Here is a 229,495-nt window from a genome sequence, read left to right as displayed (position 1 = left end):
CGCGCATAGCGCGGGGTGTAGACATGGGCGCCGATGCGGCGGGTGTCCTTGTTGCCGACAATCACCACGGTGCGCATATCCGCCATTTCGGGTGTCGCCTCGTTAAGGGTCACGGTGGTGATGGTTTCATCGGGTTTGGACACATCGCGGGCAAAAGAAATCAAGGTCTCACCGCCACAGGCCTCACGCAGGATCTCAAGCGCGCGGGCAAACTGATGGGGGCGCGATTTTGAACGGGGATTGTAAAACCCCATGGCAAAGCCCGCCTCGCCGGCCAAGCGCAGGCGTTTTTCAATCAGGCTCCAGGGTTTCAGATTGTCGCTGAGGTTGATGGCGGCAAAATCATGCCCCATCGGCGCGCCGATCCGGGCCGATGCTGCCAGCATTGCGGTGATGCCGGGCAAGACCTGGATGTCCAGATCCAGCCAGGCAGGCTGATGGGCTTCTTCCAGCGCCTCAAACACGGCAGAGGCCATGGCAAAGACGCCCGGATCGCCCGAGGAGACCACTGCCACGCGTTTGCCGCTTGCCGCCATCTCCAGCGCATGGGTGGCGCGCTCGACCTCGACCCGGTTGTCTGTGGCATGCAGGGTCAGGCCGGGGCGTTCGGGGATGCGCTTTACATAGGGGATGTAGCCGACAATATCCGTGGCCTCACTGATCACCTCCTGGACCTGGGTTGTCACCATGGTTTCATCGCCGGGACCAAGCCCGACAATTTTCACCCAGCCTGTTTTTGGCCGGCCTGTTGGTGCTGTCTCTGTCATGGTCTGCGCCCCTGTCCATGCACCAGAACAATCGAGAAATAGGGCACTTCGCCCTCGATCTCAGAGAGTTTCTGCACCGTCTGGCTGGGCATGGTGCCCCGTTCCACCAGCCAGGCCTCTTCTGCTTTGCCTGCGGCCTGCAGCGCGCGGCGCAGTTTTGGCAGGTTACGGCCGATCTTCATCACCACCAGCGCATCGGTCTCCTGGATGCGGCGGGTCAGCTCCGCCTCGGACAGGGTGGCCATGGCCACGGTCAGGACGTCATCGCCCCAGGTGATGGGCTGGCCGGTGGCGGTCCAGCAGCCGGACATGCCGGTGATGCCGGGAATGACTTCCTGCTCGGCGCGGCCCTGTAGCCGGGTGTAGAGATGCATGTAGGAGCCATAAAAGAACGGGTCACCTTCGCAGAGCACCACGACATTCTCTGTCTGGGCAATCTCGGCCAGGGTATTGGCCCAGCCATCATAGAATGCGGCCATGACCCGGTTGTATTCGGGATCAGAGAAATGGATTTCGGTGGTGACCGGATATTCCATTGCGTGTTCAATGACGCCCTCGGGCAACAGGCCCTCGACCAGGCTGCGGGCCTGACCCTTGCGGCCTTCCTTGCGGAAATAGGCCACATGGCGGGCGCCTTGAATGGCGCGCCAGGATTTGACGCTCATCAGTTCGGGATCGCCCGGCCCCAGGCCGGCACAGATGACTTTTCCCGCGGGTATTGTGGCCATGGTCACTCTTTCCAACTGGCTAGCGCGTTGACCGCAGCCACGGTGATGGCTGAACCACCCAGGCGACCTTTGACGATCATCGCGGGCACCGGCAGATCCTGCATCAGGGCCTCTTTGGATTCCATGGCGCCGACAAAGCCTACCGGGCAGCCGATGATGGCGGCGGGGCGTGGGCAGGCGGGATCTTTGAGCATGTTCAACAGGTGAAACAGCGCCGTCGGGGCATTGCCGATGGCCACAACCGCGCCGTCGAGCTTGGGGCGCCAGAGCTCCAGCGCGGCGGCGGAGCGGGTATTGCCCATTTCCTTGGCCATCTCAGGCACCTTGGGGTCGCGCAGGGTGCAGATGACTTCGTTGTTGGCGGCAAGGCGCGGGCGGGTGATGCCCTCGCTGACCATATGCGCATCGCAGAGGATCGGCGCACCGGCGGCCAGGGCGGCACGGGCGGTTTCGGCCATGCCGGGAGAAAAGCGGATGTGGTCTTCCAGACCAACCATGCCAGCGGCGTGGATCATGCGCACAGCGACGCTTTCCTCATCCTTGTTGAAGCGGGCGAGGTCAGCCTCGGCGCGGATGGTGGCAAAGCTTTCAGCGTAGATTGCAGCGCCGTTGGTCTCATAGGTGTGGAGCATGTCAGCTGCCCTCTGTCAGAATGTCTGGCGCAGCGCGAAGGGCACTGGCACTTAGGGTTTCTATGGATGGCTGATCACTGGCCTTGCCATGGTGAATCAGATCGAAGGTATCGGTTGCCGTGGCGGTGAGCGTCAGGGCGGCGGGGCCGGGATGGGCGCAGCCCTTGGCGCAGCCGGAGATGTGCAGGATCTGGCCCTTTGGGACACGGGGCGCCAGATCGCGGGCCAGATCGCGGGTGGCCGCGCGCGCCTGCAGGCAACCGGGCGCTCCGGTGCAAACACGCACCTGCAGGCGGGGATCAGCTGCGTCCAGGATCACACCGGGCACTGTGGCAAGCTCCTGCGCATCTTCGACCAGGATCATCCGCCAGGGGGTCAGACGCAGGGGGCCATTGTCGGCCAATGTGGCAAAGGCCTCTGCCGTGATCTGGCCAAATTCCAGGGCCACAAGCTGGCCAGAGGCTGTCATGCCCGGGGATGGCTGGGGGGCGCTGGAGCTGCGCGGAGAGGAATGTGACAGGGGGGCTGCGCGGCGCGCAGTCAGGGCTTGCATCCTGCCACGGCCCTGCGCCGCGCCGCCGTGATCCAGGAACCAGCGGGCCAGATCAAGGGCTGCTTCGGCTGCGGTCTCGACAGTCACCGGGCAGCCGGTCTGTGCCCCATCAGCGACAAGGAGGATCGTGTCGCCGCAGCGCTCGATCCGGATATCTGCGGCGCAGTTTTGCAGGTGGGGCTGCGCCCCCGCATCAACCACAAAGCCAAATTTGCCTGGCAGCACCAGATCCTCTGCCGCGTTCAATGCGCGTTCAAGACTGCGGGCGATGCTGTGGCTGGCATCGCCGGGCTGCCAAAAGGGGGTCAGCAGAATATTGCGTCGGCTTTCCGTTGCCGCGTCCTGATCCAGAAGCCCAAGGTCCTGAAGGCCCGCGATTACCGCAGCATGGCTTTGGCTTGAAATACCGCGCAACTGCAGGTTTGCCCGCGCCGAGAGGTCAATCAACCCATTGCCATGATGTTGCGACAAAGCGGCAATAGCCTTTGCCTGCTTTTGGCTCAACCGGCCCAGGGGGGTGCGAATACGCACAACCAGCCCGTCGCCCGACATCATCGGACGCAGGGCGCCCGGGCACCAGCCATAGACTTTTGGAATGGGCTGAGAGGTCTGAGTGTTCATGCGGCGCCCTCCAGATTGGCGATGATCGAATTGCGCCGGGTGGTCCAGAGCCCGGCCTCGGCCAGGGCGCGAAAGCGGTCGCGCATAGCCTGCAGCGCCGCCGGGTTTTCCGCCTGCATGAAGGCCACCAGATCGGCGCGGCCCAGGGTGGCCTCAAAATAGAGATCAAACAGATGGGCGGGCACCACCTGTGCCAGATGGGCAAAGGCGGCCATGTGATCCAATGTGGCGGCAATTTCGGCGCCGCCGCGAAAGCCATGGCGCATCATGGAACTGGCCCAATCCGGGTTGCTGGCGCGGGCGCGGGTCACCCGGGCGATCTCTTCCCCCAGAGAGCGCGCCTGGGGACGATCGGGCCGGGTTGCATCCATGTGGTACAGCGCCGGAGCCGGTGAACCAAGCCGCGCCATGGCCGCCGCAAAGCCCGCTTCATGGGCGGCATAGTCCGAGGCCACCAGCAGATCGGTCTCGGGCAGGTCCTGCAGATGCACAAAGCTGTCGGCGGTTTTCAGGCGCTCTTCCAGTGCCGAGCGGGCCTCGGAAATGTCGCCCTTGGCGTCGATGGCATGGGAGGAGGCGCTGAGCCAGGCCTCGCCCGCCGCTGCCCGCGAAGACTCGCTGTAGCTGTCGATATGAGGACCCATGGAGAGGCCGTATTGACCGGGTTTTGGTCCAAAGACTCGCGGGGATTGTGACAGATAGGGATTGTCTGTCTTGCTTTCTTCGCGCGCGGCCAGGGCGGCAGCGGCGGCTTCGAACATCTGCGCCAGACCGGGGAAGACATCGCGGAACAGCCCCGAGACCCGCAGGGTCACGTCGATACGCGGGCGTCCCAGCATTGACAGCGGCAGCACTTCGAACCCCGAGACCCGCTCGGAATCTTTGTCCCATTGCGGCGCCAGACCTGCCAGATGCAGTGCCATGGCAAATTCTTCCCCGGCGGTGCGCATGGTGGCAGAGCCCCAGAGGTCAATCACCAGCCCCTGCGGCCAGTCGCCGTGGTCCTGAAGATGGCGGCGCAGCAGCTCTTCCGCCAGCTTGACCCCCTGCGCATGCGCCGCCCGGGACGGCACCGAGCGTGGGTCGGTGGTAAAGAGGTTGCGCCCGGTGGGCAGGACATCGGACCGCCCGCGAAACGGCGAGCCAGACGGGCCGGGGGGCACCATCCTGCCCGCCAGCGCGGCGACAAGCCCGGCGCGTTCTTCGGCACCACACTCGCCCATGCCAAAGATATGCAGCCCCTCGCCATACTGGCTTTCCTTGATGTCGCAGACAAAGGCATCAATCCGGGTGATCGCCTCGGCGGCGGAACAGTCAGGCGTGAGACCCAGGTCAGCCTCGACACCGGTGCCCTGGGCCTCGGCGCGGATGTTTTCCAGCAACCGGTCACGCCGCGCCGGGTCCAGCCCATCGGCGGTGGAATATTCATCCAGCAGGCTTTCCAGCCGGGCCATGCCCGCAGGCAGATTGCTCTGCGCCAGGGGCGGCGGCAGGTGGCCAAGGGTCACGGCGCCAATGCGGCGTTTGGCCTGAGCCGCCTCACCGGGGTCATTGACGATAAAGGGATACACCACCGGCAAAGCGCCGGTCAGGGCCTCGGGCCAGCAGCTGTTGGACAGCGCCACGGCTTTGCCGGGCAGCCATTCCAGCGTGCCATGGGCGCCGATATGGACCAGCGCATCGCTGCGCTGGCGCAGCCAGAGATAGAAGGCGACATAGGCATGGCGCGGCGTGCGCTCCAGATCGTGGTAATCCTCGACGCGGGCCTGTACCTCGCCGCGTTCAGGCTGCAGCGCAATCAGTGCTTTCCCGGCCTTGATCGCCTTGAAATGGAATGCGCCGTCGCGACAGTCCGGGTCGTCCTCAGGCCCCCCCCAGGCTGCCGTTAGGGTTTCGCGCAGCGCTTCAGGGAGGGTTTCCAAAGCCGCCACATACTCCGCAAGGGAATAGCTGAGGGTTTCCGTGCCCAGGCGCTGGCCCAGATCACGACCCAGATCAGTCTGTTGCGTGATGTCATAGCCCTGGGTGGCGAGCTCGGTAAGGATTTCGGAGCAGGAGGCCAGGGCGTCCAGCCCCACGGCATGGGCCAGGTTATGGGCCTTGCCGGGGTAGGTCGACAGGATCAGGCAGGGACGTTTTTGCGCATTGGGCAGGGTGGCGAGGCGCAGCCAGCCCTCCACCCGGTCAACGACGGCGGTAATGCGATCGGGTTGAGGGCGATGGGCAAACCGCGAGTATTGCAGCGCCGGGTCTTGTTTGCCCGGAGATTTGAAACTGATCACCCCAGCGAGGATGCGGCCGTCCACTTCGGGCAGCACCACATGCATGGCCAGATCGGCAGGCGACAGGCCCCGGGCGGCCTCTGACCAGTCCTTCTTGCGGGCGGTTGAGAGCGCCACCTGAAACACCGGGCAGCCGCTGGTGTTGAGCGGCGAGGCGCTGCCATCGCTGCCCTGGGCGGAAAAGGCGGTGGCGTTGATGATGGCGGCAGGGGCCAAAGCGGGAAGCGCGTCGCGCAGCCAGGCGGCGGTCTGCGCGGATTTGAGACTGGCGGCAAAAAGACCATAGGCGGCATAGCCACGGGCCCGCAGTTCGGCAATCAGTGCGTCCACCGGGGCAGTATCAGCCGCTGTCAGATAGGAGCGATAAAAACTGATCAAAACCAGGGGTTTGTCGCCCTGGACTGGGTCCGGATCTGGGTCCGGGGTCGCGGCTGGGCAGGGGATGACGCCCCTGTCGGGGTCATAGAACCCATGTTCAGGCGTGGTCTTGAGGCCCAAGACGGGCCCGGCATAAAGCCCCGCAGCCAAAGACAGCTGGGCCAGCGCCGCCTGAGCCGCCACAGCCCCGCCCGCATCACAGAGCGCCTGCAGGCGGCGCAGGGTTGAGATCGGCAGAGTTGAGAGTTCATCAAGCCGGGGGTCTTCGCGGCCATCCGCGGGCAGCAGGGCAAGGGCGATGCCTTTGCGGCGGGCCAGATCCTGCAGGGTGGCCAGACCATAGGGCCAATAGCTTTCGCCACCGATAAGCCGCACCAGAATGCCCTTGGTGCCCTCCAGCGTCTGTTCTGCATAGGTATCCACCGACAGGGGATGTTTCAGCGCAACCAAATTGGCCAGCCGGAGGCTGGGCAGGTTTCCATCTGCGCGATGCCAGCCTGCCGCAAAAGCGCCAAGGTCACTGTCAGAGAACGACAGCACCACGAGGTCCGCAGGGGTCTGCCCCAGATCCTGGGGGGTATCGGTCTGGTCCAACCCGTGGCTTTCGCGAAAGACGACATGCATCAGATATTGCCTCGCGCGCTTGGAGAAAACTGAAGGCCGGATTGCAGACCCCGGATTGCGCCCCGGATTGCGCCCGGGATCACACCTGACCCACCCCGAAGGCGGGCGTGAGTGCGCTCATCCCGGGACGGGCGCGATCCTTTCCGCATCGGTGTCTGGCAGGTCAAGCGCGGGGCCATGGAATCAGGCCCCCAGTTCGGCGCGAATGGCGGCACCGTCGATATTGTCGTGTTCTGCAATCACCACCAGCTGGGTACGACGTGGTGCGTCGCCCCAGGGCTTGTCGTACTGGGCCCGCAGGCGCTCGCCCACGGCCTGAACCAACATGCGCATGGGTTTTCCCTCCACCGCGACATAGCCTTTGACGCGCAGTATATTACGTGTGCGGGCAAGTTTCACGATAGCATCTTGCAGCGCTTCCGGATCGGCGACTTCGCCCATTTCGACAACAATGCTCTCAAAATCGTCGTGTTCGTGATCGTGGTGCCCATCGTGATGGCTGGGGCGGCCCTCCAGGTCGTCTTCGGCGGCGGCATTCAGACCCAGGATGATACGCGGATCAATCACGCCTTCGCTCATCGGCAGGATTGGCAGCGGACGCGGCGCTTCGGCCTCGATCACCTTGCGGGCAGCCTCCAGGCCGGCCTGGCCTGCCAGATCGGCCTTGGACAGCAACACGATGTCGGCGCAGGAGATCTGATCCTCAAACACCTCGGAGAGCGGCGTTTCGTGATCGAGACTGTCATCGGCTGCGCGTTGGGCCTCAACCGCGGCAAGATCGGGGGCAAACTGCCCGGCGGCCACGGCTTCGGCATCGGCCAGGGCAATGACGCCATCCACAGTGATGCGCGAGCGGATCGCAGGCCAGTCAAAGGCCTTGAGCAGGGGCTTGGGCAGCGCCAGGCCAGAGGTTTCGATCAGGATATGTTCGGGCTGTTCCGGCAGCGCCATCAGGGCCTCGATGGTGGGGATGAAATCATCCGCCACGGTGCAGCAGATGCAGCCATTGGCCAGCTCGACGATGTTGTTTTCCGGGCAGTTTTCATCGGCGCAGGACTTCAGGATGTCGCCATCAACACCAGCGGTGCCAAATTCATTGACCAGAACCGCCAGGCGTTTGCCCTGGGGGTTTTGCATCAGGTGGCGGATCAGGGTGGTTTTCCCCGCGCCCAAAAAGCCTGTGATAATGGTGACGGGGATCTTGTTGAGGTCGCTCATGGGGATTTAGTCCTTGGAAGGCAGGGTGATCGGGGGGATACGGGCGATGGATTGTTTGCGGAACACCTGTGGGCGTTCACGCCAGGGCACCAGGCCATCCGCTGTGGCGGCATAGGCGGCGGCGCCAGCCAGAATGTCGTCAACATGGGCCTCAGGGTCAAGATCGCCATAGATATAGCTCCAGCGGGCCTCTCCGCCGGTCAATACCATGGCACAGCCGCGTTTGCAGGCCGAAAGACATTCCACACCGCGCACCGTGACACCGGCAGGCAGGCTGGCGTCCGTCAGGGCTGCCATCAGCAGCGCGCCGGGGCGGGTGGCCTCGGGGTCGACGCCGTCGCGTTTGCAGGTAGTGCAGATTGTCAAAGTGACCTCTGCGGTATCTTCAGTGGCGGGGAGTGCCATATCTTCTGCCATCAGCGCGCGTTTCCTTTATGTGTGAGGAACGGGGCCGGGCCAGCAGAGAGAGGGCAGAGGGCGCACTCCCACAACCAGTCGCGACACACCCCGTCCGCTCGTTGTCTCATCCGTTGGCAGGTCTCCCGGCTTGCGGATTCTAACAGGCCAGGGCCTGTCTGCGGTGCTCTTGCCTTCCCGACGATGTGCAAGACGCACGGGCCAGTGGCATCAGAGACCTCTCCGGTCACGGTCGCGGGGGCGGCTGTGCTTGAGAGCCGATACCAAAAGTAAGTATCAGCCTGTCACATTCCCTCTTCGCCTGCAATTTGCAGGAACCAACGAAAACCCCTTGCGCTATCGAGGCCTTCCTTGTCAAGACTTGGGCAAACAGCAGGAGTGAACCCCGTGAGTGAGAAGTCCGAAACCGGCATTTCAGAAGAGGAAGCGGCACGTCACGCCTCCAAGATGGCCAAGAAGAAGGCCGCGCGTGATCGCATGATGAAAACCAAGGATGGGGAAAAGGGGCTGATCATTGTCCACACCGGTCCCGGCAAGGGCAAATCCAGCTCGGGATTCGGCATGATCATGCGCTGTATTGCCCATGGGATGCCCTCGGCGGTGGTGCAGTTCATCAAGGGGGCCTGGCAGACCGGCGAGCGCACATTGATCGAAGAGAACTTTAGCGATCTGTGCCAATTCTACGCCATGGGCGAGGGCTTCACCTGGGAAACCCAGGATAAGGAACGCGACATTGCTGCGGCCCAAAAGGGTTGGGAAAAAGCCAAGGAGATGATCCGCGATGAGCGCAATACCATGGTGCTGTTGGATGAGATCAACATCGCCCTGCGCTATGATTACCTGAACCTGGAAGAGGTGCTGGAGTTCCTGGTGGAAGAAAAACCACCGATGACTCATGTGGTTCTGACCGGGCGCAACGCCAAGGAAGAGCTGATCGAGATTGCCGATCTGGTCACCGAGATGGGTCAGATCAAACACCCCTTCCGCGCCGGTGTTAAGGCACAAAAAGGCGTGGAGTTTTAAGCGCGTATCAGCCCGGAGCCTGCTCTGGGCTGATATCGTCAATTGGTGTGGTTGCGGCGGTTAGGCCAGTTTGTTGCGGATATAGGTGTCCACCGCTGCGCGCTGATCTGCATCCAGCCGCAGGTTTAGCTTGGTGCGGCGCAGCAGGAAGTCTTCGCCTGTGCGCACCCATTCGTTTTTGATCACCCAGTCCAGCTCTTGGGCGGTGATGGTTGCGCCAAAATCCTGGCCCAGATCCTGCGCGGTTTTGGCATCCCCCAGAACCTCCCAGGCCTCCAGCCCATAGGCGCGCATCAGCCGTCGGCTGGCATAGGCGGACAGGAAGGGATAATCGCTGGCCAGTTTGGCCGTCAGCCTGGCCACATCCGCGACCGGAAAATCGCCACCAGGCATCGCCACACCGACGGTCCAGTTGCCAGGGAGCCCCGGCAGGGCCTCGCCAATCTTGGCCAGGGCGGCCTCGGCCAGTTTGCGGTAGGTGGTGATCTTGCCGCCAAAGACATTGAGCAGCGGCGCCTGCGCCTGATCCAGCGTCAGCACATATTCGCGCGTCGCCGCCGTGGCTGAGCTGGCCCCGTCATCATACAGCGGCCGCACCCCCGAGTAGGTCCAGACCACATCATCGCGGCTTAGTGGTTTTTCAAAGTATTGTGACGCAAAATCAATCAGGTAATCCCGCTCTTGCGGCGTGCATTCCGGCGCGGTCTGTGGGTCCGGATGGTCGGCATCGGTGGTGCCGATCAGGGTGAAGTCTTCTTCATAGGGGATGGCAAAGATAATCCGGCCATCGGTGCCCTGAAAGAAATAGCAGCGCCCGTGGTCAAACAGTTTTGGCACCACGATATGGCTGCCACGCACCAGACGGACCGTCTCGCGGCTGTTTTGCCCCAGGGTCCGACGCAGCAGATCCGCCACCCATGGCCCGCCTGCATTGACCAGCATCTTGGCGTGATGTTCGGTGGTTTCGCCGCTGGCGTGATCCTTGACGGTGATGACCCAGTGATCGGCGCGGCGTTCTGCGCCCAGGACCTCGGTGCGGGTCATGATATTGGCCCCACGGGCCTGCGCGTCGCGGGCGTTGAGCACCACCAGCCGGGCGTCTTCGACCCAGCAATCGGAATATTCAAAGGCCTTTTTGAATTTCGACTTCAACGGGCGGCCCGCCACATCGGTGGTCAGATCCACCGTGCTGGTGCCCGGCAGGATGCCACGCTTGCCAAGGGAATCGTATAAAAACAGCCCCAGACGGATCAGCCAGGCCGGGCGCCGCCCCTTCATCCAGGGCATAAAGGTGGTCAGCAGTTTTGACGTCGGCGTGTCGTTGTCAAACCGCATATCCTTGTGGAAGGGCAGCACAAAGCGCATCGGCCAGGAAATATGCGGCATTGCCTTTAGCAGCACTTCACGTTCGATCAGGGCCTCGCGCACCAGCCGGAATTCAAAATACTCCAGGTATCGCAGGCCGCCGTGAAACAGCTTGGTCGAGGCGGAAGAGGTCGCCGAGGCCAGGTCGTTCATCTCGGCCAGGGTGACCGACAGGCCGCGCCCGGCGGCGTCACGGGCGATACCGCAGCCATTGATGCCGCCGCCAATGATAAAGAGATCGGTGATTTTGGGCTCAGTCATTTTGGGCTCGGTCATTTTCGCTGCTTTCGTTTTTGATCCCGTCCGAATCTGTGCACAGGATGCGGGTGCCTGCCGCATGGGCGGCCTCGCAGAAGGGGGTGGGGGGCCGTTGATCGGTGATAACCACATCCAGATCCGGCAGGCCGCAGATCCGCACCGGGGCGGAGCGGGCAAACTTGCTGCTGTCACAGAGCAGGATTTTGCTCCGTGCGTTTTTAAGGATGGCGCGGGCAACAGAGACTTCGCGGGCATCGTGGTCCAGCACGGCGCCGTCCTCATCCAGCGCCGAGGCGCCGATGATGGCATAATCCACCTTGTAACGAGAGATGAATTCAACCGCATCTTCGCCAATGATTGCCCCGTCGCTTTGCCGGACGGTGCCGCCAACCAGGATCAGCTCCTTTGCCTCTCCACCCATCATCAGGTTGATAATATTGATATTATTGGAAAGTATGGTAAGCCCGCGATGGTTTTCCAGGGCGCGCGCGGCCTGTTCGGTCGAGGTGCCGATATTGATCGCCAGCGAGCAGTTGTCGGGGATGAATTCGGCCAGCAGGGCTGCCATGGTCTGTTTGGCCGTGGCGTTCTGCTTGCGTCGGTCGGCATAGGCGCGATTGGCGGCAGAGCTGATCCGCACTGCGCCGCCATGCACCCGCGACAACACCCCGCGCGCAGACAGATCCCGCAGGTCGGTGCGCACCGTCTGCAGGGATACCCCAAAGCGCGCCGCGAGGTCCTCTACCTCTACGCGCTCCTGGCTGTGCAGCAAGTTCAGGATCTTGTCGTGGCGAGTCGTGGCATCCATGGGCTTTCCCTTTTGTGGGAATGCCTATCGGATCATACGAGTTTTGTCACCATTTGTTTTCGTTTTACTTGCGGTAAGTATAATATCGAAAACCTGCACGGGGGTTTCCCCCCTTTGGGGCAGTTGGCGCCAGTCAGGCCAGACGGATAAGGTGGTTGTCCCAGGCCAGATCGTGACGCCCCAGCGGTTTTGCTGCGCCCCCTGTCAGAGCCAAAATCTGGCCCAGCCCGGTGCTGGCGATCAGCCCATTGCTGGCGGTGGCCAGGCCGCAGACGTCCTGCAGCGCATGTTCGCGGATGATTTCACCATTGCTGGTGTCCAGCACCTGCACCATCCCGCCCCTGGGAGAGGAAACCGCGATGGATTGGTCGTCGGCGGCAAAGGCGACCGAGCCGCCATAGCCGCGCATATTGCGCAGCCGGGGGTCGCCCTCTGCCAATAGCTGCGGTGCGGCGCCGGGCTGATACAGCCCCAGCAGCGGCAGGTCTGCACCCGGATCCCCCTGCCATTGCATGGCAAAGCCCAGGGTCCCTTGCGATGACAGGGCAAGGTGACGGATCGAGTTCAGGTGCAAATCCCAATCCAGTTCCATCACGTCCAGCACCTCGCCCTCCAGGGACAGCAGGCTGAGGTTCGGGCGCATCTGCGGCAGGTTCAGCTTGGCCCGGCCGCTGTCGGGGTGGGTTTCAATCCCGCCGTTGGCAATGGCCAGCTGGTCACCGCGCGGGCTGTGGCGCAGCAGCATGTCATGGGGGCCAATCCCGCCGGAGCCAAAGCTGCCAATGCGGCGATAGGCCTGTGTGACCTCCCAAAGGCCGATCACGCCACGGCCAGTCTCATAGTCGTTTTCGGTGGTGAACAGGCGGCTGCCATCCCGGGAGAACAAGCCATGGCCATAAAAGTGATGCCCCTGTGGAGGCTCCAGACGGGCAAGATGTGTCCCATCCCGGCAGTCTATGACGTCGGCAAAGCGACCGGGACGGCGGGCAAAGGCAACGGCCTCGGGGCGATGGGGGTGGGCAGCGGCGGCATGGCCGCGCCCCGGCAGCGGACAGGTAAAGCGGATCGCCCCGGTGTCGGACAGGCCTGCCAGCAGGTAGCGCCCGCCGTGATCTTTGGCAGCCGCCAGAAAGGCCGGGCCGCCAAGGTCAGCCCAGCTGGGGGCAGGGGCCAGGCTGGTGGCCAAAAGGCCGGCGATAAAACCGCGTCGAGAGGTCATGTGCTGTCCTTGCTGTCAGGGGGCTGTGCTGTGTTTTCTTTGAGGCGTGCGTCAGTCGCCGTCCAGCGCGTTGAACCCGGCCAGAACCCCCAGCGAGGGGCCCAGATCGCTCTCAATCAGCGCCCGCAGATCGTTGATCTCTTGCTGCAGTGCCTCGATGCGGAACCGCTTGGCCGGATCTGCAACCCCTGCGAGGCTGGGATCTTCCAGGCGCAGGGCGCGCAGGATTGGCTTTTGAAAGGCGGCTTCCAGTTGCGCCACCAGATCCTCATCTCCCTGCGCCAAGGCGATGGCCAGAGGGTGCAGGGCTTGCAGGGCCAGGACAATATGGTGCTGGCTGCGGGCTGAGCGCCAGGCCTCGGCGCGTTTGGGGCGGGGTTTGTCAAAGCTGCCCAAGGGGCGGCCCAATCGCATGTCTGCCAGCATCTGCAGGCCTGTGTTCAGCGATTTAAAAAGCTCTTGCTTGACCTCGGTTTTATCGTGATAGCGCCCGGTGGCATTGCGCATCTGCGCGGCATAGGAGTGCTGCCAGTCCTGCTGAATGGCCTCGGCCGTTGTGGCAATATCACGGGCCATCGCGGCGATCAGGGCGCAGCTGTAGTCCTGTGGTTCGGCATTGGCAAACTTGGGGTCGTAGAGCATGAATTCCAGCGCGTAGAACCCGCGCCCGGCGATCGAGGACTGGGCAAAACCCTGCGGCGTCAGCAGGGCGGGATCGGCAGCGCGCAGGTGATTGGCCAGGGTTTTTGGCGTCTTGCCGCGACTGTCAGGCCAAAAGGCCAGGGCAAAGGCGCGATTGTCTGTTTCAGTGGGGCCAAAGCGCAGGTGGCTGACCCGGGTCCAATCGTCAAAGGCCTGGCTGTAGGCATTTTGCAGTGGGGCGGCATCGGGCTGGCAAATGCGACCGGCGGTTTCAGCCAGATCCTGGCTGCTGTCGACCAGGGCCTGCATGGCGGGCAGGATCTGACCGTCGAGGATTTCATCCACCATATCGGCGCGCGCTGGTGTGGTCATGACGGCGACGCTGGCGGCCAGCGCAAACAGAAGATGTTTCAAATTACAGGCTCTCCAAAAAACGAATGAGGGTGGCGCGGTCATCGGGCGACATCGAGATAACCTGGTCGCGGGCAGGTTTCGCTTCGCCACCATGCCAGAGAATGGCTTCCAGCAGGCTGCGGGCGCGGCCATCGTGCAGATAGGTTGCATCGGGGTTCACCTGCTTGGTCAGCCCAATCCCCCAAAGCGGCGCGGTGCGCCACTCGCGCCCCGTGGCGCGCCCTTCGGGGCGATCATCGGCGAGGCCCTCGCCCATGTCATGCAACAGCAGGTCGCTATAGGGCCAGATCAGCTGAAAGCTGTTCTCGGGCCGGTCCGCCAACCGCTGGGTGACAAATTTGGGCGTGTGGCAGCTGGTGCAGCCGCTGGCGTAGAACAGCTCCTTGCCGCGCAGCACCTGGGGGTCACCGCTGTCGCGGCGCGCAGGTACGGCCAGGTTGCGGGAATAAAAGGTCACCAGATCCATATTGGCCTGGTCAATTTCGGTGCCACGGATGTCGCCATCGCCATGCGGGGCAGTCAGACAGGGGCTTTGCGCGGCGGTACAATCACCCGCAGGCTGGGGAAACAGCGGCGTTGAGATGCCGATATCGCCGGAAAAGGCCGCTGCCGATTGCTGGTGCAGGGTTGGCATGCCCGCCTTATAGCCAAAGCGCCCCAGCATGATCTGCTGATACTCACGCGACCAGCCCAGGTTGGCGCGTCCGGATATGCCGTCGCCATCGCTGTCGTCTTCATCGACATTGGCCAGAATATCCGCTGTCGAGATCGCCTCCAGCAACCCCAGACCAATCATTGGCGGTGCCATCCGGGGCGATAGCACGGCCTTGGGGTGCAGCGGGCCATAGCCCAGCTCTGCGGTGGTATAGCTGGGGAGGCGCAGCTCGGCAGTTTCGCCGCCAGCCAGTGGGACGATCTGTGTGGCGTAGTCCACCCCAAGCCGGTATTCCGGCGCGATGCCGGGCGGGGAAAAATCCTGCAGCTGGCCACCATAGTTGGGGTCAGGGGCGGAGCCGATGTAATCTGTTACGGCTTTTAGATTCTGTGGCGTCTCGCCGGGGATGGAAACGCGCAAAAACATCGAGGCCGAGCGATAGTCAGGACCCTTGGGAACCGCGCCGCGCCCATCCTTGATGTGGCAGCGCTGGCAGCTGCGCGCATTATACAGTGGCCCCAACCCATCGGAGGCCAGGGTGGAGGCAGGTGCGAACACCCAGATCTTTTTGAACAACCCATTGCCGAGCTTGAACTCCAGCTCCTGCTCAAACGTGAGATTGGCGCTGTGCTGCGAAAAGGCCTCGTCATCGCGGCGCGCCGGGACAGTGGCGCTGCCGGCAGGGTTGTCCTCGAACATTTCGGGGCTGGTGAAATCCTGCGTCGCTGCCGTGACCTTGGCCACCCGGGCCCGTTCTGCGGCGCTGCGGGGCTGGATGGTCAGGTGCGGGTCGCCCAGCGACAGGGCTGATAAATCGAGGCTCGGCGCAGGTGGCGGATCCAGGGCAAAGGCCGGGGAGGCCGCCGCAAATGCGGCAGCCAGAAGGAGCTTACTCTTCAACCGCTTCCATTTTGGTGGCGTTGAGTTGTGCATAGTTTTCGGCACCAATCCGGTCGTGGAGGTCAAGCTGGGTTTCGAGGAAGTCGATATGGCCTTCTTCGTCTGCCATCAATGTTTCAAACAGCTTCATAGTGACGTAATCGCCGGCCTCGTTGCAGACCTCGCGGGCCTCTTTATACAGTGCGCGGGCGCTTTCTTCGGCGGCGAGATCGCATTCCAGCGTTTCCTTGGGGGTCTGGCCGATGCGCAGCGGATCCAGCTTTTGCAGGTTGGGGTGGCCGCCCAGGAACAGGATCCGCTCAATCAGATCATCCGCATGCTGCATCTCTTCGATGCTTTCCTCGCGGCTTTTCTTGGCCATGCTTCCCAGCCCCCAGTCGTCCTGCAGACGATAGTGCAGCCAGTATTGGCTGACGGCTGTCAGTTCATGACGCAGCGCTTTGTTGAGGTAGTCGATGACTTTGGGGTCGCCCTTCATAGGTGCTCTCCTGAGTTGTTTTGCGGCGTAGGTTCTGCAGCCCAGCCGGTACCTTCATCTTATCATTGTCGCGCATGGTGTCGAGAAAGAGCGGCATGCATCCGCCACAATCAGCCGCTTTGCCAAGCGCGTGGTAGATTTTCCCTGGGGTGATAATGGTTTTGGGGTCCGCGCTGCGCATCCAGTCAATGGCGGCATGGATATCGTGGTCCGTGATTGCAGTGCAGTGGCAGATGATCATGCAAGAGGCCCCTGGGGATGTGTTGCACCATGGTTCTAGAAAGTTGCCGCAATATCCGACAAAAATAATCAGAATACAAGGCAGAAATCAGATTAATTCAGTCAGGTAATGGGGCGGCCAAAAATATGGGCCGCAAAACTGCGACCCATTGTGGCTTGTGGCTAATCCGATTGGTCCCGAGGGAAGGGGCACCCCGTCAGATCAGCTGCAATTTTGCTGTTATCCTCCCAGCGGGATGACCAGGTTGAGACCAACAATGGTATCTTTCACGCCGCTGTCGTCCTGCTGTGCGAGGGCGCCGCCCAGAACCATGCCGTTGCTGAACTCACGTTCCAGCGCAATCGAGTGCAGGTCGGTTTTGCCGGAACTGTCCAGGTCACGCTGCGACAGGGTGCCCGACAGGGTCCAGTCGCCAATGGCATAGGCTGCATTCAGGGTCGCAAAGGTTGCGTCATCGGCGGTGCCGCCAAAATTGCTAAAGCTTGCAACCTCAGCAAAGACATCCAGACCAGAAGCAAAGGAATGGCCGAGCCCGGCGACAAAGCCCTGTTCGTCATCCACGTCGCCCACACTGGCGCTCAGGTGGCGGGCGCCGATATGGAAACGGGTGTTGTCGACGTCGTGATTCCATTGGATGGCAAAGCTGTCCAGCTTGCCGGTGTTGCCCGCGCCACCGGTATTGGAGCGGTTGCGGCCACGGTCGGTGCCCCAGGAGCGGCTGAGCGAGGTGTCATCAGCAAAAAACAGGCCAAAGGACAGGGTGCCCGCGCCGTTCAGCTCGACATCGGCGAGGAGGCCCAGCTGTTCTGTCAGCTCATAGTCTTCGGCAAGCGTGCCGCCAAAAAAGCCTGCGGTGTCATCCCAGGCAGAGCCAAAAACCGGGTGCAGCTTACCAATTGCAACGGTGGTGGACTCGCCGATGCCAAAGCTAAAGCCAAGCTCTTCAACATAGAGCCCCATGTCGTCAAAGCTGCGATCTGCGGTTGGATCGGTGACGCTTTCACCGGTCAGGGTTGAAAAGATCGCCATGCCGTTGCCAAAGGTATAGGTGCCGGTGGCGGTGATAATGGCATAGGTGTTGCGGATTTCATTGGCAGGCACATCTGACGACACAACCTGTTCGTTGCCAATTTCAATTTCACCTTCCCAGGTGAAACCTTGCTCAGCAAAGGCGGCATTTGCGCACAACAATAGGGGCGCGCTGAAAGCCAGCGCGGCTTTGGTCTTGGGGGTCATGGAACGTATTCTTTCTGGTGGGGCGACCCGGCTGCAGGGATCAGCCAGGTCTCGTGAGTTTCATTAAGTTATGATATTACATATCGAATGTTTATTCGAAGACAGCCGAGGGATTGTCAAGGCTGTCGGAGCCTTCAAATTCCAAACCATCCAGATTGAGCAGTTTTACCACACGCTCGATCGACTGGGTTTGATCCACCAGACCATTGACGCCACCCATGATCAGGGCTTCGCCAGCGGCATTGCCCTGTTCCAGCATCTGGTCATAGGAAAAGCCTGCCTCGGCAGTGGATTTGATCCGGCCCAGGGCCCGCATGGTGGTGGAGAGTTTGGCCTGCATCTCGACGTCCAGCGCCGGATCAGCAGCGGCAACCAGATCAGACAGGGAGGGGCCTGAAACCAGCGCGCCATTCACCCGCACATATTCGCCGAGGTAGACGTTTTGAACGCCCAGGCCATCGTAATAATGGCTGTTGTGGGTGTTGTCGGAAAAGCAATCGTGCTCTTCTTCGGGGTCATTCAGCATCAGGCCCAGGCGCATGCGCTCGCCGGCCTGTTCGCCATAAGACAGCGATCCCATGCCGGTCAGCATGGCAGAAATCCCGGCGCTTTCATTGGCCAACAGCGCAGAGCGGGCCGCGCCGGTCTCGCTCCATTGTGCCGCCATCCATTCCAGATCCGAGACCAGCAGGTCGGTGGCGGCTTGCAGGTAATCGCCACGCCGGTCGCAATGACCATTGGTGCAGGCGTCACCTGCGGCATAGTCGGTCCAGGGGCGGTTGCCTGCGCCGTGGTCGGTGCCGTTCAGATCCTGACCCCAGAGCAGGAATTCAACTGCGTGATAGCCGGTGGCCACATTGGCCTCAACACCGTCGGCTTCGTGCAGGGTGCCGGATAGCAGCGCCGGGGTGATGGCGCTGGTGTCGATGGTTTTACCAGAGAGATCAAAGCTCGGATTGGCGATCACGTTCAGCGCGGCCAGGGCATTTTCGTCGCTGGGGCCACCATAGGCGGCATCCACATAGTCGATCAGGCCTTCATCCAGCGGCCAAGCATTCACTTTGCCTTCCCAATCGTCAACGATGGCATTGCCAAAGCGGAAGACTTCGGACTGCTGATAGGGCACGCGGGCCGCCAGCCAGGCGTGACGTGCGGCGGTCAGGGCCTCGGCAGAGGGCGCGGCGATCAATGTCTCTACAGCTTTTTGCAGCGTCTGGGCGGTGGCAAGGCTGTCTTGGTACTTGGCTTGGGCGATATTGGCATAGTTGGCCAGAACCTCGGCCTTGCTCGCGGCCAGAACGGGCGTCGCGCCGAGAGCAAGACCTGCCAGGGCGGAGCCAGTCAGAAACAGTTTTTTCATTTTGAAGTCCTTGGATAATGTCGCTTGGGTGGGTCGGTGAAAGGTCACTGGAGCCGAGCCGGGGCGATCGCAGTGCCACCAGGTCAGAAGGGCTGTGGCTGGCTCATTTGGTCAGGATCAGTTTTCCGGCGCGGGTGATGCGCAGGCTGTAGATCTGGCCGTTGAGCAGAATACGCGCCTGAATGCCACCGCGGGTGAGATCCTCGGCATGGTAGGTTGGGAAAACTTCGGGGGTTGCGGTGGTTGGCACCGGGTTGGATGTCATCTGGTTCATAGGGGTCGCCCATTGTTGAATTCCGCCTTGTCCAAAAGCCACTCCAAACAAAGCCCGCAGAGGGCGCCGCTGGGGGCAAAAACCGGGGCCCAAATTGCCTCGCGTTCCACCGTCGGTTCGGGGCGGGGGCAGGTCGTGCGGGTTTGAGGGCTTTTGATCGACATGGTGGCGATTTCTATTTGTGAGATGTGGGTCCGGGCTGGCCTGTCGAGTCAGGTTGGCTGCGGGCTTTATACCTGATTAATTTCATCAGAAAACCCATTCCGACTATTTTTGTCGGAAAAATATTACTCCTGGGTGCATTATTCCCAAAAGTGAAACGATAGGCGTGATTTTCCACGTTTGAGACGTGGGGTGGTGAAAAGAAGCGTTGCCAAAAGGAAAAGCCCGCCTTCAAAAAAGGCGGGCTTTGCAGGTCTTGGCGCGCTTGAGCGCGCCGGATTGGCGTCTTCTGGAAGCGGGGTTAGTCGCGGGTACCGGCGAAACGCTCTTGCCATTCTTCGCGCTGCTCGTCGGTGATTTTGGCAAAGAGGTTTTCGGGTACGGTAAACCCATGGCCCGCAGGCAAAGTGGCAAGAGCGGCATCCACATCAACCGGCCAGCTGTAGTCGTCGCAGTTCAGCGCCTGCATCAGGACCTTGGAGGCGGTGGGAATAAAGGGTGCGCTCAGCACCGCATAGAGACGGATCAGATTGAGGCCGAGACGCACCTGGGTTGCGGCCAGGTCCGGGTTGGTCTTGAAGGTGGACCAGGGGGCGGTGCTTTGCAGGTATTCGTTGCCGGCAACCCAGATCGCCCGCAGCTCCTGCGCGGATTTGCGCACTTCCATGTTTTCCATGTGCTGCTCATAGGCCCGAATGCGGCTGGTGAGATCACCAATCAGCGCTTTTTCCGGTTCGCCATAGGGGGCAGATTCGGGAACAGATTCGCCAAATTTGGAGCGGCAGAACTTGGTGATACGGCTGACAAAATTGCCCAGAACATCCGCCAGGTCCTTGTTCACCGATTGCTGGAAATTCTCCCAGGTGAATTCGGAGTCGGAGCTTTCGGGGGCATGGCTGAGCAGCCACCAGCGCCAATAGTCAGCGGGCAGGATTTCCAGCGCCTGATCCATAAAGATGCCGCGCCCCTGGCTGGTGGAGAACTGGCCGCCATCATAGTTCAGGTAGTTGAAGCTTTTGAGGTGGTCGACCAGTTTCCAGGGTTCGCCAGAACCCAAGATGGTGGCCGGGAAGGACAGGGTGTGGAAGGGCACGTTGTCTTTGCCCATGAACTGGACATATTTGACATCATCCGCCCCCATGTCGGTGCGCCACCAGCGTTGCCAGTCGGCGTCCGTCTTGCCATTGGCCTCGGCCCATTCACCGGCGGCGGCGATGTATTCGATGGGCGCATCAAACCAGACGTAGAAGACCTTGCCTTCCATGCCGGGCCAGTCCTCGGTGCCTTTTTTGACCGGAATCCCCCAGTCGAGATCGCGGGTGATGCCCCGGTCCTGCAAACCGTCGCCGTCATGCAGCCATTTTTTGGCGATTGAGGTGGTCAGCACTGGCCAGTCGGCTTTGCTGTTGATCCAGGCATCCAGCTGGTCCTTCATCTGGCTTTGGCACAGGAACAGGTGCTTGGTGGCGCGTACTTCCAGATCGGTGGAGCCGGAGATCGCCGAGCGTGGATTGATCAGGTCGGTGGGGTCCAGCTGTTTGGTGCATTCTTCACATTGATCGCCGCGGGCTTTTTCATAGCCGCAGTTGGGGCAGGTGCCTTCGACATAGCGGTCGGGCAGGAAGCGGCCATCGGCGTGGGAGTAGATCTGGCTGTCGTCCACTTCGCGGATCAGGCCTGCCTCGGCAAGCTTTCCGGCAAAATGCTGGGTCAGCCTGTGGTTCTGCGGGCTGGAGGAGCGGCCAAAGTGATCAAAGCTGAGGCCAAAGCCCTTGGCGATTCCAGCCTGGACCTCATGCATTTCGGCGCAAAACTCATCGACGGGCTTGCCGGCCTTGGCGGCAGCAAGTTCGGCGGGGGTGCCGTGTTCATCAGTGGCGCAGAGAAACAGAACCTCGTTGCCGGTGGCGCGCTGGAACCGGGCATAAAGATCAGCCGGCAGCTGACTGCCAACCAGATTTCCCAGGTGCTTGATCCCGTTGATATAGGGAATTGCCGAAGTAATCAGAATGCGTGCCATGCCATCCACCCATGTGTAAAGTCAAAGGCCCGTCTACCCCATGCCGCGCGACACGAAAACCCCGGCTGGACCTTTCGGGGCATTTTTGGAAGCCATGCCGTCTTCATCTTGCTTTATTACCAGCTCTGGCGCAGCTATAACGGGAGTAATGCATCCAATATCTTGAAATTTCACAGACACGGCACCAGATATATTGCATACCATTGCATACTGAATGAAGTTTCTGACCTGAGGATCTTGCCATAGATGTTTGACTACCTGTTTGATCCCGGTTTTCTGCCGTTCACCTTTGCGCTGGCGCTTTTATTTGGTCTTGCCGGGTTGGAACTGGCGGCCTTGCTGATCGGGGCGAGCTTTCTTGGCGGTGGTGAAGCCGACGCAGGTCTTGATGGTGCCGACGGCCCTGCGTTGGGCGACATGGGTGATTTGGGGGGCGATATCTCCCTGGACGCAGATGCGTTGAGCGATCTTGGAGAGTTTGGAGATCTGGGCGACCTTGATCTTGCGGATATCGACGGCGTTGACCTGGCCGACGGCGATATGGCGCTCGACGCCCCTGGAGGGCTAAGCGGCTGGTTGGGCTTGGGCAAAATGCCGATGCTGATCTGGCTTGCCGTGTTTTTGCTGGGATTTGGTCTAAGCGGCATCGGGGTGCAACTGGGGGTGCAATCCGTGCTGTCCGATACCCTGACGGCCTGGCTGGTTGCGCTTCCGGCTGGTGCCTTTGGTCTGTGGTTTGCCCGTCGCTTTGGCGCGGTCTTTGCGCGGATCTTGCCGCAGACCGAAACCGAGGCTCTGTCAGATCGTAGCCTGGGGCGTCGACGAGGCGTGATTACCCAAGGTACCGCTGCCACAGGCCGCCCCGCCGAGGTGCGGGTGATGGATCGCTATGGCAATGCGCATTACCTGCGCGCCGAACCCTTTGCCAAGGGCGAAGAGATTACACAGGGCACCGAGGTGCTGGTGATCCGGGACAGACGGCAGGATGCCTATGTTCTGATCCCACTGTCGGAATGACACCTGATGTCGCCAGTTCCCTGCTGACAAAAAGGCAGCTTTGAAATGGCCAAGAAAACAACCGAACAAATAATCGAACAAACAGCTGAACAACCGGCTGAACAAACAATCGAACAACCGGCCGAAATTTTATTGGACGATGGAGGAATTCAAATGGATTTTCTGATTATTGGTGTGCCCAGTGTACTGGCACTGCTTCTTGTTATTGGTCTGGTGCTTGGGCGCTTGTATCGGCGCTCAACCCGCGAAGTCAGCCTGATTAGAACCGGCTCGGGCGGGAAGAAGGTCATCATGGACGGTGGCGTTCTTGTGGTGCCATTGCTGCATGAAGTCAGCCCGGTCAACATGAAGACCCTGCGTCTTGAGGTAAAGCGCGACGGTGAGGCGGCCCTAATCACGCAGGACAGGATGCGCGTCGATGTTGGCGTGGAATTTTACGTCTCGGTCATGGCGACCTCCGAAGGGATTGCCCGCGCAGCCCAGACACTGGGGGACCGGACGTTTGATGTGGAACAGCTGCGCGAGATGATCGAGGGCAAGCTGATTGATGGTCTGCGCGCGGTTGCGGCGCAGATGACCATGGATGGTCTGCATGAAAACCGGGCTGATTTTGTTCAGGAAGTACAAAACGCCGTTTCCGAGGATTTGACCAAAAACGGTCTCTCGCTGGAATCGGTGTCGCTGACCGCGCTGGACCAGACCCCGTTTGAGGCCCTGGATGAGAACAACGCCTTTAACGCTGTTGGCATGCGCAAACTGGCTGAGGTGATTGCGACCTCAAAGATGGAGCGCGCCCAGATTGATGCGGATGCTGACGTTTCGGTGCGCCGTGCGTCGATGGAGGCGCAGCGTCAGAAACTGTTGATTGAACAGGACGAGGAACAGGCTCGCATCGAGCAGAAAGAAAGGATCGAGACCCTGCGCGTCGCCCAGGAGGCTGAGATTGCAGCCCGGACCGAAGATTCTGTGCGCGAAACCGAACGCTCCCGCATTGCACGGGAAGAGGCGATCCGGTCTGCCGATATTGAGCGCGAGCGCAAGATCCGCGTCGCCGAGATCACCAAGGAGCGTGAACTGGAGGTGGCCGAGCAGGAACGCCAGATCATCATTCAGCAAAAATCGGAAGAGGAAAGCCGCGCCCGCGCCTCCGCCGATCTGGCCCGCGCCGAAGCCACCAAGGCGACGGAAGCGGTGACAACCGCCCGTCAGGTGGCCGAGGCAGAGCGTGAAAAGCAGATTGTGCTGATCCAGGCCACCCGCGAAGCCGAACGTCAGGCCACCGCCATCCGTCTGGCCGCCCAGGCCGAGAAGGACGCCGCCGCCGACCGGGCCGAGGCCCGCCGCGAGGAGGCACAGGCCGAAGCTGATGCGCTCAATATCCGCGCCGAGGCAAAGAAGAACGACATGCTGGCCGAGGCCGAAGGGAAGCGCGCCATTGTCGATGCCGAAAATGCGCTCTCGGCTGAGCTGATCGGCATGAAGATTGATCTGGCCCGTCTCGAGGCGCTGCCTTTGATCGTCGCCGAGATGGTGAAACCTGCTGAAAAGATCGACTCGATCAAGATCCATCAGGTTAGCGGTATTGGCGCGATGGGGGGCGTTGGGGGCAATGGTCACACCCTACAGGCCGGTGCTGGCGAAAAGCCGGTGGTAAATCAGGCGCTGGACTCGATCATGGGTATGGCGGTGCAGATGCCGGCGCTGAAAAAGCTGGGCGAAGAGCTGGGCCTGTCGATGGAAGACGGCGTGAGCGGGATCACCAGTGCCGCGCTTGGGGTTGAGGCACCCAGGCCCGCGGTTGTGAATGCGCCGGCCGTGGTGAACGGCGACGCATCAGAGGCGGAGCCGGGCCCCGCAGCCTGAGCAATGCCAGCAGTGTTTCAGACACTGCAATTTTACCACTGTGATTCAGCGAGAGGGCCGGAGCTTCCGGCCCTTTTCATTTGCGCTCGCGCGCTCGTTTCAGCAATCGACCAATGGTGAAAGAGGTGCGCGGCGCATAGACGTAGCGGGTCCGGTCTTCTGCCTTTGGCCCAGGCCGCACCCGCATCCGGGTGAGACCAAATATGATCAGCAGGATATGACCGATGGCGACAAAGGCAAACAAGGCTCGTGGCCCATAGCTGCTGATCAGGCTGGAGGTCACATAGGGGGCTGCAATTGCGCCAAGCGCAAAAAAGAACATCAAGGCCGCCGAGAGTTCAACCCGTTGTTCGGAGGTGGCAAAATCATTGGCATGCGCAGAGGAGAGCGAGAAAATCGGAAAGGTGGTGAGGCCAAAGAACCCGGCCGCCAGCATAACGCCAAGCGTGCCGGACTGGCTGGCCGCCATGGTGATGAGGCAGCTGCCCACCGCCGCCGCCGACAGCCAGATCAGCACCCAGCGCCGGTCATATTTATCGGCCAGCCAGCCCATCGGATACTGCGCCAGCGCGCCGCCCAGAACGAATGAGGCCAGGAAAAAGGCAATCTGGTCAATCTCCAGCCCGACCTCTTGTCCATAAATCGGCCCAACCATTCGGAATGAGGCCGAGCTGAGCGCAGCAACAATCACCCCGGCGACTGCCAGCGGCGAGCAGTGCCAGGCCAGTTTGGGCCGCAGGCGCGGGGCCTTTGGTGTCTCGGGCTGGCTGGCACGGGTCAGGGTGAGCGGCAGCAAGGCCGCACAGCACAGCAGCGCCAACAGGTTGTAAGAGACATAATAGGCCGGCGGCAGTACCGCGATGAACAGCTGCGCCCCCAGCGAGCCGCCCATGTCCACCAGCCGGTAGGTGCCCATGGCCCGGCCGCGGGTCTCATTGGTGACCTTGGCGTTGAGCCAGGCTTCGATCACTGTATAGGCGCCGGCCACACAGACCCCGGAAGCAATCCGCATGGCGGCCCAGGCATAGGGGTTGTCTGTCAGCGTATGGCCAATCAGCCCCATGGCCCCCAGGGCAGTACAAACCGCAAAGCTGCGCGAATGGCCGATGGTGCCCAGCAGGCGCGGCACCCACCAGCAGCCAATAAAAAATCCCAGAAAATGCGCCGAGCCCAACAGGCCGATCTGTTCCTTGTCAAACCCTAAGGTAAACCCTGACAGCGCATCAAGCGGTCCAACGCCTCCGGTTGAAAATTGCAGGAGCACCACAGAGAGGAACAAGGCAGCAAAGGAAATAATCATACGCATAACAGGCACTCAATGCTGTAAGACGGGGGCGCTGCAAGAGTTTTTTCGACGCAAATGTCGTATCCAGCCTGTTGGCGATACTTATGCCACCTGATGCAGACTGGCGCGAATGTCCAGGCGCACGATGTCACCGACCAGTCCGGCATAGCCCGATGCACCATAGGCGGAACGGCTCAGGCTGCCGTGCAGGGTGACATCCAGACGGCTGAGATCATCCGCAGCACTGCCTATGCGACGAAACAAGGCGATCTGCAGGGAAAGAGGCAGGGTTACCCCGCGCAGGGTGAGATCTCCGATGAGTTCGGCCCCATTGGACAGGCGCCCCTCGGGGCCAAGGAGAACGCGGCGGGTAACAAAGCTGATGGTCGGAAACCGCGTGACATCCAGAACATCGGGGCCGGTCATGGCCTTGGTGGCAAAGATCAGGCCAGTTTTGGCAGCCCTGGCATCCAGCGAGACAGCGACCCGGGTTTCGGTCAGTCGCTTGGGGTCCAGCATCACCTTTGAGCTGGCAATGGGCATCGTGCCCTTTTGCCAAATACCATTGAGGCGAAATCCGAATGTCACCTCAGTGGCAGCAAGGTCCAAAGCATAGCCCGGGGTTTGGGTTCGGCTTGCCGCCCCGAGCGGCCCAGGTACCGAGGCGAGCCCGGTGCCTGCGGCCAGGCTTAAAAGGCCCATAAGGATTTGTCGTCGTGATGGCATGGTCAGGTCCCTGCTCTGTCCGGGCTGTGGAGGTCTCAGTTTCGTTTGAGACAAACCTCTCTTTGTACCCTTAGCAGGTTTTGCCACCAGTGCGAGGATCGGGATGATCACTCTTGCGTGGGGCTGGCGCCTTGCCGGTCAGGGCAGGGCACTGGTCAAACATGGGCCAAACACAGGCCAAACAGGGGCCGCGCGGGAGAGGTAAGAGCCGGGATGGCTCGGATGTCAGGTTGTCTGCGGCACGATGGCGCCGCCCGCGTTCTCCCAGGCGGTAAAGCCGCCTTCAAGATGCATCACCGGCTTCAGCCCCATCTCCATGGCGATTTTGGCACTCAGGGCCGACCGCCAGGCGCTGGCGCAGTAAAAGACATAGGTCTTATCCTGATTAAACACCGGTTTGTGATAGGGGCTGTCGGGATCAATCCAGAACTCCAGCATGCCGCGTGGACAGGAGAAGGCGCCGGGGATCAGGCCGGAGCGCTGCAACTCGCGGATGTCACGCAGGTCGACAAAGACATAGGCGGGATCCTGCGCCTTTTCTTTTGCTTCGTCGATGGACATGGTGGAGACAGTTTCATTGGCCTCGGCCAGCAGGGCCTTGACGCCCTTGGTGATGTTCTGTGCCATCTATTAAGTGCACTCCCTTGATATTGCAGCGGTGATCACGCTTGCGGGTAAGCTCTCCCATTGTGCAGGCAAGCGCAAGATGGCCTGGGGCGCACCGGTGCAAAATGGTCTGGTGTGAACTTGCACCCAGATTGGAGGGCGCTAAGGTCGCGGGCAGCACATGGGGCAGATGAAGAACAGGGCAGACAGCCTGGCCTGTGGGATGCCCTGAAATATCAGCTGTGAAATGAAGGAACGCGCGATGAAGATGAACCCCTTGGGACGCACCGGGATGCAGGTGTCGGAGCTGTGCCTGGGCACCATGACCTTTGGTACTCAGACCCCGGAAGCTGAGGCCCATACCCAGATCGAGTATGCCCTGGCAGCAGGGGTGAACTTTATCGACACCGCCGAGATGTACCCGGTCAATCCGGTGCGGGCCGAAACCACCGGGCGCAGCGAAGAGATCCTGGGCTCCTGGCACCAAAAGACCGGACGCCGGGGCGACTATATTCTGGCCACCAAACATTCTGGCGAAGGTCTGGCGGCGGTGCGGGACGGGGCGCCGATCTCGTCCAAAACCATCGTCAGCACCGTTGAGGGATCCCTGAAGCGGCTGCAGACGGATTATATTGATCTTTACCAGTTTCACTGGCCCAACCGGGGCAGCTACATGTTCCGCAAGAACTGGAGTTTTGATCCCTCGACCCAGAACCGCGAAGAGACCCTGGACAATATGCGCGACTGTCTGGAGGCGCTGCAGGGGCAGGTCGACAAAGGCAATATTCGCGCCTTTGGTCTGAGCAATGAAAGCGCCTGGGGCACGGCGCAGTGGCTGCGCCTTTCTGAGGAGGGGCTGGGGCCAAGGGTGGCCTCGATCCAGAATGAGTATTCGCTGATCTGCCGGATGTATGACACCGATCTGGCGGAGCTGAGCGTCAACGAGGATGTGGGGCTGTTGGCCTTTTCACCGCTGGGCACCGGGTTGTTGACGGGCAAGTATCAAGAGGGGGCGGTGCCGGAAGGATCACGCAAATCCATCGTGCCAGAGCTGGGCGGGCGGCATTCGCCACGGGTCTACGATGCGGTTGCGGCCTATCTGGACATCGCCGCGCGGCATGGGCTGGATCCGGTGCATATGGCGCTGGCCTGGTGTCGCACACGACCCTTTATGGCCAGCGCCATCTTTGGCGCCACGACGCAGGTACAGCTGGAACATGCGTTGAAATCGGTGGAGCTGGAGCTGTCGGCAGAGGTGCTGGAGGAGATCAATCTGGCCCACCGCGCCCATCCGATGCCCTATTGATCCGGGAAGGGGGGCGCTCCCGCCTGCGCCAGAGGCATTAAAATGCCTCTTTGCAGTTGGGCCCGGCGCCGCGCTGTGCGCGGCGCAACAGAAAGACCCTGCTGAGATGCCCTTGAGGGGCAGCTGTGCCCCACAAGGGCCATGGCCAGTTTCTTACCCACAGGATCCGCCTCAAGGGTAAACCCTGCTGCGCAGGGCCGCGCGGCGGCCCTTGACCCGGAGCCTGTGGGGGCTGTGGGGGGAAGGTTAATGTGTGGTGGGGCGGGGCATTTCGGGGCGAGATTGACCTGCCGCGCCAAAATTGGCCTTTTCTGGCGTATTGCGCATTTGGCGCAGCTCCCGTGCGGAGGTGCCATGGGCCACGCGAAAGGCGCGGGCAAAGCTGGAGGGCGAGGTAAAGCCGGTGGCCAGCGCCACCTCCATCAGCGACAGATCGGTGTCGCTGACCAGGCGGCGGGCCTCGGCCAGGCGCAGATGCAGGTAGTGGTCCTGCGGCGTGGTGCCCAGACGCAGGCGGAACTGCTGTTGCAGGCTGCGCGGGCTGGTGCCCAGACGTTCGGCAATTGTGGTCAGGGTCAGGGGCTCGTCCAGGGCGGCCTCCATCAGGGCATTTGCCTTGGCTGTCAGGGCGTTGTGCTTGTGCCCGCCAAGACGGCTTTGCGGCCGGGAGGGGACTGCGGGGCCATCATAGAGGAACAGGCCGGCCACGCGGGCGGCAAAGCCAGCGCCATGACGGCAACTGATGATATGCAACATCATTTCAATTGCCGGGGTGGCGCCACCGGATGTCAGGCGCTCGTCCGAGACGGTGAAACGATCATTGCGGCAGTCCACCTCGGGGAAGCGGGTGGCAAAATTCTCCAGATCCTCCCAGTGGGTGGTGGCGGGATGCCCCTGCAGCAGGCCTGCCTCGGCCATCAGCCAGGGACCGCCGTCAATGCCGGCAATGGTGGTGCCCTTGGCCGCAATGCGGCGCAGGCCGGCGAGCAGGCTGGGGGTGGCTTGCCGGGCCAGTTGGAAGCCGGCCACGACAATCAACAGCTCGCAGTCTTCCAGCCGGGCCAGCGGAAAGCCGGGCACATGCAGGCCACTGGTCAGCATTGGCTGTTCCTCTGTGGCGCTGACATAGTCCCAGTCAAAGACGCAGCGCCCGGCCAGCCGGTTGGCGGCGCGCATCGGATCAACGGCGGCCGCAAAAGAGAGCGTGTTGCATTCATCAAGCACCAGCACCGCTGTTTTCAGCGGGCGATGTTCGGGTTGCAGGATGTTTTTTGCGGATTTCATCAACTTCGATTCGCTTAATGTGAACTGTCTGCGCAAAGGCTGAGGCACAGTAGGCTTCGAAGCAAATAGGAATCTGGGGAAGAGCCTGGGGATAACTCTAGGCACAACCCTGTACATTGCGGGGAAAACCAAAATGCCTCTGAATATGAACAAAAACGTCTTTATCACCTGCGCCGTGACCGGCTCTGGCAGCAGCCAGGATCGCAGCCCTCATGTGCCGCGTTCGCCTGCGCAAATCGCCGACAGCGCCATTGCCGCGGCCAAGGCCGGCGCGGCTGTGGTGCATTGCCATGTGCGCGATCCCGAGACCGGGGTGCCCTCGCGCGATCTGGGGCTCTACCGCGAAGTCACCGACCGCATTCGTGACAGCGACACCGATGTGGTGTTGAACCTGACCGCTGGCATGGGCGGTGATATGGTCTTTGGTGATGTTGAAAACCCGCTGCCGGTCAATGCGGCTGGCACCGACATGATTGGCGCCACCGCCCGGATGGCGCATATCGCTGACTGTCTGCCCGAGATCTGCACCCTGGACTGCGGCACCATGAACTTTGCCGAGGCGGATTACGTGATGACCAACACCCCGGGCATGCTGCGGGCCATGGGGCAGATGATGGCGGATCTGGGTGTAAAGCCCGAGATCGAAGCCTTTGACACCGGCCATCTGTGGTTTGCCAAAGAGCTGGAGAAAGAAGGCATCCTGCAAAGCCCCGCGCTGGTGCAGCTCTGCATGGGGGTGCCATGGGGCGCGCCCAATGATCTGAACACATTCATGGCCATGGTCAACAATATACCAGAGAGCTGGAACTGGTCGGCGTTTTCCCTGGGGCGGGATCAGATGGCCTATGTGGCAGCGGCGATCCTGGCGGGCGGCAATGTGCGGGTTGGGTTGGAAGACAACCTCTGGCTCGACAAGGGCGTGCTGGCCGAGAACTACCAGCTGGTAGAGCGCGCAGGCAGCATCATTGAAAACATGGGCGGCAAGCTGATGGGACCGGCAGAGGTGCGCGAGCAACTGGGGCTGGTGAAGCGGGCACCTAAAGGCTGAATTGACAAAGGCAGCAAAGGGAATAGCGTCTCAACATTGTTTCAAAAAAAGGAACTTTTGATGCGCTATTTTATTTCCGGAGCGATGCTTTTTTCTTGGCGGCATGCCAATCCGCGCACGAACGGGGGCCTCGAACCAAAGAAGAGCGGGCAATGGCCAAAGAGTGCACAGCCAAGGGTGGAGAGTTTGCACGGACAGGCATCTATGCGCAGAAAACGTTTTGCCAGATGCCAAAGCGAGCGGCTGTTGATGCCGGGCAAATGTGTACGGATGGCAGCCAGTGTGAAGCGGGATCTTGCTTGGCCGAGACCGGTACCTGTGCGCCCGTTGTAAATGCCTGGATTTGTGAGCCGGTGCTTGAAAAGGGTGAGCGGCTAGTAGTTTTGTGCCCTGACTAGAGGGTTAGATGACGCTTGAGGCGTTAAATAGGAAAATCAAATGACCAAAATAGCAGCAATCATCGGTGGTGGTGTAATTGGCGGCGGCTGGGCCGCGCGGTTCTTGCTCAATGGCTGGGATGTGCGGGTCTTTGACCCGGACCCCGAGGCCGAGCGCAAGATTGGCGAAGTGCTGGACAATGCGCGCCGCTCCTTGCCGGGGCTGGGCAATGTGACCCTGCCAGCTGAAGGCGGCCTCAGCTTTCATGCGACTCTGGCCGAAGCGGTGTCTGGCGCGGATTGGATCCAGGAAAGCGTACCAGAGCGGCTGGATCTGAAGCAGAAGGTCTATGCAGAGCTGGAAAAGCACTGCGACGCGGATGCGGTGATCGGCTCCTCCACCTCGGGGTTCAAACCCTCCGAGCTGCAAAAGGGGCGTGGCAATGGTGGCCAGATCGTGGTGGCGCATCCCTTTAACCCGGTCTACCTGCTGCCGCTGGCCGAAGTGGTCACCACTACTGCCAATTCGCAGCTGGTGATCGCGCGGGCCAAGGAGGTCATCTCCTCCATTGGGATGTACCCGCTGCATCTGAAGAAAGAGATCGACGCCCATGTGGCGGATCGTTTCCTCGAGGCGGTCTGGCGCGAGGCACTGTGGCTGGTCAAGGACGGCATCGCCACCACCGAGGAGATCGACAACGCCATCCGCTATGGCTTTGGCATCCGCTGGGCACAGATGGGGCTGTTTGACACCTACCGGGTTGCCGGTGGCGAAGCTGGCATGAAGCATTTCATGGCGCAGTTTGGCCCCTGCCTGACCTCCCCCTGGACCAAACTGATGGATGTGCCAGAGTTCACCGATGAGCTGGTGGATCTGATCGCAGGCCAGTCGGACGCGCAGTCGGGCCACATGTCGATCCGCGAGATGGAGCGCATTCGCGATGACAACCTGGTGGGCATGATGCGCGCACTTGGGGCCAATGACTGGGGCACGGGGGCGCTGCAAAACGCCCACGACAAGAGCCTGGAAGGTGAAGCCGGGCTGGTCAATTCCATTGATGACATTGCTGATCTCAGCCAGCCGGTGCTGACCCAAAGCCGCGTGGTGCCGCTGGATTGGACGGATTATAACGGCCATATGACCGAGAGCCGCTATCTGGATGCCTTTGCGCAGTCTACCGACCGGCTGATGGCAATCATTGGCTGCGATGCCGAATATATCGCCAAGGGTGGCAGCTATTTCACCGCCGAAACCCATATCCGCCACATCGATGAGGTGCATGCGGGCCATTCGATTGAGATTAAAACCCGGGTGATCATGGGCGCGGGCAAGAAGATGCATCTCTGGCACGAAATGTATGAAGGCGACCGGCTGCTGGCCACTGGCGAGCATATGTTGCTGCATGTGGATCTGAAAACCCGTCGCTCGGCACCGCCTGCGGCCCATATCGAGGCCAATCTGGTGAAGCTGGCGGCGGCGCATGCGGCGCTTGCAGCGCCCGAAGGGCTGGGCCGCGCCATCGGGGCGCCTCGGTGAGTGTCGGGTCACGCCGGGTTCTGATCACCGGTGGCGGATCCGGCATCGGCCGTGCCATGGCAGAAGGCTTTGCCGCAGTGGGGTTTGAGGTCTGGATCACGGACCTTAATCCCGACACGGTGGCCAACCTGCCTGCGGGGTGGCGCGGCAGTGTCACTAATGCGGCAGATGAAGCCTCGGTGCAGGCGCTGTTTGCCGAGATTGCCGCGGTCTGGGGTGGCCTGGATGTGCTCTGCGCCAATGCCGGCATTGCCGGGCCAACGGCCCTGGTCGAAGAGGTTGCATTGGCGGATTGGCGCGCCTGTGTCAGCGTCAATCTGGAGGGCGCCTTTCTGGCGGCCAAATACGCCACCCCGATGATGAAGGCGGCCAGGTCAGGGTCGATCATTGTGACCTCTTCAACCGCCGGGCAGTATGGCTATCCAAACCGGGCCCCCTATGCGGCAGCCAAGTGGGCCATGATCGGGCTGACCAAAACCCTGGCGATGGAACTGGGACCCTTTGGCATCCGCGCCAATGTGATCTGTCCCGGCGCTGTCGAAGGCCCGCGCATGGAGGGGGTTCTGGACCGCGAAGCCGCCGCCAAGGGTATGACCCGCGATCAGGTCTATGATGGCTATGCGTCGGGGACTTCGATGCGGAGTTTTGTCGCGGCGACGGATATTGCCAATATGGCGGTTTTCCTGGGCTCGGATGCGGCGCGGCTGGTCTCGGGTCAGGTGATTGCCGTGGATGGTCATACGGAAAACCCGGATCCCAAAGTGTAAGCGGAGTGTTTTTCTGCTCAGGCTCAAACCGTTGCCACGGCTTGAGCCTGAGCGGCGCGCTGGCGCGCGCCTGACGCCGGAAACTGGCCCACTGCAGAAGGCAAAGCGCGCGGGGCGCCGCAAGGGGTTCAGCCGCTGATTGCCGCCCGCAGGGCGCGCATGCGACCAGAGACCTGCCGCGCGGTAATATCGGCTTCGCGGATCAGCTGATCAAAATGGCCGGTAAAGGCCTCGATCCTGTCGCGGTCGCGAAAGGCGATATAGTGGCTGCCGCCGTAGAGCACGCAGAGCAGGGGGCCAAAGAGGGTCAGCGGCGAGGAAAACAACCGTTTGGCATCAAACAGGTAAATCCGCAGCCGCGGGTAAAGCTGGGTGGTGAGGCGTTCGAACTGGTCCAGCTGTTCCAGCCGGATCTGTAGCGGCAACCCGGCATAATAGCCGGTGGCATGGGCAAAGCTCTCAAGCTCGTAGATTGGCATGGCGATCTCGTAATCGGACTGCGACTGACGCATCCAGGACAGGCGGTCCTCGGAGGCGCCAATGGCCTGATCCGCGGTACGCCCCAGATGTGGCGCATATTCCCACTCCAACAGCGCCCGGGTCTTGAGCATATCGGGCAGCGCCGCAGGCACATGGCGGATTTTGTAGCCGGCCGCCTCGCGGTGCCAGTCAAAGATCCGCTGATCCACCAGCGCCCGGGGGGCCTCGCTTAATGACAGGCTGGCGGCCATCAGCTCTGCCGCACTTTCGGGCCGATCCGAGAGCGACAACAGCCAGTCCGCAGAGACGCCGAGCACAGAGGCGCAGGCGCCGACAACATGGGCATTGGGCAGGCGCGCGCCCTCATCATTCAGTAGCTGCGATATGGTGGAGCGATCAACGCCGGTGCCCCGCGCCAGGGCGCTTTGGCTCAGCCCGCTTTCACTGAGGGCGCGAATGAGACGGCTGCGGAACTGTTCGGCGCGGAGGCGTTTGTCAATTTTTTGCGGCATGTCGTTACAAATATCAGCAATGCTGAGAAAAGTTAACCATATTCAGAATTATACACAGAGCTTTATCGTCCTACTAGTTGTCCAACGGCATCAGTAGGAGCAACAGCCAGATGGAAACAGGCAAGCGATCCCTTGTGAAGGCTTTGGTCTGGAACGCAATTGGTCTGGCCTCCATGGCACTGGTTGGATTTCTGGCGACGGGCTCTGCCAGCCTGGGCGGTACCATGGCGTTGATCAATACCGCGCTGGGGTTTGGCTGCTATGTGATCTACGAGCGGGTTTGGACCCGGATCAACTGGGGACGTCACAGCGAGGTCGAGGATCACAGCGGCGGTGGGGGGGCGATCAGAGGCCAAGTTGGTGGCCAGGTCGCAGCTCAGGTCGCAGCTCAGGCCCATGTCTGATCCGCAACAAGATATCGACTGCCATATGGCAATGCCGCGCGGTGTCGAGTGGGGCACTCTGGGGTTGGTCCTGGCCTGTTATGCTCTCTGGCTTTTGGTATTGATCCTGCTGCCAGAGCTGAGCCTCGGCCTGACGGTGCTCTGCCTTGGTGGATTGGCGGCGCTGCATTCGTCACTCACTCACGAAGCGTTGCATGGGCATCCCTTTCGCAATCGTCTGCTGAACGAGGCGCTACTGTTTTTGCCGCTGACCCTGTTCATACCCTATGGCAGGTTTCGCGATACCCATCTGGCGCATCACCGCGATGAGCGGCTGACAGATCCCTATGACGACCCCGAAAGCAATTTTCAGGATCCCGAAATCTGGGCGCAGATGCCTGGCTGGCGGCGGGGAGTACTGCGGATCAACAATACCCTGTTGGGCCGGGTGCTGCTGGGGCCGCTTTTGGGGCAGATCAGTTTTATGGCAGGAGACTGGCGGCTGGCGCGGGCAGGTGACCGGGCCGTGATGCGGGATTGGCTGCTGCATGGGCTGGGCCTGGCGCTGGTGGTCTGGATCACCCTGAAAACGCCAACACCCATTTGGGCGCTCTGTCTTGGGGCCTATATCGGGCTGGCGCTGGTGAAGATCCGCACCTTTCTGGAGCACCGCGCCCATGCGGATTGCCACAGCCGCACCGTGGTGATCGAGGATCGCGGGCCGCTGGCCTGGCTGTTTCTGAACAACAATCTGCACGTGGTGCATCACCTGCATCCGGGCGTTCCCTGGCATGCGCTGCCACGGCTGTATCGCAAGAACCGAGATAGGTATCTGCAGTCTAACCAGGGCTATCACTACCGCAGCTATGGCGAAGTTTTTGCCCGTTACCTGCTGCGCAGCAAAGACCCGGTGCCACATCCGCTCTGGTCTTCCAAGGACTAGCTCTGCATAAGGGCAGTCATGTTGACTTGGATTCCCGTCACGATTGCCGCCGCCACCTTTCAGACCTTCCGCTTTATGCTGCAGAAGGTGCTGAGTTCGGTCACCCTGTCCCCCGGGGGCGCCACCTTTGCCCGCTTTGCCTATTCCGCCCCCTTTATCCTGAGCGGTCTGGCGATCTACCTCTATGCCAGTGGCCAGAGCCTGCCGCATCTGAGTGGGCAATTCTGGCTCTATGCTCTGATCGGCAGCATATCGCAGATTGTGGCGACGATCTGCGTGGTCGCCCTGTTCAAGCAGCGCAACTTTGCCGTTGGCATTACCTTTAAAAAGACCGAAGTGATTCAGACCGCAATTGTCGGACTGGCCGTTCTGGGCGATGCGATCAGCGCCTGGGGCTGGGTTGCGATCCTGCTGGGGCTGAGCGCGGTTCTGGTGCTGTCCAAACCCCCCGAGGCCACCGGTGCCTGGTGGCGGCATCTCACCAACACAGCCTCAAGACTGGGGCTTGGGGCCGGGGTGCTTTTTGCCTTTTCAGCCGTCAGCTATCGTGGGGCCTCGTTGCAACTGGGGGATCTGGCGCCGGTGTTCCGGGCTGCGGTGACGCTGGCTTCGGTGGTCAGCTTGCAGACCTTGCTGATGGTCATCTGGCTGGTCTGGCGCGAAAAAGGCGAGATCACCCGCGTTTGGCAGGCGCGGCGGGTGGCGATCTGGGTTGGATTGACCAGCCTGGGCGGCTCGTTCTGCTGGTTCTGGGCCTTCACCTTGCAGAATGCCGCCTATGTCAAAGCACTGGGACAGGTGGAGCTGCTCTTGTCCATCCTGGCCTCGCTGTTGTTTTTCAAAGAAAAGATCAGCCGCCGCGAAGTGGTTGGCATGACCCTGCTGGTGCTGTCTATTCTGGCGTTGGGCCTGGCGCTGCAATAGTCCACAAAGTCACCGATCCGGGCGGACCCTGGGCCCTGTCTCGGCGGCTCTGCCTCAGCCCTCGCTGGGCATCGGCTGCCCCTTGAGGCGCAGAAACAGGCTCTCTTCGTCATTGTTGCAGAAATAGGGCACGCTGGTTGGCGGGGTGCGATCCTTCAGACGACCGGTGACTTCGGCCAGAACCACCTCGGTGATAAAGGGCAAATCAAAGCTGCGCACCTCGCTCAATGGGATCCATTGCAGATGCGACAGCTCATCCGAAGCGCGGGAAAAATCATCCAGATCGCCGGTGATTTCATCGGCATCAATCAGGAAGAACCGCGCATCAAAGCGCCGGGGACGACCGGGAGGCGTCAGGGCGCGAAAGACGAACTGCAGGGCGCGGGCGGAGGGCAGATGTCCGGTGGCAGCAAAATCCTGCCAATCGTCGGCAATCTCGTCCGGCCAGTCGCCGGGATGTCCCAGGATCAACCCGGTTTCTTCCCAAAGCTCACGAATGGCAGCAATGGCCAGCGTGTGATCCAGCCCGTCGCTGGCCTGTTCCGCCAGACGGATACGGCAGACCTCGGGCAGGGGCTGGGCCAGGGGCACGGTGGCATCAGCCAGATCAACCGCACCGCCGGGAAAGACAAATTTGTTGGGCATAAAGGCCGCTTTGGCGCCGCGCTGTCCCATCAGAACCTTTGGGTTCTCGCTCATCCGGTCCCGCAGGGCAATGATTGTTGCCGCATTGCGGATTGCGCTGCGGTCCTCGGATGTCACGCCCTGAATTGCTGTATCGCTCATTGACCGGCCTCTCCCGTGTATTGTTTTTGGGGAATGTCAGCTTTTTGTATCAAAGCCATACATCCGGCGCGCCCATTGATAGGCCACCACAACCCCTTTTAGTCTTGGCAAAAGATAGAGAGAAGAGACAATGCAGCCAATCGAGAAAACAGAAAACGTTACGAGAGGTTCCGGTCGCCAGGTGAAATAGACCACATGCAGGAGCGGGGCCATGATGTGGCCAACCAGCAGGATCGTCAGATAGGCAGGCCCATCATCAGCCCGCGCCTGGGTGAAATCGAGATCACATTCCGAGCAGGTGTCGTTGAGTTTAAGATAGGAGTGCAGCACCGCGCCCTTGCCGCAACAGGGGCATTTGCGCCGCCAGCCCTTGGCGACAGCAGGCCAGGTGGGGCGCTCTGCGCGGGTCTCGGTCGCGTGCGCGCCTGAGAATACATCGGGGCTGGTGGCCGGAGACTCGGTCATTGGAAATCCTATGGTTTTGCGGTAATGATCTTCTCTCTATGGCGTAAAGAAAAGCCAAAGGGAAACTCTGCGGCCCGATGCCGCAACCTGTGGGTGGCAATTTTTTGCGACAGGGTGCGACGGAAACGCTGCATCGCTGCGTTTAGTCTGTGTATCCGGCAGCAAAGAGCTGCTTTAGGAACGCATAGGAGAGCAGAAATGACACAGACCAAAATCCTCGCCGTGATCCTTGCAACCGCCGGCGCATTGGCGGCAACCACAGCCATGGCCAAGCCGGGCTGCGGCGACATGGGGCCGAAGATGCAGTTTGAAGAGCTTGATGCCGATGGCAATGGTGAAATCACCAAGGCCGAGATGCAGGCCCACAAAGCCACCCGGTTCAGCGCCTCTGACAGCAATGGAGATGGCAAACTCTCGCCTGAAGAGCTGCTCGCCAAGGCGCAGGAACGCGCCGCCAAACGGGTTGAGCGCATGATCAACCACCTTGATAGTGATGGGGACGGCATGCTGAGCCAGGACGAAATGGCCAATCGCGGCGGCCGCCATGGTGATATGTTCAAACGCGCTGACAGCGATGGCAATGGCACGATCTCCAAGGAAGAGTTCGAGCAGGCCAGACAGCATCGTGGGGGCAAACATCATGGTGGCCCAGACGGTGAATGTGACCGTGGCGGCAAAATGGAGCAGAACTGATTAAACGACCGCGTTGCACTTTGACCCGATATTGCCAGTGCAGTCCCTCGTGCAGGGGCTGCCACTGCGGGATGTCGGCTCGGTGACGGGGGCCTCGGCAAAAATAACCGCTGCCAAACTGGCAAACAGGCCTGCGGGTGGACTGGCGGATAGAGCGCCGGAAAGACTGCCGGAAAGACTGGCGGACAGGTCTAGGGACCGACCAGCAGAAACCCCCGCCGGAGCCCCCCCCACCGGAGCCGTTGGCGCGGTGGCAAGCGACGATGCGCTGCTGGTGCTCTACGCCAATGGCGATCCCACAGCCGCTGCCGAACTGATGCAGCGCCTGGCGCCGCGCGCCATGGGGGTTGCCCTGCGGGTGATCGGCAGCAGAGCCGAGGCCGAAGATGTCACCCAGGAGGCAATGATGCGCCTGTGGCGCATGGCGCCGGACTGGCAGCCAGGGCAGGCACAGGTCTCTACCTGGCTGTACCGGGTGGTGATGAACCTCTGTATTGATCTGAAACGGCGCAAACAGGGCCGCGATGTCGATCTGGATGCCATTGCGGACCCACTGGATCCGGGGCTCTCTGCGGCAGATCAGATGCAGGACCTGGCCCGGCAGGATGCTTTGCAACAGGCCCTGATGCAGTTGCCAGAGCGACAGCGCCAGGCCGTGGTCTTGCGTCACTTGGAAGAACTGACCAACCCGGAGATTTCCGGGATCATGGAAATTAGCGTCGAGGCCGTCGAAAGCCTGACGGCGCGCGGCAAACGGGCGCTGGCCAAATGTCTGGCCAGCCGTCGAGAGGAACTGGGGTACAGCGATGACTGACACAGACAAGTCTTTGAGCGACATGGTCCATCTGGAGGATCTTTTTGCCGCTGCCCGCAGTGAACCTGCCCAGCTGCCACAGGCCTTGCAAGCCGCGATGCTGGCCGATGCGCAACAGGTGCAGCAGGACAGGGCCAAAGCCATGGTGCCGGGAGGTTCCAAAATGGGGCTTCATCCGCAGAAACTGCCCGCGCGGCTCTGGCAACAATTCACTTCCGCCGTTGGTGGCTGGCCTGCCCTGGGGGGGTTGGCTGTGGCCAGTCTTTGCGGGCTTTGGATTGGCCTGGCTCCGCCATCTTTCCTCCCCGACCCGGTTGCGAGCTTTGCCTCATATTCCAGCGGATCGCAGCTGGTCTCTGACCTTGACTATGACGTGAGCTTTTTGATGAGCGATGAGGTGTTCGAATGAACAATGACCAAAACACACCCCGGCGGAGCAGCATGCGCCCCTGGCTAAAGGTCGTCTTGGCCCTGTCGCTGGCTCTGAACCTTGCGGTGATCGGCATCGCTGCAGGGGCCGCCTGGCGGTACAACGGCAGAGAGGATCATCACAGGGGGAGACCACCGATGCTGAGCCGGTTCATCTTTAAGGATATGGGCCGCCAGGAGCTCCGCCGTCTGGTCAAGGATCACGCCGGTGAAACCGGAGGCCTGCACAGCCGTCGCCACGATGAGATGGAGCAGATGATTGCACTGATGCGAGCGGAGGAGCTGGATACTGCGGCTGTCCGCGCCATTGTCGAGGCCCATCTTGTCGAAACCAACAGCTTTATGCGGGGGGTCGCAGAGGCCTGGGAACAGCGTCTGGCAGGGCTGCCCCTGAAAGACCGGCGCGGGCTGGCGGACCGGATGCAACACCAATTGGATCATCAGTCCCGACATCCCAAAGACCCCGGTCGCGATCGCTAAACCGGCAAGGCCTGGATGGCCCTGTGCAACACAAAAACAAAAGGCGTTACGGTTTGTAGCGCCTTTTGTTTTCAGGTGGTCTTTCTTTTGGGGGCAGGACCCTAGGCCGCAACGGTTGAGTTTTTGCCCAGCGTTACCTGATTGCGTCCGGCATTTTTGGCATCATACAGCGCCTGATCCGCCAGCGAGATCAGCTCGGTTACATTCCCCGCACCCCTGTCCTGGCCGCGTTTGTCACCGGCATCAGCCCAGTCGTTCAGGTCTTCTTTGCGGGTCAGATCGCGGCCAACTACGGCGCCGATGCTGATGGTCACCTGGATTGGCTCGGGGATGCCAGGCACATGAAAGGGCGTGCTGTTGATGGCGTTGCACAGCTCGACAGCCGCCATGCCCGCGCTGATTTCATCGGCTCCGGGCAGCACGATCATGAATTCTTCGCCGCCCACCCGCGCCACCAGATCGACGGGCCGCATCTGCGCTTGCAGCCGCCGGGCGGCCTCGATCAGCACCGCATCGCCTGCGGGATGGCCATATTGATCGTTGATCTGCTTAAAGTGATCCAGATCAGCCAGCATCAGGGCAAAGCAGTCGTTGCTTTCGGCGGCGCGTTTGGCGGTACGATCCAAAAAGGGCTTGGCGTAGCGACGATTGAAAAGCCCGGTCATCGGATCCTCTACCGCCGCGCGCAGCCCGTTGCGGACGCTGTCGCGCAGCCGGTCATTGCGGGATTTGTACTGGAGTTGCGTGGTCAGGCGCAGGGCCAGTTCATCGACGTCAAACCCAGACTGCAACACATCATGGGCACCCCGATCCAGCGCCTCGGCGGCGATCATTGGATCCGCTGGGTTTGGCACCGCGATCACCACCGACTGCCGAGTGGCAGCACGGGCGCGCAGATCCGCCAAAAGCCGCAGGCCAGGGCCGGCGGTCATATCGTTCAGCTCGATGACAAACACATCGGCCACCGGCGCGCTCATCATCAGTTTGATGTCATCCAGATCATGGCAGCGCAGCTCGTAGGGGACATGATCGCCCAGCCGTTTGGCCCAGGCCTGCGCGGTCTGGGTATCCTGCGCAATCAGGGCAACGCTGGCGCGGTTGCAGTCCGCGTGACCGGCACGGTCGGAAAGCGGCAGCACAAACCCATGCGAGGCGTCCCGCTGCATATGCAATTCTTCGTTGGCGCTGCGGGCGCGCAGCAGGCTGCGGATGCGGGCCTGCAGGATGACATCATCCACGGGCTGCGGCAGCACATCATCAATCCCGGCAGAAAGCGCATGCAGGCGGCGTTCCGGTGCATTGGACTGGGAGATGGCGATCACCGGAATTTCGGCGAGCATCTCATCCTGGCGCAGGGCGTTCTTAACATCCGCGGCAGTGCCATCAGGCAGGCTCATGGCGGTAAGTACCAGATCAGGGCGGCAGTAGCGTGCAGCCTCCAGAACATCGGCGACACAATCGGCCTGTTCCACGCCATAACATGCACCCGACAGCTGAACCTTCAGCATAATGCGGTTGGTCGAAATACCATCTATGACTAGGATCGTTCCTTGCACGTGGGTCGCCTTTCGAACCTTTTGCTCGTTACACTGGAAGTTTCCGTCAGACTGGTTAATAAACTGTTTCGGGTTTTTACTAATTTGTCCGCAACGTGTCAGGAATGGGGTCGTCATGCAGATTTCCGCCGATCAAGCTGAGGTGATCGCGCTTAAGGCGCTAGCCTGGTTGATGACAAATGATGAGTTGTTACCGGTGTTTATGGGCGCCACTGGCGCAGCCGAGGCGGATCTGCGGGAAAATGCCGCCGATCCTGCGTTTTTGGGCTCGCTGCTCGATTTCTTAACGATGGACGATGCCTGGGTGGTTGAATTCTGTGACCAGGCAGGAATCGCCTATGAGATGCCGATGTTGGCGCGGATGGCGCTTCCGGGTGGTGCGCAGATGCATTGGACCTAGGGTTTCAGCTGCCAGCAGAAAGCACTTGCACCACCGCTTTTTGCCGATACGGTTCGCGCCAGATGACCCTGATGAATAGGCGCAAGGAAAACCCATGCCGGTAGATGCTTTTCTCTTCGACAAGGACGGAACCCTGTTTGATTTCTCCGCCACCTGGAACGCCTGGGCGGCGGATATGCTGGCGCAGCTGAGCCAGGGAGATCCGGCGCGGGCAACCGCCATGGCCGAAGTAATCAGTTTTGATCAAGAGCAGCAGGCCTTTCGGGCTGACAGCATGGTCATTGCCGGCACCAATGGCGAGGTGGCCGCTGTCCTGGCGCCTTTTGTTCCGCAGATGGAAGAGGCCGAGCTGGAGCGTTTCCTGGCCCAAAGCGCAGCAACCGCCGCGCTAAGTGAGGCGGTGCCGCTGGCGGCCTTTCTGGATGGGCTGCTGGCCCGTGGCAAGGTGCTGGGGGTGATGACCAATGATGCAGAGATTTCTGCCATCAGCCAGCTCGAACGCTCGGGTGTGTTGGATCGTTTTGCCTTTGTGGCCGGCTTTGACAGTGGGCATGGCGCCAAGCCGGATGCGGATCCTCTGCTGGCCTTTTGTGCGGCGACTGGCATTGCACCGGAACAGACGGCTATGGTGGGCGACAGCCTGCATGATCTCATCGCCGGCCAGGCCGCCGGCATGACCCGGATCGGCGTGCTGACCGGCATGGCAGAACATGACGATCTGGCCCCTCATGCGGATGTGGTGCTGCCGCATATCGGGCATATCCCCGAGTGGCTGGATCGCTGACGCCGCGCCGCAGACCTTTTGTTATCTCAGTTTTTGAACCTTATCGGCGGGCTCTGCCAGGCCCCGCCGCTTTTGCATTGGGCAAATCTGTGTAGAACTGGGCACATCTGTACAGAAAAGGCTGTTTCAGCCGGATTGAGGTGAAAAAACGACACGAGATGTCGTGAACTGGCAGCCGTCATCCGTTTTGATTGGGCCTGCTGAGACTCTGCCGGGCGCCCCCGGCGGCGCGCGGGGCTCAGCCAGCGCGTTCGCTCAGAACCACCAAGGAGAGGCTCATGGCACGGGATAACGGCAGACGAGGGGGGGGACGCGCCGGCGCTGCCGCGCGGCGCGGCACAGCAGCGTTGCAACAGATGCCCTGGCACATTCCGCAAAACATTGACCGCCCCATCGCGCCTTTGACCGAAGAGGGCATTGCTGCAATCCACGATGGTGCCATGCGGATCCTGGAAGAGATCGGCATTGTCTTTCTCAATCCTGAGGCGCTGGAGATCCTGAAACAGGCCGGATGCCGGGTTGAGGGGGATCTGGTACGGATGGACCGGGACTTTGTCATGGAGATGGTGGGGAAGGCGCCAAGCCAGTTCACCATCACACCACGCAACCCGGAGCGGACCATCCCGATTGGCGGCACCAACCTGCTTTTTGGCAATGTGTCTTCGCCGCCCAACTACTGGGATATGGATCTGGGGAAAAAGGTGGCTGGCAACCGCGCGCAATGCCGCAATCTGCTCAAGCTGACGCAGTATTTCAACTGCATCCATTTTGCCGGTGGCTACCCGGTGGAACCGGTGGATATCCATGCCTCGGTGCGCCATCTGGATGTGCTCTATGACAAGCTGACGCTGACCGACAAGGCGATGCATGCCTATTCGCTGGGCAAAGAGCGGGTCGAAGATGTGATGGAAATGGTGCGCATCGCCGGGGGGCTCACGGATGAAGAGTTCGAAGCCACGCCGCGGATGTACACCAACATCAACTCCACCTCGCCGCTGAAACACGACTATCCGATGATTGACGGCTGCCTGCGGCTGGTGCGCCGGGGGCAGGCGGTGGTGGTGACGCCCTTTACCCTGGCGGGGGCGATGGCGCCGGTCACCATGGCGGGCGCTGTGGCGCAAAGCCTGGCCGAGGCGCTCTGTGCCATTGCGCTGTTTCAATATGTCCGCCCTGGCACCCCCTGTGCCATTGGCACCTTTACCTCAAATGTGGATATGAAGTCCGGCGCCCCGGCCTTTGGCACCCCCGAATACATGCGCGCGACGCAGATGACGGGGCAGATGGCCCGCCACTATGGCCTGCCGATGCGCTCCTCTGGGGTTTGTGCTGCCAATGTGCCCGACGGGCAGGCCATGTGGGAGACTTCAAATTCGCTCTGGGCGGCGGTGCAGTCGGGGACCAATATGGTTTACCACGCAGCAGGTTGGCTGGAAGGCGGGCTGATCGCCAGCCCGGAAAAATTCATTATGGATTGTGAAGTTCTGCAGCAAATTCAACGCTACATGCAGCCAGAAATCTGCGCTACCGGACCGGAGGAGATTGCCTTTGACGCGGTGCGCGAGGTTGGAAACGAGGGGCATTTCTTTGGTATCCAACACACGCAGGATCGCTACGCCACCGCCTTTTACCAACCCTTCCTGAGCGATTGGCGCAATTACGAAGCCTGGGAGGCCGCCGGAGCCGTCTGGACCCCGCAGCGGGCCAACCAGATCTACAAGGAGATTCTGCAGGAGTTCACCCCGCCGCCGATGGACGACGCCCTGCATGACGAGTTGAAGGATTTTGTTGCCCGCCGAAAATCAGAAGGCGGGGCGCCAACCGACTTCTAGATGATCCCGGAATTGGCCCAGGGAATTTGACAGCAGTTCTGTGGCCAAGGCTCTGGGCCGGGCCTTTGGCTGTTGCAAGGGGCCTCGGACCTCTGGAGCAAAACCAAATGGCTTGCCGTTCTACGGATTTCAGGCGGTGCTTTTGGCATGGTTTCCTGTCGCCTTGGATGAAACTGCGAATGCTGTCAGGGTTTTCATATTTTGGCAACAAAATCAGTTTGTTATCATGCTCACCAAATGGACGCCGTTGAGGGGATCCTACGGAAAGCCTGTGTTCAGAGAGTTTTCTTGCCACAAATGAAGTGCATGTTTGTGGTTTTTCTTTCCCGTTTCAGTGAAAAAAGGCTATGCCGCCCCTGCAATCCGCGCCCAGCGACTCGGGAGAGAGCGGGTACAAAGCGCTTGGCAACTGTCTGCGGTTTTTGCGCTGCCCTATGTTTGAGGCGTGGCCGGAAAATGTTAGTTATGAGAAGTTAAAGCGTAGGGTGCTCCAGATCAGGGCCAGCATTGAAAGTCTGTCAAACTTTAATTGTTCGGCGTATCTTAATGATCCGGAGCCCAATATGGGTAAAGTGTAACAAGGGGCCAATTTATGCATGGTCTGATCAACAGAGCGATTCAGGCATTCGTCGTTAGTACCTACGGGGAGGAACGGTGGAGCGATATTATGGATACTGCGGATCTTGGCTTTGCTCAGTTCGAGGCCATGTTGTTCTATACTGATGAGCAGTCCAACAAGATGCTCTCTGCTATGGAAAAATCGCTGGAACGCCCGCTGCCAGAAATACTTGAGGACACGGGCACGTTCCTGGTGTCCAATCCGCAGGTTGAAGCCCTGCGTCGCCTGCTGAGGTTTGGCGGCGTCAACTATGTGGAATTCCTGCATTCGCTGGATGATCTGCCAGACCGCGCCCGCTTGGCGGTGGCCGATCTGCATCTGCCTGCCATTGAGCTGGTTGAGAACTCACCGGGCCAGTTTGATCTGGTATGCCAACCCGGCCTGCCTGGGTTTGCCTATGTCCTGATGGGCGTTCTGCGCGCTATGGCGGATGACTATGGCGATCTGGTCATTCTTGATCATCGCGGTACACAAGGCGGTGCAGAGGTGATCTCGATTACGCTTGTTGAAACGGATTTCGCCGAAGGACGTACTTTTGACTTGGGAGCCCACGCCCTATGATGACTGCGGATGAGCTGACCGGTATCATTGACCAAATCTGTCCGATGTACCTTGTCGTAGACGCCGCCGGGCGCATTCGCTTTGCGGGTCCGACGCTGAAAAAACTTCGTCCTGACATGGGCTGGAAGGGAAAGAAGTTCTTTGACGTTTTTGATCTGTTGCGCCCCCGCTGGGTCAATTCCATGGATGACCTGCTCAAAACCGCAGGCTCCAAATTGCACATGCAGTTTCGCGAGTCACCACAAACCAGCCTAAAAGGCGTCTTGGCACCGCTGCCAGGTGGCAAAGGTGCCCTGATCAACCTGTCGTTTGGTATCTCGGTGCTTGAGGCCGTGCGCGATTATGATCTGACCAGCGCGGATTTCTCGCCTACGGATCTGACAATCGAGATGCTGTATCTGGTTGAGGCAAAATCGGCCGCCATGGAGGCTTCGCGACAGCTGAATTTGCGCCTGCAAGGGGCCAAGATTGCCGCCGAAGAACAGGCCTTTACCGACACCCTGACCGGTCTCAAGAATCGTCGCGCCATGGATCACATCCTTAACCGCCTGATTGGCTCTGGCACCGATTTTGCGCTGATGCATGTGGACCTGGATTACTTCAAAGAGGTCAACGATACCCTCGGCCATGCCGCCGGGGATGCCGTTTTGCAAAGTGTTGCCCAGGTGATGGTTGATTGCACCCGCCACACCGATACCGTGGCCCGTGTTGGCGGCGATGAATTTGTGATCATTTTTGGCGGCGTGAATGAGCCAAAAATTCTTGAGGCCTTGTCAAAACGCCTGATCAGTCGTCTGGAAGAGCCTGTGCCCTACAGCGGCAGGCTGTGCAAGGTTTCGGCCAGTGCCGGCACCACTCTGTCGATCTGGAACGCAGCACCGGTTGAGGCTGCGGCCATGTTGCATCAGGCGGATCTGGCGCTTTACGCGGCAAAACGGGCGGGGCGCTCGCAGCATCTGTTTTTTGAACAGGGCATGCAAAAAGACGACCCGCAGGCCACTACGCAGGTCGGGGCCTAAAGCCCCCACCCCCTGAAGCCTCAATAACACTGAGGGCAGTATCTGGGGGGAACCGCCCTGAACCGCCCTGAACCGCCCCATTTTATCTGCCTCGGTTTGACCTGTGCAGCTCTAGCCAGTGCTCTGGACCGTGCTCTGGCCAGCAGGCTACCCTTGGTCACTCAGACACTCTGATCACTCAAACGGCAGGGGTCGAATGGTGACTTTGCGCGGCGCTTGATCCAGCATGACACTCAAATCTGTTGCGCCCTCATCAATCTCTGATGCAATCATTCCCACCCCGATATTCCCCACAAACCGAGGTGAATAGACCGCCTCGCTGAGCAGCCCCACAATTTGGCCGTCAGATGTCTGAACTGGCAAGGAATGTTGGAAACTTTCGATGGCTGCCCCGGCGATCACATACCCGACGCGGCGGCGCTTGATGCCCTCTGCCTTGATCTTTTGCAACGCGGCCTTGCCGACAAAATCATCCGGGCGATCCAGATCCACCAGCTTGCCCAGCGATATTTCAAAGGGGTTGCAAGGGTTTGTCTGAATGCGCCCATCGGCACCATAGGATACCAACCCGCTTTCGATACGTTCCAGATCATTGGGGGCGCCGGGGCGGATACCATAGGCCGCGCCGGCTGCTTTTACGATGGCCCACAATTCCGAGCCGCGGCTGCCGTCTTGCAGGTATAGTTCAAACCCACCCTGTTTTGACCAGCCAGAGCGGGACAGGATCAGCGGAATACCCTGTAGATCGGTCTGTTTGAAGCCAAAGTATTTGAGCCCTTTGACCCAATCGCCAAACAGCTCAGCCACCAGCGTCTCAGCCTTGGGGCCCTGGATCGCAAGCGGAGAGACATCCGGTTCATGAACCCTGACATCCAGCCCGCGTTCGGCGGCAATGGCGCTGGCCCAGAGCCCAATATCGCTGTCAGCGATGGACAGCCAATAGCGGTTTTCCTCGAGCATCAAAAGCACCGGATCATTGATCAAAGTCCCCGCGTGATCGCAGATCGGCACATAGCGTCCCTGACCGATCCTGGTTTTGCTCATATTGCGGGTGGTCAGATATTGGATCAGCGCGCGCGCATCGGGGCCAGAAATTTCCACCTGCCGCTGCGCGGCGACATCCCAAATCGCAACCCCCGTCATCAGGCTATCATATTCTGCCTGGGGATCTCCAAAATGGGCTGGGATAAGCATGTGATTATAGACAGAAAAGCTGGCCACCCCAGCTGCAATGGTTGCGTCAAAATACACGGATTTACGTGTATTCGGGCCGATGCCGATCTGCTGTGTCATGGGGTCTCCTGTTGCGCTAACTGTCAAATGTATTGGCCAGATATGCGGGGTTTTCCAGCCCAAAAACGCCACCAAGTCCGTCGCCGCTTGGGCCGGCGAAAGGCCGGGGGTGTCCGTCAGGCCTGGAAACGGTGGATCAATGCGACAGCAGCACTGGCACGTCGTTTTCGCCAATCACATCCGTCGTCACGCCGCCAAACACATCGTGGCTGAATTTCGAGTGTTCAAAGGCGCCCATGATCACGACCTTGGCGCCCTCGTTGCGCGCGGTGGTCAGAATGGTCTTGGCGATGGATTTATGGCGCGATCTCACCAGCAGATTTTCCTGGATCCCGTGGCGTTCAAGGTTGCGCAACCGCACCTCACTGCCCGGCGCCGGGGCCACATAGCCATCGGGGACCACCAGCACCGGGCGGCCGCTGCGCAGGGCGATCAGGTCCGGGTTGGCTGACAGATGTTCTTCGTTCTCAATATGGCTATGGGCTCCGGTCACAACCAGATCAAAGGGTCGTGCATAGGCCGACAGCGAGACGCCCCCAGACAGGTTCAGATCGACATGGGTCTTCCTTTCCGAGGCGGTAGGCCGACCGCTGATGCCAAGCCACGGCGCGGGGCCTGACCAGAGAATTTCCGATTAGCCCTGCGAGAACGGAAAAGGCAAAGATCATCAGAGCGACGATCTCGATCGGGCCCATTTTCAGCGCCAGAATGGCCAGCGGGGCTGAAACCGTGATCAAAACGATGTCGCTGAAGGTGTCCCCGGTAATCGACGAAAACAGGGCCATCTTGGTGGCTTTCAGCGGCTTGCCCTGTTTGGCCAGCGGATAGCCATCCAGGGCGGTTGCGGCGGCGTCCGGGGTGCCGGGGGTGTTCATCAACACCGCAGGCACCGCGCCGCCGACAAGCCCGCCTTTGTTGACACCGACGAGAAACGAAATTGCCACCAGCGGGTCGAGCGCAAATGTAAAAGGGATCGCGATGGCCATGGCCATGATCGGGCCAATGCCAGGCACCGCGCCGACGAGGGCAAGGACGATGGAAATGACATTGGGAAGCGTCTTTGGGGCCAGGTTGCTGCCTGTGACTGTCTCTACGTAGTTGGGCACCACCAGGAAATACATGGCAAGTCCAAAGAGCAGAAAGAAAACGCCGGATACACGATCAGCCGAATAGTGCATATGGTCCTCCTGAAAATGGGGGAGCCCTCGCGTCCGGGACGCAAGGGCACAGGGCTTACTTGGCGAACAGGACCTTGGCCGCAGCCAGACCGTCTTGCATCATTTTATGCGCGCCTCAGGACCCTGATCCGTCACCCCCAAAAGCATCCCATGCCCGGGGTTTCTGGGCCGGGGATTTTGCCTTCACAAGCGGGTTGACTCATAATAGTTATTAGAAATAACTATAAGCATAAATCGCAACTGGGGATCGCAGATACACTCCGGTAGAGCAATCGTACCGATCGCGGTCTTGGGGCAGATTCCAGGCCGCATCTGGCCAGGCAGGGTGCCGAGGCATCAGCCTGCGACGCGCCTCGACTGTTGCGAACCCCAAGGACCAAACGGATTAAAGATGAAAGCTTTCAAGGCACCCCTGGATGATATCCTGTTCTCGCTGAACCATGTGGCCGGTGCCGGAGATGTCGCCACTTGGGACGCTGATCTGGGCGCTGAGATCGGGCAATATTTCGCCAGCTTTGCCGAGGGTGAAATCGCCCCGCTGGATGCGTCAGGCGACCGTCAGGGGTGTCGACTGGAGGACGGCCGCGTCGCAATGCCGGACGGCTTTGGCGCCTTGTATCAAAGCTATGCAGAACAGGGTTGGCCCGGACTCACCGCGCCCGAGGCCTATGGTGGGCAGGAGCTGGGCGCGCTGATGCTGGCTGTCACCTCCGAGCTGTTTTCCGGCGCCAATCACAGTCTTCAAATGGTCACGGGGCTGGTGCCGGGGGCTATACGCACCTTGATGCGCTTTGGCACCGATGATCAAAAGACCCGCCATATTCCACCGCTCGCTTCGGGGGAAACGCTGGCCACCATGTGCCTGACAGAACCGGGTGCAGGGTCGGACCTGTCACGCCTGCGTTGCCGGGCGGTGCAAGGCGACGATGGCTGGTGGATCAATGGCGAAAAGATATTTATCTCGGGCGGGGATCAGGACATGAGCGCGCATATCCTGCACCTCGTTCTGGCGCGGACTTCTGACAATGGTATCAAGGGGTTGTCACTGTTTCTCTGCCCCTGTACCGGCGCGGATGGCCGCCGCAACGGTGTCAGCGTCACACGGATCGAAGAAAAGATGGGGCTGCATGCTTCGCCCACTTGCCAATTGGCCTTTGACAGTGCCGAAGCCGAGCTGATCGGCACCGAGGGCAGGGGCCTGGCCGCGATGTTCACCATGATGAATCATGCCCGCGCCGATGTTGCCTTGCAGGGGGTTGCCCATGCCGCGCGGGCCTACGACATCGCCGCAAGCTATGCCGCCGAACGGGTGCAGGGACGCGGCGCGGATGGGGGCTCAGCAGTGCTGGCGGCTCATGCCGATGTGGACCGGATGCTGCGCGAGATCGACGCGCTGGCCATGGGCGGGCGCGCCATGGCGCATTTGGCCTGTGTCACGATGGAGGCGGGTGAAAACCCCGATCTGGTCGAATTTCTGACGCCCGTCGCCAAGGTCTATTGCACCGAAGCGGGCACCCGCGCAGCCCAATTGGGCATGCAAGTTCTGGGCGGCTACGGCTATCTGCAGGAATACCGGTTGGAGCAAACCTATCGCGATGCCCGGATCACCGCGATCTATGAGGGTGCCAACGGAATCCACGCAAAAATGCTGGTCACACGCCTGTTGGCCAGTCCGGCGGCAGATGCCTTTGAGACCTTCGTTCAGGGTGAGGCGCAAAGCCAGCAAGACGATTCGATCACCACCTGCCTGAAACTCTGGCAAGGGGCGCGAGACACTGTCCGCGCGCAGCCCGACCCCAGCCCCATGGCGCATGATTTTATGACGCTGACGTCAGAAATACTCTTGCAGTGCCTGTTTGCCCGGATGGTGCGGGTGGCAGATGCGCATCCCAGCCCGGAGCGGATCAAACGCACCGCCGGGCAAGCCCTGCAACGCGGGCGACCCATGATGCGGGCCGCTGCCGAGCTGATCACCGCTGCGGCCTAACGCCATGCGCCGTCTTCGCGCTTGTATTACAACGGTCATAGGAACCCAGGGTTCTGAAACAAACTAATAATGTCAGTAACTTGCTGGGAAAGTGGCAGCCCGTAGGGGAGTCGAACCCCTCTTTTCAGGTTGAAAACCTGACGTCCTAACCGATAGACGAACGGGCCACTGTTGGTGTCGGTGTATTACTTAGTCACTGGCGGTTGCGCAAGGGCTAAAATTTTAAAACACCGAGTTTTCTACATCCCTGTTCGACCCGGGTTAAGTACCTGAACAAACGTGAATAATCCCCGGATATAGGGGTTTGCCCGCGCTGCAAATTCAGATCTTTTCTTTGATTGCGCAAAACACCCCGTGCCCCATCACCAGTCTGTCGCCAGCAAGTTCAGGCAGACAGGTCGCGACAGAGATCCGGGATCCTTTGGCCAGGGCTCAGCGGTCTGGCAAGCCTCATCTCCGCGCATTTTCCCGGGAATCCCTTTATCTCCTTTCACAAACCCCTCAGACGGACTAGGCATCCCTATCTTCGCTTTTTCGGGGCAAACCATGGCGCAAAAATCCACCATCTACAAAGTCGAGCTGTCCGTATCCGACATGGATCGTCACTATTATGAGACCCACAAGCTGACCGTCGCCAAACATCCTTCGGAGACGGACGAACGGTTGATGGTGCGCCTTCTTGCCTTTGCCTTGAACGCAGATGAGCATTTGGAACTGACCAAGGGGCTGTCAACGGATGACGAGCCCGATATCTGGCAAAAAAGCCTCAGCGGCGAGCTGGAATTATGGGTGGCGCTGGGACTGCCGAGCGAAAAGGTGGTGCGTCAATCCTGTGGCAAAGCCAAAGAGGTGATTGTCTATTGTTACGGCGGCAGAACGGCCGAGACCTGGTGGGAGAAGATCAAAAACAGCACCACCCGGTTTGATAACCTCAAGGTTATCAATCTCTCGGAGGCGGACACCCAAGGTCTGGAAAAACTTGCGAGCCGCTCAATGAAACTGCAGGTGAATATCCAGGATGGCGAGGTGATGGTGAGCGTTGATGACGCCATCCATTACGTGACCCCGACCACCTGGAAAGACGCCGACCATTGATCGGCGCCTGATTACTTTGCAGAACTGGGCGCCACAGTGCGCCACTCCGAGATCGCTTCCAGCTGGGCCGCCAGTTGCATCACGCGACCATCCTGACCAAAGCCACCGACAATTTGCACCCCGATGGGCAGGCCTTCGGCGGTTTGATGCACGGGCAGGGTCATGGCGGGTTGGCCAGAGGCGTTAAACGGCACGGAAAAGGGGCTGAGATCGAGCAGCAGCTCGACAAAGGGGTCAAACTCCAGCTCCTGATCCAGACTGGTCAGCCCAAGCGCATGTGCAGGGCCGTTTGTGGCTGCGGTCAGCAGAATGTCGTAGCGATCAAAGAAGGCGCTCATCTTGCGGACTTCGATATTCACCGCAGCATAGCGGGCCAGATACTGGTGCAGCGACACCCCGGCAGCATAGCGCATGGTGCGTTGGGTCATCGGCTCGAACCCTTCCATCGGTCCGGCGGCGAACTCGGGCGGGAAGAAACCTGCCAGCGAGCCCACCAGCAGGCGGAAGGCCTGGGATGTGAGTTCCGCAAAGTTGAAATCAGGTCGCGCCTCTTCGACGATATGGCCAAGGTCGCTCAGCTTTTTGGCGGTCAGCGACACCGCCTGGGCGCTGGCGGAATGGATTGCCTTGCCGTCAAACCGATCCGTCAGAAACCCAATCCGCAGCGTACCGGGGGCGCGTTTCAACAGGGCCTCAAACCCCCCTTCAGGGGTGGCGGTGAAATAGGGGCAACCCTGATCAGGACCAGCGGTGACATCCAGCAAGGCGGCGCAGTCGCGCACGGTTCGGGTCACCGCATGTTCGTGGCTCATGCCAAAATTTGGATCCCCCCGATGAGGACCAATGGCGTTGACGCCCCGCGTTGGTTTCAACCCCACCAGCCCATTATAGGCCGCAGGGATCCGGATCGACCCGGCGCTATCGGTGGCATGGGCGGCGGGCAGCATACCGCTGGAAACCGCAGCAGCAGCGCCCCCGCTGGATCCCCCCGCGCTGAGATCCGTGTTCCAGGGATTGCGGGTTTTACCCCAGGCTTTGCTTTCCGTGGTGATGGTCAGGCCAAACTCTGGCGAAGCCGTGCGCCCGAGCAGCCCAAAACCCGCAGCGCGCAGGCGCGAAACGGTGGTGGAATCAAACCCCATATCGGTGCCGCGAAACATCTCGCTGCCATTGGAGAGCGCCATACCCTTGGCCGGCGCATGCAGGTCTTTCAGCAGATAGGGCATGCCAGTGAAACGAGAGGTCTCGGCTGTTTTATCCAGCGCATCCAGGGCCTCTTCGAACTGGGTGAGGACAACCGCGTTGATCGCCGGGTTCTGAGCCTCGATTTGCGCGATGGCAGAGAGCAAAATTTCCCGGCGCGAGATCTCGCCCGCCCCGGCCAGAGCCGCCAAGCCAACCAGATCCTGCTGCAGCCATTCGTCACGATTTAACATTCAAAATCTCCTCAGTCATATTTGCGCCAGACACGATATTCAGGATCACTGCATCCGCCTCACTGACCGACACATAGGCGTGGGCCATGGCCGCGTCGTAATAAACGCTGTCGCCGGTCTCGAGCCTGATCGGCTCATAGAGCTCGGAATGCAGTTCCACCGCGCCGGAAAGAACAATCACCAGCTCTTCGCCGCCATGGCGAATGGGGGCGGAAAATTCAGAAATGTCACGGGCGGTAACAGTGGCATAGGTGGCATCAATCAGCCGGTTCTTCAGCTGTGTCGCGATTGGCTCAAACAGGTAGTTCTCGGCTTGCAGCCTTGGCAGCTCTGACCGCCGCGACACGGTCAACCGGCCTGTGGGCGATGGTTTTGGCGTCTGCGCGGAGGCCCCGTCCAGGATAGAAACGATATCGGTATCCAACCCTGCTGCAAGCTTGAGCATCACATCATAGGTTGGGGACAGGTTGGAATTTTCAATCTTGGAAATTGTCGACAAGGCCAGGCCAGAAGCTTCCGACACCTGTTTCAAGGTCAGTTTCTGCGATTGCCTCAGGCTTTGCACCATGGCGCCAAAGGCGGCGCGCTTGTCCTGAAAGTCTTCGGAAGTGTGGGTCTTGGACATGACGATTTTCCGATACGAAAATATTCTTGACATTTTTCCTATCATCAAACGATCCTGCAAACAAGGAGAACAGATGATCTGGATCGTGCTCATAACCTTTGCTCTGGCGGCAGTGATGTCTGGCGTTGCCATCAGCTATGTTGCCGGGGCGGCGGCGGTTCTGGCCTTTGTCCTGACCGATCATGCGGCCTATCTCGGCATTCTACCGCAGCGCATTTTCAGCCAGATTGATGTCTTTACCTTTCTGGCCATGCCGCTGTTCATTCTGGCTGGTGAAACCATGACCAAAGGCGGTGTGACGCGGGTGCTGATTGACCTGGCCATGCTGCTGGTGGGGCGATTGAAAGGCGGGCTTGGCTATGTGAACATCGCCTCAAGTGTGTTCCTGGCAGGCATTTCCGGCTCGGCCGTGGCGGATGCGGCTGCCACCACCAATACGCTGGTCCCGGCGATGACAGAACGGGGATATCGCAGCGAATTTGCTGCGGCTCTGACGGCCGCCAGCTGTGTTATCGGCCCAATCATTCCGCCCAGCATCGTGATGATCTTTTATGCGGCCCTGATGAATGTCTCGGTGGCCGCCCTGTTTGCCGGGGGGATTGTTCCCGGCCTGCTGATGGCGGTTTTCCTCGGCGCCTATAACTTCTGGATCGCCCGCAGGGAAGACCATCCCGGCGGCACCGCAGAGACCCTGCCGCCGGTCAAACCCACTGTTTTACGAGCCCTGCCGGCCCTGCTAATCCCCATCACCATCGTTTCAGGCATCGTCTTTGGCATCGTCACCCCAACCGAGGCCGCCGGCCTTGCCGTCGCCATAACCCTCACGCTGGTGTTTCTCTATGCCTGTTGGGACCGCAACGGCATTGTCGGCGCCTTCAAAATCTCCGCCAAGCTGGCCTCTGGTGCCGTAGAACGCACGGTTATGCTGACAGGTTCGATCTTTATGATCCTGTTTGCGGCGGCGGTTTTTGGCTATCTGATGGGGATCCTGAAGGTGCCGGACCATATCGGCGCCTTGGTCCAAAGCCTTGGTCTGAGCAGCACCTATTACTTTTTGCTCGCCAGCGGCGTAATGTTCCTGGCCGGCATGGTGATGGATATCTCGATGGCCTTGGTTCTGCTGGTGCCGGTGCTGATCCCGGCGGCAATTGCTGGCGGCGCGGATCCGGTACATGTGGGTGTGGTGAGCTGCCTGAACCTGACGCTGGGCCTGATCTCACCACCCTTTGGCGGCTGCCTGATGGTCATATCCGCCGCCAGTGGCGTCAATTACATGCGGCTCAGCCTCGCCATACTGCCCTTTCTCGCGGTGCAGATCGCCCTGCTGATCCTGCTGATTTTCTACCCCGAAATTACCCTCACCCTGCCTCGGGCGCTGGGGCTTGTTCGATAACCAGACCAATTTGGGAGACAATTATGAAACATTTTCTGCTGGCCGCCACCGCCACTCTGCTGACGGCTGCGCCGCTCTGGGCGGATGAGATCAAGATCGCCGTTGGTTGCCCGCCAGTGGCTGCCTGTTCCGACTACGTCTATGCCGAAGATCTGGCCTCCGGCCTGCGCGACCAGGGCCTGGAGGCCAGCGTCTTTGCCAGTGGCGCGCTTGGCAAGGACCCAGAGGTGGTGGACCAGCTGAGCCAGGGGCTGGTGCAGTTTGGCCTGACCAACTTTGTGATGATCAAGGAGGTCGACCCGCGCATTCTCGGCTTTATTGCACCCTATATGTTCGACGATATGGAGCATTTCTTCCGCGCCACCCAGGACACCCAAAGCGAGCTCTTGGAGGGGATCAAAGCCTCGATGCAGGCGCAGGGCATAGGGATCGCTGGCCTGCCCGGATTGGGCGGTACCATGGGTGTGTTCAACGCCAAAACCCCGGTGACCAAAGTCGAAGACATGGCCGGCCTGCGCCTGCGGGCGATTGATGCAACGCAGATAGAACTGTTCAAGAACTGGGGCGTACAGGGCGCTGTGGTTGATATGCCCGAATTTGCCGGTGCGGTGCAGCAGGGCGTTGTTGATGGCTATTACAATCCACCCGTGGTGGCGCTGATCTTTCGCCATACCGAGTTTTTGAAACACTATACTGATATCGGGGCCGGCACCCCGTTCCGCTCGGCTTTGATGTCTGCCGACTGGTATAGCGACCTCAGCGACGCGGATAAGGCAAAGGTGGATCAGGCGGTGGCGCAGGCCAATGCCAAGAACCGCGCCTGGACCGCCAAGGCCGCAGCGGGTGAGCTGGCAGGGCTGGAGAAATCCGGCGTCACCATCTCCACCATGTCACCCGAAGCGCTGGCCGACCTAAAGGCGCGCAGCGAACAGGCCTGGGCCGGGCTCATGCCGGCGGAGTCAGTTGAAGCGTTTCGCGCACTGGCGGCGAAAACCCGGTGATGGCGCTTCTCAATCAGGTAAGCGCGCAGGTAGACCGCGCTTGCCTCCTCTTGGCAAAACTGGCGCTGACGGGCATGGCGCTGACGGTGTTGCTACAGATCTGGGCGCGCTACGGCTTTGACTATCCGTTCAGCTGGACCGAGGAACTGGCGCGCTATCTGATGATCTGGGCTGGGCTGCTGGGGGCGACCTGCGCCTTTAAACGGCGCCTTGATCCGACGGTTGTACAGGTCAACCCCGAAGACAAAGGCCTGCTGCACAGGGCCATTTTTGCCCTGACAGTGGTGATTTTCCTGGCACCGATCCTGTATTATTCCTTTTACGGGCCAAACATGACCTTTGAACGCGGCTTTCTGTGGCGCAGCAGCAATCGGCTGTCGCAGGGGATGGGGATCAATATGGCCCTGGTGGGTGCAATCGTGCCTCTCAGCTGCGCCGTTTTGTTGCTGCATCTTGCGGCGCTTTTGACAAAACACAAGGTGCCTCAATGACCCGCCCAGCTGTGTTCTCCGCTGCGGATATTCACGCGGCCCTTAACCTCAAGGATCTGCGGGAACCGCTGATTGCTGCGATGACTGCGGTATCGCAACAAACCGCAGGCCACCCGCCCCGGTTTGCAGCGCCAGTCAATGCGCAGGGGCGGATGGGCTTGATGTACGGGCATCTGCAGGATCCGCCCGTTCACGGGGCCAAGGTGCTGAGCCTGTTTCCAGATGCACCCGCCGTGGGTCTGTCCAGTCATCAGGGGTTTGTCATGCTGTTCGACAGCCGGGATGGCCGCCCATTGGCCATTTGCGACGCGGATGCTCTTACTGCTTTGCGCACAGCGGCCATGTCGATGCTGGCGACACAGATCCTGGCGCGCCCTGATCCACAGATCATCACGGTCTGCGGCGCCGGCGAGCAGGCCGACTGGCACATTCGCGGCTCTCTGGCCTGGTTCCCTAAGGCCAAAATCCGGATCTGGGCCCGCCGCTTTGACGCCGCCAGGCAGCTGGCGCTGACCTTTGCCGGGGCCTCTGCGCAGGTGACGGCCATGCCGGATCTGCAACAGGCGGTACGGGGCTCGGATGTCATTCACACGGTGACCGCTGCAACACATGCCTTCTTGTGCGGAGACTGGCTGGAGCCCGGTCAGCATATCAATCTGGTGGGCGCCAGTCTTGCAGACAGCCGCGAGCTGGACGATGCAGGCGTTGCGCGGGTGGCGATGTTTACCGATTCCCGCGAAAGCAGCAGCCGCGAATCCGGCGAGATACTGGGGGCCAAACGTGCCGGAGCCATTGCCGCGGACTACCCGGTCACGGAAATTGGCCAGGTCATCGAGAACCCGCTCTTGGGGCGTGGCGCAGACACAGATATCACGGCCTATAAATCCCACGGGTTGATCGTTCAGGACCTGGTCGCGGGCTATGAGATGTTAAAGCGCAGGGGGTAATTGCCCCTCGCCTAGCCCGGACGCTATACCTTTGGCCTGCGTCACGAGACTGACCTATTAACTAACTGGGCCGACGGCCTTTTCAGCCCTCTTGTCCTGCAACTGACTGGCTGCAAAAGCGCTAAGGGCGACCATCGCGGCTGCGGTTGCAAGGCAGGCAGCCAAGCCGCCCAGTTGATAGGTCAGCCCAGAGAGCACAGTGCCCATCAAGCGGCCTGCCGCGTTTGCCATGTAGTAAAACCCCACATCCATCGTCACCCGCTCGGCCTTGGTAAAGGCCAGGATCAGATAGGAATGCAGCGCGGAATTGACCGCAAAAATCGCCCCAAATACCAGCAACCCAAGGACCAGCGTCACTGTGAGCCACAGCACCGGCTCGCCAGCCAGCGCCACCGCCAAGGCCAGCCCCGCAGGCACCAGGGTCAGTGACATGGCCCATGTGCGTGCTGCCGCGCGCAGCTCGGCTTCGGACCGCGAGGCCGCCTTTAGGATGCGGGGGGAGCAGGCCTGAATGGCACCATATAGGATCACCCAGACCGCCATGAAGCTGCCAATCAGGAAAAATGCCGCCCGGTTGCCCGCTTCGCTGCCATCCGAAAACACCGCGTAGAAATAAACCGGGATACCCACAACAAACCAGATATCGCGGGCGCCAAACAGAAATACCCGCGCGGCTGACAGCCAGTTCACATTGCGTGACTTTGAAAAGACCTCAGCGAATTTTGCCCCTTTGCGGCCCACCGGCAGACCCCTGGGCATGGCCAGAAGAACCGCAACAAGGATCCCTGTGAGGATCACCGCCATGCCAAGGACGGCCCAGGTAAACCCAGCAAAGGTCAGCAGGGCAGCCCCCAGCAAAAAGCCCAGGCCCTTGACCGCATTCTTGGATCCGGTCAGCACCGCGACCCAGCGAAACAGCCCGTCGCCCTGGGTAGGGGCGAGCAGCTTGACGGCGGATTTGGACGACATTTTTGCCAGATCCTTGGCCACGCCGGACAGACCCTGCACCAGCATCACAAAGGTGACAGAGGCGCCGATCTGCCAGCTGGGATCCAGCTGCGTCAGCAACAGCAGGGCAACCACCTGCAGGGCAAGCCCCGCATAAAGCGTCGCCGCCAGCCCAAATCGCGCTGCAATCCATCCTGCGGACAAATTGGTCACCATGCCGGCAATTTCATAAAGCACAAAGAGATAGGCCAGCTGCACCGGCGAAAAACCCAGCGTGTGAAAGTGCAACAGCACCAACATCCGCAAGGCGCCATCCGTCAGCATAAAGGCCCAATACGAGGCCGTGACCGCGATATAGGCCGCCAGTCCGCCCCTGTCTGTCACAGCTGATCCCCAACCATGCGGGCCACATCCACCAGACGGAAAGCATAGCCCATTTCATTGTCATACCAAGCATAGATTTTGACCTGGGTGCCATTGATCACCATGGTCGAGGGCGCGTCGATGATGCTGGAGCGCTGGTCATTGGTGTAATCCGCAGACACCAGCGGGCGGGTCTCATAGCCGAGGATACCTTTGAGCGAACCTTCTTCGGAGGCTGCCTTGAACAGGGCGTTGACCTCTTCTGCGGTGGTTTCGCGCTCCACCTCAAACACACAATCGGTGATCGAGGCATTCAGCAGTGGCACCCGCACCGCATGGCCGTTCAGCTTGCCCTTGAGCTCGGGGTAGATCAGCGTAATCGCCGTGGCGCTGCCGGTGGTGGTCGGGATCAGATTGGTCAGCGCCGAACGTGCCCGGCGCAAATCTTTGGCGGGTCGGTCCACAATAGTCTGGGTGTTGGTCACGTCATGGATGGTGGTGATCGAGCCGTGTTTGATGCCAAGGGATTCGTGGATCACCTTGACCACCGGAGCCAGGCAATTGGTGGTGCAACTGGCGGCGGTGATGATCCGGTGGCGATCTGGCTGGTAGATATCATCATTCACACCAATGACGATATTGGCGGCGTCGCCATCCTTGACGGGGGCAGAGACCACGACCTTTTTGACACCCGCATCAAAATAGGGCGCCAGCTTGGCCTCGGTCTTGAACACCCCGGTGCAGTCAATCACCACGTCAACTCCCTGCAGGGGCAGATCCTCAAGTCGGCGTTCACAATGGGTTGGCAGCCGGGTGCCATTGATGGTGATGGAGGCCGCGTCATGGTGAAACGCGGCGTCCCAGCGACCATGCACCGAGTCAAATTCCAACAGATGCGCGTGCATCTCTGGGCTGCCAACGGCATCGTTGATCCAGGCAATTTCAACACCACTGTCGAGCAGCGGTTTCAGCGCAAGCTTTCCCATTCGGCCGAGGCCGTTCAGAGCATAAACAGTCATGATGTGTCCTATTCAGATGTCAGGTCAGAGGTCAGGTCAGATATTTGGGCGATCTCGTCGACGACACCTTGCAGGGAAATGCGGTCCAACTGGTCAAATGGCAGAGCGGCAAACCCCTGCAGACGATGCAACAACACCCCGTAGGCCTGATGGAACGCGAGGCTTTTTTCGGCATCGGTACCGGTGGCCTTGACCGGGTCGGGCATACCCCAATGGGCGCTGATCGGTTGACCATCCCAGGTGGGGCATTGCTCATTTGCGGCCTGGTCACAGACGGTAAAGACAAAGTCGAACTGCGGCGCATCCTCGCCCATGAACTCCTCGATGTTCTTGGACCGTAAGCCGCTGACATCATGGCCTTTGGATTTGAGCATCTCCAGCGCAATAGGGTTGAGACTGGAGTGCGGCGTGGTGCCGGCTGAAAAGACCTGGAATCGATCCTGACCTTTTGAATTCAGGATCGCCTCAGCAAAAATGGAGCGGGCGGAATTGCCCGTACATATAAAGAGAACGTTGTATTTCCGGTCAGTCATTTGTCTTTCCTCTGACGCAGCAGACTGCTGAAAGGATGTGCACAAATCCGGGCGGCCCCTACAGCAGTCCAGATAAAGCGCGTCGAGCGTTTCACGTGTCGTATTCATATTGACCTGATACCGCAGCCAGGTGCCGGCGCGGGTTTTGGTCACCAGATCCGCCTGCATCAAAGCAGAAAGATATGACGATAATGTGCTGGCCTTAATGTCCAAAACCGCGCTGATCTCCCCGGCGGGGACATGATCGGGATAGCGCCGCATCAGCAAGCGGAACACCGCAAGGCGCTGGGGGTGCCCAAGGACGGATAAGCGGAGGGGAATCTGTTTTTCCATATTTCACGTATTATCGAAATAGATAATCTGTGGCAATGGGGTTTGTGCCAAAATTTAGCGCAGCGCCGGGGCGTGCACTGCAGTTTGGCAAGAGGCAGACGTGTTTAGCCCTGATCAAAATCACCGATCAGGGCTGCCACCTATCGGGTGTTAGCTATGGCCCGGGAACCTGCTGCGGGTGCGATTGGCAAAGGCCACCAGTGACAGCATGACCGGCACTTCGACCAGTACCCCGACAACGGTGGCCAGGGCTGCGCCGGAGTTCAGGCCAAACAGGCTGATCGCAACCGCCACGGCCAACTCAAAAAAGTTTGAGGTGGCAATCATCGCGCAGGGGGCTGCGATACGGTGCGGAACCTTCAGCGCATGGGCTGCCCCATAGGCGATCGCAAACATGCCGTAGCTTTGAATCAGGATCGGCACCGCAATCAGCGCAATCACCATGGGCTTGGCCAGAATGACCTCACCCTGAAGCCCAAACAGGATCACCACGGTGGCGATCAAGCCGATGACGGACAAAGGTTTGACGCGGGCCATAAAGGCATCAATCCGCTCCTGTGATCCCAGAATGCGCCGGGTGAGGAGGCCTGCAATCAAAGGCAGCACCACATACAGCAGGGTGGCCAGAACCAGGGTAGACCAGGGCACCGAGATATCGGTGACGCCCAGCAGAAAGGCCACGATCGGGGCAAAGGCCACCACCATGATCAGATCATTCACCGAGACCTGCACCAGCGTATAGGTGGCATCCCCGCGGGTGAGCTGCGACCAGACAAAAACCATGGCGGTACAGGGCGCCGCCCCCAACAGGATCAACCCGGCGGTATATTGCGCGGCATCTTCTGGCGTGATCCAGGGCGCGAACAGGGTGTCAAAAAACAACACCGCCAGAAAGGCCATGGTAAAGGGTTTGATCAGCCAGTTGACCACAAGCGTCACCACCAAACCCTTGGGTTGGCGGGCAACGCCAGAGACCGCGCCAAAATCAACGCCAACCATCATCGGATAAACCATGGCCCAGATCAGCACCGCCACAACCAGGTTGATCGAATAGACCTCGGCTGCAGCAATGGCATTGACCAGACCCGGCGCAAAAGCGCCCAGTGCGATGCCTGCGCCCATGGCAAGCGCAATCCAGACGGTCAGGTAGCGTTCAAAAAATCCAATAGCAGAATCGGGTGGGGCAGGGGGGAGGGTCATGGAAAAATCCTTTGAGGCCATGGCCGCCCAGGGGCCGCCCGGTTCACTGCCTCGCCCAGATACAAGCACGGGGCGCTCAAACCAAGTTTTTTATGCAGCCTTGCTCAAACGTTCTCCGCGAGCGGCGGCCACATTGTTATGGCCTCGATAACGGGCATCAAGGAAGAAGCACCGCCCAGCGTGAAACCCCTGCCTAAAGCAGCGCCTCATAGCGCCGCTCATTGTCCTCGGTCTCCGGGTATTTTGCCAGAACCTCCTCGCGGCTCATGAAAAAGGAAACCTCTGAGGCGTCATTGCTGATCTTCTTTTGGCTGACCAGATCGTTCACAATGGGCCAAGCCTGCCAAAACGTATCCCAGCTTGGGCTTGGCTTGCATCCCAGCGTTTCAAAGGCGGCGGCGACGTCAAAGGCGTCTTTGTTTTCCAACGGGATCATGATCAGTCTATTTTTGCTTTTGGCATGCTCAAAAAAGCGCAAGTTATTGGTCCAGTTGCGTTCAACTGTGTCAGGAGCCATGCCCCATGGCTTGATATTCCCATGGGAATTGATGACTTTTTCAAGCGGGCGGTAGGTTGCAATCACAATCGCATCCGGAAAGCCGTCAAGCAAAGTATAGGCATCGTCATCAACCCCTGGATCCTCAAATTTCAGGGCCTCCAGTTGGTGAACCGTCACAAAATCTTCAATCTTTTCTTGTTGTTTGAAGAATGAATAGGCTGGTGACCAATCTCCTTGATGAGATTCCCGCGCAGAATGGACACGCGCCAAGGGTTCAGGCTCCTTGCCGCCGAGAAGTGCAGTTATGAGCTGGATCGAAAACTCACTTCCCGACCTGCTCCCTGCTGCAAATAGAATTCTCATTGAAAGGCACCTAGAAAATTTTCGTTCCCAAGTTTTTTACAGCTTCTTAAAGGACTCGCAAGTGGTCGGCGCTCTTCCACTGGTGCTAAGTGTTTCAGAAATCTTCAATGACCCCAGATCTGAAATCCAGCCGCCCGATTGACACAGACGGCGCAAAAGCCGTCAGATCGTGACCCCGATATTTGGAACAAGCTGGTAGAACGGGCTGGACAAGCCACCTCGCCCTCGACCGGAGGGGCGCCAAATCTTTACTTCGGTGAGACAAACGAGAGACAGAGGGCATCAACCGTAACGTGTGATAAAATTGCGCTGCTCAAAAGCTGAAGACCCTCGCGGCTCTGGACAATGAGGAAAGCCTTCTGGATAGATAGCAGGACGTTATTGGAGATCGCCAGTTGCCGTCTGCATACCTGCTGCGAGGTTCCATGTGAATAAAAATACCACAAACTCTACCGTATACGACGCCAGCTTTCATGCGCGTATTCAGGAGCGTTCTCAACTGGCTGCCAGGACTGTCTTGCCGATACTGTTAGAGGCGGGCATCCCATTTGAGTCGGTGACGGATGTCGGGGGTGGCACAGGAAACTGGAGCCTTGCAGCCCGGGAACTCGGCGCAAAAACGGTTACCCTGATTGATGGGGAATATGTGGATCCTGCAACACTGGCCATTCCGCAAGACTGTTTTGTTGCGCGCAATCTGACACAGCGGTTTTCAACTTTTGAAAGAGCGGATCTCGCAATTTGTGTAGAGGTTGCCGAACACCTCCCACCCACGCGCGCCGCCAGCTTTGTCGAGGATCTGTGCGCGATCTCAGACAACGTGTTGTTCAGTGCCGCGCTCCCCTTCCAGGGTGGGGACGGGCATGTCAACGAAATGTGGCCGGAATACTGGGCCAGTCTCTTCGAATCCCAAGGCTATGACACCTACGATTTCATTCGCCCCGCGCTCTGGACTGATTCCCAGGTGGATTGGTGGTACCGGCAGAACCTGCTCTTTTTCAAAGCCCGCCCCAAAGATGCGCAGACCCCGGGCAAGATTGGCAATCATCTCCGGTGCCCGCCCGGTGAACCACTCACCCGTATCCATCCAGAGGGCTATGTCTGGCTGGCCTACCGGTCCCGGCCGGAGGGTTTTCGCACCTCGGCGCAGCGGGTAATCAAGCTGCAATCCGATATTTCCAGCCTCGGAACCCCTGCCCAACTTGGCTATGGTGGGGAGTTTGACTCCGTTCCGCGGCCAGAGCTGATGGATCTCGATAGTGCCTGCCTGCGCGCGGTAATTGTCGGACCAGGCCGGACCGGCTCGACCGCACTTGCCGACGCGTTGAGCGACCACCCAGGGCTGTTCTGTCTCAACGAAAGCCAGGATTTGCCGCTGCTTCAGGCCCGCTTTGGCACTGCATCTGTGCCTGCGCGCGCGCTCATCGACAGTTTCCTTGAGGTGCGCTTTACTCCCACCCAGGTGATCGCCGAAGCCAATGCGCGCCGTGCCGGCAAGTCTCCAACCCATCTGCGCGCGTTTCTCGACCGGATCGTGAGCACCGAACCTGAGCTAACCGTAGCGCGCTTTGCCCGATATATGGCCGCCTATTACCGGGCCTCCGCGCAGGCTTCCATCCTGATCGATAAGACCCCTGATTACGCGCACCATCTTGAGGAATTGCTGACCCTCTGGCCCGATCTGAGGATCATTTTGATGGTACGCGAGGCTGCCCCCACCGCACTGTCGATGCGGAACCATCATGGCTATCGTACCTTGGCCGCGCTTGGAGAAACCTCCTGGGCTGAACTGCTGGCAACGTCACCGGGGCTGCCTACGGCCACCAGCGAGGCCCCAGAGACCCTGGCCCCCTATCTCGACATCTGGAGTGCCCGCGTCGCTGAGGCGCTCGGCGTGGCCAAGCGGCTTGATCCAACCCAGTTTACCCTGCTGCGCTACGAAGAACTCTGTGCCGCCCCCCGCGCGGAAGGACGCCGCATTTTGCGTTTTCTCGGCGCGGATCCTGATCAGGGCTGGCTTGAGCGTGTTGCAGAAACATTTGCGGCGCGACAGGCGCATGACAGCGATCACACCCAGGCGGCAGAAATGGCCGCCGCTTCGCACCAGGGGGTGCGCGTGCTCAATGCCCAGCTTGGGTACAAATAGCCAAGCCCCCGACATCCGAAAAACCAGCGCCAACAGTCATTATTGGCGCCCAGAACAGACAAGAAGCACAGGCTTTGGGTGAGGGGTTTTAGTTCCACAGACAGACAGGGCCTCCACGGCCTGACGGGTTCTGCGCAGCGGAGCTAGGGCCAGCCCCAAAACCAAGTTGCACCATATTGAATTAGCTATTTTATTTCTTCACAATCGGATGTGATTTTCAGCGATCTTGAGACGGCAATTCAGGAAGAATTCCTTTACCCTGAGGGCAAGGAATTCGCCAAATTCCTGCACTCAAACGGCCAAGAATTGCCTTGACATCCAGGCCCGTTTCCTACCTTTTGACCGCACATAAATCACAAAGGTTTCGCATGTCCCAGACAGGTCCTGACTTCATTGGAATAGGCGCTCAAAAGAGCGGCACCACCTACGCCTTTGAGGCGCTGCGCTATTGCCCCGGAGTGTCCTTTCCAGCCATGCCGGGATGCCGTGATTTCCTTTCCAACGCTGAATCTGATGGCGTGGTTTTAAACACCCTGCCAAAGGAAATTCAGTTTCTTGACGGTCCCAACAAAAACCTGAGCTGGGACCAGTATTTCGATATTTTTTCGGGCACCCCCGAGGGCGAAGTGGCGGGCGAGATTTCTCCGGCATATATGACCGCTCCTCTTGAGCGGATCCAGGAACTGCACGATCGCTGCCCAGATGTGAAACTCTTTGCGATTTTCCGCAATCCAATCGAACGGGACTGGTCTGCCATCCGCATGATTGCAGGGCGGCGGAACGAACTGGAAGACGATGATGCGCTGTGGCAGATTGCCAATATGCGTCATGTTATCGACATGGGGGACTATCTGGCGCCCCTCAAGCGGTGGCTAAGCGTCTTTCCCCGGTCCTCCTTTTTGTTCCATACACTTGCAGGGCTAGAAGCCGACCCCAAAGCCGTGGTTGGATCGTTGCTTGACCATATTGGGCTAGATCAAAGCCATCTAGGCAACATCCCGGAAAACAAAGTTTTCACCGGCCCTAGTAAAGAATGTCCTCCTAAAATTCTTGAGCTGCTGCGAGAGCGTCACAAGCACTCGTTCGACGATTTTGCGAGCCTTACCGGGCTGGATATTTCTGACTGGACCCAGGCAGCATATCAATGAAAACCACTCCAACTCTCTTTCCACTGGGCACATCAAGGCTCCATTGGGCAGCAGAGTACATCACCCGGCATGATGCAACTGAGGTTATTTTTCCGCGCATCGGGTATTTTCAATCTGCAGGCCAGATCGCAACCATGCTGGAAATTCTGTCAGGGATCCGCGACGTACCGGAGATCTGCCATTATCTTACCCGCCGCGACGGCACGCCGCTCCACCCATTTGACAACCGTGCCCTGACCCCTGATCAGGCGCTATGGAGGCAAAAGCGCGCAGAATTTGCTTCAGCTGATGTCCTTTTGTTGGAATTCTCTAGCTCAGTGGAATTCCAGCTCGGCGAGCTGCATGTACAGGGCAACCCAAATTATCAGCGCGATGTGCCCTTCGCGGATGTTTGGAAAGACGGCTATTATGCAACCTATGAACCCGAGGTTGACGTCAAACGGTTTCAGGACACAGAGCAAGATATCGCCGCCCATTTTGAGCGCTGTGCAAAAGCCGTAGGGGATCGTCCGGTCATCGTGCAATCCCATATCTATCGCGGCGCGCAAGGGTTCGGGCGCAAAGAATTTGCCGATATTGTGTCCCGGCAGGCCGCAAACAACGGCTGGCACTTTGTCGATGCAGCAGCTCTCTGCGCAGCCCATGGGTTTCGCACCTTTGCGAATGGGCAAACCGACATCCACCATCTCGACTGGCCCGGCACACGCGCCAACGCGGTAGAGCTTTTGGAACGCAGTTTTACCGCCTGGGGGTGCACTCTGAATGACGCCACCAAAGAGACGGTTATCGGCGACACCCACGAGATGATGTAGCCGTCGCGGGCTCTCAGAGTTCAGACAGGGGCGCCACTGATCTTCACCTTGCCCAACAGGGTTTCGTACCCCCTCGAAATATAAGAGGGTACGAAGATATCAACAGGATTTAGTGCAGTCTCTGGGTGGCCTTGACGCAAGAAATCTCTGGGCTGGTTGTGCTGAACAGATGGTTTCCATCCTTCACCACGACAACCTCAACATAGAGATCCCGATTTACCGGCGGCAGGTTGATCACCAAGGCATTCCATTGGTTTGTAAAGATCTTTTGCCCGTAGGGCAGGGCTGGTTTCAGCCAAACCACATAGTCAGCGCCGATTGCTACTGAATAGTAAAGCTCGACGCCTGTGATTTCGTGAATACCTTCTGCTTCAAGCCGGGGCCAAAGATAACACACGGTGTCGACGCCGTTTTCAAAGCTGTCAGGGCATTTTAGCTCAAAATCCAATGCCTGGGCATCAAAAATGACCTCTGGTTGCCCCTCCACAGCCCTTGTGATCGGTTTTTGCCAGCTGCCGCCCGAACAGCCGCCCTTGCCATCAAGGCCAATCTGAAGACGGCCCGCTACACTGGTCCTGATTGGATTATTGATTTTGGATTTTGTGGGCAATATACGGCCCGTCACATTGGAAAGACGCAGGCACCCGGCTGCGGTATTTTGTTTGCGCGTCTCTAAAGGCGTGCCTTCATAAAAGCCCTGGTAACCTATCGCATAAGGGATCAGGTCCTGCACCATATTGGTGATGCGCAGCCCCTGCTCCAGCTCCAGGAACTGCCGCAAATGCCACTTATCGAGAAATTTCTGCCACCCGTGACTGCGGAAGCGCAGCTTTTGATAGTTCGGCTGCAAAGGATGGTGGTGATAGGCAACAATGCCAGGCGAGTAGACAACCCGGTACTGACCATTTACCTTCAGGTTCAGATAAAAATCCTCATGCTCGCCGTTGGATTTAAACTGCGGATCCCAGCGAATTTGATCGTCGATCATTGCCCTGCGAAAAACTGCAAAATTCATCACAGCGTCACATTCAAAATACTCAATGCCCTGAGCGTATTTTGGGTCTGGCGCAAAGTAGTGAACAGGAATGGTGACCAATTTTCCCTTGTCTTTGTCGTAGCTGAAGAACAGCTCCCAGAACCTGTTTTCGGCGCTGCTGCCCCCCTCGTACTCGTGGACATCAAAAAGACGCCCCCCCACCACACCGATATCGGTCTGGTCTTCCAAAAGCGTCAGCGCAGCATCAAAATTGGTTTCGGGGCCAAAAAAGAAGTCATCGTCACACAGGAGGAAATAGGGCTCCGTCACCAGATCAACGGCAGCGTTGCGCGACGCGCAGACGCCTACGTCAAGCTCCATCCAGACCACTTTACAGTTATGCCGCGCATAATAGTCCCGCATTTCGTCCGTAGGTTCAGACTGGTCCGCAACATAGATCGGCATATCAGGGAAGTATTTTCGAACCGAATTAACCAGCCTTTGAACCGTATGCGGACGGCGAAAGGTGGCAAAAACCATTGCAAGGTTTTGAGAACCAACAGACGCCTGCGTCCTTTGTTCACCCGCCATTATCGCCCCCCCAAGAGGTTGGAGGCGGCAAGGAAATAACCCATCCCGTACAATTGCCCGAGGGCCGCATCAAAATCAGCAGCGCTGCCATCCGAGCAGAGGCCATCCCAGCTTGCTTCGTTCATTGGCACAGAGATCATCGCGGAGGCTTCGACCACACATCCCTGATCGCGCAGGTATTGATTGACCAAAAAGGTCGTCACACCCTGCCAGAAGAAACGGCGGCGGAACCAATCCTTGCTTAAACGCGCTTTGTTGATCTGGTGCTGCACCCGGATCTCGGGGTCAAAGAAAAAGCGATACCCGTCCCGGACCAGTACTGCGTTGATCGCGTTTTCACCCGAAAGCAGATTGGTACCAATCCGGCCAAGGTTTTCGGGGAAACCACCACGCTCTTGCACCGGCGCAATACGGTAGGCGCTATTTGCTTCGCAAAGCCATTCGGAGCCGATCAAATAGCGGGCATGGGTTGACCAGCCCAGACACACTGAAAGCGAATGCAAAAGCTTGTCACCCTGCAGCCAATCGGGTTTTGGGCTGCTCCAAACGGGATCCAATTCCCCGCCAACAACGGCAGCAGACTCGCCCAGTTCGTCAAAGCGCTGCAACAGGCGTTCGGCCCAATCCTTGGCCGGGATCGCGTCATCATCCGTAAAGGCCGCGATGGGAGATTTTGCTTCCCGCATGCCGCAGTTCCGGGCGCTCGCCAACCCCTGCTTGGTCTCCCGCACGACCCGCATATGCGGGTATTTTGCCGCATATTTGGCGGCAATTTCCGGTGATCCATCAGTCGAATTGTTGTCAACAACAATGACTTCGAACAGGTCTGTGGAAATCGTCTGCTGGGCCAGAGCCTCAAGACATTGGGGCAATGTATCTTCACGATTATAGACACAAACGACTGCTGAAATTTTCTTAGCCATCACGCTAACTCGCTTTCGGATACAAACAGATTGAGCATGGAAAACGAATACTGCTGAGGCGCGGCAACGGGGAAAAACACCAAAAGATAGGCCGAAACCACCTCTTTTGCATCGAGAACAGCGGTGGCCTCCTCCAGCGTTCGCGAAACAGTCATTGCCCGGAACTCACTGCCTTGCCCTGGCATCACTTCCCCCAGGCGGATGTCTTTGTGGCTGCCGTCTTTTAACGTCAGCCGCAGATCCAGAATGAGCGGTGCCTCATTGGGGCCCATGACAGAAATCAGGACTGTCAGCCGGGCATTGGCGCGGATCTCGGTCGCGTCAATTTTCCCTTCAAGCGAGACCCATTCGGTATGTCCGGTATTTTCAAACAACACATCCAGAAGAAGTGGATGGTCCGGTGGTGAGTCAAAAATAGATTTTTTTGCGCGCTGCCGCACAGCAATCTTTGCCTTCCCATCAGATAGCCCAATATGAAAATTCTTGGCAAATTCCTGGTATGGCTTCACGAGTTTTTTCTCGCCTTCCATAAAGGGACGTTTAAAAAGCATCGGAGAAAATTCCATGCATTCCTCATTCTGTGCAGGGGCTGATCAGCAGCCCGGCTTGTGTGGTCCCAGCCGAAATTAGTGTATAGTTGACCTGTGGTCCATCGGAATGATGGCGACCAGCGGAGATAGGCGGTGGTGCAAAACATACGTTCAATTTCACCTCTCCTACACCTGGGCATCAACATCCGGCCACCGCTGTCACCCGCGATTTGACGCATCCGAAACAGGCGCTCGGGGCGGGGAGGTGACCCCTGGTATCCATCGCAGTTTGGCTTACGCGGATCGGGGAACTGTTTGCTCTGGGCTCTCGACATATCGTGGATCGTCAAGGCTTCAAAACACGCGCCACCTCGTCGCCAACAGGACCCTTTACGCGCCTCCAGTCTTTTATCTTTCAGCGTTTTGTGAGGTTAAGTTGCGTATCTCTGGCACCCGTATCGTTTCTATTCGTTAGATAAATTCTGTTTTCTAACTGAATGCAAAGTTTGAAGTTCCGCACATTTTTATGTGAACTCACGCCGCAGTGCAGTTCCAGATATGTCTCCTTATTCCAATCGATTCTGGATTTCCATCAACTTGGTTTCAAAAATCTCAGCTGGCGTCCGGTAGCCGAGGCACTTGCGCGGCGTAGAATTGAGGCGGTGGCAAATCGACCTTAAATATCGATTTGTCAGCGCCGTCGGCTCCGTTGATCAAGGCAGATACTTCCGCAGCCTGTTGTTCGTGTTTTCCACGGTGCCTTTCTGGTAGAGCGCTTGCGGGTCACAGAACCAGGCATCCGCACCGATCCCGGCCTTGAGATGCTTCCATGCCGAAAACTCGGTGCCGCGATCAAAGGTGATCGACTGGCGCGCGTCGGCGGGCAGGGGAGCCAACCCGTTGATCAGGGACTCCATGATCGGTTTGGATTGGCGATCTTCATTACGCATCACGACGGCATAGCGGCTGACGCGCTCGACCAGTGACGTCACGTTTACCTTCCCATGCTCCTTGCGGAACATCATCAAGTCGCACTCCCAATGGCCGAATTCCAGGCGTTCTGAGACGCGCTCAGGCCTGTGTGACAGGCTTTGAACGTCGAATATGTGGGTTCTGTTGTGCCTGCGGTAACCACGCGGCCGGCGGCGACGGCGATGCTCAGGGAGATGGCGGTAGAACTGTTCCTCGCGACCGTCTTTGGAATAGGCAAAGCGATAGATCGTCTCGTGGCTGACGCGGATCGGGTGCCGTTCGAGCCGCATCCGGCCGGCGATCTGTTCGGGGGACCAGCCAGCCTTCAGGCGGTCTTCGATCGCGGCTTTCAAATCAGGGTGAATGATCATCTTGCGATGGATCGCGCGGCGCTGCTCATATTTGTCCTGAGCGACGAGCGCGTGATACCCGTTTAGCTCAGGAAGTTCGTCGTCCGTGTACCGATTACGCTTAATGTCTCGGTAGATCGTGGACGGGTCGCGACCCAGTCGATCCGCGATCTCTGAAATCGGCATTTTGGCTTCAAGCCACTTTGCAAGCTTGCGACGTTCGTCCAGCTTCAGGTGACAGTAGTGGGTTCCCATTCTTCATCCTCCGTGCAACTCTCTGTTTTAGTAAAGAATTTGCACTTCGTTTGTGAATCCACCCGGCTACAGGAAAGTAGCCAATAATCCATGTTATGTAAAGTTTTATTCTGGTGACACGGAAGGGGGCTTTATGCGCGGGTCTCCAGAAAGGTCATAGGATGTCCTAGGCACCAAGAACTTCCTTTAATGTCGCGGGGGAACCGGTAGCGCTTGACGTCAGGCCAATGGATATCTCATGTGGCATACCTTGCAGATTATCTACGTATGAAACCAGGATAGCTTGATCCGTCAGCATATCCGTTGAAGCGTCGAACTCCGTTCCACCGGCGTGTAGAAATGCAAAGTAACACCGTCACTGATATCGAAATCTACGACTGAGCCAGGCGATATGTACGATCTTGGTGGCTCCGAATGCATTGAAGCGGTTAATGAGAGCGATGTGGACGTAGGTTTTGGCGCTCTGGGCCTTGATCCCCGGCGAGCGGGCCAAACGTGCAACTTGGTTCGGGCAAACCTGTTCGTCTTGATCAAGTAGGTCAACGTGCACTGCATGGGGTGCTGAACAGGGTGTAGCCAACTTCGTTCGCGTCGAGAACCCGGTTGCGGCCCCCGCGCCGAAGCTGCGCTTAGTTTCCGCTGCGCCAAGCCCGCGCGCTGGTGCCAAAGCGTTGACGGAACGCGCGGCTGAAATGGGACAGGTCGCCAAATCCCCAGGACAGCGCAATATCCGTGACCGAGCGTTTCGCATGGGCCGGATCGCGCAGGTTGCCAGCCACCCTCGTCAGGCGTTGTTCGGCCACCCACTGACTGGGCGACAGGCCCTCGGTCTGGAACAGGCGTTGCAACGTGCGCAGGCTCATCGCCTCGGCAGTGGCGATGTCGCCAAGGTCGAGCTCGGGGTCCCGCAGCTGCGCCCTAAGCCTGCGTTTGACCCGGTCCAATCGCTGGATCTGCGCGTCGCCGGGGCCCTCGATGCTTTGCTGAATCGCGGTTGCGAACATCTGCGCGGTCGCGGTTTCCATGTCGCGCAGAATCGTATCGGTCAGGTCGGCGCCGTTTTCGACCATCTGGTGAATGAAGCCGGTGGCCAGCATACCGGCCTTGGCCCTGCCGTCGAACCGTCTGGCGGTCACCTGGCTCAGACAGGGCAGCCGCTCGGCCAACCGGTCGCGCGGCAGGCGCAGGATGATCTGCCGAAACGGGCTGTCAAAGGCCAGACGATAGGGGCGATCGGTGATGTAGCAGCCAAAATCGCCAGTCTCCAGCCGCGCCTGTCTGCCGTCCTGTTCGATAAACCCGTGACCTTCGATCTGCAGGGCAAACAACACGTAATCCTGCGGATCGCGGCGCAGATGCGCGGCGGTGCGTTCGGTGACCTGTGTGGTGGAATGCACGGTCGACAAGCGGCAGGAATCCGGGACGGCCGCGCTGACATGGCCAAAGAAGCCGTCATCGCTGGACGTGCTCTCAAGCCGCACGAAGCGCGACCAGAGTTGTTCGCGCCAGACCTCCCATGTGTCGCGTGACATCACCGACATTTCCCGAGTCGCCCTTTCCGTCATCGAAATATCGTAAAATCTTTGGCCTCTGGCGCCACAAGTCAACTGATTTGTCGTGTCGTGCAAAGTCGCGATGCGCCGCTCGTGCAGAGATATGTGCCATCAGCCGCACCACGCAACCAGGCGATTTGAACAAACCGGAGGGTTTGCGGCGAACAATGCGAACAGGGAAATAAACAACCATGAAACCGATCAAGGCCGCCTGTGTTCAGGCCGCTCCCGTCTTTCTCGATCTCGATGCCTCCATCGACAAGGCCGCGAGCCTTACTGCCGAAGCCGCCCAGGCCGGGGCCAAGCTCATCGCCTTTCCCGAGACCTGGCTGCCCGGATACCCGTGGTGGATCTGGACCGGCGCACCCGCCGAAGGTGTGGGCTTTTTGCCGGAATATCACGCCAACAGCATGGAGGTGTCCTCGCCGCAGATGAAGCGGCTTCAGCAAATCTGCCATGACAACGTCATCACCATGGTGATGGGCTATTCCGAGCGCGCCGGCGGCAGCCGCTACATGAGCCAGGTCATCATCGGCGAGGATGGCACCATTCTGCTCAATCGCCGCAAGCTGAAGCCGACCCATGTGGAACGCACCATGTTTGGTGAGGGCGACGGATCCGACCTTCAGGTCGTCGACAGCGATATTGGTCGCCTTGGTGCGCTGAACTGCTGGGAACATGTGCAGCCGCTGGTCAAGATGTCGATGTATGCCCAGCACGAGGAAATCCACGTCGCCGCCTGGCCCAGCTTTTGCGTCTATCGTGACCTGGCATATGCGCTGGGACCCGAGGTCAACAACGCTGCCTCGCAGGTCTATGCGGTCGAGGGGTCGTGCTATGTTCTCGCGCCCTGCGCCATCGTCAGCCAGGAGATGTTTGACCGGATTGCCGGCGACAGTGCCGAAAAAGCCCATCTGCTGAACCCGCAGACATCCAAACCCGGCGGCGGATTTGCCCAGATCTTCGGCCCCGACGGTCGCCCGCTTTGCGAACCGCTGCCCGAGGATCAGGAAGGCATCCTTTATGCCGATCTCGACCCCGCCATGCTGGCCATCGCCAAGGGGGCCGCAGATCCCGCAGGCCATTACGCGCGGCCTGACGTGCTGAAGCTGGTGGTCAACCGCGAGAAACGCACTGTCATGGAAGAACAGAACTGCACCGGCGCCTTCATCCCCGTCCTCTATGAGGACGCGACAGAGACCTAGGCCAGCGCGCCGCCTGGGCGCGGTCAGACCCCTCCGTTGCGCTGTTCTCCCAAGCGCGGCGGAGCGGCTGCCCGGTTTCTGCTCGGCGTATCAAGAAAAACACTGATCCATTCGATGCCCCGCACGCCCCGCCTGAGGTGCGCGCAGGTCAACAATACCCGGAAAACGGGAATGCAAACGCCCGCAAAGGGTAATTCAACAGGGAATGAACATGACACAGTTGAAATTGAACCGTCGCCATTTCTCCAGCCTTCTGGCTGCGGGAACGCTCACTTTCTCAGCCCGTGGAGCGCTGGCGCAGGGCGGTGACACCATCCGAATTGGCTTCGTCAGCCCCCGCACCGGACCTCTGGCGGGGTTTGGCAAGACGGACGGCTATGTGCTGGAGCAGGTGCGGGCGGCGCTGACGGGTGGCATCGTGGTGGCGGGCAAGAGCTATGCCGTTGAGATCCTCGACCGGGATACCCAGTCGGACCCGGCGCGGGCGGCGCAGCTGGCCAAAGAGCTGATCAACGAGGGGATCGATCTGATGCTGGCGGTGTCCACGCCCGAGGTGATCAACCCGGTCTCGGACGCCTGCGAGGCGGCCGGTGTGCCATGCCTGTCGACCGTGATGCCCTGGGAGGCCTGGTATTTTGGCCGTGGTGCCAAGCCGGGCGAGCCGAGCCCGTTCAAATGGACCTATCACTTTGGTTTTGGAGTGGGCGAGATCTTCAAGACCTATACCTCGACATGGCCCTCGATCGAGACCAACAAGAAGGTCGGGGTGATGTATCCCAACGACGCCGACGGCAATGCGGTGCGCGCGGTGCTGGCACCGCAGCTGGAGGCGGCGGGCTATACCATCGTCGATCCCGGCGCCTATGAGACCGGCACCACCGATTATTCGACGCAGATCGCGCTGTTCAAATCCGAGGGCGTCGAGATCATCAACTCCTTCCCGATCCCGCCGGATTTCGCCGCCTTCTGGCGTCAGGCGGCGCAGCAGGGCCTGGCGCGTCAGGTCAAGATCATGCAGACCGCCAAGACCGGGCTTTTTCCCTCCGAGATGGAGGCGATGGGATCGCTGGGCGAAGGCATGGCCTCGGCCGCCTATTGGCACCGTGATTTCCCCTACACCTCGCCGGTGACCGGCCAGAGCGGCCACGAGCTGGCGGCGGGTTGGGAAGCCACGAGCGGCGAGCAATGGACCCAGCAGCTGGGGGCGACCCTGTCGCTGCTGGATGCGGGTATCGAGGCGCTGAAGGCCGCGAGCGATCCGCATTCCAAGGAAGCCGTGCGCGACGCCATCGCCACGCTGAACGTGGAGACCATCGGCGGCCAGGTCGATTTCACCTCCGGCCCGGTGCCGAATGTGGCCTCAGGCCCTATCCTCGGCTCGCAATGGGTCAAGGCGAAGGACGGCCCGTTCGATCTGGACTATGTGCTGGTCAACAACGCGACCGACCCGAACGTGCCGATCACCGCCGAGCTGACCCCGTATAACGAATGATCGGGGGCGCGGTGATGGCAGAGCAGACCCAGCTTCATGCGACGGGGATCCACAAATCCTTTGGATCGCTTGCGGTGTTGAATGGCATTGATTTCTCGGTGCATTCAAACGAGGCCGTGGGCATCGTCGGGCCGAACGGGGCGGGAAAGTCCACCCTGCTCGGCGTGCTGTCGGGGGCGACGCTGCCAACGCGCGGCTCGGTCCAGCTGAATGGTGCGGAGGTCGGCGCTCTGCCGGCGCGGGAGCGGGCAAAACAGGGTCTGGTGCGCACGCATCAGATCCCCAAGCCCTTTTCCGGCATCACCGTCTTTGAGAACGTGCTGGTGGCCGCGACCCATGCGGGCGCCAGCCGCCAGTCGGAGGCCTATGACCTGGCGCTGGACGCGCTTCAGATCTGCGGCATGATGGCGGTGGCGAACCGTCCGGCGGAAAGCGTCGGCTTGCTGGATCGCAAGCGGCTGGAACTGGCCCGGGCGCTGGCAACGCGGCCGCGCCTTCTGCTGCTGGACGAGATCGGCGGCGGGCTGACCGACGCCGAGGCCAGCGAGCTGGTGGAGACCATCCGCAAGCTGCGCGGGCGTGGCATCGGCATCGTCTGGATCGAGCATATCGTGCATATCCTGGTGCAGATCGCCGAGCGGCTGGTCTGCATGGACGCGGGCCGCATTATCGCCGAGGGCACGCCGGACGAGGTGATGAGCCATCCCGAAGTGGTCAAGGCCTATCTTGGGGGGGCGCCGGCATGAGCCTTCTGAAGATCAGCGATCTTGACGTGCGCTACGGCCAGTTCCGCGCCGTGCGCGGCGTCAGCTTTGCGCTGGAAAAGGGCGAGATCCTTGCCCTGGTCGGCGCCAATGGTGCGGGCAAGACCACCCTGCTGCGCGCGCTGGCCGGGGCCAACCCGGTGTTCAGCGGCAGCATTCAGCTGAACGGCACCGATATGACCCAGACCAGCAGCCATGCGCGCGTGGCGGCAGGGCTGGCGCTGGTGCCCGAAGGGCGCAAGCTGTTTCTGGACATGAGCGTCGAGGAAAACCTGAGGCTTGGCGCCACCGTCGGGCGGCCCGGCGACTGGACGGTCGAGCGGGTGTTCGAGACCTTCCCCAACCTTGTCAAACGCCGCCACGCGCCCACCGGCACCATGTCGGGCGGCGAACAACAGGCCACGGCGATCGGCCGGGCGCTGATGTCCAACCCCGACGTGCTGATCCTGGATGAGGTCAGCCTCGGGTTGGCGCCGCTGGTGGTCGATCAGGTCTACGCCTCGCTCGACGGGCTGCTGAAGACAGGTACGACCATCATCCTGGTCGAACAGGACCTGTCGCGCGCCATGTCGGTGTCCGACCGCGTCATCTGCATGCTGGAGGGCCGGATCCTGCTCGACAGCCCGACGGTCGACACCACGCGCGAGGCAATCACGGCGGCCTATTTCGGCACCGGTGCTCAGGCTGAGGCCCAGACTGAAGCCCAGACCGAGCCGCAGGAGGAAAACGCATGACCAACATCCTGATCCAAGCCGTGCTTCTGGGCGGCTATTACGCGCTGATTGCCTGCGGGCTGGCCTTTATGTTTCAGGTCATGCGGGTGATCAACCTCGCCCATGGCTCGCTTGCCGTGGTCAGCGCCTATGCAGTCTGGAGTCTGTCCGACTCCTTTGGGGGCTCACCCTTTGTCAGCCTGCTGGCGGTGGTACCACTGATGGGCGTGGCGGGCTGGCTGCTGCAACGGCTGGTGCTGGAGCGCGCCGTCCGCGGAGGCGAGCTGTTGCCGGTGCTGTCAACTTTTGGCCTGGCCATCGTGCTCGACAACCTGCTGTTCCAGCAGTTCGGTGCCAATACACGGTCCCTGTCGCCGATGGTTGGCGATCTCAGCTGGGAGGCCTTTGAGCTGCCCGGCAATATCTATGTCGGCAAGCTGCCGGTCTATATCCTGATCACGGTGATCGTGATCATCGGCGCGCTGGACCTACTGTTAAAGCGCACAGCGCTTGGTCGCCAAATCCGCGCCACCGCGGCTGACCCAGATACCGCCGGGCTGGTCGGTGTGGATGCGCGTCGGACCGCGGGCATCGCAGCGGCACTGGCCTGCATGACCGTTGCCGTCTCTGGCGCGGCGCTTGGTCTGCGCGGCACATTCGACGCCTATGCGGGTGCACCACAGCTGCTGTTTGCCTTCGAGGCCACGATCATCGGCGGCGCCCGCTCGCTCTGGGGGGTGCTTGCGGGCGCCATCGTGCTGGCCGTGGCGCAATCCTTCGGCGCCCAAATCCATCCGCAGGGCTTTTTACTGGGCGGGCATCTGGTTTTTCTGGTCGTGCTCTTCGTCCGGCTGGCGCTGAAAGGCAGATCGCTCAATCTGATGCATATCCTGCGAGCCACCGGAAAAGGAGCGGCGCAATGACCATCCATCGCTGGACATGGCAGTCCCAACTCACCTTTGCCCTGGCCGCCGGAGTGATCGCGATCCTCGGGCTGGTTCCGAGTTTTGCATCCGACGGGGTGATCGAGCGGCTGACCGTGCTGTTCATCTATGTGATCCTCGCCGCGATGTGGAACGCGCTGGCGGGCTATGGCGGGCTGGTCTCCATCGGCAACCAGCTGTTCTTCGGGCTTGGCGCCTATGCGACGATCCGGCTGGCGGATGCGGGGATCAACCCCTTTGCCGCCATGTCTCTGGGCGCCGGGATTGTGGCCGGGCTGAGCTGGCTGCTGTCGCTCTTCATGCTGCATCTGCGTGCGGGCGAGTTTGCCATAGGCATGTGGGTGCTGGCCTCGATCGCGCATCTCTGCGTCAATCTCGACCCGCTGATCCAGGGCGAGACCGGCACCTCGCTGATCGCGCTCAACGCCTATGCCATTGATGCGCGGCGGGTGTTGATCTTCTGGGCGGCACTCATCGGCATGGTGGGGCTGCTGGCGCTGCTGTTTGCGGTGCTGCGCACGCCCTCGGGGCTGGCCATGCAGGCGATCCGCGACAATGAGGAAGCGGCGGATTCCGTTGGTGTGAACCCGATGCGCACCAAGCGGCTGTTCTTCGTGCTGGCGGGTTTTGGCACCGCCGTCGCGGGCGCACTCTGGCTGGCCCAGGTCTCGGCCTTCCAGCCCAAGACCTATTTCAGCGTGCAATGGACGGCCTATATGATCTTCATGGTGCTCGTCGGCGGGCTTGGCCGGTTCGAGGGCGCCATCCTCGGCGCGCTGATCTTCTTTGCTGCCGAGACCTGGTTTGCCGACACCGGCGTCTGGTATCTGATCGGCCTGGGGGCAGCGGCACTGCTGTTCTCGCTGCTGCTACCAAAGGGGCTGTGGGGCTGGATCGCCACCCGCACGGGTGTCAGCCTGATGCCGCTGGGCTACCGCGTTCATGTCGACACCCAATCGGAAACAGGGAGGTAACATTATGCTCTTTGGCAAAACCATCGTGGCCACTGGTGCTGCCAGCGGCATCGGACGCCGCACCGCCGAGATGGCGGGTCTGTGGTCAACGTGGCCGCCATCGCCCGCACAACGGAGTTCCCGACCCTGCGGAGATCGTGGCGCAGCACGATATTCCAAACGATGCGGGTTATCCGGTGTCCGAGGAAATCCTGCTGGTCTGGACCATGCTGGCCACGCATCAGGAGCAGTTCAAGGGCCGTGGCATCCGGGTGAACGCGGTGTCCACAGGCCCGGTCGAAACGCCGATCCTGCAACAGTTTCGCGATGTTCTGGGCGACGAGCGGGTCAATTCCAACGTCGATGCCGTGGGTCGCGCGGGAACACCGGACGATATCACGCCTGCGATCCTGTTCCTCTGTTCGGATGCGGCGCGCTGGATCAACGGCACCAATCTTGCGACCGATGGCGGGCTGGAGGCTGCCGTCACCGCCACGACAAACGCGTTCTGACGGTGATCGTGCTGTCCGAATAGAAATTCGGCCTGCATTGGGCCGTAAAGGCCAGCGCACCGCAGCGGGCGCGCTGGTCTGGGGATTTCCGTCTTAGAACGGATAGTGCTGGTTCGGGTCTTCGATGGTGATCCAGCGCAGGTCGGTGAATTCAGCGATTGCTGCCTTGCCACCAAACCGGCCATAGCCGGAATCGTTCACGCCACCAAAGGGCATCTGTGGCTCATCCGCGACGGTCGGACCGTTGATGTGGCAGATGCCGCTCTTGATCTTCTTGGCAGCGGACAGTGCGCGCTGGATGTCCTGGCTGAACACCGCAGCCGACAGGCCATATTCGGTGTCATTGGCCACGCGGATCGCCTCGTCGTCGCCCTTGACGCGGATGATCGACTTGACCGGGCCAAAGCTTTCCTCGCCATAGATGCGCATATCAGACGTCACACCGTCCAGCAGGGTTGCGGAATGCATCGCCCCGTCGCGCGCACCACCAGCGATGCATTTCGCGCCCTTGGATGTGGCATCGGCAATCAACGCGTCCATCTTTTCGCCAGCCTCGGGGGTCACCAGCGAACCCAGCACGACCTGACCACGCGGATCGCCGTAGGGCAGTTTCGACGCGCGGTCGGCCATTTTTTGTGCAAAGGTATCGGCGATTTCCTCGTCGACGATGATGCGTTCCGTCGACATGCAGATCTGGCCCTGGTTCATGAAGGCGCCAAAGATCGCAGCATTCACCGCACCGTCGATATCGGCGTCGGACAGCACAACCAGCGGCGCCTTGCCGCCGAGCTCCAAGAGCGACGGCTTGAGGTTCTCACCGGCCAGACGCCCGATGATGCGCCCCACGGCAGAGGAGCCGGTGAAGTTCACATGCTTGACCTCGGGGGCCTCGATCAGCGCCTTGACCACTTCGGCGGCATCGACAGGCGCGTTCGAGATATAGTTGACAACGCCTTCGGGCAGACCCGCCTCGACGAAACAATCGACGATCAGGCGGTGGGTCTTGGGGCAAGCCTCAGAGCCTTTCAGGATCACCGTATTGCCGCAGGCCAACGGCATGGCCAGCGCGCGGGTGCCAAGGATCACCGGCGCGTTCCACGGCGCGATGCCAAGGCAAACACCCTTGGGCGTGGCGACGCCCATGGCCAGGGTCCCGGGTTTGTTCGAGGGGATCACCTCGCCACCGATCTGGGTGGTCATCGCCGCCGCTTCGCGGATCACACCCGCCGCCAGCATGACGTTGAAGCCCGCCCAGGGGCCGGTCGCGCCAGTTTCGGTGATCATGGTTGCGATGAATTCATCCGCCTTGGAGTCCATGATATCCGCTGCCTTGTTCAGCAGGGCGCGGCGCTCACCGGGGCCGGTTGCGGCCCATGCGGGAAAGGCCGCGCCAGCCGCCGTGGCGATCGCTGCCGCGTCGACTACCTTGGCGGCCGCCGCGGTCGAGGCCACGTCGCCCGTGACCGGGTCGATCCGGTCGAACGTGCCCTTGCCTGACGCATCGGCGTCCTTGTTGTTGACTACAAATGCCACTGTCATCTTGGTTTCCTCCTCGGGTGGGTCTTGCGTCGGGACATTGCCCGTCTGTCAGGTCTGGTTCTCACGCATGCGTACAAGCGCGGCGAGCAGGCGATTCATTGGCACATCTATACCGCGTTTGGGGCCAATCTGTTCAACATATCCGTTGAGCGACTCGATTTCGGTCCTGCGGCCAGCCTCGACGTCCTGCAGCATCGAGGGCTTGTGGCCGGTGTGTTGTTTCAGAGCGAAGTCGATCTGTTTTCTCACCGCACCGATATCGCCGGTGACGCCTTCGGCGGCACCAACGGCCAGCACCTCGGCGGCGATGTCCTGGGCCAGCTCTGCGCCGAGGTGCTCGGCAATCGCGCCGACGGTGCCCGCGCCCAGAACGGCGGTGGCGTTCATCGCACAGTTGAACGCGGCCTTTTGCCAGACCTGCGCCGCGGCGGCATCGGTCCAGGTCAGCTGGTCGCCGTCAAGCTCAGCCGCGAGCCGCGCGGCCGGCCCATTTGCGTCCAGCGCGTCAAAGGGGGTGTAGGCCATGCCGTGGCTGGCCACATGACCCGGCCCGCGCAGATCGCCCGGCGTCATGGTGCAGCCAAAAAGGACCTGTCCATCCGGCACCCGCGCCTGCACGCGCGCGACATTGCCGAGCCCGTTTTGCAGCGTCAGCACACAGGCGCCGCCGTCGATCAATGGCGCGATGCCCGCCAGCGCCCCGTCCGTATGCATCGTCTTGGTCAACAGGATCACCAAATCGACCTGCGGCGCCTGATCGGGCCGCATCGCCGGGATCGGAAGGTGCTCGGTCCGGTCGTCCCAGTCCACACGCAGCCCATCCGCGTTGATCGCGGTCAGATGCGCCTCGTTCAGGTCGAGCAGCACGACCTCATGCCCCGCCGTGTGAAGCTCCGCACCGATCACCGATCCAAGGGCGCCCGCGCCGAGTATTGCGATCTTCATCCTGTTTTCCTTTCAATCCGACCTAGCTGCCTAAGACCTGCGGCAGCCACATCACCAGCCCCGGAAAGGCCAGCAAGACGACCACGCGCAGGATCTCGGCGCCAAAGAAGGGCAGCACACCCTTAAATGTTTCGGACATTGGGGTGTCTTTCGCCAGTGCCGAGATGACAAAGACATTCATGCCCACGGGTGGCGTGATCAGGCCCAGTTCCACGACGATCAACGCCAGGATGCCGAACCAGATCTTCAGGTCCTCGGTGCTCATGCCATAGCCCGACCCTTCGGCGCCCATATAGAGCCCGCCGTTCAACTCGACCAAGACGGGCCAGAAGAACGGGATGACCAGCAGGATCATCGACAGGCTGTCCATCAGGCACCCGAGCAGGATCAGCGCGACCAGCAGCAGGATCATCACCATCATCGGCGCCATGCCGGACTGGATGATCCACTCTGCGGTCGCCTGCGGCAGGCCGATGCGGGACATGAAGATCTTCATCAGCTCCGCGCCCAAGAGGATCAGGTAGATCATGCCCGTGGTCGAGGCCGTCTCGCGCAGGGCGCCGATCATATCGGTCAGGCGGATTTCGCGGGTGATCACCCCGTAGAGCCAGACCAGCGCCACGCCGATGGAGGCCGCCGGTGTCGGGTTGTAGAAACCGCCATAGATACCGCCCAACACGATGCCAAAGATCACCAGCACCGGGATCATGCCCAGGGTTGCAGCGCGGAATTCTGCCCCGCCGACACCGCCATGTGCGGGGCCGGCCTCCGGCTTGATCCAGACGTAGATGACGATAGTCAGGATGAACAGCACCACGGCCAGCAGGCCCGGCAGCAGCGCGGCGGCAAACATGGTGACGATATTCGCCTCGACGATGATCGCGTAGATGATCAGAACCACCGAGGGCGGGATCAGGATGCCAAGGACGCCACCCGCCGCCAAAGTGCCGGTCGCCAGCGCGCCGGAATAGCGGTATTTCGCAAGCTCGGGCAGCGCCACGCGGCCCATGGTCGAGGCGGTGGCCAGCGACGATCCGCAGACCGCGCCAAAACCCGCGCAGCCCGCAATCGCCGCCATGGCGGTGCCGCCACGCATCCAGCCAAGCCAGGCATTGGCCCCCCGGAACAGCGCATGGCTGAGGCCCGCCCTGGAGGCCAGCGCCCCCATCAGCACAAACATCGGCACCACCGACAGGTCGTAGACAGAGAACTGCCCGTAGGCCAGCGTCTTGAGCTGGTTGAACACCGGCGCGATGCCATTCACCAACGCGATGCCGACGCCCCCCACGAGGATCATCGCATAGGCGATGGGAATGCGGATGGCGATCAGCGCAACAAGAATGACAAGCGCCGCGATGCCCAGCATAAGGGGATCAGTCATGGCGGCCTCCGTTTGACAGCCCACGGATGTCCTGCGTCAGCGTGGTCAGCGCGGCTACGGCCAACAGGGCAAGGGAGGCGAGGATGGGGATATAGGCCAGCCAGACCGGGATCTGCAGGATCGAGGTTTCATAGCCATAGGTTTTCTGATCGAGCATGCCATCGTACATCCGCCACAGCATCAGCAGGGCAAAAAGCAGCGCGATCACCGAGCCGAGAAGACTGAGAAAGGCCAGCATGCGCGGCCCGGCCCGCTGGGTAAAAATGTCTGCGGACACATTCGAGCGTGCCAGCTGGCAATAGGGCAGAAAGGCGAAGGCTGCCACGGCGACGCCTATCTCGGTCATCTCGAAATCACCGGACACGGGCCAGCCGACCAGCGTGCCCAGCACCGAGGCGACGTTCATCACCACCACCGCCAGCAATAGCGCACCGCCCAGCAGCGCCCAAGCGGTAACCGCCGTCGCGACCGCCCCGGTGCCTTCGGGGCGGCCTGTCGTTTCCATCACCTCTGCCAAACTCAATCCGCCGTGTTCTTGGCGACCAGCGCACGGGCCTTTTCTACCAGTGCGGTACCATTGATGCCTTTGCCAGAGACCTCTTCGATCCAGCGGTCCACGACGGGCTGCATGGCGTCGAGGAAGGGCTGGCTTTGTTCCTCGCTCAGAATGCGATGCGTGTTGCCCGCCTCTGTAGCGACCTTGATGCCAAAATCGTCCGAGGCACGCCAGATGTCGCCCACCTGCCCCCACCAGTCACGATCCGAGGCATCGCGGAAGGCCTGCTGGATATCTTCCGGCAGCCCGTCCCAACGAGTCTGGTTCATCGACACCTGGAAGGTCGTGTTGCCAAAGCGCTCACGCTCATTGAGTTCGACTTGGTATTTGGTCTGATCCTGGATCTTCAGCGGCGGGATGATTTCCCACGGGATCAGCGCACCATCGACCACGCCCTTTTGCAGCGCGGACGGCAGTTCGGGCACCGGCATCGCCACCGGGGTGGCGCCAAGCGCCTCAATCACCCAGCCGCCCGTCCGTGTCGGGATACGCAGCTTTGCCCCCTCAAGGTCGTCCAGGCTGGAGACATCCAGATCGCCGGTATGCAGCGCCTGACCGGCATGTACATGCAGGAACATCACTTCGACGCCCTTGTACTCCTCGGCAAGCTCACCGTCGAACATGTCATAGAGCGCAAGGTTCGCGGCCCGCGGGTCGTTTTTGTAGACGGTCGGCAGTTCCATCACCTCGGTGCGCGGGAATAGCCCCGGCGTATAGCCGTTCACCGTCCAGACCAGATCGACAATGCCATCGCGCGCCTGCTGGATCAGCTCCGGCGGACGCCCGCCAAGGGTCATGGACGGAAAGATCTCGATCTTGACGCGGCCACCCGAATGTTCTTCGACCGCCTTGGCCCAGGGCTCCAGCATCTTTGTCTGCGCCGGGGCCTGCTGCCCTAGAAAATGGTGCAGGCGGAAAGTATAGTCCTGCGCACTTGCGCCAGATGCGAGTGCAAGACTGGAGGCGGCAATGAATAGTGCGCCCATAAAGTTACGACGGTGCATAGATATCTCCCCCTAATGTGCTTCCCTTGCCCAAGACGGGCGACTCCTCCGAAAAGCAGGATGGACGATGGAAGGGACGGTGCTTAAAGTCCAAATGATAGTTTGGATAGAGACTATTCAGAAAAATGATAAACCCACGCCGCCTCGACCTGAACCTGCTGGACCTGTTGCTTCAGATCTATGACTCGCAATCCGTGTCGGTTGCCGGCGCGAATCTTGGCCTCAGCCAGCCCGCCACGTCGAATGCGCTGGCGCGTCTGCGTCAGATGCTGGACGATCCACTGTTCATTCGCGGTGCGCGGGGGATGGAGCCAACGCCTTTTGCCGAACGGATCGTTCCCGACATCCGCGAGCATCTCTCTGGTATTGCATCAGTCCTGAACGATGCGGCAAGTTTCGATGCCTTGAGCAGCACGCGGACCTTTCGCCTGTCCCTGTCTGGGCTGGGCGAGCAGGTCTTCCTCGCACCGCTTGCCCGGCGCGTGTTCGAACGTGGGCCGGGCATCAGGCTAGAAAATGCCTCCTCGCCATTCCTCGACCTGACCCGGACCCTCGCGACACGGGAATCGGAAATGGCCATCGGCCTGTTGGAAATGCAGGATGCGCAGCTTCGGCAGATGCATCTCTTTGACGAGGATTACCGCGTGATTGGCCCGCCGGGCCTGTCGCCCCGGCGCGCGGCCACCGTGGACCTGTGCCAGGAGCGGATCGTGATGGCGGTGCCCAGCCTGACCTATGCTGACGATGTCGAACAGGTGCTTGCCGAACGCGGATTGGCCAACAATGTCTGTATGCGGATCCGCAATTTTGGCGCCTTGCCAGAGCTGCTCTCGACCCTGAACGCCTTTGCCATTGTGCCCGGCTATCTCGGGCGGCGGATGGTCGAGGCGGGACAGGCCACGCTTCTCGACATGACTTTACCGCGCGGACGTCAGAAGGTGCAGCTCGTCTGGCACATCAACACAATGCAGGATCCCGGCTGTGTCTGGCTGCGCGAGCAGATCAGGGACCTGTTTCAAAACCCCGACATCTGCGACAATGCCGACAATAGCCCGGATCGCGCGTAGCGTCAGGTCGTCCACCAACTTCGGAGCAAACTGAATGGCCACACCGATGAACGGGTCTCTGATCAAGGCCTTCGAACTCCTCGACCTCTTTTCGGAGCAGCAACCGCAGGTAACGGCGGCCGAGGTTGCGCGTTCGCTGGAAATGAGCGCCAGCTCGGCGCATCGGTTTCTCATCACGCTGGAGGAAGTCGGGGCCGTGGTGCAGGTACGTCGGGGGGCTTATAGCCTCGGCCACCATATCGAGCAGCTTGGCCGTATCGCGGAACGCACCAATCCGCTGGCGACGCTTGTTCAGCCAGTCATCGCCCAGATCAGCAGCCGCCTGAATGAATCCGTCATGGCGGGGCAGATCACCCGCGAGGGGGTCGTCTGTCTGGCCACGGCCATCGCGCCGCGTCCGATCTCGGTAAACATCCAAGTGGGCCGGATGCTGGAGCTTCACGTCTCGGCGCAGGGCAAGCTCTGGCTTGCGCATATGGAGCCTGCGGAGCGCGCCGCGCGGATCGGCGATTTGATCCGGACCGGCAAGATGACCAAGGCCGATGCCCAGACCCTGAACCGCGAAATCGACGGTGCGCGACAGGACGGATTCGCCTGCAATCGCGGCGAAAGCGAGCCGGACATCGGGGCCGTGGCCGTTCCGGTCTTTGACGAGGCCGGAGGGCTGCGCCTGACACTCTCGGCCTTTGGCATGGCCAGCCGTTTTTCGACGGACCACGTGACACGCATTGCAGCAAGCCTCGCTGAGGCGGCACAAGAAGTTTCAAACGCGATCCCGCAATAGCCTGGATCCCGCAATAGCCTGTCAGGACGCTTGACAAATATCGCCGGGCTCTCAATCATTTATGAGATATCTATCTCACTATATGAGAAAATACACGAGGCCGAGATGAGTGACGATAAGAAAATGACCGCCGGAGCTGCGCTGCTGTCGCGTTTCAGCGCCTTGGGCGTGGACTATGTATTCACCAACTCCGGCACCGATTTTCCCCCTGTTATCGAAGGCTTATCCGAAGCCGAGGCCGAAGGAATGTCGCTGCCGCGCACCGTCACTGTGCCGTTTGAGAGCGCCGCGATCGGCATGGCGCATGGCTATACGCTGGCCACGGGCCGCCCGCAGGCCGTCATGGTGCACACCAATGTGGGCCTTGCGAATGTGGCCATGGGCGCGATCAATGCTGCCTGCGACAACATCCCGATGCTGCTGTTCTCGGGCCGCACACCGACGCTGGAAAAAGGACGGCTGGGTGCCCGCACCGTGCCCATCGGCTGGGGACAGGAGATGCTCGATCAGGCCAGCCTGATCCGAGAGGCCACCAAATGGGATTACGAGCTGCGCTTCCCCGAACAGGTCTTTGACGTCACCGACCGCGCCCATGGCATCGCCGCCTCTACGTCCAAGGGGCCGGTCTATATCAGCCTGCCGCGCGAGGTCCTCTGCGAGACGGTGCCCGCCAAGGGCGCCCTGCGTCGCCCGCAGATGCGCCCCGTCACCATTGCGCCCGACCCCGCCACGATGGGTGAGGTCGCCCGGCTGCTGGTGGAGGCAAAGCACCCGGTGATCTTTGCCCAACACGGTGCGGGATCACAGGAGGCCTTTGCCGCGCTGGCGCGCCTGACGGCAGAATGGGGCATCCCGGTCTGCCAATACTGGGCCGTGGAGCTGGCGCTATCAACCACGCACCCGATGGCAACCGGGCCGGACCCGCGCCCATGGCTGGAAAAGGCCGATGTGATCCTCTGCCTCGACGTGCTGGCGCCCTGGGCGCCGACAGATGTGGAACCGCTGGAAGACACCACCGTCATCCAGATCGGCCCGCGTCCCTTGCAGGAACGCTCGGGCGTGCGCAATTTCCGCTGCGATCTGGGCGTGACCAGCGAGGTTGCCCCCGCCATCCTCGCGCTTGAGGCCGCGCTTTCGAAATTCACGGACAGCGATGGCACGGCGGCGGCCCGCGGCAAGGCCGTCGCCCAGGCGAATGAGGCCGACAGAACGGCCCGTTTCGACGCGGCACTGGCCGATGAAAATGCCACGGCCCTGACCAAGCGCTGGATCAGCCACGAGCTGTCGCTGCATTTGCAGGATCGCGAGGCGTCCGTCTTCTCAGAGCTCGGCTGCCAGCTGCCCTCGATGAAGCTCGAAACACATCAAAGCTGGTTCGACGGGCCGCATGCCGGGGGCCTCGGCTGGGGCTTCCCTGCAGCGATGGGCTTTGCCCTCGCGCGGCCCGAGCGGGTGGTAGTGGCGACCATGGGCGATGGCTCCTACATGTTCGCCAATCCCGTCGCCTGCCACCAGATCGCCGAGGCGCTTGACCTGTCGATGCTGGTACTGGTGCTGAATAACGCCGAATGGGGCGCGGTGCGTCAGTCTGTGCTCGACGTCTACCCCGACGGCCATGCCTCACGTGCCAACACGGTGCCGCTGACGGACCTCTCGCCCAGCCCGAACTTCGTGAAAGTCGCCGAGGCGTCCCGTGCTTTTGCGCGCCACGCAAAGACCGTGGCCGAGTTCCGCAACGCCCTGACCGAGGCTCTCGATCACGTCGCGGCGAAGAAGGGGCTGGCGCTCATTGAAGTCGCGATTTCAAAGTCCTGAAGTCAGTCTGGTTTCGTCGGATGGAGCAGTGGCATTCGCCCCTTCACCCTCTGGATTGGATCCGGCCTGCAAACACAGGCCTTGCGCCCAAGCTTAGTGCCGGATGCCGTGTTCGCGGACAGCTCCGGGGTAGGACAGCCATGATTTGGGCTTCGCTGACTCCTGTCATATTCATCGGAATCGTCTCGTTCATCGCGCCGAGAAAATTCTACTTCCGCATCCCCTGAAGATCGGGGGGGGGATTACCCGCAGTGTCCTGAGCTGATGAAAGTCGGATGGTGGAAAACATCGCAAGATCCCCAGCGCCATCCCTGTTTCATTGGATACTTTCAACATCTTGGTCGATATTTAGCCCGTACCGCGTGTGCCGTCGTTCGCCGGTTCGGCTGAACGCCCCCTTCTCGACCAGGTCCTGCAGATCGCGGGTCGCGGTTGCCCGTGAGGTTCCGGTGATCTTGAGGTAGTTCTCGGCGCTGAGGCCGCCCTTGAAACCGCCAGGGCCTTCCCGAAACATCCGGGCGATGACCTTGGCCTGGCGCGCGTTCAACTGGTCTCTGTGGCGATCATAGAAACGTGCCTTGTTGATAAAGAACCCCACGCGATCAAGTGTAACTTGTTGGGCGGTCAAAACAATTTCCGCGAACCAGATGAGCCACGCTGTGACGTCGAGCGTCTTTTGATGCTGTTCGAGCAGCGCGTAGTAAGCCTTGCGTTCTTTTTCGATGGTAAAGGCAAGCGCGATGAGGGTTGGCTGACCAATGTTCTGCGCCAGCGACTTTTCAGCCAGAGCGCGGCCGAGCCGACCGTTGCCATCTTCAAAGGGATGGATGCTCTCAAAATAAAGGTGGCTGAGCCCTGCGCGGGTCAGGGCCGGGAGTGGTTCTGTCCCCTCCGGCCTGGTCTTGTTGAACCAGGCGGCGTAACGCTCCATCTCAGGCATAACCCGTGCTGAGGGCGGCGCTTCGAAATGGATCGTTGGCCTATCAAAGCGACCGGAAACGATTTGCATCGCCTCAGCGTGTTGTCGATATGCGCCGATGGTTTCCAATTGGCGATCATGGGACAGCAGCATCCGGTGCCAGCGGAACAATGTTTCGTGCCTCAGCAGATCCGCAAAGCCGGAATAGACATCGACCATCATTTCCGCCACGCCCTGCTCGCGCGGCTTGGAAGGGTAGCTGTCAGGGGCGAGCCCCAGATGGCGTCGCAGCGAAGATTGGACGCTGAGCCGGTCGAGAATTTCACCCTCAATGGCGCTTGTCTGCATTGCTTCTTCGCTGAGCAATTCGATGCGCAGTTGCTCGCGTGCTGGCTGGCTGACATGATGAACCGCGCCAAGAATTTCCCCCGACGACAGTAGAAACTTCTGTTCGAACGATTCGAGAGCAGAGGCGTCGTACCGGAAATCCGGCCAACCCGGCAATGTCCAATTCCAAGCCATGAGGTATAGATGCCCTTTCTATAGCTCACATATATTACATTTATGAGCTATAGGAGGCAATACTATTGCTCAAAGTAACCCTTGGACGGCAATCGGCGCAGACTGACGCAAGGCGCGGCCATGCTATTTCGCCTGCGTGAACTGCTGATCTGGCAACGTGCCCAGGCGATCAATGCTCTGTGCAGCCATCCGCCCGGCCAGGTTTCAAAGGCTCGTCACATATCCAAACCTGAGGGCGATGCGGTGGTTTACACGCCATAATCCTTATGATCTGCATTATGAAAAATCACTGCATCACCTAACGCGGCCTGAAATAAAAGATGACAACGCGTTAGGCGATGCGCCCGCCAACGACGGCATTTGTGATGGCTTCCGCTTGGTCATCAGATTTGTCGATCCTTTTGAGGTGCAGTAATCCGTCAACTGCATTTCTGAAACCTTGCCGGCAATCGAAACGACATTGACGATTGCACCGCCTTGGTCCTTCATCAGGCGAATACCGGTTTGGGTGCCAAAGAACATGCCGTCGGAATTGACCGCGTGGGTCTGTCGCCATTTTTCCGGCGTGATGTCCAGGACACTGGTAAATCGGCAATACCCGCGTTGTTCACCAACACCTCAAGCTTGCCATGTTTCGCAGTAACCTCTTTGCCCAGACGCTCCCATTCGGCGAAGTTGGTGACATCCTGGGCCATCGTGTCGATCGAGAGCTCGGGATGATCCACGAAGGCCGCCTTCAGCCCCTCAGTGTGACATCCGTTGCAATCACCTTGCCGCCTTCGCGGGCAAATTCAATGGCTGCACATTGACCAATGCCCTTGGCTGCACCGGAGATCCAGATGGTCTTTCCTTCAAAACGTTTCATATATCTTTCCTCCACTGTGGCAGAATTGCCGTTTAATTTCATTGCTCTAAGAAAACTCAAGTGGCCTGGTACAGCGTGACAACACAGGCGAAGACTGTGCTGCAAGCCGATGCCCGCGCCATCGATCTGACGTCTTTGCGAAACATGGCGATTGGGTGTGTGATGGCATGACGGCTGGCCTTGGCCGTGACATCATCCATGTTGAAGGCCTTCCGCATTTTCCTGCGCGCGTAGTCGTTCCCGGACTTCTGACTTGATGACCTTGCCGACTCTCGATCTGGGTAAATCGTTCCAATGCGTCGCGCGAGCGAACCGGCGAAATGGGTGCCGCACCGTACCAGAAACATTCCACCGAACTCAGATCGCTGTAATCCAGGCGTGGATTGTCCAGCAGCATGTAAATGACGGTTGGTGGCAGGAATGTAAGCGTGACCTTGTGGATCTCAATCAGATCAAGGAATGTATCCATGTCGGGCGTTTTCATGATCACGATCTCGCAGCCCATTGCCATCACAGGAAAGCAAAGCACCCCCGCCGCGTGGGTCAGCGGTGCGACGGCCAAATACACCGGGCGTTGCGAAAATGGATAACCCATGAGGGTCATGGCGCTCATGACTTCCATATTTCGACCCGTCAGCATGACGCTTTTGGGTTTCCCGGTTGTTCCGCCTGTGCCTGGCAGCAGTGCAATATCGTCAATTGGGTCTACATGGACAGCTGCGATCTCACCCGTCGGAAGCCAAGCCTTGAGGGATTGGGCAAAATCCAATTCGGCATCAAGACAGACCCAGGCTGTTATTTTTGGTAGCTTGCTCTGCATCGCCGCGACCATCTCGTGATAATCGCTGTAAAAGATCAGAACCTTGCAGTCCGTCCCGTCCAGAAGATCCGCGTTCACGGCAAGTTCATTGCGCGGGTTGATGGGGCACCACACGGCGGCGGCTCTTGATATGCCAAAGACACAAGAGAATGCGACCGGATCGTTCGAGGACAGGATCGCCACCTTGTCTCCCGCAGCAACGCCGGACTGCTGCAAGGCATGTGAAACACGATGGCTGAAGGCCTGGACATCGCCATAGCTGTGGCTTTGTCCGGCCATCGTCAGACAGGGAGCCTTGGCGCCCAGACTTGCCCCTTTGTCTAGAAAATCAATCAAACGCATGACACTTCCCCTGTGCAAAGACGATGGGCGCCGGTTGCCCAATCTGAGCGGCAACCGGCCTCCATGTCGTGATCAATCCTGAATGGTCAGGTTCGGTTTCATGATCAGCCCAAAGGCTTGCAGCTGGCCCAGGAGCTGACGGTGGCCAAAGGTTTGGCAGGCGCTGGCAAAGCCAACCCGATCTGGTTTTTGTTGCAGTAACGAAAACGCGGCATAGGCCTGCAACGTGTTTCCAGACAGATGTTCGCCGCGATCTCGCCGGTGGTGTACATCTGCGCCACGTTGGGCACCAGCAACAGGCCCTTTTCTGCGAACTTGTCGCCCCCAGTCCTGCTCGCATTTCAGAACCCAGTCCTGCTCTCCGGTGGTGTCGGTGTAGTGGCATCCTGCGGCCAAACAAGCCTCCACCACCTCAGGGCCATATTTGATGAAGGGGCCGACCATATTGGACACAACCTCTGCGCCCTTGAACAGCTCGGTCAGAGCCTCGACGGTGTGGTCGACTTCGACCACCTCATAATCGGCAGATTCAATTCCCGGGATTTTATCGACAACAGCCTGAATGCGTGCCTTGTCACGCCCCGCAGCGATGAAGGGGAGATCACCCGCACCGCATTCAACGGCGCCGATCTGTCTGGTGGCGAACAATGTCTAACAATGGAAAAGCTCGAACCATGGAAATGCTAGATGTGGTCGGCAGCCTTGAAAGCCTGGAAACAGAAGTGCGTAACTTGTTTCCGAAAATCATTGACCAGAAAAAGAACAAAGCCTCCCCAGCGGCATGACGGACCGAGTTGGGGGAAGGCGATCTTCGTGGGCTGACTCATCTGGCGTCTTCCGGCTTGTTTTCTTTTTTGTATACCGTCGACTTGCGGAGACGCCGGTCAACCGGTATTGAGTAACACTAAAGGGCAGACATTGCCGATAGAGACTCCAATGAGCAGCATTGAGCCAGGAAGTTTGCGACAATCGACCTATGAGTCCATCCGGGCTCTGATCGTGACCGGCCACCTGTCACCAGGTGAGCGGGTGACCGAGATGGAACTTGTCAATCAACTGGGGGTTAGTCGCACCCCGGTCCGTGAGGCGCTGAACCGGCTTCAGCGTGACGGGCTGGTGGTCGAACGGCCGCGCTCGGGTTTCGCGGTGGTGCGGTTCGATGAAACGATGCTGGGCGAGGCTTTTGACCTTCGTGCCGAACTTGACGCCTATGCCACGCGGTTGGCGGTCGCGCGGATCACCGCCGAAGAAGTGCAAATGTTGCGGCAGTTGCTCAGCGATTGCGACGCGCTGGCCCAAACCGATCATAGTCCACGCGGGCGTATGTCCGAGATGGAGATGGGCATCGACTTCCACCGCGCCATCGCCCGCTTCAGCGGCAATGGCCTGCTGGCGGATGCGATCGATCTGTTGTTGATCAAGTGTCAGGTTTTTGTCTGGATGGAGCTGACCCAGCTTGACGAGTGGAAAACCGCACGAGAGGACCACTGGGCCATCTTTGATGCCATCGCCGCAGGTGACGTCGACCAGGCGTGCCAGCAAAGCCGCCGCCATATCGAACAGTCGCGGGATGGGATCCTGAGAGTGTTGCGGCTCCGGAGCGATCTGCGCGATTCCTATCTCAAACACGAATAATATTTTCAGCAGGTCAATTGCTCGAAAACGGGGCTGTCGGGCAAATTGCCGCGATGGCCTTGCCCGCCTGCCCCTCTGAGTTCTGCTGAAACACCTGCGATGGCCAGCTTCGCTGGATCCCCAACCTTGGCGATATTTGCATCTTGTGCGGTAATTCTAGGCACTGACTACTCCAACCAGCACCCTCGGTGAGGATTCCCTCTGCAAAGGTGTTGACAAGTCAAATCTCTCTTCACATTGTATACAAAAAGGTATCACGACAAGAAACCATCAACAGAAGAGAGGTTTCCACTGGGAAAAAGCGCACCGAATGGGCCGCAAACCAGGGGAAAATATCAAAAGCAAATGCATGCTGAACTGATCATCAAAGGCGCCAGTGTGGTGACCATGAATCCGGACCAACCGCGGGCTCAGGCCGTTGCCGTTGCAGAGGGTAAAATCCTGGCCGTCGGATCCGATGCCGACATCGTAGAAATGATAGGCCCGGCGACTCGGGTCGTCGATGCTAAGGGCGCCACGCTGAGCCCCGGCTTTGTCGAAGCGCATATGCATGTCTTTGGCGGCGGCGCGTCGCTGGGGCACCTGCAACTAACTGGAATGAAAGGCGCCGCGATGATCCGCGCCGCCGTTCAGGCCCATGCCCTCGCCCAGCCCGACGCTAAGGTGCTTTATGCGCAGGGGGCTGATTACGACATGCTGGATGGCGCCGCGTTCGACCGCCATTTGCTCGACAGCATGGTCGCAGACCGGCCCTTGGCGATTGTCACCTTTGACCATCATACCATGTGGGTGAACACCAAAGCGCTGGAAGTGACCGGCCTCTTGCAGGGGAAGACCCTGGGCCCTGGCAATGAAATTGTAATGGGCGCCGACGGGTTGGCCACCGGCGAACTGCGCGAGGTCGAGGCCTTTGGCCCGATTGATGTCTATGCTGGCGAAGATCGCAACAGCCTCGGCCTGTCCACCGGTGGTGAGCCAAATCCCGCCCCCAGTGACGAAGATCGCAAAGCGGACCGCGAGACGATCAAGCGCGGCCTGGACTGGTGCGCCCGTCACGGCATCACCTCGATCCACAATATGGACGGCAATCTCTACACGCTCGATTTGCTTAAAGAAATCGAAGCCGAAGGCGATCTGTCTTGCCGCATCAAAGTCCCGTTCCATTTCAAGAACTTCATGTCCATCGACATGCTGGAAAAAGCCAGCATGATGCATGAGACATATACTGGCGACTGGATCAATTCCGGTATGGTCAAAGTTTTCTGCGACGGGGTTAGCGAAACCTATACGGCCTTTATGGTCGATGACTATGCCGACAGGCCCGAATTTAAGGGTGACCCCCTGTTCAGCCAAGCGCAGTTCAACGAGCTGGCGATAGAAGCGGATCGCCGCGGTTTGCAGATTGCGGTCCATTCCATTGGCGACGGGGCAGTGCGCCGGGTGCTGGATGGCTACGAAGCAGCCCGGACGGCAAATGGCCCCCGCGATTCCCGACACCGGGTCGAGCATATCGAGGTGATCCATAGCGATGATCTCCCCCGCCTGGCGGAGCTTGGCGCGATTGCTTCGATGCAGCCGCCACATGTGCCGGGCCTGCTCGATTTTCCAGAAGAGCCCGCCAGAGGCCGGTTTGGCCCCGAACGCTGGCATCTGTCCTTTGCCTGGCGCAGCGTAAAAAACAGCGGCGCACATGTGGTCTTTGCCTCGGACTGGCCGGTCGCGCGCGTTGATGTACTGGCAGGCATCCAGGCTGCCGTGACCCGCACCCCCTGGGAGCCGGATCTGCCCGATCAGAGCTTTACTGTGCTGGAGGCACTTTCTGCCTACACGCTGGAGGGGGCCTATGCCGAACATGCCGAAGACCGGAAAGGTCAGCTAAAGCCCGGCTACCTGGCAGATCTGGTGCTGCTGTCCGCCGATATCGAGACCATCGCGCCGCAGGAAATTGGCACTGTCAGCCCGGTGCTGACCATCTGCGGAGGCCGTGTCACCTATGAAACATGAGACAGATAACACAATGATCGCCGAACTCCAGACACCCCAGGACCAGTCCCGGCAATTCGCAGTTGATGTGCGCGGCCTGCAAAAGCAGTTCGGGGTGGGAAGCGCCGCCGTCACGGCCCTGGCCAATATTGATGTGGCGATTGCCGAGAACGAGTTCTTTACCCTGCTTGGCCCGTCGGGCTGCGGCAAGACCACGCTGCTACGGCTGATCGCGGGGTTCGACTTTCCCACCGATGGTCAGATTTTGCTGCACGGCGACGATATCGCTCTGCTGCCGCCCTTCAAGCGGCCAATCAACACGGTGTTCCAGAACTACGCGCTGTTTGCACATATGACCGTCGCCCAGAACATTGGCTTTGGCCTGAAAATGCTGGGGACACCCAAGGCCGAAATCGCCGACCGGGTGGCCGAAATGCTGCGCCTGGTGCAAATGGAGAACCTCAAGGACCGCCAGACCTCACAGCTTTCGGGCGGGCAACAGCAGCGCGTCGCCCTGGCGCGCGCCCTGGCCCCGCGTCCAAAGGTCTTGCTGCTGGACGAACCTTTGTCGGCGCTCGACTATAAGCTGCGCAAGGACATGCAGATCGAACTGAAACGCCTGCAGTCCCAGACCGGCATCACCTTTGTCTTTGTGACCCATGATCAGGAAGAAGCCCTGACCATGTCGGATCGCATCGCGGTGATGAGCAAAGGTGCCATCTTGCAGGTCGGCACACCGAATGAAATCTACAATCAGCCGGCGACCCGCTTTGTCGCCGATTTCATTGGCGAATCCAACTTCCTGCCTGCGGTGGTCGATGCGGTGGCGGAGAACACCGCCCAGGTCACCCTGGCGGCTGGTGCCGGATTGCAGGCCAGCGTGACTGCCCCGCCCATGGTCGGGTCCGGTGTCACCGTGGTCGTGCGTCCCGAACACGCCACCCTGCACGAGATTCCGGAACCCGGCGACATCGCCGTCACGGTCACCAATGCGGTGTTTTTTGGCACCGACACCCACTATCACACCGAGTTGGCCGATGGCTCTCCCTTTGTGGTGCGCGAACAGAATGCAGTTGGGGCGACGACGCGCTTTGTGGCAGGTCAAAAGGTCGGCCTGTCAGTTACCCAGGGCGCCGCCCGCATTTTGAGGGATTGAAATGACGAATGCCTCTGAAAACGCTGCGATAATTCGGGCCGCCAGTGTTCGGCGACGCTGGCTGTTGTCGGCACCCGCGCTGATCACGATTTTCTGCGCATCGGTTGGCCCACTGTTGGTCGTACTGCTCTACTCCTTCATGGTGAAAGGCGATTTCGGCGACGTCAAACTCTGGCAGTTCTCGCTGGAGGGGTGGACCAACGTTCTGGTCGAGCGCGACATTTTTGACGGCAATCTGGTCCTCGCCGATGCCAATATCCAGATTTTCTGGCGCTCGATCCGATTGGCGCTGATGACGACGATCCTGGCCTTGGCAGTTGGTTTTCCGACCGCCTACTTCATTGCCACTCGTCCGCCAAAATCACGCGATCTGTGGCTGTTGCTGATCACCATTCCGTTCTGGACCAACCTTCTGGTGCGCACCTTTGCCATCCTTGGTTTTCTCAGCAATCAGGGGTTCATCAACAACACGCTGATCTGGGCCGGGGTAATCGATGAGCCGATCCAGATGCTGTTCACAACCGGCGCGGTTCTGCTGGGGTTGGTCTATGTCTACCTGCCGCTGATGGTACTGCCGATCTATGCCAGTCTTGAAAAGTTCGACTTCTGCTTTGTCGAAGCGGGCTATGACCTCTACGCCAGTCGGTTGCAGGTCTTGCGCCATGTCGTCATTCCGTCCTCCAAGGCCGGGATCATCGCCGGCAGCATCCTCGTCTTCATCCCCGCGATCGGTGCCTATGTAACGCCGCGGGTTCTGGGCGGTGGCAAGAACATGATGATGGGCAATCTAATTGAACTTCAGTTCGGACAGGGTCGAAACTGGCCCCTCGGGGCGGCGCTGTCGATCACGCTATTGCTGATCGTCACCGTGGCACTGGTTTTCTACATTCGGAACGCGTCGCGCGGAGGCTCCCATGGTCACTAGTAAAAAAGTCTTTGCCATCAAATCACAACCCGGCTTTGGCCTGATTGCCGCTACAGTCTTTGTGATGCTCTATCTGCCGATCATTGTGCTGGTGATCTTTGCATTCAATGCCACCTCTTCAATGGGAGTTTGGGGCGGCTTCTCGCTGCGCTGGTTCGAAATGGCTTGGCAGAACGAGAAGATCATCGCAGCAGCGCAGACATCGGTCTATGTCGCCGCCATTGCCGGGCTGACGGCAACCACAATGGCCACCATGGCGGCCATCGCGATGACGCGGACTGCTCCCTATCGCGGCATGACGTTCAAATTTGCAATTCTGAACCAGCCGCTAATGGTGCCCGAAATCGTGACGGCGATTGCCTTGCTGATCGTCTTTGCCCAGATCAGGGTTTGGACCGGCTATTCTGGTCCGGCCTATCTGATTATCGCCCACTCGGCGTTTTGTATCCCCTTCGCCTATCTGCCGATCCGGGCTCGCCTGGAGGGCATGGATCTGACCCTGGAAACAGCGGCCTCCGATCTTTACGCGGGCCCCTGGCAAACCTTTCGCCACGTCACCCTGCCAAACATGTGGCCGGGCATTTTGGCCGGTTTCATGCTGGCCTTCGTGGTGTCGCTCGATGACGTGGTGATCACAGAATTGGTCAAATCTGCCGGGCAAGAGACCCTGCCGACCTACATGCTGGGTCAGTTGCGACGCGACATGACCCCCGAGGTCAACGCCGCTGCCGCATCGCTGCTGCTGCTGTCAGTCCTGCTGATCACCGTTTTCTACATAATAAGTCGCAAGAAAAAATAGCGAGAACCACCAACAAGGAGAGTACAATGACCTTCAAAATGATAGCGAGCGTGTCTACCCTGACACTTATGGCCACAATGGCCCAGGCCGATGGCGATCTGGCCCTGTACAACTGGGGTAACTACACAAGCCCGGAACTTCTGGAAAAATTCGAAGCCGAGACCGGCGTCCATGTGACTGTGACCGACTACGATTCCAACGACACCGCGCTGGCCAAGGTGCGTGCTGGCGGGTCGGGCTTTGACATTGTGGTTCCATCGGCCAACTTCATGCCGATCTGGATTTCAGAGGGGCTGCTGCTGGAATCCCGGCCTGATCAAATGGAAAACTTCTCCAACATGGATCCCCGCTGGGTTGATGTGCCCTGGGATGAAGGACGTCACTATTCGGTGCCGTGGCAATGGGGTACAATCGGCCCGGTGGTTGCGACCAAGTACTACTCGGGTGATGTCAACACCAATGCGATCTGGCTCGACCCGCCAGAGGAGCTGAAAGGCAAGATCAACGTCGCGCCTGAAATGAACGATGTGATGTATGCCGCAATCCGCTATACGGGCGGCGAATGGTGCACCGATGATTTGGCCTTCCTGAAAACCGTCCGCGACCAGCTGGTGGATGCCAAGCAACACTGGTTGTCGATGGATTACGGCATCGAAAAGATGGACAGCCGCGATACGCTGGCGCAATTCTATTACAACGGCGCCTCTTTCCGGGCGCGCGAAATCAACCCCGATATCCAGTATGGTTTTGCCAAGGAAGGCTACAGCATCTTTATGGATAGCGCTGCGATCCTTGCTGACGCGCCCCATCCCGAAGCAGCCAAGCAGTTCCTGAACTTCATCATGGCACCGGAAAATGCCGCGCTGATCTCGAACTTTGCGACCTATTCCAATGGCATCAAAGGCTCCGAAGCCTTCATGCGGCCGGAACTGAAGGAAGCGCCTGAGCTGAATATCCCGGAAGAATTCCAGGCAGCGGGCGGATGGCAGACAACCTGCGCGCCAGAGGTCAACAGTATTTATACCAAAATCTGGACCGACCTGCTGAAGTAACCAAACGACCTGCCTCGGCGAGACCTGGGGCAGGTCCCAACACGGCCCTGTTGGGCCGATATCTTACAGCCTCCAAGAATGTGACCCGAATGCGTGATTTTCAACTGCCCGGCAGATCGCCGGTCTTTGCCACCAATGGCATGTGTGCCACCTCTCACCCGCTGGCGGTGAAAGTCGCCATTGAACTGCTGGAAAGCGGCGGCAATGCCGCGGATGCTGCCATTGCGGCGGCCGTCCTGCTTGGGCTCTGCGAACCACATATGGCCGGGCTCGGCGGGGATTGCTTTGTCTTGCTGAAACCGGCAGGGCAGGAGAAGATTGTCGCATTGAACGGGTCGGGACGGGCGCCCAAGGCAGCGGATGCCGAGGCGATGCGGGCCAAGGGGCTGACCGCCATGCCCGACTGGGGAATTGACACCGTGACCATGCCGGGGGCGGTGGATGCCTTCTGCCGTCTTTCCGATGATTGGGGTCATCTTGGTCTGGAAGCTTCGCTCAGACCCTCCATCCGCTACGCCGAAGAAGGCGTGCCGGTCGGGCCGCGCTCGGCCTTTGATTGGGCAATGCGCACGCGCAAACTGGCGGGAGCCGCGCGACAGGCCTATCTGTTTGATGGTGAACCCCCACGGCTTGGCCAGGTGTTCCGCGCTCCCGGACAGGCCGAATTGTTGCGCCAGGTTGCCGCCAATGGGCGCGCCGGTTTTTACGAGGGAGAAGTTGCCGATGACCTGATCACCTCGCTACAGGCGGCGGGCGGGGTTCACACCCTGGACGATCTGGCTGCGGTCAGCTGTGACTGGAGCGATCCGGTCAGCGGTACCTATAGCGGCATCGAGCTGTGCGAACATCCGCCCAATGGACGGGGGGCCACTGCGATCCTGCTGCTCAACATCCTGTCGCATTTCAACATCGCCGCGCTGGATCCCTACGGCGTTGAGCGCGCCCATCTGGAGGCAGAGGCCACCAAGCTCGCCTATGATGCCTCAAACCGCTTTCTTGCTGACCCGGACCACACCACCAGGCTGGCCCATATGCTGGCCCCGCAGACTGCGGCCAGTCTGGCAGAGCTGATTGACCCGCGCCGGGCGATGGCAGCTGCGGCGCCGCTGACCGAACATGTCCACAAAGATACGGTCTATGTCACGGTCGTTGACAAGGATCGCATGGCGGTGTCGCTGATCTATTCGATCTACAGCGCCTTTGGCTCGGGCCTGTGCAGCAGCAAACATGGGGTGCTGTTCCAGAACCGCGGCGCGGGCTTCAACCTGATCGCGGGGCACCCCAATGAACTTGGCGGCGGCAAGCGTCCTGCCCATACCATAATCCCCGGCATGATCCGCGAGGCCGGAAAGGTCAGCACCAGCTTTGGCGTGATGGGTGGAGCCTATCAACCCTGCGGCCACGCGAGGTTTGTCAGCAATAGGGTCGATTTCGGCATGGGTGTACAGGAAGCCATCGACGGGCCCCGCAGCTTTTCCGGTCCTGACGGAATGCAGATTGAACGCGGCTATGACGATGCGGTGCGGGCCGAACTGGTGGCGCGGGGCCACGACCTGCGCGTCGCTGAAAAACCGCTGGGTGGTGCACAGGCCATCAATATAACGGCAGACGGGCTTTTGATCGGCGGATCTGACCCGCGCAAGGATGGTCTGGCTCTTGGGTATTGACGACGAAATGTAACAAACTTCAATGGGATAACGGAGCTAGATATGGACACCTTAGAGACTACAGGTTTCAATCCTCGCGGCCGCAGGACGCTGACAAAGTTGCTGGCCGGCGCCGCGCTGGCTCTGTTGGCTCTGCCAGCCAGCGCGCAGCAGATTGCCGATACCGTCTTTCACAACGGTGTTGTCTATACGGTCAACGATCAGGCAGATTTCGCCGAGGCCGTCGCCGTCAAGGATGGCCGTATTCTGGCCGTTGGCTCGAACACCGACATTGACGCCCTGATCGGTGACGCCACGCAGCTGGTGGATCTGTCGGGCCGGGTGCTGATGCCGGGTCTGGTGGACGGCCACATGCATCCGATGGGCGGCGGCGCACAGCTGACGGCCTGCAACCTGAACTACGCGCCGCTGTCGGTGGCGGAGGTTCTGGCCAAGATCACCGCCTGTGCCGAGGCAGAGGCAGAGGCAGATCCCACCACTTGGCTGCGGGTGAACGGCTGGTTCCGCCAGGCGATGACACCGGCCGGCGCCGATCTGACTGCGGCGATCCTGGACCAGGTGCCGACCGCACGCCCGATCATTGTCATTGCCACCGACTTTCATTCCATGGCGGCCAACAGTGCCGCCCTGAGCGCCGCCGGCATCACCGGTGATACGCCCAATCCCAGCGATGGTGAGATTATCCGCGATGCCGATGGCCTGGCGACCGGCATCTTTCTGGATGGTGCTATCTGGATGGTCGTCGGCGCAGCGCCCGACTTACCCGCCGATCTGCAGGCCATCAAGAACCGCGCCAATCTGGAGGCCGCGCTTGCTGCTATCCGTGCCCAGGGGGTGACCACCATCCTGGACGCAGCGGCAGGACCCGAAGGCATTGCCCAGTTCAACACCCTGCGCGACGAGGGTCTGCTGACCGTACGGGCGCAATTCGCCCCGGTGGTTTCTGCCGATGAGACTGCCGATCCGGCCGCCGCCGTCGCCAAGGTGATCGCCCTTGGCGACACCTACAACACCACACCGGGCGCGGTGGCACCGGGCCTGTCCGTGCGGACGGCCAAGGTGTTCATGGATGGCGTGATCCAGGCTCCGGCGCTGAATGGCGCGTTGAATGCGCCTTATCTGCACAATACCGGCACCGATGACGCCCCGGTCTTTGAACCAAGCGACAATAGCGGCACGCTTTATGTCAGCGAAGCGCAGCTGACCGGCGTCATGGCGGCTTTTGCCGAGGCCGGGTTGCGGGTGCATCTGCACGCCGATGGCGACGGCGCAGTCACGGTCGCGCTGAACGCGCTGGAGGCCACCCGTGCCCTGCATCCCGATGCCGCATTCCGTCCGGCCTTTGCCCATTGCGAATTGATGGACCCGACAGATTATGCCCGGTTCGCCGAACTGGGCGCACAGCCAGTCCTGTCGATGCAATGGGGCAAGCGGGCACCCGACACCATTGATACTGTTCAAGATTACATCGGACCCGAGCGTTTCGCCTATCTCGAAACAGCGGGCAAGTTCCATGACTCCGGGGCGCGGATCGCCTTTGGCAGCGATTGGCCCGTCGATGCGCTGAACGAATGGTTTGCGATGGAAGTGGCGATTACCCGCGAAAACGACCAGAGCCCCGATCCGGCCTATGCCGGGCGTCTGGGCGACGACCCTGGTCTTGATCTGCCGACCGCCCTGCGGGCCTTTACCATCGACGCGGCCTATTCGCTGGACATGGATCAGGACATTGGCTCGATTGAACCGGGCAAGCTGGCCGACCTCATCGTGATCGACCGCGATCTGTTCCAGATCGATCCCAGCGCCATCAGCGATACCAAAGTGCTGCTGACCATGGTCGGCGGGCAAGAGGTCTATCGCGCCGAAGACTTCCTGGACCAATAAGAAAAAAGGCGGCATCTGACAGGGCATTGGATGCCGCCTCACCCACGCGTCCAGAAGCGCCCAACGGTCGTGCCAAGTGGCGCGTATGTTTTGTTGCGAACCCGAGCACCCGAGCGGTCTAGCTTCCACGATAAGCTGTTCTTGCGGATCAGAGTGGGAAGTCGGCGGCGCGCTGTGGTTTCAACGAAAGCGCTCTTAATCCGGGGCACTTTCGTTTCGCAGGGCCTTCGCGGATTGACCCGTCCAGAGCTTCACATTGCGCCGAAGGCTGCGCGTGTCATCAAATCCTAGCATATGAGCGATAGTGCTCAGGGGCAGATCTGTCGCTCGTATCAATTCCATGGCGCGGGTCTGACGGACCCCGGACAGCAGTTCGCGGTAGCTTGTGCCAGCATCGCTAAGTTTGCGGCGCAGGCTGCGTTCGCTCATCGCCAGTCGGTCGGCGATATCGCTAATCGAGGGTGTCTCAGCCAGTTCCGTGAGCAGAATGCTTTCGATGTGGGTCACGAGTGTATGCTTGAAGCGTTCCTGTTCCATCAGGCTGTTCAGGGCCTCTTCGACGGATTTCAAGGCAAATGGATCCGCAGTGTCCAGCGTAACGCTCAGCGCTTGGGCGCTGAAGATCAGGCGGTTTTCTGATGCGCCAAACAGCGTCGGGCAATTGAAGGCGGTGCGAAAATTCGCGGGGTTGGTGGTCTTGAATGTGAACTCAACCCGCTGCAACGGATTGCCGTGGCGATACAGAAAGCGCGCAATCTGCGCCACATTGGTGAACAGCTCCTGGATCAGGAAACGGAAAATCAGCGAATTCGGATCCCGGGAAGACGCGGTCAGGGCGGTGGTTCCATTGGCTGTTTCGACCAGGTGAAGATCCAGCATACTGCCCGTCAGACGGTGATATTTAGCGCCCAGACGCAGCGCATCCAGCGGGGTCTGACAGGCTAGCAGACCTGCGCTCAGCAATCCTGCGGAAGAAAAATTCTGCTGCCGTCCGACAGCGAGCCCAAGATCGGGATCTTTGGCCAGGCGGATTGCCTCATGGATCAATGACTGGCTCTGATTGAAAGTGACCTGCGGCCGGTTGCCGTCAACCACCATTCGGTAGACAGGGCGCCACAGCGCATTCTGCCCCAGATCAAACCCGCGCTCCCGCATCTCCTGGCTGGTATAGAACAGAACCTGAGGCGGTATTGTTGCCAGATTTTTGATCGTTTCTCTCCCTTTGAGGTCAGGGTATCAGTTTTGCGGCACTCAACAAGACAGTTTCCTGTCCGAAATTGTCCGTTTGTGTGCCGCCGCTGGCCTTTTTCAGCCCGCTCAATCTGGCAATCTTGACCGAATACCTGGCCCCAAACCGATTTCCGAGAGTTTGGGCCCCCTCCCCTCCCTGAGTGAGGGCCGGGAAAATACACAAAAACAGGAAGGTCAATAATGTCGAAGTCAGAAACTACAGTCTGTCTCATTGGTGCGGGCCCCGCAGGCCTTGCGGTGGCGCGTGCGCTGACACTCAAGGGCGTGGAGTTTGATCACTTTGATGCCGGCTCAAAAGTCGGTGGGATCTGGGACATTCAGCGTGACGACACCCCGATGTATGACAGCGCGCATTTCATCTCATCAAAAACCATGTCCGGCTTTGAGGGCTATCCGATGCCCGAAAGTTATCCGGACTATCCGCGTCACGACAAGATCGAAGCCTACATCATGGATTTTGCCAATGCGCATGGTCTGACGGACAACATCCGTTTCAACACCAAAATCACCGATCTCGAGAAACTCGAAGACGGCGCTTGGCGTGTTGCCTTTTCGGATGGCACCTCGAAAGCCTATCTTGGCGTCATCTGCGCAACCGGCACCCAATGGACCCCGCGTATGCCAGAGCTGAAGGGGCAGTTTGATGGCGCGCTACTGCATTCTTCGGTCTATAAATCCCCGGAGATGTTCACCGGCAAGCGCGTGTTGATTGTCGGCGCAGGCAATTCGGGCTGCGACATCGCCTGTGACGCCGCAGCCAATGCCCGTGAGGCCTATATCTCGATGCGCCGCGGTTATTATTTCATTCCCAAGCACATCTTCGGCAAGCCGGCGGATGTTTTTGACAAGGAAAGCCCCAATCTGCCGCTGTGGATCAGCCGCCCGATCATGACCTTCCTGTTGAACAAGCTGGTCGGCGACACCACCAAGCTGGGCCTGCAGAAACCCGACCACAAACTGTTCGAAAGCCATCCGCTGATGAATGCGCAGCTTTTGCACTACCTCCAACATGGGGATATCACGCCGAAGGTGGATATTGATCGTCTGGATGGCAAAGAGGTGCTCTTCAAGGATGGCTCGCGGATCGAAGTCGACCTGATCCTTTGTGCAACCGGATACAGCCAGAAACAGGGCTTTGCGCGGGACTATTTTGACTACAGGGGCGGCCGTCCGCAGATGTTCCTGCAGATCTTCAACCGGCGCCACAAGAACCTCTTTGGCATCAGCCATATCGAGACGAATTCCGGCGCGTTCAAGATGTTCGATCAGATGGCCTTAATGCTCGCCAACTATCTGCGCGACCAGATCGACGGCAAGCCCTCTGTCGCCAAGATGGACAGGCATATCGCCAACAGTGAACCCGATCTGAGCAATGGCATCCGCTTTGTCAAATCGGACCGTCACACCGGCTATGTGAACAGTGACACCTACAAGAAATATCTCGACAAATTGTCACGCAAACTGGGCTGGAAAACCCTGAAGGATGAAGACCTGAAAGGGTTTACCGAGGCGCGTCGCCGCGTGAAACCGATGGGGAAAGCAGCATGAGCAAGTATCGTTACGCAGGTCGCACCGCCATTATCACCGGCGGCGGCGGCGACATCGGGTCCTGTCTGGCGGGCCTGCTGGTCGAACGCAGCATGAATGTCGTGATTGCCGACCGCAATGAACACGCGGCCAATTATGTGGCCCGCGATCTGGGTGATCGCGCGCTGCCCTTTGCCGGCGATCTGGCTGACGAGGCAGAGATGGTGCGCCTGCTTGAAGTGACCGAGGCCCGGTTTGGCGGTCTTGATTTGCTGATCAACGGCATTGCCACCACCACCTCGGAACGGTTCCACAGCCGGTCGCTCGAGAGCATCCGAAGCGAGATCGACATCACCTTGACGGCGCCCTGTATCATGACCCGCCTCGCCGTGCCCTATCTGCAAAAATCCGATGATCCACGTGTCATCACGACGACCTCGCTTGGGGGCATCCAGCCCCTGCGCGAGACCCCAATATATACGGCAGCAAAATTTGGTCTGCGCGGTGCAATGCTGTCGTTTGCATTGGACGAGGAGCTGCACGGCATCAAGGTCGGCACCGTTGCGCCGACGGCAACCGACACCCAGATGCTGCGGCAAGAGGCGCTCGACGATGGCAATGTGCTCAACTTCATCGACACGCCGCAGACCGCGCTCGACGTGGCGCGCACCTTCCTGCGCGTGCTCGAAAAACCACAGCTCGAGGCCTACCCAAAAACAAGCGATTCAATCCTGACACGCCTGGCGATGTTGTTCCCCAACCTGCAGCCGCGTGTGCTGCCGTTTTTTGAACGCAAGGGGCGGCGCGGCATGCGCCGTTATATCGAGGATCTGCGCAAACGCGGGCTGGTACAGGAACAGAATGGCAAGCTGGTCCTGACCCCAAGACCGGAACGCGATGGATGATCCTAAATCAATCTGGGTTCAGCTAAAGTAAGCCGCATCCCCCGCCATATCAGCCGCGACAAAGGAGCATCATGCAAAACCTACCCAACCAACAGGTCCGGCTATATCTCTGGATCGGCATCGCCGGCATCCTTGCGGTGGGGTTCGCCCCCCTGTTTCTGACGGATCTCTACAACGAGGGCCGGGTGCCGCTGTCCTTCATCGGCTTCGGCTTCAGCCTGGAGCTTCTGGGGGTCGGTCTCGGAACGGTGGTCTGCAGCCGGGTGCTGGGCGAGCAGGCCAGTGCGCGGCGGGTGGCTGCGACCCTCATCGCGCTTGCGGTTGTGAATGCTGCGTCGATCTTCGCAGATGAGCTGTTGCAATTGCTGGTCAGGTTTGTCGCCGGGCTGATCGGAGGCGTTCTGGTGGGCGCGACGATTAGCGCAATCGTGCGATCCGCAGCGCCAACCCGCAATTCAGCCATCTATCTGACAGGACAGACCGTCGTGCAATTCGGCATCGCGCTGTTGCTGACCGGGCTGATCTCGCCACGTTTTGGCAGCAATGGAAGCTTTGTCGTGATTGCTCTCTTTGCCCTGGGAGCCCTGCCCTTTACACTTCATCTGCGCCCTGTCGCCCTGTCTCAATCTGCGGAGCAAGACGCAGATTTCGCGCCGCTGCAATGGCATCACTGGACTGCGCTTTTGGTTATCGGCCTTGTGATGGCGAGCCTGTCGTCGGTCGTCTCCTATTCGGAGGTCCATCTTGCCGCACTGGAGCTCCCCCAAGAGCTGGTCGATCTCGCCATCCCGATCGTTCTAATTGGCCAGATTCTGGGCGGTTGTGTTGCCATGGTCTTATCTGGCCGCGTGTCGCATTCCTGGTTGATACCAATCATGATATTGGGGATTTGTGCGTCAATGATTGCATTAGGAATCACAACCAAAGCGCCTCAGCTACTCTTGCTTTATGCGGCAGTTGGTTTTGGCTGGATGTTCCTTGGCCCGTTCTTTGTCGGCTGGCTGCTGGCACTGGACCCAACCTACTCCGTCGCGCGGCTATTTGCTGCTGCACAATTGCTGGGCATCGCGGTCGGGCCGCTTGCCGTCGGCGCGGTCGATGGTTCGGTTAAACTCACAACATCGCTTGCAGGTGCAGCCACGTTGGCAGCGATTGTCTTTTTCTTTCTGGTCTCGCTACGGGCCCAACAACAAACGACGCCGGAGCACTCTCGCATGTAAGAATCCCGGTTGTCACGGAACGGCATTGCCAATTTGAGACGTTCGGATCTTATCCAAACTCGCATCTCGGCAGCCCTCTTGTGCAGTGGGTAAGCCGCGCGCAACCCCTTCATCGGATCAAGCAGAGGGTTCTCATCCGTCAGGATTGCCTGAATGAAGTCTTCAGACAGCGTTCCTGCCAGAAGAGCCGAGAATACCCCACTTGCCGGATCGGGAGATGTCCCGGCGGCTGGGCGTGAGCACGCATTGCCTTTACAAGTGGATGCAGCCGTTCGCCGAACCGGCTTCGAAAGCTGGCTGCATGGCGGCGGAACTGGCTGCCGCATTACCTTGGCTGCTTCTGTTCTGGTTTTGGCAGGCCATGGATGGGTGAAAACGGTGCAGTTATTTGACTTTGGACAAAGACAAACTGCGGCAACTTGCACACAGACGACTTTGTCCAAAGAATCAATTCTCCCATTGGAAAGAAGTATGTTTGATAGCCCCACCAAAAGCCCGGGCCATGTGCCACCCAAGCCAAGGGCCAGGTCGCGCTGCGTTGGGCTGTGGACTTACTTCAGGCTGTTTCGAAATGATATTCTGTCGGCCCAGCCTGCGCATCTCTACCGCGCTTGGATGGCTGAATTTCGCACACCGTTCTTTCGCTCGTTTATGTGCAATGACCCCGAACTGGTCGATCTGGTGCTGAAGCAGCGCCCGGCGGATTTCCCCAAGTCGGAACGCATCCGCGTCGGGTTGAAGCCGCTTTTGGGCGAGTCGATCTTCATCTCAAACGGGGCGCTGTGGGAGCACCAGCGGCGGATCATCGACCCGGCCTTCGAGGGCGGGCGGCTGCGCGGCATCTTCCCCGCGATGTGGGACAGTGGCGTTGCGGCGGTGGACCGGCTAACCCCGCTGGTCGGCGCCGCGCCAGTCGAGATCGAGGCCCAGTGCAGCCATGTAGCCATGGACGTGATCTTTCGCACGCTGTTTTCGGTGCCGATCACGCATGAGGTGGCCCATGCCGCCTTCGAAACCTTTCGCGACTATCAAAAGAGCCAGCCCGTCGCCACCGTCGCAGCCTTGTTGCCACGCCCGAAGTGGTGGCCGCGCCTGCAATCGCGCACGGCCCGCGCGACGGCGGCAACCATCCGCAGCCTGATTGCACAGCTTGTCGACGACCGTGCCAAGGCCATCGCAGCCGGTATTGCACCGGACGATCTGGCGACCAAGATCATGACCACACCTGACCCAGAGACCGGCGAAACCTTCACGCGTGAGGAGATGATCGACCAAGTGGCGATCTTCTTCCTGGCGGGGCACGAAACCTCGGCCGCCGCGCTGTCCTGGGCGCTCTACTTGCTGGCGCTATATCCCGAGTGGCAGGACAAGCTGGCAGCAGAGGCACAGGCGCATATGGATCCGGAGAAGATCTATTTCTCGACTCTGTCGAAACTGCGCCTGTCGCGGGCGGTGTTCCGTGAAGCGATGCGGCTTTACCCGCCGGTGCCGATGTTCGTACGTGAGGCCGCCTGCCCGGAGCGGTTTCGCAGCCGCAAGGTCCGGCCCGGCGCGCAGGTCATCCTCAGCCCCTGGCACCTGCATCGCCATGAACGGCTGTGGGATCACCCCGACGACTTTGATCCGGGCCGGTTCGACACACCGAACGGCAAGGAGTGTTTGCGCAATGCCTATATCCCGTTTTCCGCCGGCGCGCGGGTCTGCCCCGGCTCGGCCTTTGCGATGGCCGAAGGGCCACTGATCCTGTCGATGCTGGTGCGGGCCTTTCGTTTTGACACCATCCCAGGCCACGAGCCGGTCCCCGAGGCGCATCTGACAGTGCGCTCGGCCACCGGCATTCCCTTGCGCCTGACCCCGCGCACAGCCCCACAGAAGGAGCCTTCCGCATGACCGCCCCCGCCGGAACACGACCCAGGGCCTGGCCCTATTGGCTGACCCTCAGCTTCGTGCCGTTGATCGGTATCGCCGTCACGCAGGGTGGCTGGGCCATCGCGCTGGTGCCCTTCTACGGCTGGGTGCTGATGCCTCTGTTGGATACGGTTTTTGGCAAGGACCTGCGCAATCCCGACCCGAACACGCCCGAGGAAGACCTGTCCTGGTTTCGCCTGCTGACCATGATCTGGTTCCCGATCCAGTTCTGCATGCTGTTCGGGACGCTTTACTACCTCACCCATGTCGCCAGCTATTCCACCGCCGAGACGCTTGCCATCATGTTCGCCATTGGCGTGACCACCGGCACGGTTGGGATCGTCTATGCCCATGAGTTGTTTCACAAATCCAACTGGTTGGAACGCAACCTTGGCGATCTGTTGATGGCGCTGGTGCTCTATGGCCATTTCCGCACCGAACATCTGCTGGTGCATCACCCCTGGGTCGGCACCCCGCGCGATACAGTGACCGCGCGTTATAACGAAGGCTTTTTGCGCGCCTTTCCCCGCGTGTTGTGGCAGGGGCCGGGTTCGGCCTGGTGGGCGGAACAGGCCAAGCTGGCGCGGGCGGGGCGGTCGCCCTGGCACCGTTCCAACCCGATCTGGAAATACCTCGCCCTGCAGGCCGCGTTTCTGGCCCTGGCCTTTGTGATCGGCAGCTGGGCCGGGGTCGGACTGTTTGCATTCCAGGCCCTCGTCGCCATCTGGCAACTGGAACTGACCAACTACGTCGAGCACTACGGGTTGACGCGCAAATATCTGGGCGATGGCCGCTACGAGCCGGTCAAGGCGCATCACAGCTGGGATTCGGCGCATCGGATCTCGGGGCTGTTGCTGATCAATCTGCAGCGCCATGCGGACCACCATTTGCATCCAATGCGGCGGTTTCCGCTGTTGCAGGTCTATGACCCGGCCGAGGTGCCGATGCTGCCCACGGGATATCCGCCGATGACCTTCCTCGCCATGTTTCCCCCGGTCTGGCGGCGCCTGTTCAACCCAAAGGTCCGCGACTGGCGGCGGCGCTACTATCCCGAAATCACCGACTGGACACCCTATAAGAACGGCACGCTACCACCGCCACATGGCGCGGCCTGACGGCGCATGAGCAGCGATCCGCTATGCTTGTTGCCACTCAGGGCAGGCCGTCGCGCCGATTGTCGCTGCGGGTAGGCCCGCGCGGGTCATCGCCGGGAGGTTTCCTGTCCGGGCGATTGCAGGGCTTTTTCGAACCTTGGGAACAGCACCTCGTTCTCAAGGTATCTGTGTTCGTCGAGGTCTTCGGCCAGTTTGCCAAGCCCGGCGTAAAGACTGCGCCAGGATTTGCAGGCGGTGCGTGGCAGGCGGAACCCGTGGGTCATCGCCGCGATTCGGTTCAGCGCAGTTTCTTGCTCGGCGTGATCATTGCGCAAGCGGGCGAAGGTTTCCCGCATCTGCCCGAGCTTTCCTTCGTTCAGCGCAAGAAAGACAACTGCCTCTTCCTCGTGAATATGTGGCTCGAGGTGCCGGGCGACCGATTGCAGGGCCTGGGTCAGCCCATGCGGCGCGTCGATATCATCCGCATGTTTCGTTTCCACTTTCCGCGCCAACCTGACCAGTTCCGGCATTTCCTGCCTGTGGGCCTGAAGAAAGCGTTCCTGAATATAGTTTATCAGGGTCGGCGTCGACATTTCGGAATCGGGAGTCAGCATTCAAACCTCATCTGCAATGGCGGCGCCTGGCCCGGCGACCGTTCGGCACCAGTCAAGGATCGCCGCCGCATCGGGGGGCAGGATGGTTTCCATCCCGGCGGCAAAGCGTTCAAAGGCGGGGCGGTGGGTATCGGTCAGCCCGGTCAGCACTGGCACCCCGCGGGCAAGCGCCCCGGCCATCAACGACCGAAATCCGCGCCCTTCGGACTCGCTCAAGCCAAATTTGTTCAACACGACCAGATCGGCGCCCTCATCGGCCATGCGCGCGGTGGCAAGCCCCACCGCGTATTCCAGCGCACCGGCATCCATCCGGCAGGCAGTCGATCCGGCGCCAAGGTCCTGGGTAATCCGTATCACCGGCCCGTCGGGCACCAGCCACAGGTCGCTGTTGCAATGTGGGTTTGCGCCGGTGAATTCGTAGGCCCGAAGGGCACCAACAACCCTGACCCCCTCTGTCCGAAGCTGCGCCACAACCGCGCCTAGCAGACGGTCGGTTTCTCCGCGCTCTTTCGCCGAAACGGTCGCAAGTGGCATGGTTCCTCTCCCTCAGCCCTGTTCGAAGCGCGGGAACAGCACGTCGTTTTCCAGCGCAATATGCGCCGTCAGATCATCGAGAAGCTTTTGCGTCCCGGCATAAAGCGCGCGCCACGATCCACAGGCGTGATCCGGGGGCGTCAAGTTGCTGGTCATGTCCCGGATTTTCTGGATGCCTTCGGCGTGATCGTCGTGGTCTGCCCGCATCACCGCTATCGGATGTTCGATCCCGGGCCTGCCCCGGGCGCGCATCGCCGGGAAGAGGATCATTTCTTCCTTCGCCATGTGGTCTTCCATCTCGTGGAGAAGGATGGTCAAGGCCTCCGCCAGACCTTTCGGGGATTGTGGATCTTCCGCATGGGCCATCCTGACTTTTTCGGCGAGTTGGATCAGGCTCGGCAGTTCGGACCGGTGGGTCTCATGGTAGCGTGACAGGATGTGATCAATCAGGGCGTCTGTCTCGTTAGGGACACCGACGGGTGTGTCTGTCATGGCAAAGTTTCCAGGATTGAGGATTCTTTCAGCGATTGGTATTTGATTTACGCATTACACCTCTGTAATGCGCATTGTAAATACCAAATTGGGGATTCATCTGTTGCGCCTTACGTCTTTCACAGATTTCGGATTGCGTGTTCTCATGCGGATGGCGGGCGAGCCGGATCGACCCTTCACCACCGCTGAGCTGGCCACGGAATTCGCAATTTCGCGCAATCATCTTGCGAAGGTTATGTCGAGCCTATCTGCGGCAGGGTATTTAGAGACACGCCGCGGCAGCGGCGGGGGAGCGCTGCTTGCCCGCTCTCCCGATAGGATCCGCCTTGGCGACGTCGTGGCGCTGCTTGAGGCCGACCAAGCCTTGGTGGAGTGCTTTCTTCCCAACGGCAATACCTGCACGCTGACACCGCATTGTCGGCTAAAGTCCCGTCTGGGCCAGGCAGAAGTCGCATTTTATGACGAGCTCAATCGAAGCACCCTTGCAGACTGTATTTATATCCCATCAGAAGCTTGACTTCAGGCGACGGGAGTGGGCAAAACATGGTGGTCAAGCGGCCACCTTTGAAATGGTTAGCCTTCCGTCAAGAACAGCAACCCGCGTAACGGCAACACGATGAGCCCCCCTGCGGTGGCCATCTCATTCGGCGGCGTTTTCCCATGCGCGTTTTCCCGATATCATCGACGCAACCCTCTGCTCGGGACGATGAAACCGCGAGGCCGTTTCGGTATCGGCAGCTATAGTCCTGAAGCGCGTCGAAGGTATTGGAGAGGTCGGAGAGGTCGGAACAGAGATCCTGACACCGGGCTTTGACGCGTCAGACCGCTTCACATATCTCCTCAGCTGGAAAACCGGCTAATCTCAAGTCGAGGGCGTTTCAGGCGCGCAGGTCACGAGTTCTACAACAATGCCATGCCAACTAGTCCTCACCTTTACTACATACCGACCGTATGGTATGTAACGCCTATGACAAGACCAACCAAAACCTCCCCCCAGCGCGGGGACGCCCGCACCCGCCTTTTGGAGGCCGCCCGCGACGGGATCCGCCAGAAGGGGTTCGCCGCAACCTCCGTTGATGACCTGTGCCAATCGGCAGAGGTCACCAAGGGCGCGTTTTTCCATCATTTCAAGACAAAGGAAGCGCTTGGGGTGGCGGCAGCAGAATACTGGGCCGAGACGACCAGCGCCCTGTTCGCAGAAGCGCCCTATCACCAGCCGGACGATCCGCTCGACCGCATTCTGGCCTATCTCGAATTCCGCCGGGCAATCATTGCTGGGGAGACCTACGAATATACCTGCCTTGTCGGTACAATGACGCAGGAGGTCCACGACACTGCCCCTGCAATCCGGGAGGCCTGCGCCGAGAGCATCTTCGACCATGCCGCCACACTGGAGGCAGACATCCGGGCGGCGCGCACGCAGCGCGGGATTGATGCAGACTGGACCGCTGAAAGCCTCGCCCGGCACACACAGGCGGTTCTACAGGGCGGCTTTATCCTGGCCAAGGCGGCCGACAACCCCGAGCTCGCGCGCGAGAGCGTCGATCACCTGATCCGCTATGTGCGGGGGCTCTTCGGCCTTGATGCCAACCTGACCACGACACCAGCAAAGGAGACCTGAACAATGGAGCATGCAGCCAAAGTGCGGACCTGCCTGTGGTTCGAAACGGGCGGCATTGAAGCAGCCCACGAATACGTAAAACTGGTTCCAAACAGCCGGATCGACTCGGTCCGCGAGAATGGCCAGCCCAATGATCCAATGATTGTCGAATTCACGCTGGCCGGAGCACCGATGATGATCCTGACGGCCGGACCGCACCACAAATTGACCCCCGCCGCCTCGATCAGCGTGTTGACCGAAGATCAGGACGAGACGGACCGGCTTTGGAATGTGCTGACCGCAAACGGCGGTGCGCCGGGGCATTGCGCGTGGCTGGTAGATCGCTTCGGTGTCTCCTGGCAGATCGTGCCGAAGCGGTTGCCGGACCTCTTGGCCAGTGACGATCCCGCGATTGTGGGGCGCGTGACTTCTGCCATGATGCAGATGGGCAAGATCGACATCGCGGCGCTTGAGGCTGCGGCGGCAAGGGAGGAGCCGCATGGCTGAGACAACCGAGATCGCCTGTTCCTGCGGACGGACCCGGCTTGAGGTGCGCGGCAAACCCATCGACAGCGTCGAATGCTGCTGCTCATCGTGCCGTGAAGCTGCTGCGCGGATGCAGCGCCTTGACGGCGCGCCGCAGGTCCTGACGGATCATGGCAGCACCCCGTTCGTCATGTATCGCAAGGATCGCGTACGGTGTCTTGGCGGTGCCGCTGCGCTGAAGACCTTCCGGCTGTCCCCCGAACACGCGACCAAGCGCGCCATCGCCACTTGCTGCAACACGCCGGTCTATCTGGAGTTCAAGGGCGGACACTGGCTGAGCCTTTATGGCGGGCTGTGGCCAGAGGGCACGATGCCCGCGCCGACGATGCGCACGATGGCCTCGGACCTGCCTGAGGGAGCCGTGCTACCCGACGACATCCCGAATGCGAAGACACAGAACTTGCGCTTTTTCGCCAGGCTCTTTGGGGCCTGGGTCGCCATGGGGTTCCGCAATCCGAAGACGCCAGTCACAGGAGAGATCAATGTCTGACGCCAATGAGAAGATCGAGATCGAGAGCATCACTTCACCCGGTCGACCCCAGCGCGTGAACAAAGACAAGTACACAGCGATGCGCGACGCGTTCCTGCCGGTGCTGCCGGGCGAAGCCCCCGGGCTAACGGTCGCCGAGGCAAAGGCCGCCCTGTTACCAGCCCTGTCGCATGACCTGTTTCCGGGGGGTGAAAAAGCGGGCTGGTGGCTGAAGGCCGTACAGCTTGATCTGGAAGCCAAGGGCGTGATCAAGCGTGGTGGCACGGGGCCGGTTCGGCTGTTCAGGACGGGAACACCGAAATAGCACCGCTGCGGAAACAGGTTTTGACGCAGTTGCCATGACCTCAGGTTTGGGTGTCATGTGAGAGACGGCTGCGCAACTTACGTTCGGGAGGTGGACATGCACGAAACTATAACGATCTGGACCCTCGACTGGGTGCCAATGACCAATGGCCCCGCCGGCTTCGTGCGCGACCTGCGGCTTAGGTGGGCCTGCGAGGAGGCGGGCTTTCCCTATTCCGTCCGAACCGTGCCATTGGGGGAAGGTGGTCCAGTCCACCTTGCCCGTCAGCCATTCGGACAGGTTCCCTTCATGTCGGACGGTGATCTCCATATGTTCGAGAGTGGGGCCTGTGTTTTGCATCTGGCGGAAAAGAGCGAAACGCTGATGCCGCGTGATCCGCAAGCGCGGGCCGACACCCTTCAGTGGCTCTTTGCCGCTCTCAACTCCATCGAGATGGTCTCCGTTCCCTGGTGGTTCCTTGAGGTGACGGGCGCGACAGAGAACGGATTGACCGGCTGGTTGGAAAGTCGTCTGGCCCATATGGAACGCACCCTGAAGGAGCGCGACTGGCTTGCTGCTGGTCGTTTCACCATCGCAGACCTGATGATGACGGACGTCCTGCGCGCACCAAAGCTCCGCGCCTTCAGAGATCGGCCTGCAACGGAAGCCTATGTGGCAAGGATCATGGATCGGCCCGCTTTCAAGAAAGCCCATGCCGATCAAATGGCGCATTTTGAGGCTGCCGATGCCGCTCGGGGCCTGGGCGAAAGCTGATCCTCTCGATTTGCTTGCCTGCTGGTCGACAACCCATATTGCCCGCCAAAGCGGTCATGGGTTGCCCTGCCGAAACCTGAAGGTTTAACGCCTTCCAGACCTCGGATGCCGCGCCGCATCCTGTGATATGTTGCCTGCGTCAACGTCGGGTTGTCGTTGTGGGGGGGCATGGCGGATCGCTGGACCCGTCATGGAAACGCCAGCAGATGCGGAGCGATTAACACTCACTGTGCATCTGTGACATCTGTTGATAGCCCTTCCGCGCTATGATCTCCCTCGTGTTTCTGAAGAAGATTTACGCTCCGATAGTCAAATAACAAACGAAGATACCGGGCCTCTAGTGGCTCGCTTGCTTCACGGCTATTTCCAATTCTCAAGCCAGCTCGCCATGTACGCTGTCTCGAAGCGCGGCCGGCGGATGAAACCGGCCCCGCCAGCGGTGCTACAAGCCTGCGCCATCAAATTTCTGCGGGGACAGACTGTCGATATCAACACCGTCGAGGCAGCGCACGTTGATGGCGCGCATTTCAACACCGTCCGGGCCCACGCCCCTGCCGAATGATTTCACTCCACAGGTTTTGCAGAATTCATGATGTATGTTGCGGGAACCAAACTGGTAATCGGTCAGGTTCTCTGCCCCTTTCAACAGGGTGAATTTTTCCTTCGGGGCAAACCCGAGGATCGTACCCTGACGGCGGCAGATGGAACAGTTGCAGGTCACAACCTGATCCAGTGTCAATGTCACCTCGTATGCCACCGCACCGCAGTGGCAGCTTCCGTGATAGGTTTGTTCGCTCATCTTCTTTTCCCTTTGTTGTTCTGGGTCGAGACGCGGTCAGATGTCCAGACCCTGACCGGTTTCGAGGAAGGACTTCATGCTGGACAGGACAATCGGCCAGCCCTCGCTGATCCCTTTCAACATGCCGCTGCCAGGTTGCAATTCGTCATGCGAGACGGTCAGTTTGACCATGTCGCCCTGGGGTTCGATGTCATATGTGACCCGGCTGTACTGGTCAGGGTCGTCCTTCTGGCTTTCGTTCGCCCAACTGATCACCAGCCGCCTGGGCGGGTCGCTTTCGATGACTTTGCCGACCAACTCGACGGTGCGGGTCTCCTTGACCTTGACGTGCTGCCAATCGGAACCGGGCCGCCAATCGTCCGAGACGTTCTCGTGGTTCCAGTACCGACGGGAAACCTCTGGTCTTGTGATCGCCTCGAACACCTTTTCGGGCGTTGTGCGGATAAAGGTCACATAGATGAAGCTGGCGGATTTGTCGGTCATTTCCCGTTCCTTTCAAGTTCCTGTTTGAGGTCGTGGAGAAGGCCCAGGCGGCCTTCCTCGAATTTCCGGATCCAACGCGCGTAAACCTCGTAGAGCGGAACCGGGTTGATGAAATGCAGCTTCTCGCGCCCGCGACGGATGGTGCTGATCAGATTGGCCTCTTCAAGAAGACCCAGATGCTGGGCCACGGATTGGCGCTTCATATCCATGGACGTGCAGAGCTGCCCGAGTGTCTGGCCGTTTCTGTCGCAAAGCCGGTCGAGCAACCGCCTGCGGTTTGGATCGGCCAGCGCCTTGAACACCTTGTCGTCAGCCATTCGAATCTCCCTGCGTGATGGAGATAAAATATGCAGGCATTTACCTGCATGTCAAGATATGCAGGTAAATGCCTTCTCAAAGCGGGATGCTCTACACTGGATCAGCACCCTCTTCGGCTCAGGGCGATGCGGCATGACGCTGCGCCCAATCGAGCGAACATGCTGGCTTTGCACGGCCCGCTCCCTGCGCCGCATTGGTGCTTGTTGCTGATGTAGCGCGCCGACCTAAATGCACGGACATTTTGCGATGTAGCCAACCGGTGTTGTCACATTAACTCTCCCAGTCTGCGAGATGGGGTGCCGATAGGACATCAAGCGACGTTAGCGGCGGATTTCCACGCCTCGAAAGCTTCGAGCCGAAGGTAGCGTATGGTTAAGAGTGGAACGACGGTGGGCTGGGACGGAGAAGGAATTTCGGGTTGCTGACTGCATGAAGACGAAGCACTGCAATCCAGACCAATGAACCAACAACCACAGGTCTGCTAACGTGACAACACCCTAGACAATTACGAATGCATGGGGTAAAACTACCTATGATTGTGATGTCAAGCAACGTCCTAAATGGAGGTTCTTACGTCTTGCCCCACTTGGATGAGCCTGACCGGACCGCCAAGACCCAGTGGTTGTTTATCATGATTACAACGGCAGTAGAGATCCTTGGTAGCTCATTTCGTGCTCACGCCGCCCCTTCGTGCGTAGGGCTGATGGTACCGGACCGATGCGATTGGCCTGTACCGAAGACTGTTGTTCAGATCAGGGGCCGCCAATCCTCGACCCAAAAAGCGGCGATACCTTTATCGGGATCGTGCCGATGCCAGCCAACCACCTCGCTTCGTTACCATAGAGAGTCCTGGCGGTCATTGCCACTATCGGAGTTGCGGTATTGCTAAAGCACTTTTTTCTCGATTATTTCCGACGCGCCAAGGCAAAGGAACTGCTTCGAGGCGACGAAAGCCGCCTTGCATCCCTGCTTGATTCCGTTCCTGACGGGGTTGTTGTCGTGGACCACGCAGGCACGATTGAATGGGTAAACAAGCAGACGATCGAGCTGTTCGGGTATGAATACGATGAAATCCTTGGAATGCCCGTCGAAACACTGCTGCCAAAACGTTACCGCACGGACCATGTGGCGCATCGCGACGGCTACACAAATGCACCAAGAGTGCGCAACATGGGTGAAGAACTGGAGCTACTTGGGCGGAAAAAGACCGGCGACGAATTTCCAATTGCCGTCAGCCTCAGCCCCGTCAGTATCGATCAGGGGCAACGGGTCATTGCATCGGTCCGCGATATTACGGCGCAGCGTGATGACATGCGGCGTATTCGCGATCTCAATAAGCGCTTGAGCACATTGCTGAACGACGCGCCGGATGGCGTGATCGTCGCGGGGGCCGATGGGCGGATCACAAGCGTTAACATCCAGGCAGAGCTGCTGTTCGGCTATGATCGGGCAGATTTGTTGGGCCAAAAGGTGGAAATGCTGTTGCCGAAACCGCTGCGCGAGCGCCACGTTGGCTTTCGTTCGGATTTTGCGACAGCGCCGCGCAAACGCTCAATGGGTGCAGGTCTCGACTTATTCGGGTTGCATAAGGACGGCACGGAAATACCGGTGCTGGTCAGCCTTAGCCCGGTCGACACCGATGACGGCAGCCAGGTCATTGCTGCGGTCCGTGACATGACCGGTCAGAAGCGAAATGAAAGTCATATCGCCGAATTAAACGCCCGCCTACAGCGCGACAATAATGAACTGACCGTCGTCAATCGCGAATTGCAAGCCTTCAGCGCCTCTGTGTCACATGACCTGCGAAGCCCACTTCGTGCGATTGACGGTTTTAGCAACGCGTTGTTGGAGGATTATGCCGAGGTACTGGACGAAACCGGCCAGGACTACCTGTCCCGCGTTCGATCCGGTGCACAACGCATGGGCCTTCTGATCGATGATATGCTTAAGCTTTCAAGTATATCGCGCGCAGATTTGAACCTGCAGGAGGTCGATCTTTCCGCTCTCGCGCGACACATCGCAGACGAGTTGAAAAAGAACGAACCACAGCGCGACGTCGAATTCATCATTGCCGATGATATGCTTGCTATTGCCGACCGGAATTTGCTGAACATCGCGCTGACCAACCTGATTGGAAATGCATTCAAGTTCACGCGAGACCGAGTGCCAGGATCAATTGAGTTCGGCACGAAGGACGAGAATGGAACACCCGTATTCTTCATACGTGACAACGGCGCAGGGTTTGAAATGGCCCATGCGGAACAGATATTCGATGCGTTCAAGCGCTTGCACGATGCTCGGGAATTTCCTGGCAACGGCGTTGGCCTGGCCACCGTTCAGCGGGTGATCCATAAACACGGCGGGCGCATCTGGACAAACGCAATCGTGGGACAGGGCGCCGAGTTCCTTTTCACATTGGAAAGTGAAGCAGCCACATGAACGACAGAGTCATCCTTTTGGTCGAAGACAATCCAGACGACGAGGCACTTACACGTCGTGCCTTGACCAAAAATAACATTCTGAATGAATTGGTCGTTGCGACAGATGGCGCCATGGCGCTGGACTACCTGTTTGGCACCGGAACCTTCGCAACGCGCAATACGGACGAGGCTCCCAGCCTTGTGCTATTGGACCTTAATTTACCAAAAATTGATGGGATAGAGGTACTACGGCGTATGCGTGCGGATGACCGAACCAAACAGATTCCCGTTGTCATGTTGACGACTTCGAAGCAGGATGAAGATATCGCGATGAGCTACAGCCATGGTGCCAACAGCTACGTGTGCAAGCCAGTCGATTTTACCGAATTCGTCGAGGCTGCGCGACAAATTGGTTTGTACTGGCTTATGATCAATCGCCAAGCCCCTAAAAGGGGAGGATAGATTGGAAGACGTCGAAACAACTGATAAACTGCGAGTCTTGGTAGTTGAAGACGTCGACGACGATCTGCAGCTATGCCTGCGCGAGATGCGTCGCAATGGATTCACGCCGGACTATGAGTGTGTCGACAATGCCAAAGCCTTCCTTGGCGCCCTTTCAAAGGGCAAATGGGATGTAATTCTCTGCGATTTTTCTATGCCCGCCTTTTCCGGGAGCGAGGCGCTTTCCCTCAGCCGCAGCCAAAGTCCGGACGTTCCGTTCATCTTTGTCTCCGGTACCATAGGTGAGGAAAACGCAGTGGCCGCATTGCAGGAAGGTGCGCAAGACTACGTCCTCAAGCAAGATCTGGGACGCCTGACGCCAGCGATCCGGCGGGCCTTGCGTTTTGCCGAAGAGCGGCGCGCGCGCTTAAAGGTGGAACAGCAGCTTCGCCAATCCCAGAAGATGGAGATTGTTGGACAGCTTACGGGCGGTATCGCGCATGATTTCAATAACATGCTTACGATTGTATTGGGCAATCTGGAACTGCTCGAACTAGAGTGTCGGCTGTCGCCGGAGCAGCAGCAATTGGTACAACAAGCCATGGAAGCGGGCCAGCGCGGGACCAAACTGGTCAAGAGCCTGTCTGCATTTGCTCGGCGTCAGGTGTTGCAACCCCAGCAGTATGACCTGAACGCAGGCGTTTCGGGTGCTATGCCACTGCTGGAACGTGCGATCGGCGCGCATATCGAAATCCAGCTGCGTCAGTCTCGTGATCTTTGGACCTGCGTGCTGGATCCCACTCAATTCATATCAGCGGTAACCAACTTGGCAATCAATGCGCGTGATGCAATGCCCGGTGGCGGTGTGCTGGAGATTGTGAGTTCGAATGTGCGGATCACGCCCCAGGAGTCCCTAAACGCAAAGGGTATTTCCCCGGGAGAATATGTTTGTCTGTCGGTGACGGATAGCGGGACCGGCATGACAGCGCTGACAAAAGAACAGGCTATCGAGCCGTTCTTTACGACCAAGCGAGTCGGTCAGGGGACCGGGCTCGGGCTGAGCATGGTTTATGGCTTTGTCAGCCAATCAGGCGGGGATATCGAGATTGAAAGCGAGGTTGGCCAGGGCACATCAGTGAACCTCTATTTCCCGCGCAATGTGATCGGGACCACTGCCAGCAACCCTGAGGATCGAGAAACTCCGGCACAGACCTCGCGACGGTTGCGTGTATTGGTCGTCGAGGATGAACCAATGGTGCTCAGCCTGGCCGAACGCGCTTTGCAAGCACTTCAGCACGAAGTGATCACCGCCGAAGACGGGCCTCAGGCGTTGCAGCAATTGCAAGCCGACAACAAAATCGACCTTCTGTTCACGGACTTAGTCATGCCTAACGGTATGCTTGGAGTAGAACTGGCCCGCTTGGCATTGGAGTTGCAGCCAGAGTTGAAGGTTCTCTTCACTTCCGGAAACCCTGCCATGCTGCCAAGCGATTTACGCGAAGAAATGTCACGAATGGGCCCAATTTTACACAAGCCCTGGACCAGGGCAGATTTGAAAAAAGCACTCATTGCGGCATTGCCAGGTTGATCACGGCGTTCCGTCGGAATTGGCGGTATCATGAAATCGGTGCCGACAATGTGACGCCTGGACAATGCGACGCCTGAAGGGCTTTTGTTATCCCGTTCAAGCACTATCGCTTTTCGCGTGACATCATCCTCTGTGCGGTGCGGTGGTATCTGCGCTATCCGCTGTCATATCGGGATTTCGTCGACCTGCCAGCGGAGCGCGGGATCACCGCTGGTCGGTCCACCATGTATCGCTGGGTGATCAGGTTTGGCCCCGAACTGACCAAGCGAACCGAGAGACATCTGCGTCGGGCAAGCGTCGATTGGCACCTGCCTTCTCGGCAGATCACGTTATGATCGCCTGCCGGATGACCGCTTTCAACATCGGACACCGATTTGGCCAAACAAAATTACACTTGCAATCAGCTATCTGTTCACCGGAGCAAATGCCTGCTGGATAACCCCTGACAACTCGCGTGCTGAGGCGCGCAAGGATGCACCGCGTGGATACGACGTGATTGCCAGTCTTGGAAGTCTCGGCAGTCCCGCGCTGTTTGCGACGATGGACAGATCGGATGGCACAAGGCTCTTTAACCCCGCGCTGACGGATATGTCGCTTCGGACAGTTGCCATCGTGGCATTGATGTCACCGTTTTCAAAGAGGGTCCGCCAAGACAACTCAGCCTCTTCCAGCGCGGTGTGGACACTTGACCGGAACGCACAGGTCATCGTCAGCCCCAACGCAGCTGAACACGATATTTGCACCTTTTGCGGCCTCGGCCGGTGTCGTTGCCGAGGTGCCGCCAAATTGCTTTACCCAGGCCTCGGCCTTTGCAGCCGATCTGTTAAAAACAGTAACGTCGTGACCGGCTTTGGCGAGATGCCCGGCCATCGGGTAGCCCATGACACCCAATCCGATCCATGCAACCTTTGTCATTGTGCGGCTTCCCCCATTCTTGATGACATTTCAGGCCAGATATCCCGTAAAAAAACGGTCAGATCACTGGCCGCGCCCTTGGTTTTCAGTTGAAAAAGAAGCGTGCTGACGAAGCCACGGTGGTAGGTCGCGTGGTTTACGAAATGCAGCAGGATGTCCTCACGGCTCATCCGGCCTTCGCCGCCGCCGACGAACTCGAAAGAGATCACTTCAGCCAGCTCCGTTTCAGTCCATCGCCGGGCGAGCGCGACGTAGTGGTCGTTCATCGCGCGAAGCCGCCCGGCCACCGCGTCGAACGGCAAAACCGTATCGCGATGCCGCGCTGTATGTGGATGTGACTTGCCTTCGATATGCGCCTTGAAAATCTCAGCAACGACAAGCGTATGATCGAAGGTGCCGGTGATGGATTTGAACAACGCATCGCGGGGCGCAGACAATTCCGCCTCGGAAAGCTGTTCTGCATTTCTGAGCATCACATCATCGGCCCAGGCCGTATAGGCTGTCATGCGGTGGACGAGGGAAAGATCGGGCATAAAAAACTCCTTGATGGCAAGGATTTCGCATGCCCATAATGCTCCGAGCAAGAAATACATTGACCTCGGAGCAATATAGTCATGAAGCCGTATATTGATATCGCTGACGGGATCGCCGCACGGATCGCGAGCGGTGAATTGCCTTTCGGATCACGGCTGCCGCCGCAGCGGGATTTTGCCTACAATCAGGGGATTGCGGTATCTACAGCAAGCAGGGTCTATGCCGAACTGAGACGACGGGGACTCGTTACCGGGGAGATCGGGCGCGGCACTTTCGTCGCCAACCGCTTTGCGCCGCTCGACCCGGCGCTTCAGGAACCCTCCGGGACAGGCATTGATCTTGAAATCATGTTCCGGTTGGCGCCCGATGCCCGCGATCTGATCGCGGAGTCGACAGCGAGGTTCTTCAAGGCGGGTCTGGCCGAGAGGGCCGCGATGCCCTCATCGGTGCGCTCTGACCGGGCCGCGCACGCGGCATTTGCGAAGCTGACGAGTATTGCGGGCTACAAGACCGACCCAGACCGCCTTCTCCTGTCCGGCAATGGCAAGCAGGCCATTGCGGCTTGCTTCGCTGCTCTGGCGCCGCGCGGCGGGCGGATCGCGGTCGAAGCACTGACCTACCCCTTTGCAATTGCTGCCGCCCGGATGCTCGGCATCGAACTGGTGCCGGTTCAACTGGACGAGGAAGGAATGCGTCCTGATGCGCTCGAAAGAGTGGCCAAAGACGGTGTGCAATGCGTCTACCTGCAACCCACGTTGCAAAGCCCGCTTGTCTGCACCATGTCAGAGCAGCGCCGCCGTGAAATTGCGGGTATTCTGGAAAGCCATGACCTGACGGCCATCGAGGACCGGATATATAGCTTTCTGAAACCAACTGTACCGTTGGCCGCGTTTGCACGGGATCGCGTCATTCAGATCGACAGTCTCTCGAAGCGACTGATGCCCGGCCTTTCCCTCGGAATTCTTTCCGTACCATCCCTACTGCAAGACGATGTGGCGCGGTCCCTGCGGGCAGGCGGGTGGATGGCACCGTCGCTATCGGTCAGTCTTGCGCGTCACTGGATCGATGATGGAATTGTCGCCTCCGTCCAGGCATCGAAAAGAGCCGATGCAAAGGAGATGCACGGGATTGCTGCAAAAGCATTTGAAAATCTGACCTACAGCAGCGCCCCCGAAGCGCTTCATGGTTGGCTCAGCCTGCCAGAGGGGTGGCGCGCTGATCTTTTCGCAGCGGCCTGTGCCGATCTAGGCATCGCTGTCGCTCCCGGAACAGCGTTTGCTGTGAGCGAAGGCCGCGCGCCTGCAGGTGTTCGCATCGCCTATTCTGCTCCCGACATGACGACATGGAAAATGGCGCTCGATGAGATGGCCGGGATTGCGCGCGGGCGGTGAAGTCGGGCGGCGTGACCGATACGTTGGACTTGGCGCTGAAAGCCCCGGGCTGCGACTGTGCAACGGTCCTGCACAAGCCACAGCTGCTCACACAGCTCAAGCGGATGAGCCAGACCCTTGCTTGGCTCAGACCGCCAGCTGGCCCAAAATCTCTGACGACGGACACGCTTCTTCTCGACGGTCGAACTCGTCAATGCGCTAGGGCAGGAAAAGGCCCAAGGCAAGGCAGGGAAGATCGCTGAAGCACTGGTAAGAAACGATTTGGTGATCCTGGTTGAGCTGGGATATCTGCCGTTCAGCGCTTTGGGCGGCACGTTGTTATTCCACCTTCTCAGTAAACTTTACCAGCGCACCAACGTCATCATCACAACCAACCTGAGCGTCAGCGAATGGGCCAGCGTGTTCGGAGATGCAAAAATGACCACCGCGTTACTCGACCGTCTCACCCATCGCTGCCAGATCCTGGAGACCGGAACTGATAGCTATAGGTTCAGGGCCAGCTCCGGGACCGCGAAAAAGAAACGAAAGGAGACAACAGGCTAGAGTGCTTAACGAACGTCTTGCCTGACCGCTGCCGCGATGAGGCAGCGATCGGAAATTGGCACGCAGTACGGGTCGGGTGCGTGACATGATGGACATAGGACTGGCTCGGACGTGCGTTTTACTGTAAGATCGCTCTCCAGATACTTTCTTGCATGGTGAGTGATGAGCGTCCGGTGAATTGGGCAAATGCAATATTTCCGTTCAGCAACCACAGCGTCGGTTCACCAATGGTATCCCGCGTTTGGCGAACTCGCAGTGTGCCAGAGAAAAAGTTTCTTTCCGTCGCCGTTCCAAATTGGGAAATGGTTTTCACAAAGGGTGAGCACGGGGTTCAGGTTTTCGCGCGGGGACCCGAAAGCCATGCGTCGGAGGCTGAGATTCCTCGGGACACCGAGTTCTTCGGCATTCAGTTCAGCCTTGGCACGTTCATGCCGAACGCCGCATTGTCCCGCATGGCCGACAAAGCGGTCTCGCTGCCGGTCGAACAAGATCGCCGTTTCTTCCTGTGTGGAGAGTTCTGGGAAATTCCGTCGTTCGAGAATTCCGAAGTGTTCGTCAATAAGCTTACCTCACGCGGCCTGCTTGTATCGGATTCTCTTGTCGCTGACGTTATCACCCGAAGCGGCTGGACGGTCTCGGACCGGACAGTCCAGCGTCGCATGTTGCGCGCGACCGGTCTGCAGCCCGGCCTCTTTCGCCAGATCGAGCGCGCCAAGCGCGCGGCGGAACTTCTCACGTCAGGCAAATCAATTCTGGATGTCGTCGACGCCGAAGGATTTTCGGATCAAGCCCATCTGACGCGATCGCTGCGGCGTTTCTTCGGTTGCACACCGAAGCAAATCCTGATGACTTCTGGTCATTGATCGACACGACGCCTTTGGGGTTGTCGTTCTTATTCAAGACTCTGCGGGGCCATCGGCCCAGTGTCTCGATGTCCCCAAAGGCAAGGAGAAAGATATGGGCAAGCTGATTATCACGGAATTCATGACCCTCGACGGGGTCGTCGAATCCCCGGAACTCTGGTCACTCGACTTCTGGAGCGACGAGATGGCGCAATTCAAGATGAAGGAGCTTGAGTCTGCGAGCGCGCTACTACTCGGTCGGAAGACATACGAGGGATTCGCGGAGGCCTGGCCGCAGCGAAGCGGGGATCCCTACTCGGACAAGTTCAATGCCATGCCAAAACACGTCGTGGCCTCCGGAGTACCCGACCTGAGCTGGAACAACTCGCGCTTGGTTGAACCGCAGTTCCACGAAGCCGTGAAACATCTGAAAGAAAATGAGCCCGGTGATCTTGTCGTTCACGGCAGCATTACGCTGGCGCGAGAGCTGATAAGGACCGCACTGGTCGACGAGATCTGCTTGCTTATCTACCCGGTCATCCGTGGTGAGGGCGCGAAGCTGTTCGACGGCAGTCTGCAACTGACTCTGGACTGCAATTCGGTCACGACCTTCGGCAACGGCGTAATTGCCGGAGTTTATGCTTCCAAGCCGACCAGTTAGCAACCGCTGGCGCAGTGAACGCGAAAAGGGTCTCGAAGATCAACGCGGCAGCGCTGCGCCATTTCAGTCACGGGCCACGGCGAGAACGATGTCGGGCAATGGATCAGTGAGATCTGCTATCGCTACAGTCCAAAATTGATCTCACGAACATTGGCGTCTAGCCAACCAAGCGTTTGCGCCAACGCCGCATCCGCAAGGATTAGCGCGGGCGACCGGCCCACCCTGCCCCACGTCGCGCCGTTCCCCTGACCGCACTGGAGCCCAGTTACCACTGCACAAGCCTCCACCGCACGGAGCCCTCGACAAGCCCTAAGGAACCTCTGAGCAGAGCAACTGTCGCGTAGCCCTTAATTATGAGATGAGAAATCCAACGAAATCAACGGCCACTCTTTGCCCTTAAATATGAGATTTTGTCCCTAATTCCGATATTTTTTCCCTTAAACCTGAGACAGGGTTCGCAGCTTCGTGTGGCAAGTATTGATGGATGATGATCGCGAAGACTCCGTTGCCGCTGGTGCTGAGGAGGCGCGCAGGGCGACGTTCTGCGTCCGCTTGTCCAGGCATACCTTAAAGGAACTGACAGCCTGGAAAGTGGCATCAATGACGCCGTTTGGGAGCTTGGTGTCAGCAGGGCGACGGTCTGGCGTTGGATAAAGCGGCTGGCGGAAGAGGGTGGGCGCACCAGCGCCCTGGCTCCGCGGAAACGGGGCCGCCCGACAGGTACGATCTTGATATCCAGCAAGGTCGAAGCGGTGATCGAAGAGCACCTTCGCCGTTATTTCTTGCGCCGGGAGCGATCCAGCCTGTCGCGTGTCGTAACAGAGATCCGCAGCGCGTGCTGGCAGCGGAGCTTGCAACCGCCGACGCGGCGGACGGTTCAGCGTCGTCTGAATGCGATGGATGGCCGCGAAGTTGCGAAGGCACGAGAGGGGGCAAAGGCGACCCGCCAGAAATTTGCGGCCGTCACAGGCGAGAACAAGGCCTGTCAGCCACTGGAGGTCGTGCAAATCGACCATACACCTGCCGACATCATTCTCGTTGACAGTTTGAGCGCCAACCAATTGGCCGACCGTGGGTCACGCTGGCGATCGACGTCGCAACGCGGTTGGTAACGGGATATTACACCTCTCTCGAGGCACCTTCGCGTCTGTCAGTGGCGCTTTGCCTGACACAGGCGGTAGCCCCCAAGGCGGAACTTCTGGCGGAAATGGCGTGCAATATTCCTCGGCCTGCACAGGGCAAACCGCAGAGTATCCATGTCGACAATGGCCGCGATTTCCGGTCGCGGGCCTTTCGGTCGGCCTGTGCGGAATGGGGGATCGATCTGGTCTATCGACCGCCGGGAAGTCCTCACTTCGGAGGTCACATCGAACGGTTGATCGGGACGATGATGGGGGCCGTTCACCTGCTGCCAGGAACAACGCAATCCTCGATCGCGGTCAAGGCCGACTATGACGCCGAAGGCATGGCCACGATAACCTTGAGCGAATTCGATCGCTGGTTTGCTCTGGAAATCTGCCGCTACAACAACAGCATTCATTCAAGTCTTGGCTGTACGCCCGTCGCCAAATGGGAGGCGCTCTCAGAGCAAATGACGGGCGACATCCCCTTCGAGATGGAAGCCTTTCGGGTGAACTTCCTGCCCAGCGAACTGCGCAAGATCAGGCAGGACGGCATCCACCTGTTTCATATACGGTTCTGGTCGGATTCGCTTGCTAGTCACATTGGGCGCGGGGATAGAAAGGTCATCGTTCGCCACGATCCTCGCGATATCTCAATGATCTGGGTCGAACTCGACGATCGCCGATATGTTGAGGCGCGGTACAGAAACCTGGAAATTCCGCCCGTGTCACTGTGGGAATATCGAGATGCGATGAGGAAGGCCCGCGCCCTTGGCAAGTCCGGGTCCAATGAACTGGTCCTGGCTGAGCTGATCCGACAACAACGCCAGATCGAGTCTGAAAGCAGGGGCCTGACGAAGGCCGAACGCCGATCCCGTGAAAGAAAAGGGACATTGGAGGGCACTAACTCGGCTGTCGCGACAACCGAAGGGCTGCGCCCGATCGATACGGGTGATACATCGCGCCCATTGTTCAAGGTGGAGAGATGGTGAATTGAGGGCAGGGACAACTGAGGAAAACGGTCGGATCGCCCTCATTCAATCAGACATCTGGATCGGCTTTCCGCGGGCCGAACAGGTGTTGGACCGCTTGCAGGGTCTGATCGAAGCGCCACGGCAAACCCGTATGTCTGGGCTTCTTGTGCATGGCGCGTCGGGGATCGGAAAGACGATGATCGCCCACAATCTGTCGCGCAAGTAACCACCAGAATACGATCCGGCGTCAGGCATCACCCGCACTCCGCTGATGTTGTTGCAAGCGCCGCCGGCAGCGCTGTGCGTGTTCGGGCATCAATGTCTTCGAAGGATACCCCTTTGAGGGTTCGGTTGAGAGGGATTTTTTCTCTTCGTCGTGTGTGTCGATGCGACGCCTCTGATCGGTTGTTCAAACCCTTTGTGGGAGCGATGATCGACACTTGGGCAAAGGTCACGGATGGCCACGCCATTGCTGCGCAGTTTGTCCACTGCCCGGCAGTGCATTGCGAAGCAATGTCACGAGAGGGGCACGATGACGCGTGGCACCCCCCATCGCTTCATCAACTTCATCAGGAAACGCTTGGCGGCATGGGCATTCCTGCGGCTTTGCATCAGGATCTCCAGTACGTCTCCGTTTGTGTCGATAGCCCGCCAGAGCCAATGTTTTCGCCCTCGAATTGAAATCACGACCCTCGCGCGGTTGTGCTGCGCAAACCGCTGCTGGGCAGCGCTTCATCCAGGTGCCATTTGCCGGCGGGAACCGGGCGATCGCGACGGATCTTGGCCGCGATCTGCGCTCCGAACCGCTGGCACCACACCCGGATGCTTTCATACGAGACAATTACGCCCCGTTCGGCCAATGGATCCTCGACATCGCGCAGGCTCAGGCCAAACCGATGGTACGCCCAGATGGCATAAGAGATGATGGACCGAGGGAACCGGAAGCCCTTCAGGCGAGGCTGTGAAACTTGGCTAATCATGAGAGATGGCTATGCGTGCAGCTCAGGTGCGTCAACAACATGACAAAGCCCAATGGGGCCGTGGATCGTGACCCGCGACGAAATTCCCGACGTCAAGGCGCTGACGGGGCGGGCGAAGATCAACGGCCAGGTCTTTGTTGAGGCGGATTTCTCGGACGCACTGCACAGCTTTCCAGACATGATCACCTTCGTGTCCCGCGACGAGACGCTTTATGCGGGCGAGGTCTTTGGTTCTGACACCGTCGGCAATGGCTGCGGGCTGGAACGCTTCGAATTCTTCGCGGATGGTGATGTTTTTGAACTGGAGATCGACGCGCTTGGCGTGCTGCGCAACAAGGTCGTGCGGCAAGACGGCTAGATCAAACGCCCGCGCGCCCGAGGCGAAAAGCTTCGGGCGCGCGCTGTGATCTGCTGTTTGGTCAAGGTGTTACGGCATCCACTGGCTGAAGCCGCGCCCGGCTAAACGATACGATTGCGAGGCTTGCGCAGATCACCACCGCGACACCGATGGCGGGATAGCCAGAGAACTTCACCAGCGTACCGCCAAGGATCGGGCCAACGGCCGCACCAATCATCAGCATGGCCGGCGTTGCCGCCAGGGCCCGCCCGCTGGGATCAAGCCGCGATAGCAGCCCAAAAGCGAAAGTGTGGGTGAAGATCATCACGAACACAAAGACAGACCCCGCGCCTGCATAGGCCGGAAAGGCGACAACCGTGGTGATGACCAGCGCCAGCACCGCTTGCACCGCTGGTCCGGTCATGACCACTCGTTGTGCCCCGATCCGGCGTTCGAGAAAGACCGCCAGAGGTGGCGCGATCAAGTTGACAAAACCAACCGCAACGAGAATGATCGCGATGGTTTCAACCCCATAGCCGCGATCCGCGCCGATGCGTTCAAAGAAACTGAACACCATGGCTTGGTTCACCCCCATCAACCCGACGCCGATCATGCCGGCCCAGACAGCGCCGCTCAGCCTGGGATGGGCGATGTCGAACTCCGTTCCCTGTTCGTGATCCGGCAGCGGAAACAGCAGGGCGCTGACAATGGCAGCGACAGCCATCACCCCTGCGAAGACCTTGAACAGCACGGCACCGCCCAGGGCTGCAACAAGGTTCGGCGTTGCCCCCATGAAACCGATGGCAAAGATGCCTAGCGCCAGACCGACCATTGCAAACATCCGGTGCGGATTGGCGGCGCGACCGATGGTGCCGTGCGTGACCGAAAGGGCCGAACCGACGGCCAACCCGGCCGCTGCATGGCAGATTGCCATCGCCGCAAAACCCGTTTGCAGAGAGGCCATACCAAAGGCCAAGGCCGCACCGCCAAAGCCCAAAGCGGCGACCAGTCGGCGGTTGAGCCGGTTGAAACGGGGCGCGAAATACAGGCTCGCTGCCACCGCTCCGATCAGGAACAGGCTGACCAACCCGCCCGCCTGTTGCGGGTCAAACCCGTAGAAAGAAATCAGTGCGCCCACCCAGACAGGCAGGGCCACCAGGTCCACCATTCCCGCGCAATGTCCAACCATGAGCGCGACGCGCCCAGGCCATTTTTCCGTTGTCGTCATCGGTCTTTCCTCCCAAAATTCCGTTGCTTCAGATCGGCTGTGCGAGCGCCCCCTGCGTTTTTCCCATGAGCTGGACATGTTCTGCGTGATCGCCGCCGGTGACTTCGATCTCGGCCAGTCGGGCAGAGTTTTCGACCACCATGCGGCAGCGCTCGTATCGGCGCTCTTCAAAGGCGGCCAACGCGGCGTCACGGGCGTCATTGCTTGCCACCGCTTCGGCCAGGACCAGCCCGTCCTCCATGCCCAGCAGGGCGCCCGCGGCCATATGCGGCGTGGTGGCGTGGACAGCATCGCCGATCAGCACAACACGCCCGCGCGACCAGGGCCGCGGCAGCATCATGTTCTCAAGCGGGCGATAGTTGATCTTGCTGTCCTCGCTCAGCCCCTCGGCCAGGCGGGTCAGCACCGGCGAGGGGAATTTAGCGAGCAGCGCCTTGATCTCCGGCAAAAGCGCCTCGTCTGACACCCATTCGTTGACCGGCTTGTCCTCGGTCAGGAACAGATAGCTCTGGCTATCGGACACATGGTTGATCCCCGCCTTCAGCTTTGGCCCCATCCACATGGTCAGCGTCGGGATTTCGGCAGGGCGCGGCACGAGCGCGCGCCAGACGGCCTGTCCGACATATTGCGGTGCGGGGGCATCGGCGTAGAGCGCGGCGCGCACCGCCGAGGCAAAGCCATCGGCTCCCACGATCAGATCATAGGTGTCGGCGGTGCCATCGGTAAATTCCACATCACCGCTGTGCTGGTCAATATTGGCGAAGGTTACGCCCAACCGCACTTCCACCCCTTCGGCGCGGACCTTTTCGGCAAGAATTTTGGCGAGCGCCGGGCGCATTACAGCGCCGTTGCCGGGCAAGTTGGGGCCCAGCGGAGGTGTGGGGATTTGTGCCAGTATCTGATCCTGCGGGCCGCGCATGTGTACACCGTCACAGGTGCCGCCGATCTTGTGGTAGGCCTCCATCAGCCCCAACTGGCCAAGCAGCCGGTAGGTCGCGCCGTGCAGGCTGATCCCGGCACCATAGGTGCGCCAGTCCTTGTCGATTTCGACCAGATCAACCGCAACGCCGCGCTGTTGCAGGCAGATCGCAGCGACCATTCCCGAAAACCCGCCGCCGATCACCAGCACCTTTTTTACTTCTGAAGTCATGATTTTCCTCCCTCCAGCGCCTTGGCCAGACGGACCGTTCCGTCGGCATCAAGGCGCAACTCAACCCTTGTCAGGCGCTTGCCCAGACAGGCCCCCGCCACACATTCCCCGGTTTCTGGATCGAACAGCGCACCATGGGCATGGCAGGTCAGATGTGTGCCCGCACCGTTCAGATATTCGTTATTCTTCCAGGCCATTGGCGTGCCGCCCGCATAATGCGGGCAGGCGTCCAGCCAGCCATGCAGCGCACCGCGATGGCGCATCACAATCACCTTGCGCCGTTGGCCGGGCACGGTGCAGCCAAGGGTCTGCCCCTCGGCTACGTCCTTGGCGCCGCACAGCAGCGGCAATGTTACCTCAACCGACATGCAGTTCCGGCAGTGCCCGCAAAATGCGGCTCACCGTGGCGCGATAGTCTTTCTCGACGAATTTTTGCAAAATACCGGTGTGGTCAAAGGCAAAATCGCGCAGCGTCGACAATGGACGCGGCAGGTTGCGCATATGCGCCTCGACGTCAGTCGGCTGCGTGGCATTGGGGCCCGAGCGTTCGACGATCCACCATTCAAAGCCCGGCTTGCCCTCGTGTTTCATCGGGAAATAGCTGGCCTGCACATTGCGCGAATGGTGAATCCAGCCATTGTCGCGGTCGACACCCGGCACATCTTCGCACCAGGCCAGCCAGACCCGCAGCCCGACATGGAGCAGGTCCGGTTCGCCAAAGGCCTGTTTCGATACTGCCGAGCGGATGCCATCGGCACCGACCAGCAGGTCAGCCTCGACGTTTTTGGCATCGGTGAAATGCAGCGTCACACCGGTTTCGGTTTCCTCATAGGACTCAAGGGCGTGGTTCCCCACGATTGTATCGGGGGCCTTGGCATTCAGCACTTCCATCATCTTGTCACAGGTGGTCGAGCGCAGGATGCCGTAGTGCCAGCCGGGAATCCCTGAGGCCAGTTCCAGCTCCTTGACGAAGGGCAAAGAAACCCGCGGCTTGCCCTTGTGATTGGCGAAATTGGTGACCGTCTGACTGGCGAAGTTGTTCACGATATCAATGTCGTAGGAGCGTAGAATCTCCATCACAGGCGTCGAGATCATCACCGCACCGCCCAAGGGGCGCGGCTTCGCCGAACGTTCAAACACCTTCACGTCATAGCCCGCCGTGCGAAACGCAATCGCCGCTGAAATGCCGCCCGGCCCGCCACCAACGATGGCAACCCGGCGGCCTTTTCTCCAAGACTTTTCCAAGGTTTCTCCTCCCCTTTGTTGCGGCGCTTATTCCGGCGTGTCCTCACCCTCGGTGATGCCCTCGGGACCGGGGCCGGGCGACCAGCGCTGGCGCCATTCAAACAGGAACATCTGGGTGCCCTGGGGACTCATCGGTGCTTGCCGCGCAACCCAGCTGTCGTCGTGCTTGTCCATGTCGGCGTCATATTCGAAATGGGTGCCAAGCGGGCTGTTGAAGTACCAGAACCAGTTGGAACCGAACTTGTGCCGCCCCGGCCCCCAGAAGCTTTGGAACCCCTTGCGGGCCAGACGGCTGCCCGCCACCATCAGCTCGGTTGGGCCGCCCATGTGGAAAGCAAGGTGTTCGATCCCTTTCATGTATTCAGGGGTCTGGATGAAAAACAGCGTGTGGTGGTCGTCATTTGCCTTGGGCCGCAGGAACGGACCGGCGGGCACCAGTATATCGGTGATCACAAAGCCAAGCCGCTCGACATACCATTCGGCCCCTTTCTGCTGATCGGGCACGAACAACACGGTGTGGCTGAGGCTGCGCGGTGCGGCAGGCATACCGGGGTAAATCCCCAGCTCGTTCGGGGCGCGCTGCGCCGGGGCGCCGGGGGCGTTGATCTTTTCCGCCTCCATCACCAGTTCGCGCCGTTTGGTGACTTGAAACTTTAGCGCAAAGTCGAAGACATCCGTGGTTTCCAACGATCCATCAGCCAGCCGCGTGACACGGCGGTCCTTGCTGAGCTCTGCCTCGATGGCGTCGAGATCTGCCGTGCTTTGCACGCCATAAATCTGCTGGCGCAGCATCGTGGGGGTCGGCAGCGGCGTGGGCAGCGAAGGGTCGTCACGATGCCGGATTTCAATGCCGGTGCCATCGAGCGCCTCAAAGAATCCGCCCTTGTCGGTCACGTCAATCGGCTTGAGCCCGAATTCAGTCAAAAACTCGGTACAGGCGGCAATGTCGTCGACGCCAAAAACCAGCGCGTCGGGTCCGATGATATTCATTGGGGTCTCCCTCCCTTTATGCGGTGTGGCCGCCGAGCACTTCGGCAACCCAATCCATGATGTAGGCGCCTGCATTGGCAGCATTGTCGCAGCTGGCGTGCTGCGCACCGCCGGTGCGGTCGTCGAAGATTTTCAGCTCGCGGCGCGGGCTGTTGATCAGTTGTTCATAGGTGCGTTCGGCCCATTTCAGTGGGATCTGGCTGTCCTTGGCACCGTGGGTCACAAGGAACGGGACCTGGATGCGATCGAGTACTCCGTCGAGGTGGACGTTCTCGGCGCTCTCCATGAAATGATCGACATCGCGTGCGCCCCAGACCCAGCAGACATGATCCCAGTAATGCGGAACGGGGAAATCGCCCTCGCGCTCCAGCCGGCGTTTTTGCACATCGCGCCAATCGTGGTTGCCGCCCCAGGCGACGCCACAGGCAAAGCGCGGCTCAAACGCCACCGCGCGGGGGCAGAAGTAGCCGCCAAGGCTGACGCCCTCCATACCAATACGCTTGGGGTTCACGTCGGGACGGGCCTCCAGCCAGTCGACGACCTTGCTGGCCCAGTGCTCGCTGTCAAAGCGCGCCTTGATATCATGCAGCCTCAGCGCCTCGCCGGTGCCGGGCTGATCGACGATCAGCGAGGCCACCCCGCGCGTGGCCAACCAGTTCGGCGGCCCGACGAGGTATTTCATTTCCTTGACGCTATCCAGCCCGTTGACCTGCACCAGAACCGGCTGCGGCCCCGTGACCCCTTCAGCCGGAATCCAGATCGCCGAAAGCTGCTGACCCTCGTAAGGAATCACGACCCGCTGCGCGCCCGTGTGGGTCATCGACAGGCCGCGATAGAACGCCGCCAACATACGCCGGTACAGCGCCAGCCGCCCGTCGGACCCGTGGCCCTGAAGCCGCTCGGCAGTCAGCATGTAATTGGCCGCACGCAGGTGTTTCACCCCCGCCGAAATCGTGCGCCCGCGCGCCTCGTCCTCTGTGGCCAGCTCGGTCAGCGTGTCGGCCATCTTGACCCAGCTCTCGCGGAACGCGGCTGTCCCAGCCGCATCGGGGGCCTTGGCGGCCTCGGCCAGCGGTTCGCACATTGCGGCGATTTCGCCCATGCGTGCACCCATTTCGATCGACAGGTTGACCGACAGGTCCCAGACATAATTCGTTGGAAAATAGCGAAACACGCGGCAAAACCTCCCTATATGGCGACGCTTGAACAGATTATCTGCTTTGTAGGCATTTAAAAAATTGAAGTTTTTTGTTCTAAGTATTCACAAGATCAATGAGTTTGAGGGCGGGTAACCGCGGCCACCCGTTGTCCAGATGGTTTGTTGAATTTACAAAGTTTTCCGCTGACACGTTGCGGCCGTCCCCTGCCGGACCTTTCACAAAGTCCCGCAGGGGTTGATCGTTCAGAATGAAAAATTCAGCGAAGCCAGCAGAGTCTGGTTCCAGCGGTTGCCATTCACGCCCTGGTGGCGCGTATAGCCCACGACCACTTGCTGACCCGATCGTGTTCTCATCGAGGCACCAACAGAGCCCACGATATAGGTGCTTTCATCAACAAATGCGTCGAGATCGTTAACATATTCATGCTCGACCCCGAGCGAGGCATTGAACCCCCACTGCCCCGGTGCCACCATTTGCTCCAGCCCGAGGCTGGCCCAGACCATGCCGTAATCTTCCGTGTCGCCCACCAGTCCAGAAGACACCGCGCCAAAACTGTCGGCCGTGGCTTCCAAAAAGTTGCGCTGGAAATTGATGCCAAAGGTCGGGTGCAGCGACCAGCCCTGTGGCACCGCCGAAAAGCTGCTGCTGTCATAAGATCCGATCAATTCGACCTGCGTGTAAAACCGGTCATCACCCTGCACATGCTGATACCCGATGGCGGGGATCTGAAGATCGGTTTCACCCCAGGAGTATTCGCCCCGCACCGAGATGCCCCAGCTGTCGTTAAACTTGTGCAACAGGTCAGCGCGAATGCCATAGCCGTCGCGCGGGGCCATAGCGCCAGAGACGACATCGCGCACATCCGTATGTTCGGCAAAGACACCAAAACTCAGCATTGTGTTCGGGTTTGGAAAGGTCATGTATTGCACGCTGACGCTGGGGTTGTTGCCATCCACCTCGACCTGGTTGTTCGCGCCATTCGGCTTGACGTACATCACGCCAAACCGCAGATAGGATTTCCCATCTGGCAAGGCCTTGAGCGCCGAGAGCGGCAGCACCAAATCGGTAGAGCCGTCTTTATAGCCGGTGGTGCTGGCAAAGGGGGCCGTCGCCGTGCCAATGGTAAAGCGTGACTGGCCGATGCGGCCCTGCGTGGTGCCCCATTGTTCATTCGAATAGAACGAGCCTAGCAGACCGGCCTTGCCAAGATTGATCTGCGCCATCACGCCGGGCGGCAGCTGTGGCATGCCCGGTGGCGGGCCGTCCTGGGCCAATGCGGCCCCTGCACCCAGACAACAGGCCAGCACCCCCAGATGCCTTGTTTTCGATATCTTCATATTTCCCTCCACCTATTAGATTTTTGCAACGGCACAGTGGCGCCGCTCCGCTTCCCCGGATCGGGTCGCGGGTGTTCTCCCAACGTCTCGGGCACCACATGCGCCCGACATGTGCTGTGAAGCAGTTGGTTCAGATGCGATGCATTGAGAGAGACTACTGGCTTGCCAGATATTCAAAAAATTGAAATAATCTATGATAAGTATTCACAAAATAACTGGATCAGCCCTATGCGGTTTCGCAATCTCGACCTCAATCTGCTGGCGGCCTTCGACAAGCTGGTCCAATTAAAAAGTGTCAGCCGCGCAGCGGAGGAGCTGTCGATCACCCAATCAGCGATGTCAAATGCGCTGAACCGGCTGCGGCAGTATTTCGACGATCCCTTGCTGGTTCAGATCGGGCGGCGCATGGAATTGACGCCGCGCGCCGAAACACTGGTGGATCCGGTGCGTGACATATTGGTGCGCATCGACGCGGCGGTGACTGCGCCCGATTTTGTTCCGGCCACGTCGACCAGGGGGTTTGCGATGATGGTGTCGGATTACTCCCTGCACACGCTGATGCCTGCCTTTACACGCAGCCTTGCACAGGCGGCACCACATATCCGGTTGGATTTCAAACCACAGGTCTTGCTGCCCAAGCTTCAGCTTGAACGGGGTGATGCCGATTTTCTGATTGCGCCTGCCCACCTTTGTTCTGCTGATCACCCATCCGAATTCCTGCTACGTGATCCTTTTGTCTGTGTGATGGATGCGGACAATCCTGCGGCGCGGGATATGGACGAGGACAGATTTCTGGCAATGGATCACGTTCTGATGCGGCCGCCTTCGCCGGGGCAAAGCTTTGTCGACCGCGAACTCGAAGCACTGGGCATCAAGCTTAAGATCGCTGTCAGCACCTTTTCCTTCATGTCGCTGCCTGATCTGGTGCGTGGAACGGATCGGGTAGCAATCCTGCAACAGCGGCTTGCCAGAAAAGTAGCCCAGGCTGGCGGACTGGCGCTGGTCAAGCCACCTATCAACCTGCCGCCACTTGAGCAGCATGTCCAATGGCACGCAATGCGCAGTCACGACACGGCACTGGAGTGGTTGCGCCGGCAATTGCACGCCACGGCGGCGGGCCAGGTTGAACAGGACCAGCCGGAGTAGCTCTTGCTTGTCAGCCGCGATTTGCCTTTGGCGTCAACTGGCCAGTCTTGTTGCTGTTCATGGTCCTTGTCGGCGGTCTGGGCAATTTTCTCGGCCCGGTCACAAGCGCGCTTTTGCTGTTCCTGCTGTAAGAGCTTTTTGGCGGTTATGGTGCGTGGTATCTGGCGGGGGGTCGGATTTGTGGCAATCCTTTTTGCGCTCCATACGCCGCCGTCACTCAGCACTCGGCTGGAACGGATCGAACGCAAGAGCCCGCTCTTCGACCCAGACAATCCACTCGTTGTGAAGTCTGCCTTCGGTGGCGGTATCACCCTCATTCTGCAAACGGTGACAGCAACGTCTGCTCCCTGGATGCTGGCACGGAGCTTAAGGGGCCCGCCGATGAATGTACCCTTGACCCTGCAAGACGGCAGCACCGTGGCTGCGGATCTGAGTGATCAAACGAACATGATGGAAGCCGCCGTTGCGGTGATGTCACGTTAACAGTTTGAGGTTAAAATAGCCGAACCTTTTGGCCAATCAGGCGAGACCTGCGGCGAGGTTCCAGGCGTCGAAAGCTTCCAGTCTGTGGTATCGGATGGTGATGGCGGATCGGCGGTGAGCGGGTTGGTAGAGTGGATTTGCCGCCAGTGAGCCTGCGGAAAAGTCTTGTAGGCCAGCACGTCGTCTTCAGCGCAAAGCATCAGCTCGGCGAGCTTGGGATGGCGTGGCTGGAAGGCCTCGATCAGCTTGGCCCAGTGCTCTTTGGGAGTGGGCAAAACCTGGTGGTCGACGTGGTAGGGTAAGGTTTCGGAACAAAGCCGGACCCTCCATGGTTGTAAGCATTTTTGTCGAGACAACGTTTGACGATGGAGAAACCAAGAGGCGCAATATCGGTCGACTTCGCCGTGCGGCGGACGAGTCCGGTTCCGAGAATTTGGGCCTTCTCCTCCACGACGCAAAGACCGTGTTGAGGCTCTTGCAGGAAGCGATTGTGCAAGGTCAGGTCGGTGAAGCAATAGAGGCTCGCCGGAAATGCGATGGCTGTGCCAAACAACGCTCGATCCATGATGATCGAGGCCGTATTACGCCGCATGACGGGACTATCCTGAATTTTGTGCTCTGGCGTGGTAGCTCAATTTTGAGGAGACCCACGTATGAGCATAGACCAAGACCTGCTGGACCGGCTGATGGAAGGGCGTTCGCCCGGCGACCTTTTCGGCAATGAGGGCATTCTTTCCGAACTGACCAAGGCGCTTGCGGAACGTGCGCTGAGCACCGAGTTGGACGAACATCTGAGCGAAGAGCGGGCGCAGGAGCCGCCGGAAGGCCAGAACCAGCCCGCCAATCGACGCAATCACTGCCCGGCAGTGTATGTTTACATGCACGAGAGGGGCAGCAGCCGGAAGACTGTGGCCACGGACACCGGCAAGGTGGTTCTGGACATTCCGCGCGACCGGAACGGGACGTTTGACCCGGTTCTGATCGCCAAGTATCAGCGCCGCTTTCCGGAGTTCGACACCAGGATCATCAGCATGTACGCCCGCGGCATGACGCCCCGGGAGATCCAGGCCACATCGAGGAGATCTACGGCCTTGAAGCGTCCCCCAGCCTGATCTCGGCCATTACCGCCACCGTGATGCAGGAGGTGACGGCCTGGCAGAACCGCCCGCTTGAGCCCTGCTATCAGGTGGTGTTCATGGATGCGATCCGGGTCAACATCCGCAGCGATGGTGCGGTCTCGAACAAGGCGGTCTTCGTGGCCCTGGCGATCCTGCCGGACGGCACACGGGACGTTCCGGGCTTGTGGTTCCAGGCCAATGAAGGGGCCAGAGCACAAAATTCCGCACAGTCTCCGCATGACGCGGTCACACCGCCCGCAGCAGGGCGTTTGGAACGGGCGATTGATGCCTTTCACCGACCTGCGGTCTGGCAAGCAGCATGATGAGGTCTCGGGCGAAAGCGTCCGCCTTGGTACGGGCTTCCGCCTTCTGACGATCCTCGAACGTGGAGACCGCCTCGGCGACGTCCTTCTGCATATTCTTCAGCTCGCTGAGCGTCAGTGCCTCGAGATCGAAATCAGCCGTTGGTGCGGTCCGTGTCCTGGATTTCCCAGTATCTATATCCCATCGTAGCAGGGCCCGGCATTTCCCGGCAGGCAAGGGCAGGGGGGCGAATGCTGGTAATAGCCACTTCGGCCACTAGCGGTGTACTGGCCTTGGGGTAAAGCAGTCCCGATCTGCAAGGGGACATGGACTCGCATGGGCTCCCCGCGCATCTCTCTGTCTCCTGGGCCATCCCTTCGACTGGCAATCCCCTAATCTCGTTCGGGCCCCCTCGCCCCCCCCCCCCGCCTCTCGGAAGGTCGTGTGATGCGCGACGAGAACGGCTACCGGGTCATGGACACCGAATGGCACCGCATCACCTGCTTCAACGGTCTCGGCAAGACTGTCGCCGCGCACTGCGAAAAGGGCATGAAGGTTCTCGTCCACGGCCGCATCCACTACACCAAGTGGATCGACAGCATGGGGAGGCGCTGCGTGATATGGCCCGCTGGCTCTATCGCCAGCTTGGGGCCGAATACGACCACCTCACCTCCGACGAGGCCATCGAGGAGGGGATCATCGTGAACGATTACACCTTCACCGAGGCCGGGTGTAGGTTCGGATAAAGGCTCTGTCCAATGAATGCCGGCAATTCTACTGGTTCGAGTTGTGTTTGCCGCGAATTTCGACGGCACGCTTGTTCTCTTCCTTGTTGATCCGAACCCCAAGTGCAAAGGCTGCACCATTCAACAGACGGCGAGCGTGAGGGTCGTTCATCCGGGCAGCTTCCTCATGGAGCCAAGTGATCATCTCACGCGCGGCGTCTTGATAGCCACGTTGGTACTCAGAAATCTTCATATGGCTACCTTTGTCGTGTTATCGGGTGATCGATCTGACGAGCGCCACCAGCGGGGCAAAGTCGTGCTGATCGGCCGCCCGTAAGGCCGCGATATAAGCCGCGCGATGTGCACTGTCAGCGTTCAGAGTGTTGTCGCCTGACCAGTCGAGGAAGATGTCCGGGGCGATCTTCGCCAGGTAGGCGTCTGCCATGATCCGCGCCCAACGTCCGTTACCGTTGGCGAAGGGATGGATCCAGACCAGGCGGTGATGCAGGCGTGCCGTGGCTTCCAGTGGGTCGAAGCTCTTGTGGTCGCGCCAGTACCGGGCGTCATCAAGGCAGGTGCGCAGTTCGGTCGAAATGTGCCAAACCGGCACACCGGTGTTCTTCTCTGTCAGGCGGTAGACGCCCGCCCAATCCCAGACCTCGCCGAAGAGGCGTTTGTGGATCTCGAGGACGGCTGCATCGGTCAGCAGGTCGAACGACTTGGGCCGTCGGTCGAGCCAGGTCAGACCGGCGATGATGTTCTCGCCTTCGAGTTCGTTCAACTCTCCGCGGGTTGCGATGTGCTTGGCCTTGAGGCCAAGTAACTCGTCCGGTGTCAAGGGTGTTGCCGCGGTGGGTTCATGAAGCTCCAACGTCATTGCCAGAAGTCCCTACGACCTTCGCGGATAATGTCGGCTGCAAGCTCCTCGACCATCTCGGCCTCGCTGCGCAGGCCGTCGCTCTGCTCTTCGAGGGCCATATGCGCGCGCGTGCGCTGGATGATGCGGCGTGCCTTCGCGCGCGCTTGGGCTAGGACGATCTCTTCGACCGGGCCCTCGCGTGGGACGATGGCATAGACGACGCGTCCGCCCATGGCCTCGGCAATCTTCTCGAGCTGGTTCAGCGAGATCGTTCCCGCCTGCTCATTCTTGATCGATGCGTAAATCGTGTTGCGCGACACATCGAGACGCTCGGCAAGAGCAGGCGCGTTCATCCCGATCGCCTCCTGAAACGTGGCGATCCAGCCGCCGAACGGCTTTGCAAGCGACTTCACCAGGCTTGCAGCCTGGTTGACGCGGTCTTGGGCCTGACGTTGCTTCGCGCGGGAGACGGACATGTGCCAACCTGAGAGTTTGCGTTTTTATACAATATGCCATATCAGTATATGGCAAGTAATCAAATATCGCAACATCACAGATTTGCAAAAAATCTTGGATCGCATAATCAAAGCTTAGCAGAAACACTGCATATGCCATGCTGTGGTGTGGCGTAACGGTCGATCCATTGGGCTTTGTCATGTTGTTGACGCACCTGAGCTGCACGCATAGCCATCTCTCATGATTAGCCAAGTTTCACAGCCTCGCCTGAAGGGCTTCCGGTTCCCTCGGTCCTTCATCTCTTATGCCATCTGGGCGTACCATCGGTTTGGCCTGAGCCTGCGCGATGTCGAGGATCCATTGGCCGAACGGGGCGTAATTGTCTCGTATGAAAGCATCCGGGTGTGGTGCCAGCGGTTCGGAGCGCAGATCGCGGCCAAGATCCGTCGCGATCGCCCGGTTCCCGCCGACAAATGGCACCTGGATGAAGCGCTGCCCAGCAGCGGTTTGCGCAGCACAACCGCGCGAGGGTCGTGATTTCAATTCGAGGGCGAAAACATTGGCTCTGGCGGGCTATGGACACAAACGGAGACGTACTGGAGATCCTGATGCAAAGCCGCAGAAATGCCCATGCCGCCAAGCGTTTCCTGATGAAGTTGATGAAGCGATGGGGGGTGCCACGCGTCATCGTGCCCCTCTCGTGACATTGCTTCGCAATGCACTGCCGGGCAAGGCATGGGTCGTTTCAAATCCCCAGGCCAGGCGCAACGTTTTCTATCCGTCCACGATCAGACCGCGACCATCTTCCGACCAAAACACCACCGCCTTTCCGCAGCACCATACCGCCAATCTCGGGCTGACGCGTTCAGCCTGTGGAACAACTATGCGGCTGAAATGGCTGCTTGAACGGGGCGCGGTTCTTGGTCTTGGCCTGACAGAATAACCTGACAAAGCCGTGATAATCGCCCCGGCAGCGCAGGCAGCCGTCTAAGGCCGATCTGTGCCGCATTGACGCCGCGCAATGCCATGGGTCGGACAACACGCGATGATTGGTGGAAATTTTGCGTTGAAGAGGGAGAAAAGTGCAATGGCAGACACAATCGTCGTAGCTACGGACGGCTCGGACACGGGACACCGCGCGGTCGACTTCGCCGCAACATTGTCAAAGGAGCTTGGTCAAGCGCTGTGCGTTGTACATGTGCTGATGCATGGGCGGCCCACCGAGGAATTTGCGAAGATGGCAGAAGTCGAGGGCCTCGTTAAACCGGCCAGGAAAGGCGGTGGCACCGGCGAGACGGCCGATCCGGCCACCCTGGACGGTCTGTTCCCGAGCGCTGAAGACGAGGTCGGCGCCGCCCGAATGATTATGGCGCTTGGCGAACATATTGCCGAGTCTGCCAAAAAACGGGCCGAGCAGGCTGGTGCGCGCGATGTGACAAAGCGGATCTGCGCCGGCGATATCGCAGATGAAATCCTGGATGTGGCCGAAACCGAAACGGCAGATATCCTCGTGATGGGGCGCCGGGGGTTCGGCCGCGTGCGGGAAGTGCTGCTTGGAAGCGTATCGCAAAAGGTACTGCACCACGCCACCTGCAAGGTGGTCATCGTTCCCTGAACCAAGCACCGGAGGCAATAATCCGCATGTTTACGGACAGACGTGACGCGGGTCTGAAACTGCTGAAACGACTTGGGCAGCTTGATCCTGAGAACACAGTCCTTCTGGCGCTGCCGCGCGGCGGGTTGCCCGTTGCCGACGTGATCGCAGACGCGCTCGGCGTCCCGCTCGACGTTGTGTTTGTCCGCAAGGTCGGCGTTCCCGGACAGCCCGAACTCGCGGTTGCGACGGTGACCGATGGCAAGACCCCAAAAATCACGGTCAACGCGGAAGTGGCGCGCATGGCCGGGCTTGACCATGCTGACATCGCCCGGCTTGCCGAGCGCGAATTGCCGGAAATCCACCGGCGCCGCAAAATCTACCTGAATGGGCGTCCGCACGTATCACTTGCGGGAAAGATCGTAGTGGTCGTTGATGACGGCATAGCGACGGGGGCCACAATGCGCGCGGCACTGCAATTGGTCCGCGATGCAGATCCGGCACAGGTTATCGCGGCCATTCCCGTTGGGTCGGCGGCAACGATTGCAGCGCTTGAGGATGACTGCGACGAGGTAATCTGCCTCGAATGCCCGGCTGAATTCCGTGCGGTTGGGATGCATTACCGCGATTTCGGACAGGTTTCGGATGCAACCGTGGCCAAAATCATCGAACGCCATGCCCATCGGCTGACTGACAGCGGCAGGTCCCATGGTGACGTGATGTCATGACGGGTACGGGCGCGTTTGAGAGAAACTCCAGGTCTCAAAAAACCGCTGGGCGGGGGGTCATCACGGCGATCCGCGGGGTGGTGGTTGACGCGCGATTTCCCGGCACAGCACCCACTATCTATACCCGGCTGTTTGCCGGGCCGGCCCGCAAATTGGTGATCGAGGTTGCCGACCTCGTCGATCTTCACACTATCCGGCGCAATGCCGCATCACCTTGACCGGTGCATCCTGTGGCACCAAAACCAAAAGCCGCTGCGCAAGTCCCTGCGATGACCGCTGCCAAACCGTCTCGCCCGCCCGGTGGGTGATGCGGCATTGCGCCGGATCGCCCTTCGGCAATGGCGTGACCGTCCAGACCTACGCGGTTTCCTCGTCTCGCAGATAGATCGCTTCGCCCTGCATGTCCGTGACCGGATCGTTTGACCAAGGCGTCAGACGGAATTCCCCGCTGTTGAGGCTTCAGGTGAACCCCAGCCCGGATTCCGTGACGATGGTGCCAAATCTGTCGTTGGCAATGACATTGCACCACGGCACCGGGGTGGTTTGGCCGGGGTCGATCTGCATGAGATAATCCCCGCTTCCGGGGATAAAGCCCCCAAGGCCGTTGTCACAAACCAGGTCCTGAGGCCGCTTCAATGGCTCGCACGCCTCGGTCATCGGGTGGCCGCCGGGGTTGCCGGGTGAAAAGCACAGCATTCATGCCCGGCACGATCTCGCTTTTGACGAAGTGCTGAAGGCAGGATGGCGTTCATGCGCCGCCTGCGGTGCAAAGTAAAGATGCTGGCTCACCGTACCAGCTCTCAAACCGATGCGTTCTATCGGGAGCTCGACCTCGAAACAGAGGTAGCGCAAGCCAATATGGTGACACCGGAACCGATACGCCGAGTGCTGGCGTCGATGGCGGTTTCAGGATGTTGACAGGTCCGTGCGTTCTGCCATCGAGGTGGAGGTGGGGGCTAGGGGGTGGAACATTGGACAGGGTTGGATGGGGCCACTGTGCCCTGTTCACGTCTCGCTTTGGTTGTCATCGTTCTTGCGCGGCAGCGGCCTGACCACGGATACGACCGGTTTCAGGCAGGTCTCGATTTCCCTGAACTCCAGCACCTCCTTGCTCTCCAACGCCTCGATCAGCGCACGGACCTCTTTTTCGTGGCGGGTGATGATGCCGGTCGCCTCTGCCTCTGCCTGTTTGAGAAGCGTCGATACCGCGTCATCAACCCGGGCGGCGGTTTTGTCGGCGTGTTCGCGCGGCTGGGCCATCGATTGGCCGAGGAAGGGATGATCCTCGCTCTGACGCAGGTCCACCGGGCCTATGTCGTCGCTCATACCCCAACGGGCGACCATCGAGCGGGCCAGCTCGGTGGCGCGTTTGATGTCGTCGTCGGCGCCGGAGCTGACGCCGCCGAGCAGGTGCTTTTCGGCCGCGCGCCCGGCCAGCAGGATAGTCAACTGGCTGCGAAGGTAATCCTCGGACAGGGTGTGATGCTCTTCGCGCCCGAGCATATGCGTCCCGCCCAGGCTGCGCCCGCGCGGGATGATCGTCACCTTGTAGAGCGGATCGGCCCCCGGCGTGTAAAATGCCGCCGCTGTATGCCCCGCCTCATGCACGGCCAGGCGGTGTTTTTCCTCGGGCTGGATTGCCAAGGTCCGCACGGTGCCCATCATCACCTTGTCGCGGGCCTCCTGAAGATCCGCCATGGTGATAGAGGTGGCGCTGCGGCGGGCGGCCTGGATCGCGGCCTCGTTCAGCAGGTTTTTCAGATCGGCGCCCGAAAAGCCGGGGGTGCCATCCGCGATCGCACCCAGATCCGCAGGATCGGCCAGCGGCAGCACCCTGGCATGGATGTCAAGGATTGCCCGCCGATCCAACCGGTCGGGCAGATTGAGCACAACATGCCGATCAAAGCGCCCGGGGCGCAGAAGTGCCGGGTCAAGCACATCGGGCCGATTGGTCGCGGCCAAGACCACAACGGCCTCCTTGCCCTCGAAACCGTCAAGTTCGGCCAGGATCTGGTTCAGCGTCTGTTCGCGCTCATCGTGGCCGCCGCCAAGCCCGGTGCCCCGGGTGCGGCCGATGCTGTCCAACTCGTCGATGAAGATGACCGCCGGGGCAGCCTTGCGCGCGGCCTCGAACATCTTGCGCACGCGGCCGGCACCGACCCCGACAAATACCTCGATGAACTCGGAGCCCGATGTCGAAAAGAACGCCACATCAGCCTCGCCCGCCAGTGCCTTTGCCAGAAGCGTCTTGCCGGTGCCGGGGGCGCCCATCAAAAGCACCCCGTGCGGCACTTCGGCGCCCACGCGTTGGAACCGTTCGGGTTCGCGCAGGAACTCGACCAGTTCGGCCACCTCCTTCTTGGCCTGGTCCTGACCGGCCACATCGGCAAAGGTTGTCCGGGTTCCAGTTTCGCTGGGCCGGGAAAACCGTCCGCTGAACAGGCCCCCCAACCCGCCCGGGCCAAGCCCGCCCGCACCAAATCCGCCGCCCATCTGGCTCAGCATCCGCCGCTGGAACCAGAAATAAACCGCGAGGATCAGGATCCACGGCAGCAGATAGCTGAGAATAGACACGCTGCGGGGCTCTTCGGCGGTGATCTCGACGCCATGCGCCTCCAGCAGCGGCAGAAGCTCGGGATCGCCCTGGGACGGTGTGATCGCGCGAAACTGCGGCACTGCGCTGGCAGCGTCACCCTCACCAGAGACCGTTATCGCGTGCTCCTGCAGAAGCGCCCGGCCAACTTCACCGTTGTCAATCATCTGCTTGATTTCACTGTAGGAAACGGTCTGGACCCTGGAATCAGCATTGGTGAGGGAGGCAAAGGTGTAAGCCGCAAAAAGCAGCGCCCAGAGAGAGAAAATCATCCATCGATTCTGGGCATCGTCATATGGCGGTTTGCGCGGCGGATCCTTTGGCATTCGCTCTCCTTCCTGACTTTGCGCGGTGTCACGGCAATGAAGACCTGTTTACCCGGTCCCGAGACGCTCGATCCCGTGTCACCCCCGCGAAGGCACAGTCGATCCCCAACCCGTCGGTGCGCAGCGGGCTGCACCTATTCCCAAAGTTCCTGAACGGGTTTGCGCATGGCATGCTTGACCTGTTCAAATTCGCCCCAGGATACATGACGGCGCAAAAGGTCAATGACCGCCACCACCGCCCTGTCCGGATCCTCCAAAGGCACCTTCTGAAACCGCGATGCAACGCGCTCAATCAAGTCACTTTTATTGCGTCGCTTCGCCGGGGTTTTTGAAGGATTCCAGCCTTCGAAATACACCCCCCGCACCAGCACCGGTAGCTGCGCTGCCAGATCCGCAGCTTCATCCACCGTCAGAAAATCACGAATGGCGTGCAACGTCTCGTGCAGGAGCATGTATGCCCGTGGCTTTGCAAACCCGAGATCATCGCAGAGTTCATTCAGCCATTCAGCAAAAACCTGCGGGGCATGATCGAGCGTGGTAATACCCGTTGTGGTCATGACACACCTGTCGCTTGAATATCGTTGACCCCCATGTTGGGCGGTGATCCCGAGCCGTGCATTGATGGCCGTCAATGCCGCGACCCTCCCAACCCGCACTGACAGAGCTGCCAAGGTGCATGCCACTACGACGCATAACCTGGTGACGGACGCGGCCATCTCGGCCTTCTTCCAGACCACTCTGGTCGGTGCGATCAAACAATTGCACCATTCGCTTGACGGCAGTCAATGAAACCGGCGCGCCATGGGCCCTATCCTGTAGCCAAAACAAAGCTGAAAGGAGTCTCCCAAATGGAAATTGCCGCAGCAATGCACCAACAGGCCGATTGGGCCAGCGCCGACATGCCCGTCAGCGAGGTGGCGAAGCTCATGCAGAAAACCGATATAGGTGCGATTCCGATCGGCAGGGATGACAAGTTGATCGGTATGGTCACCGACCGTGATATCGCGCTTCGGGTGGTCGCGGAGGGTCGCGATCCGGCCAAGACAACCGCCGAAGAGATCATGACCAAGGGCATCGTCTATTGCCAGACAACCGAGACGGTGGAAGACGCTATCCATCTCATGGACCAGAAGAAAATCCGCCGTCTCCCGGTTATCGACAATAACAAACGGCTCGCGGGGATGCTGAGCCTCGGCGACATTTCCCACGCGGTCGGCAGGGAATTGTCCGGCGAGCTTTTGCGTGCCGTGGCGGATCATCATCCCTGATCCGCAGCGTTTATGTGCTCGATTTCCGTGATATCCGCGATCCGGGCTGGCCTCTCGACATCATTCAGTGTTCGACACGGTGGTTCTTCAAAAGATCCTGCAGGGTGGCAATGGTCTCGAATTCATCTACGTCGGCCGCTAAGGCCAAGGCTTTCGCGTCCCGGATCAAAATGCGGTCGGGTTCGAGAATGTCGATAACACCTTGATCGCTCAGCGAATGCAGCGAGCGAGAGATCGATTCCGGCCGTGTGCCCAACAGGTGGGCCAGATCGGTCCGGTTGATCGGTATCTTGACCTCGATGCCCTCTGGACCTGGCTTCAGCATATGGTCGATATCGCGAAAGCGCGAGCACAACAGCAGCAGGAAGCCGGCAATGCGGTCGGCAATCTTCTGGTTTGACAGAATGATCAGCCACTCCCGCGCCCGATCCAATTCATCGGTGATGTTCAGCAGGACCGCGCGCTCTAAGTCAGGCGATCGCGTCATAAGGGCCTCGAAATCCGTCCGGGAGAATGCGCAGAATTCCGTGTCTGTCGCCGCCTCGATGTTAAACTCTGCCGCACCGTCGAAAACCCTTCCGAATGTGTCCCCCTCGACAAGAAGCCCGACGATATGCGCTCGCCCATCGGCCAATGTCTTTTGCATACGCAAGATGCCAGACAGAACGCAGCCGATGAAATCTGAATTTTCCTGCGCATGAATGACTGTTTGTCCAGCGCAGTAGCGTTTCACATGGCACATCGCGTTCAGCGTGTCCCGTGTTTCGGGGCGAAGCTGCGAAAACGCCGTCGATCCAGACAACGTCAGCCGCACCCCTTTGTGGGTCTTTTTCGCCATACCTCCCGCGCCCCCCGATTGTCAGGCCAAATTAGTGAGTCGCACCACCTTCGTGTCGATCACCAGTATTTAGGCAATACCATGTTTCCGCCATTGCGACCACGAGCGGCAAATCACTGAACCGGGGGCGGCGTTGATAGGTATCAATGATCTTCCGGTGCGGATCGGCTTCCATACCAAATGCGCAAAGTGTTCATAGTGGGGGGTGTAATGCGTCACAAGACTTGGGCCTTGGTGAGTGACGGCGTCCACGCTCGCATTCTGCGGGATCTCGAAGGCGGCTATTCGCAGGAGCCGATAGAACTCGTCAGCAAGGCAAAATCAACGCATCTGCGCGACTATCTCTCCGACAAGGCGGGCCGCAGCTTTGCATCAAGCGCCGGCGGGCGGCGCTCTGCCATGGAACCCGGATCTGACCCGGTCCTGCGCGACATGCGGGATTTTGCACAGGTAACCCTCAGCCTTCTGGAAAATTACTTTCGTAAGGGGCATCTGACCCGGCTGGCGATTTTTGCCGCACCAAAAATGCTGGGGGTCTTGCGCCGCGAAGTACCCGCGTCCCTGAACAGTGCCGTGATCCTCGAACGCGATCTCAATCTCATCAACCTGCCCGAGGCGGATCTGCGCGACGCCGTACGCCGGGCAATTAGAAAGGAGCCATAGACATGATCCAGACTGCACGTGATTTGGGAATGGGTCTGCCTAGGCTCCGAACCGATATCCACGCAGCTTTCAAAGCGTGTCGCACATGCAAGTTACGCGGTTCTCAACTCTGCCGCATCATCAAGGATGAACCCGTTTTTGGCACTCATCCGCCAATTCTGCGCCGTTTTGACCGCGGGCAGCGAATTAGCGAACAAGGTAAGAGTAGCGGCTTTCTCGGAGTTGTCCGACGTGGTTATGCACGAAGATCAGTAATAAAGGTGAGCGGGAAACGTATCCTTTTGGGCCTGGTGATACCCGGAGACATCGTTGGCGGGCTTCTCGGTCAGGAGCAGGGCTATGATTTCGAGGCCGCCACCGACATTGAAATTTGCTCTTACGACAGTGCAACGATCAAGCGGCAACTGGAAATCAACCAGTCTTTCCGAAAGTCGCTGCTGCAAGAAATGGACCATCAGCACCACCGGCTGTTGGACTCGCTTTGGCTCAATGGTTCATTGACCAGCCGCGAGCGGATCATTGGCTTCCTCATCAGGGCAGCCGAGTTCATGCCGACCGAGCCGCTCCCCGACGGGGGCCTCGTTCTGAGCATGGCAATCGACCGGGGCGACTGGGCGGACCTGACCAATACCGCCGTCGAGACGATCAGCCGGACGTTGCGATATCTGGAAGGGAAAAAGCTGATCACCTGCCTTACACCCTACCGGTTCCGGATTCACGATCTCGACTTGCTCGCGACCATTGCTGGCGTGGAACTGCCCGCTCGTCACGTGGCAGAGGGTGACCACTCAAAGCGGATGGAAACCTGCTTCAGGTCGCTGAAATCCGGCCACCGGATGACCGCCGTCAATGCACTGGGGCACGGTGCAAATAGATTAAACGCTGTCATGCAACCCATGTCCGTGCAGAAGCGCGGCCTTGACGAGAGGAGACCTGAGGATGTCCAAGAAAAAGTCCGAGATTGAAGTTCGCAGAGAGACGCCAGCAGCGACCGTCCAGGGGTGGCCATCTATGCTTTCGCTCAGAAACGAGATTGATCGGTTGTTCGATGATTTTGGTACAGGGTTCTGGCCGCAACCGCTGTCGCGTCAGGTACATTCATTGTTCCCCGAAAGGGCAGAATGGGCGCTGCAGCCGGCGACGGAGCTCGTGGAATGTGATGGTGAATACCGGGTCACAGCCGAATTGCCGGGAATGACCGCCGAGAACATCGACATCAAGCTCAGTGATGGCACGATGACCATTCGCGGTGAAAAATCGGAGGAGAAGAAAGAGGAGAAGGAGGACTACCTCGTCAGTGAGCGCCGCTACGGGGAATTCCAACGCATCCTGTCCATACCCTCCGGCGTCGACGCCGAGGCGGTTTCGGCAGATTTTGCCAACGGCGTGTTGACCGTGACGTTACCAAAGACCCCGGAAGCGAAACAGAAAGAGCGCAAGGTGGAGGTGAAATCCGCCGCCTGAGCCGGTGGCGCAGTCCAAATCCTCAGCGCCTCCACCCCATGGAGGCGCACCCTTGCCCCGGCAGCCCTGTCCCAGACCTGTCCCCCCGACTGGCCGCTGCCGGGGTTTCTTTTTGATCGCCGCCTTGTGGTTATGGTCAAAGGCCATGGTTGTGCATTCAGCCTTGGCCAGGCCGGGAATTATTGCCGCAGGGACATTCAGACGGCTGGACCATCAGGCTTTTATGCCCCCCACACCCCGTAGCCAATTCGAAGCAGAGAAAGGCCCGCCCCATGCCCGTAGCCAACGTCACAAACGTTCCCGAGCACCCCATTAGAACTTGCTCCCGTTGCAACGGGTATGACCTTGTCGAATGCGAAACCACGACGTCAATCTGGAGCGGGGAAAAGCCATATGTAATAGAGCGGATACCCGCACTGCGGTGTGCAACCTGTTCAGAAATCCTGATCGACTACGAGACAGCAGAGACCTTGAAGCAGATCGGTCATGACGTTCTGAACGGAGGCGGCATGACCGAGCGCAAGATCGAGGTGCCGGTGATCACCTTCCCGGCAGCCTCTGTCTATGTGGCACGTGTTTCCGCCACGCCGACGACGTAGTTCTTGCCATAGGCTTTTGCGCAGCGTGGGCAGGTGGTGTAGAAGAAATAGATATCGCCCGGCGTGCCGCCGCGCTTGCGGACCAGATCCTGCATCTCCCGATACCAGTTGCGGGCCTCGCGGTAGGGTCCCTCAAAGACCTTGGTGACAAAGTCCCCGGAAAGCGTGGTCATCTCCTCGTTTTCAACCGGCTTGCCGACGGAAAAGTAATGCTCGCTGGCCCAGGGCGAGGTATCCCGGGTCAACACGATGCAGTCGCCCGGATCAAACGCAGCGGCATCCTCGATGTGGCCTTGCACACGGGAAAACACCCGGCCCATATTCAGCGGCATATGCAGGGCCGACATCGTCACCGCCCGTATCATGGGCTTGTTGCGGAAATGCAGATCCCGCCCGTCCCATCCCTCGGGATTGAACTGTGGGCAACATCCTGTGGTGTTGATCGACATGTCGTAGCCCGGCAATTTGTTGATCTGCATCGGCCTCTCTCCTCCATCATGTTTTGCATCAGAATAGACAAATCGGCACGTTCGGCATTGATGATGTGCAAGTGGACCTTCATGCCCTCGCGCTGCTGGCCTGTCGCCCAGGCGCGATGCGCCTAGGGCGGACTTGCACGTGAACCTGGCGGGTCGATCCGTCGGTTGGAAACTCAATGATCATGCCGTCTTCGCCGATCCCGTCCTGTGTTTTCGCGGCACTGCCGTCGCTGCGATCAACCTGCTGCACCTCGATTGCAATGGACCCTGCCTGCCCCCGCACCGTCGCGCGGTAACCGCTCCAGTGCGACGGAAGGCAGGGGGCGATGTGCAAGGCGCCGCCCCGCAGTTCCAGCCCAAGGATCCCTTCGACCGCCAGGCGCCACGCCCAGGCTGCGGCACCGGTATACCAGGTCCATCCGGCCCGGCCTTCAAACGGCGCAGCACCAGCCACATCTGCCGGTATGACGTAGGGCTCACCACGGTAGGCGCGCATCTCTGCGGGGCGCGCGCTGCGGCGCGCCGGGTTGATCAGATCGAATATCCGGTAGGCTTCATCGCCGTCGCCAAGCCGCGCAAAGGCCAGCCCGAGCCACGTGGCCGCGTGGGTATACTGGCCACCGTTCTCGCGGACCCCCGGCGGGTAGGCGCGGATGTAACCGGGATCGCGCGGCGTCTTGTCGAAGGCCGGTGTCAAAAGCCGCACAAGCCGGTGTTCGGGATCGATCAGCTGGGCGGCTGCCGACCGGAGCGCCTGTTCGGCGCGTGCCCGGTTCGGAGCGCCCGCCAGAACCGCCCAGGACTGGGCGATGCTGTCGATCTGACACTCGTCATTCTGCGCCGAGCCCCACGGCACACCGTCATCGTCAAAGGCGCGTAGATACCAGTCGCCGTCCCAGGCGCAGGTTTCCGCAGCCTGCCGCAATTCCCCTGCACGCTGGCGCCAGAACCCTGGCTCATCCGCACGGTCAGCTAGATCGGCCAGATCGGCACAGGCATCGCCGCAATATGCCGCAAACCATGCCAGCCAGACACTTTCACCGCGTCCCCGGCTGCCAACCCGGTCCATGCCGTCGTTCCAGTCGCCACTGCCGATCAGTGGCAGACCGTGCGCCCCCTTGGTGGCGCCGCGCTGCATCGCGCGAAGGCAGTGATCAAGCAGCGTGGCGGATTGTCCGATCTCGAAGGCGGCATAGCGGTCCTCTTCGTCTTCGGCCAATGGCGCGGCGGCAAGAAAAGGCACCTCTTCCTGCAGGATGGATGTGTCGCCGGTGGCGCGGACATAGGTGTGGGTGGCGTAAACCAGCCAGAGCATATCGTCCGAACAGCGGGTCCTGACACCGCGCTCCTCTGGTGGATGCCACCAGTGCAGCACATCGCCCTCTTCAAACTGATGGCCTGCGCAATCAAGGATATGGGCGCGCACGCGTTGCGGCTCGGACAGCAGGAACGCCATCATGTCCTGCAGCTGATCGCGGAACCCGATGCCGCCGCTGGCCTGCTGGAACCCGGCACGGGCGAGGATACGGGAGGCAAAGGACTGGTACGGCAGCCAGCGGTTCACCATCAGGTCAAAGGCCTCATCCGGTGTCTCGACCCGGATCGCGCCAAGACGGTGCTGCCAGACATCCGCCACAGCCCGCGTGGTCGCAGCTGCCCGTTCCGGTGAAGCGTAAGTCGCGGCGAGGGTTTCTATCTCGGCCAGGCTGGTGGCAGCCCCGAGCACAAAAACCACCTGCTCCGTCGCGCCCGGCGCGATATCGAGATGCACCTGGTAGGCCGCGCAGGCGTCCTCCACCGAATCTGTTCGTCCCCAGAGGCTCCAGCGCCGCAGACCTTCGGGCAGTGCAGTGCCGCCGGGGCCAAGGAAAGCCGCACGGTCACAGGTCATCGCATGGGCCTGCCGACTGGCGGTCAGGAACGCGATCTGACCGGCAAAGGCCGGTGACCAGCCGCTTTGCGCGATCAGCGCCCGGGCTGCTTGGTGATAGCCGGCCCTGACATTCGGCTTGGCGGTCGATGGCGTCGCCCCAAGTTGCCACTCTGCATAACTGGTCGCGGTTATGCGCCGCTGGCGTGTCGTGGTATTCGTCAGCTCCAGGCTGATCACCTTGACCGGTGCATCCTGCGGCACCAAAATCGAAAGCCGCTGCGCAAGTCCCTGCGATGACCGCTGCCAAACCGTCTCGCCCGCCCGGTGGGTGATGCGGCATTGCGCCGGATCGCCCTTCGGCAATGGCGTGACCGTCCAGACCTGCGCGGTTTCCTCGTCTCGCAGATAGATCGCTTCGCCCTGCATGTCCGTGACCGGATCGTTTGACCATGGCGTCAGACGGAATTCCCCGCTGTTCAGGCTCCAGGTGAACCCCAGCCCGGATTCCGTGACGATGGTGCCAAATCTGTCGTTGGCAATGACATTGCACCACGGCACCGGGGTGGTTTGGCCGGGGTCGATCTGCATGAGATAATCCCCGCTCCCGGGGATAAAGCCCCCAAGGCCGTTGTCACAAACCAGGTCCTGGGGCCGTTCCAATGGCTCGCACGCCTCGGTCATCGGGTGGCCGCCGGGGTTGCCGGGGTCAAAGACCGGCGGTTTGACGCTGTCGTCTCCTTTGGCGGTGTCACCGGCTCAAAAGGCTCACCACCAACCGCGCGCATTGCCTCCGTTTGTTCAGAGCTTTCAGATTGTGTCGCCATGACGGGTATTTCTCTTTGTCAAATCGGTTTCAAACCTGCATTGAGCGCACCGACTGTTTCCGTGATAGTCCACCGGCCACGCGCGCATGAGCGCGACCCAATGCCTGGCTGGCAGGGCCTGGCTGGCTGGCTGGTGATCCGCTTGCAAGGGCCGGACGACCCGGCAATTTGCCACGCCGTCCGGTTTGAAAATCAAGCGGTCACTGCACCGCCAGATGATCAACGACGTTCGTCACCCCGGGGGCCGCCCAGGCCGCGCGCTCCGCGCTCTTGCGTTCACCCAGATAGCGGACTTTCCCCTCAAGCGTTACGGTCCCGTCATGAACCGCCACCCGGATTCCCGAGGCATCAAGTTCCGCATCGCGCACGAGGGTCTTCTTGATCCGCTCCGATATGTCCGAAACCTTTACGGACGGACGGACCTTGAGATGGTTGTTGATACCAGTGACGCCCGTCAACCGACCGATGGCCCGTTCTGCGGCATCAGCCTGAAATCGCCATTCCACATCGCCCTCGAGGGTGACTCGGCCCTTGGCGACGGTGACATGGATATTGCCTTCCGGTACCGATGTGTTCCAGTTCAGCGAATTGGCGACGCGTTTTGCGATCTCATCGTCAGCGGTGATATGAGCGCCAATTGGCCGGACCTCAATTTCGTCGGCGATCGCACGGACGCCCACGACGGTTTCAACGATGCCCAGAGTCGTGATCTTGTCGCTGTAGCTGCGGACATGCCCTGTCAGCGTTGCGACAGCCTGATCGACTGCCACGCCAATGTCGGCAGCATCAATGCTTGGCTCGAAATCAAGCTCGTCGATAATGTCCAGTCGCAGTTGCTTGTCAGTCATTTCTTCCTCCATCATGCAAACCACATCAAGGAAGGTACTTTTGCAAACGCCCACTGGCATTGACGGCTCGCAACGACCGTTCCAAAAGCTGCTGGTCCAAAAGCTGCTGGACCGGGCATTGCCAAGTTACTGGGCAGCCTCTTACTGGGCAGCCTCGAGGCGGTTCGCAGCCCTCGGAATCCGAGCCAAGCTCACCCACAACAGTTGCAGGCAACCCAAAATGCCGCTTTGACGTGTTTGAGTGTTTCATATACACGCATTGAGGTATCTTGTGCCACATGCCTGGGATCCGTTTTGATTGGAAAAGCTATGCGCCTCTTACTTTTGGTTTCTGGCCTGCTGGTTACATCAACTCTGCTCTCCGCCCAGGGGCGCGAGCTGCCTCCAAAACTCATTGTTCAGATTACCGTAGACCAGCTCCGCGCGGATCTGATGGAGCGCTTTGCAACAGCCGCCCCCGGCAGCGGGTTTCAACGTCTCATGGCCAATGGCGTCTGGTTCAGGAATGCAGAACACCGCCATGCCAATACGGAAACCGTTGTTGGGCATACCACCCTGTCAACAGGAGCCGACCCGGCGGTGCATGGGTTGATTGGCAACAACTACCTCGATTCCCAGCTTCCAATCCCGGTGCAGGTTGCACAGGGCAGTAACAGTCAGAGCATCGTTCTGGATGTCTCGGATGCGCTGCACTTTGCAACCCAGGATGCCACCTCGCCCCTGCTTTATCCCGATGGCAGCCTGTCGTCATCGCAGGACGGCCGGTCACCGCGGGATTTGCTGGTCACAACAATTGGCGATGAAATTCGCCTGTCGCGCGGCGCCGCGGCCAAGGTCTTTGGGGTTTCCATGAAAGACCGTGCCGCCATTGGCGCAACCGGCCATGCAGGCACCGCCTATTGGTACAATACCGAAGCATCCACCTTTCTCAGCTCAATATTCTACGTCGAAGACTATCCAGGCTGGATGCGCGACTGGACCAACCTGCAGCTGCCGGCCGCCTATGCCGGGTCGGGCTGGGAGCTGCTGCACCCCGAAACAGACTATGCCTTTGCAGACTATGATGACCAACCCTGGGAAAAAAACTATCCAGGTTGGGGCATCGTCTTTGCTGACCATCTTTTCCCGGATCCCGCAAATATCTTCTTTCAGGCCTTCCTGCAGACCTCACCGGCAGCGGATGAGCTGACCCTCAGCTTTGCCAGGGCGCTGATCGCCGGGGAACAGCTGGGGGCGGATGCGGTGACGGATTATCTGGCTATCAGCCTGAACTCCGTCGACTATATTGGCCATGCCTTTGGCCCCTCTTCGTTGGAAGCAGAGGACAACCTCAAACGGTTGGATGCGCAACTGGGGGCGTTTTTCAACCATCTCGACCACGAGGTGGGGCTGGGCAATACCCTGGTGGTGCTTTCTGCCGATCACGGCGCCACCGAGGTGCCTGGCTACATGAACGCGCGACTGCGCACCAATGTGCAGCTGTTTGACTATGCCGAGGTTGAACAAACGGCGGCAGTGCAAAACTTCAAGGCGGCTCATGGCATCACGGACCCCATCAGCAGCTACACCTCTCCCTGGATCTATCTCGATCACCCCCTGTTGCTGGCCGCCGGAGCCGACCCGGCTGAGGCCGAGGCGCTGATTGTCGCCAGCCTGCGCAGCCTGCCCGGGCTGGCCTGGGTTTTTGAAAACGACCGCATCGCCCAGGGCGACCTGCCCGACACCCATCTGGGCCGGGCGGTGACGGCAAATTTCCTGCCCTCCCGGTCTGGGGATCTGTACCCGATCCTGTCACCCGGCTGGTTCATGAAAGACCCCGATCCATTGGCGGGGGCGTCGCAACACGGTTCTCCCTATGCCTATGACCGGCATGTTCCGGTGTTCTTTATGGGGCCTGGGATCAATCCCCAGACGGTCTATCGCAAAGTGCAAACCGTTGATGTGGCGCCCACAATTGCCGCCTATGCCCGCACGCGGCTGCCCTCGGGGACCACCGGGCGCATGCTGCCAGAGATCTTTGACTGATCTTTCCCGGCCTTCCCCGGCTGACGGAACTTACCCCTGTTGCTCAAGAACTTTTTGCAAGGCTTTGGCCAGGCTCGCGACATGTGGCGGCGCCATCATGGTGACGTGATCGCCGGGCACGATCTGTGTCTCAAAGGCACCGCTTGCGATGTCTCGCCAGGGCTGACCGCTCAGGTCGTCCTTTTCCAGATCGCTTTGTGCGGCCTGAAACAACACCACCGGGGCGCTATGTGACGCGGGGCTATAGGCCAGCCGTGCCGCGCGGTGGCTGTTTGAAATCCGCAACAACCCCTCCACCATTTGCCGCGCCGCCTGGTGCGAGCCAATGCTGGAGGCCATGAGTTCTGCCGCCTGCTCCAACTGCTCTGTCACAGAAAGCCTGGCGAGCGTGGCTTCATCCAACGCCATCTGGCTGTCGGTGAAACGGGCAAAGACCTGAACCGCCGCCACCAGATCCCGTGCCGCAACGCGCGTCTTTGGCTGGCGCCCATGCCAGGCGTCGTCCGGACGGGTTAAGCTGCTGTCAAAGAGGCATAGCCCAGCCACCTCGACGCCCGCAGCCTGCAATTGACAGGCCATTTCCCAGGCAACAACACCACCAAAGGAATGCCCCGCCAGCCGATAGGGCCCCTCAGGCTGGCGGCGGCGCATATTGGCAATAAACAGCGCCGCCATGTCAGCGATACTGTCCTGTGGCGCGGCCCCGTCAAACAACCCCCGGGCCTCAAACCCGTAGACCGGAAACTCCGGCGCCAGAGCCTGCACCAAAGGTTGATAGTTCCACAGCATGCCGCCGCCGGTATGCACCAACCACAGCGGCGGCCCCTCACCACGCAGCCAAAGCGGCACCAAACCATCATCAGCCGTCTTGCTGTGGGCCACCTGCGCCAGATGGGCGACGGTGGCGGATTTGAACAATTCAGCAAGGGGGATTTTGACCCCCATGCGCTGTTCAATCAACAGCACCAGCCGCAGCGCCAGCAGCGAGTGCCCTCCGATATCAAAGAAATCATCGGTGACCCCAAAACCTGACTTCCCCAGGACCTCTTCCCAGATCTGCAACATCTGCGTCTCAACTGCAGTGCGGGGGGCTTGCCCGGCCGAACCTTCCTGCGCTGCTGCAATCGCTGGCAGGCGGCGGCGGTCCAATTTGTGATTGGGCGTCAGCGGCAGCTCTGCCAACTGCATGGGCCCATTGGGCAGCAGCGCGGTCGGCAGGCGTGCCCGCAGGTAGCTGCGCAACTGCGCCTGCATCTGCCCCTCCGAAACCCGCACATCTGCCCGAACATCGGGTAGCGCTACATAATAGGCGTCCAACTCCATTTCACCCGCTGGGCTGCGGCGCGCGACCACCGCACTGGCGGCAACGCCCGGGTGTTGCTGCAACAGCGCCGCAACCTCACCCGGTTCCACGCGCATACCACGGATTTTAACCTGATCATCTATCCTGCCCGCCAGATGCAGCAGCCCCGCCGGATCCAGCCAGCCCAGATCGCCGGTCAGATAGACAATGTCATCCTCCCCGCCCGCGGGGCCAGCCAAATGGGAACAGGGGACAAACCGCGCCTCTGTCAGGTCTGGATCGTTGATATAGCCCAGGGATCTATAGGGGGTGGAAATGGCGATCTGCCCCATCTCCCCTGTTGCTGCCGGTTTGCCCTTCGCCGTCAGTATCAGGGCCTGGGTCTGCGGCAGGGCATGGCCAACAGGCTGCCCCCCCTCAAAGGCGGTAGGCCGCAGCTCATAGGCAAATTTGGCCAATGTTGTCTCGGTCGGCCCATAGAGGTTTATCAGTCTGGTGCCCTGACCAAAGCGCTGCTGCCACCGGTGCAGCAATGCCGCGTCAAAGGGCTCGCCTGCGATAAAGCCAAGCCGCAGCCGCGACAGATGCGGCCCAGAACGGTCGGTCAGCAGCCAGCTTTGCAAGATCGAAGGAACGCTATGCACCAGTGTGATTTTGGCGCTGTCCATCCAGTCCAGTGCGCCAACCCGGGCGGGCCCGATATGCGCCGGAGGGATCACCAGCGTTGCACCCGACACCAGAGGCGCAAAGACATCCCGTAGCAGGACATCAAACGACAGGCCCGTGAACTGTGCCGCCCGATCACCGGGGCCAATGGCAAACCGATCACGCTGCCAGCTGAGGAAATGCGCCAACCCGTCGGCCGTGCCCAGAACGGCCTTGGGCGTGCCGGTCGAGCCGGAAGTGAAAACCAGATAGGCCGGGTCACGGGGGCCGTTTCGAGGTGAAAAGCGATCAGCAGCAAAGGGCGGCGCCTCTGGTTCGGCGCCCCCTTTGGTCACGGCAAGACTCGGCAGATCAAGCCCCTGCAGCCAATCCATCTGCGATGGGGTCAGGCCGCCGCCATGCAGGATGCGCGCAACCCGCCCCTGCGCCAGCATCACCGCCCGGCGATCAGCGGGCAGATCCGGGTCCAGGGTCATCAGCACGCCGCCAAACTCCAGAACCGCCGCCATGGCCAGAACCTGCACCACCCCTGGCGGCGCAAAGATTGCAATGGTTTCTCCCAGCGCCGCGCCGCTACTGGCGAGATCCGCCGCGATGGCCTGCATCTGGATTGCAAATGCCTGATAACTAAGGGATCCCCCCTCCCATTCCACTGCTACCGCCTGTGGGGTTTGGCTGGCCCAACTGGCAATTTGACGCGTGACTGCCACTTGATCGGGGAGATTTTTGCAAGGGTTTGCCCCCTCCCCTTGGCTGCATGCCACATCGCCGCGCAGGTCAAAATCAGCCACTGCCCGGCCGCTGTCTGCAACCATCTGGCCCAGCACCACTGTGTATTGCTGCAGAAACTCCTGCATCCGCTGCCGCGCGTAGCGCGCCACCTGATAGGCCAGCCGCAGCTCCAACCGCCCGTCCCACTGGGTGATATACAGCTCCGACGAAAAGGCGCTGGAATGGTTGGGCGGGGCCAGGAATTCGGCGCGCAGCCCAGCCATCTCAAAATCTCGCGGCGGGCTGGGGGTGAAGTTGAACATCATCTCAAACAGCGGATGGTCCTGCGCGTTGCGGGCCGGAGCCACCGCCTGGACCACCCGGTCAAAGGGCAGCTCATGATGCTCCAGCCCCTCCAGAACCACGCGGTTCACCAGCCCCAGCGCCGTCTTGCTGTCCATTGCGGGATCAATCTGTGCCCGCAGCGCCAGCGTATTGAGGAAAAGACCCATCAGGGGTTCATATTCTTCGCGCAGCCGCCCGCTGACCGGGGTGCCGATAACCATGTCCGTCTGACCTGTCAGCCGCGACAGAAGCAGGAAATACCCGGTCAAAAGCGTGGTGAACAAGGAACAGCCCATCGACTGGCCAAGCGCGGTCAGCTGCGCCACCAGATCGCCCGACAGGCTGGTCTCTACTGTGGCCCCGGTGAGATCGCGCGCGGCCTCTGGCGGGTGGGAACAGCTGGGTAAATCGGGGCTCAGGTTGGTTGGCCGTGGCGCCTCGGCCAACTGATCCCCCCAATAGGACAGGCTTTTGTCCAGCGCAGCTCCAGACAATCGCTGCTTTTGCCAGGCCACATAATCGCTGTAATGGGCGGTCAACTCTGGCAGATCGGGACGGCGGTTCGTGCTGAAGGCCTGATAGCCGGTGGCCAGCTCACGCAGGAAAAGATCCAGTGACCAGCCGTCGCTAATGATGTGATGCATGGCAAAGATCAGCAGGTGATCCTCGGGCCCCAACTGGCCAAGCTCAACCCGGATCAACTGGTCCTGTGACAGATCAAACCCGGTCTGCACGCTGGCAACATAGGCCGGGTGAGCAGAGATATCGTCGGCATCACCCGCCGGGTCCGCCAGACGATCGGCAGCCGCCAGATCAAGATCAATCAGTTGCATCTTGCGGCTGGGGCGTTGCTGGGCGCGGGCGTTCCCCGTTTTATTGGCAAAGTTCAGACGCAGGGGCGCGTGACGGTCATAGATCAGCTGCAGCGCCTGCTGCAGTGCCGCCCTGTTCAGTTTGCCCCGCAACCGCAAAGCGCCGGGAATGACATGCGCCGGGTCCGCTGGTGACAACTGATCCTGAAACAGCCAGCGCTCTTGTGCAAAGGACAGGTCCGCAGGATCGGCGGGCACCACCGTTTTGACCGCCTCGCGTTTCGCCAGACGCTGCAGCAAAAGCGCCCGCTGGGCTGGTGTCAGATCTTCCAGCCGCAGTTTCAGATCACTCATGCAGAGCCCTCCTGCGCCAGCAGCGCCTGTAAATCCTCGTCGCTCAGCTCTTCCAGCTCGCTCAGCAAACCATCCAGAAGCTGTGGATCTGCGGCCTCCAGCGCGGTGCTGTCGATCTTGTCGGCCAGTTCAGCAATGCTGGGCGCGTTCAGCACCGCAGCCAGCGACAGATCCGCCCCCAACCGGCTGGCGATCCGGGCATTTAGCTGGGTCGCCAACAGCGAATGCCCCCCAAGCGCAAAGAAATTTTCGTGAATGCCGATGGGTTCAAGCGCAAAGAGGTCTTGCCAGATCTCCACCAGAACCTCCTGGGTTGGCGTCTGCGCCCGCGCCAGATCAACGGGTGTATCCTGCCGGGCCTGGCGTTCCAACACCGGTACATTCCGGCGCTCGACCCATTGGGCCCGGCGTTGCTCCAGGTCGCCGGAGGATACAATGACGCGCGGCACCTCGCGTTGCGCCAGCACCCTCAGCAATAGATCACAGGCCGCTTCGGGCTCCATAAAGTAGGTGCTGACAGTGGTGCCAAACCCTGAGACGGCGGATTTCACCTCACCCAGTTGCCAGGCGTCCCAATTGACCGACACCCAGCGGGTGCCGCCCGTGTTGTTCCGCGCCTCGGCAAAGGCATCCAGATAGAGGTTTGCAGCCGCGTAGCTGGAAAACCCCAAGCCGCCAAGCTGCGACGCCAGCGAGGACATCAGGACACAGAAATCTGCTGCGCGGGTCTGTAAAACCCGGTCAAGCACCTGGGTGCCATAGACCTTGGCCTGGAACTGCCGGGCGGCGTTTTCAGGGGTTTCCGAGGTGAGCTCGCAAAAGGTCTGGGTATCAATTGCCCCGGCACAGTGAAAGACGCCGCGAATGGGACCAAGGTGATCTTCGATCCGCTCAAAGGCCACCTCCATGGCGGTCGCATCTGCCACATCTGCCGCCAGCACCATCACCTGCGCCCCGCATTTGCGCAGTGCCCGGATGGCTTCGAACCGGCGGCGAGTGGGGTGGTCGCGGTCCAGCTCCCTGATCTGCTGTAGCGTCAGATGCGGGTCCGGCACAGTGCGGCTGAGCAGGGCCAGCCGTACCGGGCCACGAGAGGCCAGAGACTGCGCCAGCACCAGACCAACCCCGCCCAAACCCCCGGTGATCACATAGCTGCCATCGGCCCGGATCACCCCGGCCTCAGTCTCGGCATCGGTCTCGGCATCGGTCTGGGGCTGGGGCAAGGTCAGCGGCGCCTGGGTTTCCACCATGCGGCGCCCCCGGCGATAGGCGATCAGAAAGCCATCAAGGGGCGGCGCCAGATTGCCCAGAACCAGGCTGGCAATACGGGTTGGATCCTCTGTATCCAGATCCAGAACCTGGGTGGTCAGACCGGGGCGCTCTTGTGGGGCCACCATCATGGCCCCCAGCACCGGGCGTTTGTCCGGCTGCAAACGATCATCCTGACCGGGGTCCGCCAGCCCCGTCCCGACCAGGGTAATCCGGGCCTGCTCCTGGCGGGTCGCGGCGATGGCCTGCACCAATGCGACGAGGGCGTGATAGCCATGGCGCTGGGTGGTTTCAAAACCGGTAAAATCCCTGAGCAGATCAAGATGCAGAAAATGCAGCGGCAGATCCGGTTCTGCTGGCAGGGATTGGATCAGCGTCACCAGGGTATCGCGATCATTCAGCGGCGCGCAGAGCACGCCGGACGATACGGCGCTTTTGGCATCCGGCCAAAATGCCGTGGCTTTTGCGCCTTTGTCACGCAGCGCCTGCAACAGGGCTGTTGCCGCCTCAGATCCATCCATCAGCACCACATAATGCGCCCTTGCCGGCGGTGCTGCACCCAAGGCCAGAGGCGCCGGTTTCCACAGCGGCACCAAGGCCCAGTCCGCCACCGGTTTTCGCGCCGCACGCTCGGGCGCAATTGTCGCTGCGGGCGGCGCAATCCAGTGGCGCTGACGGGCAAAGGGGTAGCTCGGCAGTGGCACGCGGCGGGCAGATCTATCCGCCATCAGCCGCGCCGGATCTACCTCGACCCCGGCGCACCAGAGCGCACCAATCCCCTGCAACAGGGTCTGATATTCCGGTTGTCGCGCATAGGACCAGCGCATCATCGGGGCGACAGATGCGTTGTGCCCTGTGGCGGGTGCCGCGGCAATCGCATGCGAGCAAAGCGACTGTCCCGGCCCCAGCTCTGCCAGCGCCATGCCGTCTTGCGACAGCAGCGTCGTCACTGCATCGCGAAACCGGACGGTCTGGCAAAGATGCCCTGCCCAATACTCTGGGTCGGTGGCCTCTTGTACCGACAGCCAATCGCCGGTCACACAGGAGACACAGGGGATGGCAGGCGGCGCCAAAGCCACGCTGCGGATCACCGCGCTCAGCGCCGGGACGATCTCTGCCATCATGGCAGAGTGATAGGCAAACCCCGCTGCCAGGCTCTGACAGCTATGCCCCTGACCGCGCAGCCCAGTGGCAAAATCGCTGAGCGCCGGGTCCGGCCCCGACACCACGCTCAGCCGCGGGCCATTGGCTGCGGCCAGCGACAGGGTGGCGGGCAGGATCCCCAGCAGTTCGTCCTCGCCCATTGGCACCGCCAGCATTCCGCCCGCAGCGGCGCGGTCGCGGATCAGCGCGGCGCGGGCGGCAACGATGCGCAGGGCATCCGGCAGGGTAAAGACCCCGGCAAGACAGGCCGCGACAAATTCGCCAATGCTGTACCCTGTCATCGCCGAGGGCTGCAGCCCCCAGCTTTGCAGCAGCTGCGCCAGCGCATATTCGGTGACAAAAATTGCCGCCTGCCCATTGACCGGATCCTCCAGCGGGTCCGGCGGGGTGTCTTTGCCGCCGCGCCCCAGCATGGCGCGCATGTCCAGCTTTGCCGCAGGCACCCCTGTCGAGACACTCTCGGGGCAGGCCTGTGTCCAGTCTTTTCCGGCAAAAAGCTGATCGCGGATATCGCCGCTGCGGTGTTTTGCCAGCTCAGTGGCGCAGAGGTCGATCTGGGCACGAAAAAATGGCTCTTGGCAGTAGAGCTCCCAGCCCATCGCCGGGTAGTGATCGCCAAGCCCCGGAAACATAAAGGCCAGCCGCCGGGGTGTTGCACTCTGGGCCGGTAAGGGCTGGCGCAGCTTCCCGGTGGCCTCTGCCAGGCTGGACGCAACCAGGCTCAGCCGCTGTTCCCTGGGTGCTCTGCCGCAGCGCAGGGTATGGGCGACATCCGCAAGATCCGGCGCACCGGGGTGCTCCAGTGCATCTGCCAACTGCTGCGCCATCTGTGTCAGGGCCGCGGCGCTGCGGGCCGAAAGCTGTAGCAGATGCGCCGGGCGGTCCTGATCTGCGACAGGCTGATCTGCCACGGCAGCAGGCGCTTGCAGCACCACATGGCAATTGGTGCCGCCTATGCCAAAGGAGCTGACCCCCGCCCGCATCGGACCACGGTTTGGGTCATGGTGCTGCAGCTGTTGCGGCACGTAGAAACAGCTGTCCTCCAGCCCCAGGGCCGGATTGAGGCTGGAAAAATGCACACTGGGCGGGATTGCCCCATGGCGCAGCGCCAGAACCGCCTTGATCAACCCGGCAATGCCCGAGGCCGCATCCACATGGCCAATATTGCTTTTGACAGAGCCAATGGCGCAGGCTTGGCTGCTCTGGGAAAACACCTCTTTCAACGCCGCCAGTTCAACAGGATCGCCAACGCTGGTGCCGGCCGCATGGGCCTCGATCAGGGTGATACTGTCTGGCGCGGTCCCCGCCAGCTCCTGTGCTTCGGCAATGACCCGCGCCTGCGGCGTAAGCGACGGCGCGGTAAAGCCGATCTTGTCATGGCCGTCGTTATTGACCGCCGACCCCCGGATCACCGCATGAATGGTATCGCCATCCGCCTGCGCATCCTCCAGCCGTTTCAGCGTCACAACCCCGCAGCCGTCACTGGACACCGTCCCAGCCGCCGCCGCATCAAAGGGCCGGCACGCGCCATCCGGCGACAGGATCGAACCCGGCGTGTAGCGATAGCCGCCCACCAGTGGCAGGTGGATCGAAACACCCCCGGCCAGTGCCATGTCGCATTCCAGTGCCAACAGGCTTTGACAGGCCTGATGCACCGCCACCAAGCCGGTGGAACAGGCCGTGCCAAGGCTCATACTGGGGCCAGAGAGGTTCAGGAAATACGAGGTGCGGGTGGCCAGAAAGGTTGGATCATTGCCCACGGCCACGCTAAACACCCCGGATTGATCCAGCAGCGGTTTGTTCGGCCACAGGTGCGACAGCAGATACATCGACAGGATCGAGCCGCCAAACACCCCCACCTGAGCCGCACCGGCCACACCAACCGCGCCATAGCCCGCATGTTCCAGGGCACCATGGGCGCATTCGATAAACACCCGCTGCTGCGGATCCATAAGCGCCGCGTCAGATGGCGCCAAACCAAAGAAATCGGCATCAAAGCAATCGGCATCCTGCAACAGGCCTTTGGCAGCGACATAGCCCTCGGCCTGGAACTCTTCGGCAGGGATCCCCGCCGCCAGCAATTCCTCTGGGGTAAAGCGCGAGATCACATCCCGACCCTCAGCCAGGAGCTCCCAGAAGGCATCAATATCCGGCGCGCCGGGCAACCGGCAGGCCATGCCAACAACGGCAATGGCGCTGTCGTCAAAATCTATCGCGCTCATACCAGGCTCCGGCGGCGCGCGGCCATACGCCCCCGCCCCGTTTTGCGCTCTGCCGCGCGGGTGTGATCTGTGGATGCTGCCGCTTCAGATGTACCAGACAATTCCGGGGTGGCCGACAATAGGTGGCGCGCCTGCCCCGAGATGGTCGGGAATTTGAACAGATCTGTCAGCGCGATCTGGCGACCTGCGGCGGCGCTCAACCGGCTTTGCAGATCCAGTAGCAGCAGCGAATGACCGCCCTGCTCAAAGAAGCTGCCCTGCAGGGTCACCTCCTGGTTCAGCACCTCCCGCCAAATCGCGGCGACCTGTGCCTCCTGGCTGTCAAAACCATCCAGAACGGCTGTTGCCTTGACGGGGCCGGAGTCAGGGCCGAAATCAGGGCCAGCGTCAGGGCACGCCTTTTTCAGCTTTTGGCGCAAGGCCTGATGATCCACCTTGCCCGAGCTGTTCAGCGGCAAGTGATCAATCTCAACAATCTGCTGCGGCACCATGTAATCCGGCAGCTGCCTCTGCACCTGGCTGCGCAGCGCTTCGGGATTCAGCCCCACTGGTTTGGCCAGCGGCAGCGGGCCTTTTGCAAAGAAATCTGCATGGAAGGCAGAGCTGCAAAAACCACGATCATGGTGACAGGCCTGGATGTCAAAACCCAGCACCTGTTGCGCCGCGATGCTCTGCCCCGAAATCCGATAATCCGTATGCAGCCCATCATCGCTGAGCACGGCGCCAAAGCTGGCGTCAATTTGATCCCCCACAGCCATCTGACGGCCCCGCGCGTCCAGAGGCAAAAAGACCGGCAACCAGCAATGTTCATGGTGCAAGATATCCAGCACCGGCCCGGCCCCACAGTCCAGAGTGAGCCAGACCAAAAAGCCGTCACAGCGGCCTGCGCGGGCAATCTCAAACCGGGCCTCGCCTTCGTACTCGGGCTGCACCTGATCGCGGTAATCAAAATCTTCAAAGCTTTGCGGCTCCGCCAAAAGATCATCGTAGCCCAGCCCCCGCACCGAAAGGCGTAGATCAAACGGGCCGCCATTGGCGTCAAAAATACGCTCGACATAGCGGCGGGCGAGCGGACCAAAGCCAAGGTTAGCCCGCAGCCTGTCCGGCAGTTGTACCGGGGCAAACAGGGTGCGCGACCGCTCTGGAATGACCTGCGCACCGGGTCGCAACAAATGCCGGGTGCCATTGATAATGCTGGCAGCACCTTCGGCATTTCCAATCGCCCCAACAATTTCCGAGACCGACACATCCGCCGGCTCTGGCAGGATGACTTTGGTGGCATCGCCATGGATCAGGGTAATCCGATCCTGCAGGCCAAGCTGGCGTAGCCGCGCCTGGGCCTTCAGATAGGTCTCTTCCAGCAGCTCAATTGCATAGACATGGCGCGCGCCGGCCTCGATGCAAAAGCGCGCCAGCAGCGCTTCGGGGCCGGTGCCGATATCGACAACCACCTTGCCCGGCACATGGTGTGCAATAGCGGCGCGATAGCTGTCGTTGCGCCGCTCGTCGCTGGTCATCGCGTAATAGGCCAGATCGTCATAGACCAGAAATTCAGAAATCGACGGCCACCACTCAGCACCGGGATTGGGCGCCACAAAGGCTGTGAGCTGCTTATCCGCGCCCTCCCCCACCGCCAGCACCGCGGCCTCGGCAACCTCGGGGGAGAGACACAGGGCCGCCTCGACCTCGCCGGGTTCAACGCGATAGCCCCGCAGCTTGAGCTGCTGGTCCCGCCGCCCCAGATAGTCGATCTGCCCGTCCTCCAGCCGTCGCACCATATCGCCGCTGCGGTAAAGCCGCGCGCCCGGAGTGGCATCAAAGGGATGCGGCACAAAGGCTGCCTTGGTTTGTGTCGCGCGCTGCCAATAGCCCCGCGCCAGTTGTGGCCCACCCAGATACAGCTCACCCGCGACGCCGATTGGGCAGACCCGCATGTCGCTGTCCAGAATATAGGTCTCAACCCGACCCAGCGCGCGCCCGATGCTGGGCTTGCGCCCATCCGGCGTCACCTGCCCCAGGGTGGCGCAGACGGTGCATTCCGTTGGGCCATAGGCATTGAGAAAAACCCGGCCCGGTGCCCAGACCTTGACCAGCTCTGCCGGACAGGGCTCACCGGCGGTGACCAGCACCCGCAAATCAGGCAGATCACAATGGGGCAAACGGGAAAGAACCGTGGGCGGCAATGTCACGGTGCTGATCCGCCAGCGCGCCAGCAGGGAGAGGAACTCCTGGCTGGGCAGCAGCTGCCTGCGCGGCGCCATATACAGCGTCGCCCCGGACAAAAGCGCGGTAAAGATCTCTGACACCGAGGCGTCAAAGCTGAAGGCGGCAAACTGCAGCACCCGCGCGCCTTTGGCGATCTGGAAGGCTTTGCTTTGGGCTGCAATCATCTGCGCCAGCGCGCCATGTTCAATCACCACCCCCTTGCGGCGTCCGGTGGAGCCGGAAGTATAGATCATATAGGCCGCATCCGCCCCCTGGGGCAGGGTCGCAAGCGGGCCGTTCGGCAGATCCCGGCAGTCCGCGCCATCCTCCTGACAAAGATAGACCTCAGCACGCGGGGCGGCCTGCGTCATGTCAGGCAGGCCATCCATGGTGCTGGCATCCACCAGAACCAGCGCCGCCCGGGCATCCGCAATGAGCTCCCCGATCAGGGCCGGGGGCAGGCTGGCGTCCAGCGGCACATAGGTGCCCCCAGCCTTGAGCGTCGCCAGTAGCGCCACCAGCCGGTGCAGACCGGGCTCCTGGCAGATCACCACCCGGTCCCCGGTGCGCAGGCCCAGCCCAATCAGCCGACGGGCCATCTGATTGCAGCGCTGATCCAGCGCGCGGTAGCTGAGCCGCTGATCGCCGTCGGCGGTCCAGAACACAGCGGCGATGTCATCCGGGCAGCGCTGCACCTGCTGGGCAAACCCCCGCGCCACCGACAGCTCCAGATCCGCGGGGGGCGCCCAGGCCTGATCCCTGACCCAGTTCTGGGTCAGCAGCTCCCGCTCTGAGCTGGACAGCGGGTCTATCTGCCCCAGCTGCCCGGTTGCCAGATCCGCCATCGATAGCATCACCTGCTGAAACTGAGTCAGAATGCGTGCCGCCATTGCAGCGTCAAACCGGCTCCGATCAAAGCCGATGCCGATCTGCTGGCTCTCGCGGACGCTGAACAGCAGGGTTACGGGAAAATTGGCCCGCTCGGTGAACTCCGCCGCGCCAAGGCTGATCCCGCCCGCCTGGGTGCGATAGGTGTTTTCGCCAAAATCCTCAAACACCAGCAGGCTGTGCAGCAAGGTCTGATCCGCAGGAAGCCCGGTCAGTTGTTGGATCTCTGCAAGCGGCATATGTTCGTGCTGACGGCTGCGCAGCAATTGCGTTTGCAGCGCGCGAAGGGCAGCGGTCAGATCGGTCTCTGCAGCCAGTGCCACCCGGACCGGCAGGGTGTTGATAAAGAGACCAACCATGGTTTCAACGCCGCGCAGAGCTGCCGGACGACCCGAGGTGGCGGTGCCAAAGACCACATCATGCTGACCTGTATAGCGACCAAGCAGCACCGCCCAGGCCAGCTGTACAAAACTATTGAGCGTGACCCCGTGGTGGGCCGCCGCCTGACGCAACCGGTCCATCTCCCCGGCGTCCAGATCAAGAAAGCGCAGCCCATAGTTTGGCGCGTTCGCTTTCACAGGCATGGCAGCGCCCAGATCCACGGGCGCCGGATTGTCCAGCCCAGTCAAAAGCTGCTGCCAGTAGCTTTGGGCTGCGGCTTTGTCCTGTTGCAGGGTCCAGGCAATAAAATCCTTGAACGGGCGCACCTGCGGCAGCGCGATTTCCCTCCCCTTAATCAATGCCTCATAACAGTGCAGCACCTCATCCAGCACAATGGGGCCAGACCAGGCATCCAAAATCGCGTGGTGCCAGCTCCAGATCAGGTGATGCTCCCCCGCTGGCAGCGCCACCAGCACAAGACGCATCATCGGCGCATGGCTCAGATCAAAACCGGCCTGGCGTTCCGCCTGTTTTTCCTGCTGCAAGGCCGCGTCATGCCTCTCGGGAGGCAGCTGCGACAGATCCACATGGCGCAGCGGGACTTTGACACGGGGAACCACCAGCTGCGCCGGCTGCGGCAGACCATCCCAGGCAAAGCCGGTGCGCAGTGGCGCATGGCGGGTCATCACCTGCCGCCATGCCTGTTCAAACGCCGCCAGATCCAGCGCCCCGCGCAGGGGACAGGAATACTGTTCAACATAAAGATCTTTGTCCGCAGCGCAGAGCGACTGAAACAACATTCCCGCCTGCATCGCCGTGAGCGGATAGGCCTCGAGATCCTGTGGGGTCTGCATGTGGGTTTCCCTCCTGATCAACTGTCGTCCTGATCAAATGTGACAAGCCGCGCCGCTCTGGACAGCAGCGCGGGATCAAACAGCTCTTGGATATTTTCCTTGGCGGTGGCCTTGGCAATGGATTTGAGCTGGTCCTTGTCCGCCCGCGACAGGGCAGCCAAATCAACCTGTTGCGCGATGGCGGCGATGGTTCGGTTGATAAAGACATCCGCCGCCTCAAGTGGCAGGCCCAGATCCTGCGCCCGCGCCGCCAGTTTGATGGATTTGATACTGTCCCCGCCGGCGGCAAAGAAATCCTCCTGCACCGAGACAGTGTCGCGGCCCAAAAGCCCGGCCCAAATATCCGCGATCTGCTGTTCCGTTTTGGTTTTAGGCGGAACCAGCTCGACCCGCGTCAGGTCTGGCCAGGGTGGGTCCGGCAGCGCCTTCACGTCACGTTTGCCATTTGCCGTCAGGGGTATTTCCGGCAGCGCCACCAGCACATCCGGGATCATCGAATAGGGCAACCGCTGGCTGAGGTTGGCGCGCACCTGGATATGATCCGGGGTCTGCCCGCCAGCAGCCACGATATAGCCCACCAACCGCATCTGTCCCTCGGGGTCAGGGCGCGGCTGGACCAGAGCGCTGGAGATCTGCGGATCCGCCACCAGCGCCGCTTCAATCTCGGCAGGTTCAATGCGCACCCCCTGTAGCTTGACCATGGTGTCGAGCCGCCCCAGGAAATCAATCCGCCCATCGGCACGCCGTCGGGCCATATCCCGCGACCGGTACAACCTGGCGCCCGGACGATCAGAGAAAGGATCGGGCAAAAAGGCCGCCTCGGTTTTGGCGGCGTCACCGCGATAACCCCGCCCCACACCGATACCGCCGATATAGAGCTCCCCCGTCACCCCCGGCGGCACCGGATGCAATGCCGGATCCAGCACATAGGCCGCCATGTTGCGGATCGGCGTGCCAACGGTGATGATCGGCGCGATATCATCCTCGGGCAGCATTTTGACCAGCCGATAGTGGCATTGGTCATCGGAACATTCCGTTGATCCATAGGTGTTCAGGATTGGAATATCCGGGTAAAGCGCCAACCAACGATGACAGAGCTCGGTCGGCAGCGCCTCCCCCGTGGGGACCAGCCAGCGCAGCGCGCCGAGATCCGGTGGCTGGCCCGCGGCCTCGGCCTCTTCGATCAGGGCACGCATCATGGAGGGCACCACTTGCAGCACCGTCACCCCACTGGCACGACAAGCGGCAAACAGCCGCGCCGGGTCTTCGATATCTCTGTCGCCAATCACCCGCACCGAGCCACCACAGGCCAGCGGAGCCAGATTTTGCCAGACCACCACGTCAAAGCTGGCCGGCGCATTCTGCGCCAGGCAATCCGCAGCACTGAATCCCAGATCCTCCAGCTTGCCTAAGCTGTGGTTCACCATGCCCAGATGTTCAACCATCACCCCCTTTGGCGTGCCGGTAGAGCCGGAGGTGAACATCATATAGGCCAGATCTGTGTCCCCTGGCAGGCTTGGCAGATCTGGCAAGGCGTGATCCTGCGCTTGCGACAACAGTGCTTCGATGCTCACCACCTCTGGGCCTGTCGCGCCCAGAGCAAGTCGCAGCGCCGCCTCTGTCGCGGCAGAGGTCAGAACCAGGCGGCTGTCGCTCAGGCCTATGACCTGTTGCAGCCGTTTTGGCGGCGTGTCCGGCGCCAGCGGCAAAAACGCGCCCCCGGCGCGCTGGGTGCCAAGCATGGCCACCGCCAGATCACAGCCGCGCGGCAGCACCAGGGCAACCATAGATTCACGGCTGACCCCGCGCACCGCCAGCGCCCGCGCCAGATGCTGCATTCTGTCTTGCAAGGCGATATAGCTCAGCTGCTGGTCAGGGCAGGAAATCGCCGGGGCCTGGGGCGTTTTATGCGCCCAGTATTCAAACAGCTCCGCCAGGGATTTTTGCTCTGGTGGCGCAACAACTGGCCCTTTGGCGGCCGCTATCACCGCATCTGCTTCGCTGGCCTGCAACAGCGGCAGCCGGGCCACCGGCTTTGTTGGCTGCTGGATCAGCCCCTGCAACAGCACCCGAAAACAGGCCGCGATATTTGCAATTGTAGCCCCCGAGAACAGCGCCCTGTCATATTTCCATGCCGCCTGCATCCGGCCCAGGCTGTCACGTTTCATTTCCAGGTTGAGATCAAATTGCCCATCCTGCTGCGCCATCGGTATGCCACTGAGTTCCAGATCCGCAAAGGGCACGGGGCTTTCGCCTTCTCCCGGCAAAAAGGCGTTTTGCAGCGCGCCGTAGCGGTGGAATTTTTGCAGCACAAAGGTGGTTTGAAACACCGGCGGACGGCTCAGATCCCGTACCGGGGCGAGGCGATCAACAATCTGCGAAAACGGCACCTCCTGATGTTTCATCGCCTGCAGCAGCCGGTCCCGCAGTGCAGCAACATGGCTGGCAAATGTGGCCGTCTCGTCGAACACTGCCTTCAGCGGCAGCATATTGATAAAATCACCAATGATCCCAGCGGTTCCGGGCAGGGTGCGCCCGGAAAACGGCGTGCCGACCATCAGCTGGGATTGTCCGGAAAACCGATGCAAGAGCGTTTGATAGGCGGCCAGAAGCACAACAAATACGGTGGTATCCTGGGCGCGTGCCAGGGCCTCGATCCCGGAGGTTATCTCCGCATCCAAGGTCTGAAAATGTGTTGCACCGTCAAACTGTTGCCGGGCCGGGCGGGCAAAATCCGTAGGCAGATCCAGCGCCGGTAAATCCCCTGCCAGCTCCTGCGCCCAATAGTCCAGCGCCGCCTGATGTTTGCCGCCCTCCTGTGCCAGCTGCATGGCCTGCACATAGTCGCCATAGGTCACCGGCAGATCCGGTAAAACAGCCGGAACCGCAACGTTGGCATCCCTGCCGGAACACTGCGGCTGGACCTGACATTGAGCTGCATACAGCTGCTGCAGCTCATCCATCAGCACCACCAGCGACCACAGATCGCCGGTGATATGGTGCATCACCAGACAAAACACATGGGACTCTGCCCCGCACCGCCACAAATGCGCCCGCAGGCTGGCGTCACCGCGCAGATCAAAGGGGCGCCGTGCGGTTGCCTCAAGATCCTGTTGCAGGGCCTCCTGGCTCCATCCCTCGGCATCCCGGTGCTGGATGCGGGGGCTCTGGTTCGGGTGATTGCCCTGACGCACAATACCGTCCTCTTCGACAAAAGCGCAGCGCAGGCAGGCGTGGCGCGCGACCAGAGCCGCAAAGGCGCGGTCCAGCGCCCCGCGATCCAGGGCGCCCCGGATATGCATCGGAAACACCATGGAAAAGGCGGTGCTTTCAGGTGCCATTTTCCACAAAAACCACAGGGACTGCTGACCCTGGCTAAGCGGATACCACGCCTCAGAGCCGCCCATCCGGTTGCGCAGCAGGCTCTTGAGATGGGCTTTCAGGGCGTCTTTGCTGGCGCTCACCGGTGGGGATTCTTTTGTCATGTGACCTCCGGTGTCGTGCGATCAAGACGCGCGATCAGCTCTGCCAACTCCTGCTCCGACAGGTCATCTGCCCCGGCCAGCAGCGACATCAGATCTGTGGGCGCGACCTCCGCCTGTGACCCATCAGCAGGGGGCGCATCGATATCTGGAATTGTCACGCCGGGCAGGCCCGCGACATGGGTGGCAAGCGCCACAATGCTGCGGTGCTCCCACACCAGCGCGGCCGGCAGATCCACATCGACCCAGTCCTCCAGCGCACCGGTGAGCAACATCGCCGCAACCGAATCCATGCCAAAGCTGGAAAACCGGGCGCTCTCGTCGATCTCTGCCGCATCAATCTGAAACTCCGAGGCCATCCAGCGTTTGATCCAAGTGCTCAGCGCCCGGGTTTCTGCTCCCTCCCCAGCGGCAGGCGCCGTGGCGGCGGGAGCTGCAGCCAGGGCTGGCGCCTGCGGCACCGGGGTGGCCTGCGGTGTATTGCGCCGGATCAAGCCATCAAGATCGGTCTCGACCCCGGCCATCTGTTGTTCAACATCGCCAATCGCCGCCGCGCAACTGTCGCGCAACGCATCCATTTCTGTCCGTTCCAGCCGCACCGCCAGCGCCGGAGAGACCGTAAGCGCCCTGGCCCAGGCCAGATCAAACTGTCGCCGCGCCCAATCCTGTGCGCGGGTCTCGGCAGGGTCTGGGGCTGTTCCCTTGGCCTGCGCCTGATACCGCAGGCAGGCCAGCATCAGGCCATAGCTTGCCGCTGCGCCAATCGACAGATGCGCCTGTGCCTTGGCTGCAGCATGGCCCCCCCACTGGGCCTGATGGTCCTGATGATACTGCCAGATCTGCTGGGCGCTTGAGGCCAGCTCCGTGCCCAGCTCCGGCTGCTGCAACTGGCCGCCAACATAGTTCACCAAGGTCTCTGGGAACTGTGCCAATCGCGCCCCGATATGGGCGTTCATCGGCTCTGTTGGTCCTTCGAAAATACGCAACACCCGCGCGTCGCGCAGGATCTGCGGCGCAATATTCGTCTCGATGTAGCCCCGCCCCGCCATCTGCTGGATCAGCCCGTCAGCGGCCGTCCAGGCATATTCCGGCGCCAGCGATTTGCAGGCACAAAACAGCTCGGTCGGCAGCGATTGACCCGCGTCCAGCTGCGCCGCAACCCTGCGCACCATGGCCTCGATGCCGCTGGCGGCACTGGCCAGTTCAGCGATCCGCAGGCTGGTTGCCGGATTGTCGAGCAAGGCCCCCGTGGCAATCTCGCGGCGGCTGCCGTGGCGCAGCATCAGTTGCAAACAGCGCTTCACCACCCCAAGCGACATCACGGCGATTGCAAAGCGGCCATATTCCATCGCATCCGTTGCCGCGACCATGCCCTGTCCGATCTCGCCCAGTCGCTGATCCGCGGTGACCTGCACCCCGTCCAGAACAACCTGGTTCTGCACCATGGCCCGCAGCCCCAGCGTCAGCGCTTCGGGGCCTTGGCGCAGCCCCGCAGACTCGGCGTCCAGCACAAAGCCGCTGACCGCCTGACCGCCGCCTTGCGGGTCTTCTAGCCGCACAAAGGTATTGATCACCCCAGCCCAGGCCGCAGAACCCGACCACCGCTTGGTTCCCTGCAACTGCCAGCCGCCAGCGCCATCGGGCAGCCCGCGGGCAGAAAGGTTGCGGATATTGGAACCGGCACCGGCCTCGGTCATGGCAAAGGAGGCCAACCTGCGCCCCGAGGCCAGGTCCGGCATCAGCCGATCAACAAGATCCGGTTGCCCATGGCGCAGGATCGGGCGCAGCCCCAGCGCATTATTGACCACCGTAAAGGAGGCCAATGTGGTGTCGATCGCTGCCATCTGCTGTACGACATCGACAATATCGGTATTGCGCAGCCCCAGACCGCCATAATGTTTTGGTGCCACCATGCCCAACAGGCCCTGGTTGGCAAAATCCATCACCACATAGGGCGGCATTGTCCGCCGCTCGTCCATCAGCCGCGAGTTCAACCGGGTTTCGCCATAGTCCCGCAGCCAGCTGATCAGATCGGCGGTTTTTGCCGTCAAAGCCTCGGACTCTGCACCAGAGGCTGCCAGCTCTGCGTCCCCCGCCTGGGGGGCTGGCTTATCCGCTGGTGGGGCGGCGGTCGCCGGCGCGTAGCGCGGGGAAATCCAGCGCGCCTCACCCGTGAAGGTACCAGCGGCAAACCCCAAGCGACAGGCATGACGCTTTTTCTTGCCGGTATGGGTTTTGGGCACGCCCTTGGGCGGCAACAGAACCAGCGCCCCAAGATCAAGATCGTGCTGTTCGGCCACCTGTGCCCGGATGATAGCAACCAGATGCTGCTGTAGGTCCTCAGCTGCGGCGCCACCGCGGCGCAGGGTCCGAAGCGCACTGCGGGTGACCTCATGCACCACCACCAGCCGGGCCGCACTGCCGCTGACGCGGCCACTATTGCCGCCAGTACCACCTGTGACCTCGGCAGGAATTTCACTGGAAAATACCACAGCCCCACCCGGCTCCAGCGCCGGATCGCAGGCCTCAACCGTGAGTTCGATATCCTCGGGGCTGTAATTGATGCCACGCAGCACCATCACGTCGTCCAACCGGCCAATGACAATCAAACCCTGGTTGCAAAACCCGCCCAGATCGCCGGTGCGCAGCCAGTCTCCTGACTCTCCGGTTCCTGGTTCTCCGGCTCCTGACTCGCCGGCCAGATGCGCATGGAACTTCTCTTGGGTCAGCGCCGCGCGCTGCCAATAGCCTGCGGCGACAGAAGGTCCCTGCACCCAGATTTCGCCAATGTCACCAATGGCGCAGGCCTGCCGGGTGTCAGGGTTCACGATCCTGAGCTCACAGCCAAGCGGCGCGCCGCTACAGACCACCAATTCGCGGTGACGCTGCTGCGGGTCAGCCACCGGAACCAACCGCCGCTGTTGCAGCGCATCGCTGTCAAACCTTTCCCATGTCAGCGCATTGCCAGGGCCATTGACGCTGATTACCAGGGTGTTTTCCGCCATGCCATATGACGGGCACTGCACATCCGGTCCCAGACCGTTCGCGGCAAAGCGATCCGCAAAGCGGCGCACGGTCTGCGCCCGGACCGGCTCTGCCCCATTCAGCAGGGCCACAACAGCGGACAGATCGAGATCGGCAGTCGCACTGCGTGGCAGCGCCAGGCAGGCGTCAAAGGCAAAATTGGGCGCCGCAGAATGGGTCACCCCATGGTCCTGCATCGCCTGCAACCAGCGCACCGGTCGTTGGGCAAAATGGGTGGGGGGCATCAACAGGCTATGACTGCCGGAAAAGACCGGCACGATGCAGCCAAAGATCAGCCCCAGATCATGGTAATGTGGCAGCCAGCACAAAAGGCGGCTGGTGTCCGGGATCGCAAAACTGGCACAAACATCGGCGGCATTGCTGGCGATATTGTCGTGGCTGATTGCCACCCCTTTGGGCGCTGACGTGGATCCTGATGTATATTGCAAATGCGCAATATCTGCGCCGCTCAGATCGGGATCCAGCCAGGGCCGCTCTGATGTGGTGGTCGGCAGATCCTCGATGGCGAGAACCCGCAGGTCCGGCAGCGCCTCACAAAGTCGCGCGCGCATTTCACGGGTGGAAATTACCAGCCGGGCGCCACAATCTGCGGCAACGTTCTGCGTGTGATCCATCGGGCGATTCAGCTGTGGGTATTTGATCGGCACAGCAATGGCACCGGCATAAAGGCAGCCAAAATAACTGTGCAAAAACGCCAGCCCGGCAGGCAGCGCGATGAGGACCGGCGCCTGTCTAAGCTCAACACCCATGGCCTCGGCCTCTGTCTGCAAGCCCAAAGCCAGCGCCCGCGCCGCTGCGTCCAGCCCCCGATAGCTTAGTTTTTCAGGCGGCTGAGACGGCGACGACAGGAAAGAAAATGCAGTTCGATCCTCAGCGGCTGCGCGATCTTGCAGCGTTCTGATCAAGCCTTTTTCAAAATCCATCCGTCGAATCCTTTCCTCACCCCTTGGGGTAAAACTCACAACCTCCGGCACCGCTCATCGCCCGGAGCCAGCACTCTCCAACCAAGGCCAGACCGGCTTGGGACCAGTAGCCAGCGCCGTCGCTTTTGGGCCTCAAACGGGTCAGTTTTTCGTTTGGTTTTGTGGCTTTCACCCAAATTTCAAACCGTTGAAGCTGTTGTTCCGGCCGATGCCCCAGGCAGACAAGCAGTGCTTTGGCCCCCCGCCAAAAGCGCATGGCATCGAAAATCTACAAGAAAACTATCGGCGTGAACCTCGCCATATATTTGAAACCACAAAACAATTATCAATACAACCTGTATTTGCAATTATGAAATCAAAACAATATATAGATGTTTGAAAAATTTCATGCTAGTCTTCCACGCCTGACGCAAGATTCCCAAGTATGCTCAGTTGTGGCATGGTCGGCGGATGAGACGCTCCGACATCTGCCTTTACCTTGGCCCCGCCGACCGCACCGAGCTGCAAGCCCTGATCGCCAACCGCAACACGCCGCGCAAGCTCGTCTGGCGGGCCGAGATCGTGCTGGCCACGGCCGATGGGAGTGGCACCACCGAGATCATGCGGCAGACGGGCATGTCGAAGCCGACGGTCTGGCGCTGGCAGGAGCGGTATCTCGATGAGGGCGTGGCGGGGCTCAAGCGGGACAAGACGCGGCCCTCTCGGGTGCCGCCGTTGCCTCGGGAGGTCCGGCTGAAGGTGATCGCGAAGACCGTGCAGGAGGCCCCGCCCAATGCCACGCACTGGAGCCGCGCGTCGATGGCAGAGGCGGTGGGAATTTCGGCTTCGAGCGTGGGGCGCATCTGGGCCGATGCCGGGCTGAAGCCGCATATCGTGAAGGGCTTCAAGGTCTCGAACGACCCGATGTTCGAGGAGAAGGTCACCGAGATCGTCGGCCTCTACCTCGACCCGCCGGACCGCGCGGTCGTGCTCTGCGTCGACGAGAAGTCCCAGATCCAGGCGCTCGACCGGACCCAGCCGGGGCTGCCGCTCAAGAAGGGACGCGCTGCCACGATGACCCACGACTACAAGCGCCACGGCACCACCACGCTCTTCGCCGCGCTGGACGTGAAGTCGGGCCTGGTCATCGGAGAATGCATGCCGCGCCACCGCGCCAGGGAGTTCCTGAGTTTCCTCCGCCGTATCGACCGGGCGGTGAAGAAGCCCCGCGACATCCATCTCGTGCTCGACAACTACGCCACCCACAAGACGCCCGAGGTGCAGGCCTGGCTGGAGAAGCATCCCCGCTTCAAGCTGCATTTCACGCCCACAAGCGCGTCCTGGATGAACCTCGTCGAGCGCTTCTTCGCCGAGATCACCGCCAAGCGCATCCGCCGCGGCAGCTACTCCAGCGTCGACGACCTCGAGGACGCAATCTACGATTACCTGCTGCAGCACAACGCCAAGCCGAAGCCCTTCGTCTGGAGCAAGACCGCCGAAGACATCCTCGCCCGGGAGCGGCGCGCACTCGACGCGCTCGACCTTATCAGAGGAAATCGGTAGCAAATGTCAGACTCGGAACACTAGCAAGATGTTCTTGCATGGGTTGTTTACAAATTCTTTGCAGTTGCAAATTTTTCCATGCAAATACCCTGTTTGACATTTTGCGAGGAGACCCACCGTGGAAAAAGCGGAAGCCAAAGCCCAAAAAGACTCCATGAAAGCTGACCTGAAAGCCAAACATAAGGCAAAAGGAAAGGCCGAGGGGAAAGCCCAGAAAGATGAAAGAAAAGCCAAAGCCAAGGACATGAAAGGCGCCGAAAAAGCGGGTAAGGATGCCGCCAAAACCTCTGCCAAATCGGTCAAGGCCAAAGAAAAAGCCGCAGCCATGGCCGGCTGACCGCTGCGCCGAAACGTCGGGCACCTTTGCGCCAGTCGCAGGGTGTCCTCCGTTCCTTCGCAGACCCGAGATCAGGACACAGATTAGCAGCACATGGTGCCTGCGCACGTTGCCTGCACACTGGATCACCTGCACACTGGTCACCTGCACACTGGGATTTCCCGGCGTTCAACCGAGGCCATCTAACCGGGGCCATCTGCTTGGGCATTGGCGGAGCCATCCAGGGGGCATCAGGGGTCACGCAAATTGGCGCCGCCCGCTGCAAAGCCCTGCCTTGCCTTGGCCCCACCTTGCTTTGGCCCCAAGAGGGGGATGAATTGGAACTATCCGATCTTTCTGAGTTTCACCACATCACGGGCGGATGCCTGGATTGCGGCCAGCAGCAGCCCATCACCGCGCGCAGCCTGACCTGCGGTTGCGGCGGAAATCTTGAGCTGCGGCAGCCAATTTCGACCTCCCCCGGCAGCCTGCGCCAGCGCCTCACAGATTACGCTCAAAACGCCAGTTCGCATGGCATGTGGCAGTTTGAGGCCTTTTTGCCCGTAGGCGCCGAATGGAGATCCCATCTGCAGGTTGGCAACACCCCCCTGCTGGATCTGGGCACCACGCGTGACATAAGGCTATGGCTCAAGGATGAGACCCGAAACCCCTCCGGGTCGCTGAAAGACCGCGCCAGCGAATTGGTTCTGGCCGTGGCAGCGGCCTTTGGGATCGACGAGGTTGTCATGGCCTCGACCGGCAATGCTGCGGCCTCGCTGGCGGCGATTGGCGCGGCGCAGAAAACGCGGGTAACCGTGGTGGTGCCGCAGGATATCCCGGTGGCAAAACTGGCCCAAATCCAGGCCTTTGGGGCCGAGGTGCACCGGATTGACGGCCCCTATGCTGCGGCCTGCACGGTGGCTGGCAAACTGGCCCAGGCCCGTGGCGCCATGAACCGGACAACCGGGCTCAACCCTTTCACCCGCGAGGGCAAAAAGACCTGTGCCCTGGAAATCGCCCGGCAAATGGACTGGCTGCCCCCCGATTGGGTCGTCGTCCCTACCGGGGATGGCAATATCCTCAGCGCCATGGCCAAGGGCTTTGCCGATCTCAAAGCCTGCGGAATGATCCAGCACTTGCCCCGGCTGCTGGCGGTTCAGACCGCCGCCGCCTGCCCCATCGCCCAGGCATTTGACTCTGCGCTGCAGGGCGGTGCCCCGGACACCTGCGCTGACAGCATCAACGTCCCCGCACCGATGGATCTGCGGGCCGCCGTCCTGGCGCTTCACCACAGCGGTGGCCGCGCGGTGGTGGTGGATGACGCAGAGATAACACATGCCGTGATGACACTTGCCTCCCACTTTGGTGTCTTTCTGGAGCCCTCTGCTGCCGCCGGATATGCGGGGTTTGAAAAGCTGCAAAAACAGGGCCTGTTTGCACCCGGGGATCGGGTGGTGCTGTTGGGCACTGGCACCGGGTTGAAAGATCTGCGGGTGGCGATCGCCGCCACTGAGGCCCATACCGCCCCCTGCCTGCATCCTGACGACTGGCGCTCTTTGGTGGCGCCCGCCGCCCCGCTGGGACACTGAGCCATGTGCGGGATCTGCGGCGCCTTTTCCGCCTCCGGGCCACCGCCTGCCGCGCCGCAGGTGGTGGCACAAATGCAGGCGCAATTGGTGCATCGCGGCCCTGATGACGACGGCATGTTCCTGGATGACCGGGTGGGGCTTGGGTTTCGCCGCCTTGCCATAGTCGATCTGGAAGGCGGCAACCAACCGATATCAAACGAGGATGGCAGCCTTTGGCTGATCTGCAATGGGGAGATTTTCAACGCTCCCAGCCTGCGCAAACGACTGATCCGGCAGGGCCACCATTTTGCCACCGGATCAGATGTAGAAGTCATCCTGCATCTCTATGAAGACCACGGCGAAGCGCTGCTGGAACAGCTCAACGGTCAGTTTGCCTTTGCCCTGTATGACAGCGGCAAAAAACGCCTGTTCTGTGCCCGTGATCCCTTTGGTGTGGCGCCCTTCTTTTATACCCACGTGGACAGCGCCCTGGTCTTTGCTTCGGAAATAAAGGCGATCCTGACCTATCCCGGCGTCGCGCGCGAGGTGGACCTGACCGGCCTGGACCAAATCCTGTCGCTGCCCGGGCTGGTCAGCCCCAGGACCATGTTCAAGGGCATTCACAGCCTGCCCCCGGGGCACAAACTGGTGGCAGACGGCGCCGGAACCCGCAGCAGCGCCTACTGGGATCTCGACTATCCGACCAGTGCCGCGCCGCCGCACAGTGGCGAAAATTTCAGCGCCGCCGTCTGCGAGGCGCTGGCCAGTTCGGTTGAGCGCCGGCTGATGGCGGATGTCCCGGTTGGCAGCTATCTCAGCGGCGGGTTGGACAGCGCCTTTATCACCGCCCTGATGGCTGACAACAGCGTCAAACCGCTGAACAGTTTTTCAGTCTGCTTTGATCAAGCCATGTTTGACGAAGACAAATATCAAAGCCTGGTGGCCGACAGGACCGGCAGCCGTCACCGCAGCACCCTGCATCCGGCAGCGCATATTTCTGCCGCCCTGCGGCATTCGATCTGGCATGCGGAATGCCCGATCAAGGAAAGCTACAATACCGCCTCGCTGACGCTCTCCGCCGCAACCCGTGACGCCGGGGTGCCGGTTGTGCTGTCCGGGGAGGGCGCGGATGAGCTGTTTGCCGGCTACCTCGGCTATCGCTACGACGCCTTTCGTGCCCTGCGCGGTCAGGCAGCCCCCTGCCCCGCCGAAGCCGCGCTGCGCGCCCGGGCCTTTGGCGCGGCGGATGTGTTTTATGAAAAAGACCTGCTGTCCCACGAAGCACAGCGCCGCAACCTCTATGCCGCACCGCTGGCCGGGGATTTGCAGCAGTTTTGTTTTTCCAACACGCCCCTGGTGGACGAAAGCAAGATCCGGGGGCGTCATGTGATCCATCAGCGCTCTTATCTGGATTTCAAACTGCGCCTGGGGGATCATCTGCTTGGGGATCATGGCGACCGGATGCTGATGGCCAATTCAGTTGAGGGCCGGTTTCCCTTTCTGGACCGCGACCTGGTACAGCTGGTGACCCGGATCCCGCCGGATCAGCTGCTGCATGGGTTTGAGGAAAAACACGTGCTGAAACAGGCCGCCAAACACCATGTGCCCGCCGAAATCATCGCGCGTGAAAAATTTGCCTTTGCCGCCCCCGGCAGTGCCTTTCTGCTGTTGCAGGACTGCCCCTGGATCGCGGATCTTTTGTCGCCCGCGACAATCCGGGCGCAGGGCTATTTTGACGTTGCCGCAGTCGAGGCGCTGAAACATGCTGCTCTGAGCGAACCTGCCCTGCCCTCGGGCGGGGCGCCGGATGACGCGCTTTTGACGGTGCTGAGCTTTGGCATTTTCCTGGAGTGTTTTGACATGCCCCTGCTGGGGCCGGGAGGCACATGATGGGGATCGTGGTGGCCGTATCTGGTACGTCTGGCGCGGGCAAAAGCACCCTGATGCGCCATCTGGCAGAGCTGCAGGGCGGCGCCGCCTTGATGCATTTTGACGATTACATAGAACTGGGCACGGATGCGGGCGACATTCGGCAATGGGTCGCCGCAGGCGCTCCGGCTGATGCCATCCAGACCCCCCGTCTGGCCGATGATCTGGCGGCGCTGCGATCCAATCGCGCGGTCCATCCCCCCGGCCGCAGCGCCCCGGTGGCCCCTGCCGGGCTGATCCTGCTGGAGGAACCTTTTGGCCGCGCCCGCAGCGCCATTGCGCCGCTGATCGACCTGGCGCTGCACCTGGAGCTGCCGCCTGATATTGCCCTGGCCCGCCGCTCGCTGCGGCGCGCCAGGGCCTACCCCGGCCCCGACAGCCCTGACCCCATTGCGGCCAACTGGCATGCGGAAACACTGGAAGATCTGGTGGCGCAGTTCCAAGCCTATCTCGGGCCGCAGCGACAGGCCTATCGCCTGGCAGAGGCACAGGCAAAGGCCCTGGCGGATGTGATTCTGGACGGGCTGCACCCACTGCCGGATCTGGCAGCCCAGGCGCAGCGCGCCATCGCCAGCTTACCTGACAGCCGCAGTCAGCACGTCACAAAAAAACCAGAAAATGAGGAGAAGCCATGAGGGAATTTGGAACCATCGGCGTGGTGGGTGCAGGCACCATAGGATCTGGGGTTGCCCAGCTTTTTGCCCAGTCGGGACTGGCCGTTGTGCTGGTTGATAGCAGCCCCCGGCAGCTGGATATCGCCTGCGAGAATATCACCAAAAACGCCCGGCTTTATGGCATGGTGCACAAGGGGCTGCCCGCCCCAGCCGAGGTGCTGGAAAACCTGCAGTTCAGCGCAGATATCAATGCGCTGTCGGGGGTCGATTTTGTTGTTGAGAACATCACCGAAAACGTTGCGCAAAAAACCGAGGTTCACCGCGAGATTGATCAGGTGCTGCGCCCGGATGTTCCCGTGGCAGCCAATACCTCAGCAATCCCGATCACCCGCATTGCAGGGTTTTCCAGCCATCCCGAACGGGTCATCGGCATGCATTTTATGAACCCCCCGCCCATCATGCCCATGGTCGAAATCATTCGCGCCACCCATAGCACCGCCGAGGCTTTGCAGGCGGCAGAGGATCTGGTCGCCGCAGCGGGCAAACACGCCATCACCGTCAATGACAGCCCCGGCTTTGTCACCAATCGGGTGATGATGCTGATGGTCAATGAGGCGATGTTTCTGGTCCACGAAGGCGTTGCCGGCGTGCAGGAGGTGGACCGGCTGTTCAAGACCTGTTTTGGCCACAAGATGGGACCACTGGAAACCGCCGATCTGATCGGGCTGGATACGGTGAAACTGTCCTTGGACATTCTCTATGACGAATTCAACGACCCCAAATATCGCCCCTGCCCGCTGCTGAAGCGGCTTGTCTATGCCGGGCAAACCGGCCGCAAATCCGGGCGGGGTTTCCACCATTATGACCAATAATCAAGAGGTTCTCATGACTGATACCATGACCAATCCGCAAGCCGCCATCGCCGGTTTTATGACCCGTTCCTTTGACGGAGCCGAAATAGACCCCGATCAGGATATCTTTGAAGCCGGCTATGGCAACTCCATGTTTGCCATGCAGCTGGTGGCCTTTGTTGAATCGCATTTTGGTCTCGAGATCGAGGCCGACGACCTGGATATCGACAACTTCCGCTCCATCAATCGCGTGGCCGCGCTTGTCGCGCGCAAGCAAGAGACGGTGACCGCGTGAACCTGAGCACCAGCCAGACCACCGCCGCCCAAGCCCCCTGTCAGGCTCCCTGTCAGGCGCCCAACCTGGCACACTGGGAGACCCTGGCGCAGGTGGAGGTTGCCCCCTTTGCCAGCCAGATTGATCAGCAGGCCCGCGTCCCTGCGCAGGTCATTTCTGCCCTGCGGCAGGCTGGCGCCTTTGCCAGTGGGTTTACCGGTGGATTTACCGCTGGGGCTACTGCGGGACCCGCTGCTGATCCCGCTGATGCACTGGCAGCGGCGCTGGATCATGGCCATATGCATCAGGCCTTAGGCGCGGCCAGTGCCTCGGTGCAGGGGGTGTTGAACGTACATCACATGGGCGGCAGCGCGCTGGCCAAATGGAGCAGCAAGGCGCAAAAATCCCACTGGATGCCAAAGCTGCTCAGCGGCGAGATCTGCTGCGCCATTGCCATGACCGAGCCAGAGGTTGGCAGTGATATCTCGGCGGTGCAGACCCAGGCACGTCCCGTCACCGGCGGCTATGAGCTCACCGGTCAAAAGGCCTGGATAACCTGCGGGGATTTTGCCGATCTCTTTGTTGTGATTGCCCGCACCGAAGCGGGGCCAACCGCCTTTTTGCTGCCAAAGGAAACCCCGGGCCTGCGGATAGACCCCATCGAGGGCATGTTGGGATGTCGCGGCTATATGATGGCAAATTTGCATCTGGAAGCCGCTTTCCTGCCCGAGGATCATCTGTTGGGCCGCCCAGGGTTTGGCGCCTCCCATGTGGCCGTTACCGGGCTTGAGGCCGGGCGGCTCAACCTCGCCTGGGGCTGTGTGGGCCTGGCCGAGGCCGCCTGCCAACTGGCGCTTCGGCGGGCCAAGACGCGGCAGCAGTTTGGCGCTGCCATTGGCGACTTTCAGCTTGTGCAGCAGCTGCTGGCCCGCATGGCCACCGATATCCACGCCGCCCGTCTGATGTGCCAATCCGCCTCCTCCGCCCGCGCCCTGCGGCAGATGGATGCTGCAAAACAGGCCACCATGGCCAAATATTTTGCCTCGCAGATGGTGGGGCACGTCACCCGTGATGCCCAGCAGATCTTTGGCGCCGAGGGCATTGGCGGCAATAGCCCCATGGCGCTTTATTATCGCGATTCACGCATTATGGAGGTGATCGAAGGCACCACCCAGGTGCTGGAAAGCCTGATCGCGCGGCTGGCGCTCTCTGAGGTGGCCCTCTCATGAAGCTGACCCGTGATATCGACCTCTCTGCTCTCTCTGCCGAAAGCCGTCTGGCCATTGTCGATGGGCTGCTGGCGATTGGTATCAAAGCCGCGCTCACACCTGAAGGCACCGCGCAGATTAGCGCCTGCAAGGACGCCGAGATGGCAGAGGCCATCGAATTTGCCGAGGCCATGCGCAAGACCCACCGGCTGGTGGCCCGCCGGGTGCTGCGGCAAAGCGCGGCGCCCGCTGTACAGGGCTGCACCGACGCCGAACTAGCCGCCTGTGGCGATCTGCATTTCTTTGCCGACGGGTTGACCGGGATCAGTGGGCTTTTGCTCAGGCTGTTTCGCTATTTTGAGACCACCTTTGCGGGCTATGCCGCGCATTACGCCGCGCTGGACCAACATTACCCGGTGATGATGCCCGCCAAACTGCTGCAAGAGGTCGGCTATATCAGCAATTTCCCCCAGCATGTCACCCTGTGCAGCCATTTCCCCGATGAGCTGCCGGTGCTGGAGCAGGTGGCGCAGCTTTGCAAGCAGCCCCTGTCCGAATCTCAGGCGGCGGAATTGGGCGCGGTACTGGACGATCCCCAGCACGTGCTGACCCCGGCGGTCTGTCTGCCCTGCTATGCCCAGCACGCCGGCCTGCGCCTGGCCAGCGGTGAGGTGCGACGTCTAACCATGCAGAACCATGTCTTTCGCTACGAGGCAAACCGGTTTCAACCGCTGTCACGCGGCTGGGATTTTTCGGTGCGCGATATCGTGTTTTTTGGCTCTGGCGCCGACCTGACCCACTTGCGCGCTGATGTGATGGAGCGGGTGTTTGACTTTTGCGAGAGCCTGCAGATGGATGTCAGCCTGGAGCTGGCCAATGATCCGTTTTTTGTCGATGGCAGCCGGGACAAGGTGGTCTACCAGCGCATGGGCGAAGTGAAATACGAGCTGCTGTTTCATATCCGCGACCGGGAGGCGCCGCTGGCGGCCTCCAGCTTTAATCTGCATCGCGATTTCTACACCAGCGTCTATGACATCGCATTTGCGGACGAAACTCGGGCCGAAAGCGCCTGTATGGGCTTTGGTCTGGAACGCTGGCTTTATGCCTTTGTGCGCCAAAAAGGTCTGGATCCTGCTGGCTGGCCAGCGGAGGTCCGCAGGGCTGTCATGGCGACAAAAGATCCTGCGGCGTAAGGGTGATTGGCTGCAAACACAGATCCCCAGTCTGAGAGGCCTGTGAGGTCTGTGAGGCCAGGGCCAGCCAGTGCCCTGGCAACCTTTGGCACCAGATCTGCCAGTCCTGTGGTGCCCCGTGTTCAGGCGGCAATTGGGACAGATTGGCTGCCGGGCCGTCAAATTCGATCTCGCGCGGTGGCAGGCCAAAGCCAAGCCCCGTGGCCTTCATCAGCGCCTCTTTGGCGGACCACAGCTGGGTGAACCTGTCCTCTGGCGCGGCCTGAGCCGCCATATAGGCGCATTCCGCAGGGGTCATGACGCGCGGCGCTAGCTCACGATAGGTTTCCGGTGGTGCCAGCCTTTCGACATCCACGCCCATGGGGTGATCCGCCCCCAGGGCCACCGCAATCAGCCCCCTGGTGTGGGACAGATTGAAATGCAGATCCGGGTGATCAATCAAAAAGGGCTTGCCCTGCGGCGTAGAGGCAAAGCCGTAGCTGTTCAGCCCGGCGCCCCGCAAAGCCCAATGCAGGGCAGCATGGGCCACAACAAACAAATGCAGCGCCTCGACGCAGGAAAAGCGCCGCGCCCTTTGGCGTTCTGACGTGTGTAGCTCTGCCATCAAAGCAGAAAGCAGCCCATTACAAAGCGCAGGTACTGGGCACAGAAAAAGTGAAATGCCTTGTCGCATCCTTTACACCCAATCCAGGCCGCCACCCGGAATCCAAACCGCTATTGACTGAACAATATCTTACGATTACACGTTTAGGTAGCTTTTAAATTGACAAAGGCAGATTGGAATTCCGATGGATAAAAATGGCGAATTGCCAAATGCCTTTTTCATGCAGATTTCCGGGCTTATCAAGGCTCGCCTATTCCTGAAGATTGAATCAATAAATCCCTCCGGCTCCATCAAACATAAAACGGCGCTCAGCCTGATTGATGCTGCAGAACTATCAGGTAGGTTGCAACCCGGTGGCATGGTGATTGAATCAACCTCGGGAAATCTGGGCATTTCTCTGGCGGCCCTCTGCGCAAAACGCGGCTATGGCTTTACCAGCGTGGTGGATCCCAATGTCTCGGCGCAAAGCGTCGCCATGATCCAGGCCTTTGGCGGCAAGGTGATCCGGGTCACCTCCCGCGATGCCCAGGGCGGCTATCTGGGAACGCGCATTCAACTGATCAAACAGATGCAGCAGGCGGATCCGACACTTTACTGGACCAACCAATATGCCAACCCCGCCAATCCGGCGGCCCATGCGGGGCTCACCGCAGTTGAGATTGCCACCGCCCACCCCGATGCGGATTGGGTTGTGGTCGGCGCCGGGACCACCGGCACCCTGATGGGGGTTCTGGATTATTTTGACGGCACCCGCCATCCGGCGCGGGTCCTTGCGGTGGATTCAACCGGCTCCATCACCTTTGGCGGCAGGCCCGGCCCGCGCTTTATCCCCGGCCTGGGAACCAGCCGCATCCCCGAGATCTTTCACCCCGAAAAACTCGGCAATACGGTCATGGTCCCGGAACAAGACGCGGTTCGGATGTGTCGCTGGCTTGCCACCACGCACGGCTATCTAGCAGGTGGCTCAACCGGGTCTATCCTGGCCGGTGTCCAGGCACGGGCGGATCTGTTCCCCGAGGGCAGCAAGATCGTGGCGCTGTCCCCGGATGGCGGCGAAAAATACCTCGACACCATCTATAATGACAGCTGGGTGAAAGAGGTCTTTGGAACGCTACCGGATCTGGATCGCAGCCTGACTCGGCCCACACGACAGCTGGAAGCAATAGCAAACGGAGCCAAGTGACATGGGTACTGACAGCAAAGCAAAGCGCCCCGGGCTGCAGCTGATCGCCGCAAAGGCAATCCGCAACATTCTGCAGGGCAATGCGGAAGAGATCGAACAGCTGGTCACGCGCACCTATCAGGCGCATCACCAGCAGCAGACGGTCAACCCCGACAGCTATTTCCTGCGGTTTCCTGACAGTGATCGCAACCGCATCATCGCCCTGCCGGCCGCCATTGCCACCCCAGAGCTACAGGTTTCCGGCATCAAATGGATCGCCAGCTACCCTGCAAACCTCAGCAAGGGGTTAGAACGCGCCTCGGCGGTGATCATCCTGAATGATGCCGAAACCGGCTATCCCTTTGCGGTGATGGAAGGCGCGCAGATCAGCGCCATGCGCACGGCGGCCTCGGCGGTGTTGGGGGCGGATCATTGTTCCAACCTGGGACGCCGGGCAACATCGGTCGCCTTTGTCGGCGGTGGTCTCATCTCGCGCAATATCCTGAACCAGTTCTGCGGTCGGGGCTGGCAGATTGGCAAGGTCTGCTGCCATGATCTGAACCCGGACTCCGCCACGGCCCTGGCCAAACATGCAGCTGACAGCTGCGGGCTGGCGGCGCATCCCGGCAGTCTGGAACAGGCACTGGACGCCGAGATTGTGGTCTTTGCCACCAGTGCAATGGCACCCTATCTGCCTGAGGGTTTTCAATTTTCTCCCGGGCAAACCGTGCTCAATGTCTCGCTACGCGATCTGGCACCGCAACAGATCTTGACCGCCCAGAACGTCTTTGACGATGTGGATCATTGCCTCAAGGCGCAGACCTCGCCACATCTGGCCGAGATCCAGTCTGGCGGGCGCGATTTTGTCAGCGGCGCGCTGACCCAGGTGATCGATGGCACGGTGCGCCTGACAGACAACAAACCCGTGATCTATTCCCCCTTTGGCATGGGCATTCTGGATGTGGCCCTGGCCAGTTTTGTCTATGCCAAGGCCATGGCGCAGGGCGAAACCCTGCAAGTTCCTGATTTCTTTGGAAAAGTATCATAATTTTACGCCCCTAGGTCACCAACCTGAACCACAATAAGGGAGCGTGATCTCCGGCAAAGGTCTACCAATCCCAGCTTGATGAGGCTGGGATTGGTACTGGCAATTACATCAAGCCCAACAGCCGCGCGCCGTTGTTCTTGATGATGTCTTCGCGCAACTCGTCCTTGATGTCGATCTGCTCAAAGGCGCTCAGCCAGCGCTCGGGGCTGATCATCGGCCAATCCGAGCCGAACAGAACCTTTTTCTTCAGGATCGAGTTGCAGTAGCGCACCAGGATTGGCGGGAAGTATTTTGGCGACCAACCCGACAGGTCGATATAGACATTGGGCTTGTGCTGGGCCACCGACAGCGCCTCTTCCTGCCAGGGGAAGGAGGGATGCGCCAGGATGATCTTCATATCCGGGAAATCTACCGCCACATCATCTATATACATCGGGTTGGAGTATTTCAGCCGCATGCCATTGCCACCGGGCATGCCCGAGCCAACACCGGTCTGGCCGGTGTGGAACAGGGCAATACAGCCGTGCTCGGCCAGCACCTCGTAAAACGGGTAGGCCATGCGATCATTGGGGTAGAACCCCTGCATGGTGGGGTGAAACTTAAAGCCCTTGATGCCGTGTTCCTCGATCAGGCGACGGGCTTCGCGCACCGCCATCTTGCCCTTCCAGGGATCAATCGAGGCAAAGGGGATCAGCACATCATCGTTCTGCTTGACCAGGTCGATCACCTCATCGTTGGAATACCGGCGATAGCCGGTCTCACGCTCGGCATCGACCGGAAAGATCACCGCCGCGATGTTTTGCTTGCGGTAATGTGCTGCGGTTTCGGGGATGGTTGGCGGGTGCTGCCAAGGCGCGCCAAAATACTTGGCCATGGTGCTTTGCAGCTCGTCATAGCCGTCGTCCGCGTGGCAGCCACAGGATTCCTCGGCATGGGTATGAAAGTCGATTGCACGGACTTTGGAAATATCTACCATTTTGTTTCCTTTAGAGTTTTGCAATGCCGCTAGCAGCGTCATCATAGAGCCGCCCCAGCAGCGCGGCGCGTCCTGTCAGCACCTTGCGGAAGTTGAGATTGCCCTTGGCGGTGACTTCACCCTCGGTCAGTGAGGCGGGCTCGGCCAGCACAATGGCGCGCGCCACCCGTGTCGATGAGCCAGAGACCCGGCCTGAACGCTCGTTCAGGCGGTGATGGATCTCGGACAGCAGTTTCGGGCATGTCAGAGCGCCGTCGTCCTCTTCCAGTGTGAACCCCGCCGCGACCAGCGCATCGCGGTCCGGGAAGATCATCAGGCCAATCTCATCACGGTCCTGCCCGGTGATCACCAGATCCGCCGCCAGTGGCGCCAGACAGGCCAGCATTTCGATCCGCAGCCCTGCCGCCCGCACCCAGGTCCCGGTCAACAGTTTGAAGTCTTCCGAGATACGCCCGTCAAACTTCATGCCCTTGTTCACATCATCAGGGTCAACAAAGACCATGGCGTCGCCGGTGATAAAATAGCCCTCATTATCAAAGGCTTCTTTGGTTTTTTCCGCGTCCTGAAAATAGCCGGGCATGATATTGGGGCCTTTGACCCGCACTTCGCAGCGCATGTCATTGTCCGGGATCAGCTTGACCGTCACCCCGTTCACCGGCGCACCGACAACGCCGGAACGGCCAATTGGCTCTTGCTGCATCATTGTCGCGGGGGCGGTTTCGGTCAGCCCCCAGGAGGAGGTCATCAACGGCACCTCGCCTTTGATCTCAACCGCCATCTTTTCAAAGCTCTGCCAGACATCCTGTGGCAGCGAGGCCCCGGCGTAAAACAGCAGATCCAGGTTTTCAAAGAACCGCTGGCGCAGGGCGGTGTCCTTTTCCAGCGCGTCGCGCAGCATGGCAAAGCCAACCGGAACGTTGAACACCAGACTGCCTGTCACCATCGACAGGTTTTCCAGGGTACGGTCAAACAGGCCTTTGACCGGCTTGCCATCGTCGATATAAAAGCTGCCGCCGTTGGCCAGCATCATGTTGAAATTATGCGAGCCGCCAAAGACATGGTTCCAGGGCAGCCAGTCCACCACCCGAGGCGGATGGTCACGCAAAAACGGCAGCCCGTCAGCCAGTTGAGTCTGGTTCACACACATCATCCGATGGGTCGTCAGCACCCCCTTTGGCGCCGAGGTCGACCCCGAGGTCATCAGGATCTTGGCCACGGTATCCGGACCAACCTGTGCATTGGCCGCATCCAGACCAACGCTGGCATCGCCCTGCAACAAGGCGTCAAATGTCGTGACCGTCTCAATGCTGCCAGGACGGCTGGCGACGATCTCGACACCTTCCAGTGCATCCAGCTTCAGGGCTTCACCATATTGATCCGCATCCACCACATAGGCCATGGTAGGGTGCAGCAGCTCAATGGCCTGACGCAACCGACCATGAGCCCCATGGATCAGCGAATATTGTTCAGCCACCGGGGCCACCGGCACGCCGATATACTGCGCCGCCAGCGCCAAAAGCCCGTGATCCACGCCATTGCCCGACATGATCAGGATCGGCGTATCTGCGCCCATGCCCCGCGCCAGCAGCGACTGCGCGATCAGCCGCACTTTTTGCAGCGTGGCGCTATAGCTTTCCTCGCGCCAACCGGCGCCGCTGCGCTCTGCCAGGAACACCCGATCCGGAGCCTCCTTGGCCCAGCGGTGCAACCAGTCCGAGGTCTTGTCGACAACCGGCCCCAAATCATGGGTTGAGCGCAGCAAAATGGTGCCATCGGCGCGATCCTCGCGCGAAATCGAGTGCCTGAGAAATTGCGAAGTACGTTTCATGAGCTATGCCTTCCCTCTGCTGGTCTCGATTGTTTTCAACGCCGCGACAACAATCTGGCGTGTTTCTTCGTCAAGCCGCTGCAAAAGCAGCGCTTCGTGGGCGGTGACCGCAGCCACGGCTTTCTCGTACAGCCGCCGCCCGGTGAGCGTCACCTGCAGGGCATAGGCGCGCCGGTCCGTTGGCACCCGGTCGCGGACAATCAGCTCGCGGCGTTCCAGCTCGTCGATGATCACCACCAGATTGGGGCGTTCCACATCCATGGCATCCGCCAGCTGCGACTGGCGCAGGCCGGGGTTGTCGACGATCAAAACCAGCGCCGTATAGGTCAACATCCGCAAATCAAAGGGTTTGAGCGTGCGCACCAGATCGGTCTGGATAATGTTGAACGCCCGCTTCATGTGATACCCCATGAACTGGCGCAGGGTGGCATCGCTGACATGGGTCACTTCGGATTTGACCACATCAGAGGCCCCGCCCGCTTTTCCATCTAGCTTTTTCATATCCTCACCGAAACTTTGGCGCGCGTTTTTCAAGAAAGGCCTTCAGGCCTTCTTCGGCGTCGGGGGTCGTCTGCGACAGGGCCGCAGCCAGGGATTCCGTGAACAACCCGTCGCTTTGGGACATGTCATTGATCCGCGCAATCGACTGTATCATCAGATAGTTGGACAGTGGCGCATTGCGGGCGATTTTGCCTGCTAGCTGCTGCGCCAGCGCCATGGATTCACCTTCGCCCACCGCATAATGTGTCAGCCCCAAAGCAAGGCCTTCTGCGGCATTGTATTTGCGGCCCGTCAGCATCATCTCGGTCATGCGATCCGGCCCCAGCAGGCGGCCAACACGCGCGGTTGCGCCACCACCGACAAAAATGCCCCGGCGCCCTTCGGGCAGTTGGAAAATTGTCGAAGCTTCGGCGATGCGCACATGGGTCGCAGAGGCCAGCTCCAGCCCGCCGCCAATGGCAGCGCCAAAGATGGCCGAGACCACGGCCAGGCCGCCAAACTGGATTTTCTCCATCACCGCATGCCAGTGGCGCGAGTGATACAGGTTATCTTCGGCGGAGCGGTGTACATGTTCCGACAGATCCAACCCCGAGCAGAAATGGCCCGCGGTGCCGGTCAGGATCACCACCCGCACCTCTTTTGGCGGCGCCGAAAAGAAGGCGTCCAGGGCGATCAACAGCTCTTCGCACATGGCGTTGCGCTTGTCGGGGCGGTTCATGGTCAGCGTCGCGATTGTATCGGCGATCTCGATCTTCAGAATTGGGTCGCTCATTGTCGTCTCCTCAGCGTGGCGGCAGGCGCACGGCCCCGTCCAGACGAATTGTGGTCCCGTTCAGGAACGGGTTCGAGATGATCTGCTGCGCCAAAAGGGCAAATTCTTCGGGCGCGCCCAACCGCGCGGGGAAGGGGATATTTGCAGTGATCTTTTCGGCGATTTCCGGCGGCAGCCCCTCCATCATCGGCGTCTGAAACAGACCCGGCGCAATGGCCATGACGCGAATGCCGGACTGGGCAAATTCCCGGGCGGCGGGCAGGCACATGGAGGCAATAGCCCCTTTTGAGGCCGCATAGGCCGCCTGCCCCAACTGGCCATCTTCAAAGGCGACTGAGGCGGTATTGATCACCACACCGCGTTCGCCATCACCCAGCGGCTCCAGCTCGGCCATGCGCCGCGCGGCATGGCTCATCACATTGTAAGTGCCAAACAAATTGACCTTCAGGGTCTTTTCAAACACGTCAAAAGACAGTTTGCCTTCGCGCCCGACAATCCGCGCAGCCATGCCAACCCCGGCACAGCTGATCGCAATCCGGGGCACCCCGCCCAGCTGGTCAACAGCACTGTCGATGGCGGCGCTCACGGCGGCCTCATCGCTGACATCCGCCTGCACCGCAACGCCGCCAATTTCAGCAGCAACATCGTTGGCACGGGTGATATCAAAATCCAGGATCGCCACCCTGGCCCCCTGCGCCGCCAACAGGCGCGCCGTAGCCGCCCCAAGGCCGCTGCCGCCACCTGCCACCAACGCAATTTGTCCGTCAATCAGCATTTATCGCCTCCCGGTGAAACACACAGGGGTAAGACACTCCCTGCGTTCAACATGTGTTTCCATATTGATTATACGACATAACCATTATAGTCAAACATTGTATCCGAGATGCGCTCACACCCCGCGAAAGGGTACTATTCACGGCTGCTCTGAAGACTGGTCTGAAAGGCCCGGACTCAGCGGCTAGGCGCTGGCCGACAGAAACACCCCATCAAAGAAGTTCGCCAGGGCCTGATGGGCATCAAGCGGCAGCACATGGGCGATATACTGATCTGGCCGCACCACAACCATGCAACCCAGATCGCGATCAACGCCACGCATCGCAAAAATATCCCCGGCGCCTTTGTGATCGACACAAAACACCTTCTCGTGGTCCTGCAACCCCAGCTTACCTGTAAGCGGTTTCAGGATCGCGGGCATCTTTTGGTCCAGCAGCACGTCAAAGCCCTGCTGGAAGATGGCACGCAGGTCGATCACCGCATCAATGTCCTCATCCCGGCGGCGGTATTTTTGCACAGCCGAACCAGGGTCAGCCATCAGCCAGTCACACAGCCGATACAGGTCGGATCCCGCAGTGCTGTTCTGGCCGGCAAAGGCATAGATCCGCCAGCGGCCATCCGCCTCTGCCACGTGACCCAGCTGCATCTGCATGGCATCCGCCACCCGGACCACCGGGGCGGAGTGAAAGCGCCGCCCGATCTCAAACCCCGGCGCCAATGCCTGATGGGTGTCAGGCCCAACCAGCGCAGAAACGCGGTATTTCACCGCCAACCCGCCGGTGAATTCCAGGTTTTCGACAAATTGTTTCTGGAACCGTGGCATCTCGCCGCCATCAAGTTGGGACTCTCCGGGGGGCGTCGACATGATCCGCGCCCATTGGTGATCCGTCTCGATCAGCCGTTTGGCCTCGCCCCAACGTTCAGCCGAGTAGCTGCGCAAGAGGCTGGGATCTGAGCGCCCCTTGAAGACCTGCACCAGTTTCCAGCCAAGGTTAAAACTGTCCTGCATCGAGACATTCATCCCCTGCCCGGCCTTGGGGCTATGGGTGTGGCAGGCGTCACCTGCGGTAAAGACCCGGGGGGTGCGATCCTGCCCCGCGGGCACATCGTCAAACCGGTCGGTCAGCCGGTGGCCAATCTCGTAGATCGACCACCAGACCACCTCTTTTACGTCGATACTGTAGGGCTGCATAATCCGGTTGGCGGCCTCGATCATATCATCAGCGGTAAAATTGCGGCTGGAGACACGTTCATCCGGGTTCAGCTTGTCCAGCTCCACATACATGCGAAACAGGGATCCACCTTCGCGGGGCAGGATCAGGATATTGCCCTCTGTGGCTGAGGTAATCAGACATTTCTGGCGCACATCCGGGAAGTCGGTATTGGCCAGAATATCCATCACCCCCCAGGCCTGATGGGCCGCATCGCCGTGCAGCTCACCGCCAATCGCTGTGCGCACTTTTGATCGCGCCCCATCGCAGCCAACCACATAATTGGCGCGCAGCGTTTTGGTCTCACCGGCATTCACCCCGGTGTTTTCCAGGGTGACAGTGACCGGGTGGTCAGTGGTATCCGCGTCAACCACCAGATCGCGGACCGCCCAGGAATAATCCGGCTCCAGCCGGGTGGGGGCGTTTTTCATCACCTCCAGGAACAATTCATGTACCCGCGCCTGGTTGATCAGCGTGTGCGGCATCTCGGAGGAACCTTCGGGCACATCCTGCACCCGGCCAATACGGCTGATATGCGCCGGGGTCTTGGGGTCCGGTGACCAGAAGGCTGTCTGGTTCACCCAGTAGCTTTCCCGTTTGACCGTCTCGGCAAAGCCAAAGGCCTGGAACATCTCCATGGTGCGGGTGTTGACCCCATCGGCCTGGCCCTTCTCAATGGGTCCGGGTTTGGGCTCTACGATCATGGTTTTGATTTCGGGAAACTGCGCCAACTGCGCTGCCAGGCACAGCCCCGCCGGGCCACAACCGGCAATCAGCACATCGACCTGGTCCGGCAGGGGCTCAAAGGGTCCACGCGCGCGACGATCGGGTGCCGCAGGTTTCACATCCGGATTGCCGCCTCGAAAACCCTCTTTGTAAAACTGCATCGCTGTGCTCCTTCACTGTGAAACCAGACCCCCGAGGGCTGTCGCACTATTTAGTATCTGTACTTACTATATTGAGTCAAGAAATTAATATGTGTACTTCCTATCATCTGGGACCCAGCTATATTACACAGAAAACGACGCTAGAGAGCAAAAGGAACGGGCGATGCGAGTACAGAATATGGCGGGGCACCTGATCCGCAGGCTGAATCAGGTCTCCACCCATATCTTTGCAAAACAGATGCAAGAGGCCGGCCACGACCTGACACCGGTTCAGTTTGCAGCCATGGATGCCATTGCCGCCTACCCCGGGATCGACCAGGCCGGAGTCGCCGCCAAGATCGCCTATGACCGTGCCACCATTGGCGGCGTGATCGACCGGCTGGATCACAAGGGCTATGTCGCCCGCAGCGTCAGCGCGCGGGACCGGCGCGCCCGCGAGGTGCGGCTTACTGAAAAAGGTCGCGCGTTGTTCGAAGAGGTCCTGCCGCTGGTGGAACATATGCAGGGCGAAATGCTGGAGGCGCTGACGCCAGATGAGCGCGCAGCCTTTCTGGCACTGGCCCGCAAGGCGCTTGGCAAATCAGCCCCTGCTCTGCCCTAGGACCCTGGCCCATTAATCCATCGCCAAATAAAAACGGCCCCTGACACAGGAGCCGCTTTTTATAATTTTCCAGAGCAGGCTAGCCGCCAAAATCATCCAGCATGATGTCTTCACGGTCGACACCAAGATCGAGCAGCATGTTGATCACCGACTGGTTCATGATCGGCGGACCACACATGTAATATTCGCAGTCTTCCGGCGCCGGGTGGTTTTTGAGGTACTCTTCAAACAGCACGTTATGGATAAACCCGGTGTAGCCAGTCCATTCGTCTTCGGGCATCGCGTCAGACAGGGCGACGTGCCAGTCAAAGTTGTCAAACTCAGCCGCCAGCGTGTCGAAGTCCTCAACAAAGAACATCTCTTTCCTGGAGCGCGCGCCGTACCAGAAGGAGATCTTGCGATCGCGGTTTTCCAGACGTTTGAGCTGGTCAAAGATATGGCTGCGCATGGGCGCCATACCGGCGCCACCGCCGATAAAGACCATCTCTTTCTGGGTGTCGCGGGCAAAGAACTCACCAAAGGGACCAGAGATCGTCACCTTGTCACCGGGTTTCAGGTTGAAGATGTAGCTCGACATCATGCCCGCAGGGATGCCCTCAGATCCGGGCGGCGGTGAGGCCACCCGCACGTTGAGCATGATCATGCCCTTTTCATCCGGATAGTTGGCCATGGAATAGGCGCGTTCTACCGGTTCAGTGACAACCGATTCATACTGCCACAGGTTAAAGCGGTCCCAATCGGCGCGGTAGTCTTCTTCGATGTCAAAGTCGGTGTATTTCAGCGCATGGGCCGGGGCCTCGATCTGGATATAGCCACCAGCGCGGAAGTTCACATCCTCGCCTTCGGGCAGATCCAGAATAAGCGCCTTGATGAAGGTGGCGACGTTTTCGTTGGAACGCACGGTGCATTCCCACTTTTTGACGCCGAACACTTCTTCGGGCACTTCCACTTCCATGTCCTGCTTGACCGCGACCTGACAGGACAGACGGTCGCCGCAGCTGGCTTCGCGCTTGGTGATATGGCCCTCTTCGGTGGGCAGAATGGATCCGCCCCCAGAGTGCACCCGCACCCGACACTGGGCACAGGTGCCGCCGCCGCCACAGGCCGAGGGGACAAACAGCTTTTCCGCCGCCAGCGTCTGCAGCAGCTTACCACCGGCAGGTACGGAAATGGTTTTTTCGCCATTGATGGTGATGTTCACATTGCCGGTAGAGACCAGCTTGGAACGGGCCGCGATGATGATGCTGACAAGCGCCAGAACGATCAGGGTAAAAAGGACAATGCCAAGTCCAAAAGTAGCCATTGTGCCAGCCCCTTACAGTTTCACGCCACTGAAGGACATGAAGGCCATAGCCATCAAACCCGCAGTAATGAAGGTGATGCCAAGACCCTGCAGACCATCAGGAATGTCAGAATATTTCAGCTTTTCGCGCACACCGGCCATGGCGGTAATTGCCAGCGCCCAGCCAAAGCCGGAAGACAGGCCATAGGTCGCCGCCTCGGCAAAGCCATAGTCGCGTTCCACCATGAAGAGCGAGCCCCCCAGGATGGCGCAGTTCACGGTGATCAGCGGCAGGAAGATCCCCAGCGCGTTGTAAAGCGGCGGGAAGTATTTATCCAAAACCATCTCAAGGATCTGCACCAGCGCCGCGATGACGCCAATATAGGAAATCAGCCCCAGAAAGGTCAGATCCACATCGGGAAAACCCGCCCACCCCAGCGCGCCAGGCGCCAGCAGGTAGGTCAGGATCAGGTTGTTGGCCGGCACGGTGATCGCCTGCACGATCATCACCGAGATCCCCAGGCCAATAGCGGTCGAAATCTTCTTGGAAACGGCGATGAAGGTACACATGCCAAGAAAGAAGGAGAGGGCCAGGTTCTCAACAAAGATCGCCTTGACCGCGAGGGAGAGGAGCGCTTCCATCAGTGGGCCTCTACGACTTGAATTTTATGTTCACGCTCTTCCACCTGTTCGGGTTTCCAGGTGCGGAAGGCCCAGATCAAAAGACCGATAACGAAGAAGGCAGAGGGCGGCAGCAGCAGCAACCCGTTTGGCACATACCAGCCACCGTTGTTCACGGTTTCCAGAATGGTCACCCCAAACAACGAGCCCGCGCCAAACAGCTCGCGGAAAAAACCAACCAGCATCAGGATAAACCCATAGCCCAGGCCATTGCCGATGCCGTCGATGAAGGAGGCCACCGGCGGGTTCTTCATGGCAAAGGCTTCGGCCCGGCCCATGACGATACAGTTGGTAATGATCAGACCCACAAAAACCGACAGGGTTTTGGAGATTTCAAAGGCATAGGCCTTGAGCACCTGATCCACCAGGATCACCAAGGATGCAATGATCACCATCTGCACAATAATGCGGATCGAGCTGGGGATCTGGTTGCGCAGCACCGAGATGAACATGGACGAAAAGGCCGTGACCAGCGTCACCGCGATGGTCATCACCAGCGCCACTTTCAGCGAGGAGGTCACCGCCAGGGCAGAACAGATGCCAAGCACCTGCAGGGTGATCGGGTTATTGTCGACCAATGGGTCGAGCAGCATTTCCCTACGTGTCTGGGACATCAGATATCTCCTGCTTTGAGATTGGCAAGGAACGGCGCATACCCGGTTTCGCCCATCCAGAAGCGCACCAGGTTGTCGACACCAGCCGAGGTCAGCGTTGCCCCTGACAGCGCATCCACATGGAACTCTTTGCCAGCGGCGGGCGCGGTCTTGGCCACGGTGATTTGCAGCTCACCAGCCGCATCCGTCAGATGTTTGCCCTTCCACAGGGCCTTCCAGCGCGGGTTGTCCACCTCGGCGCCCAGACCGGGGGTTTCGGCGTGGCTGTAAAATTGCAGACCAAAGATGTCATTGCCGTTTTCTTCCACCGCGATAAAGCCATAAAGCGTCGACCACAGACCATAGCCATGCAGCGGCAGGATCACCTTGTCGATCTCGCCTGCGTCATCCTTCAGCAGATAGACGGTCATGTATTTTGACTGCCGCCCGATCGAGGCCGGGTCATAGTCCAGTTTGATCGAGGTCGCCGGATCATCCGCTGCGGCGCGGTCGTCAAATGTGGCCACATCAAAATCGTCGGTAAACCGACCGGTGGCCAGCTCCAGAATGCGCGGCTCAAAGGAGGCGCCAAAGGCCTCGGTCACATTGACGCCGGGTTCATATAGGCCTGCGACCTGCAGAATATTGATCTGCTTGTCTTTCAGCTTGTTGGCTTCCTGCGTCGGGCGCAGCGCCACTGCCGCCGCCGAAACGATCATCGAGGCACAGAGGCAGAGCACCACGGCGACAAACAGGGTTTTGCCGGTGGAATCGGGCGAGGCCTCAAGGAAGCGCTGGATCGCGCCTTTGTTGGTTTGCTCAGACATGACGCTTCGCTCTCCGTTTGATATTGGCCTGAATGACAAAATAGTCGATCAGCGGCGCAAAGACGTTGCCAAACAGGATGGCCAGCATCATGCCTTCGGGGAAGGCCGGGTTGATCACCCGGATCATCACCACCATGAAGCCAATCAGCGCGCCATAGAGATAGCGCCCCATATTGGTATGGCTGGCCGAAACCGGCTCGGTGACCATAAAGACCATGCCAAAGGCAAACCCACCGGTAACCAGATGCCAGTACCAGGGCATTGCAAACATCGGGTTGCTGTCGGACCCAATGGTGTTGAGCAGCAGCGAGAAACCCACCATACCCGCCATGCAGCCAATGATCAGACGCCAGTTGGCAATCTTGGTCACCAAGAGGAAGGCCAGACCGATCAGGCAGGCCAGCGTCGAGGTCTCGCCAAGGGAGCCCTGAATAGTGCCGATAAAGGCATCCATCCACTCCACCCCATTGGCGGCCAGCTGATCAAACCCGGCCGAAGCAGAAACCGCCAGCGCGGTGGCGCCGGAGAACCCATCCACGGGCGTCCAGATGCTGTCGCCAGACATATAGGCCGGATAGGCAAAATACAGGAAGGCACGACCGGTCAAGGCAGGGTTGAGGAAGTTTTTGCCGGTGCCGCCAAAGACCTCTTTGCCGATGACCACGCCAAAGGAAATGCCCAGGGCCACCTGCCACAGCGGAATACTGGCTGGAACGATCAAGGCAAATAGCATCGAGGTCACCAGAAAGCCTTCGTTGACCTCATGGCCGCGCAGGGTGGCAAAGATCACCTCCCAGATGCCGCCAACCACCAGCGTAACCAGATAGATCGGCAGGAAATACAGCAGACCATGCGCCATATTGACCAGCGGCTTGCTGGGGTCAAAGCCGACCCCGAGAACGTCCAGCACGGCAACGCGCCAGCCCGTGGCCTCGTAGTGGCCAAGCGCGGTGTTGACCTGCAGGCCGGTGTTATAAAGACCAAACAGAATGCAGGGGATCGTTGCGATGACCACATAGGTCATGATCCGCTTCATATCGATATAGGACCGCGCATGGGGCGCAGCCGTTGTGACCGTCTTTGGTGTATAGAGGAAGCTTTCCACCATCTCGTAGATGGGGAACAGTTTCTCCCATTTGCCACCCTTGCTAAAGTTCGGCTCGATGCGGTCAAAAAAGTTACGGAGACCCAAGAGACTATCCCTCCTTTTCGATCTTCGTCAGACTGTCGCGCAGCGCCAGTCCGTATTCGTATTTTGCCGGGCAGGCAAAGCCGACCAGCCCGAGATCTTCTTCGTCCAGTTCCAGCGCACCCAGCGCCTGGGCCTGATCGGTATCCATCACCAAAAGCGCGCGCAAAAGCTGCGTTGGCAAATAGTCCTGCGGCATCAGCTGTTCAAAGGTGCCGGTGGGCACCATGGCGCGCCGTCCGCCATTGAGGTTTGATGTCAGCGCATAAAGCTTGTTCGAGAACAGCGATCCCAGCACCGGCTGCACCGCGTATTTGCTCGCCATCGGGCGAATCCAGCCCATGGCAATCTGTTTGTGGTCTTCTTCGATCACGGTAATCTGGCGCGCGTAGCGCCCCAGATAGCCATCGGCACCGGCGCCCGCACGACCCGACAGGATCGAACCGGAAATCACCCGCGGCGCCACAGCGCTGTCCAGCTCACCGGCCAGCAGATCCGCCATCGACGCACCAGCCGTGGTACGGATCAGACGTGGTGTGCTGACCAGCGGTCCCGACAGGGCAACAATGCGTTCGCCGCTGACCCGACCAGTACCCAGCAGACGGCCAATGGCGATCACATCCTGATAGCCAATGCTCCAGACTGTTTTGGTCGTGGTGGGCGGCTCGATGAAATGCATATGGGTGCCAGCCAGGCCCGCAGGATGCGGCCCGTCAAAGCCAACCACCTCAACACCTTCGGCACTGGGGATCGAGGCGTCACCGGATTGGCAGAGATAGGTATTGCCCGCGCTCAGCTTGGCGATGGCCTTGAGCCCCGCCGCAAAGTCATCGGCCGCCTGATTGATGATGACGCTGGCATCCGCTGCCAGTGGCTCTGATTCCATCGCCGTCACATAGATCGCCGCCGGGCGCGTATCGGATGCGGGCACCTTGGAGTAGGGCCGGGTGCGGAACGAGGTCCACAGACCTGCCGCGCAGAGACGTTTTGCCAGACCTTCAGCCGTGGCGACATCGCCGAGCGCGGAAAAATCCACCGGATCAGCCGCTGCGGCATCCACTTCGATCTCGACGCTGACCAGCACCCGACGGGCGCCACGGTTCACCGCTTTGACGCGGCCCGACACCGGCGAGACCACCTGCACATCAGGCGTGTCCTTATGGGCAAAGACCGGGGAACCGGCGGCGATCACATCGCCCTCCTGCACCGCGAGACGGGGTTTCAAACCTAGGTAGTCGCTGCCCAGCAAGGCAACGGTCCTGACTGCGGGACCCTCGTGAATTTCCTGTGCGGGGGCGCCCGCTACCGGAAGTTCGAGTCCTTTTCGTAGCTTGTAATGCCGCAACTCTATCTCTTCTTCTTTTGCTGTTGGTCAGAACCAACACCTCTGGGCCGTTTGTTCGGATTCGACCTGCAAATAGTCTGATCTGGGCCAAGTTCCCACCGGGAAAAATGAAAAAGCGCGTTTCCGTGCCATTTCCGACCGTATCCAACCTTGATTGACAGAGCCGCGAATAGCGTACAATAGAAGGGCGTTTCAAGGGTAGGTGGATAAATGGCACGTCTCTTTCTTGTCGCTATGATGTTTTTTGTTGCAGCCTGCAAATCGGATCCCGTCACGCTGAAGTTCAGCGGCGAGACCATGGGCACGACCTACAACATCGTGGCCATCGACAAAACCGCAGATCTGTCATCGGACGCGCTGCAAGCTGCCATCACCACCGCCTTGGCCAAAGTGAACAGCCAGATGTCGAACTGGGATCCAAAATCTGAGATTTCACAGTTCAACGCCGCGCCCTCCACCGATCCAATTGCAATCTCGCCCGAACTCGCCAGCGTCGTGACGGCGGCAAATGAGATCCACCAGAAAAGCGAGGGCCTGTTTGATGTGACCCTTGGCCCCCTGATCGAGATCTGGGGCTTTGGCGCCCGCACCCCCGACAGCCCGGTGCCCACGGATGAAGCCATAGCGGCGGCCATGCAACAGGTTGGTCAGGCCAAGATCCTGTCGCTGTCCCAGGATCCCCTGACGCTGCGCAAAAGCCTGCCCCAAACCTCGGTCTATCTGGCCGCCATCGCCAAGGGCTACGGCGTCGATCAGGTGGCCGCCGTTTTGACCCAGGCCGGGATCAGTGACTATATGGTCGAAATTGGTGGCGATCTAGTCACCGCAGGGCTGAACCCCAAAGGCGAAGCCTGGCGCATTGGCATCGAGCGACCAGATGCCGCCAGCCAGACCATCGAAGAAATTGTCGATGTCTCGGGCCTTGGCATGGCCACCTCGGGCGATTACCGCAATTACTTTGAACAGGATGGCATCCGCTATTCCCATATCATCGACGCTGTGACCGGCCGCCCCATCACCCATGGCACCGCCTCGGTGACGGTTCTGGCGGAAAACGCCATGATGGCCGATGGCTGGGCCACCGCCCTGCTGGCGCTGGGTCAGGAGCGTGGGCTCAAGATCGCCGAGACCGAGGGGCTCGCGGTTTTGTTCATTGCGCGCCAGCCCGATTCCGGTGAGACAGGGTTCGCAACCTCCACCAGCTCGCAGTTTTCCAAGCTGCAAGCCAAGCAATAAGGGCAGACCCTGATGGCCACATTCCTTTTTACCTTTGGGCTTTTGGCACTGATCATGCTGGGCATGTCACTGGGCGTTCTGCTGATGGGTAAAACCATCAAGGGCAGCTGCGGTGGGCTGAACGCCATTTCCGGTGCGGACAAATGTGTGGTCTGCAGCAAGGACATCGACCCAAACAGCCCGCTGCGCGACAAGCTCCAGTGCAAACGCGCCCGCAAGATGGTCGAACAGATGGAAGCCGAGATGCGCACCGAAGGGCAGACCGGCAGTTGAAAACCGGCGATTAAAAACTGGCCCTTGATCGTCAGACGGTCAGGCCAACTCTGGTGAAGATCAACGCGGGCGGCCCATTGGGTCGCCCTTTTGCTTGGCGCAAAGCGCGCCTCAGAGCGGCGCCATTGGAACAAAGGCCAGTGTCAGCAGCGCCAGGGCCGCAATCAGGCCAAACAGCCACAGCTGCCAGCGCGGTCCTTCAGCCTTCCAGACCCGGCGATAGCGGTTGCCCGCCAGCACCGCCAGAAAAATCAAAATCGTGGCGATAAGCGGCGTCAGTGTGATCTGCGAGGCGAGCAAGGTATTCCCCCAAAGGCATTTTGTCGTCTAAGCTGCCCTAAGGCACATCGTCTTTAGATCTGCATGACACAGCACAGGACCCATAGACAACCAGGCGCAGCAACAACAGGGAGCATTTCAACATGCCAAGTTCTTATCAGGCCCCCAACCGTGGGGATCAGGCCAAAAAGACCAGCCACAGCCAGTCTGTTCAAAGCAATATCTCGCACGAAACAGCAACAGTCGGACAGCTGATCAGCAAAAAGGGCGGCACCACCTATACGATCTCCTCCCATGATACCCTTAGCACTGCTGTCACCGTCTTGCGCGACCGACGCATTGGCGCCCTGCTTGTCACCGGAACCGGGGGCACATTGGAGGGCATCCTGTCAGAGCGTGACATCGTGCGCAAACTGGCGGAAACGCCGGGACAGACCCTGCCGCAGACAGTGGGTGAAAACATGACATCCAAGGTCGAAACCTGTGCCCCCGGCGACCCATTGGTCACGGTGTTGCGCCGCATGAACGAAGGGCGTTTCCGGCATATGCCCGTGATTGAAGATGGCAAACTATGTGGCATGCTGACCATTGGCGATGTGGTGAACTATCGCCTGAACGAGCTGGAGTATGAGGCCCTGCAACTCAAGCAGATGATCGTTGGCTAAATCACCCTGACCTTTTGCCCCAGGGGGCAGGAGGTCACAAACGCGTCGTGCTTTCAAATTTTATTCAGTCTTCGGATAGGATTGGAAAGCGCCGTCCGGTGATATGCAGCAGTTCCTGCACCGCCGTCACCAGTGCCGGTCCTACGTTTTCGGTGATCAGTTCATCGGTCAGGTCGGATTTGCGCGCACCGCTGAGGAAAGCAACAGGCTCGCCAAACTCCGAGGGGCGATAGGGTGTCGCAATGGCGTTGATGGCAGCGTTGAACCGCTGCTCACCGCGCACAAAGGCATATCCGTCACTCAGCAGGCTGGACTGCGCCTGGCCGCCAAAATCCCGATATAGATCCTGATCCTCTGGCGACATGGCCTGGATCAGTTTTGCCAGTTCGCTGCGCCCCAAGGCGCCCAGAAAAGCCGCCCCCGAAGAGGAGGTCAGCATCGGCATCCGATACCCCACATTGAGCCAGGTGGTGGTGGAATTGCGCGGACGCCAGGTTTTGACAATCAGCATCTTGCCATCGTCCTGGATCGCCACACCAATCAGCGTCTTGGTGGCATCCGCCAGTTTCTGCATGATTGGGCCTGCCGTTTCGACAAAGCCAAAAGAGGCCCCGGCGATATTGCCAAGCGCCAGCGCCGCAGGCCCCAGCCGGTATTTGTCGTGGTGATGGCCATGGGTCAGATACCCCAACGCGCAGAGGGTAAAGGTCAGCCGCGACACGGTAGACCGTGGCAGGCCGGTGCGCTCTGAGATCTCCAGATTGCCAAGACCATCGTCATTGGGCCCAAAGGCCCGCAACACATTGAGGCCACGCGCCAGAGTATTGGCAAATCGCTTGTCGTCTTTCAGATCTGGCATCGCCTCTAGTCCTAGCAGTGGCAAGAAATTCCAACGTATAGAATTTCTTGCCAATGAAAAAGCCTGTTCATCTTGCTGTCATCGACAACAAGAGAGAAATCGACGGAAAGCCCACAATCAGTGCCAGAACCACCACATCCACACATAAGAAACGCCAGATGCCGGCAAATACGGTGCCAATTGGCGCCGCCTTGCCCACCACGTTGGACAGAACAAAGACGTTCAGCCCCACCGGTGGGGTGATCAGGCCAATTTCCAGCAGTTTTACCACCACGACGCCAAACCAGATCAGGTTCATGCCGTAGGATTCCACCAAAGGCACCACCAGCGGCAGGGTCAGCACCATGATCCCGATCGGATCCAGGAACATGCCCAACATCAGGTAGACGCCACAGATGCAGATCAGCAGCACCACAGGCGAAAGCTGCGCGTCCGCCACCGTTTGCACCAGCGCCGGTGCCATACCGGTCAGGGCAATGGCCGCGACAAAGATCTTGGCCCCGGCCGCCACGATGAAGATGGCTGAGGTCTGCACGCAGGTTTCCCGCACCGCCTCCCAGAGCCCCTGCAGGGTCAGGCGTTTTTGACCAAAGCCAATCACGGTGGTGATGACAACGCTGACCGCCGCCGCTGCTGTGGCGGTGAAAAAGCCGCCATAGATGCCAACCACGATGATCACAAAGATCAGCGCCGCAGGCCAGGCTTCGCGCGCGGCTGCCATTTTCTCGCCCCAGCTGGCGGCTGCGCCCTGTTCGGGGACCAGTTTGGGATTGACCCGGATCCAGACCCAGATCACCAGCACAAACCCCGCCAGCGTCAGCAATCCCGGCAAGACGCCTGCCAGGAACAGCTTGCTGACCGAGGTTTCGGTAAAGATGGCATAGATGATGAACAGGATGCTCGGCGGGATCAGCGACCCCAGGGTGCCCCCCGCCGCCACGCTTGCGGTCGCCAGACGGGGGTCATAGCCCAGCCGCAGCATCTCGGGCGTGCAGATCTTCCCCATGGTCGAGGCACAGGCGAGGCTGGACCCGGTGATGGCGGAAAACCCGCCGCAGCCCATGACCGAAGCCACCGCCAGACCACCGCGCTGGCGCACCAGCCAGACTTTGGCAGAGTTATAGACAGCCGTGGTGATACCGGCGCGATAGGCAATATTGCCAAGCGCCACAAACAGCGGGATCATCGACAGATCAAAGCTGTGCACCAGATCAAAGGAGTTTGAAAACACCAGCGACGAGGTCGCCCGAATGGCCCGCTCGGGCATGAAGGTGCCGGTTCTGAAGGCAAAGATGGTAAAGGCGGCCAGTGTGGCAACCCCAATCAATGCAAAGGCAATTGGCACCCGCATCGCCAGCAATACCAGCATCAGGCCAAAGGCCAGTAATCCAATCGTCGCCGGATCCATAAAGTCTATTCCCGAAATTGAAGTGTTCTACGAAGCGTCGCGACCGTCAGCGGCCGACGCGCAAAGGGGCCAGTTCGTACCCTGCTGAGTGACCTGCTCAGTGACCTGTGGGCTCGAAATCGAGGGTCTCACCGCGCCAGACGGTCCGGATGTCAGCCAAAGCCATCACCAGCAGACGCAGCCAGCACAGGGATACACCAATGACAAAGGCCAACCGTCCGGGCCATTGCGGCAGGTTCAGATCACCGTAAAAGGCGCTGCCGGTATTGATCTGATGCATCAGCTCTTTGCCGCCTGAATAGATCAGCGGGGTCAGGGCAAAGACGCCAAACAGGGTGCCAAAGATCACAAAATACTCCACCACCTTGGACGGCAGCATATTGGTCAGAAACTCAACCGAGATATGGGCCCGCTGGGTGGTGGCTGCTGCCAGGGGCATGATGATCGCCAGCACCATCAGCTCGCGCACGATGATCACCGCATCCGGCACCGAAGCATTAAACAGGTTGAGCGCAATCACATCGGCAAAGATCATCAAGGCCAATAGAATGATCGCCGCCGTTGCCACGTCGATAAAGAGTTTTTCGATCCGGTCCAGCATTTCGCCCCCTCCTGCTCGCTTTGAAATTTTGAAACACCTGCGACACACCTGTGACACACCGGGGCAGATCCTCCCCTGCCCCGGTGTGTCAGATCAGTGGCGCAGCTTAGTTGCGTTCCCAGGGATAACCCTTGGCCTCAAACTCGGCGGTGTAATCCGCGACCGCCTGGGTATAGACCTCGATCATCTTGTCAGGGTTCAGACCAACGCTGGCAGCGTTTTCTTTCCAGTCATTCAGGAAAGGTTCGGTGGCGGCGTTCAGCGCCGCGCGTTCCTCAGCCGAGACTTCCAGCACCTTGACCGGACGGTCGTATGCATCTTCCCGCATTGCCTTCAGGGCCTTGCTATTGGCGCCAATGACGATCTGGGCATATTTGTCCGCCAGTTCGGTTCCCGCCTGGGTCAGTACCGCCTTTTGCGCATCGCTCAGCGCGTCATAGCTTTGCTTGTTCATGAACATGCCGTAGCCACCGATCTGACCCCAGTTCAACACGGTGTAGCTGTCGATGACTTCGTGCCATTTCAGCGCTGGAACGATATAGGAATAGCCCTGGGTACAATCGATCAACCCGGTATCAAGCCCTTGATAGGCATCATAAACGCTGAGGTTCACCATGGTGGCGCCCAGCTCGCCAAAGACCTTGCCGTAGACGCCGGCGCCGCGCACCTTCAGGCCCGCGATATCCTCGATCGAATTGATCTCGGCGCCCTTGCAGGCGACGTTGACATCCGAAGCGGTGAAGGTGCCGATATAGACCAGGTTCTGGCGCGCCAGGTTTTCGGTGATCTCTGGCATGCTGCGCATCAGGTGGTCAGTGGCGCGCAGGCCAACCCAGGGGTTGGGGCCGCCCAGAGGCAGATCCGCCAATGAATAGGCCGCCATTTCCTTTTGGAAATAGGCCGAGATGACCGAACCGGCATCGGCTACACCATCGCCAATCGACGGCACCGAAGCCGAGGCTTTGAACAGGGCGCCGCCCCATTGCACGTCCAATTTCAAATCACCCTCGGACAGCTCGGCAATGCGGCCATCAAACCATTTCAACGCAGCCGGAACCGTGCCGCGCGCCGGGCCGCTGTGGCCGTAAAAGATGGTGGTCTGCGCCGCTGCAACAGTGCCAAAGGACAGCGCAATCGCCGCTGCACCCACTGTGGTTTTTACAAAGCTCATAGTCTGAATCTCCTCCCCGAGATCGCGTTTGGTCTTGGCTAACATACAGAAGTATATTCCGTATAGTAGAATTTGTGTTTAGTGAGAAATTTCCGGCATCAGCTGCTCTGCAAAGGTGCTCAGCAGTTTGGTCTTGAGGATTTTCCCGGTTGGGGCCACAGGCAGATCCTGCGCCAGAACAATCCGGGTTGGTCGCTTATAGGGGGCGAGTCTGTCCTTCACAAAAGCCGAAAGATCCGCCTCGCTCAGCCTGCAATCCGCCGCAACTTTGACAAAGGCCAGCACCTCTTCGTTGCCAGAAACCTGCCGACCCACCACTCCGGCCATGATGACCTCGGGGTGGTCCGTCAGGGCGCCTTCGACCTCGACCGGGTAGACATTAAAGCCGGAGCGGATGATCAGCTCTTTTGAGCGCCCCACGATATGCAGGCGCCCTTCGTCATCAAACCGGCCCAGATCGCCGGTACGGAAAAAACCATCCCCTGTCAGCACTTTGGCGCTTTGCTCGGGATCGCGGAAATAGCCCTTCATGATCTGTGGACCGCCCACCAGAATCTCGCCGATACCCTCGGCGGGGGTGGCGCCCTCGGCGTCAAAATCCAGCCGGAGGGTGCTGTCCTGCATGGGGTGGCCAACGCTGACATCCGGATCGCCCAGGGGGCTGGCCGTGGCGCAGACACCGGCGGTGCCTTCGGTCAGCCCGTAGCCGTTTTGCAGTGGGATGCCATAAAAAGTCTCGGCCTCACGCTTCCAGACCGGGTCCAGCGGGGCGCCGCCAGAGGAGACAAACCGCAGCATCCCCATATCATAGTGCGGCGCGTTTTGCGCCCGCGCGTAGTGAAACAGTTGCGCATGCATCTGCGGCACTGCGGGCAGCAGGGTCACATCCGTTTTCAGCGCCTTATACAGCCGCTCAACCGAGAACCGCGCCTCCAGCCGCACCGCGCCCTGCGCGCCGCAAATCGACAGGAAGGAAACAAAGCCAAAGATATGCGACAGCGGCAGCGCCAGATAGGTCATATCGTTGTCCTGCATGCCGCGCACCTTGGCCGAAGCCGCAGCAGCACACAGCAGGTTGTGGTGGGTCAGCATCGCCGCCTTTGGCGCGCCGGTGGTCCCAGAGGTATAGAGCAGCAGCGCCACCTGCGCGGATCCGTCCTCAAAACAGGGCTCCGGCTGGCTGCCCCTGCGCTGGAACAAGCCCACGGTGCCGTAGCTGCCAATGGCGGTCTTGGCCGAAAAAGCCTTACCGTGGATCACCGCCGTATCAGAGGCATCGCTGCAAAACACCACGGCACTTGGATCGCTATGGGTGATCAGCCGGTCAAGCTCTGCATGGGTCAGCCGCGCATTCAGCGGCACGGAGGTCGCATCCAGCTGACTGGTGGCAAACAGAAAGGCACAGACAGACAGGCAGTTCTCAAACACCATGACCACGCGATCACCGGCTTTGACCCCCTGCGCCAGCAGAACCTCCTTGGCCTCAGCGGTTGCAGCAGCCAGTTCGGACCAGCTGTACTTTCTATCCGCATAGTCAATGATCGCCAATGCGTCAGGCTTTGCGGCAACAGCCGCGCTTAATGTGTCGTGAATTCGGGTCTGCACGCAGGTCCCCTCCCTATGAATCCTACTGAAACCGCCCGCCTGTCCCCTTGCCGCCCCCAAGGGCAGCCTCCTACCGCCCAAGAGACTCAGGATCGCGCGTTGCCACGGGTATAGACCGGTCGGCTGCAAATTTCAATATGTGGAATTCATGCAGCCATAGTGAAACTCTGCACCTTGACCTAACCCTTTGAACGGGATGGCTCAAAAATTGTGCACGGCCCCCTGAACCCAAGTAGGATTAGCACCACAAGCCCATTGCAGCGCTGCTCAGCAACGGAATCTGCTGTCATAGTCAAAGGAGAATTGACTTTAATTATGTGCAGACTTAAAAAAATCATGCGTATGCTTAATAAAAATCTTCAGGGACGGAGAGTGAAATGAAACGCAGAGACTTTATCAAAATTGGCGCCGCGGGAGCCGCGGCCAGCACCCTTGCAGCGCCAGCCAGCGCACAGGGGATTCGCCAGTGGAACATGGTCACCGCCTGGCCCAAAAACCTGCCTGGCCCCGGTGTTGCGGCGCAGATGCTGGCCGACCGGATCACCACCCTGTCGGGCGGTCGCATCGAGGTAAAACTGCACGCTGCTGGTGAACTGGTGCCAGGCCGTGGTGTTTTTGATGCGGTCTCTGAAGGCACGGCTGAGCTCTATCATGCGGTTCCGGCCTACTGGGGCTCCAAATCCAAGGGCATCCTGCTGTTTGGCTCGCAGCCCTTTGGTCTGCGCGCGGATGAACAGTTTGGCTGGCTCTATCACGGCGGCGGACAGGCGCTCTATGATGAGATCTACGGACGGTTCAACCTCAAGCCCTTCCTCTGTGGCAACTCTGGCCCACAATGGCAGGGCTGGTTCCGCGATGAGATCCACTCGCTGGATGACCTGAAAGGTCTGAAATTCCGCACCACCGGTCTGGCCTCGGAGATGTGTTCCAGGATCGGCATGGCGGTACAGTCCATGGGGCCGCGCGACATGTTCCAGGCGCTGCAGACCGGCGCGCTGGATGCCGGGGAATTCATTGGCCCCTGGAGCGACAGCGCCGTGGGCTTTTATCAGGTTGCAAAAAACTACTACTGGCCCGGTGTCGGTGAGCCCTCCTCGGCTGAGGAATGCGCAGTGAACGCCACCGCTTATGCCGAACTGCCGGACGATCTGAAACAGGCGGTCAGCTATGCCTGCGAAAGTCTCTATAATCCGGTCTGGACCGAATATACCACCAAACACGCCCAGGCGTTGAAACAGATGGTAGAGAACGAAGGTGTTCAGGTCAGAATGCTACCCGATGACGTGGTTGCCGCAATGGCGGACGCCGCTGCTGAGGTTATGGCGGAACTGGCTGAGGATGACGACGAGCTGGTCCGCCGCATCACCGCAAGCTTCACCGCCTACCGCGATTCGGTTGGCTCCTACATGAGCTACGCCGACAACGGCCAGATGAACGCCCGCGCCAAGGCGCTGGGGTACTAAGAGCCACGCTCTCCAACCAAACAACACCGGTGCGGGGCTCCCCTCCCCGCGCCGGTTTTCTGAATTTGAGGCGCAGATGCAGCGATTAATCACAGTATTGGACGGCTTCAGCCGAACCACGGGCAATCTGCTGCGCTGGCTGGCGCTGGCAATGTTGCTGGCGCAGTTTCTCATCGTGATCGCGCGCTATGTCTTTGGCTATTCCTCCGTCGCGGCCCAGGAATCAGTGCTCTATATGCATGCCACCCTATTTATGCTGGGCGCGGGGTATACCCTGCTGAACGATGGTCATGTGCGGGTTGATATCTTTTATGACCGGCTCAGCGCTGCGGGCAAAAACCGCATTGATCTGGCAGGCCACCTGCTGCTTTTGATGCCTGCCATGGGAATGGTGATCTATTGGTCCTGGCCCGCCGTTGCGAATTCGTGGAAAATCCTCGAGGGGCCCATATCCGTTGGCGGCATCAAAGCGGTTTTCCTGATGAAAAGCCTGATCCCCGCCTTCTGCATCCTTGTCCTGCTGCAATCGCTCTCCTGCGTGCTGCGCATCCTGTTCCAGAGCGAGACCCGTGATGGCTGAATACCTCGACATCCTTATGTTTGGCGCGCTTGTCGTCGCCATTCTCTCTGGCTTTCCGGTGGCCTTTTCCATTGCCGGCACTGCAATCTTCTTTGCCATTCTGGGTTGGTCCCTGGGGGTGATGAACATCAACCTGCTGGGGGCGATGTCGCAACGGATCTTTGGGCTGCTGACCAATAATGTGCTGATTGCAATTCCGCTTTTTGTACTGATGGGGGCCATCTTAGAGAAAAGCCGCATTGCCGAAGACATGCTAGACACCATGGGGCGCTCCTTTGGGCAGCTGCGCGGAGGCCTGGGCATTTCGGTCATTCTGGTGGGGATGCTGCTGGCGGCCTCAACCGGGATTGTCGGAGCCACGGTGGTGGCCATGGGCATGATCGCCCTGCCCACCATGTTGCGGGCCGGATATGATCCGCGCGTCGCCTCGGGGCTGGTCTGTTCAGCGGGCACATTGGGGCAGATCATTCCGCCCTCTACCCTGTTGATCATCCTGTCGGATGTGGTGTCGAATGCCTATCAGCAGGCGCAGTATGAACAGGGCAAATTCTCCATCGACACCATTTCAGTGGGCCAGATCTTTGCCTCTGCCCTGCTGCCCGGTCTGACGCTGGTGGGGCTGTACATTATCTATGTCTTGCTGCGCGGATGGATCCGCCCCCAGGACATGCCCCCTGCCCCTGCCGACATGCCCCGCCCCCCCCTGTCCGAGGTGGTGCAGGCAATCCTGCCCGCAATCCTGCTGATCCTAGCGGTGCTCGGCGCGATCCTCAGCGGGATTGCCTCCCCGACCGAAGCCGCATCGGTGGGCGGCATTGGCGCCGCCCTGATGGCTGCGGTAAAATCCGGCGCCAACCGGCGCATTATCCTGTTCGGAACGCTCTGTCTGATTCTGCTGGCGATTGGCGCCGGCCTGTTCCCGGTGCGGCTGCAACGCAGCGATCTGAGCAGCGGCAGCTATGCCTTGGGGGCCGTCTATATGGGGCTGACACTGGCAGGGTTGACCGCCATCGCCCTGGCTCTGCGCAGCATGGTGACCCAAAAAGTGCTGCAACCCGCGCTGAACTCCACCCTCACCATGACCGCGATGATCTTTGCCACCATCCTGTCAGCCGGCATCTTCTCGCTGGTCTTTATCGGTCTCGGCGGTGAAGACAGGGTGCAGGAACTGCTGGCCGCCATGCCGGGCGGGGCCACCGGTGCGCTGATTTTCTCCATGCTGTTTATCTTTGTGCTGGGTTTCTTCCTCGATTTTGTCGAAATCTCGGTCATCGTGCTGCCGCTGCTGCTGCCAACCCTGATCATCATGGGGCATGATCCGGTCTGGCTCTCGGTGCTGATTGCAATCAATTTGCAAACATCCTTCCTGACGCCACCCTTTGGCTTTTCGCTGTTCTACCTGCGTGGCGCCGCACCCAAAGAGATCACCACAGGCCAGATCTATGCTGGGGTGACGCCCTTTATCCTGATCCAGATTATTGCCGTAGCGCTGATCTGGTTCCTACCCCAGATCGCCACCTATCTGCCCAGCGTCATGTTTTAATCAAAAGGGCGGCTCTGCAAGGGCCGCTCCGGGCCACCCTTGCAGATTCCGTCAGTGCCGCCGCGCTATTTCAACCCGCGCAGCAAATCCTGCGAGGCTGTGCCGGTGGCGGGCAGGCCAATGCTGGACTGATAGGCGCTGATCGCGGCCTGGCTTTTGGGTCCTAAAACCCCGTCCGCCCCATCCGTGTCAAAGCCTTTGGCGGTCAGACGTTTTTGCAACTCGACCCGGTCATCCTTGGTCAGCCCATTGGCATCCGGTGGGAATTTACCGCGCAAAGGCGGCCCGCCTGCAATGCGGTCCGCCAGATGGCCAACGCCAATCGCATAGGCATCCGAGTTGTTATAGCGCTTGATCGCCTTGAAATTACCCGTCACCGCAAAACTGGGCCCGCCCGGCTGTGGCTGCAAGGCGCCAGCGGCCGCCGCGCCGGTGACTTCCCGCCCCCAGCGGGTGCCGCGTGTCCAGCCATTGCGTTGCAGATAGGCCGCCGTCGAGGCCAGCGCATCCGCCGGGTCCTCAGACCAGATATCGCGCCGCCCGTCGCCGGTGAAATCCACCGCAAAGGCCTGATATGACGTAGGAATAAACTGGGTATGGCCCATGGCACCGGCCCAGCTGCCCGTCATCTTATTGGCGGCGATATCGCCATTTTGCAGGATCTTCAGCGCCGCGATCAGCTGCTTTTCAAAAAACGCGCCGCGCCGCCCGTCATAGGCCAGGGTCGAGGTGGCCGAGACCACCGGCACATCACCGCGCCGTTCGCCGTAAAAGCTCTCCAGCCCCCAGATCGCGGCAATGATGGATGCGTCAACGCCGTATTTTGCCTCCAGCGCCAGCAGAGTTTTCTGATGCCGCTGATAGGCGGCGCGGCCCTTGCTGACGCGCTCGTCTGAGACCGCAATCGACAGGTAATCTTCTAGTGTGCGTTTGAATTCGGTCTGGTTGCGGTCACGTTTCACCACCCCCGGCAGATAGCCGGCATTGCGAAACCCAGCCCGCAGGGTTGCCTCTGATATGCCCTGGGCCTGGGCGCGGGGGTAAAACCCATCCACCCAGGCGTCATAGCCGGCATTGGGCATGGGTTGCAGATCCGCAGGCAGTCCCGGTTTTGCCAACGGCATGCTGCCCTGCGGGCCCTGCTGATTGGCCGAGGTGACATTGCCGCAGGCCACCAGTCCAAAGGCGGCAACGCCAAAGCCAAAGCTCCGTCGTGAAACTTGGGTTGTTGTCTTGGAAATACTCATGATGTCTGCTCGCTGTTTTCTTTTACCCTAGCGCATCTCACCCCGCTTGCAATCTATGCGGCACCTCTCTGGCTGCATCTGGGCGCCTCCCCGCCGAATGCACGGTCCACGGATCTGCACAAACTCTGCACATCTCTTGCGCAAGCGCTGCGCGGGGACTGTGGCATCCCTTCCCTGGTCCTTACAAAGAAAAATGAGACAGAGGGAACAGAAGATGACAGGTGAATATATCGTGCGCGGCCTGCCCGCGTCTTTGCAACAGGATGGCTGGTGGCTGAACTGCGATAGCGCAGAAGACCCCGCCCCCGCCGCACCAAAGCAGCCGCGCAACTGGGCAGATCTGAGCCGCAAGGGCGGCAGCGCGATGCTGGCACTGGTGGTCCTGGTGGCGCTGGCGGACTGGCTGTTCTGGGGCTATGCGCCGGGGCTGTCAGTGGCTCTGTTCAGTTGGGCGCTGTTTGGCGCCGCCGTGCTGATAAATGCCCCCGACACAGCCCAAAGTAAACCGGCGCTGCTGTTTTTGCTGCTCACCAGCCTGCCGGTGATCGAACATTATCAGGCTCTATCACTGGGGTTTCAGCTGTTTGGCCTGATCACCGCCGTCGCCTGGATACATCAGCCGTCCAAGACCCGCCTTGCGGCGATACCCGCGGCAGCGCTGCACCTGCTGCGCGCCCTGCCCCTCACAGGCCTGCGGGCGCTGTTGCAGAACCTGTTCCAGACCGCCCCTGCCCCCAAACCGGGCGCTCAGCAAGCAGAGCAAACGGCCACCCTGCCCACCTCTTCCCTGTCGCGCTCCCTGGCCCGGCACTTTCGCAACTGGAGCTTTCCTCTGGGCGGTGCCCTGGTGCTGATCACCCTGCTGCTGCAGGCCAACCCGCTGCTGGAGCAAAGCCTGATGGAGATGCTGCGGTTTGATCTGGATATCATGGCGCTGCTGCGGCGTGTCCTGTTCTGGAGTGGCGCCGCCCTGATGATCTGGCCTTTTCTGGTGCCCACACCGCAAAAGGAAACAGCTGAAACAAAAGCCAAAAACACCTCCCACCGCCAGGGGTTGAGCTTTGGGCTCAATGCCGGATCGGTGCTGCGCGCCTTGGTGGTGTTCAACCTAATCCTCGGAGTGCAAAGCCTGATGGATCTCTCCATCCTCATTGGCGGAGCGGAACTGCCCGAGGGCATGACGCTGGCGACCTACGCCCATCGGGGCGCCTATCCGCTGCTGGCCACTGCCATGCTGGCCGGAGGCTTTGCCCTCGCCGCGCGGCCCTATCTGGGAAGCCATGCCAGCCTGAAACCGCTGATGATGCTGTGGCTTGGCCAGAATGTCCTGCTGGGCCTCACCTCGCTGTTGCGGCTTGATCTCTATGTCACCAGCTTTGGTCTTACCTATCTGCGGCTCTATGCGATGATCTGGATTGGGCTGGTGGTGGCGGGGCTGCTGCTGACCGCCTGGCAGATCCTCAAGACCTGCTCCAACCGTTGGCTGCTGCTGCGCTGCACCGGGCTGGGGCTGGTGACGCTATATCTTTGTGCCTTTGTCAATTTTGCCAGCCTGATTGCCGCCCAGAATCTAAGCATGAGCGCAACAAAAACGCTGGATTGGTACTATATCTGCACCCTTGGGCCCAATGCGGCCAGCGGGATCCAGACGGCACGTCTGGCGGATGCGGCTCTGCAAATCCCCCCCGGCTATGACAGCTGTTGGCAGCGCCCTGCCGATCAGGGAAACTGGCGCGAATGGGGCTTTCGCTCCTGGCGGGTAAGTTCCTATGCTGGGGCCGATTTTGACAGCTCAAGTGCAGATGCAGGTAAGGCAAAAGCCGATGAAGATTCTACTGGTCGATGACGACCCCCGCCTGCGTGAGCTGGTGCGCATCGCGCTGGAGCGCGCGGGCTGGCAGGTGGTGACCGCTGCCGATGGGCAGGAGGCCCTGCTGCATGCCAGCCGCGAACTGCCTGATTTCATCGTGCTGGATATCGGCCTGCCAGAGCTAGACGGGTTTGAGGTCTGCCGCCGCATCCGGCAACGATCAGAGGTGCCGATCCTGTTTCTCACCGCCCGCGATGATGAGGTGGACTGCATTCTGGGGCTGGAACTGGGCGCCGATGACTATGTCACCAAACCCTTTAGCCCGCGCGAGCTGGTGGCCCGTATCCGCACCATTCTGAAACGCAGCCAGAAAGCGCAGGCCCCGGCGGCCTTGACCCATGGGGAACTCTCCCTCGACCCACAGGCGCATCGCTGCCAGATCACCGGCCAAGACGTGTCTCTTACCGCCCGCGAACAGGGCATTCTGCTGCTATTGCTGCAAGACCCCAGCCGCATTCGCAGCCGTGGCGAGCTGATCACCCAGATCTGGGGGGCAGGCAGTCAGGTCTCTGATCGCACCCTGGACAGCCATCTGCGCAATCTGCGCGCCAAACTGGAACAGGCCGGAGCCAGTGATCTGATCGAGACCGTGCATGCCGTAGGCATCCGGCTCAGGGCGCTGCGCTGATGCCGGGGCAGTTGGTACAGAAATGGCGCCCCTCGCTGGCCCTGGTGCTGGGTGGTGGCCTGGTTGGAACCCTGATCCTGTCGCTGATTGGCCTGGTGGTGCTGCGCTATCTGGGGCCGGAAATAGGCTTTCGCAATGCGGCGACCCTGCTGGGCACGCTGATTCTGTTGGCAACCGCCTTTCTCGGCTGGCTGCTGGTGCGACTGCTGCTTTCGCCCATTCGCGCGCTCAATGCCTATGCCGCCCAAATTCGCAACACCCCTGGTCAACCCATTGATCCGCCATATCATTCTGGCACCACAGAGCTGCATGAAATGGCCCGCAATGTGGTCAATATGGCGGATCATCTGCGCAACCGGGAAATGACCATCCGCAGCTTTACCGATCACGTCAGCCATGAGATCAAAACCCCCGTCTCTGCCATTCGTGCCGCGACTGAGCTGATCGAGGATGGCGGCGCCCTGTCGCCCGAAGACCAAAAGCTGCTTGCCCAGATCGACGGTGCTGCGCGGCAGATCGAGGACCAGCTGATCGCCCTACGCGAGGTCGCCCGCGCCCGCGAGATGACCCATCAGGGCAGCAGCAGCCTCAGCGCGGTCAACACCTGGCTTCAGGCCGAATTTGCCGATCTGCAGCTGGCGCTGTCTGGTGGCGATCTGGCGCTGCCCATCGGGGCAAGCGGGTTGCAGATCATCCTTACCCATCTGCTGAACAACGCCCGCGAACAGGGGGCACAACGCGCTGTTATTGCGGCTCAGCTACTGTCTTCAGGTGTGGAACTCAGGATTACCGACGACGGCAAAGGCATCTCCGCCGGCAATGCAGCGCAGGTTTTTGACCCGTTTTTCACCACCAAACGCGCCAAAGGTGGCACTGGCATGGGGCTGACAATCCTGCGCAATATGCTCTCGGTGCATGGCGGTGATATATCCCTGCAGCCCAGCGACAGCGGTGCCTGCTTTGTTATTGGCTTTGCCACCCAAGCCTGCGCTGAAACCCGCCCAGGCTTGGGTGGCATTTTTGCCAAACCCCGTTAGGCTGGCAGGTGCAGATCCTCTTGTGCAGGCCGGAGCCCACATCATGTTCAGTCGTTTTCTTGTTTTGCTCGCCGTGCTTTGGCTGCTGCCCCTGCCCGCCGCGGCCACAAACCGCGCCAAGGTGGAGCGCCAGTTTCAGGACTGGCTACAGCAAGAGATCTGGCCCGAAGCCAAGGCGGCAGGCGTCAGCCGCAAGACCTTTAAGGCCGCTTTCTCCGGCGTCACGCTGAACTGGGATCTGCCCGATCTGGTGCCTCCTGGCAGCACACCGCAGGTGCCAAAACTGCAACGACAGGCAGAGTTTGGCGTGCCCGCCAAATATTTCAGCCGCAGCGGGCTGGATGGGGCAAGTTCGATGGGGCGTAAGATGCTGCAAAGCCATGCCGGCACCCTCTCGCGTGTCGAGGCAGAAACCGGGGTGCCGGGGCGGATTGCCATTGCCATCTGGGGCCGCGAAAGCGCCCATGGCCGTGCCAAAATCCCGCATAATGTGTTCCGGGTTCTGGGCACCAAAGCCTTCATGAGCACCCGCGCAGATTATTTCAGCGCAGAACTTATCGCCGCGCTGCAAATCGCCCAGGCCGGGCATGTCAACGCCGGAGATATGAAAAGCAGCTGGGCCGGCGCCCTGGGGCAGCCCCAGTTTATGCCAAGCAATTTCCTGAAATATGCCAGCGACGGCAATGGCGACGGACGCGCAGATATTTGGGGATCCGAGGCCGACACGCTGATGTCCATCGGGGCTTTTCTGGCGGAACACGGCTGGCAAAAGGGGCGCGACTGGGGCTTCGAGGTAAAGGTCCCGCCCGAGGTCTCCTGCAGCCTGGAAGGCCCGGATCAGGGCCGCAGCATCGCCGATTGGGAATCCTTGGGCATCACCCGGATCTCTGGCCGCCCCTTCCCGGCAGCGGAGCGCGATGGTCAGGGGTTTTTGATGATGCCCGCCGGGCGATACGGACCCGCCTTTATCGTCACGCCAAATTTCTACGTGCTGAAGGACTACAACAAAAGCGATCTCTACGCGCTGTTTGTCGGCCACGTTGGCGACCGCATCCAATACGGGGTTGGTGATTTCACTACCGGTTGGCAAGGCCTGGACAGGCTTTACCGCTCGGACGTGGCCGCGATGCAGCGCGGGTTGGAGGCCCTGGGCCATGATGTGGGCGGCGCCGACGGGTTGGTTGGATTCAAGACCCGCCGCGCGATTGGTCGCTGGCAAGAAAGCACTGGCAAAGACGCCCGGTGTTTTCCAGATAGTTCAATGAAATCATTGGCTTCAAACTAGTGTGATCAGATCACCCAGCCCCCTCGCACAGCCGGGGTGGCCGTGCTATAGCAACGCCAGCATCACCAGGGCAGCCTCTTTGGCAACCCGAACGCAGGACTTATAGACAGCACATGAAACGGGTTCTTGTTACCGGCACCGCCGGGTTCATCGGTTTTCACCTCGCCAAACTGCTGCTCGACGAAGGCTTTCGCGTGCATGGCTTTGACGGCATGACCGAATACTACGATGTCACCCTAAAGCAGCGCCGCCATGCCATATTGCTGCAGCACCCCAATTTTTCGGCCACCGAAGCAATGCTGGAAGACGCACAGGCGTTTGACGCCATGGCCGACGCCTTTGCACCAGAGGTGATCATTCACCTCGCCGGGCAGGCTGGCGTGCGCTACAGCCTTGAAAACCCAAGATCTTATCTGGAAACCAACGTCATGGGCACCTTCAACGTGATGGAGGCCGCCCGCCGTTTGAAGGTCCAACACCTGCTGATGGCCTCCTCCTCTTCGGTCTATGGCGGCAACGATGTGATGCCCTTTACCGAGCTTGATCACACCGATGCGCCGCTCACCATCTATGCCGCCAGCAAAAAGGCAAATGAGAGCATGGGCCATTCCTATGCGCATCTCTGGGATCTGCCGACCACCATGTTCCGGTTCTTTACCGTCTATGGCCCCTGGGGGCGGCCGGATCTGGCCTTTTACAAATTTGCCGATGCCATCCTCGAAGAGCGCCCCATCGACATCTATAACCACGGTGAGATGTACCGCGATTTCACCTATGTCGACGATCTGGTGCGCGGCATTCGCCTGCTGATCGACGTGGTGCCCCAGCGCCCCGCCAGCAAGGAAGAGATTGCGGCAGGCGACAGCCTCTCCGCCGTTGCCCCCTACCGGGTGGTCAATATCGGCAACTCCGAGAAGGTGCGTTTGCTGGACTTTATCGACGCCATAGAAACCAGCCTCGGCAAAAAGGCCATTCGCAACTACATGGAGATGCAGATCGGCGATGTGCCCGCCACCTGGGCCGACGCGACACTGCTGAAAAAGCTGACGGGCTATCAGCCGCAGACCAATTTCCGCGACGGCATAGATCGCTTTGTCGCCTGGTTCCGGGACTACTATCAGAAATAGCAGCCCCGGTTTTGCAGCCGCCCTATGGCCTCAGCCGATTTGGCGGGCGATCAGTTTCAGGATCTGTTCTGCCGTATCGGCATTGATCACCCTGCCCTTCAGCTCGATCCGCAGCCCGTCGGCAGACACCTCAGCACTCAGCGCCCCGCCTTTGGGCAGATCACGGCTTGGCAGCCGGGTGATTTCCTGCGGACGCCCGCCCCGGGACCTGTCACGCGGCGCGGCGCTTGCGTATTTCAGTGTCTTTTGCAGCAGGACCCATTCGGATTTGGCGTCCTGCGCCTTTGCCTCTGCCAGGGCAGCGCGCAACTGGGTTTGGTGGCCATCCCGCAGCGCCGTCGCCAGGGCAAGCCCCGCCTTTTCCGTCAGGCCGGTTGGGAACTGCAACAGATCGCCCAGGGCCTCGTGCACCAGGGCAAAGCTGCGCACCTTGGAGCGTTTTGCCTTGGAAGCGGCGGCAAAAAGCGCATCCACGGCGGCCTCGATACTGGGAAAGACCTCCTGCCCCTTTGCCAGCACCGCAATGCGGCCGCGCTCATAATGGCTGAGGTTGGCGCGTACCTCGTTTTCTTCCACCATCGAAACATAGGCCGCCTGCCCCGCGTCAGCCTCGCGCACAAAGGCCGGGATTTGGCCAAAGCCGACATCCTGCGCCGACAAGGCCCGATAGGCCTGAAGACGGCGAAAGCCCGAAATCAAGCCATAGCCAGTTTCCGTCCTGGCCACCTCGATGGGTGCGCGCAGCCCGTTTTCCTTGATCGAGGCCTGCAGTTCCGCCATGGCCTCGGCCTCTTCCACCAGCCGGTCACGGCGGATGAAATCCTGGTCGATGTCCGCAATTGCCAACATCTGCACAACCAGACCGTCCTTTTCAGCCTCGCGCCAGCGGGCGGCATCGCCCTGATCCCGGGCCAGCGCCACCCGGTCGGTGACCCCGGCCATACTGTTGAGGCTGGCGGCCTCGGCTGCGACCTGGGCGATAGGCGGCACCGCAGATTTGGTTTCAAACGGATTGGCCGAAGGTTTCGCGGCGAAACCCTCCTCCAGTTCTTGCAGCTCACTGGCGTCCGGGGCGATCAGTCTTCTGCGTTTAGCCATCTTGCTCGTCTCCCATATTTGCATCACGCCACCAGCAGCCGATCAGCAGTTCCTTGAATTCCGCATAGGTGCGGTCAAAGGTTTCCCGCCCCCGCACATAGGTGTCGCGGTTAAAGTCACGGTAGTCGGCCTCGTAGATGCCGTTCACCTGCTCCCCCGCCTGGCCAACCAGGGCCGTATAATCCTGCCGATAAGCATTCATGAAATCACCAAAATAGGCCTGGATCACATTGGCCATATCGGTCTGCTGACTGGCATCAAACCGGGTGACAATGGCCCGTACTACATCCCATTCGAACTTTATTTCTGGTAACCCCGCCGCGCGCTGTGCGGAATTTTCACCGTCCTCGATCGAGGCAAAGGTGGTGTAGAGCATGTCAAAGAAGCGCCCGGTCGAGTCGAACTCCAGATACGACGCCCCCAGCGGCACCAGCAGAATGTCCGCAGCAGCCAGCGCATTGATGGTCAGATAGCCAAGTGCGGGCGGCGTATCGAGAAAGATCACGTCATATTCATTGAGGATGTTTTCATCCTCCAGAAAATTTGTCAGCCCGTCCCACAGCGGCCAGCTGCGCAATCCCATGCGCCAGACCGGGATCTGAAATTCCGCCCAGTAAAGATTAAGCTGCGCCCCGATCAGATCGATATTGGGCCAGTGGGTTTTCTGGATAACATCCTGTGGCGTGGTTTTCAGCGCCTCTTGCAGCGTCTCATCCAGTGGGATCTCTGGCTGGCCCGCCGCCACCCGCACCTGGTTTTCAGCGGTGACCGCCTTGGCGTAGTCCTTGGCCACCAGCGGGAAGACGGTTTGCCATTCATCCGCAACCTTGCCCCCCATGATCGAGGTCATCGACCCCTGGCTGTCGAGGTCAATCACCAGCACCTTATAGCCGTCCAGCGCGGCAGACATTGCCAGATGCGCCGCCGTCGAGGTCTTGCCAACGCCGCCTTTGAAATTGGCCACGGCGACAACTTTGGCTGGCAGGCCTTTGGGACGGTAGGGCACATATTCCTTGGTGCTGACCCCCTCGCTGTCAAAGTGCTGGCGCAGCGCCAGAACCTCTTCCAGGGTGAACCATTTGGAGCCGCCTTCGCCCTCACCCTGAGGCAGATCAGGATTTGCCTTGAGGACCCGGCGCAGATGCGCAGGCGCTACCGGTATCAGGTATTTTGTGATTTCCCAGGTTGAGAATTTGCGCAGCCGTTTCTGGCCATCCGGGGCATATCCCCGCCGCGCCAGATCCTCGCGCCCCTTGCCACAAAAGGCTGCTGCCTTGGCAAAGCGGGCGGTACCAATCGGATCAGGCAGTTTTTTTGCGGCCGCCTTTGGATCCAGATTAAGATAGGGGGGCAGGGCAGGTGAGGGGGGTTTGCTCATATCGTTGCCTCATATTATGTTCGCCTATTCGGCGTATATCAGGGAAACTAGCGGACATCTTATGATCATTCCAGCATGGATATGCTACATTTGCGCAATCGTGACATATTCAGCAGGTTTCGCGGCGAAACCCAGTGAAATCAGAATCTTAGGCACAACATAGGTTTAGTTCTTTTAGGTATTTTAGAATCTTTGCCCAAGATAAGATGTTTTATTTCAACGGGTTGGTTTGATCTGGGGACCTAAGATCAGGATGAAAGGTACCAATCTGCGGGATCATAGGTACCCATCAACGGGATAAGTGGTGCCTTGGCGCGGGATCAGGGGCACCGATTCTCGGGATGGGCTCTCACCCTCGATTAGGCTCTCCTGTGGGGCGTTAGGCTCTAAAGTGACTCTGCGCCGGGTTCGGGGTGGGGCCGCTGTGGGAGCTTCGTTTGCCCCTGGTGAGTCGAGCAGGGGCAGGCGGCGGATTCAAATGGGGCAGGGGGCTCCTGTATATGGGTACCTTAAAAGCGGGGGTTCAGGAACCTGAGCGTGATTGATAGTTGGGTACCTTATATGGCATGATGTCGGAAAAATCGAGCAGGCAAATGGTATGAGCGATTCCCAGATCGACATGGATTCCCTATCCGGCGCATTGCGGCGGGAAACGGTGAAAAAGAATGTGGCAGCGATTCATATCAGCGGCAAGCTGAGCCTGTTGCAACGCAAGCTGTCAAATGTGCTGCTGCTCAATGCCTATGACGCGCTGACCACGGCGCAAAGCCACACCATTGATGCGCGGACCCTGGCGACAATCGTCGGCTACAACTCCAACGATTTTGACACCCTGCGCGCCAGCCTGCGCGCCCTGGCCGAAACAGTGGCGGAATGGGACATGCTGGATGACAAGGGGCGGCAGGAATGGGGGGTGTCGTCGCTACTGTCCTTTGCCAAGCTGAAGAACGGCGTTTGTGAATATGCCTATTCGCCGGCGCTGGCGCAGAAACTGCACGACCCCAAAATCTATGCGCTGATCAATGTGCATATCCAGCGCAACTTCAGCTCGGGCCATGGGCTGGCGCTTTATGAAAACTGCTATCGTTTTGTACGCACCCGCTCGACCGGTTGGTGGAGTCTTGAAACCTTTCGCAAGCTGATGGGCGTTGACGGCTCCAGCTATTACGAGAGCTTCAAGCATCTCAACGCCAAGATCATCAAGCCGGCGGTGGCGGAGGTGAATAAAAGCTCCGACATCATCATCACGCCGGAGTTTCAAAAGAAGGGCAGGGCGGTGACCGAGATCCGCTTTCTGATCAAATCCAACCCGCAGATGGCGATGTTCCAGATTGATGACAGCGACGGAATGCGCAATCTGGCGACCTACAAGGCGTTGCGGGGGCAGGGGGTCTCTGACCGCCTGGCGCGCCAGTGGATCACCGAACACGGCGAGGACTACGTGAAACAGAAACTGTCGCTGATGGAGGAACAGGCCCAGGTCAAAAGCTCGGTTGGCTACCTCTCGGCGGCGCTGCGGGATGATTATCAGCCTCAGAAACCTGCAGCAAAAATGGACCCCAGCCCCGCAGCAATCGAGGCCGCCCGGTTGCGGGATCAGCAGCGCGCCAAAGAGGCGGCGGAATATGCGGCGCGGCAGGCCGAGAGGGAAGAGCGGGCGCGTCGGCTGGACCTGGTGGAAGAATTGGTTTCGCGGCGAAACCCCACCCAGCGGGATGCGGATAAGCAGCTGTTCATGGCGGGGCTGGAGGACGATCTGGAACGCGAGAATTTTCGCGTCCATGGTTGGCGGTCGGCCTTGAATGCCAGCGCGATCATCGCCTTTTGGCAAGAGATGGAACCGGAGGGGTTTGAGGTATGA

General features: G+C 60.1%; 206 protein-coding genes, 1 tRNA gene, 16 pseudogenes and 1 riboswitch (2 of these 224 running past the window's edge). Of the genes and pseudogenes, 112 read left to right on the top strand and 111 right to left on the bottom strand.

The window, feature by feature from the left end; translation table 11 throughout:
* A protein-coding gene (locus tag ARCT_RS0101110) for a cobalt-precorrin-6A reductase (protein ID WP_027238455.1) crosses the window boundary here: on the top strand, positions 1-9 show its end. 750 nt of this gene lie to the left of the window's left edge; only the last 9 of its 759 coding nucleotides appear in the window; the start codon falls outside the window, past its left edge; the stop codon is at positions 7-9.
* Here ARCT_RS0101110 and cobJ read toward each other — a convergent pair.
* From cobJ to ARCT_RS0101075, 7 genes are all read right to left on the bottom strand, one after another.
* Positions 1-767 carry the 5' portion of a precorrin-3B C(17)-methyltransferase gene (gene cobJ, locus ARCT_RS0101105; protein ID WP_027238454.1) on the bottom strand. 13 nt of this gene lie to the left of the window's left edge, so only the first 767 of its 780 coding nucleotides appear in the window; its start codon is at positions 765-767; the stop codon falls past the left edge of the window. The two genes, ARCT_RS0101110 and cobJ, sit on opposite strands and share 22 nt — an antisense overlap.
* Positions 764-1,495 (bottom strand): precorrin-2 C(20)-methyltransferase, encoded by a 732-nt coding sequence (locus ARCT_RS0101100; protein ID WP_027238453.1) that lies wholly within the window; start codon positions 1,493-1,495, stop codon positions 764-766. The genes cobJ and ARCT_RS0101100 overlap by 4 nt, the downstream gene beginning before the upstream one ends.
* Before the next feature lie 2 nt (positions 1,496-1,497).
* Complete coding sequence (locus ARCT_RS0101095; RefSeq protein WP_027238452.1) at positions 1,498-2,127, bottom strand: precorrin-8X methylmutase; 630 nt, start codon at positions 2,125-2,127, stop codon at positions 1,498-1,500.
* 1 nt (position 2,128) lies between these two features.
* On the bottom strand, positions 2,129-3,301 hold the full coding sequence (gene cobG, locus ARCT_RS0101090; RefSeq protein ID WP_027238451.1) for a precorrin-3B synthase: 1,173 nt from the start codon (positions 3,299-3,301) through the stop codon (positions 2,129-2,131).
* Positions 3,298-6,585 (bottom strand): cobaltochelatase subunit CobN, encoded by a 3,288-nt coding sequence (gene cobN, locus ARCT_RS0101085; protein ID WP_027238450.1) that lies wholly within the window; start codon positions 6,583-6,585, stop codon positions 3,298-3,300. The genes cobG and cobN overlap by 4 nt, the downstream gene beginning before the upstream one ends.
* Before the next feature lie 183 nt (positions 6,586-6,768).
* Positions 6,769-7,803, bottom strand: a complete 1,035-nt coding sequence (gene cobW / locus ARCT_RS0101080) for a cobalamin biosynthesis protein CobW (protein ID WP_027238449.1) — start codon at positions 7,801-7,803, stop codon at positions 6,769-6,771.
* 6 nt (positions 7,804-7,809) lie between these two features.
* Positions 7,810-8,220 carry a DUF1636 family protein gene (locus ARCT_RS0101075; RefSeq protein WP_036783813.1) on the bottom strand — a complete coding sequence of 137 codons (411 nt, stop codon included), beginning with the start codon at positions 8,218-8,220 and terminating at the stop codon, positions 7,810-7,812.
* A gap of 98 nt (positions 8,221-8,318) precedes the next feature.
* Positions 8,319-8,557: riboswitch (cobalamin riboswitch) on the bottom strand.
* A 50-nt stretch (positions 8,558-8,607) separates the two neighbouring features.
* Between ARCT_RS0101075 and cobO the strand changes: the two genes are divergently transcribed.
* Positions 8,608-9,243 (top strand): cob(I)yrinic acid a,c-diamide adenosyltransferase, encoded by a 636-nt coding sequence (gene cobO / locus ARCT_RS0101070; RefSeq protein WP_027238447.1) that lies wholly within the window; start codon positions 8,608-8,610, stop codon positions 9,241-9,243.
* Between the two features lie 60 nt (positions 9,244-9,303).
* Here cobO and glpD read toward each other — a convergent pair whose 3' ends face one another.
* The 11 genes from glpD to metG all read right to left on the bottom strand — a co-directional run bounded on the left by glpD (position 9,304) and on the right by metG (position 21,275).
* Entirely contained in the window at positions 9,304-10,869 is a 1,566-nt protein-coding gene (glpD, locus tag ARCT_RS0101065; RefSeq protein WP_036783879.1) for a glycerol-3-phosphate dehydrogenase, read from the bottom strand.
* Positions 10,862-11,674, bottom strand: coding sequence for a DeoR/GlpR family DNA-binding transcription regulator (locus ARCT_RS0101060; RefSeq protein WP_027238445.1), 813 nt, complete (start codon positions 11,672-11,674; stop codon positions 10,862-10,864). Before ARCT_RS0101060 ends, glpD begins: the two co-directional genes overlap by 8 nt.
* Before the next feature lie 133 nt (positions 11,675-11,807).
* Positions 11,808-12,893, bottom strand: coding sequence for a DUF1513 domain-containing protein (locus ARCT_RS0101055; RefSeq protein ID WP_027238444.1), 1,086 nt, complete (start codon positions 12,891-12,893; stop codon positions 11,808-11,810).
* Between the two features lie 51 nt (positions 12,894-12,944).
* The gene (locus ARCT_RS0101050; protein WP_027238443.1) at positions 12,945-13,949 is read right to left on the bottom strand and encodes an imelysin family protein; all 1,005 of its coding nucleotides are present in this window, start codon (positions 13,947-13,949) and stop codon (positions 12,945-12,947) included.
* A gap of 1 nt (position 13,950) precedes the next feature.
* Positions 13,951-15,504, bottom strand: a complete 1,554-nt coding sequence (locus tag ARCT_RS0101045; RefSeq protein ID WP_027238442.1) for a di-heme oxidoreductase family protein — start codon at positions 15,502-15,504, stop codon at positions 13,951-13,953.
* Positions 15,494-15,982, bottom strand: coding sequence for a bacterioferritin (gene bfr / locus ARCT_RS0101040; RefSeq protein ID WP_009811415.1), 489 nt, complete (start codon positions 15,980-15,982; stop codon positions 15,494-15,496). The genes ARCT_RS0101045 and bfr overlap by 11 nt, the downstream gene beginning before the upstream one ends.
* Positions 15,930-16,223 (bottom strand): (2Fe-2S)-binding protein, encoded by a 294-nt coding sequence (locus ARCT_RS27355; protein ID WP_084300663.1) that lies wholly within the window; start codon positions 16,221-16,223, stop codon positions 15,930-15,932. The genes bfr and ARCT_RS27355 overlap by 53 nt, the downstream gene beginning before the upstream one ends.
* A gap of 219 nt (positions 16,224-16,442) precedes the next feature.
* The gene (locus tag ARCT_RS0101035) at positions 16,443-17,459 is read right to left on the bottom strand and encodes a hypothetical protein (protein WP_027238441.1); all 1,017 of its coding nucleotides are present in this window, start codon (positions 17,457-17,459) and stop codon (positions 16,443-16,445) included.
* 91 nt (positions 17,460-17,550) lie between these two features.
* Positions 17,551-18,819, bottom strand: a complete 1,269-nt coding sequence (locus ARCT_RS0101030) for an imelysin family protein (protein WP_027238440.1) — start codon at positions 18,817-18,819, stop codon at positions 17,551-17,553.
* Between the two features lie 103 nt (positions 18,820-18,922).
* The gene (gene hemP / locus ARCT_RS27350) at positions 18,923-19,093 is read right to left on the bottom strand and encodes a hemin uptake protein HemP (RefSeq protein WP_084300661.1); all 171 of its coding nucleotides are present in this window, start codon (positions 19,091-19,093) and stop codon (positions 18,923-18,925) included.
* 463 nt (positions 19,094-19,556) lie between these two features.
* Positions 19,557-21,275 carry a methionine--tRNA ligase gene (metG, locus tag ARCT_RS0101015; RefSeq protein ID WP_027238439.1) on the bottom strand — a complete coding sequence of 573 codons (1,719 nt, stop codon included), beginning with the start codon at positions 21,273-21,275 and terminating at the stop codon, positions 19,557-19,559.
* A gap of 246 nt (positions 21,276-21,521) precedes the next feature.
* Here metG and ARCT_RS0101010 point away from each other — a divergent pair, with 246 nt between their 5' ends.
* Positions 21,522-22,292, top strand: coding sequence for an OB-fold-containig protein (locus tag ARCT_RS0101010; protein ID WP_027238438.1), 771 nt, complete (start codon positions 21,522-21,524; stop codon positions 22,290-22,292).
* Positions 22,293-22,445: 153 nt separating this feature from the next.
* Positions 22,446-24,155: a flotillin family protein gene (locus ARCT_RS0101005; RefSeq protein ID WP_051360493.1), complete on the top strand. Its 1,710-nt coding sequence runs from the start codon at positions 22,446-22,448 to the stop codon at positions 24,153-24,155.
* Positions 24,156-24,231: 76 nt separating this feature from the next.
* On the opposite strand, the gene ARCT_RS0101000 is transcribed toward ARCT_RS0101005, so the two are convergent.
* The 3 genes from ARCT_RS0101000 to ARCT_RS0100990 form a co-directional block, all read right to left on the bottom strand.
* Positions 24,232-25,461 carry an MFS transporter gene (locus tag ARCT_RS0101000; protein ID WP_027238436.1) on the bottom strand — a complete coding sequence of 410 codons (1,230 nt, stop codon included), beginning with the start codon at positions 25,459-25,461 and terminating at the stop codon, positions 24,232-24,234.
* A gap of 81 nt (positions 25,462-25,542) precedes the next feature.
* Positions 25,543-26,142, bottom strand: coding sequence for a YceI family protein (locus tag ARCT_RS0100995; RefSeq protein WP_051360487.1), 600 nt, complete (start codon positions 26,140-26,142; stop codon positions 25,543-25,545).
* A gap of 249 nt (positions 26,143-26,391) precedes the next feature.
* Positions 26,392-26,793: a rhodanese-like domain-containing protein gene (locus tag ARCT_RS0100990; RefSeq protein WP_027238434.1), complete on the bottom strand. Its 402-nt coding sequence runs from the start codon at positions 26,791-26,793 to the stop codon at positions 26,392-26,394.
* A 241-nt stretch (positions 26,794-27,034) separates the two neighbouring features.
* Between ARCT_RS0100990 and ARCT_RS0100985 the strand changes: the two genes are divergently transcribed.
* Positions 27,035-28,078 (top strand): aldo/keto reductase, encoded by a 1,044-nt coding sequence (locus ARCT_RS0100985; protein WP_027238433.1) that lies wholly within the window; start codon positions 27,035-27,037, stop codon positions 28,076-28,078.
* Between the two features lie 246 nt (positions 28,079-28,324).
* Here the strand turns inward: ARCT_RS0100985 and ARCT_RS0100980 are convergent, their stop codons facing one another.
* A complete protein-coding gene (locus ARCT_RS0100980; protein ID WP_027238432.1) occupies positions 28,325-29,362 on the bottom strand; it encodes a GlxA family transcriptional regulator in 1,038 nt (345 codons plus the stop codon).
* A gap of 133 nt (positions 29,363-29,495) precedes the next feature.
* Between ARCT_RS0100980 and ARCT_RS0100975 the strand changes: the two genes are divergently transcribed.
* From ARCT_RS0100975 to ARCT_RS0100965, 3 genes are all read left to right on the top strand, one after another.
* Positions 29,496-30,410, top strand: a complete 915-nt coding sequence (locus ARCT_RS0100975; RefSeq protein ID WP_027238431.1) for a BKACE family enzyme — start codon at positions 29,496-29,498, stop codon at positions 30,408-30,410.
* A gap of 438 nt (positions 30,411-30,848) precedes the next feature.
* Positions 30,849-32,324 carry a carnitine 3-dehydrogenase gene (locus ARCT_RS0100970; RefSeq protein ID WP_027238430.1) on the top strand — a complete coding sequence of 492 codons (1,476 nt, stop codon included), beginning with the start codon at positions 30,849-30,851 and terminating at the stop codon, positions 32,322-32,324.
* Between the two features lie 56 nt (positions 32,325-32,380).
* Complete coding sequence (locus ARCT_RS0100965; RefSeq protein ID WP_240476186.1) at positions 32,381-33,091, top strand: SDR family oxidoreductase; 711 nt, start codon at positions 32,381-32,383, stop codon at positions 33,089-33,091.
* A gap of 128 nt (positions 33,092-33,219) precedes the next feature.
* Here ARCT_RS0100965 and ARCT_RS0100960 read toward each other — a convergent pair whose 3' ends face one another.
* Complete coding sequence (locus ARCT_RS0100960) at positions 33,220-34,083, bottom strand: helix-turn-helix domain-containing protein (protein ID WP_027238428.1); 864 nt, start codon at positions 34,081-34,083, stop codon at positions 33,220-33,222.
* A 110-nt stretch (positions 34,084-34,193) separates the two neighbouring features.
* Between ARCT_RS0100960 and ARCT_RS0100955 the strand changes: the two genes are divergently transcribed.
* Genes ARCT_RS0100955 through ARCT_RS0100945 form a run of 3 tightly spaced genes read left to right on the top strand, consistent with a single transcriptional unit; the run spans position 34,194 to position 36,333 of the window.
* Positions 34,194-34,487 (top strand): DUF2061 domain-containing protein, encoded by a 294-nt coding sequence (locus tag ARCT_RS0100955; RefSeq protein WP_027238427.1) that lies wholly within the window; start codon positions 34,194-34,196, stop codon positions 34,485-34,487.
* Positions 34,480-35,409, top strand: coding sequence for a fatty acid desaturase (locus tag ARCT_RS0100950; protein ID WP_027238426.1), 930 nt, complete (start codon positions 34,480-34,482; stop codon positions 35,407-35,409). The genes ARCT_RS0100955 and ARCT_RS0100950 overlap by 8 nt, the downstream gene beginning before the upstream one ends.
* Positions 35,410-35,427: 18 nt before the next feature.
* Positions 35,428-36,333 (top strand): DMT family transporter, encoded by a 906-nt coding sequence (locus tag ARCT_RS0100945; protein WP_027238425.1) that lies wholly within the window; start codon positions 35,428-35,430, stop codon positions 36,331-36,333.
* Between the two features lie 54 nt (positions 36,334-36,387).
* Here ARCT_RS0100945 and ARCT_RS0100940 read toward each other — a convergent pair whose 3' ends face one another.
* Positions 36,388-37,119: an NUDIX hydrolase gene (locus tag ARCT_RS0100940; RefSeq protein WP_027238424.1), complete on the bottom strand. Its 732-nt coding sequence runs from the start codon at positions 37,117-37,119 to the stop codon at positions 36,388-36,390.
* 36 nt (positions 37,120-37,155) lie between these two features.
* Complete coding sequence (locus tag ARCT_RS0100935; RefSeq protein WP_027238423.1) at positions 37,156-37,584, bottom strand: DUF983 domain-containing protein; 429 nt, start codon at positions 37,582-37,584, stop codon at positions 37,156-37,158.
* A gap of 198 nt (positions 37,585-37,782) precedes the next feature.
* Between ARCT_RS0100935 and ARCT_RS0100930 the strand changes: the two genes are divergently transcribed.
* The 4 genes from ARCT_RS0100930 (at position 37,783) to ARCT_RS25070 (ending at position 40,000) form a co-directional block, all read left to right on the top strand.
* The gene (locus ARCT_RS0100930; RefSeq protein ID WP_027238422.1) at positions 37,783-38,277 is read left to right on the top strand and encodes an EF-hand domain-containing protein; all 495 of its coding nucleotides are present in this window, start codon (positions 37,783-37,785) and stop codon (positions 38,275-38,277) included.
* 250 nt (positions 38,278-38,527) lie between these two features.
* Positions 38,528-39,091 (top strand): RNA polymerase sigma factor, encoded by a 564-nt coding sequence (locus tag ARCT_RS0100925; RefSeq protein WP_027238421.1) that lies wholly within the window; start codon positions 38,528-38,530, stop codon positions 39,089-39,091.
* Positions 39,084-39,500, top strand: coding sequence for a hypothetical protein (locus tag ARCT_RS0100920; RefSeq protein WP_027238420.1), 417 nt, complete (start codon positions 39,084-39,086; stop codon positions 39,498-39,500). Before ARCT_RS0100925 ends, ARCT_RS0100920 begins: the two co-directional genes overlap by 8 nt.
* A gap of 32 nt (positions 39,501-39,532) precedes the next feature.
* Positions 39,533-40,000: a periplasmic heavy metal sensor gene (locus ARCT_RS25070; protein ID WP_161631276.1), complete on the top strand. Its 468-nt coding sequence runs from the start codon at positions 39,533-39,535 to the stop codon at positions 39,998-40,000.
* Between the two features lie 101 nt (positions 40,001-40,101).
* Here ARCT_RS25070 and ARCT_RS0100910 read toward each other — a convergent pair whose 3' ends face one another.
* Positions 40,102-41,556, bottom strand: coding sequence for a diguanylate cyclase (locus ARCT_RS0100910; RefSeq protein WP_027238419.1), 1,455 nt, complete (start codon positions 41,554-41,556; stop codon positions 40,102-40,104).
* 115 nt (positions 41,557-41,671) lie between these two features.
* Here ARCT_RS0100910 and ARCT_RS0100905 point away from each other — a divergent pair, with 115 nt between their 5' ends.
* From ARCT_RS0100905 to ARCT_RS0100885, 5 genes are all read left to right on the top strand, one after another.
* Positions 41,672-41,956 carry a DUF3572 domain-containing protein gene (locus ARCT_RS0100905; RefSeq protein WP_027238418.1) on the top strand — a complete coding sequence of 95 codons (285 nt, stop codon included), beginning with the start codon at positions 41,672-41,674 and terminating at the stop codon, positions 41,954-41,956.
* Positions 41,957-42,050: 94 nt separating this feature from the next.
* Complete coding sequence (locus ARCT_RS0100900) at positions 42,051-42,740, top strand: HAD family hydrolase (RefSeq protein ID WP_027238417.1); 690 nt, start codon at positions 42,051-42,053, stop codon at positions 42,738-42,740.
* Positions 42,741-43,018: 278 nt separating this feature from the next.
* Positions 43,019-44,572: a trimethylamine methyltransferase family protein gene (locus ARCT_RS0100895; RefSeq protein WP_027238416.1), complete on the top strand. Its 1,554-nt coding sequence runs from the start codon at positions 43,019-43,021 to the stop codon at positions 44,570-44,572.
* 592 nt (positions 44,573-45,164) lie between these two features.
* Positions 45,165-45,752 (top strand): heme NO-binding domain-containing protein, encoded by a 588-nt coding sequence (locus tag ARCT_RS0100890; RefSeq protein WP_027238415.1) that lies wholly within the window; start codon positions 45,165-45,167, stop codon positions 45,750-45,752.
* On the top strand, positions 45,749-46,771 hold the full coding sequence (locus tag ARCT_RS0100885) for a GGDEF domain-containing protein (protein WP_027238414.1): 1,023 nt from the start codon (positions 45,749-45,751) through the stop codon (positions 46,769-46,771). The genes ARCT_RS0100890 and ARCT_RS0100885 overlap by 4 nt, the downstream gene beginning before the upstream one ends.
* Before the next feature lie 174 nt (positions 46,772-46,945).
* On the opposite strand, the gene ARCT_RS0100880 is transcribed toward ARCT_RS0100885, so the two are convergent.
* The 3 genes from ARCT_RS0100880 to ARCT_RS0100870 all read right to left on the bottom strand — a co-directional run bounded on the left by ARCT_RS0100880 (position 46,946) and on the right by ARCT_RS0100870 (position 49,242).
* A complete protein-coding gene (locus tag ARCT_RS0100880) occupies positions 46,946-48,064 on the bottom strand; it encodes a glycine cleavage T C-terminal barrel domain-containing protein (RefSeq protein WP_027238413.1) in 1,119 nt (372 codons plus the stop codon).
* Between the two features lie 136 nt (positions 48,065-48,200).
* A complete protein-coding gene (locus tag ARCT_RS25065; protein ID WP_051360485.1) occupies positions 48,201-48,557 on the bottom strand; it encodes a universal stress protein in 357 nt (118 codons plus the stop codon).
* 7 nt (positions 48,558-48,564) lie between these two features.
* Positions 48,565-49,242, bottom strand: a complete 678-nt coding sequence (locus ARCT_RS0100870) for a tripartite tricarboxylate transporter permease (RefSeq protein WP_027238412.1) — start codon at positions 49,240-49,242, stop codon at positions 48,565-48,567.
* A gap of 391 nt (positions 49,243-49,633) precedes the next feature.
* On the opposite strand from ARCT_RS0100870, the gene ARCT_RS0100865 reads away from it, so the two are divergent.
* Complete coding sequence (locus ARCT_RS0100865) at positions 49,634-51,229, top strand: acyl-CoA dehydrogenase family protein (RefSeq protein ID WP_027238411.1); 1,596 nt, start codon at positions 49,634-49,636, stop codon at positions 51,227-51,229.
* Positions 51,230-51,321: 92 nt separating this feature from the next.
* Here ARCT_RS0100865 and ARCT_RS0100860 read toward each other — a convergent pair.
* Positions 51,322-51,396: transfer RNA gene (locus tag ARCT_RS0100860), tRNA-Glu, on the bottom strand.
* A gap of 379 nt (positions 51,397-51,775) precedes the next feature.
* Between ARCT_RS0100860 and ARCT_RS0100855 the strand changes: the two genes are divergently transcribed.
* Positions 51,776-52,324: a YaeQ family protein gene (locus tag ARCT_RS0100855; RefSeq protein WP_027238410.1), complete on the top strand. Its 549-nt coding sequence runs from the start codon at positions 51,776-51,778 to the stop codon at positions 52,322-52,324.
* Between the two features lie 11 nt (positions 52,325-52,335).
* Here ARCT_RS0100855 and ARCT_RS0100850 read toward each other — a convergent pair whose 3' ends face one another.
* Both ARCT_RS0100850 and ARCT_RS0100845 read right to left on the bottom strand, forming a co-directional pair.
* The gene (locus tag ARCT_RS0100850; protein ID WP_027238409.1) at positions 52,336-53,760 is read right to left on the bottom strand and encodes an amidase; all 1,425 of its coding nucleotides are present in this window, start codon (positions 53,758-53,760) and stop codon (positions 52,336-52,338) included.
* Positions 53,747-54,385 (bottom strand): helix-turn-helix domain-containing protein, encoded by a 639-nt coding sequence (locus tag ARCT_RS0100845; RefSeq protein ID WP_036783803.1) that lies wholly within the window; start codon positions 54,383-54,385, stop codon positions 53,747-53,749. Before ARCT_RS0100845 ends, ARCT_RS0100850 begins: the two co-directional genes overlap by 14 nt.
* Before the next feature lie 73 nt (positions 54,386-54,458).
* On the opposite strand from ARCT_RS0100845, the gene ARCT_RS0100840 reads away from it, so the two are divergent.
* The 4 genes from ARCT_RS0100840 to ARCT_RS0100825 are packed head-to-tail and all read left to right on the top strand — an operon-like array spanning position 54,459 to position 58,217.
* Complete coding sequence (locus tag ARCT_RS0100840; protein WP_027238407.1) at positions 54,459-55,778, top strand: TRAP transporter large permease; 1,320 nt, start codon at positions 54,459-54,461, stop codon at positions 55,776-55,778.
* Between the two features lie 23 nt (positions 55,779-55,801).
* Entirely contained in the window at positions 55,802-56,779 is a 978-nt protein-coding gene (locus ARCT_RS0100835) for a TRAP transporter substrate-binding protein (protein WP_027238406.1), read from the top strand.
* The gene (locus ARCT_RS0100830; protein WP_027238405.1) at positions 56,779-57,270 is read left to right on the top strand and encodes a TRAP transporter small permease; all 492 of its coding nucleotides are present in this window, start codon (positions 56,779-56,781) and stop codon (positions 57,268-57,270) included. The genes ARCT_RS0100835 and ARCT_RS0100830 overlap by 1 nt, the downstream gene beginning before the upstream one ends.
* Positions 57,267-58,217: an ornithine cyclodeaminase family protein gene (locus ARCT_RS0100825; protein WP_027238404.1), complete on the top strand. Its 951-nt coding sequence runs from the start codon at positions 57,267-57,269 to the stop codon at positions 58,215-58,217. Before ARCT_RS0100830 ends, ARCT_RS0100825 begins: the two co-directional genes overlap by 4 nt.
* A 57-nt stretch (positions 58,218-58,274) precedes the next feature.
* On the opposite strand, the gene arsJ is transcribed toward ARCT_RS0100825, so the two are convergent.
* From arsJ to ARCT_RS0100800, 5 genes are all read right to left on the bottom strand, one after another.
* Positions 58,275-59,549 carry an organoarsenical effux MFS transporter ArsJ gene (arsJ, locus tag ARCT_RS0100820; RefSeq protein WP_027238403.1) on the bottom strand — a complete coding sequence of 425 codons (1,275 nt, stop codon included), beginning with the start codon at positions 59,547-59,549 and terminating at the stop codon, positions 58,275-58,277.
* Entirely contained in the window at positions 59,546-60,547 is a 1,002-nt protein-coding gene (locus ARCT_RS0100815) for an ArsJ-associated glyceraldehyde-3-phosphate dehydrogenase (protein WP_027238402.1), read from the bottom strand. Before ARCT_RS0100815 ends, arsJ begins: the two co-directional genes overlap by 4 nt.
* A gap of 8 nt (positions 60,548-60,555) precedes the next feature.
* The gene (locus tag ARCT_RS0100810) at positions 60,556-61,413 is read right to left on the bottom strand and encodes an arsenate reductase/protein-tyrosine-phosphatase family protein (protein ID WP_027238401.1); all 858 of its coding nucleotides are present in this window, start codon (positions 61,411-61,413) and stop codon (positions 60,556-60,558) included.
* Between the two features lie 150 nt (positions 61,414-61,563).
* On the bottom strand, positions 61,564-62,613 hold the full coding sequence (gene arsB, locus ARCT_RS0100805; protein ID WP_027238400.1) for an ACR3 family arsenite efflux transporter: 1,050 nt from the start codon (positions 62,611-62,613) through the stop codon (positions 61,564-61,566).
* A gap of 193 nt (positions 62,614-62,806) precedes the next feature.
* On the bottom strand, positions 62,807-63,475 hold the full coding sequence (locus ARCT_RS0100800; protein WP_154665275.1) for a hypothetical protein: 669 nt from the start codon (positions 63,473-63,475) through the stop codon (positions 62,807-62,809).
* A gap of 427 nt (positions 63,476-63,902) precedes the next feature.
* On the opposite strand from ARCT_RS0100800, the gene ARCT_RS26875 reads away from it, so the two are divergent.
* The 3 genes from ARCT_RS26875 to ARCT_RS0100785 all read left to right on the top strand — a co-directional run bounded on the left by ARCT_RS26875 (position 63,903) and on the right by ARCT_RS0100785 (position 67,581).
* Positions 63,903-65,621, top strand: a complete 1,719-nt coding sequence (locus tag ARCT_RS26875) for a sulfotransferase (protein WP_154665274.1) — start codon at positions 63,903-63,905, stop codon at positions 65,619-65,621.
* A 458-nt stretch (positions 65,622-66,079) separates the two neighbouring features.
* The gene (locus tag ARCT_RS0100790) at positions 66,080-66,769 is read left to right on the top strand and encodes a sulfotransferase (RefSeq protein WP_161631275.1); all 690 of its coding nucleotides are present in this window, start codon (positions 66,080-66,082) and stop codon (positions 66,767-66,769) included.
* On the top strand, positions 66,766-67,581 hold the full coding sequence (locus tag ARCT_RS0100785; protein ID WP_027238397.1) for a hypothetical protein: 816 nt from the start codon (positions 66,766-66,768) through the stop codon (positions 67,579-67,581). Before ARCT_RS0100790 ends, ARCT_RS0100785 begins: the two co-directional genes overlap by 4 nt.
* Before the next feature lie 109 nt (positions 67,582-67,690).
* Here the strand turns inward: ARCT_RS0100785 and ARCT_RS28545 are convergent, their stop codons facing one another.
* The 6 genes and pseudogenes from ARCT_RS28545 to ARCT_RS0100755 form a co-directional block, all read right to left on the bottom strand.
* Positions 67,691-68,569 (bottom strand): glycosyltransferase family 2 protein, encoded by an 879-nt coding sequence (locus ARCT_RS28545; protein WP_240476183.1) that lies wholly within the window; start codon positions 68,567-68,569, stop codon positions 67,691-67,693.
* Between the two features lie 174 nt (positions 68,570-68,743).
* Positions 68,744-69,097, bottom strand: a pseudogene (locus ARCT_RS28885) (glycosyltransferase family 2 protein); the annotation flags it as partial.
* 50 nt (positions 69,098-69,147) lie between these two features.
* Positions 69,148-70,071: a glycosyltransferase gene (locus tag ARCT_RS0100775; RefSeq protein ID WP_027238395.1), complete on the bottom strand. Its 924-nt coding sequence runs from the start codon at positions 70,069-70,071 to the stop codon at positions 69,148-69,150.
* Positions 70,071-70,637 (bottom strand): hypothetical protein, encoded by a 567-nt coding sequence (locus tag ARCT_RS0100770; RefSeq protein ID WP_027238394.1) that lies wholly within the window; start codon positions 70,635-70,637, stop codon positions 70,071-70,073. The genes ARCT_RS0100775 and ARCT_RS0100770 overlap by 1 nt, the downstream gene beginning before the upstream one ends.
* Before the next feature lie 530 nt (positions 70,638-71,167).
* Positions 71,168-72,178, bottom strand: a pseudogene (locus ARCT_RS25055) (IS30 family transposase).
* Positions 72,179-72,807: 629 nt separating this feature from the next.
* Positions 72,808-73,710 carry an AraC-like ligand-binding domain-containing protein gene (locus tag ARCT_RS0100755; protein ID WP_161631273.1) on the bottom strand — a complete coding sequence of 301 codons (903 nt, stop codon included), beginning with the start codon at positions 73,708-73,710 and terminating at the stop codon, positions 72,808-72,810.
* A 212-nt stretch (positions 73,711-73,922) separates the two neighbouring features.
* Between ARCT_RS0100755 and ARCT_RS25050 the strand changes: the two genes are divergently transcribed.
* From ARCT_RS25050 to ARCT_RS27345, 7 genes are all read left to right on the top strand, one after another.
* Complete coding sequence (locus tag ARCT_RS25050) at positions 73,923-74,936, top strand: carbon-nitrogen hydrolase family protein (protein WP_051360483.1); 1,014 nt, start codon at positions 73,923-73,925, stop codon at positions 74,934-74,936.
* Between the two features lie 211 nt (positions 74,937-75,147).
* Positions 75,148-76,428, top strand: coding sequence for an ABC transporter substrate-binding protein (locus ARCT_RS0100745; RefSeq protein ID WP_205855501.1), 1,281 nt, complete (start codon positions 75,148-75,150; stop codon positions 76,426-76,428).
* Between the two features lie 14 nt (positions 76,429-76,442).
* On the top strand, positions 76,443-77,174 hold the full coding sequence (locus ARCT_RS0100740; RefSeq protein ID WP_027238391.1) for an ABC transporter ATP-binding protein: 732 nt from the start codon (positions 76,443-76,445) through the stop codon (positions 77,172-77,174).
* Entirely contained in the window at positions 77,171-77,926 is a 756-nt protein-coding gene (locus ARCT_RS0100735; protein WP_027238390.1) for an ABC transporter ATP-binding protein, read from the top strand. The genes ARCT_RS0100740 and ARCT_RS0100735 overlap by 4 nt, the downstream gene beginning before the upstream one ends.
* Complete coding sequence (locus tag ARCT_RS0100730) at positions 77,923-78,828, top strand: branched-chain amino acid ABC transporter permease (protein WP_027238389.1); 906 nt, start codon at positions 77,923-77,925, stop codon at positions 78,826-78,828. Before ARCT_RS0100735 ends, ARCT_RS0100730 begins: the two co-directional genes overlap by 4 nt.
* Complete coding sequence (locus ARCT_RS0100725) at positions 78,825-79,823, top strand: branched-chain amino acid ABC transporter permease (RefSeq protein ID WP_027238388.1); 999 nt, start codon at positions 78,825-78,827, stop codon at positions 79,821-79,823. Before ARCT_RS0100730 ends, ARCT_RS0100725 begins: the two co-directional genes overlap by 4 nt.
* A gap of 35 nt (positions 79,824-79,858) precedes the next feature.
* Positions 79,859-80,314, top strand: coding sequence for an SDR family oxidoreductase (locus ARCT_RS27345; RefSeq protein ID WP_205855500.1), 456 nt, complete (start codon positions 79,859-79,861; stop codon positions 80,312-80,314).
* A 93-nt stretch (positions 80,315-80,407) separates the two neighbouring features.
* Here the strand turns inward: ARCT_RS27345 and ARCT_RS0100715 are convergent, their stop codons facing one another.
* The 5 genes from ARCT_RS0100715 to ARCT_RS0100695 are packed head-to-tail and all read right to left on the bottom strand — an operon-like array spanning position 80,408 to position 85,739.
* Positions 80,408-81,853 carry an aldehyde dehydrogenase gene (locus ARCT_RS0100715; protein WP_027238387.1) on the bottom strand — a complete coding sequence of 482 codons (1,446 nt, stop codon included), beginning with the start codon at positions 81,851-81,853 and terminating at the stop codon, positions 80,408-80,410.
* 48 nt (positions 81,854-81,901) lie between these two features.
* Positions 81,902-82,798 carry a ketopantoate reductase family protein gene (locus tag ARCT_RS0100710; RefSeq protein WP_027238386.1) on the bottom strand — a complete coding sequence of 299 codons (897 nt, stop codon included), beginning with the start codon at positions 82,796-82,798 and terminating at the stop codon, positions 81,902-81,904.
* Positions 82,799-82,820: 22 nt separating this feature from the next.
* On the bottom strand, positions 82,821-84,179 hold the full coding sequence (locus tag ARCT_RS0100705) for a TRAP transporter large permease (RefSeq protein ID WP_027238385.1): 1,359 nt from the start codon (positions 84,177-84,179) through the stop codon (positions 82,821-82,823).
* On the bottom strand, positions 84,172-84,684 hold the full coding sequence (locus ARCT_RS0100700; protein WP_027238384.1) for a TRAP transporter small permease: 513 nt from the start codon (positions 84,682-84,684) through the stop codon (positions 84,172-84,174). Before ARCT_RS0100700 ends, ARCT_RS0100705 begins: the two co-directional genes overlap by 8 nt.
* Before the next feature lie 14 nt (positions 84,685-84,698).
* Positions 84,699-85,739 carry a TRAP transporter substrate-binding protein gene (locus ARCT_RS0100695; protein WP_240476180.1) on the bottom strand — a complete coding sequence of 347 codons (1,041 nt, stop codon included), beginning with the start codon at positions 85,737-85,739 and terminating at the stop codon, positions 84,699-84,701.
* Between the two features lie 125 nt (positions 85,740-85,864).
* Between ARCT_RS0100695 and ARCT_RS0100690 the strand changes: the two genes are divergently transcribed.
* From ARCT_RS0100690 to ARCT_RS0100680, 3 genes are all read left to right on the top strand, one after another.
* Positions 85,865-86,806, top strand: a complete 942-nt coding sequence (locus ARCT_RS0100690; protein ID WP_027238382.1) for a LysR family transcriptional regulator — start codon at positions 85,865-85,867, stop codon at positions 86,804-86,806.
* 34 nt (positions 86,807-86,840) lie between these two features.
* The gene (locus ARCT_RS25040; RefSeq protein WP_051360482.1) at positions 86,841-87,590 is read left to right on the top strand and encodes an IclR family transcriptional regulator; all 750 of its coding nucleotides are present in this window, start codon (positions 86,841-86,843) and stop codon (positions 87,588-87,590) included.
* A gap of 105 nt (positions 87,591-87,695) precedes the next feature.
* The gene (locus tag ARCT_RS0100680; RefSeq protein ID WP_027238381.1) at positions 87,696-89,405 is read left to right on the top strand and encodes a thiamine pyrophosphate-requiring protein; all 1,710 of its coding nucleotides are present in this window, start codon (positions 87,696-87,698) and stop codon (positions 89,403-89,405) included.
* 316 nt (positions 89,406-89,721) lie between these two features.
* Here the strand turns inward: ARCT_RS0100680 and ARCT_RS0100675 are convergent, their stop codons facing one another.
* Entirely contained in the window at positions 89,722-90,846 is a 1,125-nt protein-coding gene (locus ARCT_RS0100675) for a Fic family protein (protein WP_027238380.1), read from the bottom strand.
* Between the two features lie 120 nt (positions 90,847-90,966).
* Here ARCT_RS0100675 and ARCT_RS28300 point away from each other — a divergent pair, with 120 nt between their 5' ends.
* Positions 90,967-91,107 (top strand): hypothetical protein, encoded by a 141-nt coding sequence (locus tag ARCT_RS28300; protein ID WP_169731197.1) that lies wholly within the window; start codon positions 90,967-90,969, stop codon positions 91,105-91,107.
* A 33-nt stretch (positions 91,108-91,140) separates the two neighbouring features.
* On the opposite strand, the pseudogene ARCT_RS27340 reads toward ARCT_RS28300, so the two are convergent.
* The 4 genes and pseudogenes from ARCT_RS27340 to ARCT_RS0100650 form a co-directional block, all read right to left on the bottom strand.
* Positions 91,141-91,541 (bottom strand): annotated as a pseudogene (locus ARCT_RS27340) (SDR family NAD(P)-dependent oxidoreductase).
* Between the two features lie 41 nt (positions 91,542-91,582).
* Complete coding sequence (locus ARCT_RS28755) at positions 91,583-91,711, bottom strand: hypothetical protein (protein WP_276202232.1); 129 nt, start codon at positions 91,709-91,711, stop codon at positions 91,583-91,585.
* A 46-nt stretch (positions 91,712-91,757) separates the two neighbouring features.
* A complete protein-coding gene (locus tag ARCT_RS25030; RefSeq protein WP_051360481.1) occupies positions 91,758-92,873 on the bottom strand; it encodes an AMP-binding protein in 1,116 nt (371 codons plus the stop codon).
* Positions 92,874-92,945: 72 nt separating this feature from the next.
* Positions 92,946-93,521 (bottom strand): DUF5938 domain-containing protein, encoded by a 576-nt coding sequence (locus ARCT_RS0100650; RefSeq protein WP_027238377.1) that lies wholly within the window; start codon positions 93,519-93,521, stop codon positions 92,946-92,948.
* Positions 93,522-93,809: 288 nt separating this feature from the next.
* Between ARCT_RS0100650 and ARCT_RS0100640 the strand changes: the two genes are divergently transcribed.
* The 8 genes from ARCT_RS0100640 (at position 93,810) to ARCT_RS0100605 (ending at position 103,974) form a co-directional block, all read left to right on the top strand.
* Positions 93,810-94,508 carry a GntR family transcriptional regulator gene (locus tag ARCT_RS0100640; RefSeq protein ID WP_027238376.1) on the top strand — a complete coding sequence of 233 codons (699 nt, stop codon included), beginning with the start codon at positions 93,810-93,812 and terminating at the stop codon, positions 94,506-94,508.
* Between the two features lie 345 nt (positions 94,509-94,853).
* Positions 94,854-96,512 (top strand): amidohydrolase, encoded by a 1,659-nt coding sequence (locus tag ARCT_RS0100635; protein WP_027238375.1) that lies wholly within the window; start codon positions 94,854-94,856, stop codon positions 96,510-96,512.
* Positions 96,513-96,525: 13 nt separating this feature from the next.
* Positions 96,526-97,647: an ABC transporter ATP-binding protein gene (locus ARCT_RS0100630; protein WP_036783792.1), complete on the top strand. Its 1,122-nt coding sequence runs from the start codon at positions 96,526-96,528 to the stop codon at positions 97,645-97,647.
* Position 97,648: 1 nt separating this feature from the next.
* Complete coding sequence (locus ARCT_RS0100625; protein ID WP_027238373.1) at positions 97,649-98,572, top strand: ABC transporter permease; 924 nt, start codon at positions 97,649-97,651, stop codon at positions 98,570-98,572.
* Positions 98,562-99,371, top strand: a complete 810-nt coding sequence (locus ARCT_RS0100620; RefSeq protein WP_027238372.1) for an ABC transporter permease — start codon at positions 98,562-98,564, stop codon at positions 99,369-99,371. The genes ARCT_RS0100625 and ARCT_RS0100620 overlap by 11 nt, the downstream gene beginning before the upstream one ends.
* A 26-nt stretch (positions 99,372-99,397) precedes the next feature.
* Complete coding sequence (locus tag ARCT_RS0100615; RefSeq protein WP_027238371.1) at positions 99,398-100,423, top strand: extracellular solute-binding protein; 1,026 nt, start codon at positions 99,398-99,400, stop codon at positions 100,421-100,423.
* 89 nt (positions 100,424-100,512) lie between these two features.
* A complete protein-coding gene (locus ARCT_RS0100610; protein WP_027238370.1) occupies positions 100,513-102,090 on the top strand; it encodes a gamma-glutamyltransferase family protein in 1,578 nt (525 codons plus the stop codon).
* Between the two features lie 42 nt (positions 102,091-102,132).
* Complete coding sequence (locus tag ARCT_RS0100605) at positions 102,133-103,974, top strand: amidohydrolase (RefSeq protein WP_084300649.1); 1,842 nt, start codon at positions 102,133-102,135, stop codon at positions 103,972-103,974.
* A gap of 195 nt (positions 103,975-104,169) precedes the next feature.
* Here ARCT_RS0100605 and ARCT_RS0100600 read toward each other — a convergent pair whose 3' ends face one another.
* Positions 104,170-105,129 (bottom strand): AraC family transcriptional regulator, encoded by a 960-nt coding sequence (locus ARCT_RS0100600; protein WP_027238368.1) that lies wholly within the window; start codon positions 105,127-105,129, stop codon positions 104,170-104,172.
* Positions 105,130-105,405: 276 nt separating this feature from the next.
* On the opposite strand from ARCT_RS0100600, the gene ARCT_RS0100590 reads away from it, so the two are divergent.
* The 5 genes from ARCT_RS0100590 to ARCT_RS0100565 all read left to right on the top strand — a co-directional run bounded on the left by ARCT_RS0100590 (position 105,406) and on the right by ARCT_RS0100565 (position 111,900).
* Positions 105,406-106,773: a flavin-containing monooxygenase gene (locus ARCT_RS0100590; protein WP_036783789.1), complete on the top strand. Its 1,368-nt coding sequence runs from the start codon at positions 105,406-105,408 to the stop codon at positions 106,771-106,773.
* A complete protein-coding gene (locus tag ARCT_RS0100585) occupies positions 106,770-107,657 on the top strand; it encodes an SDR family NAD(P)-dependent oxidoreductase (RefSeq protein WP_027238365.1) in 888 nt (295 codons plus the stop codon). Before ARCT_RS0100590 ends, ARCT_RS0100585 begins: the two co-directional genes overlap by 4 nt.
* A 185-nt stretch (positions 107,658-107,842) precedes the next feature.
* Positions 107,843-108,877, top strand: coding sequence for an MFS transporter (locus ARCT_RS0100580; protein ID WP_154665270.1), 1,035 nt, complete (start codon positions 107,843-107,845; stop codon positions 108,875-108,877).
* 471 nt (positions 108,878-109,348) lie between these two features.
* Positions 109,349-110,767 carry a cytochrome P450 gene (locus ARCT_RS0100570; RefSeq protein ID WP_027238363.1) on the top strand — a complete coding sequence of 473 codons (1,419 nt, stop codon included), beginning with the start codon at positions 109,349-109,351 and terminating at the stop codon, positions 110,765-110,767.
* Positions 110,764-111,900 carry an alkane 1-monooxygenase gene (locus ARCT_RS0100565; RefSeq protein WP_027238362.1) on the top strand — a complete coding sequence of 379 codons (1,137 nt, stop codon included), beginning with the start codon at positions 110,764-110,766 and terminating at the stop codon, positions 111,898-111,900. Before ARCT_RS0100570 ends, ARCT_RS0100565 begins: the two co-directional genes overlap by 4 nt.
* Positions 111,901-111,986: 86 nt before the next feature.
* Here ARCT_RS0100565 and ARCT_RS25025 read toward each other — a convergent pair whose 3' ends face one another.
* The 3 genes from ARCT_RS25025 to ARCT_RS0100550 are packed head-to-tail and all read right to left on the bottom strand — an operon-like array spanning position 111,987 to position 113,519.
* Positions 111,987-112,493 (bottom strand): hemerythrin domain-containing protein, encoded by a 507-nt coding sequence (locus tag ARCT_RS25025; protein WP_051360479.1) that lies wholly within the window; start codon positions 112,491-112,493, stop codon positions 111,987-111,989.
* Positions 112,494-113,027: a DUF2478 domain-containing protein gene (locus ARCT_RS0100555; RefSeq protein WP_027238361.1), complete on the bottom strand. Its 534-nt coding sequence runs from the start codon at positions 113,025-113,027 to the stop codon at positions 112,494-112,496.
* Positions 113,028-113,039: 12 nt separating this feature from the next.
* Positions 113,040-113,519, bottom strand: a complete 480-nt coding sequence (locus ARCT_RS0100550) for a hemerythrin domain-containing protein (RefSeq protein ID WP_027238360.1) — start codon at positions 113,517-113,519, stop codon at positions 113,040-113,042.
* 103 nt (positions 113,520-113,622) lie between these two features.
* Here ARCT_RS0100550 and ARCT_RS0100545 point away from each other — a divergent pair, with 103 nt between their 5' ends.
* Positions 113,623-114,036 (top strand): RrF2 family transcriptional regulator, encoded by a 414-nt coding sequence (locus tag ARCT_RS0100545; RefSeq protein ID WP_027238359.1) that lies wholly within the window; start codon positions 113,623-113,625, stop codon positions 114,034-114,036.
* 33 nt (positions 114,037-114,069) lie between these two features.
* On the opposite strand, the pseudogene ARCT_RS27335 reads toward ARCT_RS0100545, so the two are convergent.
* Positions 114,070-114,337, bottom strand: a pseudogene (locus tag ARCT_RS27335) (ISKra4 family transposase); the annotation flags it as partial.
* A gap of 149 nt (positions 114,338-114,486) precedes the next feature.
* Between ARCT_RS27335 and ARCT_RS0100540 the strand changes: the two are divergent.
* The 5 genes from ARCT_RS0100540 to ARCT_RS0100520 all read left to right on the top strand — a co-directional run bounded on the left by ARCT_RS0100540 (position 114,487) and on the right by ARCT_RS0100520 (position 117,212).
* Positions 114,487-115,140, top strand: a complete 654-nt coding sequence (locus tag ARCT_RS0100540; RefSeq protein WP_027238358.1) for a TetR/AcrR family transcriptional regulator — start codon at positions 114,487-114,489, stop codon at positions 115,138-115,140.
* A 3-nt stretch (positions 115,141-115,143) separates the two neighbouring features.
* Positions 115,144-115,626: a VOC family protein gene (locus ARCT_RS0100535; RefSeq protein WP_027238357.1), complete on the top strand. Its 483-nt coding sequence runs from the start codon at positions 115,144-115,146 to the stop codon at positions 115,624-115,626.
* Positions 115,619-116,155 (top strand): GFA family protein, encoded by a 537-nt coding sequence (locus ARCT_RS0100530; protein WP_027238356.1) that lies wholly within the window; start codon positions 115,619-115,621, stop codon positions 116,153-116,155. Before ARCT_RS0100535 ends, ARCT_RS0100530 begins: the two co-directional genes overlap by 8 nt.
* A complete protein-coding gene (locus tag ARCT_RS0100525; protein WP_027238355.1) occupies positions 116,148-116,459 on the top strand; it encodes a DUF6958 family protein in 312 nt (103 codons plus the stop codon). The genes ARCT_RS0100530 and ARCT_RS0100525 overlap by 8 nt, the downstream gene beginning before the upstream one ends.
* A 96-nt stretch (positions 116,460-116,555) precedes the next feature.
* Positions 116,556-117,212: a glutathione S-transferase family protein gene (locus ARCT_RS0100520; RefSeq protein WP_027238354.1), complete on the top strand. Its 657-nt coding sequence runs from the start codon at positions 116,556-116,558 to the stop codon at positions 117,210-117,212.
* Between the two features lie 442 nt (positions 117,213-117,654).
* On the opposite strand, the gene ARCT_RS0100515 is transcribed toward ARCT_RS0100520, so the two are convergent.
* The 4 genes and pseudogenes from ARCT_RS0100515 to ARCT_RS29010 all read right to left on the bottom strand — a co-directional run.
* Complete coding sequence (locus ARCT_RS0100515; RefSeq protein ID WP_027238353.1) at positions 117,655-118,011, bottom strand: GFA family protein; 357 nt, start codon at positions 118,009-118,011, stop codon at positions 117,655-117,657.
* 36 nt (positions 118,012-118,047) lie between these two features.
* Entirely contained in the window at positions 118,048-118,494 is a 447-nt protein-coding gene (locus tag ARCT_RS0100510; RefSeq protein WP_027238352.1) for an SRPBCC family protein, read from the bottom strand.
* Positions 118,491-118,811, bottom strand: a complete 321-nt coding sequence (locus tag ARCT_RS0100505; RefSeq protein ID WP_027238351.1) for an ArsR/SmtB family transcription factor — start codon at positions 118,809-118,811, stop codon at positions 118,491-118,493. Before ARCT_RS0100505 ends, ARCT_RS0100510 begins: the two co-directional genes overlap by 4 nt.
* A 311-nt stretch (positions 118,812-119,122) precedes the next feature.
* Positions 119,123-119,264, bottom strand: a pseudogene (locus ARCT_RS29010) (IS6 family transposase); the annotation flags it as partial.
* Between the two features lie 430 nt (positions 119,265-119,694).
* Between ARCT_RS29010 and ARCT_RS25020 the strand changes: the two are divergent.
* The 4 genes and pseudogenes from ARCT_RS25020 to ARCT_RS29005 all read left to right on the top strand — a co-directional run.
* The gene (locus ARCT_RS25020) at positions 119,695-121,251 is read left to right on the top strand and encodes a sensor histidine kinase (protein ID WP_051360478.1); all 1,557 of its coding nucleotides are present in this window, start codon (positions 119,695-119,697) and stop codon (positions 121,249-121,251) included.
* Positions 121,248-121,694: a response regulator gene (locus tag ARCT_RS0100495; RefSeq protein ID WP_027238350.1), complete on the top strand. Its 447-nt coding sequence runs from the start codon at positions 121,248-121,250 to the stop codon at positions 121,692-121,694. The genes ARCT_RS25020 and ARCT_RS0100495 overlap by 4 nt, the downstream gene beginning before the upstream one ends.
* A gap of 1 nt (position 121,695) precedes the next feature.
* Positions 121,696-123,261 carry a response regulator gene (locus ARCT_RS25015; protein ID WP_036783785.1) on the top strand — a complete coding sequence of 522 codons (1,566 nt, stop codon included), beginning with the start codon at positions 121,696-121,698 and terminating at the stop codon, positions 123,259-123,261.
* Between the two features lie 89 nt (positions 123,262-123,350).
* A pseudogene (locus tag ARCT_RS29005) lies at positions 123,351-123,587 on the top strand (IS6 family transposase); the annotation flags it as partial.
* Positions 123,588-123,960: 373 nt separating this feature from the next.
* Here ARCT_RS29005 and ARCT_RS0100485 read toward each other — a convergent pair.
* A pseudogene (locus tag ARCT_RS0100485) lies at positions 123,961-124,176 on the bottom strand (NAD(P)-binding domain-containing protein); the annotation flags it as partial.
* Complete coding sequence (locus ARCT_RS25010) at positions 124,173-124,709, bottom strand: DinB family protein (protein WP_036783783.1); 537 nt, start codon at positions 124,707-124,709, stop codon at positions 124,173-124,175. The pseudogene ARCT_RS0100485 and the gene ARCT_RS25010, both read right to left, overlap by 4 nt.
* Before the next feature lie 81 nt (positions 124,710-124,790).
* On the opposite strand from ARCT_RS25010, the gene ARCT_RS0100475 reads away from it, so the two are divergent.
* From ARCT_RS0100475 to ARCT_RS0100450, 7 genes and pseudogenes are all read left to right on the top strand, one after another.
* A complete protein-coding gene (locus ARCT_RS0100475) occupies positions 124,791-126,101 on the top strand; it encodes an aminotransferase-like domain-containing protein (protein WP_027238348.1) in 1,311 nt (436 codons plus the stop codon).
* Positions 126,102-126,257: 156 nt separating this feature from the next.
* A pseudogene (locus tag ARCT_RS25005) lies at positions 126,258-126,644 on the top strand (ATP-binding protein); the annotation flags it as partial.
* A gap of 257 nt (positions 126,645-126,901) precedes the next feature.
* Positions 126,902-127,507, top strand: coding sequence for an AraC family transcriptional regulator (locus tag ARCT_RS0100465; protein WP_051360477.1), 606 nt, complete (start codon positions 126,902-126,904; stop codon positions 127,505-127,507).
* A 94-nt stretch (positions 127,508-127,601) separates the two neighbouring features.
* On the top strand, positions 127,602-128,147 hold the full coding sequence (locus ARCT_RS0100460; protein ID WP_027238346.1) for a dihydrofolate reductase family protein: 546 nt from the start codon (positions 127,602-127,604) through the stop codon (positions 128,145-128,147).
* Between the two features lie 728 nt (positions 128,148-128,875).
* Complete coding sequence (locus ARCT_RS28530; RefSeq protein ID WP_240476178.1) at positions 128,876-129,259, top strand: hypothetical protein; 384 nt, start codon at positions 128,876-128,878, stop codon at positions 129,257-129,259.
* Entirely contained in the window at positions 129,253-130,260 is a 1,008-nt protein-coding gene (locus tag ARCT_RS28525) for a Mu transposase C-terminal domain-containing protein (RefSeq protein ID WP_240476176.1), read from the top strand. Before ARCT_RS28530 ends, ARCT_RS28525 begins: the two co-directional genes overlap by 7 nt.
* 1 nt (position 130,261) lies before the next feature.
* On the top strand, positions 130,262-130,468 hold the full coding sequence (locus ARCT_RS0100450) for a TniB family NTP-binding protein (RefSeq protein ID WP_027238345.1): 207 nt from the start codon (positions 130,262-130,264) through the stop codon (positions 130,466-130,468).
* A gap of 133 nt (positions 130,469-130,601) precedes the next feature.
* Here ARCT_RS0100450 and ARCT_RS27325 read toward each other — a convergent pair.
* Positions 130,602-131,222, bottom strand: a pseudogene (locus ARCT_RS27325) (IS6 family transposase); the annotation flags it as partial.
* A 52-nt stretch (positions 131,223-131,274) separates the two neighbouring features.
* Here ARCT_RS27325 and ARCT_RS0100440 point away from each other — a divergent pair.
* Positions 131,275-131,580 (top strand): fumarylacetoacetate hydrolase family protein, encoded by a 306-nt coding sequence (locus tag ARCT_RS0100440; RefSeq protein ID WP_027238344.1) that lies wholly within the window; start codon positions 131,275-131,277, stop codon positions 131,578-131,580.
* Positions 131,581-131,641: 61 nt separating this feature from the next.
* Here the strand turns inward: ARCT_RS0100440 and ARCT_RS24990 are convergent, their stop codons facing one another.
* From ARCT_RS24990 to ARCT_RS0100405, 7 genes are all read right to left on the bottom strand, one after another.
* Positions 131,642-132,787: an MFS transporter gene (locus ARCT_RS24990; protein ID WP_036783780.1), complete on the bottom strand. Its 1,146-nt coding sequence runs from the start codon at positions 132,785-132,787 to the stop codon at positions 131,642-131,644.
* A gap of 28 nt (positions 132,788-132,815) precedes the next feature.
* Entirely contained in the window at positions 132,816-133,937 is a 1,122-nt protein-coding gene (locus tag ARCT_RS0100430; RefSeq protein WP_027238343.1) for an FAD-dependent oxidoreductase, read from the bottom strand.
* On the bottom strand, positions 133,934-134,305 hold the full coding sequence (locus ARCT_RS0100425; RefSeq protein WP_036783777.1) for a Rieske (2Fe-2S) protein: 372 nt from the start codon (positions 134,303-134,305) through the stop codon (positions 133,934-133,936). The genes ARCT_RS0100430 and ARCT_RS0100425 overlap by 4 nt, the downstream gene beginning before the upstream one ends.
* The gene (locus ARCT_RS0100420) at positions 134,295-135,182 is read right to left on the bottom strand and encodes an FAD-dependent oxidoreductase (RefSeq protein ID WP_027238341.1); all 888 of its coding nucleotides are present in this window, start codon (positions 135,180-135,182) and stop codon (positions 134,295-134,297) included. The genes ARCT_RS0100425 and ARCT_RS0100420 overlap by 11 nt, the downstream gene beginning before the upstream one ends.
* A gap of 27 nt (positions 135,183-135,209) precedes the next feature.
* The gene (locus ARCT_RS0100415) at positions 135,210-136,172 is read right to left on the bottom strand and encodes a VOC family protein (RefSeq protein ID WP_027238340.1); all 963 of its coding nucleotides are present in this window, start codon (positions 136,170-136,172) and stop codon (positions 135,210-135,212) included.
* Positions 136,173-136,188: 16 nt separating this feature from the next.
* Positions 136,189-137,346 (bottom strand): alpha/beta hydrolase family protein, encoded by a 1,158-nt coding sequence (locus tag ARCT_RS0100410; protein WP_027238339.1) that lies wholly within the window; start codon positions 137,344-137,346, stop codon positions 136,189-136,191.
* A 228-nt stretch (positions 137,347-137,574) separates the two neighbouring features.
* A complete protein-coding gene (locus tag ARCT_RS0100405; RefSeq protein WP_027238338.1) occupies positions 137,575-138,669 on the bottom strand; it encodes a hypothetical protein in 1,095 nt (364 codons plus the stop codon).
* Positions 138,670-138,897: 228 nt separating this feature from the next.
* Between ARCT_RS0100405 and ARCT_RS0100400 the strand changes: the two genes are divergently transcribed.
* A complete protein-coding gene (locus tag ARCT_RS0100400; RefSeq protein WP_027238337.1) occupies positions 138,898-139,815 on the top strand; it encodes a LysR family transcriptional regulator in 918 nt (305 codons plus the stop codon).
* A gap of 599 nt (positions 139,816-140,414) precedes the next feature.
* Here the strand turns inward: ARCT_RS0100400 and ARCT_RS29000 are convergent.
* A pseudogene (locus ARCT_RS29000) lies at positions 140,415-140,567 on the bottom strand (transposase); the annotation flags it as partial.
* Positions 140,568-140,626: 59 nt separating this feature from the next.
* Between ARCT_RS29000 and ARCT_RS27315 the strand changes: the two are divergent.
* The 4 genes and pseudogenes from ARCT_RS27315 to ARCT_RS27740 all read left to right on the top strand — a co-directional run.
* Positions 140,627-140,881: pseudogene (locus tag ARCT_RS27315) on the top strand (ISKra4 family transposase); the annotation flags it as partial.
* Between the two features lie 70 nt (positions 140,882-140,951).
* Positions 140,952-141,628, top strand: a pseudogene (locus ARCT_RS24985) (IS256 family transposase); the annotation flags it as partial.
* 514 nt (positions 141,629-142,142) lie between these two features.
* A pseudogene (locus ARCT_RS27305) lies at positions 142,143-142,325 on the top strand (single-stranded DNA-binding protein); the annotation flags it as partial.
* Complete coding sequence (locus ARCT_RS27740) at positions 142,307-142,465, top strand: hypothetical protein (protein WP_205855505.1); 159 nt, start codon at positions 142,307-142,309, stop codon at positions 142,463-142,465. The pseudogene ARCT_RS27305 and the gene ARCT_RS27740, both read left to right, overlap by 19 nt.
* A gap of 28 nt (positions 142,466-142,493) precedes the next feature.
* Here the strand turns inward: ARCT_RS27740 and ARCT_RS24980 are convergent, their stop codons facing one another.
* The 3 genes from ARCT_RS24980 to ARCT_RS24975 are packed head-to-tail and all read right to left on the bottom strand — an operon-like array spanning position 142,494 to position 143,779.
* Positions 142,494-142,697: a hypothetical protein gene (locus tag ARCT_RS24980; RefSeq protein ID WP_036783775.1), complete on the bottom strand. Its 204-nt coding sequence runs from the start codon at positions 142,695-142,697 to the stop codon at positions 142,494-142,496.
* An 18-nt stretch (positions 142,698-142,715) separates the two neighbouring features.
* Positions 142,716-143,321 (bottom strand): mobile mystery protein B, encoded by a 606-nt coding sequence (locus ARCT_RS0100360; RefSeq protein ID WP_027238332.1) that lies wholly within the window; start codon positions 143,319-143,321, stop codon positions 142,716-142,718.
* Positions 143,318-143,779 carry a helix-turn-helix domain-containing protein gene (locus tag ARCT_RS24975; RefSeq protein ID WP_036783773.1) on the bottom strand — a complete coding sequence of 154 codons (462 nt, stop codon included), beginning with the start codon at positions 143,777-143,779 and terminating at the stop codon, positions 143,318-143,320. Before ARCT_RS24975 ends, ARCT_RS0100360 begins: the two co-directional genes overlap by 4 nt.
* Before the next feature lie 220 nt (positions 143,780-143,999).
* Here ARCT_RS24975 and ARCT_RS24970 point away from each other — a divergent pair.
* From ARCT_RS24970 to ARCT_RS24965, 3 genes and pseudogenes are all read left to right on the top strand, one after another.
* Positions 144,000-144,665: pseudogene (locus ARCT_RS24970) on the top strand (IS6 family transposase).
* 181 nt (positions 144,666-144,846) lie between these two features.
* Positions 144,847-145,374: a universal stress protein gene (locus ARCT_RS0100345; RefSeq protein WP_027238331.1), complete on the top strand. Its 528-nt coding sequence runs from the start codon at positions 144,847-144,849 to the stop codon at positions 145,372-145,374.
* A 26-nt stretch (positions 145,375-145,400) separates the two neighbouring features.
* Positions 145,401-146,081 carry a phosphoribosyltransferase gene (locus ARCT_RS24965; RefSeq protein WP_036783770.1) on the top strand — a complete coding sequence of 227 codons (681 nt, stop codon included), beginning with the start codon at positions 145,401-145,403 and terminating at the stop codon, positions 146,079-146,081.
* 189 nt (positions 146,082-146,270) lie between these two features.
* Here the strand turns inward: ARCT_RS24965 and ARCT_RS28520 are convergent.
* The 3 genes and pseudogenes from ARCT_RS28520 to ARCT_RS0100320 all read right to left on the bottom strand — a co-directional run bounded on the left by ARCT_RS28520 (position 146,271) and on the right by ARCT_RS0100320 (position 149,557).
* Positions 146,271-146,645, bottom strand: a pseudogene (locus ARCT_RS28520) (hypothetical protein).
* Between the two features lie 441 nt (positions 146,646-147,086).
* The gene (ftsH, locus tag ARCT_RS24960; protein WP_036783765.1) at positions 147,087-149,000 is read right to left on the bottom strand and encodes an ATP-dependent zinc metalloprotease FtsH; all 1,914 of its coding nucleotides are present in this window, start codon (positions 148,998-149,000) and stop codon (positions 147,087-147,089) included.
* 134 nt (positions 149,001-149,134) lie between these two features.
* Positions 149,135-149,557 carry a DUF2267 domain-containing protein gene (locus ARCT_RS0100320; RefSeq protein ID WP_027238328.1) on the bottom strand — a complete coding sequence of 141 codons (423 nt, stop codon included), beginning with the start codon at positions 149,555-149,557 and terminating at the stop codon, positions 149,135-149,137.
* 43 nt (positions 149,558-149,600) lie between these two features.
* Between ARCT_RS0100320 and ARCT_RS28180 the strand changes: the two genes are divergently transcribed.
* Positions 149,601-149,789 (top strand): hypothetical protein, encoded by a 189-nt coding sequence (locus ARCT_RS28180; RefSeq protein ID WP_161631272.1) that lies wholly within the window; start codon positions 149,601-149,603, stop codon positions 149,787-149,789.
* A 59-nt stretch (positions 149,790-149,848) separates the two neighbouring features.
* Complete coding sequence (locus ARCT_RS0100310; RefSeq protein ID WP_027238327.1) at positions 149,849-150,268, top strand: CBS domain-containing protein; 420 nt, start codon at positions 149,849-149,851, stop codon at positions 150,266-150,268.
* A 64-nt stretch (positions 150,269-150,332) separates the two neighbouring features.
* On the opposite strand, the gene ARCT_RS0100305 is transcribed toward ARCT_RS0100310, so the two are convergent.
* Complete coding sequence (locus tag ARCT_RS0100305) at positions 150,333-151,106, bottom strand: Crp/Fnr family transcriptional regulator (protein ID WP_036783761.1); 774 nt, start codon at positions 151,104-151,106, stop codon at positions 150,333-150,335.
* A 210-nt stretch (positions 151,107-151,316) separates the two neighbouring features.
* Between ARCT_RS0100305 and ARCT_RS0100300 the strand changes: the two genes are divergently transcribed.
* The 5 genes and pseudogenes from ARCT_RS0100300 (at position 151,317) to ARCT_RS28750 (ending at position 153,832) form a co-directional block, all read left to right on the top strand.
* Positions 151,317-151,769 carry a host attachment protein gene (locus ARCT_RS0100300; protein WP_027238325.1) on the top strand — a complete coding sequence of 151 codons (453 nt, stop codon included), beginning with the start codon at positions 151,317-151,319 and terminating at the stop codon, positions 151,767-151,769.
* Positions 151,770-151,771: 2 nt separating this feature from the next.
* Positions 151,772-152,734 carry a Crp/Fnr family transcriptional regulator gene (locus ARCT_RS0100295; RefSeq protein ID WP_027238324.1) on the top strand — a complete coding sequence of 321 codons (963 nt, stop codon included), beginning with the start codon at positions 151,772-151,774 and terminating at the stop codon, positions 152,732-152,734.
* Positions 152,709-153,233 carry an Hsp20/alpha crystallin family protein gene (locus tag ARCT_RS0100290; protein ID WP_027238323.1) on the top strand — a complete coding sequence of 175 codons (525 nt, stop codon included), beginning with the start codon at positions 152,709-152,711 and terminating at the stop codon, positions 153,231-153,233. The genes ARCT_RS0100295 and ARCT_RS0100290 overlap by 26 nt, the downstream gene beginning before the upstream one ends.
* Before the next feature lie 272 nt (positions 153,234-153,505).
* Positions 153,506-153,676: pseudogene (locus tag ARCT_RS28875) on the top strand (YgiT-type zinc finger protein); the annotation flags it as partial.
* Between the two features lie 27 nt (positions 153,677-153,703).
* Positions 153,704-153,832 carry a hypothetical protein gene (locus ARCT_RS28750; protein WP_276202231.1) on the top strand — a complete coding sequence of 43 codons (129 nt, stop codon included), beginning with the start codon at positions 153,704-153,706 and terminating at the stop codon, positions 153,830-153,832.
* Here the strand turns inward: ARCT_RS28750 and ARCT_RS0100285 are convergent.
* The 4 genes from ARCT_RS0100285 to ARCT_RS0100270 form a co-directional block, all read right to left on the bottom strand.
* Positions 153,796-154,311 (bottom strand): hydrolase, encoded by a 516-nt coding sequence (locus ARCT_RS0100285; RefSeq protein WP_027238322.1) that lies wholly within the window; start codon positions 154,309-154,311, stop codon positions 153,796-153,798. The genes ARCT_RS28750 and ARCT_RS0100285 overlap by 37 nt on opposite strands.
* Before the next feature lie 79 nt (positions 154,312-154,390).
* A complete protein-coding gene (locus ARCT_RS24955; RefSeq protein WP_240476174.1) occupies positions 154,391-156,772 on the bottom strand; it encodes a GH36-type glycosyl hydrolase domain-containing protein in 2,382 nt (793 codons plus the stop codon).
* An 89-nt stretch (positions 156,773-156,861) separates the two neighbouring features.
* Positions 156,862-157,008 carry a hypothetical protein gene (locus ARCT_RS28175; protein WP_161631271.1) on the bottom strand — a complete coding sequence of 49 codons (147 nt, stop codon included), beginning with the start codon at positions 157,006-157,008 and terminating at the stop codon, positions 156,862-156,864.
* Between the two features lie 200 nt (positions 157,009-157,208).
* On the bottom strand, positions 157,209-157,856 hold the full coding sequence (locus tag ARCT_RS0100270; RefSeq protein ID WP_027238321.1) for a BON domain-containing protein: 648 nt from the start codon (positions 157,854-157,856) through the stop codon (positions 157,209-157,211).
* A gap of 309 nt (positions 157,857-158,165) precedes the next feature.
* Between ARCT_RS0100270 and ARCT_RS0100265 the strand changes: the two genes are divergently transcribed.
* On the top strand, positions 158,166-159,881 hold the full coding sequence (locus ARCT_RS0100265; protein ID WP_027238320.1) for an alkaline phosphatase family protein: 1,716 nt from the start codon (positions 158,166-158,168) through the stop codon (positions 159,879-159,881).
* 30 nt (positions 159,882-159,911) lie between these two features.
* On the opposite strand, the gene ARCT_RS0100260 is transcribed toward ARCT_RS0100265, so the two are convergent.
* From ARCT_RS0100260 to ARCT_RS0100240, 5 genes are read right to left on the bottom strand one after another with little or no spacing between them, the layout of a single operon-like run.
* Positions 159,912-164,072 carry a non-ribosomal peptide synthetase gene (locus ARCT_RS0100260; RefSeq protein WP_027238319.1) on the bottom strand — a complete coding sequence of 1,387 codons (4,161 nt, stop codon included), beginning with the start codon at positions 164,070-164,072 and terminating at the stop codon, positions 159,912-159,914.
* Positions 164,069-168,727, bottom strand: coding sequence for a type I polyketide synthase (locus ARCT_RS0100255; protein ID WP_027238318.1), 4,659 nt, complete (start codon positions 168,725-168,727; stop codon positions 164,069-164,071). The genes ARCT_RS0100260 and ARCT_RS0100255 overlap by 4 nt, the downstream gene beginning before the upstream one ends.
* A complete protein-coding gene (locus ARCT_RS0100250; RefSeq protein ID WP_027238317.1) occupies positions 168,724-173,055 on the bottom strand; it encodes a non-ribosomal peptide synthetase in 4,332 nt (1,443 codons plus the stop codon). Before ARCT_RS0100250 ends, ARCT_RS0100255 begins: the two co-directional genes overlap by 4 nt.
* A gap of 17 nt (positions 173,056-173,072) precedes the next feature.
* On the bottom strand, positions 173,073-176,540 hold the full coding sequence (locus ARCT_RS0100245) for a non-ribosomal peptide synthetase (RefSeq protein ID WP_027238316.1): 3,468 nt from the start codon (positions 176,538-176,540) through the stop codon (positions 173,073-173,075).
* Positions 176,537-180,505 (bottom strand): AMP-binding protein, encoded by a 3,969-nt coding sequence (locus tag ARCT_RS0100240; protein ID WP_027238315.1) that lies wholly within the window; start codon positions 180,503-180,505, stop codon positions 176,537-176,539. Before ARCT_RS0100240 ends, ARCT_RS0100245 begins: the two co-directional genes overlap by 4 nt.
* A gap of 97 nt (positions 180,506-180,602) precedes the next feature.
* On the opposite strand from ARCT_RS0100240, the gene ARCT_RS27725 reads away from it, so the two are divergent.
* The 10 genes from ARCT_RS27725 (at position 180,603) to ARCT_RS26865 (ending at position 190,000) form a co-directional block, all read left to right on the top strand.
* Entirely contained in the window at positions 180,603-180,884 is a 282-nt protein-coding gene (locus ARCT_RS27725; RefSeq protein WP_154665267.1) for a hypothetical protein, read from the top strand.
* 71 nt (positions 180,885-180,955) lie between these two features.
* The gene (locus ARCT_RS0100230; protein ID WP_027238313.1) at positions 180,956-182,047 is read left to right on the top strand and encodes an IS630 family transposase; all 1,092 of its coding nucleotides are present in this window, start codon (positions 180,956-180,958) and stop codon (positions 182,045-182,047) included.
* 118 nt (positions 182,048-182,165) lie between these two features.
* Positions 182,166-182,384 (top strand): hypothetical protein, encoded by a 219-nt coding sequence (locus ARCT_RS0100225; protein WP_027238312.1) that lies wholly within the window; start codon positions 182,166-182,168, stop codon positions 182,382-182,384.
* A 317-nt stretch (positions 182,385-182,701) separates the two neighbouring features.
* A complete protein-coding gene (locus tag ARCT_RS24950) occupies positions 182,702-183,952 on the top strand; it encodes a threonine synthase (RefSeq protein WP_154665266.1) in 1,251 nt (416 codons plus the stop codon).
* A gap of 3 nt (positions 183,953-183,955) precedes the next feature.
* Positions 183,956-185,821 (top strand): asparagine synthase (glutamine-hydrolyzing), encoded by a 1,866-nt coding sequence (gene asnB, locus ARCT_RS0100215; RefSeq protein ID WP_027238311.1) that lies wholly within the window; start codon positions 183,956-183,958, stop codon positions 185,819-185,821.
* Positions 185,818-186,495 carry a nucleoside/nucleotide kinase family protein gene (locus ARCT_RS0100210; protein ID WP_154665265.1) on the top strand — a complete coding sequence of 226 codons (678 nt, stop codon included), beginning with the start codon at positions 185,818-185,820 and terminating at the stop codon, positions 186,493-186,495. Before asnB ends, ARCT_RS0100210 begins: the two co-directional genes overlap by 4 nt.
* Positions 186,492-187,346, top strand: coding sequence for a 3-hydroxyacyl-CoA dehydrogenase family protein (locus ARCT_RS0100205; protein WP_027238309.1), 855 nt, complete (start codon positions 186,492-186,494; stop codon positions 187,344-187,346). Before ARCT_RS0100210 ends, ARCT_RS0100205 begins: the two co-directional genes overlap by 4 nt.
* Positions 187,347-187,359: 13 nt before the next feature.
* A complete protein-coding gene (locus tag ARCT_RS0100200) occupies positions 187,360-187,620 on the top strand; it encodes an acyl carrier protein (RefSeq protein WP_205855497.1) in 261 nt (86 codons plus the stop codon).
* Complete coding sequence (locus ARCT_RS24945) at positions 187,617-188,828, top strand: acyl-CoA dehydrogenase family protein (RefSeq protein WP_051360472.1); 1,212 nt, start codon at positions 187,617-187,619, stop codon at positions 188,826-188,828. The genes ARCT_RS0100200 and ARCT_RS24945 overlap by 4 nt, the downstream gene beginning before the upstream one ends.
* Positions 188,825-190,000, top strand: a complete 1,176-nt coding sequence (locus ARCT_RS26865) for a class-II aminoacyl-tRNA synthetase family protein (protein WP_027238307.1) — start codon at positions 188,825-188,827, stop codon at positions 189,998-190,000. The genes ARCT_RS24945 and ARCT_RS26865 overlap by 4 nt, the downstream gene beginning before the upstream one ends.
* Here ARCT_RS26865 and ARCT_RS26860 read toward each other — a convergent pair.
* Complete coding sequence (locus ARCT_RS26860; protein WP_161631270.1) at positions 189,972-190,604, bottom strand: 4'-phosphopantetheinyl transferase family protein; 633 nt, start codon at positions 190,602-190,604, stop codon at positions 189,972-189,974. The genes ARCT_RS26865 and ARCT_RS26860 overlap by 29 nt on opposite strands.
* A 184-nt stretch (positions 190,605-190,788) precedes the next feature.
* On the opposite strand from ARCT_RS26860, the gene sbnA reads away from it, so the two are divergent.
* Both sbnA and sbnB read left to right on the top strand, forming a co-directional pair.
* Positions 190,789-191,787, top strand: coding sequence for a 2,3-diaminopropionate biosynthesis protein SbnA (gene sbnA / locus ARCT_RS24930; RefSeq protein ID WP_051360470.1), 999 nt, complete (start codon positions 190,789-190,791; stop codon positions 191,785-191,787).
* Position 191,788: 1 nt separating this feature from the next.
* Positions 191,789-192,814 carry a 2,3-diaminopropionate biosynthesis protein SbnB gene (gene sbnB / locus ARCT_RS0100175; protein WP_051360469.1) on the top strand — a complete coding sequence of 342 codons (1,026 nt, stop codon included), beginning with the start codon at positions 191,789-191,791 and terminating at the stop codon, positions 192,812-192,814.
* A gap of 103 nt (positions 192,815-192,917) precedes the next feature.
* Here the strand turns inward: sbnB and ARCT_RS0100170 are convergent, their stop codons facing one another.
* From ARCT_RS0100170 to ARCT_RS0100145, 6 genes are all read right to left on the bottom strand, one after another.
* Entirely contained in the window at positions 192,918-193,790 is an 873-nt protein-coding gene (locus ARCT_RS0100170) for an amidohydrolase family protein (protein ID WP_027238305.1), read from the bottom strand.
* A gap of 10 nt (positions 193,791-193,800) precedes the next feature.
* Entirely contained in the window at positions 193,801-195,618 is a 1,818-nt protein-coding gene (locus ARCT_RS0100165) for a feruloyl-CoA synthase (protein ID WP_027238304.1), read from the bottom strand.
* Positions 195,619-195,621: 3 nt separating this feature from the next.
* Positions 195,622-196,119 (bottom strand): MarR family winged helix-turn-helix transcriptional regulator, encoded by a 498-nt coding sequence (locus ARCT_RS0100160; protein WP_027238303.1) that lies wholly within the window; start codon positions 196,117-196,119, stop codon positions 195,622-195,624.
* Between the two features lie 4 nt (positions 196,120-196,123).
* Positions 196,124-196,891 carry a crotonase/enoyl-CoA hydratase family protein gene (locus ARCT_RS0100155; protein ID WP_036783756.1) on the bottom strand — a complete coding sequence of 256 codons (768 nt, stop codon included), beginning with the start codon at positions 196,889-196,891 and terminating at the stop codon, positions 196,124-196,126.
* A 10-nt stretch (positions 196,892-196,901) separates the two neighbouring features.
* Positions 196,902-197,666 (bottom strand): SDR family NAD(P)-dependent oxidoreductase, encoded by a 765-nt coding sequence (locus ARCT_RS0100150; RefSeq protein ID WP_027238301.1) that lies wholly within the window; start codon positions 197,664-197,666, stop codon positions 196,902-196,904.
* 183 nt (positions 197,667-197,849) lie between these two features.
* On the bottom strand, positions 197,850-199,763 hold the full coding sequence (locus tag ARCT_RS0100145; RefSeq protein WP_027238300.1) for an FAD-dependent monooxygenase: 1,914 nt from the start codon (positions 199,761-199,763) through the stop codon (positions 197,850-197,852).
* 163 nt (positions 199,764-199,926) lie between these two features.
* On the opposite strand from ARCT_RS0100145, the gene ARCT_RS0100140 reads away from it, so the two are divergent.
* Positions 199,927-200,364, top strand: a complete 438-nt coding sequence (locus ARCT_RS0100140) for a MarR family winged helix-turn-helix transcriptional regulator (RefSeq protein ID WP_027238299.1) — start codon at positions 199,927-199,929, stop codon at positions 200,362-200,364.
* A gap of 79 nt (positions 200,365-200,443) precedes the next feature.
* Here the strand turns inward: ARCT_RS0100140 and nqrF are convergent, their stop codons facing one another.
* From nqrF to ARCT_RS0100110, 6 genes are read right to left on the bottom strand one after another with little or no spacing between them, the layout of a single operon-like run.
* Positions 200,444-201,667 (bottom strand): NADH:ubiquinone reductase (Na(+)-transporting) subunit F, encoded by a 1,224-nt coding sequence (gene nqrF / locus ARCT_RS0100135; protein WP_027238298.1) that lies wholly within the window; start codon positions 201,665-201,667, stop codon positions 200,444-200,446.
* A gap of 12 nt (positions 201,668-201,679) precedes the next feature.
* Positions 201,680-202,288, bottom strand: a complete 609-nt coding sequence (gene nqrE / locus ARCT_RS0100130) for an NADH:ubiquinone reductase (Na(+)-transporting) subunit E (RefSeq protein ID WP_027238297.1) — start codon at positions 202,286-202,288, stop codon at positions 201,680-201,682.
* Complete coding sequence (locus tag ARCT_RS0100125) at positions 202,288-202,941, bottom strand: NADH:ubiquinone reductase (Na(+)-transporting) subunit D (RefSeq protein WP_027238296.1); 654 nt, start codon at positions 202,939-202,941, stop codon at positions 202,288-202,290. Before ARCT_RS0100125 ends, nqrE begins: the two co-directional genes overlap by 1 nt.
* Positions 202,941-203,747, bottom strand: a complete 807-nt coding sequence (locus ARCT_RS0100120; protein ID WP_027238295.1) for a Na(+)-translocating NADH-quinone reductase subunit C — start codon at positions 203,745-203,747, stop codon at positions 202,941-202,943. Before ARCT_RS0100120 ends, ARCT_RS0100125 begins: the two co-directional genes overlap by 1 nt.
* Positions 203,740-204,939, bottom strand: a complete 1,200-nt coding sequence (locus ARCT_RS0100115) for an NADH:ubiquinone reductase (Na(+)-transporting) subunit B (RefSeq protein WP_027238294.1) — start codon at positions 204,937-204,939, stop codon at positions 203,740-203,742. Before ARCT_RS0100115 ends, ARCT_RS0100120 begins: the two co-directional genes overlap by 8 nt.
* A 4-nt stretch (positions 204,940-204,943) precedes the next feature.
* Positions 204,944-206,281 carry a Na(+)-translocating NADH-quinone reductase subunit A gene (locus tag ARCT_RS0100110; RefSeq protein ID WP_027238293.1) on the bottom strand — a complete coding sequence of 446 codons (1,338 nt, stop codon included), beginning with the start codon at positions 206,279-206,281 and terminating at the stop codon, positions 204,944-204,946.
* A 210-nt stretch (positions 206,282-206,491) separates the two neighbouring features.
* Between ARCT_RS0100110 and ARCT_RS0100105 the strand changes: the two genes are divergently transcribed.
* Both ARCT_RS0100105 and nqrM read left to right on the top strand, forming a co-directional pair.
* Positions 206,492-207,517: an FAD:protein FMN transferase gene (locus tag ARCT_RS0100105; protein ID WP_027238292.1), complete on the top strand. Its 1,026-nt coding sequence runs from the start codon at positions 206,492-206,494 to the stop codon at positions 207,515-207,517.
* A gap of 12 nt (positions 207,518-207,529) precedes the next feature.
* On the top strand, positions 207,530-207,790 hold the full coding sequence (gene nqrM, locus ARCT_RS0100100) for a (Na+)-NQR maturation NqrM (protein WP_027238291.1): 261 nt from the start codon (positions 207,530-207,532) through the stop codon (positions 207,788-207,790).
* 111 nt (positions 207,791-207,901) lie between these two features.
* On the opposite strand, the gene ARCT_RS0100095 is transcribed toward nqrM, so the two are convergent.
* A complete protein-coding gene (locus tag ARCT_RS0100095; RefSeq protein WP_027238290.1) occupies positions 207,902-208,090 on the bottom strand; it encodes a hypothetical protein in 189 nt (62 codons plus the stop codon).
* Between the two features lie 122 nt (positions 208,091-208,212).
* Between ARCT_RS0100095 and ARCT_RS0100090 the strand changes: the two genes are divergently transcribed.
* Positions 208,213-208,734: a CBS domain-containing protein gene (locus ARCT_RS0100090; protein WP_027238289.1), complete on the top strand. Its 522-nt coding sequence runs from the start codon at positions 208,213-208,215 to the stop codon at positions 208,732-208,734.
* Between the two features lie 64 nt (positions 208,735-208,798).
* Here the strand turns inward: ARCT_RS0100090 and ARCT_RS0100085 are convergent, their stop codons facing one another.
* From ARCT_RS0100085 to ARCT_RS0100065, 5 genes are all read right to left on the bottom strand, one after another.
* Positions 208,799-209,593: an IclR family transcriptional regulator gene (locus ARCT_RS0100085; RefSeq protein WP_027238288.1), complete on the bottom strand. Its 795-nt coding sequence runs from the start codon at positions 209,591-209,593 to the stop codon at positions 208,799-208,801.
* Positions 209,594-209,660: 67 nt separating this feature from the next.
* The gene (locus ARCT_RS0100080; RefSeq protein ID WP_027238287.1) at positions 209,661-211,001 is read right to left on the bottom strand and encodes a TRAP transporter large permease; all 1,341 of its coding nucleotides are present in this window, start codon (positions 210,999-211,001) and stop codon (positions 209,661-209,663) included.
* 97 nt (positions 211,002-211,098) lie between these two features.
* A complete protein-coding gene (locus tag ARCT_RS0100075; RefSeq protein ID WP_027238286.1) occupies positions 211,099-211,602 on the bottom strand; it encodes a TRAP transporter small permease in 504 nt (167 codons plus the stop codon).
* Between the two features lie 106 nt (positions 211,603-211,708).
* Positions 211,709-212,773, bottom strand: coding sequence for a C4-dicarboxylate TRAP transporter substrate-binding protein (locus ARCT_RS0100070; RefSeq protein WP_027238285.1), 1,065 nt, complete (start codon positions 212,771-212,773; stop codon positions 211,709-211,711).
* A 78-nt stretch (positions 212,774-212,851) separates the two neighbouring features.
* On the bottom strand, positions 212,852-214,378 hold the full coding sequence (locus tag ARCT_RS0100065) for a class I adenylate-forming enzyme family protein (protein ID WP_036783753.1): 1,527 nt from the start codon (positions 214,376-214,378) through the stop codon (positions 212,852-212,854).
* 377 nt (positions 214,379-214,755) lie between these two features.
* Here ARCT_RS0100065 and ARCT_RS0100060 point away from each other — a divergent pair, with 377 nt between their 5' ends.
* From ARCT_RS0100060 to ARCT_RS0100050, 3 genes are all read left to right on the top strand, one after another.
* Entirely contained in the window at positions 214,756-215,841 is a 1,086-nt protein-coding gene (locus tag ARCT_RS0100060; RefSeq protein ID WP_027238283.1) for a TRAP transporter substrate-binding protein, read from the top strand.
* A gap of 76 nt (positions 215,842-215,917) precedes the next feature.
* A complete protein-coding gene (locus ARCT_RS0100055; protein ID WP_027238282.1) occupies positions 215,918-216,421 on the top strand; it encodes a TRAP transporter small permease subunit in 504 nt (167 codons plus the stop codon).
* Positions 216,414-217,964: a TRAP transporter large permease gene (locus ARCT_RS0100050; RefSeq protein ID WP_027238281.1), complete on the top strand. Its 1,551-nt coding sequence runs from the start codon at positions 216,414-216,416 to the stop codon at positions 217,962-217,964. The genes ARCT_RS0100055 and ARCT_RS0100050 overlap by 8 nt, the downstream gene beginning before the upstream one ends.
* A gap of 65 nt (positions 217,965-218,029) precedes the next feature.
* Here the strand turns inward: ARCT_RS0100050 and ARCT_RS0100045 are convergent, their stop codons facing one another.
* Positions 218,030-219,211 (bottom strand): lytic murein transglycosylase, encoded by a 1,182-nt coding sequence (locus ARCT_RS0100045; protein WP_027238280.1) that lies wholly within the window; start codon positions 219,209-219,211, stop codon positions 218,030-218,032.
* A gap of 214 nt (positions 219,212-219,425) precedes the next feature.
* Between ARCT_RS0100045 and ARCT_RS0100040 the strand changes: the two genes are divergently transcribed.
* The 5 genes from ARCT_RS0100040 to ARCT_RS0100020 all read left to right on the top strand — a co-directional run bounded on the left by ARCT_RS0100040 (position 219,426) and on the right by ARCT_RS0100020 (position 225,158).
* Complete coding sequence (locus ARCT_RS0100040) at positions 219,426-221,057, top strand: DUF4153 domain-containing protein (RefSeq protein ID WP_027238279.1); 1,632 nt, start codon at positions 219,426-219,428, stop codon at positions 221,055-221,057.
* Positions 221,035-221,709, top strand: a complete 675-nt coding sequence (locus tag ARCT_RS0100035; RefSeq protein ID WP_084300634.1) for a response regulator transcription factor — start codon at positions 221,035-221,037, stop codon at positions 221,707-221,709. The genes ARCT_RS0100040 and ARCT_RS0100035 overlap by 23 nt, the downstream gene beginning before the upstream one ends.
* The gene (locus ARCT_RS24925; RefSeq protein WP_051360468.1) at positions 221,709-222,746 is read left to right on the top strand and encodes a sensor histidine kinase; all 1,038 of its coding nucleotides are present in this window, start codon (positions 221,709-221,711) and stop codon (positions 222,744-222,746) included. Before ARCT_RS0100035 ends, ARCT_RS24925 begins: the two co-directional genes overlap by 1 nt.
* A gap of 43 nt (positions 222,747-222,789) precedes the next feature.
* Complete coding sequence (locus ARCT_RS0100025; protein ID WP_027238277.1) at positions 222,790-224,031, top strand: lytic murein transglycosylase; 1,242 nt, start codon at positions 222,790-222,792, stop codon at positions 224,029-224,031.
* A gap of 113 nt (positions 224,032-224,144) precedes the next feature.
* Positions 224,145-225,158 carry a GDP-mannose 4,6-dehydratase gene (locus ARCT_RS0100020; protein ID WP_027238276.1) on the top strand — a complete coding sequence of 338 codons (1,014 nt, stop codon included), beginning with the start codon at positions 224,145-224,147 and terminating at the stop codon, positions 225,156-225,158.
* A 30-nt stretch (positions 225,159-225,188) separates the two neighbouring features.
* On the opposite strand, the gene ARCT_RS0100015 is transcribed toward ARCT_RS0100020, so the two are convergent.
* Positions 225,189-226,256, bottom strand: a complete 1,068-nt coding sequence (locus ARCT_RS0100015; protein WP_027238275.1) for a ParB/RepB/Spo0J family partition protein — start codon at positions 226,254-226,256, stop codon at positions 225,189-225,191.
* Entirely contained in the window at positions 226,249-227,634 is a 1,386-nt protein-coding gene (locus tag ARCT_RS0100010) for an AAA family ATPase (protein ID WP_027238274.1), read from the bottom strand. The genes ARCT_RS0100015 and ARCT_RS0100010 overlap by 8 nt, the downstream gene beginning before the upstream one ends.
* A 598-nt stretch (positions 227,635-228,232) precedes the next feature.
* On the opposite strand from ARCT_RS0100010, the gene ARCT_RS0100005 reads away from it, so the two are divergent.
* Complete coding sequence (locus ARCT_RS0100005; protein ID WP_027238273.1) at positions 228,233-229,495, top strand: replication initiation protein; 1,263 nt, start codon at positions 228,233-228,235, stop codon at positions 229,493-229,495.

The organism is Pseudophaeobacter arcticus DSM 23566 (genome assembly GCF_000473205.1).
Lineage (GTDB): Bacteria > Pseudomonadota > Alphaproteobacteria > Rhodobacterales > Rhodobacteraceae > Pseudophaeobacter > Pseudophaeobacter arcticus.
This window is presented reverse-complemented; position numbering and strand designations above follow the sequence as displayed.

Coding starts and splice junctions, on each gene's coding strand:
- ARCT_RS0101100 (WP_027238453.1), bottom strand. CDS start 1,495: ATGGCCACAATACCCGCGGGAAAAGTCATCTGTGCCGGCCTGGGGCCG.
- ARCT_RS0101095 (WP_027238452.1), bottom strand. CDS start 2,127: ATGCTCCACACCTATGAGACCAACGGCGCTGCAATCTACGCTGAAAGC.
- cobG (WP_027238451.1), bottom strand. CDS start 3,301: ATGAACACTCAGACCTCTCAGCCCATTCCAAAAGTCTATGGCTGGTGC.
- cobN (WP_027238450.1), bottom strand. CDS start 6,585: ATGCATGTCGTCTTTCGCGAAAGCCACGGGTTGGACCAGACCGATACC.
- cobW (WP_027238449.1), bottom strand. CDS start 7,803: ATGAGCGACCTCAACAAGATCCCCGTCACCATTATCACAGGCTTTTTG.
- ARCT_RS0101075 (WP_036783813.1), bottom strand. CDS start 8,220: ATGGCAGAAGATATGGCACTCCCCGCCACTGAAGATACCGCAGAGGTC.
- glpD (WP_036783879.1), bottom strand. CDS start 10,869: ATGACTGAGCCCAAAATCACCGATCTCTTTATCATTGGCGGCGGCATC.
- ARCT_RS0101060 (WP_027238445.1), bottom strand. CDS start 11,674: ATGGATGCCACGACTCGCCACGACAAGATCCTGAACTTGCTGCACAGC.
- ARCT_RS0101055 (WP_027238444.1), bottom strand. CDS start 12,893: ATGACCTCTCGACGCGGTTTTATCGCCGGCCTTTTGGCCACCAGCCTG.
- bfr (WP_009811415.1), bottom strand. CDS start 15,982: ATGAAGGGCGACCCCAAAGTCATCGACTACCTCAACAAAGCGCTGCGT.
- ARCT_RS27355 (WP_084300663.1), bottom strand. CDS start 16,223: ATGATCATCTGCCACTGCACTGCAATCACGGACCACGATATCCATGCC.
- ARCT_RS0101035 (WP_027238441.1), bottom strand. CDS start 17,459: ATGACCCCCAAGACCAAAGCCGCGCTGGCTTTCAGCGCGCCCCTATTG.
- ARCT_RS0101030 (WP_027238440.1), bottom strand. CDS start 18,819: ATGAAAAAACTGTTTCTGACTGGCTCCGCCCTGGCAGGTCTTGCTCTC.
- hemP (WP_084300661.1), bottom strand. CDS start 19,093: ATGAACCAGATGACATCCAACCCGGTGCCAACCACCGCAACCCCCGAA.
- metG (WP_027238439.1), bottom strand. CDS start 21,275: ATGGCACGCATTCTGATTACTTCGGCAATTCCCTATATCAACGGGATC.
- ARCT_RS0101010 (WP_027238438.1), top strand. CDS start 21,522: ATGTTTGACTACCTGTTTGATCCCGGTTTTCTGCCGTTCACCTTTGCG.
- ARCT_RS0101005 (WP_051360493.1), top strand. CDS start 22,446: ATGGATTTTCTGATTATTGGTGTGCCCAGTGTACTGGCACTGCTTCTT.
- ARCT_RS0101000 (WP_027238436.1), bottom strand. CDS start 25,461: ATGCGTATGATTATTTCCTTTGCTGCCTTGTTCCTCTCTGTGGTGCTC.
- ARCT_RS0100995 (WP_051360487.1), bottom strand. CDS start 26,142: ATGGGCCTTTTAAGCCTGGCCGCAGGCACCGGGCTCGCCTCGGTACCT.
- ARCT_RS0100990 (WP_027238434.1), bottom strand. CDS start 26,793: ATGGCACAGAACATCACCAAGGGCGTCAAGGCCCTGCTGGCCGAGGCC.
- ARCT_RS0100985 (WP_027238433.1), top strand. CDS start 27,035: ATGAAGATGAACCCCTTGGGACGCACCGGGATGCAGGTGTCGGAGCTG.
- ARCT_RS0100980 (WP_027238432.1), bottom strand. CDS start 29,362: ATGAAATCCGCAAAAAACATCCTGCAACCCGAACATCGCCCGCTGAAA.
- ARCT_RS0100975 (WP_027238431.1), top strand. CDS start 29,496: ATGCCTCTGAATATGAACAAAAACGTCTTTATCACCTGCGCCGTGACC.
- ARCT_RS0100970 (WP_027238430.1), top strand. CDS start 30,849: ATGACCAAAATAGCAGCAATCATCGGTGGTGGTGTAATTGGCGGCGGC.
- ARCT_RS0100965 (WP_240476186.1), top strand. CDS start 32,381: ATGGCAGAAGGCTTTGCCGCAGTGGGGTTTGAGGTCTGGATCACGGAC.
- ARCT_RS0100960 (WP_027238428.1), bottom strand. CDS start 34,083: ATGCCGCAAAAAATTGACAAACGCCTCCGCGCCGAACAGTTCCGCAGC.
- ARCT_RS0100955 (WP_027238427.1), top strand. CDS start 34,194: ATGGAAACAGGCAAGCGATCCCTTGTGAAGGCTTTGGTCTGGAACGCA.
- ARCT_RS0100950 (WP_027238426.1), top strand. CDS start 34,480: ATGTCTGATCCGCAACAAGATATCGACTGCCATATGGCAATGCCGCGC.
- ARCT_RS0100945 (WP_027238425.1), top strand. CDS start 35,428: ATGTTGACTTGGATTCCCGTCACGATTGCCGCCGCCACCTTTCAGACC.
- ARCT_RS0100940 (WP_027238424.1), bottom strand. CDS start 37,119: ATGAGCGATACAGCAATTCAGGGCGTGACATCCGAGGACCGCAGCGCA.
- ARCT_RS0100935 (WP_027238423.1), bottom strand. CDS start 37,584: ATGACCGAGTCTCCGGCCACCAGCCCCGATGTATTCTCAGGCGCGCAC.
- ARCT_RS0100930 (WP_027238422.1), top strand. CDS start 37,783: ATGACACAGACCAAAATCCTCGCCGTGATCCTTGCAACCGCCGGCGCA.
- ARCT_RS0100920 (WP_027238420.1), top strand. CDS start 39,084: ATGACTGACACAGACAAGTCTTTGAGCGACATGGTCCATCTGGAGGAT.
- ARCT_RS25070 (WP_161631276.1), top strand. CDS start 39,533: ATGCGCCCCTGGCTAAAGGTCGTCTTGGCCCTGTCGCTGGCTCTGAAC.
- ARCT_RS0100905 (WP_027238418.1), top strand. CDS start 41,672: ATGCAGATTTCCGCCGATCAAGCTGAGGTGATCGCGCTTAAGGCGCTA.
- ARCT_RS0100900 (WP_027238417.1), top strand. CDS start 42,051: ATGCCGGTAGATGCTTTTCTCTTCGACAAGGACGGAACCCTGTTTGAT.
- ARCT_RS0100895 (WP_027238416.1), top strand. CDS start 43,019: ATGGCACGGGATAACGGCAGACGAGGGGGGGGACGCGCCGGCGCTGCC.
- ARCT_RS0100890 (WP_027238415.1), top strand. CDS start 45,165: ATGCATGGTCTGATCAACAGAGCGATTCAGGCATTCGTCGTTAGTACC.
- ARCT_RS0100885 (WP_027238414.1), top strand. CDS start 45,749: ATGATGACTGCGGATGAGCTGACCGGTATCATTGACCAAATCTGTCCG.
- ARCT_RS0100880 (WP_027238413.1), bottom strand. CDS start 48,064: ATGACACAGCAGATCGGCATCGGCCCGAATACACGTAAATCCGTGTAT.
- ARCT_RS0100870 (WP_027238412.1), bottom strand. CDS start 49,242: ATGCACTATTCGGCTGATCGTGTATCCGGCGTTTTCTTTCTGCTCTTT.
- ARCT_RS0100865 (WP_027238411.1), top strand. CDS start 49,634: ATGAAAGCTTTCAAGGCACCCCTGGATGATATCCTGTTCTCGCTGAAC.
- ARCT_RS0100855 (WP_027238410.1), top strand. CDS start 51,776: ATGGCGCAAAAATCCACCATCTACAAAGTCGAGCTGTCCGTATCCGAC.
- ARCT_RS0100850 (WP_027238409.1), bottom strand. CDS start 53,760: ATGTTAAATCGTGACGAATGGCTGCAGCAGGATCTGGTTGGCTTGGCG.
- ARCT_RS0100845 (WP_036783803.1), bottom strand. CDS start 54,385: ATGTCCAAGACCCACACTTCCGAAGACTTTCAGGACAAGCGCGCCGCC.
- ARCT_RS0100840 (WP_027238407.1), top strand. CDS start 54,459: ATGATCTGGATCGTGCTCATAACCTTTGCTCTGGCGGCAGTGATGTCT.
- ARCT_RS0100835 (WP_027238406.1), top strand. CDS start 55,802: ATGAAACATTTTCTGCTGGCCGCCACCGCCACTCTGCTGACGGCTGCG.
- ARCT_RS0100830 (WP_027238405.1), top strand. CDS start 56,779: ATGGCGCTTCTCAATCAGGTAAGCGCGCAGGTAGACCGCGCTTGCCTC.
- ARCT_RS0100825 (WP_027238404.1), top strand. CDS start 57,267: ATGACCCGCCCAGCTGTGTTCTCCGCTGCGGATATTCACGCGGCCCTT.
- ARCT_RS0100815 (WP_027238402.1), bottom strand. CDS start 60,547: ATGACTGTTTATGCTCTGAACGGCCTCGGCCGAATGGGAAAGCTTGCG.
- ARCT_RS0100810 (WP_027238401.1), bottom strand. CDS start 61,413: ATGGAAAAACAGATTCCCCTCCGCTTATCCGTCCTTGGGCACCCCCAG.
- arsB (WP_027238400.1), bottom strand. CDS start 62,613: ATGACCCTCCCCCCTGCCCCACCCGATTCTGCTATTGGATTTTTTGAA.
- ARCT_RS0100800 (WP_154665275.1), bottom strand. CDS start 63,475: ATGAGAATTCTATTTGCAGCAGGGAGCAGGTCGGGAAGTGAGTTTTCG.
- ARCT_RS0100785 (WP_027238397.1), top strand. CDS start 66,766: ATGAAAACCACTCCAACTCTCTTTCCACTGGGCACATCAAGGCTCCAT.
- ARCT_RS28545 (WP_240476183.1), bottom strand. CDS start 68,569: ATGATCGACGATCAAATTCGCTGGGATCCGCAGTTTAAATCCAACGGC.
- ARCT_RS0100775 (WP_027238395.1), bottom strand. CDS start 70,071: ATGGCTAAGAAAATTTCAGCAGTCGTTTGTGTCTATAATCGTGAAGAT.
- ARCT_RS0100770 (WP_027238394.1), bottom strand. CDS start 70,637: ATGGAATTTTCTCCGATGCTTTTTAAACGTCCCTTTATGGAAGGCGAG.
- ARCT_RS0100755 (WP_161631273.1), bottom strand. CDS start 73,710: ATGTCACGCGACACATGGGAGGTCTGGCGCGAACAACTCTGGTCGCGC.
- ARCT_RS25050 (WP_051360483.1), top strand. CDS start 73,923: ATGAAACCGATCAAGGCCGCCTGTGTTCAGGCCGCTCCCGTCTTTCTC.
- ARCT_RS0100745 (WP_205855501.1), top strand. CDS start 75,148: ATGACACAGTTGAAATTGAACCGTCGCCATTTCTCCAGCCTTCTGGCT.
- ARCT_RS0100740 (WP_027238391.1), top strand. CDS start 76,443: ATGGCAGAGCAGACCCAGCTTCATGCGACGGGGATCCACAAATCCTTT.
- ARCT_RS0100735 (WP_027238390.1), top strand. CDS start 77,171: ATGAGCCTTCTGAAGATCAGCGATCTTGACGTGCGCTACGGCCAGTTC.
- ARCT_RS0100730 (WP_027238389.1), top strand. CDS start 77,923: ATGACCAACATCCTGATCCAAGCCGTGCTTCTGGGCGGCTATTACGCG.
- ARCT_RS0100725 (WP_027238388.1), top strand. CDS start 78,825: ATGACCATCCATCGCTGGACATGGCAGTCCCAACTCACCTTTGCCCTG.
- ARCT_RS0100715 (WP_027238387.1), bottom strand. CDS start 81,853: ATGACAGTGGCATTTGTAGTCAACAACAAGGACGCCGATGCGTCAGGC.
- ARCT_RS0100710 (WP_027238386.1), bottom strand. CDS start 82,798: ATGAAGATCGCAATACTCGGCGCGGGCGCCCTTGGATCGGTGATCGGT.
- ARCT_RS0100705 (WP_027238385.1), bottom strand. CDS start 84,179: ATGACTGATCCCCTTATGCTGGGCATCGCGGCGCTTGTCATTCTTGTT.
- ARCT_RS0100700 (WP_027238384.1), bottom strand. CDS start 84,684: ATGGAAACGACAGGCCGCCCCGAAGGCACCGGGGCGGTCGCGACGGCG.
- ARCT_RS0100695 (WP_240476180.1), bottom strand. CDS start 85,739: ATGCACCGTCGTAACTTTATGGGCGCACTATTCATTGCCGCCTCCAGT.
- ARCT_RS0100690 (WP_027238382.1), top strand. CDS start 85,865: ATGATAAACCCACGCCGCCTCGACCTGAACCTGCTGGACCTGTTGCTT.
- ARCT_RS25040 (WP_051360482.1), top strand. CDS start 86,841: ATGGCCACACCGATGAACGGGTCTCTGATCAAGGCCTTCGAACTCCTC.
- ARCT_RS0100680 (WP_027238381.1), top strand. CDS start 87,696: ATGAGTGACGATAAGAAAATGACCGCCGGAGCTGCGCTGCTGTCGCGT.
- ARCT_RS0100675 (WP_027238380.1), bottom strand. CDS start 90,846: ATGGCTTGGAATTGGACATTGCCGGGTTGGCCGGATTTCCGGTACGAC.
- ARCT_RS28300 (WP_169731197.1), top strand. CDS start 90,967: ATGCTATTTCGCCTGCGTGAACTGCTGATCTGGCAACGTGCCCAGGCG.
- ARCT_RS28755 (WP_276202232.1), bottom strand. CDS start 91,711: ATGAAACGTTTTGAAGGAAAGACCATCTGGATCTCCGGTGCAGCCAAG.
- ARCT_RS25030 (WP_051360481.1), bottom strand. CDS start 92,873: ATGCGTTTGATTGATTTTCTAGACAAAGGGGCAAGTCTGGGCGCCAAG.
- ARCT_RS0100640 (WP_027238376.1), top strand. CDS start 93,810: ATGAGCAGCATTGAGCCAGGAAGTTTGCGACAATCGACCTATGAGTCC.
- ARCT_RS0100635 (WP_027238375.1), top strand. CDS start 94,854: ATGCATGCTGAACTGATCATCAAAGGCGCCAGTGTGGTGACCATGAAT.
- ARCT_RS0100630 (WP_036783792.1), top strand. CDS start 96,526: ATGATCGCCGAACTCCAGACACCCCAGGACCAGTCCCGGCAATTCGCA.
- ARCT_RS0100625 (WP_027238373.1), top strand. CDS start 97,649: ATGACGAATGCCTCTGAAAACGCTGCGATAATTCGGGCCGCCAGTGTT.
- ARCT_RS0100620 (WP_027238372.1), top strand. CDS start 98,562: ATGGTCACTAGTAAAAAAGTCTTTGCCATCAAATCACAACCCGGCTTT.
- ARCT_RS0100615 (WP_027238371.1), top strand. CDS start 99,398: ATGACCTTCAAAATGATAGCGAGCGTGTCTACCCTGACACTTATGGCC.
- ARCT_RS0100610 (WP_027238370.1), top strand. CDS start 100,513: ATGCGTGATTTTCAACTGCCCGGCAGATCGCCGGTCTTTGCCACCAAT.
- ARCT_RS0100605 (WP_084300649.1), top strand. CDS start 102,133: ATGGACACCTTAGAGACTACAGGTTTCAATCCTCGCGGCCGCAGGACG.
- ARCT_RS0100600 (WP_027238368.1), bottom strand. CDS start 105,129: ATGCGGGAGCGCGGGTTTGATCTGGGGCAGAATGCGCTGTGGCGCCCT.
- ARCT_RS0100590 (WP_036783789.1), top strand. CDS start 105,406: ATGTCGAAGTCAGAAACTACAGTCTGTCTCATTGGTGCGGGCCCCGCA.
- ARCT_RS0100585 (WP_027238365.1), top strand. CDS start 106,770: ATGAGCAAGTATCGTTACGCAGGTCGCACCGCCATTATCACCGGCGGC.
- ARCT_RS0100570 (WP_027238363.1), top strand. CDS start 109,349: ATGTTTGATAGCCCCACCAAAAGCCCGGGCCATGTGCCACCCAAGCCA.
- ARCT_RS0100565 (WP_027238362.1), top strand. CDS start 110,764: ATGACCGCCCCCGCCGGAACACGACCCAGGGCCTGGCCCTATTGGCTG.
- ARCT_RS25025 (WP_051360479.1), bottom strand. CDS start 112,493: ATGCTGACTCCCGATTCCGAAATGTCGACGCCGACCCTGATAAACTAT.
- ARCT_RS0100555 (WP_027238361.1), bottom strand. CDS start 113,027: ATGCCACTTGCGACCGTTTCGGCGAAAGAGCGCGGAGAAACCGACCGT.
- ARCT_RS0100550 (WP_027238360.1), bottom strand. CDS start 113,519: ATGACAGACACACCCGTCGGTGTCCCTAACGAGACAGACGCCCTGATT.
- ARCT_RS0100540 (WP_027238358.1), top strand. CDS start 114,487: ATGACAAGACCAACCAAAACCTCCCCCCAGCGCGGGGACGCCCGCACC.
- ARCT_RS0100535 (WP_027238357.1), top strand. CDS start 115,144: ATGGAGCATGCAGCCAAAGTGCGGACCTGCCTGTGGTTCGAAACGGGC.
- ARCT_RS0100530 (WP_027238356.1), top strand. CDS start 115,619: ATGGCTGAGACAACCGAGATCGCCTGTTCCTGCGGACGGACCCGGCTT.
- ARCT_RS0100525 (WP_027238355.1), top strand. CDS start 116,148: ATGTCTGACGCCAATGAGAAGATCGAGATCGAGAGCATCACTTCACCC.
- ARCT_RS0100520 (WP_027238354.1), top strand. CDS start 116,556: ATGCACGAAACTATAACGATCTGGACCCTCGACTGGGTGCCAATGACC.
- ARCT_RS0100515 (WP_027238353.1), bottom strand. CDS start 118,011: ATGAGCGAACAAACCTATCACGGAAGCTGCCACTGCGGTGCGGTGGCA.
- ARCT_RS0100510 (WP_027238352.1), bottom strand. CDS start 118,494: ATGACCGACAAATCCGCCAGCTTCATCTATGTGACCTTTATCCGCACA.
- ARCT_RS0100505 (WP_027238351.1), bottom strand. CDS start 118,811: ATGGCTGACGACAAGGTGTTCAAGGCGCTGGCCGATCCAAACCGCAGG.
- ARCT_RS0100495 (WP_027238350.1), top strand. CDS start 121,248: ATGAACGACAGAGTCATCCTTTTGGTCGAAGACAATCCAGACGACGAG.
- ARCT_RS25010 (WP_036783783.1), bottom strand. CDS start 124,709: ATGCCCGATCTTTCCCTCGTCCACCGCATGACAGCCTATACGGCCTGG.
- ARCT_RS0100475 (WP_027238348.1), top strand. CDS start 124,791: ATGAAGCCGTATATTGATATCGCTGACGGGATCGCCGCACGGATCGCG.
- ARCT_RS0100460 (WP_027238346.1), top strand. CDS start 127,602: ATGGGCAAGCTGATTATCACGGAATTCATGACCCTCGACGGGGTCGTC.
- ARCT_RS0100440 (WP_027238344.1), top strand. CDS start 131,275: ATGGGGCCGTGGATCGTGACCCGCGACGAAATTCCCGACGTCAAGGCG.
- ARCT_RS24990 (WP_036783780.1), bottom strand. CDS start 132,787: ATGACGACAACGGAAAAATGGCCTGGGCGCGTCGCGCTCATGGTTGGA.
- ARCT_RS0100430 (WP_027238343.1), bottom strand. CDS start 133,937: ATGACTTCAGAAGTAAAAAAGGTGCTGGTGATCGGCGGCGGGTTTTCG.
- ARCT_RS0100425 (WP_036783777.1), bottom strand. CDS start 134,305: ATGTCGGTTGAGGTAACATTGCCGCTGCTGTGCGGCGCCAAGGACGTA.
- ARCT_RS0100415 (WP_027238340.1), bottom strand. CDS start 136,172: ATGAATATCATCGGACCCGACGCGCTGGTTTTTGGCGTCGACGACATT.
- ARCT_RS0100405 (WP_027238338.1), bottom strand. CDS start 138,669: ATGAAGATATCGAAAACAAGGCATCTGGGGGTGCTGGCCTGTTGTCTG.
- ARCT_RS0100400 (WP_027238337.1), top strand. CDS start 138,898: ATGCGGTTTCGCAATCTCGACCTCAATCTGCTGGCGGCCTTCGACAAG.
- ARCT_RS24980 (WP_036783775.1), bottom strand. CDS start 142,697: ATGAAGATTTCTGAGTACCAACGTGGCTATCAAGACGCCGCGCGTGAG.
- ARCT_RS0100360 (WP_027238332.1), bottom strand. CDS start 143,321: ATGACGTTGGAGCTTCATGAACCCACCGCGGCAACACCCTTGACACCG.
- ARCT_RS24975 (WP_036783773.1), bottom strand. CDS start 143,779: ATGTCCGTCTCCCGCGCGAAGCAACGTCAGGCCCAAGACCGCGTCAAC.
- ARCT_RS0100345 (WP_027238331.1), top strand. CDS start 144,847: ATGGCAGACACAATCGTCGTAGCTACGGACGGCTCGGACACGGGACAC.
- ARCT_RS24965 (WP_036783770.1), top strand. CDS start 145,401: ATGTTTACGGACAGACGTGACGCGGGTCTGAAACTGCTGAAACGACTT.
- ftsH (WP_036783765.1), bottom strand. CDS start 149,000: ATGCCAAAGGATCCGCCGCGCAAACCGCCATATGACGATGCCCAGAAT.
- ARCT_RS0100320 (WP_027238328.1), bottom strand. CDS start 149,557: ATGACCACAACGGGTATTACCACGCTCGATCATGCCCCGCAGGTTTTT.
- ARCT_RS0100310 (WP_027238327.1), top strand. CDS start 149,849: ATGGAAATTGCCGCAGCAATGCACCAACAGGCCGATTGGGCCAGCGCC.
- ARCT_RS0100305 (WP_036783761.1), bottom strand. CDS start 151,106: ATGGCGAAAAAGACCCACAAAGGGGTGCGGCTGACGTTGTCTGGATCG.
- ARCT_RS0100300 (WP_027238325.1), top strand. CDS start 151,317: ATGCGTCACAAGACTTGGGCCTTGGTGAGTGACGGCGTCCACGCTCGC.
- ARCT_RS0100295 (WP_027238324.1), top strand. CDS start 151,772: ATGATCCAGACTGCACGTGATTTGGGAATGGGTCTGCCTAGGCTCCGA.
- ARCT_RS0100290 (WP_027238323.1), top strand. CDS start 152,709: ATGTCCAAGAAAAAGTCCGAGATTGAAGTTCGCAGAGAGACGCCAGCA.
- ARCT_RS0100285 (WP_027238322.1), bottom strand. CDS start 154,311: ATGCAGATCAACAAATTGCCGGGCTACGACATGTCGATCAACACCACA.
- ARCT_RS24955 (WP_240476174.1), bottom strand. CDS start 156,772: ATGCAGATCGACCCCGGCCAAACCACCCCGGTGCCGTGGTGCAATGTC.
- ARCT_RS28175 (WP_161631271.1), bottom strand. CDS start 157,008: ATGGCGACACAATCTGAAAGCTCTGAACAAACGGAGGCAATGCGCGCG.
- ARCT_RS0100270 (WP_027238321.1), bottom strand. CDS start 157,856: ATGACTGACAAGCAACTGCGACTGGACATTATCGACGAGCTTGATTTC.
- ARCT_RS0100265 (WP_027238320.1), top strand. CDS start 158,166: ATGCGCCTCTTACTTTTGGTTTCTGGCCTGCTGGTTACATCAACTCTG.
- ARCT_RS0100260 (WP_027238319.1), bottom strand. CDS start 164,072: ATGAGTGATCTGAAACTGCGGCTGGAAGATCTGACACCAGCCCAGCGG.
- ARCT_RS0100255 (WP_027238318.1), bottom strand. CDS start 168,727: ATGAGCGCGATAGATTTTGACGACAGCGCCATTGCCGTTGTTGGCATG.
- ARCT_RS0100250 (WP_027238317.1), bottom strand. CDS start 173,055: ATGCAGACCCCACAGGATCTCGAGGCCTATCCGCTCACGGCGATGCAG.
- ARCT_RS0100245 (WP_027238316.1), bottom strand. CDS start 176,540: ATGACAAAAGAATCCCCACCGGTGAGCGCCAGCAAAGACGCCCTGAAA.
- ARCT_RS0100240 (WP_027238315.1), bottom strand. CDS start 180,505: ATGGATTTTGAAAAAGGCTTGATCAGAACGCTGCAAGATCGCGCAGCC.
- ARCT_RS0100230 (WP_027238313.1), top strand. CDS start 180,956: ATGAGACGCTCCGACATCTGCCTTTACCTTGGCCCCGCCGACCGCACC.
- asnB (WP_027238311.1), top strand. CDS start 183,956: ATGTGCGGGATCTGCGGCGCCTTTTCCGCCTCCGGGCCACCGCCTGCC.
- ARCT_RS0100210 (WP_154665265.1), top strand. CDS start 185,818: ATGATGGGGATCGTGGTGGCCGTATCTGGTACGTCTGGCGCGGGCAAA.
- ARCT_RS0100205 (WP_027238309.1), top strand. CDS start 186,492: ATGAGGGAATTTGGAACCATCGGCGTGGTGGGTGCAGGCACCATAGGA.
- ARCT_RS0100200 (WP_205855497.1), top strand. CDS start 187,360: ATGACTGATACCATGACCAATCCGCAAGCCGCCATCGCCGGTTTTATG.
- ARCT_RS26865 (WP_027238307.1), top strand. CDS start 188,825: ATGAAGCTGACCCGTGATATCGACCTCTCTGCTCTCTCTGCCGAAAGC.
- ARCT_RS26860 (WP_161631270.1), bottom strand. CDS start 190,604: ATGGCAGAGCTACACACGTCAGAACGCCAAAGGGCGCGGCGCTTTTCC.
- sbnA (WP_051360470.1), top strand. CDS start 190,789: ATGGATAAAAATGGCGAATTGCCAAATGCCTTTTTCATGCAGATTTCC.
- sbnB (WP_051360469.1), top strand. CDS start 191,789: ATGGGTACTGACAGCAAAGCAAAGCGCCCCGGGCTGCAGCTGATCGCC.
- ARCT_RS0100170 (WP_027238305.1), bottom strand. CDS start 193,790: ATGGTAGATATTTCCAAAGTCCGTGCAATCGACTTTCATACCCATGCC.
- ARCT_RS0100165 (WP_027238304.1), bottom strand. CDS start 195,618: ATGAAACGTACTTCGCAATTTCTCAGGCACTCGATTTCGCGCGAGGAT.
- ARCT_RS0100160 (WP_027238303.1), bottom strand. CDS start 196,119: ATGAAAAAGCTAGATGGAAAAGCGGGCGGGGCCTCTGATGTGGTCAAA.
- ARCT_RS0100155 (WP_036783756.1), bottom strand. CDS start 196,891: ATGAGCGACCCAATTCTGAAGATCGAGATCGCCGATACAATCGCGACG.
- ARCT_RS0100150 (WP_027238301.1), bottom strand. CDS start 197,666: ATGCTGATTGACGGACAAATTGCGTTGGTGGCAGGTGGCGGCAGCGGC.
- ARCT_RS0100145 (WP_027238300.1), bottom strand. CDS start 199,763: ATGCAGTTTTACAAAGAGGGTTTTCGAGGCGGCAATCCGGATGTGAAA.
- ARCT_RS0100140 (WP_027238299.1), top strand. CDS start 199,927: ATGCGAGTACAGAATATGGCGGGGCACCTGATCCGCAGGCTGAATCAG.
- nqrF (WP_027238298.1), bottom strand. CDS start 201,667: ATGGCTACTTTTGGACTTGGCATTGTCCTTTTTACCCTGATCGTTCTG.
- nqrE (WP_027238297.1), bottom strand. CDS start 202,288: ATGGAAGCGCTCCTCTCCCTCGCGGTCAAGGCGATCTTTGTTGAGAAC.
- ARCT_RS0100125 (WP_027238296.1), bottom strand. CDS start 202,941: ATGTCCCAGACACGTAGGGAAATGCTGCTCGACCCATTGGTCGACAAT.
- ARCT_RS0100120 (WP_027238295.1), bottom strand. CDS start 203,747: ATGTCTGAGCAAACCAACAAAGGCGCGATCCAGCGCTTCCTTGAGGCC.
- ARCT_RS0100105 (WP_027238292.1), top strand. CDS start 206,492: ATGGCACGTCTCTTTCTTGTCGCTATGATGTTTTTTGTTGCAGCCTGC.
- nqrM (WP_027238291.1), top strand. CDS start 207,530: ATGGCCACATTCCTTTTTACCTTTGGGCTTTTGGCACTGATCATGCTG.
- ARCT_RS0100090 (WP_027238289.1), top strand. CDS start 208,213: ATGCCAAGTTCTTATCAGGCCCCCAACCGTGGGGATCAGGCCAAAAAG.
- ARCT_RS0100085 (WP_027238288.1), bottom strand. CDS start 209,593: ATGCCAGATCTGAAAGACGACAAGCGATTTGCCAATACTCTGGCGCGT.
- ARCT_RS0100080 (WP_027238287.1), bottom strand. CDS start 211,001: ATGGATCCGGCGACGATTGGATTACTGGCCTTTGGCCTGATGCTGGTA.
- ARCT_RS0100075 (WP_027238286.1), bottom strand. CDS start 211,602: ATGCTGGACCGGATCGAAAAACTCTTTATCGACGTGGCAACGGCGGCG.
- ARCT_RS0100070 (WP_027238285.1), bottom strand. CDS start 212,773: ATGAGCTTTGTAAAAACCACAGTGGGTGCAGCGGCGATTGCGCTGTCC.
- ARCT_RS0100060 (WP_027238283.1), top strand. CDS start 214,756: ATGAAACGCAGAGACTTTATCAAAATTGGCGCCGCGGGAGCCGCGGCC.
- ARCT_RS0100055 (WP_027238282.1), top strand. CDS start 215,918: ATGCAGCGATTAATCACAGTATTGGACGGCTTCAGCCGAACCACGGGC.
- ARCT_RS0100050 (WP_027238281.1), top strand. CDS start 216,414: ATGGCTGAATACCTCGACATCCTTATGTTTGGCGCGCTTGTCGTCGCC.
- ARCT_RS0100045 (WP_027238280.1), bottom strand. CDS start 219,211: ATGAGTATTTCCAAGACAACAACCCAAGTTTCACGACGGAGCTTTGGC.
- ARCT_RS0100040 (WP_027238279.1), top strand. CDS start 219,426: ATGACAGGTGAATATATCGTGCGCGGCCTGCCCGCGTCTTTGCAACAG.
- ARCT_RS0100035 (WP_084300634.1), top strand. CDS start 221,035: ATGAAGATTCTACTGGTCGATGACGACCCCCGCCTGCGTGAGCTGGTG.
- ARCT_RS24925 (WP_051360468.1), top strand. CDS start 221,709: ATGCCGGGGCAGTTGGTACAGAAATGGCGCCCCTCGCTGGCCCTGGTG.
- ARCT_RS0100025 (WP_027238277.1), top strand. CDS start 222,790: ATGTTCAGTCGTTTTCTTGTTTTGCTCGCCGTGCTTTGGCTGCTGCCC.
- ARCT_RS0100020 (WP_027238276.1), top strand. CDS start 224,145: ATGAAACGGGTTCTTGTTACCGGCACCGCCGGGTTCATCGGTTTTCAC.
- ARCT_RS0100015 (WP_027238275.1), bottom strand. CDS start 226,256: ATGGCTAAACGCAGAAGACTGATCGCCCCGGACGCCAGTGAGCTGCAA.
- ARCT_RS0100010 (WP_027238274.1), bottom strand. CDS start 227,634: ATGAGCAAACCCCCCTCACCTGCCCTGCCCCCCTATCTTAATCTGGAT.
- ARCT_RS0100005 (WP_027238273.1), top strand. CDS start 228,233: ATGAGCGATTCCCAGATCGACATGGATTCCCTATCCGGCGCATTGCGG.